The organism is Allobosea sp. NPDC055353 (assembly GCF_053644975.1).
Genome location: NZ_JBSHMC010000001.1, coordinates 1098180 through 1322570, shown reverse-complemented (window position 1 = coordinate 1322570; position 224391 = coordinate 1098180). Strand labels below are relative to the sequence as shown.

Below are 224391 nucleotides of genomic sequence, written 5' to 3'. Positions count from 1 at the left end.
CCGCTTCGTCGGCACGCCAGATCGCCAGCGCACCGGGCCACGGTGCGGCGAAGGCGGCGAGCGACAGCAAGGGCGGCGGCTCGACGGTGACGATCGGCAGGGCCAGCGGCACAGCGAGCGGGCGCCCGGGCAATGCGGGCGGCGTTCGCGGCGGGCGCGTACCACCGGTCGCTCCGGTCGAGACATAGATCGCCGGTTCGACAGCCCGGGCACTGATCCGCCGCGTCGGGCCCTCAGTGATGCGGGTGACGCGGAACAGGCGGTTGCCGGCTTCCGTCGAAACCGACACGACATCGCCCGGCTCGATCGCGATACAACGTGGCGAGAGTTCGCATTCGAGGCTCTCGCGCGCCGCCCAGGCCTCCTGCAGGCGCTGATCGGCCAGGCGCCGCCCCTCCGTCGAACGGGTCACGATCGCGGTTTCGACAGCGACCTCGCGCCGGGCCGCCCCGGCCAGCCGGCGCGAGCGCGCGGCGGCGTTGCGGTAATCAGCCTCGCTATCGCTGAAGCCGAGACGCAGTTCGAGCGGCAGTTCGGTTTCCTGGCTGCGCCGCAGCGTGAACGGCTCGCCATCGCGATCGGGAACGAGATCGTCGGGGCCAAGCAGGCGCGAGACCCTGCCGCCCCTGCCCTCAAAACGCAGCATGCCCGCGCTCATGATCGCGTCGAAGCCGAAGCTCTGGGCCAGCGGTTCCAGCGCCTGCCGGGCCGATAGCGGGCGATCCAGCACATAGCCATCGGCGAATCCGTCGACGGTGATCGCATCGGCTGGCGGCAAGCCGAAATCGGCGAGCAGCTTTGCAACCAGCCGATCGACCGGCGTGCCTTCCAGGCGGCCGTTCAGCCAGTGGCCGGTTTCGAAATTGGCTCCATCGGCCCAGATGCCGGACAAGTCGGGGAAGGCGGGGAAAGGCCGCGTATCCCAGTTCCACACGAAGATCCTGTTGGGATCGACCATGCGGATGCCGCTGATCGGATGGACCGGATTGCGCGTGGCATCGAATCCCGCCCACGCCGGATCGAACCCGGAGATGATCGCCTCCAGCGCCCGCGCCTGCACAAGATCGTCGCGCGCGCCGCTCGAAAACGGCGGATAGCCACCCTCGTCCGACTTGGGATCGGGAAACATGTTGGGCGCATTGGCACCCTTGTCGACGGCCGGCACGCCGATCTCGGTCAGCCAGATCGGCTTCCCACCCGGCACAAACGAGGTCGCCGTCGTCTCGACGCCACCCGCGCGGCGGATATGGGTCTGGCTCCACCAGCCCCACAGGTCCTTGGGCCGGTAGATCCAAGGCTTGTCATAGACGCCGTCCGTGATCGGCAGGCGCGCCTGCGCGGCCCTGCCGGCCTCGTCGGCATAGCACCAGTCATAAGCCTCGCCGGCGGTCAGGCGCTGTCGCAGATAAGCGAGATCGGCCGGGCCACGCGCGCTTGCCACGTCAGCATGGCTGCCGGAATCGCGCCAGTCCGAGAGCGGCGGATAGAAATCGATGCCGATCGCGCCGATAGCCGGCGAAGCCCAGAGGGGGTCGAGCGGGAAATCGATGGTGTCACCATCGTCGCGGACAGCCGCGCCATATTCCGTCCAGTCGGCGGCATAGGTCACCACCGTGTCCGGCAGCATGGACTTGACGTCCTGCGCGATGGCAACGAGCTGGTCGACCATCGGATAGCCGGCCGCGCCGCGCAGATGCGTCAGCCCGACCATCTCGGAGCCGATGACGAAGCCCTCCACGCCGCCGGCTGCCTGGGCCAGGGCAGCGCAATGCATGACGAGACGACGATAGGACCATTCGCCCGGCTTGGCACAGGCGACGCTTGAGCTTGCCACGGCCATGTCGCTCGGCGCGACCGTGCCAACGAAAGCTGCGACTTGCGCCTCAACGGCCCCGCTGCCCTCCGGGCTTCCCGGCCGGCCCGGCGCCGGATCGCAGGTGATGCGGCCGCGCCAGGGATAGCGCGGCTGGCTCGCCGCGCCCGAATAGGGATCCGGCAGCGCGTTTCCGGCCGGGATATCCATCATCAGGAAGGGGTAGAGTACGACTTCGAGCCCATAATCGAAGCGCAGGCGCCTGATCAGCGCGACGACGCTCTCGTCCGAAGGCGTCCCACCGAAAGCGGGCCGGCCGTCAACCGCGCTCACGATGCGAGCCGAGGAGCGCGTCAGCCCGGCGACCGACCACTCTGCCCCGACCGTCGGCTTGTGGACGATCTCCGCCCGCGGAGCCACACTGCACGCCCCGGCGCGCAGGTCGTCGCCGAACCAGGACACGACAAGCGACACGCGGCGCAGACTGGGGCAAAGCGCCACGAGATGACCGAGCGCGGTATCGACGTCGCTGCCGCCATAGAGCTGATGGCGCGTCAGGCTTTCGCTGACGCCGGCCTCCGGCTCATGGCTGACCGGGCGGATATCATAGACGAACTCCCCGGCGCCGGGCGTCAGCGCGACCGCCCGGATCATGCCGCCGAGCCCGTCGACGGCGCGCACCACCTCGAAATCGAATTGCGGCACGCGGTTGCCGTAATCGGCCAGGGGAAAGCGCTCGAACACGACATAGGCGAGCCCGCGATAGGCCGGGGCCTCACCCGCTTCCTTCGCCGCGATCAGCGGATCGGGCTCCTGAGTCTCGTAGCCGTGATGGACGCGCATCTGGACAGTCTGGACGTCGAGCTCGCGCCCATCGACCCAGATGCGCCGGATGAAGGCGATCGGTCCTTCGCACAGGCCGATCGCGAGGTTGGCATGGTAGCTGTAGATCGTCTCGTAGGTCTTCTTCGAGCGACCGCCCTTACCGCCGCTCTTGGTGCGCGTGACCCCGACGGTCACCTCCTCCTCGAAGCGCGTCGCCCAGATCAGTTGCCCGCCGAGCCGCGCGCGGCCGTAGAGACGCGGAATCGCGGCGCCCTCGGTCGCGGCGAGGCCGTTCACCTCCTTGAGGCGCGGGCCGTCGACGACCTTGTTGCCACCGGCGCTGCCGAGCCAGGCCTGATCGATGCTGGCACCGGCGAGCCCGCCCAAAGCCTGACCGATGACGCCGCCCACCGGCCCGCCCAAGGCCGTTCCGAGGGCAGCACCGGCAACCTGAAGAAGAAGCGTCGCCATCAGTCCGTCACTCCGGGAAAGGAAAAGCCATGGCTGAGATGGCGCCGCCACCAGGGCGTGAAGGCGACCTCGGCGACGGCCGCGCCGTCATGGGCGTGGATGATGCGGCCCGGCCCCGCGAGGATCGCGCAGTGCTTCGCCGGCAGATGCTCTCGCCAGCGAAAGAGCAGCACGTCACCGCGCCGCACATCCGCGAGAGTGAGCGGCTGCAAGTGGCGCTCGGCAGCCAGGGCGAGCGTCTCCTGTCGCAGGCTTTCCGCCCAGCTCGGCGAATAGGGCGGCGGCGTTTCCGGCTCGTCGCCACAGAGGTCGCGCCAGATGCCGCGCACCAGCCCGAGGCAATCGCAACCCACGCCGCGCAGCGAGGCCTGGTGATGATAGGGCGTCCCCAGCCAGAGCCGTGCGGCATCGACGATCTCGTCGCGCGTCATCGGAACAGGCTCCCACCATCGAGCGCCCCGTCGCCGGGCCGAACGCCGCCGATGATGAAATCGTTCGTGGGCATATGCGGGAAGCCGCGGAAATTGACGCCGTTGGCGAATTTGGCGCGGCAAGTGACGAAGCTCTTGTCGCAGCCCGGCGTCACCCTGAAGCCGTCGCCGGGGAGAATCTCCGCAGCCGGCGCCTGCCAGAGCTGGAACAGCGCCTGCGAACCCTCGCGGCCGTGGCGCTTCACCTCGGTGGCGAAGCCTGCATTCGCGCCGCTGGTGAAGACCAGCCGGCCGCCAGTGAAATGTCCGTCAACATAGGAACCCATGCCCTCGGCCGAAAGCGAGAGGCGGCCGTCGCTTTCGACGACATCGCCTTCCGCGGCGGCGAGCGCCACACCGCAACGCGCATCGCCAAGGTCCGCGGAGCAGGAGCGCAGGTAGAGCCGGCCGCGCTCTTCATCGAACGCCTTGGCGAAGCTGCGGATCTCAGCGGTGAAACTGGCTTCGCCACGCTTGATCTCGCCGACGAAGCCCTCTTCGAACAGCATCCGCTGGCTCGGATCGGCCCAATTGACCAGCCAGACGCGGACGCGGGCATCGTCATAGAGCCCGCGTGCCAGATCCTCCTCGTTCAGTCCAAAGGCCGCGAAGGCGCCGGCGACCTCGCCGCCACCGATGGCAAAGCCCAGCTCTGCCGCGCTTTCCGCCGCTTCGAGGCCGGCCGTCGCGGCGAAGTCGATGCCGTCGAACGAAAGCGTGCGGTCATGGTCGGTGAAGCCGAGCACGAGCCCGTCGCGGCGCGTCAGGCTCCAGCAATGGCAGAGCGTTGTCGCAGCCGTCTCGATATGGGCGGCGAGGCCGGATGGAATGTCACGCATGGGGCAGGCCTCAGGGGATGATCTCGACCACGGGAACGCGCGGGATCTCGCCGGCCGCGAAAGCCGAGAGGTCAACCTCGATGGCGTCGGTATCGAAACGAACAGGCACGTCGAAGGCGAAGCCGGCGGTGACGACGGCACCCGGCGGCGGGATCGATCCGGCAGCGATAGTGACCAGCCCGGTCGACGGGTCGCAGGCGAAGGCGCTGCCCGCCAGCTCGACGGTATCCAGGGCAACCCGGATCGTGCCGTCGCAGGGCTTGGTGATCTCGCGGCTATAGGCCGACGCGCCGGTCCCGTACGCCTTCGAAAGCTGGAAGACAGCAGCGACGCCATCGCCGATCCCGATGATCTGATCTGTCGCCGCCGGCTCCTGCGAGGGTCGACAGCTCTTCCAGTCGAGCTGGTCACGCCAGCGAAACCCATGGAGGCGTCCGCGGCGCTCCTCGAAAAAGCTCACCACCGCCGCCAGGGCATCGAGATTGCGGATGCCGAGCCCGGCATCGTAACGGCGGCGCGAATGCGCCCAGCGGCTGTTGCGCACCTCCCGCCCGGAGGCGAGCATCACGATCTGGGTCTGGCGCTCCGGCCCGCCGCGCGCACCGCGTGCGACGTCGAGCGGGAAGCGGACCTCATGGAAATCAGGCATGCCTCCCCTCCCTCACAGCGCGCGCCGCCCACGCGCGACTGCGCGGGCGATGGCTGCGGAGACCTGCGCCTCCGAGCGGCGGAAGCTGTCGGCATCGGGGGTCGAGACCTGCACGACGACATTGAGCGGCCGGGCCTGCCCGCCACCGGCACGCACCCCGAGCCGCCCGTCCGGGCCGCGGGCGAGCGGCATGATCGCCTCTGCACCGCGCTCGCCCATCAGGCCGAGCCCGCGCCCGGTCGGGAAATAGGAAGGCGAGGCGACGATGCCGCCCTCGGCGAAAGGGGCGATCGGGACGCTGCCACTGGCCCCGCCCAACCCGATGCCGCCGAACAGACCGCTCAAGCCCTTGATGCTGCTCCCGAGCAGGCTCGACAGCCCGGTCTGCAGCGGTTTCAACGCCGTCTTGAGCAGGCTGTCGGTCATCGAGCGGCCGACGCTGCGCAGCACGTCCTCGAAGCGCTTGCCCTCGACGGCACCGCGCGAGAAGGCGCTGACGATCGACTTCCCGAAACTCTCCGAGGATCGGCTCAATGACTGGGTCAGCCGATCCATTGTCCTCAGATCGGCAAGGTGTCCCGCATCGATGCCGTCATCATCCGTCATGACCATCACCTCGATAGATTGGTTGGAATTGCCGCCTCAGGTGTCGGGGAAGGCATCCATCAGCGCCGCGAGTGCCGGGCGCTCCGGAGGGGAACCGCAGGATCGGTCCTGATGGGCCCGCAGCGCCGCCGCGATCTCGCGCGGCGTCGCCGCCCAGAAGCGCTCCGGCGGCCAGGCCAGCCGGCCAAGACCGAAGGCCATCACCTCATCCCAGGGAAAACCCGCCGGCGCACCTACGCCGGCGGCTGCGGAGGGCGGGGCGCATCGCCCTCGCCGAAAGTGGCTTCGAGCAAGGCGATCGCCGCCTTGACCACGCCGCTCAGGCCACCGTCGAAGGAGAGTTCCGCGACATCCTCGTCACGGATCGCCCTGCCCGCCCCGCGCAGGCCGGCGGCGATGATGCGGATGATGTCGCGGGCGGAAAGCCTGCCCTCGACGAAGCGTTCGCCCAGCGCCGGCAGGCTGTCGACGGCGAAAGCATGTTCGAGTTCGGCGAGTGCGCCGAGCGTGAGCCGCATCGGCAGGGTTTCGCCGGCGACCATGAGCGCGGTTTCGCCGCGATGACGATTGACCATGTCCGCCTCCTCAAAGCGCCGCGAAGGCCAGGAGCCCGGCCGATTCCAGCGACAGGTCGAAGGTGACCTCGCCGGCATGGTCGCCGCGATATTCGAGGCCCGTGAGCTGGAACGGACCCGAGATCGTGCCGAATTCCGGCACGACGATCTGCCAGTCCCGGATGATCCCGTCGAAGAATGTCTGGCGGACGAGCGCGTCGGAGGCCTCGTCCTTGAAGATGCCGGCGCCGCTGATGCTGGCACGGCGTACCCCGGCACCCGCCAGCAATTCGCGCCAGCGCCCGGCCGATTCCGAATGCGTCACGTCGACGGTCTCGGCGTTGAAGGCGATCTGTCGCGCCCTCAAGCCGGCGACCGTGACGAAGCCGCCGGCGCCATCCGCCGCCTTGAGCAGCAGGTCCTTGCCCTTTTGTGCCGTCATGCGGCTTCTCCTTGATCAGCTAAAGCGTTTCGGTGACGGCGCGGAAGCGGATCGTCACATGGGGGAGGCCGTTGCGCGTCTCGCGGGCGAGCCGGCTCGACAGCCAGCGCAGATTGACCAGCACATGCCCGTCCAGGGCGAGGTCGACCTGATCGAGTGCCGCGACGATCAGACCGGCCGCCTCCAGCGCTTGACGCGACGAGCCGCTCTGCGCAGCCCAGACGACGAGCGCGAATTCCTGCTCGCAGCCGCGGTCGCTGCCGGTCGACCAGTCGCGCGCCTCGACCTCGCCATGGACGACATAGAGTCCTCGTGCCGCACGAGGCGCTTCGTCGAAGATGCGATCGGGGCCGATCAGCGTCGTGAGCGACACGTCAGCGGCGAGGCACGCCTGGACGGCGGCACGCAGCGCAAGGATGGCACCGCTCATGGCGTTACCTCCTCGACCAGGCAGACCAGCCGCCGGCGCGCGCCATCGGGATCGGCGGCGGAGCGGATATCGAACAGGCGATCGCCATCGCGCAGGCGCCGGCCAGCATCGACGTCACCGCGCCAGCGCATGGTGATGCGGTAGTTGCGCGACTGCTCCGGCCGCCCCTGGCGCCATGCTTCGGTGCCGGAAATCCACTCGACTTGGGCCCAGAGCGCGGCGACGGTCTCGAAGCTTTGCATCGCGCCACCAAGGCCATCAGGCGAGGCCACCGGCGCCTCCAGCACGAGCCGGCGGCGCAGCCGGCCGATGCCGGCAGATTGCTCCGCCATGATCACAGCCTCCCACGGCGGAACGGCGCGACAAGCGCGGCGATGGCAGCCGGCAGCGCCTGCGCGTCGCGCCCGGCAACGTCGCCACGCTGCTCGAACCAGCGGGCGGCGAGACGCAGGACCGCCTGCCGCAACGGCGCGGGAACGGCAGCGGTAGTCGCCCCGTAGCCAGCAGCGACGTCGATCTCGATCGCGCCGTGCGCGCGGCCGATCTCGGGCACCTCTCCCGTCAGGCGAATGACCGGCGGGTCGGCGGCCTCGTCCAGGGTCAGGGACGCAGTCGCCACCGTCTGCGCCGCACCCAAGACGTCGTAGACGCGCGCGGCCTCGATCCGCAGCAGTGGCGAGAGCGGCATGCGTATCTCGCCGCCGGCCGGCCAGCGGTCGAGCACGATGCGCCAGGGCTGCTCGACCAGGCAGCGGCCCGACGCCGCCTCGATCATCAGCCGGGCGGCCGTGATCAGGGTCGCGAGCAGGGCGTCCTCATCGGTCTGATCCAGGCGCAGGAACTGGCGGACTTCAGTGAGCGTCACCGGCTCCATCGCCGGCGGGCCCAGGGCAAGCGGCGTCATGAGCGCTCCCTTCATCGGTTCGATTTCATGGAACGACTGCAAAGAAGCAGCCGAGAGGGTTCATCTGGGGCGCCGGGCGCGCTATCAGCGCTCTCTCGGAGAGGAGCCCCCGATGCACATCGCCAACCGGATCGCCGCCATCGGCCTCGCCTGTGCCGTGGCCAGCAGCCTCGGCCCCAGCACCGCGCAGGCCGTGGTGGCCGGGCAGGAAGGCGGACCGGCAGCCGGCTCGACCCTGATGGTGCTGAATGCCCGCGGCGGAGTCTGCACGGGCATCGTCCTGTCGGCGCGCGCCATCCTGACCGCCGCCCATTGCGCGGCCGGCGGCGCGGAATTGCGCGTCCATTGGCGTGAGGCCGGTGAACCGGTCCTCATCGTGCCCGCATCGGTCGCACTGCATCCGGAATTCGACGCGGGCGCGATCCGCAGCCGCCGCCGCACGATCGACCTTGCCCTGATCCGCCTGACCGAGCCTCTGCCCGGCCGGTTCAGCGCGGCCAGCCTCGTCGACGGCTCCCTGCCGCGCGCCGGCAGCAGCATCACACTGGCCGGCTACGGCGTCTCCCGCGAGGGCGAGGCCCGTAGCACCGGCACCTATCGCTCTGCGGCGCTGACCGCCGTCGAGCCCTATGGACCGGGCCGCATCCTGCTCTGGGCGGCCGACAATGCCGGCGGCGGCAAGCGGCCGGGCGCCGGCGCCTGCCAGGGCGATTCGGGCGGGCCGATCTTCAGCGAAGGCGGAATCGTCGCGGTCACGAGCTGGTCGACCGGGCCGGCCGGGCGCCAATGCGGCCTGCTCAGCCAGGGCGTTCTGGTCGCGCCGCAGCGCGGCTGGATCGACAAGACCCTGTCGAAATGGGGCGAAGCTGCCCGCTGGACTCGTGACCGCTGACGGAAAGGCTGGACTGTGGCGCGCCACTCCCTAGATTGATCGGCCGGTCCATTGGTTTGCTTCATGATCCCTCGCTCACTGCTCGCCCTTGCCTGTTTCCTTGTCGTCGGTGCCGCTCATCCGGCACTCGCCGTGGTCGGCGGCGTCGTTTCGCGCGATGCGCTCGGCGCCCGCGCCTCGACCGTGAGGGTCGAGACGAGCCGGGGCGAGCTCTGCTCGGGCGCGGTGATCGCGCCCGAGATCGTCCTCACCGCGGCGCATTGCCTGATGGGCGGCGGCTCGATCAGCGTCGTCAGCCTCGATGCCCGCTTCCGGGCGCGCCGCCAGTTGGTCGTCGCGGTGCTGCCGCATCCGAGCTTCGTGCCTGGAACGACGCCACGCACCCAGCCCGGCACGGACCTCGCCCTGCTGCGCCTGGCGCAACCGCTGCCTGGAGATATCGAGCCTTTGACGCTCGGCAGCGGCCTCTGGCAGGGCGAGACCATCACCATGGCCGGCTACGGGCTGTCGGCGGAGAACAACAAGCGCACGGCCCGTCGCCTGCGGGAGACGCAGCTCGTCAACGCCGGCAACTACACCACGCAGAACACGGTCAAGGTCGCGGTCGACGCCGAAGCCCGCGGCGAGACGGAGGGGGCCGGCGCCTGCCGTGGCGATTCCGGCGGACCGGTGCTGCGGGGCGGAGCCCGCTCACGCGAACTCGTCGGCATCGTCAGCTGGTCGAGCGGCCCGCTGAAGACACGGGCGAAGCGGATCTGCGGCGGCTTCACCGCGATCACGCCAGTCAGCGACTACCGCGGCTGGATCGCCGAAGGCAGCGCACGGCTGCGCTCGCTCGGCCGCGAGCCGCCGCCGGAGCAGGCGGCCGAGCCGCGCGCCGCCTTCAGCTGGTGGTTTTCGCGCTGAGCTGAAGGATTTTCTTCAGGTCAGACGGCGAATTTCAGCCCCTTGATCGCGGCGAAATCCTGGATGCCGCCACCGACGCGCTTGGTCGTGTAGAACAAGACATAGGGCTTGGCCGAATAGGGATCGCGCAGGATGCGCACCCCCGCCCGGTCGACGACGAGATAGCCACGCCGGAAATCGCCGAAAGCGATCGAGACCGCGCTGGTGGCGATGTTCGGCATGTCCTCCGCCTCGACCAGCGGGAAGCCGAGCAGCGTCGCCGGCGCGCCGGCCGAGGCCGGGGGCTGCCAGAGATAGTTGCCGTTGGCGTCCTTGAACTTGCGGACCGTCGCCTGAACCTTGCGGTTCATCACGAAGGAAGCATTCTGGCGGAAGCCTCGATTGGCAGCGAAAAGGCCGATCCTGTCGGGGCTTTCGAAATCCGCCCCAAATTTCATCCCTAATTTGGGAACGCGGTGCGGTGCTGCTAACGTCGCCGCATGATGCACCCTGATGATGCCCAGCTAACCGAGGCCGAGGCCTGCGCCCGCCTCCATATCAGCCGCGAAACCATGCGGAAGCGCAGGTTAGCCGGACAGATCGCGCGGTGCAAAGGCGGCAAGGCTGTGCGGTATTGGCGCAGCGAAGTTGATCGGCATGGGAGCGACCCGGCCGCGATGTCGCCGGATGCTGCGCCCGCGATCCCTGCCCCTCCCATGGCTCCCGTTCTGTCGCCGTTGCCGGTCAGCGACTGGGATCGATGCGTCGCCGAGTGCAAGCACCTCGGCATCGGGCCTGAAGACCATGCTGCGATCAGCGCAGTCATGAACCGCATTTATGCGGATGGTGAAAAGCAATCGTGGGACGACTTCGACGCAAAGCGATAGTCTCGTCGCGCAATAATCTTGCGAACTTGGCCCGGCCGCCAGATTATCCTTGATTTGGCGCGCGCCCGCGCGCCAATTTGCCGATAAGCGCTCCCTAGACCCGCCCCTGATGGCGTAAAAGCGCGCTGCGACGCCCCTGACGGCGCCATTCATATCTACATCAGGGCAGCATCATGGGCCTTTCTATCAAAGCAGTGCGAAAAGTCGCGCTTCAACTCGACTTTCTTCAGCTTTCGTGCGGCATGCTCAAGCACGGTGATGACGTTCGCGAGCGGCTTCCAAACCTTCACGACAACCTGATTTCGTGCGGCGCGACGCGCAAGCAGGCCGACGAATTCATCGACGATGTTCAAGACGTGCTGGATGATTACTGATGATCGTCAAGGGATGGGCCTCGACATCGGACAAGGACGATAAGGGCAACGTCATGTTGCCCGGCGCGTTCGACCTGTCCCTTTCGCGACGCCTGCCCTCGGAAATTGCGCTGCTGGTCGAGCACGACGAAAGCCGCCCGGCAGGCCGAATTCTGAAGCTCGAAAGCCGCAACGGCGGGCTGTGGATCGAGGCTGAGCTTGATCCCGCGCTTCCCGACATGGCCGCGCGTATCGAATTCATCGAGCGAACCCGGAAGCATGGTTTCAGCGTCGGCGGCTTTGCTTCCGGGTATGTGCGGAACGAGACAAAGTTCATTGAAGCCTTCGACCTGCGCGAAATCAGCATCGGCCTGCGTCCGGCCAACGATCGATGCGTGATGATTTTCCCCCAGTCGATCAGACCTTCCGGCTGGGGCACGGAAATGGACGACATTTGGGCCGAGATGGCCGCCTGGCCGAAGCCCCGACCGCTGAACCTTCCACCCATCCGATATCCCGAGCAGGAGCCCGCGCTGTGACCCGCCCCTTCGACCGCCTTCGCACCTACCTCGTCAGCCTCGAAGCGACCTCCTTCAGCGAGTTCCTCGATCTGGCTGACAAGCTCGATACCACCGCCGAGGCCCTGAACCGTTTCGCCCGAGCCGGCCGCCCGCTCGACGCCGCCGTGCTCGAAAAGCTCGAAAGCTGGCACGAGATCACTGCGATGCGCGCCGCGATGCGCGACGACCGCCGATCCGCATTCTATGTCGAGGTTGCTGCGAAATGCGGCATCAGCGTCAGCGATTACCGCAACTTCCTCGACGGGACGATCGATCTCGACGCCGCCACGCTTGCGAAGTTCCGCATCTATCTCGGAAACGGCGGCGCCGCGCTTCCGCAGGGCGCTACGCAGCAAGTCGGCGACGGCGGCCCGGCGCTCACCGACCTCCTCGCCCTTCGCGGCAAGGCGAAGTCGAAGATCAACGCGATGAGCGCGGAGGAACTTCGCAGCTTCATCGCCGCCTAGTTCGTCGCTGCCGGCAGGTCGGCGACGCGGCCGGTCGTGGCTGGTGCCTCCTTCACCTTCCTCGACCGGCCGACCAAATTGAAGGAAATCCAGATGGACGCTTATATCAAAGAGCTTCTGAAGCGCGGCACGTCCGACGAACAGATCATCGAGCATCTGTTCTTTTCGTATGCCGGCCGCCTCATCAATCGCGAGGGCGCACGGCAGTACCTCGCCGACAATCGCACTCGCATCCTGGCGCAGGGCTGAGCGTCATGGCGAGCTTCACCGAACAGGCCATTCTGAAGCTGATCGATCAGACGAGCCGACCGGCCGACAAGGCGAATGCGGCGCTCAAGCGACTGTTCGCGACGGCCAACAAGCTCGACCGGAAAAACGTCAACATCCGGGTCCGGACCACCGGGGCGCAGAACGCGGCGCAGCAGTTGCAGGCGCTCGTTCGGGCATCGGGGCAACAGTATGTCGTTCGGGTCGACTCGTCACAAATTCAGCGGGCGCTACGGCAGGCCAACGCGCTACGGGCCGCCATGGGGGGAATGCCCGGCAGCCGGCCCAACCCCATGGCACCCGCAGGCGGATCGGGTGGCGGTGGGCGCACACCCAACAACATGTTCGCCTGGCGTAATCAGGACAACAACTGGCAGGCGGCGGGCCGGATCATCGCGCGCTCGTTCGTCGCCGTTGCAGGCGTCGAGTTGGCTACTGTCATGCGGCGGGCGCTCGGCACTGCCGGTGCCGGCGTGATCGACATCGACAGGGCGCGCAGGGTTGCGGATGCATCCGGCGTCAACGTCAATGCGCTCGAAGAGGCATCGCTCGAAGCTGCCGGCAAGACCAAAGGCGTCAGCGCGGCCGAGATCATGTCCGCATCAACCGAACAGGCGGCAGCGCTCGGCATTCAGCTTAAGAGAGGCGAAGTCACCCAGCAGCAATACAACGAGCGACTGAAGGCGCTGACATTGCGGGCGGCGGAGACTGCACAAATCCTCGGCTCGGCCCGCGACGTTTTCAAGGGCGGCGCGGAAGATGCGCGGCAGGTCGAGAAAGCCGTCAATTTGACTAACGCAGGCGCAGACCCGGAAAAGCAGAAAAACTTCACCGACGCGATCCTCAATGCCGCCATCGCAAGCGGCGGCGACGTTCGCGGCGATGACGTCAAGCGCACGCTTCAGCAGTACGGCTCGGCATTCGCTGCGAGCCTATCGCCGAAAGGCATCGCACGGCTCGCTCTTATCCGTGACGAAGGTGGTAAGCAGTCGACCGCCGAAATGCGCCAGCTTGGGCAAGACCTTATCCGGGGCAGCCTGAAAGCGGCTGATAAAGAGCTTCAGACCAAAGCAGGTCTTCGCGACAAGGAAGGCCGGACGACGCTGTCGAAAAAAGATCTGGAAGACCCCGTCAATCTGGTGGTGGAGCGGCTGAAGCCACTCGCCAAAGCGGCAGGCGTCGACTTGGACGATACCATCGCGCTACAGGACTACTTTGATAATGTCGTCGGCCTAAGCACTTCCGGCGCGAAGGCAGCGGCCCGCATCACGCAGGCGAGCGAGCAGTACCAGCGCGAGCTTGAGAAATTCGAAAGCACCGACGCGCGAAAGCTGCTCAATCCGACCGTTGCGGCACAGATTGCCGAAGGGAAAGCGTCTTATCAGGACGCGGTGGGGCAAGCCACCAAGCGATATATGGACTACATCAATAAGCTCATCGGTTTGCCCGGCGACTTCTTCACCAGCCTGTCGCAAGGCAAGCTGCCGGGCGGGATCGCGGCGCCGGCCGGCGTGCAGGCCGCAGCGGGCGGGGCCTTGGCGCTCGGCGCCGTCGCCGGCCCCGCGCTCGCTGATTTGTTCACCCCGCTAAATACATCAGCGACGGCGCTGACGGGCAGCGCAGGGGCCTTGACGCTGGCTGCACAGCGCCTTGGCGCGGCGGGCAGCCTGCCGGGCGGGGCCGGGGCAGGAGCGGCGGGTGCAGCCGGCGCAGCGGGCGGCTTCCTGGCGCGCATCCGGGCGGGACTCGGCCTCGGTCTTGCCGCGTACCTGACCAGCGAACTCGAAGACGCAGCGAACAAGAACGTGCGCCCGGTCGCCGACAGAATTGTCGATGCAATCGCCGAAAAGGTCGGCGTCGCCAAGCCGAAGGAAACCGAGGAGTCGAAGCTCCGCCGCGAGGCCATGGAAAAGGGCGGCATCACCGGCCTCTACGAGCAGACGGTACTTACCTACCAATCAATCCGCGACCTTATCACCGGGGAGCGGAAATCGCAGTCCGCCGCATCTGAAGCCGGCCGGCGCGAGGAAGGCGCTGTCCCCGGCGCGTTCGACACTGCGCGCATCGCAGCCGAAAAGGAACTGGCCGGGCTTGTGGCGGAGCGCGCGGCGAAGGTCAGCGACATCGCAAGGCTTCAACAGGAGATCGCCAAGGCCGAAGCTCGCAGCAAGGAGACAGGGCTGTTCGATCCCAACGCCGAGCGCAAGAAAGGCGAGCTTGGGCAGGCGCAGACCGAGGTCATGTCGCTGAACGAGCGCATTGCCAAGTTCGAGGAAGGACAGAAACAGCTTCAGGCGCAGACGCGGGCGGCTTTCGAGGAAGGCAGTTCGGCGGCCCGGGCGAACATCGCGGCAGGACTCGCGGAAGGCGGCACGCAGCTTGGATCAACGGCAGGCGATGCACTTGTCAGCCGAGGCGGCACGCTCGGCGCGATCATCGCCAACGCCATCGCCGAGCGGGTCAGTAACCTTCAGGTCACCGCCACCATCGCCAATCAGCCCAACGTCGGAACCAACCAAACCCGCGAGTGACAACCCCGGTGGCGATGGTGCTCCCATGGCCCCCGTCGCGGAGATAAGTTGAAATAGGCACATGTCATGACGCTTGACTTCGAAATCCCGCCCGGCTGGGCGCCGCACCCGGAAGCGCCGGGCTGGTTCTACAAGGGCCAGAAGGTCAAATCGGTCGAGCAGCTTCGCGAGACGGCGCTGAACCGAGCGGCGCACGATGCGGCGCAGGCGGCGAAGAGCATTGGAAAGACGCCTGACGACAAGATCACCTCGTCCCAGCATCCGAAGGTCGGGGACATTGCCGATCCGCACTTCCGCGAGCTGATCCGGGCCGCCAAGGAGGCGGCGGATGCTGCCTTGCCGGAAGTGCTCGCGGCTGCCGTCGCCGCCCATACGGCGCCCAACGACGCGCCGGTCGGAACCGATCTCATCAACATGCAGAAGCGCGAGCTGACGTCGAAGGCCCAGCTTCGCAAGCTTGCGCGGAAGCTGACGCCGATGGCGCTCGCCCAGCTCGTCGTTATCGCGGCCGACCCGCTTCAGCTCGGCGCGACGCGGGCCTCCGCCGCCGTACATCTGCTCGACCGCCTGGAAGGCAAGGCTGCGGCGCTGACGCCGATTGACGTTGATCTCGCCACCCTGCCGCCTGCGGAGGCATATCAAGAGCTGACCCGGCTCGCAGCAACCGGCGAGTTGAGCGCCGACGATGTCCGCGCATATGCCGCGCTCATCGACGGCCGCGCCAAGGGAGCGGAAGCGCGCGAGCTGCTGGATCGCCTGAAGAAAGTCGAGGCCCTGCTCGACGGATCGCAGACGGTGCAAGGATGACGATCACCCCGCAAGCGATGCACGCTATCAAGGTGAAGGTCGCCCGGATCGAGGCGCGCGCTGCGGCCAAGGTCGGGCCGCCTATCGCCTTCAGTGTAGCGGAGTGCGGCGCTGACGGACTGCTCGCTGCCGATCTGGGGGCCATGGGGGGAGGTTTCAGGATCGTCGTCATTCCATCGGAAAAGTTCCTCGCCGATAGCAACCCGGCAGGATGGGCGCCGAAGCTCGACAGCGCGGCGCACACAGAAGCCTGGGCCGCCCATCTGGCCGCATGCGCCGAAGCCGCAGCGGCGGGCGCAAAGTCCCCAGCGTTCGTTCCGCCGCATGTCGTATATCGGATCGCGCTCGCGGACGCCCCTGCCCCGCCTGAAAGCCTGATGGAGGCGCGGCTGCCGGTGCAGGATGCGCCACCGGCCGCGAAAGTCATCCACAACCCCGCGCTCGAAGCCCGGCGACGGGACAAGGAAGCGTTCAGACGGAGGTTCGGTCGATGATGTTTCGGTTCTTTCAGCGTTTCCGCAAGCCCGACCTAGCGCCGGAGATCGCGGCCGAGAAGACGCTCATAAAGGCGTGCACCAAGGCGATCCGCTGGAAAGGGTCGCATCCCATGGCGCGGTACTTCGCCGGGCTGCGTCGCGATCAAGCGCAGGATCGGCTTCGCGCGCTGGAAGCCGGGCAGGATCGCGCTGACGCCAACGCCGCGCTGCGGAAGTCAGTTCGGCAGCGGGGCCAGCAGGACCGCAGCCCGTTTGACCTGTTCTTGCCGGGGCAGGCGTCGCAGAAAGCGAAGCCTATCGGCACCGTTATGCCGGACCTGCCGTCTGCCCAAAGCGGGTCATCAGCTCCGCTTTCCCGGCTTCGATGAGTGCGTCGGGGTCGCGGCCGAGCTGGCGCTGAAATTCAGGTCGCGCCGCTGCCTCCCAAGCCTTCCGCGTAGCAGGTCGCGCGTCCGGCCAAGAGGCCGCCAATCGCAAGGCCTGATGCCACGCTTCAGCCGCCATGAACTCACGCAGGATGTCGATTTTCTTCTTCATGTCACACGCGTTGGCATGTGTCATCTTGAAGAGCAACTCGTTGAAATCGCGGGATTTTCTGCCCAGGCCGCGCCCTAGCCCCGGTGGCGAGGTCCCCCATAGCCGCAGGGCTTCAGGAGGCCGGGCAGAGGCGGCCGGCTGGCGCCCTTCAGCCGGGCGCCAAGGGGATGGCGGCGGCAGGATCATCCTCGGCCGCCTGCGGCCGGCGCAGATATTCGGGGATCGGCCCTACCTGCGGGATATCCGCAAGCCGGTCTATGTGGGGCCGCGCAGTGAGGATTTGCTTAATCGAGGTCTGCTCTATCAGGCCGAAGAAATAGTTCATTTCGGCTTCGTTGAGCCGTTCGCTCAAGAGCACGAGCAGTTTTCCGGCCTGCGCCTGCTCAGCTAGGATTTTCTTGTGCCGAGTTTGCTTCTTCGTTTCGAGCTTGGTTGCAACATCTCCGAAATGCAACTTATACGCGGAATTCGAACTTAGTTCTAATCTGCTATGCTGGTGCCTTTCCGCTTCCTTCATCCAGTTGTTGGCGGTGCGGTGATGAAGCGGGAATGCGCGAGCGAGCCAGTCAGTGAACTGCCCATGCTCCAGCCCGGCTTTCACGGACTTCAACCGATATCCGAACTCAAGGCGCACAGCCCGCTCTTTGCGCATGAAGCTATTCAGGTCGATGCGAAGCGACTCGAGGTCTTCGATCATCCCGGCATTCAGGCCCTCAGCCCGGTAGAACTCCGCGACCGCATCGGGAATGACGCCTTCCGGGTCGGGTGCATAATGGCCGGGCGGCGCGTTCTGCACCTTTAGCAAATCGCCGCGTCGTCTCAGAAAGTCTTCGTCTTCATCATCTTCCATGACGCCGCATTGACGCGACGGCATGGATCGCAGTCAAGCGGGCTATCGCAGAAGCCCTAGAGTGAGGATGCAGCCGCCCATGAGGGCGCGGGCGCGCTGTGACGCCTTTTCCATGGCTGCGTCGGATGCGTCTCGAAACGGACAGACGATCTCGACGTGGCTCTGGGGGTTGCCGAAAGTAGTCCGCGCCATGGCCGCGCGATGGCTGAACCAGCAGCGGGCATAGTAGCGCTCGCCCTGGGCGATCCACGCCTCGCCATCGCGATACCATCGGAAAGAGCGGGCCGACGCCGGGGCGGACGCTGCGGCCGGCTTCGGCGGGAGACAATTGCAGACCTCCCGCACAATATTCACGACATGGGCATGTCGCTTCTCATAGATGGCGCCGCAGTCGCAGCGGCAGCGCCACATCACATTCTTTCCGCTGGTCGGGGCGCGCTCAAGAACTTCGAGCGGGCCGAACTTGCGGCCGGTTAAGTCGTGGGGGTTCACCGAGGCCCCCACGGCTGCAACAGCGTTTTCGCCCATGCGATGGCTTCAGCATCAGGCGGCGCATCGCCGAGCACGTTGTTGATATGACGGCAGCGCGGCTCGATGACCTGCGGAAAGTAGACTTCGCCGACCCAGATGGTCGCTTGCAGACGACTCATGCCGGCCGGATATGGAACCATGCCGAGGTCGAGCGAGCGGCCTTCGGCATCGGAAAGCTCCATGTGGAAAAAATCGACAAGGACATCATCCACAGTGACATTGTTGCTTGGCAGGGGAATTCGGTCGGACGGGTCGATTGGATCGATGTCGATCAATTGCAGCGCTCCTTCATGAAGTCGTTATATTCTTTTACTGTCATCGCTTTCGGCAGTTCGTAGATATAAGTTTCCCGCAGATTATCCGGCGGCCCGCGATGGTCGATCCACCAGTTCAGAAACAACGGACGATAAGGGTTCTTCGGATCGCGAAAGCTTTTCATGACGCCGCCGAAGCGATACATGAACTCTTCTTTATCCATCGAAGCCCGCAGTTCTAGCGACGCCTCCTTCCAGGCGCGCTTCGCTAGAGTGCTGGTCGAATGATCCTTTTTCGCCTTCCACAGTTCGCGGATAGCCATCTGCTCGATATCGTCCCGGCTGAACTGGTAAGGCTGCGCTACCTGCGGCCCATCCGCCGTCCACTTGAGCAGAACGAATTTCAGCGGACTTGCTTGGAAGATCAAGCAAATGACATGATCCGCGAAGTTGCCGATAGCATAAGGCATCTGCGATTTCAAGATGTCGTAATAATTAAAATGCATCCGGAGCCACTCTCCGGATGCCCTGTCTTTATATTGCAAGATCACGACTTCGCCGCGCTTAGCAACGAAGCTGAGGATTTCGCTCTCGGCGGGCCACGCGGCCGGGGGAAGGATGATCGGGTAGGTCATCAGCGCGCCCGCCACTGGCCGTTGAGGCCTTTGTAGTAGCCCCGCGCCCTGCTGGTGCTTGAAACGCCTTTTCCGTCCGGATGACGCTTGTTCAGCATGACATTGAGGAGCTTTTGCTCCTTGCTGATCGGGGCGGCTCCGGCCGGGATGGGGGCGGCTAGGGCGACTATGATTATTAGAGTCCGAATTCGCATAAATTTGTCTCTGTTTGTTCTGGTTGACTAGTTGGAAAGCGACGTTCGGTCAGGCAGGATATTCACTGTTTGTTCTCGTGTTATCTCACCTGACCGCCTCGGCTCGCATCCGGGCGAGCATTTCCTGAAACTCATAGGCTTCCGCGATCTCTTCCGGCGCGCGGAGCGGGCCGCGCGGGTTTTTCCAGGCGGCTTCCCAACCGCTGCCTAGGGTATTTCGGGCGCGCTCGGCGTCCGACCCGCACGCGAGCGCAGCCTCGTAAAGCGCATACTGCGCCTCCTGAAGATCGCCCCAGCCGCCCGCGACCATTCGGAAAATGGCATACGCACGGCTGTTGATCCCGGCGTTGCGACCCTGCCCTGTCACATTCGGAATAGCAGCGATTTCCGCGCAAGCGCGCTTCAACGCCGTCTTGAACGAGTTCTTCTCAGCAGTCGTCGCTTGCCGGCCGGCCACGAAGCCCTGCCCCCTCTTGGCTCCCTTCTCGGCTTCGCGCACCGCTCTGATCGCCGCAAGAACGGAGTCGGGGACAGGCGGCAACCGATCAGCCCGAGTCGGGTCGCCGCGCAGGACGCCCCACGCCTTCCCATCGGCGCGAACGGCGCCAGGCAAGATCGCATAGCCCGCGCCGCCTGCAATGATGTCGATGCCGGGCGGCAGCCCCTTGGTCGACAGGCCGAAGATTTCGGGATGGTGGGCGAAATGGAAATGGATGCCGTTGCCGGCCGTGTGCGTCGCGACCCACTGATCGCGGTTCGGCTCGTCTTTGGTCAGTTCCCAAAAGTTCGCAACGCCGTCTTCGTCGTCCTTGTGCCGGTCACAATCGATGATGACGCGGTCATGGACCGGCGCGGCTGGTAGCGCGTTAGGTTGCCAGCGGAACCGATCTGAGAGCCATTCAGGATCAATCGGTGCCGGCTCCTGCATCCACTTATGCAGCGGCGTCTTCAGCCATCCTTTGCCGTCCGGCTTCGGCTCGACCTTACATAGGAACACGCGGTGACCGAGCGACTGCCAGCCGTAGGCGACGCGCTTGTTTCGCTGCATGCGCGCCCAGGCCGCTTCGCCATCGGCTGCGGCTGCGGCGGCTAGGGCATGAAGGTCGTCAGCGGGAGCCATGGGGGTTAGATCATCGAAAGGAGGATGGCGATGCAGGCGAAGAAGAGGATGTCGTTTGGCATTGGCGGGCCCGCTTGTTGGAGGGGCCGTCACCCCGGACTTTCGCGTGCTGATAGCTGCTAGGTCCGGGGCTTCGACGGGTCAGGATTTGAGCCGGGCTCCTGATCGGCCCTTCGGCGCTCGCCTAGGTCGCAATGCCCTTCGGCGCCGGCATCTCATGCAAAAGGCGCGCTTGGCCCTGCCCCCCCCTTCAGAGGCAGCGGAGAACGTCATCGACAATGATGTGGCGGCCCTCGTTCTGCGGAAGAACGATCAGGCATGACCGCGCGGCCTGCCGCGCCTTCATAGCAGCATCGCCGGCAAGCTGCGCCTTAGCGTCCATATAGACGCGCACCTCGCCCCCGCTACCGACACACGCGATCAGGTTGAACGACTCCTTGCATTCCCCGATATGGCCCGCCGCCCGATGCTTGGCGACCTGCGCCTTAACGTGATCGGCGGCAGCCTGCGCTCCCGTGGCGATCATCCCAGCCGTCATCACGGCCCCCATCGCAATCAACTTGGTTCTGCTCACGTCACTGCCCTTTCTTGCCACTCACAGATCGCCTATGTTGGCGCGCCGCAAGTAATTCTAAAAATAAATCAAGCATCTGCGCCCGGATCGAGCCTTGCCCCGAATATCATCCTAGGATATAGCTTGGCATAATAAGGAATGCAACAAGAAAATTTAAGCAAAACTGACGCGGAGACTATAATGACCGATCACGATCACCTCAAGGTTCCGACAACTTACGCAGTGTCGATCAAAATGCGTGAGGACATCAAGGCAGCGGCCAAGGAATTTGGACTGTCACAGTCCGCTATTCTTTCACAGGCGACCGCCGAGTGGCTCGCGTCGCGCCGAGCCCCGATCCCGCTGCCGGAGTTCAAGCCGCAGAACGTCACCTATGCCGATATCACGGAGCCGAAGCTCGTTCTGGTGTTGCCGCGCGATCAGATCAAAGGCGATGGGCAGTGAAGCGACGCAAAGGAACTGGCGCCTGAAGATCAACAGCATACCTAAAGGCCTGGATCATGGGCGAAGACTTAGTTGCACTTGGGCAAGCTGCTGCTGCCGCTGATGCACCACCGGCTCCGGTATTCAAGACATATCCTATCTATACCGAGCGCAACCCACCGCCCGATATCGACTGGCTCGTCGATGACATCATCTCAGCTATCGGGATTTGCTTTTTCGCGGGCGGACCGGGAACGTTCAAGACCTTTCTTGCGCTGAAATTCGCAATGTCGGTGATGCTTGGAATTCCGTTCATGGGCGCAAAGATCATGAAGACCGGGACGGTCGGGTGGATCGCTGCCGAGGGATCGGGGCATCTGCGGCGTCGCCTCAGGGCAGCCCGCGCAGATGAGCTTGCTTCTGATCGATTGACCGAGCCGCGCAAGAAAGTCCTCGCAGGGAAAATGCTTCCGATCCTGTGGGTCGATGAATTCGAGCCGCTGACCAACGATCTCGCAGAGGGCTGGCTTGAGCATCAGTTCACGGCCCTGTCGAAGCAGGCCCAAGACGAGGGATATGAGCCGCTCCGCGTTATCGTCATCGATACCCTGTCGGAAAGCGCAGCATTCAAAAACGAAAACGACAACGCTGAAGTGCAAGCGATCCTGAAGAAGCTTGCAAGGACCGCACGGCGCCTCAACGTCCTTGTTTTGCTTATCGATCATACGGCGAAATCCAATCCCGGCGACATGCGCGGCGGTGGCGTCAAGCGCGGCTCGGCAGAGCAGGTTTTCTTGTCGACGGTCGAGCAAGATGCGGAAACCGGAAAGAAGACCGGCGAGCTTTATGTCTCGAAGAACCGGGGCGGCGAAGACGGTTTCTTCGTCTCGTTCACGCCAAGAGTGGTCGAGATCGGCGAAGAAAACGGCAAGATGCGCACGACTTGCGTCATCGATCTAGGCCATGAGCCCAGGACGGGCGAGGCGCCATCCCCACAGCGCGAGCGGAAGCGGGCCGCCGCCGCAAAAGGGGTCAAGGAAGGAGCGTCTAAGGAAAGCACGCAGGAGAAGCGACTCGCCCTGATCGAGGCCGCAATCCGCGACTGCCGCGCCAACGGCAAGGTCGATGCTGAGGTCGTTTCGCATGCCGACCTATTTGCAGCATTTCGCCGCCTGCGTCCCGATAAAGAGGGAGCCACGCCTGACCAAGCGGCGGACTTGGCTAAGAAAATGTTCGGCGCAGCAAGGAAAGAAGCGCTCGATAAGCTGATGTTCTACCTCGGGGCAAAAGGCGAAAAGGGTCCCATTAAGTACTGCATCATGAACCAAACGGGGGCGTTAAGTGGGCGAGTCTAAGCGAAGAAAGGAGGCCGAAAAAGCACGCGCTGCGGCAACCAAAGAATTCGTCAAAAAGATCGAACCCAGCGATTTTGACGCAGGGCTTCATTTCGTCACTTTAGATGAAAAGGGCAGGATCGTCAGGCGAGAGAAACTTCAGGAGCACTAAGCCGGCTGAAGGGGAATTTGCAAAAAATTCCCCTGAAAATTCCCCTCGAAAAAGTTCTCCTGCGCCAGGCCCAGACGGGGGAATAGGGGAAGGGGAATTAGGGGAAAAAACCCCACCCCTGTAGGGGGTGGGTTTTCCCATTCCCTTCCCCTCCCCGGATGGTGGGGAACATTCTGAAGGCGGCGAAAAATTCCCCTGGCCCCGGATCGCCCCAGCCGCCCAGCCCCTTAAGCCATCCAGGCCCCGATCTACCATCGCACGACCACCGCCGCGCGTGCGCGACAGGTCACGCCGCGACCTAGGCCGATCCCTAACCCCTCATGGCTCCCTGCTTCAACGGAAGCCGGGGGGTCAGGTCCGCCCCATTCAGTCCGTGCGCCGGAACGCCAGCGCGCCCGCGATAAAGCAGAAGACCCCGGTGAGCGTAGTCATCGCCTTCGACGCCAGCTCGCCCTCGGGTGCGAACGCAAGGGCCGCGATGCAGATCGCTAGCAGGCCGAGTATTGCCCAGGCTCCGGTCGCGGTCAGATTGACGAAGAAATTCTTGAACGGGTTCATAGACGGGCGCCGGGCTTCGATCTCCGCACGCTACCCGACCGCAGAACGGGCCACCAGCCACTTGCCGTTGGGAACCGCGTTAGGGTCCGCCGCGACCGCACCCGGAACGACCAAGCACGTTGAATGAGTTGCGCCGTGGAGGCAGCGTTCGGGTCATGTTCCCGAGATCAACACCAATCAGAGTCGCCACCACGGCTGCCCCAAGCCAATAGGCTTGGCTAGTGAAAACTCATACTCCGCTGCCGGCTGATTCGCTCGCGGTCGGCGTTGGTCAGCGGGGATGACAGAAACGAAAAAACCGCCGGGAACTTGTCCCGGCGGCCAGTGCAGTGATTAGGCGCTTAACAGCGAGGGAAAGCGCGGTAATGCGCCCGCACATGCTCGGTCTTGCCGAAACGGACGCGTTCGTAGCTGTGGACGTAGATCATGGTCGACTCCTAGGCGGAGCCTTGAACCAGGACTAAGGGTCCTATATACTCTGGTGCACGCGACTTGGGCGGACCCCGCCCTCCACTTAGGCTCCTTTTCCGAGACGTCGTAGTGGAACCCGCGAAACCCGGCCCGGCATGATGTTCGTACCATCATGATCCGGGTCGGACTCGTTTCACGAGCGGCTCAGCATCCTTAATACCGCGCCATTCCCAAGCCTACAAGTGGCCCCGCCAACGATTTTGCCTTTTCCCCAAGGGCCTGTTTCGTTCTTCGCTTGGCAATGGTACGGTGCTGGCGCAGAAGGAGGTCGCCCATGTCGTTTGTCGCCGCGCTGAAGGCTGAGATCGCGAACCTTGAGGCCGAGCTTGAGCGTAGCTTGACCTACATTCGCTTGCAGGAAGCGCGGCGCATGCTCGCGCTCTATGAAAAGGATCAGCCGGCGGAGCCGAAGCGTCGTTCGCCGCAAATCGATAATCTCGCAGCGCAGCTAGCGGATGTCGCCAAGCGGTATCAAAACAGTCTTGCGACAATCCAAAAGCACCAAAGCCCGTTTCAGGTGCGACGAGGTTCCCCCGAGCGAGCGAAGGCTTTGGAGGCCGCGCGGCTGTTTCTGCTCAATCGTGTTGATGAGCCCACACCCACGGCTGCGATCTACGACCACATCTTACAGCTTGGCATTGAGATCGGTGGGAATGACCCGCGCAACAATTTGAGCGCAATGCTATCAAACTCGCCAATCTTCCAGTCGCATGGACGTGCCGGTTGGACGCTTGCGAGCGCGGATGACAACCACGAGCCTGATCCTGACCTTATGCGGGAAGATGCCATAATAAGCGAAGCGGAGGAGGCTACGCGTCAAGAAACGGCTTCGTCCGAGCAGCCTGCGCCGAGCCGAAGCATACTCGACACATAGCGCTGTCGGCCGCCGTGAATATTCACGGTCCGGATGCTTGGCTGATGGCTATGAAGGATCATTAGGCCGGTCATCAGCCTTGGGGCCATCGAGGCGCGGCGCTGGCGGCCGCTGGCGCCCTTCCCCGATTTTGCCGGGAGGCTGGCCTTCCTGGCGGCCGGCGCCGATCCTCAGGCTTGCTAGCCTGCTTACCAAGCCGACAATCGCCTCGCTTCCGATAGTCCAGATGCGCAAGTTTGTGTTGAAAACCATCTGCTCCCAAAGCGTGGGATTATCGCCCATCCTCGGGGCCATGACAGAAACGGTTCTACCCGCACGCCAGAGGATGCACCCAAAGAGGAACAACACGGCCAGAATAATGAGCACATAATCGCCCATCGAAAGTCCCTAGCGTTGCAGCTTCTTCGGGAGTTCCGCGTGGGGCGCACGAGGAACCGTCCCGGCAAAGCCTGGGTTGGTTCCTCGACAGAGCCCGTCGCTCTAATCGAGTAGATCGGTCAAAAGGGCATTGCGAAGCAGTTAAGCTTCATTGCGCCAAACAGCGACGGGAAGAGTCTGGAAACTAGAACAAGGTTATCGAGGGTAGCCCTCGGCCCTGCTATCTTCTGAATTTACAGATGACTCGCGCGGCTTGCAAGCCCTGAGCCGATCAGAGGTCATTGACGGCAGCCAGGCGCGGGCGCAAGCTCATCAGACCGAGGATATTTGGACGCCTTCGCCCTCCGGCCCTGCCGGGGGGCTTTTTGCTGTAGCAATTGTCTGATTAATCGAGGAGCAAACATGCAGCGAGCTCGTATTAGAAGGCAACAAACCGCCAACATTTTCATTCATAACGATCTCGATAGCGCTGCGCACTACTTCGCAGGGATTATTCGCTCAAAGCAGAATGATGATGATCGCAACGGGATCGCATACGACTGCATTGCTTGCGCGACAATGATCGCTTTCTCCTTTGAAGCGTACTTAAACTTCTTTGGATCGAAGAAAATCAATAATTGGAAAGAGCGGCAGTCATTTCCGGATAAGCTAAAGGAGGTTTTCACGACACTTGGTCTGACGCCGGATTGGAACAGTAGACCATACGTCAACATGACGGCGATGAAGGACCTTCGCGACACATTTGCTCACGGCAAGCCGGTTCAGTTCGAAGTTGATGTCGAAGAGGAAGCTCTGGTCGGTCAACTAGATGGTATCCGGTCGGACCTAAGCGCCGGATGGGAAAAGGCAGCGCAGCCAGAACCTGTGCTGGAGGCCTACGACGATCTAAACGCGATCTGGAAAGAGATGTTGGCTGCATCGGGCTTGGAAGTTTTCGACGCGATGACGCACGGCTTCAACAGCCTTTCGTTGGTCAAAATGATCGATCCACCGCCCGCCGAATGACGGGCTACCCTGCCCTTCCGGCTCCCTGCCGTTAGGGGCGGCGTTCGGGTCGGCCTTGCGGCGACGAGCGAGAGCCTAGCACGTCAAGCCGCTGCCGCAGCCGAGGCCGGCTTCGGGTTCAATTCCATCAGGAAATCGGCCCAGGCTTCGAGGGCAGCGCGTCGCTTTTCGATCACGTCACCCCGCGCATAGGATCGCGCGACGACATTGCCGACCGCATGCTGGAGGCATGCCTCGATCACCTCGAACGGGAAGTCGGTTTTTTCCCGCATGTAGGTCGAGAAGCTGCTTCTGAACCCATGTACCGTGAAGGCGCTATCGAACTCGTCGTTTAGAATGCGCAGCATCGTATGCGGTGACATGGGCCGCCCCTCGAACCGGCCGGCGAAAACGATCCCTTCAAGCTTAGGCTCACCCCCCATGGTTACCCGCTGCCGCTCGATGACGGCGAGCGCGGCCGGGGTCAGCGGCACCCGAAACTCCTTGCGGTTCTTCGTGCGCGTCGCCGGGATCGTCCAAACGTCGCCGTCGATCTCCTGCCAGCGCATGCCGGCGACATCGTTCGTCCGGCAGGCCGTCAGCATCAGAAAGCGGATACCAGCCTTCGCGTTGGTCATTCCCTCGCCCATTTTCGCGAAGAAGTCCGGGCAGTCGGCATATGGAAGCGCGGGCTGGTGCGTGGGGTCCTGGCCGAGGGGCGCCATGGCAAGCGCGAGATGGCCCTTCCAAACGGCGGGGTTGTCGCTCCGGAAGCCGAGGACCTTCGCATAGTCGAAGATGCGCTCAAGGATGCCGCGCAAGTGCTTGGCACTCGCCGGGTTGGTCTTCTGCGCCGCCTTCAGGGTCGCCACGACATCGGCCGTCGAGATGCGATCTACCATCAGCGGGCAGAGCTTGGCGGCATGGATCGTCACAAGCGAGCGCCACCGCTTGGCGAGCTTCGGGACGACCGTATGGCCGAATTCCTCTTTGAAGCGATCCGTCAGCGCGTCGAGCGTGGGGCAGGCCTCGCGGCGCTTCTCGGTCAGCGGATCGCCGCCCTTGCTGAGCAGATCGTGGGCCGCGCGCACCTTCTCCCGCGCCGTCGCTAGCGAGGTTTGCGGATAGGCGCCCAGGCCTAATTCGGTGCGCTTCCCGCTTCGAACATAGAGCATCACCCACGACTTCGCGCCCGATGCGCTGACCCGCAGATAGAGCCCGCCACCGTCGCCATGCAGCCCCGGCTTGAACTGAGTCTTTCGAAGGGCGGTGTCAGATAGCTTGTTAGTAGCGCGCATGGCCATGTCCTTGTCCCTAATCCACCCTAATGCGACGCCCCTAATTCGGCAACATTATTGCCCCTAATTTCATTCGATTGACGATGCTGGGCGATGGTGGGCAAAGATGGGCATGCCAAGCCGATTTCATCATAGATGCCAATCGCTTGTAAAGGCGTTGGCAGGCAGCCCTAGACAAAAGAAAGCTGGAGTTGGGAATTCTGGCGATAGCCGGCCTTCAGCGCATAGACGAGATCGACGAGCACGTCGGCGGGGTTGGAGGCCGGGAAGGCCCCGGCGACGCCGGTGTTGAGCACGCCGATATTGCCCCAGCTCCAGCTCGCATCGGCGATCGTCGGATAGGCCAGGAAGCCCTTCGGCTTGTCGACGCCGTCGCCGGTGACGAAGGCCGCGCCCTCCTGCTCGGCGAAGGCGCTCTCGACCTCCTCGGCGATCCACTGGTCGATATCGACGATGGCATCGTCGAGCAGCGTCTGCGTCGCTGCCGGCATAGCGTAGAGTTCCATGGCCGGGAAGGAGAGCTCGGCCAGGGTCGGCGAAGCGCCCTGCGGCCGCGCCGCCGTCTCCGCGACCCAGCCGGAAGCCGGACCCGTGGTCGAGAACGCCTTCTTGTAGGTGCCAGACGAGATCGTGCGGACGGTGGCGAGCGAGCGGATCGGCGAGACATTCGCCAGGCGGCGCAGGATCTCGCCCTCGACGGTCGCCGGCGCGAGATAGCCGCCATCCGGACCGGACCCGGCCGAGAGCGCCTTGGATTCCAGCCGCTTCAGCCCGCCGGCCTCGCCGGTACGGACGTAAGCACCGAAAGCGGCCTTGTGCTCGGCCGTCAACGGGTCGCGCGGGCCGTCCTGGCCCAGCGCCGGACGGGCGCGCTCCAGCGTCAGCCGGTCGATGCGGCGCATGGTGTCGTCGAGCGCCGCGTCCATGCGGACCAGCTTCTCCTCGGTCAGCGGATCGACGCCCTGGCGCGCCTCGAGCCCGGCGAGGCGCTCCTCGTTGGTGGCGCGGTGGTTTTCCAGCGTGTAGCGCAGGTCCTCGAAGGCCAGCGTGAGATCGCCGCCGGCGGCCTTGGTCTCGGGCGCGGTGTTGAGATGGCTCATAGTCTCTCCTCCGGGTGATGGGTCAGATGAAGGCTGAGGGCCGGGTGGCCTTGACAGTGGCGATCCGGGCCTGGGGCAGCATGGGGAAGGTCACGACCGAGACCTCCCAGAGATCGATGCGTTCGAGTCGACGCAGGCCGGTGCGCGGTTCGGTGCGGGCCTTCTCGTGGCGAAAGCCGATTGACAGGCCGTCGATCGCGCCGTCCAGCATGAGCGCGTGGATTTCGCGGGCGCGGGCGACGGCGAGCGACAGCCGGCCGCGCACGAACAGGCCGCGGCCATCCTCGATGAGGCTCGACCAGCGCCCGATCGGCTCGGCCGGATCATGTTGCCAGAGCATCCTCACGCCGCCCGGCCCGCGCCGCTGCAGGCTCTCGCGGAAGGCGCCGGGCTCGACGATATCCTTGCCGAGGTCGGGAATCCGGAACAGGCTGGCATAGCCTTCGAACAGGCCATCCAGTCCGACCCGGGCCGGCTGGAGCGGCAGCAGCTTGGATTCGAACGAGGCGCGGGCTGGCGTCATCGCTCTCCCTCCCCATCGTCCCGGCCGCCCTTCGTCCGCCCGGCCTCGAGCTTGGCGAGCTGGCGGACGAAGCGGCTGAAGGTTTCGACAGGCGCGCCGCTGCGCGACGCCCTGCCCGCGCGGCCGGCCGCCATGCGCGCCTTGGGCGGAGGCTTGGCCGCACCGTTTCTGCCTTTCATGACGGGTCTCCTTCATGGCGTGCGTTGAAGCGATTGAGCTCGCGGACGAAATCGTCGAAGCGGCGATTGGCAGCGGTCAGCTCGCGCAACACGAGCCAGGCCAGCCCCGAGGCGCTCGCCGCCCAGAGCAGCAGGCCGAGATGGCCGACATCGGCGCGGCCGACGAAGGCCGCGACGACCTGTTCGAGCATGGTCATGAGACCTCCTTCCCGGAGGCGCGCCGGCCGTAGCCGACGGCCTCGCGCTTCTCGTCCTCGTCGAGGAAGCTCGCAGCCCCGAGCCGGCGCCAGAGCGATTCCCGCTCCTCGGCCAGCGCCTCGATGGCGTCGAGATCGGGTTCCAGCAGCAATTCGTCGCCGAAGGCCGAACCCAGCCATTGCGCCAGCGACTGGGCCGTCCGGCGCACCAGCGGGATGACGGTCTGGCGCCAGAGCGCCCGGTTGGCCTCGGCGAAATTGGCGTGGGTGTTGTCGCCGGGTAGGCCGAGCAGCAGCGGCGGCACGCCGAAGGCGAGCGCGATCTCACGGGCCGCAACACCCTTGGCGGCAACGAAATCGAGCTCCGCCGGCGTCAGCGAGAGCGGCTTCCAGTCCAATCCGCCTTCGAGCAGCAGCGGCCGGCCGGCATTGCGAGCGCCCTGGAACGAGTCCTCCAGCTCCTGCTTCAGCCGCTCGAACTGTGCATCGGTCAGCGTCGCGCCTTCCGGCCCGGCATAGACCAGGGCGCCGGACGGCCGCGCAGCGTTGTCGAGCAGGGCCTTGTGCCAGCTGCCGGCTGCATTGTGGATGTCGAGCGAGACCGCCGCCGCCTCGATCGGCGACAGGCCGTAGTGGTCGTCGACGGGGTGGAACAGCGTCAGGTGCAGGATCGGCGGCAAGCCGCCCTCGTCCTGCCTGAAGCGCACGGTGTCGCCTCCCACGGTGTAGTCATAGGCCTCGGGCCAGCCATCACGGCCGGGCACGACGCGCATCCGGTCAGGCCGCAGCGCATAGAGTTCGCGCGGTTCGCGACCGGTACTGACCGCCTCGACATAGGCATTGCCGGCGACCATCAGATGCCCGACCAGCATCTCGCGGAAGGCAATGCCGCCCTGGCGTGGATTGGGCCGCTCGATCAGGGCGAGCGCCGGATGCTCCGGCACCTCGCGCGAGCCGACCTTGGCAATGAGCGGCGTCTGCGCGGCCGCTTCCGCGATCAGGCGGATGCAGCGATGCACGACCGGGTTTCGCTCATAGCCCTCCCGCGAGAGCGCGCCATAGTCGCGCGGCGTCCAGACGGCGCGCCCCGTCTCATGCAGCGCGATCAGTGGCCCGACGCGCGAGCGCTTCTGGCCCGGCGCGGCTCGGCCGCGCAGGCTGCGAAGGAAATCGAACATGGATATCTCGCTGTTGGAGCGTGAAACGCGGTTTAATCGCCGTCATTGCGAGCGCAGCGAAGCAATTCAGGAGGACCGGGCGAGACGTTCAGTCCCTCGGCCCCTGGATTGCCTCGTCGCTGACGCTCCTCGCAATGACGGTTGATGGAAGGTTAGATGCCCCTCACCCTTGGCCGGGCTTTCGGCGCAAGCATCAGATGGGTCAGCGCCCAGACCAGCGCGTCGAGCCGGTCCGGCGAACGGCCGGTTTCGAGTCCGCGCGGACCGAAGGCGCACATCTCGTCTTCGAGCGCGGGAAAGGCCCCGGCATGGCGTACCCGGCCCTGCGCATAAAGCGCCGCCACCGGCTCGGCCCGGAGATACTTGCCACGCGTCGCCCTCACCGAAACGACGGGAACGCCGGCATCGACCTCCCGGATGATGCTTTCGACCATCTCGCCGCCCTGGTTGACCTCGACGACCAGCGCATCCGCCTCATGGCGGCGATAGAGCGCGACCGCCCTCTCCGCCCATTCCTGCGGCCGTGCGCCGGCCAACGTCGCGTCCTCCAGCACATGGCCGACACCGTCATGGTCGATGCCAGCGACGACGAGCCCGCAGCGGTCGGCCCGCTGCGAGGAGGTGGCGGGCGGATCGACCGCGACCGCGATCCGGGCGAGTGCGGGGAACTCGCGCTCGCGGGCCGCTTCGATCATGGCCCGCGTCCAGAGCGCGTCCGGGCTCTCCTCGACGATCTCGCCGTCGAGCTCCTGCCGGCCGAGCCGCGTGCCGCCATAGGTCTGCGTGACCGTGCGCACGAATTCGGCGGCGAGGTTGTAGCGGTTGTCCTGCGTCCGCGCCCGGCTGACCGCGACATGCGGCTCGACCAGCAGGCGCTTCACCAATGGCAGCGGGCGCGGCGTCGTCGTCACGACCTGACGGGGATTGTCGCCAAGGCGCAGGCCGAATTGCAGCATATCCCAGCACTCCCCGAGGTTCGGCCATTTCGCCAGTTCGTCGGACCAGGCCGCGCCGAATTGCGGGCCGCGTAAGCCCTCCGGGTCCTCGGCTGTGAAGACCTGCGCGATGGCGCCGTTCGTCCATTGCAGGCGGCGCAGCGAAGGCTGCCAGATCGGCCGCTCCCAGCGGGTATGGATCGAGAGCAGTCCGGAGACGCCCTCGATCATGACGTCACGGACCTGTGCTTGCGTCTCGCCGACGAGGGCGATCCGCTCCGTCGGTACATCCGCAAAGGGCGGATGGCCCAGCGCCATGCCCTTGACCCATTCGGCACCGGTGCGGGTCTTGCCGGCCCCTCGCCCGCCCAGCACCAGCCAGATCGGCTTCAGCGGCTCGGGCGGCAATTGGTCGGGGCGCGCCCAGATATCCCAGGTATTCCGGATGATCTCGACGTCATCCGGCGTCGCCGTCGGCATCAGCCTCTTGAGAATTCTCACCCGCGTCATGAGCGGCCAGCGCTTCAAGACGTCGAGCAAGATCCTGACGGAGCTGTGCGACATGTCGCAGGTCGTCGGCAGCGGAAGGCTCATCCGTGTACTTGTCCTTCCTCGTGGCCGGGGGCTCCTCGATCGCGACCAGTTCGCGGACGGTGCGCGCAAGCACCGCCAGCGCTTTGGCATCGCCCTCGCTCGCGGTCGTGCCCTTCGGCAGGTCGGCGAGATGCTCCTCATGAGTGTCGATCTGGCGCTTGGCCGCACGCCAGAGCTGCCCCACCACCGCCTTGCGCGAGACCGATCTCGGTTTCGACTTCGGCTCGGAGGGCGGTTGCGGCGTGGCGCCATCCTGTTCGGCCATGATGTCCCCTCCCGGAAGACAGGCACGAAAAAGCCGCCGGCTGGAGAGCGCGGCGGCTTCGTTCGAGCAGATTTCGTGAGCGTTCCTGATGTCTAGCGGATCAGCGTCACGATGTCAAGGATAAAATTCCTACAATCCTGAGCTGCATCGACCGGAAGCCTCAGGCCTGTTCCTTCTCGATCCATTTATAGGTCGCCGCCGGGACGTAAGTTTCCATCCGGTCGAGCAGCGTCGCCGGCTCGGTATCGGTCATCGCCATGGCCCGGTGGTTCTGCTTCAGGAAGCCGGCCTCGACGGTGCGGTCGAGGAAGGTCGCCAGCGGATCGTAGAAGCCCGCGACGTTGAGCAGTCCGAGCGGCTTGGCATGGATGCCGAGCTGGCCCCAGGTCCAGATCTCGAACAGTTCCTCGAAGGTGCCGATGCCGCCGGGCATGGCGATGAAGCCGTCCGAAAGCTCGGCCATGCGCGCCTTGCGGGTGTGCATGGTGTCGACGACCTCGAGCCGGGTCAGCCCGACATGGCCGACCTCCTTGTCCTTCAGCGCTTGCGGGATGACGCCATGGACCTGGCCTCCGGCCTCCATCGCCGCATTGGCGACGATGCCCATCAGACCGACCGCACCGCCGCCATAGACCAGCGTCAGACCGCGCCGGGCGATCTCGGCCCCCATGGCGCGGGCACCCGCCGCATAGACGGGGTCATTGCCCGGGTTGGAACCGCAGAAGACGCAAACCGATCTCATGAACCGAGAGCCTGCAGGATGCGGGCCCAGGAGCGCTGGCCCTTCTGGAAGGAGGACAGGTCGTATTTCTCGTTCGGCGAATGGACCCGGTCATCGTCGAGGCCGAAACCGACGAAGAGCGTGTCGATGCCGAGCGTGCGCTTGAAATCGCCGCCGACAGGAATCGAGCCGCCGCTGCCGATCGAGACGACGCGCCCGCCCCATTCCTCGGCGAGCGCAACGCGCGCCTTCTGGAGCACCGGCGAATCCACCGGCACCGCCAGCGCCGGCGAGCCGGAATGGCTGATGAATTCGGCGGTCACGTCCTCGGGCAGGCGCTCGCGGATGAACTGGTGGAAGGCGGCGGCGATCTTCGCCGGGTCCTGATCGCCCACAAGGCGGAACGAGACCTTGGCCGAGGCCTGGCCTGGAATGAGCGTCTTGCTGCCCTCGCCGGTATAGCCACCCCAGATGCCGTTGACGTCGCAGGTCGGGCGCGACTGGATCTGCTCGATCAGCATCCGGCCCTTTTCGCCGATCGAGTGCTTCAAGCCCACCTGGCCGAGAAACTCCTTCTCCGTCAGGTTGAGATCGGCCCATTCCGCCTTCTGGGCATTGGTCGGCTCGTGCACGCCCTCGTAAAAGCCGGGAATGGTGATGCGGCCGGTCTCGTCATGGATCTCGCCGAGGATTCGCGCGAGAAGATGGATCGGGTTGGCGGCCGCGCCGCCGAACAGGCCGGAATGCAGGTCGCGGTCGGCGGCGGTCAGCGTGACCTCCTGATAAACCATGCCGCGCAGGGTCGAGGTGATCAGCGGCGTATCGCGGTCCCACATGCCGGTATCGCAAACCAGCGCGTAGTCGGCCTTCAGCTCGGCCGCGTTGGCCTTGATATAGCCGGGCAGATTGACCGAACCGGACTCCTCCTCGCCCTCGACCAGGATGGTCAGGCCGATCGGCAGGTCGCCGGTCTCGGCCAGCGTCGCGCGCACGGCCTCGATGAAGGTCATCACCTGGCCCTTGTCATCGCAGGCGCCGCGCGCCGAGATGATCTTGCGGCCGGGCTCGAGCTCGCGAACGACCGGCTTGAACGGGTCGGTGTCCCAGAGGCTGACGGGGTCGACCGGCTGGACATCGTAATGGCCGTAGAAAAGCGCATGCGGCGCACCGGGCTTGGGGCGATGGGCCAGCACGACGGGATGCCCGCCGGTCTCGCGCAATTCGGCCTTGAAGCCGAGCCCTTCCAGGTCCGCCCGCAGCCATTCGGCGGCAGCGCGCGTCTCAGCATTGAAGGCCGGATCCGTGCCGATCGAGGGGATTTCGAGCCAGGCGGAAAGACGATCGAGCGAGGCATCGAGCCCATCGTCAAGGCGGGCGAGAATAGCGGGAAGCTTGGTCATGACAGCCATCGGATGCGATTCAGATGACGCCATCATGGCAAGCGCCGCCGCGGGCGTCAGCCTCTATTCGCGCATGCCGGGCAGGATCGCGTCTCCTCTGCAGCTCTAATTGCCAATCATTCGCAATTAGGTTGACAGGGCGATCGCGAGCCGATACCCCTTATTGCAACCAAGTTGCAGCAAAGCTCCATCATGTCGCAAAGCGCCCGCGAATCCTCGTCGATCTGGCTTCGATCGCGGGGCGAGCCGTCTCTGACGGATGTCTTCCGCACCATCAAGGTCACGCCGACCTCGTCGACCTGGCGCAAGTTCCTCGCCTTCTTCGGACCGGGCTATCTCGTCGCCGTCGGCTACATGGACCCCGGCAACTGGGCGACCTCGCTCGCCGGCGGCGCCCAGTACGGCTACACGCTGCTCGTCGTCGCGCTGATCTCGAACCTGATGGCGATTATCCTGCAATCGCTCTGCGCGCGGCTCGCCATCGCCACAGGCCGCGACCTCGCCCAGGCCTGCCGCGACGCCTATCCGCCCTATATGGCCTTTCCGCTCTGGCTACTCGCCGAGCTTGCGATCTGCGCCACCGACCTCGCCGAGGTGATCGGCACCGCGATAGGCCTCAACCTGCTCTTCGGCATCCCGCTGGAGATCGGCGTACTGATCACCGCCTTCGACGTCTTCATCATCCTGTGGCTGCAGACGCGCGGCTTCCGCTGGATCGAGGCCTTCATCATCACGCTGCTCGGCGTCATCGCGCTGTGCTTCGGCATCCAGATCGCACTGGCCGATCCGAACTGGGGCGAGGTCATCCGCGGCTTCGCGCCGACGACGGAGATCGTGACCAACCCGAACATGCTCTATATCGCGCTCGGCATCATCGGCGCGACCGTGATGCCGCATAACCTCTACCTGCATTCCGGCATCGTGCAGACGCGCGCCTATGGCGAGACGCTGCCGGAGAAGCGCGAGGCGCTGAAATTCGCGACGATCGACTCCACCGTCGCACTCTGCTTCGCGCTGCTGATCAATGCCTCGATCCTGATCCTGGCCGCCGCGACCTTCCACAAGGCCGGCCACCATGACGTCGCCGAACTCGGCAAGGCGCAGGAACTCCTGCAGCCGCTGCTGGGCGCCTCGATCGCGCCCTCGCTCTTCGCGATCGCCCTGCTCTGCTGCGGCCTGAACTCGACGGTGACCGCGACCATGGCCGGCCAGATCGTGATGGAGGGTTTCCTCCGCATCCGCCTGCCGGCCTGGATGCGTCGGCTGGTGACGCGCCTCGTCGCGATCGTGCCGGCGATCGCGGTCACGCTGATCTATGGCGAGAGCCAGACGGCCAAGCTCCTGATCCTCAGCCAGGTCGTGCTCAGCCTGCAACTTCCCTTCGCGGTCGTGCCGCTTGTGATGTTCACGGCCTCGAAGCAGAAGATGGGTGCGCTCGTCGCGCCGCGCTGGCTCAGCCTGACCGCAGGCATCATCGCCGCGATCATCATCGTGCTGAACATCAAGCTGATCTACGATTTCGCCACGGGAGCGTGAGGGGCGATAGCGCCACTTGGCCCCGACAGGCGTCATGCTCGCCCTTGTGGCGAGCATCCACGTCTTGAACACTGCCCTCGATCAGCGAAGACATGGATGGTCGGGACAAGCCCGACCATGACGAAAAACCTTCAGCGCTTGCCCGACATCGACCCCAGAATGCCCCGCAGGATCGCCGTGCCCACCTGACGGCCGATCGAGGTCGCGGCCGAACGGGCAGCCGAGGTGATAATCTTCTCGGTCATGCTCTGCGGCAGCGGGCCGCCGCGCGATCCAGGCCCCGTCTTCGGGCGCTGCTGCGGCGCGCCGCCGCCGAGCCAGCCGCCGATCGTGTCGAGGATGCCGCCGCCGCCGCCATCCGTCGACGCCTCGACGGGGGAACCGTCGGGATTGAGGTTCTTGCGCTTCATCAACTCTTCATAAGCCGACTCCCGGTCGACCATCGTGTCGTACTTGCCCTTTTCCGGCGAGGCGTTGATCGCCTGCTGGCGCTGCTGCGGGGTGCAGGGACCGACCTGCGCCATCGGCGGCGCGATCAGGGCGCGCTCGACCATCTCGGGCGAGCCCTTGCCTTCGAGCATGGAGATCAGAGCCTCGCCGACGGCGAGCTGGCTGATCGCCTCCTCGGTGTTGATCTTCGGGTTCTGGCGGAAGGTCTCGGCAGCGGCGCGTACCGCCTTCTGGTCGCGCGGGGTGAAGGCGCGCAGCGCGTGCTGGACGCGGTTGCCGAGCTGGGCCAGCACGGTATCGGGGATATCGAGCGGGTTCTGCGTGACGAAATAGACGCCGACGCCCTTCGAGCGGATCAGGCGCACGACCTGCTCGACCGCCGTCAGCAGCGCCTTGGGCGCGCCGTTGAAGAGCAGATGCGCCTCGTCGAAGAAGAAGACCAGCTTGGGCTTTTCGAGATCGCCGACCTCGGGCAACTGCTCGAACAGCTCGGAAAGCAGCCAGAGCAGGAACGTCGCGTAAAGCCGCGGATTGTTCATCAGCTTGTCGGCGGCGAGGATGTTGACGATGCCGCGGCCGTCGCGATCCGTCTTCATCAGGTCGTTGATGTCGAGCGCCGGCTCGCCGAAGAACAGATCGCCCTTCTGGTTCTCGAGCACGAGCAGCGCTCGCTGGATCGTGCCGACCGACGCCGAGGTGACGTTGCCGTATTTGGTCGTCAGATCCTGCGCGTTCTCGGCGATGAAGCTCAGGATCGCGCGCAGGTCCTTGAGATCGAGCAGCAGCAGCTTCTGCTCGTCGGCGATGCGGAAGGCGATGTTGAGCACGCCTTCCTGCGTGTCGTTGAGGTCGAGCAGGCGGGCCAGCAGCAGCGGGCCCATCTCGGAAATCGTGGCGCGGACGGGATGGCCCTGCTCGCCGAAGACGTCCCAGAACACGGTCGAGAACTGGTCCGGCTCGTATTTGAGGCCGAGTTCCTTGGCGCGGTTGACGAAAGGCGGCTTGGAATCGCCGGGCGCGACGATGCCGGAGAGATCGCCCTTGATGTCGGCCGCGAAGACCGGGACGCCATTGCGGGCAAAACCCTCGGCCATCACCTGCAGCGTCACCGTCTTTCCTGTGCCGGTGGCGCCGGTCACCAGTCCATGGCGATTGGCGAGCTTGAGCAGGAGGTTTTCGGGCTTGCCGCTCTTGCCGATCAGAATCGCGCCGTCATTCGCCATTGAAATTCGCCCATCAGGTTTCAAACCGGTCCGGCAAGGGTGTAACCAAAGGACGCAGAAGGCGGAAGCCCGACGCCGTTGGAAATCAGATCGTAAATATGTAAACTATTTTTCGAAGGCTTCGTGGCGAAGCCGTTTGGCGAGGGGTTTTGGATCCATGGAAGAATTGCTGACGCGTGTGGCTGGGGCCGCCGGCATCAATGAGGAGCTCGCCCGCAAGGCGGTCGGCATCATCCTCGCCTTCCTGCAGAAGGAAGGCCCGGCCGCCGAGATCGGCCAGTTGATGGCGGCGTTGCCGGGCGCGCAGGCGCTGGCCGATGCCGAAGGCGGCGCCAAGGGCGGCATGCTCGGCGCGATCGGCGGGCTGATGGGCGGTGGCGGCGGCGTGATGGCGCTCGGCGGCCAGCTCATGAGCGCTGGTCTCTCGATGGGTCAGATCCAGACCGTTTCGAAGGAAATGTTCGCTGTCGGCCGCGAGAAGGCCGGAGAGGACGCGATGGGCGCCATCGTCGGCGCGATCCCGGGCCTCGGCCAGTTCGTCTGACCTCAGCCGAATTTTCCGAACGCCGCGGCGCCGTCTCAGGATAGCGCCGCGGCGTTTTTGTATTCTCGCACCTGCTTTGCGACGAAGTAGGGATGGCGGTGCGTGCGCGCCCATGGCAATCAGCGCTCCACGGCTGCACACTGTGCGGAAGAGGAGCATCGGCGCGCATGAACTCGGCTGCCCCATCCGACCTGCCCTATCTCGACGCTTTCGCGGCGCCGTCTCATGACGCCTGGCGCGCAGCGGTCGACAAGGTCCTGAAGGGTGCCGATTTCGAGAAGAGGCTCGTCGGCCGTACTGCCGACGGCATCCGCATCGAGCCGCTCTACCCCGCCGCCACGGCGCCTGCACGGGCGCTTCGCGCCGAGGCTGGGCGCTGGCATGTCGCAGCCCGGCTCGACCATCCGCATCCGCATGAGGCTCGGACACTGGCTCTCGCCGATCTCGAAGGCGGCGCCGATACGCTGACCGTCAGCTTCGCCGGAGCCTTGGGCGCGCGCGGCTACGGCCTCATCGCTGACGATGTCGCGACGCTCGATGCCGCGCTCCAGGGCGTGATGCTGGATCTCATCCATCTGCGGCTTGATCCGGCCCCGCAGGGTCGCATCAACGCGCTGCTGCTCGCCGCCCTGATCCAGAAGCGCGGCCACGCGCCGAGCGAGCTCTCGATCACATTCGGCCTCGATCCTATCGGCGTCTTCGCCAGCCGCGGCTCACTCGCGGCGCCATGGCCCGAACTCGGCCGCCGGCTCGCGGCCACGATCCGCACGCTGAAGGAGCGCGGCTTCGCCGGGCCGTTCATCGAGATCGACAGCCGCCCCTATCACGAAGCCGGCGCCAGCGAAGCGCAGGAGCTTGGCGCGATGCTCGCCACGGCAGTGACTTACCTGCGTACGCTCGAAGCACAGGGGATGGCCCTGTCCGAAGCGCGCGACGCACTCGCCTTCACGCTGGTCGCGGATACCGACGAATTCCTGACGGTGGCGAAATTCCGGGCCGCGCGTCTGCTCTGGAACCGCATCCAACAGGCTTGCGGCCTGACGCCGAAACCGGCGCGCATCCATGCCGAAACGGCATGGCGCTCGCTGACGAAGCGCGATCCGAACGTCAACCTGCTGCGCGGCACGGTCGCCGCCTTCGCGGCAGGCATCGGCGGCGCCGATTCGATCGCCGTCCAGCCCTTCACCGCCGCGCTCGGCCTGCCTGATGCCTTCGCCCGCCGCGTCGCCCGCAACACCCAGCTCATCCTGCTCGAAGAGAGCAATCTCTGGCGCGTCGCCGACCCCGCCGCCGGCGCCGGCGGTTTTGAGACGCTGACGCAGGCGCTCTGCGAGCAGGGCTGGCAGGCCTTCCAGGAGATCGAGCGGCAACGCAGCGGCGATCTCGCCGGCATCGTCGCAGCCCTGGTCGAGGGTCATCTCCAGAACACGCTCGCCGAGCAGCGCGCCGCCCGCGCCAAGGCCGTGGCGACGCGCCGCGAGCCGATCACCGGTACCAGCGAATTCCCGAATATCCGCGAGGAAACGGCGAAGGTTCTCCCCGTTGCCCCGGTCAAGCTCGACGGAAAGCGCGTGCAAGGCAGCCTCGCCGAGCGCAACCAGGGCGAGATCATCCGCTCCTTCGCCGGCGGCGCCGGACGGACCGATGCCCTGGCCGCGCCTGCCGCGGGCCTGCGCTCGGAGCCCCTGCCCTCACTCCGGCTGGCAGAGCCGTTCGAGGCGTTGCGCGACAAGGCCGACGCTCAATCGAAACGCCCGGTCGTCTTCCTGGCGACGCTCGGCCCGATCGCCGATTTCACGGCGCGGGCCGGCTTCGCCCGCAACCTGTTCGAGGCCGGTGGTCTTGAGGCCCCCAGCGGCGATGGGTTGGCGCAGAGCGGCGCCACCGATCTCGACGCTCTCGTTGGCGCCTTGCGTGCCTCGGGCGCGAAGCTCGCCTGCCTCTGCGGCTCAGACGCGGCCTATGCTGCCGAAGGCGCCGCAGCAGCCGAAGCACTTACGAAGGCTGGAGCGACGGTCTGGCTCGCCGGGCGTCCGGCCGAGCCCGAAGCCCTGAACAAGGCCGGCGTCACCACGTTCATCTACATGGGCTGCGACGTGGTCGAGACGCTCGCACAAGCGCAGACCATCGCAGGCGCGTGACCGGAGACTAAGAGTTTGACTGCCATCGCCCTCACCATCGCCGGTTCGGATTCAAGCGGCGGCGCCGGCATCCAGGCCGATCTCAAGACCTTCGCGGCGCATCAGGTCTATGGCGCCAGCGTCATCGTCGCGCTGACCGCCCAGAATACGAAGGGCGTCAGCGCCATCCATGCCGTGCCGCGCGACTTCGTCGCCCAGCAGATGGATGCCGTCTTCGAGGATCTCGATGTCGGTGCGGTCAAGATCGGCATGCTGGCGACCGCCGAATTGATCGAGACGGTGGCGGCCGGGCTGAAGCGCCACGGCGCGAAGAACGTCGTACTTGATCCGGTGATGATTGCGGCCTCGGGCGCGCGGCTCCTGGAAAGCGCGGCGGTCGAGGCGATCCGCACGCATCTCTTCCCGCTTGCAACCTTGATCACGCCGAACCTGCCGGAGGCCGCCGCCCTGCTCGGCACCAGCCCGGCCGAAACCGACGAAGCGATGGACGAGCAGGCCGAAAAGCTCGCGGCGCTGGGCGCAGCGAACGTGCTGGTCAAGGGCGGGCACGGCACCGGTGAGATCAGCAGCGACCTCCTGCTGCTCGCGGGTGGCACACGCCAGCGCTTCAATGCGCCGCGGCTCGAAACGCGCAACACCCATGGCACCGGCTGCACGCTGTCATCCGCCATCGCCGCCAATCTGGCCAAGGGACTGGAGCTGCCGGAGGCGGTCGGCCACGCCAAGACCTATATCTCGGCCGCCATCGCTGCCGCCGATCAGGTTGCGGTTGGCCAAGGCCACGGACCGGTGCATCATTTCCACCATTGGTGGGACAGAGCGTGAGCGCGATGGCGGCCTCATCGGGTTCTCCGTCGCCGCTGCGCCAGCGTCGTATCGAAAGATTGCGGCGCGAAATCACGCTGCTGGAGCATATGGACGGCCGGCTCTGGCGCAGAGCCATCATCGATACGCTGGTCGCGGTGGGCCTGATCGCCCTGCTGCTGATCGCAGTCGCGGCGAAGCTGCACTATTTCATGTATCATCCGCTCGCCGTGACGGCCGCCTGTCTCGGCATCGCGGCACTCGCCTGGTGGCTTGGCCGCTATACGCTCTGGATTCCGGTGGTCCTCGTCGCCCTGCTTCTGGCCATCCTGTTCGAAGGCGATGTCGGCGGCCTCGACTTCGGCGGCAGCGATGGCGGCAAGAGCAAAAACCGACCGGACAAGCGCACCAAACTCGAAGCGGCTCTGGCGAAACGGTGCCGGACCCTGGCGAAACTGGAGGCACGGGCATGACCGCGATCCCGGATTTCACGAAACTCGCTTTCGCCACAGGGGCTCGCCCCTCCGCCAGCGCCTTGCCCACCGGCGAAGCCTGGCAGACGCCCGAGGATATCCCGGTCAAGCCGGTCTACACCGCTGCCGACCGCGATGGCCTGCCTTTCGTCGAGACCTTGCCGGGCATCGCGCCCTATCTGCGCGGCCCCTACCCGACCATGTATGTCAACCAGCCCTGGACGATCCGGCAATATGCCGGCTTCTCCACGGCCGAGGATTCCAACGCCTTCTACCGGCGCAACCTCGCCGCCGGGCAGAAGGGCCTTTCGGTCGCATTCGATCTCGCGACCCATCGCGGCTACGATTCCGACCATCCGCGCGTCGCCGGCGATGTCGGCATGGCCGGCGTCGCGATCGACTCGATCTACGACATGCGCACGCTGTTCTCCGGCATCCCGCTCGACCAGATGAGCGTGTCGATGACGATGAACGGCGCCGTGCTGCCGGTGCTGGCGCTCTACATCGTCGCCGCGGAAGAACAGGGCGTGCCGCAGGCGAAGCTCTCGGGGACCATCCAGAACGACATCCTCAAGGAGTTCATGGTCCGCAACACCTATATCTACCCGCCCTCGCCCTCGATGCGGATCATCGGCGACATCTTCGCCTTCACCTCGGCGAACATGCCGAAATTCAACTCGATCTCGATCTCCGGCTATCACATGCAGGAGGCGGGGGCGACGCAGGACCTCGAGCTCGGCTACACGCTGGCCGACGGCGTCGAGTATATCCGCGCCGGCCAGCGGGCTGGCCTTTCGGTCGATGTCTTCGCGCCGCGCCTGTCCTTCTTCTGGGCGATCGGCATGAACTTCTTCATGGAAGTCGCCAAGATGCGCGCCGCCCGATTGATCTGGGCGAAGCTCGTCAAGGATTTCGGCGCGCAGAACGAGAAGTCGCTACCGCTGCGCACGCATTGCCAGACCTCGGGCTGGTCGCTGACGGCGCAGGACGTGTTCAACAACGTGCCGCGCACGATGATCGAAGCGATGGCGGCGACTCAAGGCCATACCCAGTCGCTGCACACCAACGCGCTCGACGAAGCGCTGGCGCTGCCGACCGATTTCTCGGCCCGCATCGCCCGCAACACCCAGATCCTGCTGCAACAGGAGAGCGGCACGACCCGGATCATCGACCCGTGGGGCGGCTCCTATTACGTCGAGCGTCTGACCGCCGAGCTCGCCGAGAAGGCCTGGGGCCATATCAGGGAAGTCGAGGCGCTTGGCGGCATGGCCAAGGCGATCGAGGCCGGTATTCCGAAGCTGCGCATCGAGGAGGCCGCCGCCAAGACGCAGGCGCGCATCGATGGCGGCCAGCAGGCGATCATCGGCGTCAACTGCTACAAGCCCGACAACGAAGCGGCGATCGACGTGCTCAAGGTCGACAACGCTTCGGTGCGCGCGCAGCAACTCGACAAGCTCCGGCGCCTCAAGGCCGAACGCAGCGAGACCGAGGTCGAGGCCGCCCTGACGGCGCTGACCAATGGCGCCGCCGGCAACGGCAACGTGCTCGATCTCGCGGTCAAGGCCGCCCGCGCCAAGGCCACCGTCGGCGAGATTTCATTGGCGATGGAGAAGGTCTTCGGGCGGCACAGGGCCGAGATCAAGGCGATCTCGGGGGTCTACAAGCGGGAGGTCGGCGACATGAATCCAGCCGTGACGCGCGTCCAGTTGCTCTGCCAGGATTTCGAGGAAGCGGATGGGCGCCGCCCGCGCATCCTCGTCGCCAAAATGGGCCAGGACGGACACGATCGCGGCCAGAAGGTCATCGCCTCGGCCTTCGCCGATCTCGGCTTCGACGTCGATATCGGCCCGCTCTTCGCCACCCCGGACGAGGCGGCGCGGCAGGCGGTTGAGAACGACGTCCACATCGTCGGCGTCTCCTCGCTCGCGGCGGGGCACCTCACGCTGGTGCCGGAGCTCAAGGCAGCGCTTGCCAATGCGGGGCGGCCCGACATCATGATCGTGGTCGGCGGCGTGATTCCGCCGCAGGATTTCGACACGCTGATCGCCGCCGGCGCCTCGGCGATCTTCCCGCCCGGCACCGTCATCGCGGATGCCGCCGAGAAACTTCTGCAGGAATTGAACGAGCGCCTCGGCTACGCCCAGCGGACGGCTGCGGAATAAAGGAAGGCGGGCGCTGCCAGCCGGCAGCGCCCGCCCCATGATTACGACCGACGTGGCGACACTTACCGCCAGCCGTAACCATAGCCGTAGCGCGGCGGAGGCGGCCGCATGCCGTAACCGTCGGAATAGCGGTGCCAACGGCGCTGGCCCCAGAAGCCATGGACGGCGGGCGGCGCCGGGCGCCAGCCATAGCCGTAGGCCGGGCGATCATAGGGGCGCTCATAGCGGCCACCGAAGGCCTGCGCCTCGCCCGCCCCGGCGAATGCCGAGGCTGCGAGCACCGCGCCGTTGAGCGCGAGGGCTAACAAACCGATCCGGGCGCGATTGCCAATCATGGTCTCATGTCCTGTTCCGGCAGGGAGCGCCCTGCCACGGATCGGACATTCGCATGGCGTGGCTGAACGGGCTTTGAGGGCGCCGTTCAGCCCCCGTTTAACTGCCGGACAATTGCTCGCGCTTCAAAATCAGCGAGGCTGCGATCACGACGACGGCGACGGCCCCGATCATGATCGTGCAGGCGGCGTTGATCTCGGGCGAGACGCCGAGCTTCACCGCCGAATAAAGTCGCATCGGCAGCGTCGTCGCGCCGGGCCCCGTCGTGAAGCTCGCGATGACGAGATCGTCGAGCGAGAGCGTGAAGGCCAGCATCCAGGCCGCCGCCACCGCCGGCCAGATCAAGGGCAGCGTCACGGTCCAGAAGGTGACGAAGGGCGTGGCGCCAAGGTCCTGCGCCGCCTCCTCCAGCGAGCGATCGAAACCGGCCAGCCGCGACTGCACGACGATGCAGGCAAAGCCGAGACTGAAGGTCGCGTGCGCGATCGTCACGGTCCAGAAGCCGCGCTCGACATCGACGGCGACGAAGAGCAGCAGCAGCGACAGGCCCGTCACCACCTCGGGCATGACGAGCGGCGCCAGCACCATGCCGGAGAACAAGGTGCGCCCCATGAAACGGCCATGACGCGCCAGGGCAAGCGCAGCCAGCGTACCGAGGATCGTCGCCAGTGTCGCGGAAACGAAGCCGAGCCGGATCGAGAGCCAGGCGGCATCGAGCAGTGGCTCGTTCTGCATCAGCGCGCCGTACCAATGCGTCGAGAAGCCGCCCCAGACCGTCACCAGCCGCGAGGCGTTGAAGGAATAGGCGACGAGCGTCAGGATCGGCAGATAGAGGAAGGCGAAGCCGACGATCAGCGCCAGGATCAATCCGGGACCGAGCCGGCTCATGCCGCCAGCTCCCGCTGCAAGCGCGCCCGCTGGAGCAGGACGAGCGGCAGCACCAGCACGACGAGCAGGACGACCGCAACCGCCGAAGCCAGCGGCCAGTCCCGGTTCGAGAAGAACTCGCTCCACAGCACCTTGCCGATCATCACGGTATCGGGGCCGCCGAGCAGGTCCGGGATGACGAACTCGCCAACCGCCGGGATGAAGACCAGCGCCGATCCGGCGAGAATACCGGGCAGCGAGAGCGGCAAGGTCACCGTCAGGAAGGCCGTGACCGGCGTGGCGCCAAGATCAGCGGCTGCTTCCAGCAGGCCACGGTCGAGCTTTTCCAGCGTCGCGAAGAGCGGCAGCACCATGAAGGGCAGGTAGGAATAGACCATGCCGAGCAGCACAGCCGTCTCGGTGTTGAGCAGACGCAAGGGCTCGCCATCGAAGCCGAGCAGGCCAAGCGCCGCATCGAGCAAACCTTCCGGCCTGAGGATGCCGATCCAGGCGTAGACGCGGATCAGGAAGGAGGTCCAGAAAGGCAGGATGACGAAGACGAGCAACAGGCCACGCCAGCGCGCGGGCACTGATGCCATCGCATAGGCGAGCGGATAGCCGATCGCGAGGGCGAAGAGTGTGGTCAGCGCCGCGATGCGCAGGGAGTAGAGATAGCTCTGCCAGTAGAGTGCGTCGTCGCCGAGCAGGCTGAAATTCGCGAGATCGAGCTGGGAGAGGAATTCGCCAAGCTGGGCGAGGCCCTCCCAATGCGGCGCATAGGGCGGCAGGGCCGTCGCAGCCTGCGAGAAGGCCATGCGCAGCACGATGGCGAAAGGCGCGAGGAAGAACAGCGCGAGCCAGAGATACGGCACGGCCACAACCAGCCGGCGCAACCGCTGCAACGAAGCGACCGCGCTCATGGCGGCAGCACCACGCCGGCCTCGACATCCCAGGATAGCCAGACCTTGTCGTCCCAGGCAAAGGGCCGCGCCAGCCGGCGCGTGCGGTTGGCGAGCGCGACCTTGACCAATTGACCGCCCTCCCCGCCGAGCATCACCTGGATCATGGTGGAATCGCCGAGATAGCCGATATCCCATATCTCCCCGGCGACCTTGTTGACCGCTTGATCCGGCTCGTCATGGCCGATCTCGATCTTTTCGGGCCTGATCCCGACGACGAGCGGCTCGCCCGGCTTCAGGGCCGGCGCCTCCTCGTCGAGCTCGACGGTGCCGACATGTGGGACCTCGGCGCAGACCAGTTCGCCCTCGACGGCCGCGATCCGGCCTTCGAAAATATTGATGTCGCCGACGAATTCCGCGACGTGGCGATTGGCCGGCGCCTCGTAGATCACGTCGGGTGGGCCGATCTGGACGAGCTTGCCATGGTCCATCACCGCCATGCGGTCGGCCATGGTCATGGCCTCGTCCTGGTCGTGGGTGACGACCATGAAGGTGAGGCCGAGTTCGCTCTGCAGGTCCATCAGTTCGAATTGGGTCTGCTCGCGCAGCTTCTTGTCGAGTGCGGCCATCGGCTCGTCGAGCAAGAGCAGCTTCGGCCGCTTGGCGAGCGAGCGGGCGAGCGCGACGCGCTGGCGCTGGCCGCCGGAGAGCTGATGCGGCTTGCGGCTGCCGAGACCGGAGAGCTTGACCAGCGCCAGCATCTCCTCGACGCGCCGGTCGATCTCGGCGCGCGGCAGCCCTTCCCGCTTCAGCCCATAGGCGATGTTGCCGGCCACGCTGAGATGCGGGAACAGCGCATAGGACTGGAACATCATGTTGATCGGCCGCAGATGCGGCGGGATGCCGGTGATGTCCTGCCCGTCGAGCAGGATCGTGCCGGCATCGGGCGTCTCGAAACCGGCGAGCATGCGCATCAGCGTGGTCTTGCCGCAGCCGGAGGGCCCGAGCAGCGCGAAGAATTCGCGCGGGTAGAGCGCGAGCGAAAGATCGCTCACGGCCGTGACGTCGCCGAAGCGCCTGGTCACGCCCCGGAACTCGACCAGCGGCTTCGCCGCCGGGTCGTTCCAGGGTTGGAAGGCCCGGCGCACGCTGCCGGGCGAAGTCTTCTTCATGGCGCTCGCGGCCTGTCCGGAGCCGGTCACTTGCCGGTCTTGACGCGGGTCCAGAGCCGGTTCACCAGCCGCTGGGACTTCTGGTCATAGGGCGTGATCGTATAGAGCCGCCCCATCACCTCGTCCGACGGATAGATGCCGGGATTGTCGCGCACCGCCGCCGAGAGCATCGGCTTCGAGGCGAGATTGCCGTTGGCATACTGGATGAAGTCCGAGTTCTTTGCGGCCATCTCGGGCTTGTTGACGAAGTCGATGAACTTCATCGCGGCGTCGACATTGCCGGCATCCTTCGGGATCACGAAGGAATCGAACCACATCAGCGCGCCTTCCTTCGGGATCGAATAGGCGATCTGGACGCCGTTCTTGGCCTCCTCCGCCCGCTTCTTCGCTTGAAGGATGTCGCCGGAATAACCCACGGCCAGGCAGATATCGCCGTTCGCCAGCGCGTTGATGTATTCCGAGGAGTGGAATTTCTGGATATGCGGGCGGATCTTGCGCAGGAGCTCGCCGGCCTTGTTGAGATCGGCTTCCTTCTTCGAGTCGGGATCGAGACCGAGATAGCGCAAAGCCGCCGGGAACATCTCCTCGACCGCATCGAGCACATGCACGCCGCAATTCGACAGCTTCTTGAGCTGATCGGGTTCGAAGACGATCTTCCAGGAATCGATCACCGCATCGGGGCCGAGCCGCTCCTTCACCTTCGCGACATTGTAGCCGATCCCGGTGGTGCCCCACATGTAGTTCACGGCGTATTTGTTGCCGGGATCGTACTTGCCGAGCCTGGTCTGGATTTCCGGCCAGATATTCTTGAGATTCGGAGCCTTGTCCTTGTCGACCGGCTGGTAGAGGCCCAGCGGAATGTGGCGCGGCAGGAAGGAAGCGGTGACGACGATCAGGTCGTAGCCGGTCTTGCCGGCCAGAAGCTTGGTCTCCACCGTCTCCATCTGGTCGAAGGTGTCGTAGACGACGGTGATGCCGGTTTCCTTCTTGAAGGCGTCGAGCACCTCCGGATCGACATAATCAGACCAGTTGAAGATGCGCAGCTGCCTGTCCTGCGCGACCACTGGTGTGGCCAGAAGTCCCAGTCCGATCGCGCACGCGGCAATCGCCTCGGTCAGTCGCTTCGTCGTCCTGCCCAATCCGCCCCTCCATCGTGTTGGCGCGCGCACGCTACCAGCTTTCCCCCCGGCATCAACCGCCATAGGGCGCGACGGAACGCCCGCGCACAGGCAAGGAGCGCCTGACGCAAGCGTGATGTTGCGGGTTCTTGCCGGCTCGCGCCGCCATGCACATACCGTACCGCATGCGCCTGTTCCGTCGCTTCCTGCTGTTCTTCGCAATCGCCTTCCTGCTGCCGCTCGCGAGCCATGCGGGCTGGTGGTACTGGCAAACGCATGCGCCCGACTGGCGGCGCGCCGACTGGACCAGCGCGAAGCTGCTGCCGGCGGCTTCCGCCGAGCCCGAAGCGACCGTGCATGTCTTCGCCGCCCGCGTCGGCCGCTGGCGCGGCATCTTCGCCCATCATTCCTGGATCGTGGTGAAGGAACGCGGCGCCAGCGCCTACACCCGCTTCGACGTCGTCGGCTGGGGCGCGCCGCTCAGGGTCAACCATCGCGAGGCCGATGGCCGCTGGTTCGGCAACATGCCGGAATCCGTCGTCGAAATCCGGGGTGAGACAGCGGAGCGCCTGATCCCGCGCATAAGGGCAGCCGTGGCGGATTACGCCTATTCCAGCCCCGGCAGCTATCTCGCCTGGCCGGGCCCGAACTCGAACAGCTTCGTCCAGCATGTCCTGGCCGAGGTGCCCGAGCTCCATCAGGCGCTGCCGCCGACAGCGCTCGGCAAGGACTGGCGGGCCGAAGGCCTCTTCGCCGGGCTGACCGCCAGCCGCACCGGCATCCAGGCCTCGCTTTACGGGCTTGCCGGCGTGACGGTCGGCTGGGTCGAGGGCATCGAGATCAACCTGCTCGGCCTCGTCGCCGGGTTCGACCTGCGGAGCCCGGCGCTGAAGCTGCCGGGCTGGGGACGGGTCGGGGTTCAGGAACGCAATGTCTGACAGGCTTGCAGAGCCGGCGAGCAAGCGTTACATGTAACGCTTGTCGGAGTTATCCACATGGCGAATTCCATTGCCAGACGCGTCCAGAAGCGCCGCGATGCCTTGCGGGCGGCAGGCCTGCGGCCAATTCAGATCTGGGTTCCCGATACGCGACGTCCAGGGTTCAGCGAGGAATGCCGCCGTCAAGCGCGGCTCGTCGCCGTCAGCGACAGCGCCGATCGGGAACTGGACGCGTTCCTCGACGCAGCGCTGGACGATCTGGACGACGCCGCCGAATGAAGCGCGGCGACCTCGTCACCGTTGCGATCGCAGGGGATTTCGGCAAACCGCGCCCTGCCCTGATCGTTCAGGCAGACCCGTTCGCATTGACGGCGACGGTAACCTTGCTGCTCATCTCCAGCGATCTCGTCGATGCGCCATTGATCCGGCTGACGGTCGAGCCCGACGCGACGAACGGATTACGCCTTGCCTCCCAGATCATGGTCGACAAGGCGATGACGGTGCGCCGGGACCGGATCGGCCCGGCTTTCGGCCGCCTCGATCCCGAGATGATGATCACGGTAAACCGGTCGCTGGCGCTGTTCCTCGGCCTTGGCTGAGGCAGGCGCAGCGACCGCTCTATCTCAAACCGCCTCGAAGGCCTGCGCCAGATCCGAGATCAGGTCCTCGATATTCTCGATGCCGACCGAGATGCGGATCAGCGCATCGGTCAGGCCGATCTCCTCGCGCAATTCGCGGGCGACGCCGGAATGTGTCATCGCCGCCGGGTGCGAGACCAGGGTCTCGGTGCCGCCGAGGCTGACCGCGAGCTTCATGATCTGGAGGTTGTCGAGCAACGCGAAAGCCTCCTTCTCGCCGCCCTTGACGTCGAAGGCGAAGGTCGAGCCCGCCGCCGTGCACTGGCGGTCGAAGACGGCCTTGCGCGGGTCGCCGTCCCCAAGGTTGCCGAGATAGTGGACCCTGGCGACCTTGGGGTGGCTTTCCAGGTATTCCGCGACCAGCTTGGCGTTCTCGTTGGCGCGGCTCATGCGGATATCGAGCGTCTCCAGCGAGCGCATCAGCATCCAGCAGGAATTCGGATCGGCCTGGGTGCCGAGCGAGCCACGCCAGGCCTTGACCTGCCGCACCAGCGCCTCGGAGCCGCTGATCGAGCCACCGACGAGGTCGGAATGGCCGCCGACATATTTGGTCAGCGAGAGCAGTGACAGGTCGGCGCCCTGCTGCAGCGGCTTCTGGTATTTCGGGCCGAGCATGGTGTTGTCGACGACGACGGGCGGGCGGTGGCCCTGCGACGTCTCCAGCTCGTCGGCGATCATCTTGCAGGCGGCGAGATCGACGAGGCCGTTGGTCGGGTTGGCGGGCGTCTCGACCAGGATCATCGCAACGCGGCCCTTGGCAGCCGCTTCCTTCGCGACCTGACGCATCTGCGCGATGTCGAGCCCATCGGTGAAGCCGAAGGGCGTGACGCCGAAGGCGCCCATCTGGTTCTTCAGCAGCGTCTCGGTGCCGCCATAGAGCGGACGGGAATGCAGGATCGTGTCGCCCGGGCGCAGGAAGGCGAAACAGGTCGTCGCGATCGCGGCCATGCCCGAGGCGAAGACGGCGCATTTCTCGGCCTCGTCCCAGATCGCCAGACGATCCTCGAGGATCTCCATGTTTGGGTGGTTGAAGCGCGAATAAACCAAGCCGGGCTTCTCGCCGGGCTTGGGCTGGCGCCGGCCGGAGGTGAAGTCGAAGAAGTCCTTGCCCTGCTGGGCGTTCTCGAAAACGAAGGTCGAGGTCAGGAAGACCGGCGGCTTCAGCGAGCCTTCCGACATAGCCGGCGAATAGCCGAAGCCCATCATCAGCGTCTCGGGATGGAGCTTGCGGTTGGCGATCCGGTCCTTGTGGTAGTTGTCTTCGCTCATGGCCGTCTCCCTTGCGGTCCTGCGACGCAGGCCGGTTTCTCGCACCAGATTATTCCCATCAGCGCGCCATTGCTTGGCCGATCAGCATCATCCTAATGTCCCCCGAGCAGCTTTCTGCTCAATTTTGACAGGGATGGAGCATATCGTGCTCGATAGCATCGACCGCCGGATTCTCGCCGTGCTGCGCGAGGACGGGCGCATCACCAACCAGGACCTGTCGCAGCGGGTCGGACTGTCGCCGACACCGTGCCTCAGGCGGCTGAAGCGGCTCGAGGAGACCGGCGTCATCCAGGGCTATACGGCCGTGGTCGACCCGAAGGCCTATGGCCTGCCCTTCAGCGTCTTCGTCTCGGTGAGGCTGACACAGCAGAACCAGGAGCAGATATCCGAGTTCGAGAAGGCGGTCGAAAGCTGGAGCGAGGTCGCCGAATGCTATCTCATGACCGGCTCGCAGGATTACCTGCTGCGCGTCGTCACCGACGGAATCGAGGGCTACGAGCGCTTCCTGAAGCAGAAGGCGACGCGATTGAAATGCATCCAGTCGGTCGAATCCAATTTCGCGCTGGCGACGATCAAGAAGCGCTCCGGCCTGCCGCCGGTCTGAAGGGTCTCAGCGAGCGCCGAACAGCTCGGCTGCGGCAGCCTTGGCCATGCCGCTCTGCTGATGTGCCACGTCTGGCACGACGACCTCGCGCCAACGAAGCGTCACTCCGAGGCGGCGCGCTTCGTCGCGGGCCGCGGCCATGAAGTGCTCTCCGCGCGCGAAGCGGGTCGGCCCCTGCTCCTCGGCGCCGCGGGATCTGTTGAGCTGGGGATGGCCGGGATCGGTGTCGCGGTCTCCGAGCATCACCAGCATCGGCTTGGACAGCGCGGCTGCGAGTGTGGCGTCCACAGCCGGCGTGCCCTTGAGCGAATAAGGATAGGCCCGCTCGCCTGCCCGCGCAGGCAGCGTGTAGTAGCCGGCATTGGCCGCGGCCGCCGTCGCAATCCTGGCGTCCGGCATCAGCATGACCATGCGGTGCACGAACTGGGCACCGGCGGAATGGCCGAAGATCGTATAGCTGTCGCCGGCAACGCGGCCGCTGGCGCGAGCGGCGTCGAACAGCCTTTCAATCAGCCCGAAAGTCCATCTGGTCTTGTCCGGCTCGCCGCGCACCCCGCCCTGCTGGAAGCGGCGGCTCGGAAACTGGTCCTTGTCGAAGCGTGGGGCGAGAACGAGGAAACCGCCTCGGTCGCAGCAACCTTCCAGGCGTCGCGGGCGCCTCTCGCATTGCGGCCCATGCCGTGGATCGCAATCAGCAGCGGGCAGGGCTTGGCGGCGCAGGCCGGCGGTACATAGCTCGATACCGCGACGGTGGCCGGCAGCGGATCGGCGTAGCTGCTTTCGGCCGACCCGGTCCCGGCGAAGAGCGGCGGCGTCTCGGCAAAGGCGGAGGAGAGGCCGAAGCTGAGTCCCAGCGCGACAGCCGTCAGTCCCCAGCCCAACCGCCTCATGATGCGCGCTCCCCTAGCCGCCGCGATCCATCGCCCGGCGCACGACCTGGGTGACCTCGCTGTTGGACAGGAAGAGATCGTGACGCAGCATGCTCCAGCCCCGGCCGGAGGTGTCCGCGACCCGGACGCCCAAGGCTTCCAGCCGCGAGCGGTCCGCCGCACCGGCCCGCGCGACGCCGCCGGCGATGCGGGCCGAGACGGCCAGCGCGCGGTCGCCGGGATCGATGATCACGGTCATGCGCTGCGCCAACGGGCCGATCTTCTTCACTGTCTGCTCGAAGGCGTCGATATCGACATCGGGCGAGGCCAGCACGACCGAGCCGATCCGGGCGTAGATTTCCCGGGAATCACGCAGCTCGCGCAAGCCCTCCAGCGTCAGGAAGGTTCCCATGGAGTGGGCGACAATGTGGATGCGGCCGACGGTCGGGTTGGCGACAAGCGCCTGCAGCGACTGGACGAAACCGTCCCGCGACCAGAGCGCGCTCTCCCGGTCATAGGCATAGTCGAAGAGCTTGCCGCCGGAGGGCCAGGTGAACAGCACCGTGCGACCCTGGAACTCCAGCGAATGGGACAACTGGCCGGCGCTGCGGGCGGCCGTCTCGAAGCTCTCGTTGAAGCCATGGATGTAAAGCAGCACATCGCGCCCGTTCACGGCGTCCGAGAGTGCCCGCGTCGCGTCCGCCGTCGTTTCATGCGAAATGCCGAGCACGGCCCAGTCGCCGCTCACCGCCGAGGAGACACGCCCCGCGATGCCGCGCCCGGGCGGCGACAGCTGCGCTTCGGCGAAGGTCAGCGGGCCACGATCAGTATTGAAATAAGGCGTCGCGTTGCCGGTCGAGCGGCGCGTCGTCATGACGAGCAGCCGCGGATCCTTGCCGAGCGCCGAGGTATCGGCGCGCTCCGGCTCGGAGAAGGGCGACACGCTCGCCTCGCTCTGCGCGCAGGCGGCAAGCCCGAGCGGGAGGAACGCGGCGAGCGCCAGCGAACGGCATGAAAAGGCGCGCCTTGTAACGGGCATGGGGAAAGGCATCCGGTCAGAATTTGAGGGGCCGAACTGGCAGCCGCACCTCTAAAGGCAGGCCAACGCGGCCAGAATGGGGCAAGAGCGCTGCCGCCTGCACGAAGCAGCACCCGCGTTGCGCGAAGGCGACATCAGTGCGTCGCGCCGGAAATGATCTGAATCGGCGCGGTGACGACCAGCCCGACGGTCGAGCCGACCGTGCCCACGACGCCGCCGGCGACATCGCCGAGCCTGTCGCCGAATCGCGGCCCGGCGAAGCCAATGCCCCTGTCCTGCTGCAGCCGCTGGCCGATCATCTGCACGACCTTCGGCGAGGATGCGAATTTCGCATGGTTCAGGCTGTCGGCGGAGGAGACCTCGGAGAGATCGATCAGCCGCACGCCAAGCTTTTCCAGCTCGGCGATCGTCTCGGTATCCTTGCTCGACACCGCGCCCAGCCGCTTCTTGTCGCCGGCGAAGCGCCGGGAGAAATCGAGCGCCCGGTCATCGGCCGAAACGAAGACCGTCACCGGCCGCCGGATTTCGCGCATCTGCGTCTTGAAGACGTCGAGGTCGACGTCGGGCGCTGCCAGCATGACATCGCGCAGCCTGCCTCCGAAGCTGCCGTCGCCACGGATCGCGGCCTGGCGCAACGTCTCCAGCGTCAGCAGCGTGCCCATCGAATGGGCGAGGATGTCCATGCGCGAAGCGCCGAGGTCACGGGCGATGGCCCGCAGGTTCATCTCCAGGAAATCGCGCGAGTAGAAGGCGCTTTCGCGATCATAGGGATAGGCCAGCAGTTGGCCGCGCGAGGGCCAGGTGAACAGCACCGGCACACCCTTGAAGCCGGAATCATAGACGATCTGGGCGAAGCGATAGGCCGCATCGGCGAAATTCGTGTTGTAGCCGTGGACGAAGACCAGCACATCGCGCTGGGAGGCTGGCCGCCGCTGCAGTTCCTTGCGCACATCGGCAACGACCGGCGCGAGGTCGAGCTTCTGGATATAGGTCGCGGCGAAATGCTTGGCAGGGTCGCCCGGCCCCGAATCGGGCAATTCCAGATTGCCGGACTTGTGGCTGCGCGGCACGGTGATGTCGAGCCGGGCGAAGGAGAGTTTCGGCCCGCGTTCGCCGCTGAAATAGACCGGCTGCGCCGAGGCCTCGCGCGTCGTCGCGACGTAGATCTGAACGGTCCCGGCGACATCGCCCTTCGGCGCCTGGCTCAGCTCAAGCACGCGCGGCGTGCCGCAGGCCACGAGCGCCAGCGGCAAAAACAGGGCCAACAGGAAACCACGAAGCCGCATCGCCACGCACATCATCGCCAAGTCGTCTCATCGCCGCGGCGGATTCACAAGAGGCGCACATGACACAGTGATGAAGCAAGTGGTGCAAGGACGCCTTGTCGCCCGCGCCGGCAGCTTGCTAACTGGCGCCATGGTCGACAGCAGCAGCTCCCCATCCGACACCCTGCGCGATGCCATTCTCGCCGGCGAGCGCGCTGCGCTGGCCCGCGCGATCACGCTGGCGGAATCGCGCCGCGCCGACCATCGCGAGCAGGCACAGACCCTGATCCAGCAGTTGCTCCCGCATACCGGCCGGGCGATCCGGGTCGGCATCACCGGCGTGCCCGGCGTCGGCAAGTCGACCACGATCGACGCGCTCGGCAGCCACCTGACCGCGGCGGGCCATAAGGTTGCCGTGCTCGCCGTCGATCCCTCGTCTTCCCGGACCGGCGGCTCGATTCTCGGCGACAAGACGCGAATGGCCCGGCTCGCAGTCGATCCGAGCGCCTATATCCGCCCCTCCCCCTCCTCGGGCACGCTCGGCGGGGTCGCGGCCAAGACGCGCGAGACCATGCTGCTCTGCGAGGCCGCCGGCTTCGACGTGATCCTGGTCGAGACGGTCGGTGTCGGCCAGTCGGAGACCGCGGTCGCCGACCTCACAGACTTCTTCCTCGTGCTGATGCTGCCCAATGCCGGCGACGAATTGCAAGGCATCAAGAAGGGCATCATCGAGCTCGCCGACATGATCGCGGTCAACAAGGCCGATGGCGACGGCGCCATGGCCGCGCGCGCAGCCGCCGCACAATACAAGGCCGCGCTCCATATCCTCGCCCCCGCCTCGCCCCTGTGGAGCACGCCGGTCGTGACGATCTCGGGGCTGACGGGGCTCGGCCTCGACAAGCTCTGGGCCAGGATCGAGGAGCATCGCACCCGCTTCGAGGCCAAGGGCCTGATCGCCGAGAAGCGCCGCAAGCAGGATGTGAAATGGATGTGGGCGATGGTGCAGGATCGATTGCAGGCCCGGCTGCGGCACGACCCTGCCCTGAAAGCTCGCACGCCGGAGCTGGAGGCGGCCGTCGCCGCCGGAAAGCTCCCCCCGACATCCGCCGCCGACGAGATCGCGCGGGCGCTGGGGCTGTGACTCCGGCGCGGCGAGCCTCGGTGCCAGATCGGCACAGGTGAAGCTGGCATAGAGCTTGATCCGCGCCGGCCGAACAGGAGCTTTCATGGTGCTGTCCCGACGCAACGTGCTGGCGATGGGCCTTTTCGGCACGGCCTCGGTCGCTCTTCCGGCCCATGCCCAATCGCGCGGTGCGACGACCGGCCCGCTCGGCCATCTCGGGCTAGATGCCGGCCAGCTCGGCTTACGACCAGGCGCCGCCGAGGACCAGTCGCGGCAACTCCAAGCTGCCCTCAAGCAAGCTGCCGCGCGCGGCGCGCCGCTCCTCCTGCCGCCCGGCCGCTACCGGATCGGCGGCGTCGCCCTGCCCGAGAACGCCCGGATCGTCGGCGTGCCCGGCGAGACGTATCTCATCACGGCCAGTGGCCAGCCCCTCCTGATCGCCCGCAATATCGGGCGGGCCGCGCTCACCGGCGTGAGCTTCGACGGGCTCGACATCCCCGCCGCCCAGCGAAGCGGGTTGCTCATGGCCGAGAATGTCGGCGAGATCACCGTTTCCGGCTGCGCCTTTGCCAAGGCCGGCTCGGTCGGCCTGACGCTTGACCGCTGCGGCGGGCGTGTCACCGCGAGCCGGTTCCGCGACATGCGGGACGCGGCGCTGTTCGCGATCGATTCGAAGGGCCTCACGGTCGAGCAGAACCGGGTCGAGGATTGCGGCAATAACGGCATCCAGATCTGGCGCAGCCAGCCGGGCGACGACAGCTCGATCGTCCGCGGCAACCATGTGATGCGCATCCGCACCGATGGCGGCGGCAGCGGCCAGAACGGCAACGGCATCAGCGTCTTCCGTGCCGGGGGCGTCATCATCGAGGGCAACCAGCTGCGCGACTGCGCGCTGAGCTTCATCCGCAACAATTCCGGCTCCGGCGTCCAGATCCTCGGCAACCAGGGGCGGCGCTGCGGCGAGGTCGCGCTCTACAGCGAATTCGCCTTCGAGGGCGCGATCATCGCCAACAACCATGTCGAGGACTGCGCGTCGGGCGCCTCAATGACCAATCTCGACCAGGGCGGGCGCATGGCGGTCTGCGCCAACAACATCATTCGCAAGGCGACGCGCAAGGCCGTGCCCTACAGCAAGGAGCCGACCGGAGGCTACGGCATCCATGTCGAGGCGGAAGCGACGGTGACCGGCAATGTCATCGAGGATGCCAGCGATATCGGCATCGCGCTCGGCTGGTCATGGGGCATGCGCAATCTCGCCGCCACCGGCAACGTCATCCGCAAGACCGGGATCGGCATCTCGGTCTCGCTGGTGCCCAAGGAACGCAACGCGCTGATCGCCAACAACGTCATTTCCGAGGCTCGCGACGGTGCCGTGATCGGCACCGAATACGGCAAGCCTGTCACCGGCGACCTGACGAAGGCTCCGGACGCGAGGGCCTCGGGGGTCGTGGTCGCGAATAACGCGGTGCGTTGAGGCCTCAGGCTGCGGGCGCGCGAATCCGGCCGACCTCGATGCCGTTCCAGTTCTTCAGCACGGTCTCGCGCAGCGGCGCGAAGGCGGCCTGCGTCGCATCGTCCATCGGCAGGAAGCGCGCGATCAGAGCCCCGAGCGCGATCTCGGCGGCACGGCCGGCCCCGTCATCGCATTTCAGGGCGATGCCGTAGCCGAGTTCCGGCAGGGCGGCGCAATAGACGCCCTCGGCCCCGGTCTTGGTGAAGGCACGCGCGCCGAGCAGGTCCATCAATCGCGTGTCGTAGCGGCCGGTGCCGGCGACCATGAAGGGATGCGCCGCCGCCGCGGCCCGGATGCGCGCCGCCGCCTTTGCCCGCTCCGGCCCGAAGCCGCGGCCGGTGCCGAGCCGGGCGAAGCCCAGCGCCAGCGCCGAAAGCGGCACGGCGTAGGACGGGATCGAGCAGCCGTCGGTTCCCATCCGATCGGCGCTATGGACGGCGCCGGTCACGGCTTCCAGAGCGCCGCGCACGGCCTGCTGCACGGGATGGCTCGCCTTCACATAGCCAGTGGGGTCCTCATCCATGTTGCAGGACAGGCAGACGAAGCCGGCATGCTTGCCGGAACAGTTGTTGTTCAGGGCGCTCGGCTCGGCGCCGGATTTCGCCAGGGCGCGAGCGGCGAGCTCGTTCGACGGCCAATGCGCGCCGCATTCGAGGCAGCCGGCGTCGCGGCCGGCCTTTTTCAGCATCGCCAGCGAAGTCTGCGCATGCAGCGGCTCGCCGGAATGCGAGGAGACGGCGAGCGCGATCTCGGCCTCCGTCAGCCCGTAGCGGTCGGCGGCACCGCTCTCGATCAGCGGCAGGCCCTGGATCGCCTTGACGGCGGAACGCGGAAACACCGGGCGCTCGACATCGCCCGCCGAGAAAACCACGCCGCCATCGGCATCGACGACGATCGCCGCGCCGCGATGACGCGATTCGACGACATTGCCGCGCGTGACCTCGGCGAGAACAGGGTTTTCCATGGCGACCTCCATTGCCCTTTGCGACGGGCTTGCCGCCTTTTGGCGCCGGAGCGGGGTCCTGTCAAAAGCGCTGGCGCGAAGGGCGCCGGGCTGCCACGGTGCGGCCCAGCCAAGCCACGCCCTTCAGCGATGGAAGACAGATGTCGCCGGACTACGAGACCGAATACAACAACCGCGCCCGCGTGCCGGAACATCCCGGCATCATCGCCGGCTGGCAGACGGACGCCGCCGCGTACCGGTCAGAGGCCTTCTGCGAACTGGACATCTCTTATGGCGAGGGCGAGCGCCAGGCCTACGACCTGTTCAAGCCCGATGCGATCCGCGGCAACGCGCTGGTGATGTTCATCCATGGCGGCTACTGGCAGGCGCTGGACCGCAGCTATTTCTCGCATATGGCGCGCGGGTTGAACCGGCTCGGCCTGCCGGTCGCGGTCGTCGGCTACGATCTCTGCCCGCAGGTCCATCTCGGCCATATCGTCTGGGAATTGCAGCAGGCGGCAGCGGCGCTGTGGCGGCGTTTCGGCCTCCCGGTCGTCGCGACAGGGCATTCCGCCGGCGGCCATCTCAGCGCCTGTACGCTCGCCACCGACTGGAAGAATGTCGACCCGGATCTGCCAGACCAGCTCGTGCCGGCAGCCTATGGCATCTCCGGCCTCTACAACCTGAAGCCCCTGACTGAGACCAGCATCAACAAGGCGCTGAATCTTGACCTGGCTGCCGCGGAACTGGAAAGCCCCCTGTTCTGGCCGGCGCCGTCGCGGCTGACGATGGATGCCGTGGTCGGCGGAGCGGAGAGCGACGAGTATCACAAGCAGAGCCGCCGCCTCGTCGATGTCTGGGGGCTGGAAGGCGTGGCGACGCGCTACGAGGAAATCCCCGGAGCCAACCATTTCACCGTTATCGCCGGGCTGACCGACCCGGAGAATGCGATGACCCGACGGATCGCCGCGCTCGCCGGCGCTTGATCTCATCGCATCGAAGATTCTATCCAGACCCAACAGAGTTTCGGAGCGCGCGATGCAGACCTTCTTCGTCGAGATCAAATGCAGGCTCGGCAAGACCTATGAGGTCGCCAGCGAACTGGCCGATCGCGAGATCGCCTCGGAGATCTATTCGACCGCCGGCAACTACGACATCCTGGCGAAGTTCCACGTCGCGGCCGATGTCGATATCGGCCATTTCGTCGCGCAGAAGGTGCAGTCGATCCCCGAGATCGCCGACACCCACACGATCATCACCTTCAAGGCGTTCTGAACTTCGCGCGGACGGCGCTGGGGATTTATCGAATCGTCTCCGGCGCTTGCGTGCGGTTTCTCGCATGCTGACTCAGCATCTTGCCAAATTGATTCAAGTTCGCGCCCGCTTCATCCTTTCCGCCCCGGCGAAACTGCTGGCGGCGCCGACGGCTTGACGGCGTGGGGGCTTTCGCGCGACCAGCATCCTTCGGATTGCAGGGACCATCGCGCCATGAAAAGCACGCTCTCCACGGATCTGCGCTCGGGCGCGCTCGTCTATCACCGCCAGCCTCGGCCGGGTAAGCTCGAGATCCAGGCGACCAAGCCGCTCGGCAACCAGCGCGACCTGGCGCTCGCCTATTCGCCCGGCGTCGCCGCCGCCTGCGAGGCGATCGTCGACGATCCCTCCGAAGCCGCCGAGCTGACCTCGCGCCAGAACCTCGTCGCCGTCATCACCAACGGCACCGCCGTGCTCGGCCTCGGCGATATCGGCCCGCTCGCCTCCAAGCCGGTGATGGAGGGCAAGGCCGTCCTCTTTAAGAAATTCGCCGGTATCGACTGCTTCGATATCGAGGTCGAGCAGAAGAACATCGAGAAATTCGTCGAGGTCGTCGCGGCGCTGGAGCCGACCTTCGGCGGCATCAATCTCGAGGATATCAAGGGGCCGGAATGCTTCGAGATCGAGGAGCAGCTCAAGGCCAGGATGCAAATCCCCGTCTTCCATGACGACCAGCACGGCACGGCGATCATCGTCTCGGCCGCGGTGCTGAACGGGCTCGACCTCGCGGGCAAGAAGATCGCCGACGTCAAGATCGTCGTGTCCGGCGCCGGCGCCGCCGCGCTCGCCTGCACCAACCTGCTGGTCGAGCTCGGCGCGCAGCGCCAGAACATCTGGCTCACCGATATCGACGGCGTGGTCTACAAGGGCCGCAACACGCTGATGGACCGCTGGAAGGAGGTCTATGCGCAGGAGACCGACGCCCGGACGCTCAGCGACGTCATCGGCGGCGCCGACGTCTTCCTCGGCCTCTCCGCGGCCGGCGTGCTGAAGCCCGAGATGGCCAAGCAGATGGGGCCGAAGCCGCTGATCCTGGCGCTCGCCAACCCCAATCCCGAGATCACGCCGGAAGACGCGCTCGCGGTGCGCCCGGACGCGATGATCTGCACCGGCCGCTCGGACTATCCGAACCAGGTCAATAACGTCCTGTGCTTCCCCTATATCTTCCGCGGCGCGCTCGACGTGCAGGCGACGACGATCAACGAGGCGATGAAGCTCGCCGCGGTGCGCGCCATCGCCTCGCTCGCCCGCGAGGCGACCTCCGACATCGCGGCCCGCGCCTATGGTGGCGAGGCCTCGACCTTCGGCGCGAACTCGCTGATCCCGAACCCGTTCGATCCGCGCCTGATCATGCGCATCGCGCCGGCTGTCGCCGAGGCCGCGATGGTGACCGGCGTCGCCCGCAAGCCGCTGGTCGATGTCGAGGCCTATCGCGAGCAGCTCTCGCGCTTCGTCTTCCGCTCCGGCTTCCTGATGAAGCCGCTGTTCCAGAAGGCCAAGGCCGACCCCAAGCGCGTGATCTATGCCGAGGGCGAGGACGAGCGCGTGCTGCGCGCCGCCCAGGTCGCGCTGGAGGAAGGGCTCGCCGTTCCGATCCTGATCGGCCGCCCGAGCGTGATCGAGACGCGCATCCAGCGCTTCGGTCTGTCGCTCAAGCCCGGCGTCGATTTCGAGGTGGTCAATCCCGAGGACGACCCGCGTTATCGCGACTATGTCCAGACCTATCTCGACATCGCCGGCCGGCGCGGCATCACGCCCGAGGCCGCCCGCTCGCTGGTGCGCACCAACAATACCGTGATCGCGGCGCTCGCCGTCGCCCGCGGCGAGGCCGATGCGATGATTTCGGGCCTCGAAGGCCGGTTCATGTCGCGCCTGCGGCATATCAAGGACATCATCGGCATGGCGCCGGGCGTCTGCGACCTTGCGGCGATGACCCTGATCATCACCAACAAGGGCGCCTTCTTCATGTCGGACACCCATGTGAAGCACGATCCGACGGCGGAGGAGATCGCCGACATGACCGTGCTGGCAGCGAGCCATGTCCAGCGCTTCGGCATCGATCCGAAGATCGCCCTGCTCTCGCATTCCGATTTCGGCGCGGCCGACACACCCTCTTCGCTCAAGATGCGCAAGGCGCTGAAGCTGATCCGCGAGCGGGCGCCGCATCTCGAATGCGACGGCGAGATGGAGGCCGATACCGCCCTCGTGCCGCTGATCCGCGAGCGCGTCCTGCCCTCCTCGACGCTGAAGGAGATGGCGAACGTCCTGATCTTCCCGAATCTCGACGCGGCCAACATCTCCTACCAGTTCGCCAAGGTGATGGCCGATGCGCTGCCTGTCGGGCCGATCCTGATCGGCACGGCCAAGCCCGCACATATCCTTACGGGGTCGGTGACGGCGCGCGGCGTGGTCAACATGACCGCCGTCGCCGTGGTCGAGGCGCAGGAAAGCGCGGCCGAAGCGGCCAGCCGCTGACGCCTCCGGCCAACTCCTGACAATCGAGGCAGGCTTGCATCAGCAAGCCTGCCTCGATTTTTGTTTGGAGCAGGTTCTTATCGCAAAACCGCGAAACAGTTTTGCGGAACCTGCTCGGCCGCGAAAACCGCGGCCCCGCCGTCGTTTTCGCGCTTGGCAGACTCAACGCGACAGGGTCTACTCCCCCTGAAGTCGGGCATCGCTCGCAACGACGCCCGGCTTGAGGGAGGTTGCCATGCTCGACGTCACGCGCCGCCATGCCCCTTTGGCCTTCGCCGCCATCCTGGCCGCGCCCCGCGCCGCCGCCCAGGGCCGGATTGTCTTCCACCGCGGCAATGACGGCGATCCCGAAACGCTCGATCCACACAAGACCTCCACCGTCGCCGAAGCGCATCTGCTGCGGGACCTGCGCGAAGGCCTCGTCATCCACAATATGATGGGCGAGGTCGTGCCCGGCGTCGCCGAGAGCTGGACGATCAGTCGGGACGGCAGGAGCTGGCGCTTCAAGCTGCGCGGCAACGCGAAATGGTCGAATGGCGAACCGGTCAAGGCCTCGGATTTCGTCTATTCCTTCCGGCGCATCATCAATCCGGAAACCGGCGCCAAATACGCCAACCTGCTCTTCCCGATCCGCAATGCCCAGGCGATCCACAAGGCCGCCGCCGGCTCCTCGCTCGAAGCGCTCGGCGTCACCGCTCCCGACGAGAGCACGCTGGAGATCGCGCTGGAGCAGCCGACGCCCTACCTGCTCGAGCTCCTGACCCATCAGAGCGCCCTGCCCGTACACCCGCCCAGCGTTGGCAGGGCGGCGCAGGAGCCCGGGCGACCGGAGAACTGGATCACCAACGGCCCCTATATGCTCAGGGAGCTGGCGCCGAACTCGCATATCCGGCTCGACCGCAACCCGCATTTCCATGCTGCCGCCGATGTGCAGATCGATACGGTGATCTTCTATCCGGCGTCCGACCTCGCAGCGGCGGTGCGGCGCTTCCAGGCCGGCGAACTGCATCTCACCACGGACATCCCGGCCGACCAGTTCAAGAGCCTGAAGGAAAAGCTCGGCGATCAGGTCCGGATCGGCCCCTATCTCGCGACCTACTTCCTGATCATCAACAGCGCCAAGCCGCCCTTCGACGACGAGCGCGTCAGGCGGGCACTGTCGCTGCAGATCGACCGGGAATTCATCGCCGACCGGATCTGGGGAGGCACGATGCTGCCGGCCTATGGCGTGATACCCCCGCATATCGGCAATTACGGCGAGCGGGCCGAGCTGGATTTCCGCTACGCTTCTGGGCTCGAACGCGAGGACGAGGCCAAGCGCCTGCTCGCCTCGGCGGGCTTCGGCAGCATACCGCTTCAGGTCGAATTCCGCTTCAACACCACCGACAACAACCGCCACACGGCCGAGGCGATCGCGGAGCAATGGCGGGCGATCGGCGTCGAGACGCGCTTCGTCCAGACCGATTTCCGCACGCATTTCGCCTATCTGCGCGATGGCGGCGATTTCGACGTCGCCCGCTACGGCTGGATCGGCGACTATTCCGACCCGCAGAATTTCCTGTTCCTGTTCGAGAGCGACAATGCCGGCTTCAACATCGGCAAATACAGCAATCCGCAATTCGACGCGCTGATGAAGCTCGCGACCGAGGAACTCGACATCGCCCGGCGCGCCGCGATCCTGCGCGAAGCCGACAGCATCGTCATCCGCGACGAACCGTGGATTCCGGTGCTGCACTATTCGACCAAGAACCTGGTCTCGCCAAAGCTCGCAGGTTTCGAGCAGAACCTGCGCGGCGCGATTCCGACGCGCTTCCTGAGCTTGAAGGCTTAGGCTTTCGCTGGGTCTTCCTCCGAAGTCATCCCGGACCGAGCGAAGCGAATATCCGGGATCCATGCCTGAACCTTTATCGGAAAGCCTCCGGCATGGATCCCGGGTCTCCCTCCGGTCGCCCGGGATGACCCGCGTGTTTTCACTGAAAACGATCGGGCCGGGTGAACAGCCGGCCCTGCATCAGACGCCGGGCCGTTTCCACGCCTTGAGGCTCGCAACCGGCGCCAAGCTTCGCTAGGAAGGGCGGGCGTTCCCTTCCAATCCAGCGAGTCCGCATCGATGAGCCGCATCGTCTACGTCAATGGCGCCTATCTTCCCGAGGAAGAGGCCAAGATCTCCGTTTTCGACCGCGGCTTCATCTTCGGCGACGGCATCTACGAGGTTTCGGCCGTGATCGGCGGCAAGCTCGTCGATTGCGAAGCGCATCTCGCCCGGCTCGAGCGCTCCTGCGGCGAGATCCGGCTCGGCCTGCCCTGGTCGAAGGCCGAGCTCGTCGCGATCCACGAGGAGCTGATCAAGCGCAACAATCTCGACGAGGGCGGCATCTACCTGCAGGTCTCGCGCGGCGCCTCCGATCGCGACTTCCCCTTCCCGAAGGATGTCGCGCCCACGCTGGTAATGTTCACCCAGGCCCGCAACTTCGTGAACGCACCGACGGCGAAGACGGGCATCAAGGTCGTCTCGACGCCGGACCTGCGCTGGGCGCGCCGCGACATCAAGAGCGTCAACCTGCTCGCTCCGGTGCTCGCCAAGCAGTTCGCGCTCGAAAGCGGCGCCCAGGAGGCCTGGCTCATCGAAGACGGCGTGGTGACCGAGGGCGCCTCCTCCACCGCCTGGATCGTCAAGGGCAAGACGCTGATCTCGCGCCCGCTCTCCAACAAGGTGCTGCCGGGCATCACGCGCAAGGCGGTGCTGGCCTATCTCGCGGAATCCGGCTTCACCTTCGAGGAACGCGAGTTCACGCTGGAAGAAGCGCTCGACGCCGAGGAGGCCTTCATCACCTCCGCGACCAGCCTCGTCATGCCGGTGACCACGATCGACGGCCACACGATCCATAACGGCGCGCCCGGCCCGACCGCGCAGCGCCTGCGCGAAATCTATATCGATTACGCCCGCAAGGGCGGTGTTTTGGGCTGATCCAATCGGCCCGTTCAATCGCGTCATGCTCGCCCTCGTGGCGAGCATCCACGTTTTGAACACGACGCTGCTCAAAGGAAGACGTGGATGGTCGGGACAAGCCCGACCATGACGGATGGTGTCAGCTGGCCCCTTCCGGACGCCCAGCCCGCTCCCCCATCACATAGGTCGCGGCGACATTGCGCTCGTCGCCCAGCGTGACGAGCACGAACAGCTCCTCCGCGAGATCGCGCACCGTTTCCATGCGGTGCGCCATCGCCCGCGTCGCACCCGTATCGAGCACGACGACATCCGCCTCGCAGCCGGGCTCGAAGCCCCCGATCAGATGATCGAGTCCGAGCGCAATCGCATTGCCGCGCGTGATCGCATGCAGTGCCGCGAAGGCGGAGAGCGACTGCCCTTGCAATTGCAGTACCTTGTAGGCCTCTGCCATGGTCCGGAGCATCGAATAGGAGGTGCCGCCGCCGATATCGGTGGCGACCGCGACCTTGACGCCGCGCTGCCGGGCATGGGCCCAGTCGAACAGCCCTGAGCCGAGGAACAGGTTCGAGGTCGGGCAGAACACCGCGACCGCGCCCGTCTCGGCGAAAGCCTGCCATTCGTTGTGGGTCATGTGGATGCAGTGGCCCATCAGGCTTTTCGCACCGAGCAGGCCGTAGCCGCGGTAGATATCCGCATAATCGGCAGCTTCCGGGTAAAGCTCGCGAGCGAAGGCGATCTCGGCCCGGTTCTCGTCGATATGGGTCTGGACATGGCAGTCGGGATGCTCGGCCGCCAGCCTTCCCGCCGCCGCCAGTTGCTCCGGCGTCGATGTGATCGCGAAGCGCGGCGTGATCGCATAGAGTTGCCGGCCCTTGCCGTGCCAGCGCGCGATCAGCGCCTTGGAATCGCGATAGCCGCTCTCAGCCGTATCGGTCAGCGCTTCCGGCGCGTTGCGATCCATCATCACCTTGCCGGCGATCATGCGGGTGTTGCGGCGCTGCGATTCCGTGAAGAAGGCCTCGGCCGATTGCGGATGCACCGAGCAATAGACCGCCGCCGTGGTCGTGCCGTTGGCCAGCAACTCGTCCAGGAAGAAGCGCGAGAGCTTCTCGGCATGGCCCTGCTGAGCGAGCTTCTGCTCCTCGACGAAGGTGTATTTGTTCAGCCATTCCATGAGTTGCGCGCCATAGGAGGCGACGACCTGCGTCTGCGGCATGTGGATATGGGCGTCGATGAAGCCCGGCATGATCAGATGCGGCCGGTGATCGACGATCTCCGCATCGGCAGGGAGCATCCGCAGCAGGTCCCGCGCCTCGCCCGCCGCCTTGACCAGCCCGTTCTCGATGATCAGCAAACCGTCCGCGACATAGCGATGCGCAGCTTCCCCCACAGTCTGCGGATCGTCGACGAACCAGAGCAGGCGGCCGCGCAGCGCGCGCAATCGGGTGGAGGTGGTCACGTCGGGCAGCTCCGGCACAATTCCACATCACATCTGCACCAAATCGAAGCTTCCGGCCAAGCGCGGATCGTGCCTAATCTACGGGCATGAAATGGCGATGCGAGTGGAGCGAGAGGGATGCGTGAGAGCTTGCGCTTCCTGCTCGGCGACAGGCTGGTCGAGCTCGACCGCTGCGATCCGACGCTCACCGTGCTCGACTGGCTGCGCCTCGACCAGCGCATGACCGGTACGAAGGAAGGCTGCGCCGAAGGCGATTGCGGCGCCTGTACCGTGATCGTCAGTCGGCTGGACCGCGGGCGGTTGCGCTACGAGGCGATCAACGCCTGCATCCGCTTCCTGCCGACGCTCGACGGCTGCCAGCTTCTCACCGTTGAGCATCTGAAGGGAGCGGATGGCTCCTTACATCCGGTCCAGCAGGCGATGGTGGAGTGCCACGGCTCGCAATGCGGCTTTTGCACGCCGGGCTTCGTCATGTCGCTTTTGGCGCTCCGACTGAACGAGGCAGAACTTGGCGTCGGCCGCATCGAGGATGCGCTCGCCGGCAATCTCTGCCGCTGCACCGGCTACGAGCCGATCATCGCCGCCGGCCGCCGCATGGGCGAGATCGCGCCACGCGAGGCGGATCGCTTTCTGCGAGAGCGGGAGGCCGTGGCGGCCCAGCTCGCCGCGCTCAGCGATACCGAGACGCTCGCCCTGCAAGGCGAAGGCTGTCGCTTCTACGCACCCGCGACCGTCGACGCGCTGGCCGATCTCTTTGCCGCGCATCCGCAGGCGACGTTGGTCGCCGGCGCGACCGATGTGGGCTTATGGGTCACCAAGGCGATGAAACGCCTCGATCCTGTGATTTCTCTCGGCCGGATCGAGGCGCTGCGGGCCATCACCGACGAGGGCGATCATCTGCGCCTCGGTACGATGGCTGGTCATATCGATGTCCGGACGGCGCTCGCCGCCTTCTCCCCTCAGCTCGACGAACTGATGCGCCGTTTCGGCGGCGAGCAGGTGCGCAATGCCGGCACGATCGGCGGCAACATCGCCAATGGCTCGCCGATCGGCGACCTGCCGCCTGCCCTGATCGCGCTCGATGCGACGCTGGTGCTGGCTCGACGCTCCGAGGCCGGTATCGAACGCCGCAGCATCCCGCTCGAAAGCTTCTTCATCGAATATCGCAAACAGGACCGGCGCCCCGGCGAGTTCGTCGAAGCCGTGCTCGTGCCGAAGCTGGCGGACGGCGTGCTGTTCCATGCCTCGAAGGTCTCGAAGCGCTTCGACGAAGACATCTCGGCCGTCTGCGGCGCCTTCCGGCTGACGCTCGGCAGCGATGGGCGGGTCAACGAAGCCCGCCTCGCCTATGGCGGCATGGCCGGGATTCCGAAGCGCGCGGCCGCGGCCGAAGCAGCGCTCGTCGGCCAGCGCTGGAACGAAGCGGCCGTCACAGCCGCCATCGCCGCCCTGCCCCAAGATTTCACACCGCTCGACGACATGCGCGCCTCGGCGCATTATCGATCGACGATCGCCGGCAACCTGTTGCGCCGCTTCCTGATCGAGACGACGCAAGCCCAGACGCAAACCCGGGTCGCCGGCCTGATGGCGGAGGCAGCCCATGGCTGACGCGCGCCGCAAGCTCGATATCGAACTGGAGAGCGGGCCGGTCGGCAGCTCCCGTATCCATGATTCCGCGCCCAAGCATGTCGCGGGCGAGGCGCTCTATATCGACGATATCGCCGCCCCCGAGAGACTGCTTCACGCCTATCTCGGCACGAGCACGATCGCCCGTGGCCGGCTGCTCTCGCTCGATCTGAAGGCGGTCCGCGCGGCACCTGGCGTCGTGGCCGTACTGACGGCAGCGGATATCCCCGGCGCCAACGACATCTCGTCGACGCATCTTCATGACGAACCGGTCTTCGCGACCGAGCGCATCCTGTTCCACAGCCAGCCGCTTTTCGCGGTGGTGGCCGAAACGCGCGAGCAGGCGCGCCACGCCGCGATTCTGGCGAAGGCCGAATACGCCGAAGACACACCGCTGATCGACATCGCTGCCGCCCGCGAGGCTGGCAGCAAGCTGGTCACCGCCCCGCTCAAGCTGGAACGCGGCGATGTCGCGAGGGCACTCGCCGCCAGCCCGCGCCGGCTGAAAGGCGCGATGGCGATCGGCGGGCAGGAGCATTTCTACCTCGAAAGCCAGATCGCGCTCGCCGTCCCCGGCGAGGACGAGGACATGGCCGTACTCGTCTCGACCCAGCATCCGAGCGAGGTCCAGCACATGGTCGCTGCCGTACTCGGAGTCGGCTCGCATGCGGTGACAGTCGAGGTGCGACGCATGGGCGGTGGCTTCGGCGGCAAGGAGACGCAGGCCAATCTCTTCGCTTGCGTCGCCGCCATCGCAGCCCGCAAGCTGAAGCGGCCGATCAAGCTCCGGCCCGACCGCGACGACGACATGGCGATCACCGGCAAGCGCCATGATTTCGTCTGCGACTACGAGATCGGCTTCGACGATGAGGGCCGCATCCATGCGCTCGATGCCGTCTATGCAGCGCGCTGTGGCTGGAATGCCGATCTATCCGGGCCGGTGACGGACCGCGCCCTCTTCCACATGGACAACTGCTATTTCTACCCGGCGGTGCGCGCCCGCTCCGAGCCTCTCTTCACCAACACCTGCTCGAACACCGCCTTCCGCGGCTTCGGCGGGCCGCAAGGCATGGTCGGGGCCGAGCGCTTCATCGAGGAGGTCGCCTTCGCAACGGGGCTCGACCCGCTGGAGGTGCGCCGGCGCAATCTCTATGGCGCGACTGATCGCAACGTCACGCCCTACCACCAGACGGTCGAGGACAATATCGCGGCCGAGGTCATCGCCGAACTGGAGCGGCGCTGCGACTACCAGGCCCGCAAGGCCGCGATCCGCGAGGCCAACAGGACGAGCCCGATCGTGAAGCGCGGCATCGCGCTGACACCGGTGAAGTTCGGCATCTCCTTCACTGCGACCTGGTTCAACCAGGCCGGGGCACTGGTGCACGTCTATACCGACGGCACGGTCGCGCTGAACCATGGCGGCACCGAGATGGGGCAAGGGCTCTATATCAAGGTGGCGCAAGTGGTGGCCCATGCATTCGGCATCGGGCTCGACCAGATCAAGATCACCGCGACGACGACCGGCAAGGTGCCGAACACCTCCGCCACCGCCGCCTCCTCAGGCTCCGATCTCAATGGCATGGCGGCGCTCGATGCCTGCGAGACGATCAAGAGGCGGCTGACGGAGTTTGCCGCGAAGCACTGGCAGGTCGAGGCAGAGGACATCGCCTTCCTGCCCGGACGCGTGAAGATCGGCGCTCGCGAGATCGCGTTCAGGGAGCTGATCGCCGCCGCCTATATGGCCCGCATCCAGCTCTCGGCGACGGGCTTCTATGCCACGCCCAAGATTCATTGGGATCGCAAGGCAGGGCGCGGCCACCCGTTCTACTACTTCGCCTATGGCGCGGCGGCCGCCGAGGTCGCGATCGATACGCTGACCGGCGAATACAAGGTCGAGCGCGTCGACATTCTGCATGATTGCGGGCAGTCGCTGAACCCGGCGATCGACAAAGGCCAGATCGAGGGCGGCTTCGTGCAGGGTATGGGCTGGCTGACCACCGAGGAACTGGTCTGGGACAGGAAGGGCCGGCTTTGGACCCATGCCCCCTCGACCTACAAGATTCCCGTAGCTTCCGACCGGCCACGCATCTTCAACGTGCATCTCCTCGAGAACGCGCCGAACCGTGAACCGACGATCCACCGCTCAAAGGCCGTCGGCGAGCCGCCCTTGATGCTGGCGATTTCGGTGCTGCATGCGCTGTCGGATGCGGTGGCGAGCGTCGGCGACTACCGGGTTTGCCCGCGCCTTGACGCCCCCGCGACGCCCGAGCGCGTGCTGGATGCTGTTGAGCGCGTCAGGGCGGAGGCCGGGCGATGACCCTCGCCACCTTCCTCGCCGCCCATCAGCGCGGCGGCATTGTCCTCGTCCGGATCGAGACCACGGAGGGATCGACCCCACGCGAGGCCGGCGCCTGCATGGCGGTCAGCCCCGGCGCGATCGCCGGAACCATCGGCGGCGGGCAACTCGAATTCCATTGCATCGACATCGCCCGGCACATGCTGAGCGAGGGCGCAGAGGACCAGTTGCTCGACATCCCGCTCGGCCCACAGATGGGGCAGTGCTGCGGCGGGCGGGTGCGCGTGTCGCTGCGCCATGCGGGAGCTGCCGAGATCGCCCTATTCGGCACCTGCGAGAAGGCGGAAGCCGCAGCGCGGCCGCCCGTCCTGATCTTCGGCGCCGGTCATACTGGTCGCGCGCTAGCGCAGGCACTGGCGCCCCTGCCCGTCTCGGTCTCGCTGATCGACGATCGCGACGACGTCATGAGCGGGTTGCCGGCAGCCGTCACCTGCATCCGCATGGCCGATCCCGTCGATGCAATCGCAAGCGCCCCCGCGAAGGCCGGTTTCGTCGTGCTCTCGCATAGCCATGCGCTCGACTACCGGCTGGCTGAGGCGGCGCTGGCGCGCGGCGATGCGGCTTATGTCGGCATGATCGGCTCGGCGACCAAGCGCGCCCGTTTCGAGGCGAGTTTCCTGCGCAGCGGCGGGCGGCGCGAGGCGCTGGCGCGCCTGACCTGCCCGATCGGCGGTTCGGATGTGGACGACAAGCGCCCGGAGGTCATCGCGGCCTTGACGGCGGCCGAGCTGGTGCGTTGCTTGCTTGGCCGAAGGGCACCGGCGAAAGGGAGACGGTCGCGACATGAAACAGCCGCGTGAGCAGGATGTGCCGCCGCGGCTGGCGCTCGCCCATATTTCGAAGAGCTTTCCCGGCGTCAAAGCCAATGAAGACATCAGCCTGAGCGTCGCTCCCGGCGAAATCCACGCCCTGCTCGGCGAGAACGGCGCCGGCAAGTCGACGCTGGTCAAGATCATCTACGGCGTCCAGCAGGCCGACGAAGGCACCATCACCTGGAACGGCTCGCCGGTCGCGATCCCCTCGCCCAAGGCCGCGCGCAAGCTCGGCATCGGCATGGTCTTCCAGCATTTCTCGCTGTTCGACGCGATGACGGTGATCGAGAATATCGCGCTCGGGCTCGACGAGGCCGTCGACCGCGAGGAGCTGAAGAGCCGCGTCGCCGCGATCCTGCAATCCTATTCGCTGCCGCTCGATCCGGAGCGCGAGGTGCATACGCTCTCGGTCGGCGAGCGCCAGCGCATCGAGATCGTGCGCTGCCTGCTGCAGAAGCCGAAGCTGCTGATCATGGACGAGCCGACCTCGGTGCTGACGCCGCAGGAGGTCGAGCGCCTGTTCGCGACGCTGCGCCAGATCGCGGCCGAGGGCTGCTCGATCCTCTACATCTCGCACAAGCTGCACGAGATCAAAGCGCTGTGCGACAGCGCCACCATCCTGCGCGGCGGGCGCGTCGTCGCGACCTGCGACCCCAAGGTCGAGACCACCAAGCGCATGGCCGAGCTGATGATCGGCGCGGAACTGCGCAAGATCGAGCATGGCAAGGCGACGGGGGGTGGCGCCGTCCGGTTGGAGGCCAAAGGCCTCTCCCTCCCCGGCGAGCCGCCCTTCGGCACCGATCTGGAAAGTGTTTCCTTCGAGGCGCGTGCCGGCGAAATCCTCGGCATCGCCGGTGTCGCCGGCAACGGGCAGGCGGAGTTGCTGACCGCCCTCTCGGGCGAACAGCTCGCGGCCGGAGCTGAGGCGATCAAACTCGACGGCAAGGCTGTCGGGCTCGAAGGCGCAGGCGCCCGCCGGGCACTCGGCCTCGCCTGCGTGCCCGAGGAGCGCAACGGCCACGCTGCCGTGCCGGATTTCTCGCTCGCCGATAACGGGATCCTCACGGCGCGCCATCGCCTGCCCTTAGCACCGCACGGCTTCATCAGCCGCAGTAGCGTGAAACGCTTTGCGGATGGCGTCATCAAGCTCTTCGACGTCCGGACCACCGGAAACGCCGCGCTCGCCCGCTCGCTCTCGGGCGGCAACCTGCAGAAATTCATCATGGGCCGCGAAATCGGCCAGCAGCCGGCAGTTCTCGTCGTCTCGCAGCCGACCTGGGGCGTCGATGCCGGCGCTGCCGCTGCGATCCGACAGGAACTCGTCGACCTTGCCAACAAGGGCTCGGCCGTCGTGGTCATCTCGCAGGATCTTGACGAATTGCTGGAACTGGCCGACCGGCTCTGCGTCATCAACGAGGGCCGGCTCTCGGCGCCACGCCCGGTCGCCAGCCTCGGCATCGACGAGATCGGCCTGATGATGGGCGGCGTTCATGGCGCGGAGGCGGCCCATGCTTGAATGGCGCCGCCGCCGCGAACCGAGCCTGCTGATGCTGGCCCTGAGTCCGCTGATCGCGATCGGGCTCACCATGCTGATCGGCATGATCGTCTTCACCGCCATGGGCTATGACGGCTTCCATGCGGTCGAGAGCATCTTCCTGACGCCGTTCCTGGAGCCGCAGCGCTGGGGCGATATCGGGGTCAAGGGCGCGCCACTGGTGATGATCGCGCTCGGGCTCGCGATCGGTTTCCGCGCCAATGTCTGGAATATCGGCGCCGAGGGGCAATACGTCATGGGCGCCATCGCCGGCACCGGCGTCGCCCTCCTGACCTATGACATGACGGGCTGGTGGATCCTGCCCGCAATGGCGCTGGCCGGCATTCTCGGCGGCATGGCCTGGGCCGCGATCCCGGCCTTCCTGCGGGTCAAGCTGCAGGTCAGCGAGATCCTGACCAGCCTGATGCTGACCTATGTCGCGGTGCAGTTCCTGTATTTCCTCGTACGCGGACCGTGGAAGGACCCGGGCGGCTTCAATTTCCCGCAGACGCGGATGTTCACCGCCGACCAGACGCTGCCGACCGTGCTGGAAGGGACGCTGGTCCATCTCGGCATTCCGGCCGCGCTCGTGCTCGCGGTCATCGCCTGGCTGTTGATGGAGAAGACCACGGCAGGCTACGCGATCAAGGTCGTCGGCCTTGCGCCCGCAGCCGCACGTCATGGTGGCTTCAGCGCGGCGCGCACGACCTGGGCGACCATGCTGATCAGTGGTGCGCTCGCCGGCCTTGCCGGGCTGTTCGAGGCGGCCGGCCCGTTCGGCCAGCTCACCCCGCAATTCCCGGTCGGCTACGGCTTCACCGCGATCATCGTCGCCTTCCTCGGACGGCTCAACCCGCTGGGCATCGTCTTCGGCGGCATCGTGCTGGCGGGAACCTATGTCGGCGGCGAGATCGCGCAATCGACGGTGAGGCTGCCGCAGGCCGCGACCGGCCTGTTCCAGGCAACGCTATTGTTCATGCTGCTGGCAACCGACGTGCTGGTGCGCTGGCGGATCGCCTTCAAGCGGAGGGCGACATGAAGATTTTCATACGCACCTCCCCCTGTCATTCCGGGGCTTCGCACAATGAAGAACCCGGAACCCACGACAGGGCGAAACCTCCCAACCGCATGATCGCGAACGCTCACCCAGCCGTCGGTTCCGGGTTCGCGCCTGCGGCGCGCCCCGGAATGACAAGGGGCGAGCCATGACCTCCGCCATGCTCGTCTCCATCCTGATGACGCTGATCGCGGCTTCGACGCCGCTGCTGCTCGCATCGCTCGGCGAGCTCGTCGCCGAGAAGGCCGGCGTGCTCAATCTCGGCGTCGAGGGCATGATGCTGTGCGGCGCGGTCGCCGGCTTCGCCGTCGCCTTCTCGACCGGCAGCACCGGCATCGGGCTCGTTGCGGCAGCCTTCGCCGGCGTCGCGGCCGCGATGGTCTTTGCCGTACTCGCGCTCTCGCTGATGGCCAATCAGGTCGCCACAGGGCTCGCGCTGACGATCTTCGGCATCGGCGCCTCCTCGCTGATCGGCGCGGGTTTCGTCGGGCGCACCGTGACGCGGCTTCAGCCGGTCTTTCCAGCGGCGCTGTCAGAGCATCCGATCCTGCGCGTGATCTTCGGGCACGACATCCTCGTCTATCTCTCGCTTGCGCTCGTCGCGGCCGTGAGCTGGTTCCTGCGCCGGACGCGTCCGGGCCTGATCCTGCGTGCTGTCGGCGAGAACGACGCCTCGGCCCATGCGATCGGGTATCCGGTGGTCGCTATCCGCTATGCGGCCGTCGCCTTTGGCGGGGCGCTGGCGGGGCTCGGCGGCGCCTATTTCTCGCTGGCGCTGACGCCGATGTGGGCGGATCGGCTGACAGCGGGACGCGGCTGGATCGCGCTCGCGCTCGTCGTGTTCTCGGCCTGGAAACCGGGGCGCCTCCTGCTCGGCGCCTATCTCTTCGGCGCGGTGATGACGCTCGAATTGCAGGCCAAGGCGGCCGGCATCAGCTGGATCGCGCCCGAGATGCTGGCGATGGCCCCCTACCTTGCGACGATTGCGGTTCTGACCATGATGTCGCTAGGACGGAAGACCGGCCGGCTCGACGCGCCCGCCTGCCTCGGCAAACCCTTCTCGGCGTCCTGACGCCGCAACTGACAACGGGGAGTTTTAGGACATGACCAGCATCATCACCCGCCGCAGGCTGACCTTCGGCGCGGCGGCCGCCTCCACCCTGCCGATCCTCGGGCGCGGCGCCTCGGCGCAGGCCCCGCTCGGCGTCGGCTTCATCTATGTCGGCCCGATCGGCGACCACGGCTATAGCTGGACGCATGACCAGGGCCGGCTGGCGCTGGAGAAGGAATACGGCGCCAAGGTCAAGACCAGCTTTATCGAGAACGTCGCCGAGGGCCCGGACGCCGCCCGCGCGCTGCGCCAGCTCGCCCAGGCTGGCAACCAGCTGATCTTCGCGACCTCCTTCGGCTTCATGAACCCGACGATCCAGGTCGCCAAGCAGTTCCCGAAGATCAAGTTCGAGCACGCCACCGGCTATATGCGCGCCGAGAATGTCGCGACCTATGACGCGCGCTTCTACGAGGGCCGCGCCGTGATCGGCACCATCGCCGGACACATGTCGAAGACCGGACAGGCCGGCTATGTCGCCTCCTTCCCGATCCCGGAAGTCGTGATGGGCATCAACGCCTTCCACCTCGCCGCCCGGAAGGTGAACCCGAACTTCAAGACCAAGGTCGTCTGGTGCTCGACCTGGTACGACCCCGCCAAGGAGGCCGATGCCGCCAAGGCGCTGATCGACCAGGGCGCCGACATGATCACCCAGCACACCGATTCCGCCGCCCCGCTCCAGGCGGCCGAGCAGCGCGGCGTCTTCGCCTTCGGCCAGGCCTCCGACATGAAGTCCTTCGCACCCAAGGCCCATCTCTCGGCGATCGTCGACGACTGGTCGGGCTACTACATCAAGCGCGTCAAGGAGGTCATGGACGGCAGCTGGAAGAGCGGCGCGGTCTGGGGCGGCATCAAGGACGGCTTCGTCAAGCTCGCGCCGTATAACGACGCGATCACGCCGGCCGCCCGCGCCGCCGCCGACGAGGTCACCAAGGCGATCGTCGCCGGCACGCTCCATCCCTTCACCGGCGAGCTCAAGGACCAGAAGGGCGAAGTCCGCCTGAAGGCCGGCGAGAAGGCCAGCGACGAGATGCTGTCGAAGATGGACTGGTACGTCGACGGCATCCAGGCCTGACGATGAATTCTCGCTGCGGCGGGCTGCTCGCGCCGCCGCAGCGATTCGCTGGGCTCAACCCGCCTGACGTTTGGTTAACCCGCACCGTCAATCTGTTTTCGTTCTCAACTGGGCCGTTACCGGCCTGAAACCGATGGAACGAAGGCGTTTCCTGTGCGTATCTACCGCCGCGGCCATCGTCTTTCCGCGGTAACCGTGGCAACTGCGTGAGTTGCGCGCCGCGAATGGCATCCATGTGTCGCGGTCGCTCGTGTCGGAAACGAGCATGAACGGCCGTCATCCAGCACGCGACGCCTGAACCACCTTCTCTAGGAGGAATTCATGACCAAGAACGAACTGATCGCCGCCATTGCCGACGAGACCGGCAAGACCAAGGCCGATGTCTCGGCCATCCTGGCCTCTCTCGGCGCGACCGTCGCCAAGACCCTCAAAAAGGGCGACGACGTCACGCTCGGCGGCATCGGCAAGCTCTCCGCCGCCAAGCGCGAGGCCCGCGAGGCCCGCAACCCCTCGACCGGCGCGACCATCAAGGTGCCTGCCAAGACCGTCGTGAAGTTCAAGGTCACCAAGGACCTCGCCGACGCGGTGGCGTAAGGCCATCATCGGGTTCAGGCAGCGTTCGCGCATGAAACGTGGACGCTGCTTGACCCGGCGCCCCATGCCCACACATTAGCGGCATGTTCCTTCGCCTCTTTACCGATCTGCGCGCCGCCAAGGTCCCCGTGACCTTGCGCGAATATCTGACGCTGCTCGAAGGGGTGGAAGCCGATCTCGCCGAACATCGCGTCGACGAGTTCTACTATCTCGCCCGCGCCACGCTGGTGAAGGACGAGCGCCATCTCGACAAGTTCGACCGCGTCTTCGCCCAGGTGTTCAAGGGCATGGAGACGCTGCAGCAGGCGATCGAGGAAGCCGGCATTCCCGAGGAATGGCTGCGCAAGCTCGCCGAGAAATTCCTGACCGACGAAGAGAAAGCCCAGATCGATGCGATGGGCTGGGAGAAGCTCTGGGAGACGCTGAAGCAGCGGCTCGACGAGCAGAAGGGCCGCCACCAGGGCGGCAACAAATGGATCGGCACCGCCGGCACCTCGCCCTATGGCGCCTATGGCTACAATCCCGAAGGCATCCGCATCGGCCAGGACAAGAACCGCAATTTCCGGGCGGTGAAGGTCTGGGACAAGCGGGAGTTCAAGGATTTCGACGACACGCGCGAGCTCGGCGTGCGCAACATGCGCATCGCGCTCCGGCGCCTGCGCCGCTTCGCGCGCACCGGCGCGGCCGAGGAACTCGACCTCGACAACACCATTTCCGAGACGGCCAAGCACGGTTATCTCGACGTCCAGCTCCGGCCCGAGCGCCGCAACGCCGTCAAGGTGCTGCTCTTCCTCGATGTCGGCGGCTCGATGGACTGGCATATCGAATTGGCCGAGGAGCTGTTCTCGGCGGCGCGGGCCGAGTTCAAGCATTTCGAGCATTTCTACTTCCATAACTGCCCCTATGAGCGGGTCTGGAAGGAGAACCGCCGGCGCCACGACCAGCAGATTTCGACCTGGGACGTGCTTCGGACCTACCCGACCGACTACCGCCTCGTCTTCGTCGGCGATGCCTCGATGAGCCCCTACGAGATCGCGATGCCCGGCGGCTCGGTGGAGCATTGGAACGAGGAGGCCGGCGAGGTCTGGATGGAGCGCCTGGCGACCAAGTTCCCGAAATCGGTCTGGCTCAACCCGGTACAGCAGAATCTCTGGAACTACACACAATCGATCCGCCAGATCGGCGGCCTGATGGGCGGGCGCATGTTCCCGCTGACGCTCGACGGGCTCGATGGCGCGATGAAGGTTCTGGCGCGGTGACGAAAGCGATCATGGACGAGGACGATGACGGCCCTGCCCCGAGCTGGCGCCAGCGCCCGAAGCCCGTGGGCTTCGAGATCGCCTACAAGCTCGATGGCGACACGCTCGAGGTCGACAGGACGCGCCGGGTCGACAGCATCCGCCTGAGCGCGGTCGAGCAGGTCCGCTTCGTCTATGCGCCCGGCAACATCTCCTCGAAGGGCTACAAGACGCAGCTCAGCCTCAGCGACGGGCGGACGGTGACCTTCGGCAACCTGTCCTGGCGCTCGCTCACCGATCTCGATCGCGACGATCCGCGCTATCACCGCTTCGTCACGGCGCTGTCGGCCGCGATCGCGCGGGCCAATCCGCGGGCCCGCTTCGTCGCCGGGCGGCCGAAGCCGATCTGGCTCGGCGTCGCCGCTCTCGGCGCGCTCTCGCTGCTGATGCTGACGGCCTTCACGCTGCGCGCCTTCCAGCAGGGCGCCAACAGTGCCGGGCTGCTCGGCATCCTGCTGATCGCCGCCTCGTTCTGGCAGGTCTGGCCGCTGGTCAACCTCAACCGGCCGCGCGAACTCGCGACCGGCGAGGTGCCCGACAGCCTCGTTCCGGGCGGGACGAACTGAGGCTCAGCGGACGACCAGCACCGAGCATTTCGCCCGGCGCACGATGGCCGAGGCGTTCGAGCCGATGACATAGGCGAGCATGCCGGGCTCATGCGAGCCGATGACGATGAGATCTGCGCCGCTGGCATCGGCCTCGGCCAGCACCTCGCCATGGACGGAGCCGATCAGGACCTTGGCCGAGACCTGCTCGGCCGGGAGATCGACCTGCGCTGCGATCTCGGCGAGCTTCGCCTCGGCATCCTCCTGCTGCTCGGAATCGAAATCGGCCGGCACGAATTCCATGTAGGTGACCGGGATGAGCGAGCGGACATAGACCAGACGCAACCTCCCGCCCGAAGCCTTCGCGAAGGAGACGGCCGCTGCGAGCGCCGGCTGGGCAAGCTCGGCTTCGGCGAGATCTACGGGGACCATGATCGATCTGTACATCGCATCCTCCTAGGCATCGGACCGAAAAATGGGCGTCACTTTTCGGGAATCCGGATGATATCACAAATGCCTGGATCGCTGTTGCCGCGCCCGGAGGAACGCGCGCCGATCCCGGCGGGGTGTGCAATCATCATGGAGTTTGCCAGCATCGGCGCCATGATCCAGCGCAAAATGCCGGATGCGGTGCGATGCCGCGCGCAGGCCTAGCCTTGGCGTTCGGGCGTGCGGACGATCAGGCCGTCGAGATCGTCGCGGATGCGGATCTGGCAGGAGAGGCGCGAATTCGGGCGAACGTCGAAGGCGAAGTCCAGCATGTCCTCCTCCATCGGCTCGGCAGGGCCCACAGTCGCGGTCCAGGCATCGTCGACATAGACATGGCAGGTGGCGCAGGCGCAGGCGCCACCGCATTCGGCCTCGATGCCGGGGATCGCGTTGCGGATCGCCGTCTCCATGACGGTCGAGCCGGTTTCGGCCTCGACACTGCGGCTCTCTCCATGAGCGTCGATGAAGGTGATGTTCGGCATGGGAAACTCCGGCGGCGCGATCTCCGGCACCGCTTAGAGCATTTCAAAGCGGCACGGAACGGGGTTTCGCGCCGCAGCCGTGCTCAGGCGGCGCAATCGGAGCGCGCGATCACCGCCCTCGCCTCGGCCGCCGCGAGGGAGAGCGCATCGAGCGCGCTTTCGCTCGCCTTCTGCTCCGGCCCGGCAAGACCCTCCTCGATTCGGTCGGCAGCCTCGGCGACCTGCCAGGCGCCGACGGCCCGCGCCGCGCCCTTCAAGCTGTGGGCGGCGTCCATCCGCATCTGCCGGTCGGTGCTGCCGTGGATGGCGCGCAGATGGACGACGCATTGCTGGGCGAAGAGCACCAGCAATTCGCGCTCCAGCTCGTGGTCGCCTGCGGTCTGGCGGGAGAGATAGGCGAAATCGATGGCCTTCTCGGTCATGTCAGGAACTCTTCGACATCGGTCATCAAATGGCCGCACGGGCCGGTCTCATGCCCTTCAGGAAGCGCCCGGATGGTAAACGAGGCGTTAACGACGTTTGTGAATCGCGTGGTCAAATGGGTTTCCAAGGGTCCGGGGGTCCACTACCCTTCCAATTGGTAAATGATGGGCGCAGTGTCTCCGTTCACCCGGCCAGAGGCGGCATGGGGCGACGGGGGCATCGTACGCGCCCATCGTCAGTAGCGTGACGAGGCGGCAACGATGAATCGACCCAAGAAGCTCCAGGATCCCACTGAAGCTGCGATGTCGGCGATCGAAGAGGCTCTTCGCCTTGACCAATCCAAGGACGGCACCGAGACGCCGGTCGAGACCGAGCCGCGACTGCCCTCGACCAGCGAGAACGACCTGAAGCTCGAATTGCCGCGCGTCGAGCCGGCTCCGGCGTCGCCTCCGCCGGCCCTTGCCACGCCTCCCCAGCAGCCGGCGCAGCCGCGCGCCGCGATCGCGCCCGATACCAGCCGCGTCGCCAATGACGACCGCCGCGATTCCAGCTCGCTGGTCCAGGCCTTTGCCGTGCGCCCGTCGCGCAAGCCCTACTGGTTCGCCGCGCTGTCGTCGCTGGCCTGGCTGGGAGGCGCCGCCTTCGTCCTGCTGGGCCGCTACGGCTCGTTCAGCAACGGCCTGCCCGAGCCTGTCGCCAGCTTCGGCATCGGCGAATGGACGCTGCTCGCGCTCTCGATCGGCGCGCCGGTCGTGTTCTTCTTCGTCCTGGCGGCGCTCTATCGCCGCACCCAGGAGATGCGCCTGATCTCGCGCGCCATGACCGAGGTTGCGCTGCGCCTTGCCGAGCCCGAGGTGGCGGGCGCCGATTCCGTATTGTCGCTGAGCCAGACCATCCGCCGCGAGGTCGCCGCCATGGGCGACGGCATCGAGCGCGCGGTGGCGCGTGCCGGAGAACTCGAAACCATCGTGCGCGGCGAGATCTCGACGTTGGAGCGCGCCTATGCCGACAACGAGATCCGTTTGCGCTCGCTGATCGACGAGCTCGTCACCCAGCGCGAGGCCGTGGTCGGCAATGCCGAGCGCGTCAAGATCGCGATCAGCGGCGCCCATGACGGCCTCGCCAAGGACCTCGACAGCGCCAGCCGCGCCATCGCCGAAGCCGTGTCGCAGGCCGGTGACCGCGTCACCGGTTCGCTCGGCGCCAAGGGCGACCAGATCACCTTGGCGCTCGGCCGCGCCGGCGAGAAGATGATCGAGGAGATCAGCGGCCGCAGCCACGACCTGGTCGAACGCCTCCAGATCACCTCCGGCGAGGTTTCGGAGCGGCTGGCAGGAGCCAGCGACAATCTCTCGACCATGCTCGACGGCCGGGCCAAGGAAATCGCCGGTTCGCTGGAGCGCACCGGCGCCGTCCTCACCGAAGGCCTGACCACCGGCGCCCAGGACGTCACCCGCGCGATCAGCGAGACCGGCAACCAGGTCGCCGAAACGCTGACCGGCCGCGTCGAGACCGTCAACGAACTGCTGAAGAACACCGGCGAGACGCTCGCCCGCGACATCTCGGCACGCGGCACGGAAGCGGCCGAGCGCTTCGAGGTCAGCAGCCGCAGCATGGTCGCGCTGATCGAGAGCCAGAGCGAGGCCCTGCAGGCACGCCTGGCGGAATCCGGCGAAGCGCTGCGCAGTGCCCTCTCCGACGAGGGCGAGAGCGTCACGACGCGCCTCGCCGAAGTCGGGCGCGGGGTCAACAACCTGCTCAACCGCCAGAACGAAGCCATCGCCACCCGCCTCACCGAGGTCGGCGAGAACGTCCACGGCCTGATCGGCACGCATGGCGACACGCTGGTCAGCCGCCTCAACGAGACCGCCCGCACCGTCGACGACGTGCTGCGCGAGCGCAGCGAGGCGATCATCCTGCGCGTCAACGATGCCAGCCAGTCCCTCAGCGAGTCCGTCGCGCAGCATGGTGATGCGCTCACCGGCCGCATCACCGACGTCGCGGGCCAGGTCAACGGGCTCTTCACCGATCAGGGTGGCAAGCTCGTCGACCGCCTCAACGAAACCGGCCAGACCGTCCACACGCTGCTCGACCAGCAGGCCGAGAAGCTGGTCGGCCGCGTCTCCAGCGCCGGCAGCGAGCTCGCCGATCTCGTCGGCCAGCAGAGCGACGGCGTCGTCGAGCGCGTCGCCGAAGCCGGCCGCAACCTCGCCAGCCTGATGGGCGAGCACAGCGACACAACGGTCGCGCGCGTCTCCAATGCCGGCGCCGATGTCGCCAAGCTGTTGTCGGAGCGCAGTGAAGCTCTGGTTTCCAGCGTCTCGGGTGCCGTCAACACGGTCGAAACGCGCCTGCGCGATGAGAGCGAGCTGCTCGTCAGCCGCCTGACCCAGGCCGGCCAGGAGGTCGGCACCATCGTCGGCAACGAGAGCGAGCGCCTGATCACCGGCCTGTCCGAGACCGGCATGCGCGTCAGCGCCCTGCTCGACGAGCAGGCCGGCGCGATGACCGTCAAGGTTTCGCAGGCCGGGCTCGAGATCAAGGACCTTCTCGGCAACGAGAGCCAGGCCCTGGCCAGCCGCGTCGCCGATGTCGGCCGCTCGGTGCACGGCATCCTGTCGGAGCGCAGCAACGCCCTGATCTCCCGCCTCGCCGAGACCGGCGCCAGCATCGACCAGCAGCTGGACGAGCGCGGCGCCCATCTGGCCTCCCGGATCACCGGCAGCATCGAGGCGGCGCAGAACGCCCTCGAACAGCAGCAGACCGGCTTCCTCGCCAGCGTCAGCGACACGGCCGAGAAGGTCGGCTCCCTGCTCGGCGAGCAGCGCGAGACCATGGTGCGCGACCTCGTCAGCACCGGCCGCGAGGTCCACACCCTGCTCGGCGAGCAGAGCGAGGATCTGGCGCGCCGCATGACCGAGGCCACCCGCACGCTCACCGAGACGATCAATGTCGACGGCCGCCATGTCGCCGACCGCGTCACCGAGGCGACGCAAGGGCTGCGCGACACCTTCACCGTCCATGCCGAGGACGCCCGCACTCTGCTCGCCGGCACCGGCCGCGAGATCGTGCTGGCGCTGACCCAGCAGGGCGGCCGCGTGAACGAGGCGCTCTCGGCCAATGCCGAGTCGATGCTGCGTTCGGTCGAGGGCCGCGCGCAGGCGCTTAACGAGGCGCTGGCACTGCGCCACGACGCGCTGACCAAGCTCTTCGACGAGCGTGGACATGAAATCGAAACCGCGCTCGGCGGACGCCTCTCGGCGTTTGCGGCGCTGTTCGACACGCAGGGCCGCGACGTCGAGAACGCGCTCGCCGCGCGTCTCGGCGCCTTCGAGGACCTGATCGTCGTCCAGGGCGGCACGCTCACCGCCAAGATCTCCGGCGATGCTCAGCAGCTCACCACCGCGCTCCATGCCGGAATCGCGCAGGTCGAGAAGCTGATCTCCGAGGACGGCGTCGCGCTGGCCGACAAGGCCGGGACCCGCGCGCTGGAAGCTGCCGAGCTGCTCGCCAGCCGCACCCGCGAAGCCGCGGACGCGATGGAAAGCCAGATCAAGCTGTTCGAGGACCGCTCCGGCGCCAAGAGCGCCGAGATCGCCGGCACGCTCGACAGCCTGATCGCGCGCATCGACGGCAGCCTCGGCTCGCGCGCCACCGCCCTCAACGAGGCGCTGGTCGAGCGCACGGTCGACATCGCCCGCGTGCTGGCCGAAGGCGGACGCGAGGTGACCAAGGCGCTCGCGGCCAAGGCCGACGAGATCGGCGAGGTCGTCACCTCCAAGAGCGAGTCGCTCACCCGCACGCTCAGCGACAAGGCCGACACGATCAACGCGACGCTGGGCGGACGTGCCCTCCAGATCGCCGACACGCTCGACCAGAGCGTCGCGCGCTTCGAGGAACGCGTCGTCAACCGGCTCGACACCGTCTCGCATACGCTCGACACGCGCGGCGACGAGATCGCCACCACGCTGCAGGGCCGCTCCGAGGCCATCGCCTCCGTGCTCGCCGAGCGCGCGCAGGAATTGCGCGCCCTGTTCGACGACCAGGGCGGTGGCATGGTTTCGGCGCTCGCCGGCCAGAGCGAGGCTATCGCGGCTGCGCTCACCGAGCGGGCCGAGCAGTTGCGCACCCTGTTCGACGATCGCGGGCTCGGCATCGTCGCGGCGCTCGGCCGTCGCGGCGACGCCATCTCCGGCGCGCTCGACCAGCGCGCCGAGCAATTGCGCGCGATCTTCGAGGGCCAGGGCGCCGGCCTCGTCACGGCGCTGGAGCGCCAGGGCGCGGCCGTCGCCTCCTCGCTGGAGGAACGGACGAACGCCCTGCATGCGGCCTTCGACGCCAGCGGCAGCGGTCTCGTCGCAGCACTCGGCCGCCAGGGCGAGACGATCAACCAGTCGCTCGACGAGCGCGCCGAGGCCCTGCGCGCCATCTTCGACGCCAAGGGCAACCATCTCGTCGAGGCCCTCGGGCAGCAGGGCGCGACCTTCACCCAGTCGTTCGACGAACGCGTCGAGGCCCTGCGCGCCGTGTTCGACGCCAAGGGCAACGGCGCCGTCGCGGCGCTGAACGAGCGCGGCGAAGCGCTGGCCAACGAGTTCGCCACGGTCGGCGAGACGGTGGTGCGTGCGCTCGAAAGCCGCGGCGACGCCCTCGTCGCCGGCCTCCGCGATCGCGGCACGGCCATCGCCAACGCGGTCGAGGCCTCGTCCAATGCCCTGCGCGAAACGCTGGAATCCGGTTCGAAGCAATCCGTGGACGCGCTGGTCGGCACCAACGAGCAGCTTCGCGAGGAGCTCGGCGGCATGCTCGGACGCCTCGGCGAGGCCAACAAGCTGATGCAGCAGATCGTCAACGGCGCGAACAAGAACCTCGCCGCCGTCGAGAACAGCCTGTCGACCCGCGTCGGCGAATTGCAGACCGTCATCGGCACCGTGATGGCCGAGGCCGGCTCGGCCTCACAGCAGGTCACGACGCAGATCGCCGAGCTGAAGAGCTTCTCGGAAGGCACGCTGCGAGAGACGACCGCGCTGATCGGCCAGCTCGACGATCGCGGCACCTCGCTCAACGAGGCGACCCAGGCCAGCAGCGCGGCGCTCAACGCCGTCGCCGGCCGGCTGGAGCAGATCGAGGGCCGCGTCGGCAAGGCGCTGTCCGAGCGTCGCGAGGCGCTGGAGCAGTTGCACGGGCTCATCGCCAACCGCACCGACGATGTCGAGGCGATCACCCGCTCCTTCGCCTCGCTGATCGACGACTCCCTCAACACGGCGGAATCGCGGGCCCGTCAGATCGGCACGGTCCTGTCCGACTCGGCGGAATCGACGACGAACGCGATCGCGCAGCAGTTCGAGGCGATCCGCTCCGCCACCGGCCAGGAGCGCGAGCGCACGGCGGAGGCCCTGCGTGCGGCCTATGCCCAGGTCTCGACCGAGATCGGCGGCGAGATCGCCAAGGTGACCGAGCGCTTCCAGAAGGCGGCGCAGGACATGCGCGGCATCACCGGCGACATCCAGCGTGAGCTGGAGGCGACCCGCGCCGAGCTGAAGCGCGGCGTGCTCGAACTGCCGGCGGAAGCCCAGGAATCGACCTCGGCCATGCGCCGGGTCGTGGCCGAGCAGATCAAGGCGCTGAACGATCTCACCGAGATCGTGACGCGCGCCGGCCGGCGCGGCGACGTCTCGCTGCCGATCGACCATGCCGCCAACCGGCGCTCGGTCGCGACCGCGGCTGTGACCGCCGCCGTTGCCGCCCCTGCCCCGGCAGCTCCGGCCCGGCCTGCCCAGGTGCTCTCGCCTGTGCCCCAGCCCGCCCCGGCCACGGAGGAGCCGCTGTTGCGGCCATCCCTCGATGCCACGGCAGGCGAGCCCGAACAGCCCGCCGCGCCACGCGGGAACACGCGCGCCGAGCCGGCGCCTGCGCCGAGCCGCACGGCTCCGGCGCAGGACGCGCCGCGCCGCCAGCCGGAGCCGGCCGCGCAGCCGCCCAAGGCGGGCTGGCTCTCCGACCTGCTCACCCGCGCCTCGCGCGAGGACAAGCAGCCGGAGCCGAGCAAGACGACGACGCATTCGATCGAGAAGCTCGATTCGCTCTCCGTCGATATCGCGCGGATGATCGACCATGACGCCGCGGTCGAGTTGTGGGACCGCTACAAGCGCGGTGAACGCAACGTCTTCACCCGCAGGCTCTACACGCTGCAGGGCCAGCAGACCTTCGACGAGATCCGTCGCAAGTATCGCCGCGATGCCGAGTTCAAGGATACGGTCGACCGCTATATCGACGAGTTCGAGCGCCTGCTCGGCGAAGCCGCCAAGGACGACCGCGACTCGATGGTGGCCAAGACCTACCTGACCTCGGAGACCGGCAAGGTCTACACGATGCTGGCCCATGCCAGCGGGCGCTTCGAGTAGGCGTCCGCTTCCCGGCCGAAACGAGAAAGGCCGCCCGAGAGGGCGGCCTTTGCTTTTCAGGGGCGCTGTGAAGACGCCGAACGGCCGCTCAAGCCGCGGCCTGGAAACGCGCTTCGCCCCGGTTCACGAAACAGGTCTTGTCGAACAGGGCGAGGTCGAGCGGATTGGGCAGCCGTATATCCGCGATCTCGGGAAACGGCTTGCCCGAGGCTTCATAGGAGCGGCCGATCTGCGAGATGAAGACGAGGATCAGGCCCCTCTCCCGCGCGAAGGCCTTCAGCGCCTTCACCTGAAGCGCCAGCTCCGGTGTGTCGCGGCGCTGGTCGAGCAGTTGCAGGTAATCGATCACCGCCACCGTGCCGCGCGGCGCATTGCCGAGCGCCGCGACGATATAGTCCGCGCTGATCGCATCGGAGCAATCGCAGTCGAACCGGTCCGCGAACTCACGCGGCTCGATGTTGATCGCGCGCAAGCGGGAGAGCACATCCGCCGGCGTGTATTCGAGGGTGAGGAAGATGCCCCGGCGCCCTGCCCGCATCGCCTCCGCCAGCAGGGCAAGGCTCGCCAGCGTCTTGCCCTGCCCAGGCCGCCCGGCCATCAGGACGAGATCGCCCGGTTCCAGCAGAGGCCAGAGCGCGCGGACGGATGTCATTCCGGGCTGCTTCGCCGCGAGCAGGCTCCAGCTTCGATAACCTTCCTGAGCCGCGATGCGATCAAGCGCGACGTGGAGTGGGATGCGTTCTGCGCGGCTCTGCAGCCTGGCCTTGCGCTTCAACTCATGGATCGGGGCCGACAAAGTCATGACGTGAACCTCCTATCGCGAGCAGCTGGCGCAATCCCTCCTCATGCGTGATGCCCGGACAGTGGTCGGATCGTCGGAGATGCCCTGCACGATAGTGCTGCCCCGGCTGGAGGGGGGAGGCTCGGGCCGAGCCGGAATCAGAGCCTAGCGCAGAGGCGCAGCGAAGGAAATCGCGGCCTGCGGCGAGGCGCGCTCAGCGCGCCCAGCGCACGATCTCGACCAGCACCTGCGACAGCGCCCGGTCGAGCGCCTGGGTCGCACCCGGCCCGTCGACGGCGCCGACCGGCACGCGCGCCGCGAAGAGCCGCGCCCGCTGGATCTGCCCCGTGCGGTCGCCGACGATCCGGGCGGTGATCTCGACCACAGCCGTTCCCGTCGCAGCATCGATGTTGAAGCTGCGGATATTGGTGTTGAGCTGGACGTCCGGCGAAATGCGCTGGCCCGGCCCCGAGACAGAGCCGACCCGGCCGGCATTCTCGAAGGTCTGGATCAGGCGGGCCTGCACCAGCGCCGGAACCCGGTCCGCCCATTGCGCGCCGCCGACGAAGGAGAGGGCTCCGCTCGAATCCTTGACGATGACGCGGTCGGAATCGAGCGCCTGGACCGCCGTCGGCTCGGCCACGACCATGATCGCCCGCGAGCCGCCCACCCGGCCGAAGCCGCCCGGCGCCGAAAGGTCGAAGGTCGTCGGCGTCGCCCCGCCGCCGCAGCCGGCGAGAAGCGCGGCCGCAGCCAGGGTCAGGGCCGGGAGCAAGCGGCGAGGCCAGCGGGCCGGAGGAATGTGAACCTCGGTCGTCATGGCGCTAGCGGGATCCATTGTACTGGGGAAGCGGCGGCTTGCCGCCGAAGATGAACTGCTGTGGGTTGCGTTCGAAATTCCGCAAGGTGCGGTTGAGTTCCGTCAGGGTCTTCTTGCCGTCGGCGGCCAGGGACTCGACATCGCGCAGGCCCGGCCCGGTGAAGCGGCTGATGCCGGCCGTGATCTCGGCCGTGCGCTTGTCGAGGTTGTCGGCCAGCGTCCGGATCGCCTTGGCGGCATCCGCGACCTCCTGGAAGGCGCTGCGACCATCGGGACCAGATCCGGATTCCAGGAAACCCTTCGCCGCCTGCAGCACGCCCTCGACCTGATCGGCCGCCTTGTCGAGCTTGGCCGAGATCGAGGCCGCGTCCTTGACCACCTTGGCGACGTCGGCGCTGGAGCCGCCGAGCGCGCCGGTGAACTTGTCGACATTCGCGATGATGCTGCTGACCTTCTCGCGATCGACCGAGCGGACCACGGCGGTCAGCTCCTCGCTCAGCGATTGCAGCTTCTGCGAGAGCGGCTGGATCGTCTCGGCGATGTTGCCGAAGCCGGCCATCAGCTTGTCGAGACCCTCGGCGTTGTTGCCGAGCGCCTGCGAGAACTTCTCGACATTGCGGACGGTGTTGTTGATCGGCGTGGCGTTCTGCTTGATCAATCCGTCGAGCGACGTGAGCATCCCGTCGGCCCTCTGCGCGACGTTGCGCACGGTCTCGATGATGTCCTGCAGTTCGGAGCGCTCGGCGATGATCGTCGGCATCGGCTCGCCGGGCTTGGCGATCAGCACCGGTGCAGATGGATCGCCGCCGATAAGCTGCAGCGCGACCACGCCGGCGAGGCCCTGAGCCTCGATGCGCGCGCGCGTGTCCTCGCGCAGCGGCGTCGTGCTGGCGACCTGGATCACCGCGTAGATGCGGCGCGGATCGTCCGGTTGAAGCTCGATATTGGTGACTTCGCCGACCCTCAAGCCGTTGAACAGCACGCTCGATCCGCGGCCCAGCCCTGTCACCGTGCCGGTGAAGATGACGCGGACATTTTCCTTGCGCCCGGTCCCGCCACTGTTGAACCAGTAGACAAAGCCGAAAGCCGCCGCGAGGACCGCGAGCGTGAACAGACCGACGAGAGCGTAGTTGGCGCGCGATTCCATCGTCTAGCTGCTGTGTCCCTGCTCTCCCGCCGGCAGCCTGGCCATGGCGCGCTCCCCGCCGAAATAGGCCTTCAACCATGGATGATCGGACGCCAGCATCGTCGCCAGCGTGCCGACCGCGATCACCTTCTTGTCCGCCAGAGCGGCGATTCGGTCGCAGGCATGATACAGGCTGTCGAGATCGTGGGTTACCATGAAGACGGTCAGCCCCAGCGTCTGCTTCAGGGTCATGATGAGGTCGTCGAATTCGGCGGCGCCGATCGGGTCCAGCCCCGATGTCGGTTCGTCGAGGAATACGATCTCGGGGTCGAGCGCGAGCGCGCGGGCCAGCGCCGCCCGCTTGATCATGCCGCCCGAGAGCTCCGACGGTGCCTTGTCTGCAGCGTCGCGCGGCAGGCCGACGAGATCGAGCTTCACCATAGCCAGTTCGTCGAGCAGATCCGGCGAAAGGTGAAGATATTCGCGCATCGGCACCTGGATGTTCTGCTTGACCGTCAGGGCCGAGAACAGCGCGCCCTGCTGGAACATCACGCCGAAGCGCCGCTCGAGCACGCGGCGCTGCTGCAGGTTGAGATCGTCGACATCCTCGCCGAAGACCTCGATCGTCCCGCGTCGCTTGCGCACGAGGCCGAGGATCGTGCGCGTCAACACCGACTTGCCCTGGCCGGAGCCGCCGACAAAGCCGAGGATCTCGCCGCGCAGCACGTCGAGGTCGAGCCCATCCATGATGACCTTGTCGCCGAAGGCGACCTTGAGGTCGCGAACGCGAATGACGGTCTCGGGCTCGCCGGGTGCCTGAATCCGATCGGGAGGCGGCGTGGTTTGCTGCGCCATCGTCAGAACTCGATCGAGGCGAAGAACATGGCGAAGAGCCCGTCGACGACGATGACCATGAAGATCGCCTTCACCACCGAAGCCGTGACCTGACGGCCGAGCGATTCCGCCGAGCCCTTGACCGCGAGCCCCTCGATCGAGGCGATCAATCCGATGACGAAAGCCATGAAGGGCGCCTTGATCAGGCCGACGGCGAAATGCTTCCAGGTGATGACCGATTGCAGCCGGGCGAGGAAGGTATCGACGCCGATGCCGCCATAGAGCCAGGCCACCAGCCCGGCGCCGACCAGCCCCGCCATCGCCGAGATAAAGGTCAGGATCGGCAGCGAGATGATCAGTGCGAGGATGCGCGGCACGATCAGCACCTCGATCGGGTCGAGGCCCATCACGCGCAGGGCATCGATTTCCTCGCGCATCTTCATCGAGCCGATCTCGGCGGTGAAGGCCGAGCCCGAACGCCCCGCGATCATGATCGAGGTCAGCAGCACCGCGAGCTCGCGCAGGATCAGGATGCCGGTCAGGTTCACGACGAAGGCGGAGGCGCCGAATTGCTGGAGCTGGAAAATGCCCTGCTGCGCGACGATGCAACCGACGAGGAACGAGATCAGCATGATGATCGGCGCGCCGTTGAAGGCGATCAGCTCGATCTGGTTGACCAGCGACGGCCCCCGGAACTTGCGCGGGCCGAGGACGACGCTGGCCGAGCCGACCACGACCTCGCCGAGGAACATGGCGCCGCCCACCATGTCGCGACCGAAGCGCACCACCCCCTCGCCGATATCGACGAGGACATCGACGATCCTGAAATGCCGATGCGGCTTCGGAGGGTCGTCGTCATGGACCTGGACCTCGGACAGGAGGATGCCGTGCTCGGGCCTGCTGCTGGCGAGTTCGACCGCTGCGCCGTCCCTCTCCTGCCGTGCCTTCAGGCGGTTGAGAACATAGGCGCCAAGCGTATCGAGCCGCGTCACCTCCGACAGGTCGATGCGTGCCCCGGGAGCCTCGTTCAGGCGCTCGGTGATCTCGCCGACCAGCTCTTCGATGCGGGGCGCGCGCTCGGCGCTCCACGAGCCCGAGAGCGCCACCGCGAGCGTGCCCGCATCATCGCGGAAGGTCGCCTGCGGTTCGGCGGTATCGAGGCTCGCCATCTCGCCGTGAGGTCCCTGTCCCTGGCCGAAACGGCCCCGTGCCGCCGCGCGTCGCCGGCCGCACCATCCTCCACCCCGTGCCCTGTATTGCCGTGCCGCGCGCACTTGGCAAGCGTCGGGCATTCCGGCAGCTTCCGCTCCGTTGCCAAAGACCCGGGAGGCGAAGAACAAACGCAGCTTCGCCGGCGGTTTGCTCCAATACAGGGCGCAGGCAGCGATTCCTTAAGAAATCGCAAGGCAGGCTCGGGCCATCACGTCACGACCGCCCTGATGATTCGGCCGGTCCTTCGAAGGCAGATTCGTCATGGGCGACGCACGCTCGCTGACACCATTGACCGAGGCGGATTACGAGGCCATCGAAGCCGCGGTCATGGAGACGGCGCGTGGCCGCTGGTTCATGGTCGAATATGCCAAGCGCAACCGGCAGGCGGACACGCTGCAACTGCTCGGCGCGATCCAGCGGATCGAACGGGTCGTCGGGCTCGGCGTGCAGGAGACGAGCCGGGAGACCAACCTGATCGAAGCGGCCGCGCTGATCAGCGACCTGCGCACCGATCTCGAACGCATCAGCGGCAAGGCCGAGGCCCGCTCGTCCGGGCTCGCCGCCCAGATCGAGAAGGCTGCCGGGTCGGTGCTCGCCGCGACCGAGAGCATCCAGGAGGCCGCCTGGGGCCTGCGCGAGACCGGGGCGGACGACGAAGCCTGTGACGCACTCGACCGCCGCGCCGCCGAAATCTCGACGGCGATCGGCATCGTCGACAGCGTGGTCCAGCGCATCGACAAGATCGCCGACACCATCGCCATGCTGGATTCGAGCCTGCGGGCCTTCGGCGAAGCCGCGCGAGAGAGCAGCGTCAGCTTCGAGACGATGGCTGCCACCGCAGAAGCGATGACCGTGCCGGCTCCCTCCTCCGCGCCGCGCCACTATCAGGATCTCGACATCGCAACCGGCGGCCGCGAGCCGGTCCCGCTGGAGTTCACCGGCCGGGTGGCGGCCGAAGCGCGTTTCGCCAGCGTTCCGTTGCTCGACGACGATATCGTCTTCAGCGATCCGGCCGACGCACAGCCGGAACCCGCACGCCTGACAGCGAGCCCCCGGGAAACCACCCTGCGCGAGATCGACGCTCTGCCGGCCGATCGCAAGCTCGCCTATTTCGTCTAGGCTCAGCTGCCAAAAGCTCAGTTCTCGCGCCGGATCGCGCTTTCGTGCCAGCGGTGCAGCAGCAGGTGCGATATCAGGCTCGTGGCCAGGAAGATCGCGACGCCCGAGAGCGAGATCATCACCAGTGCCGCGAAGACGCGCGGAATCTTGAGCTGGTAGCCCGCCTCCAGGATGCGATAGGCCAGCCCCGAGGCGCTGCCGCCGGTGCCAGCGACGAACTCCGCGACCACCGCGCCGATCAGCGCGAGGCCGCCGGATACCTTCAACCCCGCCAGAAAGTACGGCAGCGCCGCCGGCAGCTTGAGATAGCGCATCGTCTGCCAGCGTGAGGCACCATAGAGTTCGAACAGGTTGACGAGGTTATGGTCGGCCGAATTCAGACCCAGGATCGTGTTCGACAGGATCGGGAAGAAGGCGACGATCCAGGCGCAGATCAGCAGCGACAGGTCGATATCGTTGGCCCAGATGATGATCAGCGGCGCAATGGCGACGATCGGCGTGACCTGCAGGATGACGGCATAAGGGAGCAGCGCCATCTCCAGCCATTTCGACTGGCTGAACAGCACGGCGAGCGTCACGCCGACGATGACCGCGGCCGCCAGCGCCATGAAGGTGATCTTCAGCGTCACCCAGAGCGAGCCGGAGAGCGTGCCCCAGTCCGCGATCAGCGTCTGGCCGACGAGGATCGGCCCCGGCAGGACATAGTGCGGGATCTCGTTCCAGCGGACCGCGAACTCCCACAGCGCCAGCACGGCGACACCGATCACCAGCGGCGCGAGGATGCGCGGCCAGACGCTGGCCGGCAGGCCGAGGATGCGGGGCTCGGCCATCGCGACGGGCAGCGCCTGAGCGTCGGTGCCATCGGAGCTGTTCGTTTCGACAGGAGCGCTCATCAGCCGATCGCCTCCTTCAGTTTGGTCGAGGCGACGCGGCAGAGATGGGCGTATTCGCCGGAGGTCCGGAACAACTCGTCGCGCGGATAGGCGGCATCGACCGATAGATCGGTCATGACCCGGCCGGGCCGCGCCGCCATCACCACGATGCGCTGCGAGAGATAGACGGATTCGAAGACCGAATGCGTGACGAAGACGGCCGTGAAGCGCTCTCGCTCCCACAAAGCCAGCAGGTCGTCGTTGAGGCGATGGCGGGTGATCTCGTCGAGAGCTGCGAAGGGCTCGTCCATCAGCAGGATCTTCGGTCGCATCACCAGCGCACGCGCAATCGAGACCCGCATCTTCATACCGCCGGATAGCTCGCGTGGGTATGACTTCTCGAAACCCTTGAGCCCCACCAGCGCCAGCATCTCGGCGGCGCGCGCCTCGGCCTCGGCGCGGGCGACGCCCTTGAGCTTGAGCGGCAGCATGACGTTGGCGAGCGCGCTGGCCCAGGGCATCAATGTCGGATCCTGGAAGACGAAGCCGAGATCGCGCGCGCCATGGCCGGCGCTGCCCTGAGCTTCGCCGGTCTCGCCCGGCCAGGTGATCGTGCCGGTCGTCGGCGCGCCCAGGCCCGCGATCATGCGCAGCAGCGTCGACTTCCCGCAGCCGGAAGGGCCGAGCAGGCTGATGAACTGCCCTGCCCCCAGTTCGAGATCGACGTCGCGAACGGCAAGCGTGCCGTTGGCGAATTGTTTCGAGACATGCCGAACCGCCACCAGCGGAGTGGCGCGCGCGTTGCCTGTGGGTGTGCTTAGATAGGCCGTGTCCAAAGCCTGATGATCCAATCTCGATACCAATACCGCCGTGTCATCCCGGGCGACCGAAGGGAGACCCGGGATCCATTCCGGAACGGTTCAGGAATGGATCCCGGATCGGCGCGGCTTCGCCGCTTGTCCGGGATGACCCGCTTTCTCGCAGGAGCCTGAATCAGCCCTTGCCGATGCCCTTGTTGACGAAATCGAGGCTGTAGGCCTTCTTCACGTCGACGCCCGCCGGAACTACGCCGGCCTCGCTCATCGTCTTGTAGAAGCTCGCCCAGCGCGCATCGGTCATCGCGCCGATGCCGAGCGTCTTGGCGTCGCCTGAGACGACGATGCCGCGCTCGTTCATCACCTTGAGGGCGTAGTCGATCTTCTCCTGATCCATGTCGGGATTGTCCTTCAGGATCCGGGCGTTGGCGGCTGCGTTGCCGGGGCCGCCCTTCATGTATTCGGCCCAGCCTTCCAGCGTGGCGTCGGTGAAGCGCTGCACCAACTCCTTCTTCTCCTGGACCATCTTCCGGGAGATCGTGATCGTGGTGTTGTAGTTCTCGAAGCCGGCATCGGCGAGGAGATGCACGACCGGATCGACGCCGGCCTTGCGGATGACGAAGGGCTCGGAGGAGAGGAAACCCTGCTGCGTCAGCTTCTTGTCCGCCAGGAAGGGCGCCATGTTGAAGGTGTAGGGACGGATCTGCTCGTCCTGGAAGCCGAATTTCAGCTTCAGGAAGGGCCAGAAGCCGACACGGGCCTGCGCCGCGATCAGGATCGGCTTGCCCTTGAGATCGGCGAGCGTGTCGTTGCCCTGGCCGGGATGCGAGATCAGGACCTGCGGGTCCTTCTGGAAGATCGAGGCGATGCAGAGGAAGGGCAGGTTCTCGTGGGCGAAGCTGAGCGCCTCCAGCGAGTTGCCCATGATCATGTCGACGCGACCGCCGAGCAGGAGCTGGGTTGGGTTCTGCTGCGGGCCGCCGGGGCGGATGTCGACGTCGAGCCCGTATTTCTTGTAGATGCCGTTGGTCGCAGCGAGATAGAAGCCGCCATGCTCGGTCTGGGCGCGCCAGTTGGTCTGGTAGCTGACCTTGTCGAGCGTCTGCGCGTTGACGCGCGCGCCCGGCACCGGGATCAGCAGGGACGCGGTGGAGCCGCCGATCAGCCCGAGCGCGGCGCGCCGGTTCACGCGATATTTCATCGTCGTCATCTCGCTCTCTCCCCTCACGCTGCGGCCGACCCGGCCACTGGCCCGTCTCCTTATCCCATGCGATAGGACGACGGGACAATGCAACGCCGTGCCGCCGGGTTTCTGCACAGAAACAAGGCGATCGCACCGGCTCCTGACAGGCCTGATCATGACCGCACGTTTCTGGGGCGACCTGAAGAGCTCCGACTTCGCCACGCTTTCGCCGGAGCGCACCGTCGCGGTGCTGCCGCTGGCGGCGATCGAACAGCACGGCCCGCATCTGCCGGTTTCGGTCGACACCACCGTGATGAACGGGATGCTGGCCGAGGCGATGCCGCTGGTGCCTGATGATCTCGACGTGCTGGTGCTGCCGACGCAGGCTGTCTGCAAGTCGAACGAGCACCTGCATTCACCGGGCACCGTCACGATCGGCTGGGAGAGCGCGATCCGCTCCTGGATCGAGATCGGCGAGAGCGTGAAGCGGGCGGGCCTGCGCAAGCTCGTGCTGATCACCTCGCATGGTGGCAATGTCGACCCGATGAAGATCGCGGCGCGTGAGCTGCGCGTCGACCACGGCATGCTCGCCATCTGCACGGCCTGGATGTCCTTCGGCCTGCCGGACGGGCTCTATGGCGAACTCGACATCCGCCACGGCATCCATGCCGGCGATGTCGAGACCTCGCTGATGCTGCATTTCCGGCCGGACCTCGTCGAGATGAGCCGGGCTGCGCTGTTCAAGCCCCATACGGTGACTATGGCCGAGGAGGGCTATACCCATCTGCGCCCGACCGGCCCGCATGCCTTCGCCTGGATGGCGCAGGACGTGAACCCGGCCGGTGCCGCAGGCGACGCGACCCTTGCGACTGCTGCGAAGGGCAAGGCGACGGCTGCGCTGCAGGCGAAGGGCTTCGCCGCCCTGATGGCGGATGTCGTGCGGATGCCGCTCGATACGCTCTACAAGGCGGGCTGAGCCTCACTCCGGATCGAGGAGGCGCGGCCCCGGCCCCTCCTCGGCCAGGCGATCGAACGGATTGTGCAACGGACAATCCCGCACCGAGAGACAGCCGCAGCCGATGCAGCCGTTGAGCTGATCGCGCAGTCGCGTCAGGCGGCCGATGCGGCGCTCCAGCTCCTGTTTCCAGGCTGACGAGAGTCGCGTCCAGTCAGCGACGGTCGGCGTGCGTTCCTGCGGCAGCGCCTTGAAGGCCTCGCGGATGGTCTTCAGCGGAATGCCGGCGCGCTGCGCCACCTTGATGATCGCGACACGGCGCAGAACCTCGCGGGCATAGCGGCGCTGGTTGCCTTGCGTGCGGTGGCTGCGGATCAGCCCTTCCGCCTCGTAGAAATGCAGCGCCGAGACGGCGAGGCCACTGCGGCGCGCGACATCACCGACGCTGAGCTCGCCGGACAAACGCATCTGCCGGGCCATCGAATACGCCTCTTGACCTTAACCTTACTTGAGGTTCTATAAGCCCCGCTCCCGTGAAGCAAATCGGAGCGTTTCCATGCACCAGAAGGTCGATACGCGGATCAGGCTCGCCCTGATCTATGGCAGCAGCCGCGAGGGCCGCTTCTGCGACAAGGTCGCCGGCTGGGCGATCTCCCAGATCGCCGGCGACGGCCCGTTCGACCTCGCGGTCGTCGATCCCGGCGAAATCGACCTGCCGCCGCGCCATGTCAGCGGCAAGCACCCAGCACTTGAAGAACTCAGGAGCATCATTGGCTGGGCCGACGGCTTCGTCGTGGTGACGCCCGAGTACAATCGCGGCTATCCGGCGATCCTGAAGTTCCTGATCGACGCGGTCGGGCCGGAATGGCGCGGCAAGCCGGTCGGCTTCGTCTCCTATGGTGGCATCTCGGGAGGCCTGCGCGCCGTCGAGCAATTGCGCCTCGTCTTCGGGGAACTGCATGCCGCGCCGATCCGCGACGGCGTCGCCTTCGCCGATGTCTGGAGCCGCTTCGACGCCGAGGGCGCGCTGCTTCATGCCGACCGGGCCGAACAGGCGATGGCGACGATGTTGGCGCAGCTCCACTGGTGGGCGAGCGCGCTGCGCAAGGCACGCGAAACGGTGCCCTACGGCCAGTTCACACCGGCCTGATACGTCACGCGAACGTGGAAAGAGCTTCACAAATCCGAACTGGTCTCACCGTGGCGGGATGCGGAACAATGCCTGCCCCTGAGACGAGGAACGGATATGAAGCTCAAACTTCTCCGCAACGCGACGCTGAAACTCGAGTTCGGCGGCAGGACCTTCCTGATCGACCCCGATTTCGGGCCGCGACACAGCCGCAGCTCCTTCACGGGGCGGTCGCAGAACCCGATGGTCGACCTGCCCGAGCCGATCGAGGACATCCTCGCCGGCGTCGACACCGTGATCGTCTCGCATCTCCATGCCGACCATTTCGACGAGGTCGCCAAGGAGCGCATCCCGAAGGACTTGGCCGTCATCTGCCGGCCCGGTGACGAGGCGGCGATCGCGCAGGCAGGCTTCTCCTCGATCACGGCGGTCGACTGCTATGTCAGGCTGGGACCGATCATCCTGAAGCGGCATGCGGCTCAGCACGGCACCGGCTCGGTCGTCGAGAAGATGGGGCCGGTGATGGGCCTGAGCTTCGAGGCGCCGGGCGAGCCGACGCTCTACTGGTGCGGCGACAGCGTGCTCTATCCGCCGCTGCGCGATGCCGCGACGGCGACGGGACCGGACGTCATCGTTACGCATTCCTGCGGGGCGATGTGGGACAACACGCTGATCGTGATGGATGACGAGCAGACGCTCGATCTCGCCGAGGCCTTCCCGCTCGCGACGATCATCGCGACGCATATGGAGGCGCTCGACCACGCCACCGTCAGCCGTGCGGCCTTGCGCAAGGCGGCGAAGGCACGCGGCGTCGACACGCGACGCCTGCGCATTCCCGCCGATGGCGAGACGATCGAGCTCGGCGTGCCGGTGCTGGTTTAGGCGCTTGCGGCGACAACGACAGGCGCGGGAACCCCTCTCCTGTAAGGAGAGGGGTAGGGGTGAGGTGTAGGCCGCTCGACCAGTGCGCCACGACCTCCCCGCAGCAGCGGTCAGGCCGCCGCCTCATTTCCAACAGCCTGCACCTCACCCTGCCCTCTCCTTACAGGAGAGGGTTCCCCGCGCCTTCTCGTCACTGTCGGCGTGGCCTATTCCCCCGCCTTCATCTGCCTGGCGTAGATATCCTTGTACTGGTCGCGCAGCAGGTTCTTCTGGACCTTGCCCATGGTGTTGCGCGGCAGCTCCGCGACGACGAAGACCTGCTTGGGCTGCTTGAACTTGGCGAGCCGCTGCTCCAGCGCCGCGGCGATTCCCTTCGCGGTGATCTCGGCGCCGGGCTTGCAGACCACGCAGGCGGTGACGCCCTCGCCGAAATCGGGATGCGGCACGCCGATGACGGCGCTCTCGATCACACCCGGCATCTCGTCGATCTCGGTCTCGACTTCCTTCGGATAGACGTTGTAGCCGCCGGTGATGATCAGGTCCTTGCCGCGCCCGACGATATGGACGTAGCCGGCCGGATCGATCTTGCCGAGGTCGCCGGTGATGAAGAAGCCGTCCGGCCGGAATTCGGCGGCCGTTTTCTCGGGATTGCGCCAGTAACCCTTGAAGACGTTGGGACCCTTGACCTCGATCATGCCGATCTCGTCGCGGGCGATCTCCTTGCCGGTCTCGGGATCGGTGACGCGGGCCGAGACGCCCGGCAGCGGGAAGCCGACCGTGCCGGCCACCCGATCGCCCTCATAGGGGTTCGAGGTGTTCATGTTGGTCTCGGTCATGCCGTAGCGCTCGAGGATGGCGTGGCCGGTGCGGTCGCGCCATTCGCGATGCGTCTCGGCCAGGAGCGGCGCCGAGCCGGAGACGAAGAGGCGCATATGCTTCGTCGCCTCCTTGGTCAGGCGGGCATCCTGAAGCATGCGGACGTAGAAGGTCGGCACGCCCATCATGCTCGTGGCCTGCGGCAGGTATTTGAAGACCTGCTCGGGATCGAACTTGGGCAGCAGGATCATCGACGCGCCGGAGAGCAGGATCACGTTGGTCGCGACGAAGAGGCCGTGGGTGTGGAAGATCGGCAGGGCGTGCAGCAACACGTCGCCCTTCGTGAAGCGCCAGTAGTCGACCAGCGCCAGCGCGTTCGACGACAGGTTGTCGTGGCTGAGCATCGCGCCCTTGGAGCGGCCGGTCGTGCCGGAGGTGTAGAGGATCGCGGCGAGATCGTCCGGCCCGCGCGCGACGTCAGCGAAATTCGCCGAGGCGGCATTGGCCTTGTCGAGCAGGCTGCCGTTGCCGACGCCGAGCGTCTCCAGCTTCGCGCCGGCTTTCTCGGCATACGGACGCAGCGCTTGCGCCTTGGCGGGATCGCAGACGAAGACGGCGGGCTCGGCATCGCCCAGGAAATACTCGATCTCGGCCGGGGTATAGGCGGTGTTGAGCGGCAGGAAGATCGCTCCGGCCCGGACCGTGCCGAGATAGAGCATCAGGGCCTCGAAGCTCTTCTCGACCTGGACGGCGACACGGTCGCCCGGCTTCACGCCCAGCCCGACGAGGGCGTTCGCGAAGCGCGCGGAAACCGCGACCATGTCGCCATAGGAGAAACGCCGGCCGTCATCGAGCAGCGCGAAGGGCGCGTCGGGCGCCGGCATGCGCGAACGGATCAGGTCGAAGAGATGATTGCCCATGATTTCGGGTCCTTTCAGGCGTTTCCGTATCAGCTCGTAGCAGGGCGCAGCAGCTTGCGCACGCTGGAGGAGGCCACCACCGTGTTGCGAGTGGCGAAGGCCTCGTGATTGGTCTCGATGTCGTCGAGGTCGTAGCGGTAATTGACCATCACGCCATGCGACTCGCGCAGGCCCCGCGCGGAGAGATTGCCGCCGACATTGATCCGCTCCAGCCGCGCGCCATTGCCGAGATGGAAGCGCGCGACCGGGTCGATGACGCGACCGGACGCCGTGCGCGCCCGCAGCATGTATTGCGCCGTCATCTGGCCGAGCAGCTTGTCGCGGCGCGCCTTCGTCGCATCATCGAGCGAGATCGTCTCGCCGGCCGGGCGGGCCAGTTCGGCGCGCTCTTCGTTGGTGAGGACGAGATCGCCGGGCTCCTCCGCGACGCCGGCCAACCAGCGGGCGAAGCCCGGCACCGGCGAGAGCGTGACGAAGGTGTCGAGCCCCGGCAATTCGCGCTTCAGGTCCTCGGCTACCTGCTTGATCAGGAAATTACCGAAGGAGATGCCGCGCAGGCCCTCCTGGCAGTTCGAGATCGAATAGAACACCGCCGTCGTCGCCTGCTGCGCGGGCAGGATCGTGCGCTCGGGCTCCAGAACTTCGCCGATGCTGCGCGGGATGTCGCCGGTCAGCGCCACCTCGACGAAGATCAGGGGGTCGTCGACGAGCTGCGGATGGAAGAAGGCGAAGCAGCGCCGATCCGCCGGCTCCAGCCGGCGCCTGAGATCGTCCCAGCCCTGGATCTCATGGACCGCCTCGTAGCGGATGATCTTCTCCAGCACATTCGCCGGCGTGCGCCAGTCGATGCGGCGCAGGACGAGAAAGCCGCGGTTGAACCAGGAGCCGAAGAGATGGCGGAAATCCTCGTCGATGCCCTTGAGCTCCGGCTCGGCCGCAATGGCCTCGAACAGGGCCTCGCGCATCCGCACCAGCACATGCGTGCCCTCGGGGGCGAGATTCAGGCGACGAAACAGCTCCTGCCGGCGCGGCTCGGACGCCTGATGCAGGGCGGCGACGGTCGCCGGATAGGGCTTGGCGCGATAGGCCTCGATCGCCGCGTCGAGCCGCTCGTGATCGGGACCGAAGCGCTCCCGCAGGATGGTGAAGAAGGCGAGCCGGCCGGGCTTGTCGAGGCGCTGGAAGGCTTCCAGCACAGCCTGCGCCAGCGCCATGCCCGACGCCTCGCCACGGCCGGAGAGCAGGTCCTCGCAGAGCTTGTCGATCGGACGCGAGCGGTTGCCGAGGAAACGCTCGAAGCCGATCAGCGCGCGGCCGCGATCCGCCACGTTGGTCAGGAGTTCGCCGAGAAATGCCATATCCATGCCGGCTCCCAGTTCGGAAGGCTGATCCTATACGAGATTCAGCGCAGGCAAATCGGGCATCAGCGCAGCAGGCTCCAGGCCTTCAGGAAGAAGTCCGGTGTGCCGAAATTGCCGGATTTCAGCGCGACCACCATCTCCGGCCCGTCGACGACGCGCGTCCAGGGCACGCCGGGGTCGATTTCGGGGCCGATCTCCAGCGTGCGGATGCCAAGGCCCAGCACGGCCGCGCCCGAGGTCTCGCCGCCCGCGACGAGAAGCCGCGTCACGCCGCCCTCGGAAAGACGGCGCGCCAGCTCGGCAAAGGCGTGCTCGACGATGCTGCCGGCCCTCTCGCGGCCGAGCTTGTCCTGCACGGCCGCGACCTCGGCCGGATCGTCGCTGGAATAGACGAGGAAGGGCTTGTCCGCCGGCTGCGCCAACGCCCAGGCGGCGAGACCCGCGGCATCCTGGCTGCCATCGGCCAGCGCGAACGGATCGACCTTGAGCGCGGGATAGCCGGCCTCCAGCGCCGCCTTGATCTGGCCGCGCGTCGCAGTCGAGCAACTGCCGGAGATGATGCCGGCGCGGCCGGCCGGTGCCTTCAGCTCCGCCGGACCGGGGCGCTCCGGCAGCAGGCCGGCGCGGCGGAAATTCTGCGGCAGGCCCATAGCGATGCCGGAGCCGCCGGTCAAAAGGACATGCTCGGATACAGCGTGGCCGAGCGTCATCAGGTCTTCATTGGTGAGCGCATCGGTCACGGCATAGCGGATGCCGTCGGCCTGCAATTTGGCGAGGCGCGCCTTCACCGCGGCGGGGCCGGCGAGCACCGTGGCGTAATCGACGAGGCCGACATTGGTCTTCGCCTGAACCGACATCAGCCGCATCAGGTTCGAATCACGCATCGGTGTCAGCGGGTGGTCCTTCATCGAGCTTTCGTGGAGCGGCACCGCGCCGACGAAGAGATAGCCCTGATAGATCGAGCGGCCGTTGGCCGGGAAAGCCGGGCAGACGATGGCGAGCTTGGCACCCAGCCGCCCGGCCAGCGCATTCGCCACCGGGCCGATATTGCCATCCGCTGTCGAATCGAAGGTCGAGCAGTATTTGAACAGGATCTGACGCGCGCCGCCCTTCAGCAGCGCCTCGCAGGCGGCAAGCGAATCGGCGACGGCCTCAGTGACCGGATTGGTCCGCGATTTCAGCGCGACGACGACGGCATCGGCCTCCGGCAGGGCGGAACCGGCCGGGGGCACGCCGATGACCTGCACGGTCCGCATGCCCGCCCGGTTCAGCATCAGCGCGACATCGGTCGCGCCCGTCATGTCGTCGGCGATCACGCCCAGCAGCATACTCAATCTCCCCCAGGCCCAAGCGGGCCTTATCTTGTCGAACGCCGTTCTAGCCGCTGCCGAAACAGGTGACGACCGCCATGGCCGCATCGTGCACGTCCGCCCCGGACATGGAACCCCGGTTCCCGCGAAAGCGCTCCCTGCCCATGCGGCGGGCAATACTGCCTGCGAATTGATGCGGCGCATCATCGACGGCGGCCGCGATCTGAGTCAGGTTGGTGCCACAAGGAACGAATTGAGCAGGACGACCCGCTGCCGACGCGGCGGGAACGTTCGCCGACAACGTCCGCAACGAGGGGAAAAAGATGAAGCTTTTGAAGGTTGCGATCTCGGCTGCCGCACTCGCGCTCGCGATAGTGCCGGCGCTGGCACAGGCCCCGTCGACCCTGCGGATCGGATTGCAGGAAGACCCCGACATGCTCGACCCGCACAAGGCGCGCACCTTCGTCGGCCGCATCGTCTTCATGGGGCTGTGCGACCGGCTGGTCGACATCACGCCGGAATTGAAGCTGGTGCCGCGGCTGGCGACCGAGTGGAACTTCTCCACTGACGGCCTGACGCTGACGATGAAGCTGCGCAGCGATGCGAAGTTCCACGACGGCGAGGCCTTCAACGCCGAGGCCGCCAAGGCCAATCTGGAACGCGCCCGCACCCTGCCCGATTCACTCCGCAAGGCCGAGCTCGCCTCGGTCGACACAATCGAGGCGCCCGACGCCACCACGCTGGTGCTGAAGCTCAAGCGCCCGGACGCCACGCTGCTCTCGCAGCTTACCGACCGCGCCGGCATGATGCTCTCGCCCAAGAGTCTTTCCGGCGACGTCGCGGCGAAGCCGATCTGCTCCGGCCCCTATAAATTCGTCGAGCGCGTCCAGAACGACCGGATCGTGCTGGAGAAGTTCAAGGAGCATTGGGAAGCCGACAAATACAGCTTCGACCGCATCCTCTACCGCGCCATTCCCGACACGACGGTCCGCCTCGCCAATCTGCGCTCCGGCGAGCTCGACATGCTGGAGCGGCTGGCCCCCACCGACGTGAAATCCGCCCAATCGGACAAGTCGCTCAAGGTCGAGAGCGTCGCCAATCTCGGCTACCAGGGCATCACCATCAACACCAGGAACGGGGAAGCCGCCAACCAGCCGATGGGCAAGGACAAGCGCGTGCGCCAGGCGCTCTCCCTGTCGATCGACCGCAAGGTGCTGAGCCAGGTCGTGTTCGAGGGGCTCTATGCGCCATCGAACCAGCCCTTCAACCCCGGCAATTTCTACGTCAGCGCCGATCTGCCGATTCCGGCCCGCGACCTCGACAAGGCGAAGGCGCTGCTCAAGGAGGCCGGGCAGTCCAAGGTCTCCGTCGAGCTTTTCGTCACCAACAACCCGGTCGATGCCCAGCTCGGCCAGGTGATCCAGGCGATGGCGCAGGAAGCCGGCATCGACATCCAGATCCGCTCGACCGAATTCGCCAGCCAGCTGCGCGACCAGCAGCAGGGCAAGTTCCAGATGAGCCGCGTCGGCTGGTCCGGGCGCATCGACCCCGACGGCAACATCCACCCCTTCGCGCATTCGAAGGGCAACCAGAACGACGGCAAATATGCCAATCCGGAGGTCGACAAGCTGCTCGACGAGGCCCGCACGATCTACGAGCCGGCCGAGCGCAAGAAGCGCTACGACGCCGCGCAGAAGATCCTGCAGGACGAATTGCCGATCATCTATCTCTACAACCAGACGGTGTTCTTCGCGATGCGCTCCAACATCCAGGGCTTCGCGATCAATCCGGACGGGATGATCCGGCTGGCCGGGCTGAAGCGCTCGTGACGCTGCTCATGCCGTGACGGGTGGCCCATGGCCACGCTCATCCTCCGCCGCATCCTGATCGCGATACCGACGCTCTTCCTGGTGTCGCTCTTCGTCTTCGCCCTGCAGCGCGCGCTGCCGGGCGACCCCTTCCTCGTCATCGCGGGCGAGGAACGCGACCCCGAGGTGATCGCGCGGCTGCGCGAGATCTACCGCCTGGACGATCCCGTGATCGTCCAGTTCTTCGCCTGGCTCGGGCAGGTCGTGCAGGGCGATTTCGGCCGCTCGCTGCGCACCGGCGAGCCGGTGCTCGGGCTGATCCTGCAGAAGCTGCCGGTGACGATCCAGCTCGCCACGGCCTCGATCCTGGTGGCAATCTGCATCGGTATCCCGATCGGCATCCTGGCGGCGCGGTACAAGGGCACGATCGTCGACTATTCGGCCAGCGCCGCCGCATTGTCGGGACTGTCGATCCCGAATTTCTGGTTCGGGATCATGCTGATCCTGCTGGTCTCGGTGCACCTGAAATGGCTGCCGGCCTCGGGCTATGAATCGATCTTCGTCCACCCCTGGGAGGCGATCCAGCGGCTGATCATGCCGGCCTTCGTGCTGGGCAACGGGCTCGCCGCCTTCCTGATGCGCCATACCCGCTCGGCGATGCTCGAGGTGCTGCGCTCGGACTATGTCCGCACCGCCCGCGCCAAGGGGCTCGACGAGGATACCGTCATCCACCGCCACGCCCTGCGCAACGCGCTGATGCCGATCATCACGCTGACCACCCTGCTCTTCGGGGAGTTGCTGGCGGGCGCGGTGCTGACCGAGCAGGTCTTCACCATTCCCGGCTTCGGCAAGCTGATCGTCGATGCCGTGTTCAATCGCGACTATGGCGTGGTGCAGGGCGTGGTGCTGTGCACGGCCATCGGCTTCATCCTGATGAACCTGATCGCCGATATCCTCTACGTCGTCGTCAACCCGCGCCTGAGGGCCAGCTGATGGCGTCGATCGATTCCATCTCCTCGACCGGCGCCGCAAGCGGCGTCAGCGCCCGCCCCGGCGTGCTGTCCCGGCTGATCCGCAACAAATCGGCATTGATCGGCGGCAGCATCGTGCTGGCCTTCCTGCTGATGGCGGTGCTCGCACCGGTGCTGCCGCTGGCCGACCCGTTCAAGTCCAACTTCCTCGCCATCCGCAAGCCGCCTTCGGAACTCTACTGGTTCGGCACGGACGAACTTGGGCGCGACCAGGTCACGCGGCTGTTCTACGGCGCGCAGGCCTCGCTGCTCGCCGGCATCGTCTCGGTCTTGATCGCGGTCGCGATCGGCCTGCCGTTCGGACTGCTGGCGGGCTGGTATGGCGGCTGGATCGACATCGTGATCTCGCGCGTCACCGAGGCTTTGCTCGCCTGTCCCTTCCTGATCCTCGCGATCGCCTTCGCGGCGGTGCTTGGCCCGTCATTGACCAATGCGATGATCGCGATCGGATTGTCGGCGGTGCCGATCTTCATCCGGCTGATCCGGGGCCAGGTGATGAGCGTGAAGGCGGAGGATTTCGTCGAGGGCGCGCGGGCGGTCGGCGCCCGCGACCTCCGGCTGATGTTCCGCCATGTCCTGCCCAACACCCTGTCCCCCATCGTGGTGCAGTCGACATTGTTCATGGCGCAGGCGATCATCCTGGAAGCAGCCCTCTCCTTCCTCGGCCTCGGCCAGCAGCCGCCGTCACCCTCCTGGGGCCAGATGCTCAACGTCGCCAAGAACTTCATGGAGCAGGCGCCGTGGATGTCGGTGGCGCCGGGCATCTGCATCTTCCTTGCCGTGCTCGGCTTCAACCTGCTCGGTGACGGCCTGCGCGACGCGCTCGATCCAAAAGAAAACTAGGCTTCAGGGATACGCCCATGTTCACCACCCGCCCCGAAATCCTCGGCACCTTCGGTGTCGTCACCTCGACGCACTGGCTCGCCACGGCGTCAGGCATGGCGATGCTGGAAAAGGGCGGCAACGCCTTCGACGCCTGCGCCGCCGCAGCCTTCGTGCTGCAGGTGGTGGAGCCGCATCTCGTCGGCCCGGCCGGCGACATGCCCGCCGTGTTCTATTCGGCTGAAACCGGGAAGGTCGAGACGCTCTGCGCGCAGGGACCCGCCCCGCAGGCGGCGACCATCGCGGCCTACAAGGCGCTCGGCCTCGACCTGATCCCCGGCTCCGGCCTGCTCGCAACCGTGATCCCCGGCGCCTTCGGCGGCTGGATGACGTTGCTGCGCGACCATGGCCGGCTGAAGCTCCGCGACGTGCTCGAACCCGCGATCGGCTATTTCGAGAACGGCCATCCGATGCTGCCGCGCGTCTCGGACTCGATCCGGGAGCTGACCGACCTCTTCACCAACGAGTGGTCGAGCTCCGGCGATGTTTATCTCCCCGGCGGCAACGTCCCGGAGGCGCGCAAGCTCTTCGCCAACAAGGCCGCCGCCGAGACCTACAAGCGCATCCTCTCCGAGGCGGAAGCCAAGGGCAGCGACCGGCAGGAGCAGATCCAGGGCGCCTATGACGCCTGGTACAAGGGCTTCGTCGCCGAGGCGATGGACCGCTTCTGTCGCACGCAGGAGGTGATGGATTCCTCCGGCCGCCGCAACAAGGGCCTGCTGACCGCGCAGGACATGGCGAATTACCAGCCGACCTACGAGACGCCGACCTCCGTGACCTATCACGACTGGGAGGTGTTCAAGATCGGCCCCTGGGGCCAGGGCCCGGCCTTCCTGCAGACGCTGAAGATCCTGGAGGGCGTCGATCTCGCCGGGATGGGACCGGCGAGCCCCGAATTCGTGCATCACGTCGCCGAGGCGATGAAGCTCGCCTTCGCCGACCGCGAAGCCTATTACGGCGACCCGGATTTCGTGAAGGTGCCGCTGGCGACGCTGCTCTCCGACGACTACGCGGCCGGGCGGCGCGGGTTGATCGGCGAGCGCGCCTCGCTGGAGCTGCGTCCGGGCATCGTCTCGGGCTACGAGGCGCAGGTCGCGCATGCGCTGAAGGCGCTCAGTGCCATCGCCCAGCCTACCCAAGGTGGCGCCAGCGTCGGCGAGCCGACCATGGCCTCGATGGTCGCGGCCGGGCGCAAGGGCGACACCGTCCATATCGACGTCATCGACAAATGGGGCAACATGATCGCGGCGACGCCGTCCGGCGGCTGGTTGCAATCCTCGCCGGTGATCCCGGAGCTCGGATTCCCGCTCAATTCGCGCGCCCAGATGTTCTGGCTGGAAGAGGGGCTGCCGGCCTCGCTCGCGCCGGGCAAGCGCCCGCGCACGACGCTGACGCCGACGATCGCCTTCGAGAACGGACGCCCGCGCCTCGCCTTCGGCACGCCGGGCGGCGACCAGCAGGAGCAGTGGCAGCTCGGCCTCTTCCTGCGCCGCGTCCATCACGGCCTCAACCTGCAGGAGGCGATCGATTTGCCACTGTTCCATACGCAGCATTTCCCCTCCTCCTTCTATCCGCGCTCATCGCGGCCGGGCCATCTGATGATCGAGGAGAACATCGGCACTGCGGCGCTCGCCGAGCTCGAGCGCCGTGGCCACGCGGTCGAGAAGGCGCCGGCCTGGACGGTCGGACGCCTGACTGCGGCAGAACGCGGCGATGACGGGCTCTTGCGCGCCGCGGCGACGCCGCGTCTGATGCAGGCCTATGCCGCCGGCCGCTGAGGAAGCAACCGCATGACCTGGTCCATCGTCGCCCGCGACGCCGCGACCGGCGCCTATGGCGTCGCCGTCTCGACCTGCGCTTTTGCCGTCGGCGCCCGCGTGCCCTATGGCGGCGGGCGGATCGGGGCGATCGCGACACAGGCCTTCGTCAATCCGCTCTACGGGGTCGACGGCCTCAGGCTGTTGCAGGAGGGGCGCTCGGCCGTCGAGATCATCGCGACGCTGACGGCGGCCGACGAGGGGCGCGCCCATCGCCAGCTCCATGTCATCGACCGCGACGGCAAGATCGCCTCGCATACGGGCGCCGCCTGCATCGACTGGTGCGGCGCCGTCGACGGGCCGCAGGTCTCGGTCGCCGGCAACATGCTCGCCGGGCCTGAGGTCGTGCAGGAGACCCTTAAGGTCTATATCGCCTCCTCGGCGCTCGATTTCGACGAGCGCCTGCTCGTGGCGCTGGAAGCTGGCGAGAAGGCCGGCGGCGACAAGCGCGGCAAGCAATCCGCCGCGATCCGCATCTGGGCCGGTGAACCGGTGCCGAGCATCGATATCCGCGTCGACGACCACACGGATCCGCTGAAGGAGCTGCGGCGGCTCTGGCGCGTGGCGCATCAGCGCTCGGTGCCGTTCCAGCAGGCCTCGCCCTCGCGCGGGCGCCCCGCCGGTGTCACCGACCGGACCGAGCTCGATCGTCTCTGCACGGAATATGCGGCTGCCTGGAACGCCCGGCACCCGGAAAGCTGACCGGCCAAATCCATTCTCGACACGCTTGGCACGTGATAGGGTGACGCTTCGTCATCCTGTCATGCCGGCGAGCGGGGAATGCGATGGCCGATCCGAACACCGAAGCCCTCCAGAAGCGCATCGCCACCCTGGAGGCGCAGGTTTCAGCCCTGCTCCAGGCGATATCGGCGGATCGCGGCGGCAACGTCGTCATCAACGCGCCGGGCTCGCTGACCGTCAATTGCGGGATGGGCATCGCGCTCACCGCAGGCAGCGTGATGACGCTGACCGCGGGCGCCAATCTTGCCGTCACCGCAGGCGCCAACACCACCATGGTCGTCGGTAACCGTCTGCGCATCAGCAGCGGTCACGAAGCCTCGTTCGAAACCCGGAGCTTCAACGTCGCTGCGGCGGTGGGCTGCGATATCGACAGCGGGCAGAACTTCGCCATCACGGCCGGCAAGGAGATGGCGATGAGCGTTGGAGCGGGCATGGCCGTCAGCGTCGGCAAGACGCTTGCGATCGAAAGCGCCGATGCCGCTTCGCTGAAGTGCGGCGACGCCAGATTGAGCATGAAGAAGGACGGCAGCGTCGAATTGCAGGGGCGCGACATCACGCTCAAGGCTTCCGGACGCATTGAGGCCAAGGCGTCCGGCAATGTCACGATCAAGGGATCGAAGATCCTGCAGAACTAAGCTTACAAAAAGCCAAGAGACCGCTTTTCTGCTCAGCCCTCCTCCTGAGGAGCCGCGCAAGTGGCGTCTCGAAGGATGGTCCAGCTCGTCATGCTCGCCCTTGTGGCGAGCACCCACGTCTTGAAAACGGCCTTCGACCCACGAAGACGTGGATGGTCGGGACAAGCCCGACCATGACGGATGGGCTCAGGTCAGGCGGCCACGCGCCGCGACCGGCAATTCCCCGATCAGCTTGTCGCCGCGCACGGTGATCAGGCGATCGACCATGTTGACGACGACGCAGACATGGTTCGGCACGACGCGGACAACCTCGCCGACGAGCGGGCGCTTGTTCGAGGCGGAGAGGTCGAGGAAGCCGTGCTCCTCGGCGAATTGCGCGATCCGCGCCGCCGGGTATTCGAGGATATAGCCGTGGCCGTCGAGATTGCCCTTGTCGCTGGTCAGCGTCTTCGAGCCTGAATCAAGGATGCCGCGTTCCGGACCCGCCCGGCTCACCACCGTCGCGTAAACGGTGAGCGCGCAATCCTCGAGCGTGGCGACGCCGGCCGCGATCTGCATGCGGTCGTTGAAGATCGAGGTGCCCGAGCGGTGCTCGGTCGAGCCCTTGAGCTTGCCCATGTTGGGGATGTTGGGCGAGCCGCCGGTCGAGACGATATCGGCCTTGAGGCCGGCATCGCGCAGGCCGGCATTGACCGTGTCGAGGAAGGCTTGCGTCCGCTCCCAGCCATCCTCCGGCGGGTACATCAGCAAGCCGGCGAAGCGCAGGCCGGGCGAGGCCGCGACCATCTTGGCGAGTTCGACCGCCTCACTGGGGGTCTCGACGCCGGCGCGCTTGCGGCCGGTATCGCATTCGATGACGACTTCCAGATCGCGGCCCGCGATCTCGCCGGCCCGCGGCAGGCCGGAGATGGTGACCGGGTTGTCGGCGGCGACGATCATCCGGACGCGTCTTTGCAGGGCCCCCAGGCGCCCCAGCTTTTCTTCGCCGATGATGTTGTAGCTGATCAGGATGTCGTCGATGCCGCCATCGGCCATGACCTCGGCCTCGCCGAGCTTCTGGCAGGTGATGCCCCGCGCGCCGGCCTCGATCTGGAGCCGCGCCAGCTCGGGCGATTTATGCGTCTTGATATGCGGGCGATTGGCGACGCCGGCGGCGTCGCAGGCCGCCTGGAGGCGGGCGATATTGGCATCGACCTTGTCGAGATCGATCACCACGGCGGGCGTGCCGTAGACGCGGGCGATCTCGGCGGCGAGCGGGGTGGCGGCCGGCTGGTCGACGGCCCTGGAGGTGGTCGCGGTCACGGTCATGGCAGCACCTTGATGATGACTTCGATCTCGACGGTCATGTTGTTGGGCAGCGAGCCCATGCCGACGGCCGAGCGGGCGTGGCGGCCACGGTCGCCGAGAACGGCGACGAACAGGTCCGAGCAACCGTTGATGACCTTGGGTTGATCGGTGAAATCCGGGACCGCATTGACCATGCCGAGCAGCTTGACCACCTCGACCTTGTCGAGCGAGCCGACCGCCTTCTTCATCGCAGCGAGCAGGCCGAGGCCGGTCTGGCGCGCGTGCTGGTAGGCTTCCTCGATCGTGACGTCCTTGCCGACCTTGCCGGTCGGATAGGTGCCGTCGGCCCGTTTCGGACCCTGGCCCGAGAGATAGACCAGATCACCGACCTGCTTGAAGCTGACATAGGTCGCGACCGGCGTCGGCACGTCCGGCAGGGTCAGCCCCAGTTCCTTCAGCCTGTCTTCGGCGCTCATGGCGTTTCTCTCCTCACGTCGGTCTTTTCTCGCCGATGCCTGACGCATCAGCCGTTGATATCGCGGCGCATATAGCGGGCCGCATCGTCATAGCTCGCAAGCTTGCGATCAAGCGCGGGCTCATGCACCTCGCGAAAACCCTGCCGGCGCCAGAAGCCGGTCGAATCGTTGACCGCGACCAGCGCCAGGCTCGTATAGCCGGCACCGGCAGCGTGACGGGCGATCGCGGCGACGATCGCTCCCGCCGCGCCGCTGCCGCGCCCTGCCGGCAGCAGGGCGAGGTCGTGAAGATACCAGTTGGCGACGCCAGGCGGGACATCGCCGAGCAGGGAATTCAGGGTTGGGACGGCGCCGGCCGGCCAGGGATGGCTGACGAGGTAGCCCTGCAGCGCCCCGCCCTCGCCGGCCAGCACATGACACCCCTCGGGGGCCAGATGCAAACGCTCGGCGAAGACCGCCTCGTCCTCGGGATAGTCCGGATGCACGGCGGCCGCGATCGCCATCACGGCCGGCAGATCGGCCGGCGCCATGCGGCGCCAGCCCGGTTCGCGTGACATGGAAGCCTACGCCGCGACCTTCGGGAACTTGCCGGTCCGCTTCGGATGCCACCACTTGCCCTTGAGCACGACACCCTCGGAGACGAACTTCCTGTCGCCGATCAGGTGCTCGCCGACGACGTCGACATAGTCGAACTTGCCTTCCTTCACGGTCAGGATCGTCGCATCGCCGAGCGAACCGACCTTGAGGGAGCCGTATTCCGGGCGCTTCAGCGCCATGGCGGCGTTCACGGTCGAGGCGGCGATGACGTTGTTCAGGCTCATGCCCATGCAGAGGAACTTCGACATGGTGGTGACCTGGTCATAGGCCGGGCCGTCGATGCAGAGCTTGTGCACGTCCGACGAAATCACGTCCGGCTCGAAGCCGTTGGCGAGCATGGCGCGGGTGGTCTTGAAGGAGAACGAGCCCTTGCCGTGGCCGATGTCGAAGATGACGCCGCGCTTGCGGGCCGCCAGCACCTCGGGCTTCACCGTGCCCTGCGCGGTCGCGGGCGCGTTCGGGAAGGGGCGGAAGGCGTGGGTCAGCACGTCGCCCGGCCGCAGCATGCCGATGACTTCCTCATAGGACGGCGGCGGATGGTCGATATGGCACATCAAGGGCATGCCGATCTCGTCGGCGACCTGCAGCGCGATGTTCAGCGGCTTGGTGCCCTGGTCGCCCGAGGCATGCAGGCCGACACGGACCTTGATGCCGACGATGTAGTCGCGGTTCTCGTCGGCGACCTTGGCGCAGTCGATCGGGTTCATCATGCGCATGTCGCCGCTCTCGCCGACCATGACGCGATGGTCGAAGCCGTAGATGCCGGCATGCGAGACATGGAGATAGGCGAGGATGCGCGCCTGGCTCGGCTCGATGACATGCTTGCGGAAGCCGGCCCAGTTGCCGGGGCCGGCCGAGCCGGTATCGACCGAGGTGGTGACGCCGGAAACGCGACAGAATTCGTCCGCGTCGATGCCGAGCGAGGTGCCGCCCCAGTAGACATGGGTGTGCAGGTCGATCAGGCCGGGCGAGACGATGTAGCCTGAGACATCCCGGACTTCCTTGGCGCCCTTCAGGTCCTTGCCGAAGCCGGAGACCTTGCCGTCCGTGAAGGCGACATCGAGGATGCCGTCATGCTTCTGCGAGGGGTCGATGACGCGACCGCCCTTCAGGATGAGATCGTGGGTCATTTCTAGTCCTCTGGATGCGGATCAAACCGGGGAGACGGCGCCCTTGCGCTCGACGATCAGGCCGTAGGCCTGGGGCTCGCGATGCCTGGCGAAATTGAAGGTCGAGGCCTTGTAGCTCTTGCCGAGGTCCATGTCGCAGCGGGCGACGATGAGCTCGTCATCCTCGGTCACGGCCTGGGCCACGACCTCGCCGGTCGGCGCGATGATGCAGGAGCCGCCGATCTGGTCGACGCCGGCCTCCAGCCCCGCCTTGGCGACGCCGACGACCCAGGTGGCGTTCTGGTAGGCGCCGGCCTGCATCACGAGCTGGTTGTGGAAATTGCCGAGCCGGTCATGGTCCGGTGCCGGCGGGTTGTGCTTGGGGGTGTTGTAGCCGAGCACGATCAATTCGACGTCCTGCAAGCCCATCGAGCGATAGCTCTCCGGCCAGCGCCGGTCGTTGCAGATCATCATGCCGATATTGGCGTCCATCGTCCGCCAGACCGGCCAGCCGAGCTCGCCGGTCTCGAAATAGCGCTTCTCCAGGTTCTGGAAGGGCGCCGCCGGGCGGTGCTCGGGATGGCCGGGCAGATGGATCTTGCGGTACTTGCCGACGATCGCACCCGATTTGTCGACGAGGATCGCGGTGTTGAAGCGGCGCTTGCGGCCCTGCTCGAAGGCGAGTTCGCAATAACCGAGATGGAAGCCGACGCCGAGGCGCTTGCTCTCCTCGAAGAGCGGCGCGGTCTCGTTCGAAGGCATCGCGCTCTCGAAATGGCTGTCGATCTCGGCTTCGTCGTCGATCCACCAATGCGGGAAGAAGGCTGTGAGCGCGGCCTCCGGATAAACCACCAGATCGGCGCCGTGGCTCTTGGCCTGCCGCATGAGTTCGATCATGCGGGCAACCGCCGAAGCCCGGCTCTCATCGCGCTGGATGGGACCGAGCTGGGCGGCGGCGACGGTCAGGATACGGGTCACGTCTGGGCTCCGGATGAAGATCACCCTGCGGGCAGGGTTTCAGGCACGGAGCCGGCGCGTCAAGCGCCGGCAATGCGGGGCGTGGGTTGTCCCAGTTGCGGGGCAGGTCCTCAGAGCGTCTTGGCCAACCGCGGATCGAGCGAGTCGCGCAGGCCGTCGCCGAGCATGTTCACCGCGAGCACGGTGATCGAGAGGAACACGGCCGGGAACAGGATGATGTGCGGCCGGACCTGCCAGAGCGCCCTGCCCTCGGCCATGATGTTGCCCCAGGACGGCGTCGCCGGCGGCACGCCCGCGCCGATGAAGGACAGGATCGCCTCGACGATCATGGCGCTGGCGCAGATATAGGTCGCCTGCACGCTCATCGGCGCGAAGGTGTTGGGCAGGATGTGGCGGAAGATGATGCGCGGGACCCGCGCGCCATTGGCCACGGCCGCCTCGACATAGGGCTGCTCGCGCAGCGAGAGCACGACGCCGCGCACCAGCCGCGCGACGCGCGGGATCTCGGCGACGGTGATCGCGATGATGACGTTCTGGACCGAGCCGCGGGTCAGCGCCATCAGGGCGATGGCGAGCAGGATCGGCGGGATCGACATCATGCCGTCGATGATGCGCATGATGATGCCGTCGGACCAGCGCACGAAGCCGGCGAAGAGGCCGATGGTGAGCCCGACGATCGAGGACAGGATCGCGACGCTGAAGCCGACGAGCAGCGAGACGCGGGCGCCGTACACGACGCGCGAATAGATGTCGCGGCCGAGCATGTCAGTGCCGAACCAGTAGAGCTCGGAGGGCACGCGGGTGCGCCTCGACGGCGCGATCGCGGTCGGATCGACGGTGCCGAGCAGCGGCGCGAAGATGCCGATCAGCGCCATCAGGATGAGGAGCCCGCCGCCGACGGCGACGGAAGGGTGCCGGCGCAGATAGCGACGGAAGCGGGCGGCGCGACCGAGTTCGGCCTGCACCGGTTCAGCGGCAGGAGCCGCAGCGAGCGATTGAGCGGTCAATAGCGGATCCTCGGGTCGACGAGGGTGTAGGTCAGGTCGATCAGCAGGTTCACCAGCACGTAGACCAGGCTGAACATCAGCACGACACCCTGGATGACCGGATAGTCGCGGCGCAGGATGGCATCGACGGTGAGCCGGCCGAGGCCGGGGATGGCGAAGACGCTCTCGGTGACGACGGCGCCGCCGATCAGCAGCGCGATGCCGATGCCGATGATGGTGACGATCGGCACGGCCGCGTTCTTCAGCGAATGCAGGAAGAGCACGTCCTTCTGCGCCACGCCCTTGGCCTGGGCGGTGCGGACATAGTCCTGCTGGAGAACATCCAGCATCGTGGCGCGAGTGATGCGCGCGATCAGCGCGACATAGACCAGCCCCAGCGTGACCGTCGGCAGGATCAGGTTCCTGAGCCAGGGCCAGAAGCCCTGCGAAATCGGGGTGTAGCCCTGCACCGGCAGCCAGTCGAGCTTGAGCGCGAAAAGATAGGCGAGGAGATAGCCGACGACGAAGACCGGCACGGAGAAGCCGAGCACCGCAAAACCCATCGCCGCCTTGTCGACCCAGCTGCCTGCCTTCCAGGCCGCAACCACGCCCATCGGCACGGCGATCACGACCGCGAAGATCAGCGTCAGCACCATCAGCGAGAGCGTCGGCTCGATGCGCTGGGCGATGAGCTGCGTCACCGGCAGGTTGGTGAAGATCGAGGTGCCGAGATCGCCCTGGATCACGCGGAACGACCATTCGGCGAAGCGCACGAGATAGGGGCGGTCCAGGCCCAGGCTGGCGCGGATGCGCTCGACATCGGCAGGGGACGCCTGGTCACCCGCGATGATGGCGGCGGGATCGCCCGGCGCGATGTAGAGCAGCGAAAAGACGAACAGCGCCACGAAGGCCATCACCGGGATGGTCGTGACGATGCGTCTGACGACGAAAGCAAGCATAAGGCAGTCGGACCTCGTTCACAGCAGTAACAGGGATCGCGGCCCGGACTTCTTCCGGGTCGCGACGAAGCAAGGCAACGGAGCCGGACGACTCCGGAAGGGCGGAGCGGCAAAGCCGATCCGCGCGGGCTATCAGTCCTTCTTCACGTCCCAGAAGAACGGCAGCGGTCCGCTGACCACACCGGTGACGTTCTTCCGCCAGGCCTGGTAGCCGAGATAGAAGCCCGTCGGCGCGAAGACGACGTTCTCGACGGCGGCCTTGTTGAGGCGGCCCATCGCCGCCTTCTCCTCGGCCAGGTCCTTGGCGTTGAACCAGTTGGTGACCTCGGTCTCGACGGCGGGCACGTCGGGCCAGCCGAACCAGGCCTTGTCGCCATTGGCGCGGATCGCGGTATAGGCGGCCGGGTTGATGCAGTCGGCGCCGGCATGCCAGGTGTGGAACATGCTCCAGCCGCCCTGCCCCGGAGGCGTCTTCTGGGCGCGGCGGGAGCCGACCGTTCCCCAGTCGGTGGCGACGAAATCGACGTTCATGCCGATGCTCTTGAGCAATTCCGCCGTGACGTCGCCCATCGACTTGGTCGCGGCCATGTCCTGCGCGACGACGCAGACCACGGGCTCGCCCTTGTAGCCGGCCTCGGCGAGGAGCTTCTTGGCTTCGGCGACGTTGCGCTTCTTCAGGATCTCGCCGCCCTCCTCGGTGTAGAGCGGCGTGCCCGGGGTGAAGAAGCCGGGCAGCGGCTTCCAGAGCTTGTCGTCATCGCCGACGACGGCCCGCATGTAGTCCTCCTGGTTCATGGCCGTCAGCACGGCCTGGCGCACCTTCACATTGTTGAAGGGCGGGAACAGGTGGTTCATGCGGAAGGCGCCGACATTGCCCAGGGGATCGCCGATATCGACATTGATGTCCTTGTGGCCCTTGAGCACCGGCACGAGATCGGCAAGCGGGGTCTCCCACCAGTCGACCTCGCCGTTCTGGAGCGCGGCGGCGGCCGTCGCCGGATCGGGCATGATCACCCATTCCACGCGATCGACGAGGATGTTCTTGCCGCCGGCGAGCCAGTCGGCCTTTTCGGAGCGCGGCTTGTAGTCCGCGAATTTCTCGAAGACGGACTTCGCCCCCGGCACCCATTCCTTCTGGAGGAACTTCATCGGGCCGGAGCCGATATATTCGGTGATCTGCGTGAAGGGATCAGTCTTGGCGATGCGCTCGGGCATCACGAAGGAACAGGGCGCGTTGTTCTTGGCCAGCGCCAGCAGCATTTTCGGGAAAGGCTGCTTCAGCGACCATTTCCAAGTGAGTTCATCGACGGGCGCCAGTTCGACCTGGATGGCGCGGATCATCAGGCCCATCGGATCGCGCGCCGACCAGCGAACGAGGCTCGCGACCACGTCCTTGGAGGTGACGGGCGTGCCGTCATGGAACTTGAGGCCCGAGCGCAGCTTGAAGGTCCAGTTCAGGCCGTCGGAGGAGACCTCCTCGGCCTCGACCATCTGGCGCTGCGGCTGGAACTTGGAATCGATGCCGTAAAGCGTATCCCAGACCAGCGCCGCGGCGTTGCGGACGACGTATTGCGTCCCCCAGATCGGGTCGAAATTCGCGAGATTGGCCTGCGGCACGAACCGCAACGTCTTGCTTGGACTTTGCGCGAGGGCCGGCATTGCCAGCCCTCCTGTCGCCGCGGCCATGCCGGCGCCCGTCGCGGATTTCAGAAACGTCCTGCGATCCATCTTGCTCTCCCCTGGAACGGCGCCTCTAGACGGGCTGCCTTGGCGCGAGTTTGGGCAGAAAAACTCCGCCTGACAACACGCAGCAGCGCCCGATCAAGGCGACCTCGCCGCCTGCATGGTTCGTGCCAGACGGAACTTTCGGGCGGGAGCCCGCTGTTTCGGTTCCGGACGGCCCATTTCGGGCCCGGTTCCGGAAAGAATGAAAAATCGCGATCAGATCGGTTTGACCGGTTCATCGACACGCGCGAAGGGCCGTGCCAGCTCGAACGCCGCCGCAGCCCGCAGCACGAGCGCGTCCTTGCCGAAGGCGCCGACGATCTGAAGCCCGGCCGGCAGGCCCGCCTTCGTCAGACCGCAGGGCACCGAGACCGCCGGCTGCTCGGTGATGTTGAAGGGGTAGGTGAAGGGCGTCCAGCGCGTCCAGTCCTCGCCATAGGCGCCATGTTCGGGCGTATCGCGCCCCACAGTGAAGGCCGGCAGCGGGAGGGTCGGCGTCAGCAGCAGGTCGTATGTCTGATGGAATTGCGCCATCCGATAGGCCAGCGCATTGCGCCGGTTCAGCAGCGCGTCGACATAATCCGAGGCCGGGATACGCTCGCCCTGTTCCGCCACCGCGACGAGGCCGGGGTCCATCTGCTTGCGGCCGGCGGCGTCGATGCTCTTCAATGCCAGCGCCGCTCCCGAGGCCCAGAGGGTCATCAGGATCTCGATCGGATCGTCGAAGCCGGGATCGACCTCCTCCACGGTCGCGCCAAGCTCGGCGAAGACCTGTGCGGCCGCGGCCGTCAGCGCGGCGATCTCGGGATCGACGGTCACGTCCTGGCCAAGCCGCGGAGACCAGGCGACGCGCAGACCCCTCAGGCCGCCCTTGAGCCCGTCGACATAATCCGGCGGGCGATCGGTCAGCGCCGTCATGTCGCGCGCGTCGGGCTGGCCGATCACCTTCATCGCCAGCGCGGTGTCGGTGACGGTGCGGGTCAGCGGCCCGAGATGAGCAAGGAAACCCATGACCGAGACCGGCCAGGCCGGAACGCGGCCATAGCTCGGCTTCAGGCCGACGACACCGGTGAAAGCTGCGGGAATGCGGATGGAGCCCGCCCCGTCGGTGCCCATGTGGAGGCAGCCGAGATTGAGCGCGGCACAGACGGCCGCACCCGACGAGGAGCCGCCCGGGCCGGTGCCGGTGTTCCAGGGATTGCGGGTGATGCCGGTGAGCGGCGAATCGCCGACGCCCTTCCAGCCATATTCCGGCATGGTGGTCTTGCCGAGGAAGACCGTGCCGGCCTCGCGCAGCCGCGCGGTAATGGGGGAATCCTCGGCGAAGGGCGCGTCGGAGGCGATGGCCGAGCCGCGCTGCATCGACCAGCCGGCGACGCCGAGATTGTCCTTGATGGTGACGGGCACGCCATCGAGCGGGCCGATCGCCTCGCCCTTCAGCCAGCGCCCCTGCGAGGCTTCGGCCATGGCCAGCGTGACCGCCTCGTCACGGACGGCGAAGGCATTGACCGCGGGCTCGAAGCGCTCGATGCGGGCGAGCGCATCCTTCGCGACCTCGACGGGAGAGAGCTGCTTGCTGGCATAGAGCGGGCCGAGCTCGGCGGCGGAAAGCGAGGCGATCGTCGTCATCTGGGGACCTCTCAGGCGTTGGCGACGCGCCAGGCAGTGGTGAGCAGGATATTCGCGCCGGCGATCATGTCGTCATCGGTGCTGAATTCGGCCGGGTTGTGCGAGAGCCCGCCGATCGAGGGGATGAACACCATCGCCGTCGGGCAGAGCCGCGCCATCATCTGCGCGTCGTGGCCGGCACCCGAGATCATGCGCCGGATCGGCAGGCCGAATTCGCCGGCGCTGCGCTCGACCTCCGCGATGATCTCCTCGGCAAATGGCGTCGCCGGGAAGCGGGCGAGATCGCGGAAGGAGATTTCGATGCCGTCGCGCTCGGCGAGCTCGGCACAAAACGCACGTACCGCCGCCTCGGCCTTTGCAAGCGGCGCATCGAGCGGGTTGCGCAGGTCGAGCGTCATCACGACGGTTTCGGGCACGACATTGACGTTGCCGGGCTGGACGCGGATCACGCCGCTATTGGCGAGCTGGCTCGGAATCGTCTTGGTCAGTTCGTTGGCGAAGATATTGATGCGCGCGGCAGCAAGCCCCGGGTCCTTGCGATAGGCCATCGGCGTCGTGCCGGCATGGCTCGGGCGGCCCTTCAGGGTCAGTTCCAGCCAGCAGATGCCCTGGATGCCGGTAACGGCGCCGAGACCGCCGCCCTCGTTTTCCAGCACCGGCCCCTGCTCGATATGCATCTCGATATAGGCATGGGCCGGCAGGAAGCCCGGCTTCTCCGCGCCTTCGTAGCCGATGCGCTTCAATTCGGCGCCGAGGCCGATGCCGTCTGAATCGACTTCCCTGTGCGCCGCCTCGACGCTCATGCCGCCGGCCCAGACATAGGAGCCGAGCATGTCGGGGTGGAAGCGCGCGCCCTCCTCGTTGGTGAAGGCGACCACCGCCATGTCACGCTTCGGCGTCATCCCGGCATCGCGCAAGGCGGCGAGCACCTCGACGCCGGCGACGACGCCGAGCGCGCCGTCGAAGCGTCCGCCGGTGCCGACCGTGTCGATATGCGAACCCATGATGACGGCCGGGCCGTCCTGCTGGCCCTTCAGGATGCCGACGATGTTGCCGATGGCGTCGACACGGGTATCGAGGCCGAGCGCCTTCATCTGGCTGACCAGCCAGTCGCGCCCCTGCCTGTCCTCGTCGGTCAAGGCGAGGCGACGGCAGCCGCCTTCCGGCGTCGCGCCGATCTTCGAAAGCTCGGCAAGACGCGAGGTCAATCTCGCGCCGTCGATCCTCAGATTGGTGCTCATCGGTTCAGGCCCTCCAGCAATCTGCGAGGCAAGATGCAGACCGCGGCGACGGTTGTCGACCCGCGTCCAGCGCATCGGCTCCGAGCGGCGGACGGCGTGCCAGCGGGTGTATCGGCGCTCCGATCGGGGGTAGAAGCAGCGCCCCATGTCCGAGATCGCCGAAACCCGCCCGCATCATTCCTGGCTCGGGGAAGCCCGCGCCATGCTGGCCCTGAGCTGGCCGATGGTGCTGACCAATGTCGCGCAGACCGCGATGACGGCGACAGACGTCGTCATGATGGGCCATCTCGGCCCGGATGCGCTGGCCGCCGGCGCGCTCGGCACCAATCTCTATAATGCAACCCTGATCTTCGGCATCGGCGCGATGGGCGCGGTCTCGCCGATGATCGCGATCGAGCTCGGCCGCAACCGGCATGCGGTGCGCGATCTGCGCCGCACGGTCCGGCAGGGTTTCTGGGCCGCGGCCACCATGGTCGGGCCGATGTGGCTCTTCCTCTGGCAGGCCGAGTTCATCCTGAGAGCGATGGGTCAGGATCCCGCCCTGTCGAAGTCCGCCGCGTCCTATCTCCACACGCTGCAATGGGGGCTGCTGCCGTTCTTCCTCTATCTGTGCCTGCGCGGCTTCGTCGCGGCGCTGCAGCGGCCGCGCTGGGCTTTCATCGTCGTGCTCTTCGCGGTGGCGTTCAACGCTTTCGCCAACTGGTGCCTGATGTTCGGGCGGCTCGGCTTTCCGGCGCTCGGCCTGCCCGGCTCCGGAATGGCCACTGCCTTGTCCTCAACCCTCATGTTCCTCGGCCTCGCGCTCGTGGTCATGTGGGACAGGCGTTTCCGGCGCTATCGGCTGTTCGGCCGCTTCTGGGTGCCGGACTGGCCGCGCTACCGCGCCTTCTGGCGCATGGGCCTGCCGATCTCTCTGACGCTCTCCTTCGAATCGCTGATCTTCTACGGCGCCGCCTTCATGATGGGGCTGATCGGCTCGACCGCGCTCGCGGCCCATGCCATCGCGATCCAGATCGCCTCGCTCGCCTTCATGGTGCCGCTCGGCATCGGCCAGGCCGGGACCGTACGAGTCGGGCGCGCCTTCGGCTCCGGCGACAAGGAGGGCATCCGGCGCGCCGGCATGATGGCGCTCATCCTGGCGCTGAGCTTCATGTGCTTCACCGCGCTCCTGATGGCGACGGTGCCGCATTGGCTGATCGCTCCCTTCCTCGACCGCTCGAAACCCGGTGCGGAAGCGGTGGCCCAGATCGCGGTGGCCTTCCTGTTCTACGCCGCCCTCTTCCAGATCGCCGACGGGGCGCAGGTCATCGGGTCGTCGATCCTGCGCGGCCTCGGCGACACGCGCCTGCCGATGATTCTCGCCGGTATCGGCTACTGGGGCATCGGACTGCCGCTCTCCGCGGCGCTGGGTTTCCTGACCCCGCTTGCCGGCAGCGGCATCTGGATCGGGCTGGTGATCGGGCTTTCGCTCGTCGCCGTGATGATGCTCTGGCGCTGGTGGGCTCGCGAGAAGCTGGGTCTGCTCAAATGGGGATTGCGGGAAGCCACCTGAGCCGACGAAGCGGCCATCCGCCCTGTTGCCTAACGGCAACAGCGTTGCACGGACACAATTTGGCCATCTCCTGTTCACCCCACGGCCATCTCGGCAACCTTGAACGAGGGTGAGCAACGGCGCATGGAACCCAAGGCGCCGCCCCATCGTTCATTTCGCCCGTAACGCCGAGTTGTCCGTCGATGTCCCCCGACCGCCCATCCGCCTCCCCCCTCGCCCGGCCGACCCGCCGCGTCTTCGCTGCGCTGAGCCCGCTCTTCCTTGCCGCCTGCGTCGTGAACCGACGTCCGGAGCCGTTCGAGGTCGCGCATCAGGGGCCGCATATCAGCGCCGAATATCTGGCGATGTATGGCGAGCGGCCGAATGAGCAGCACCCGCTGCCCGCGACGGACCTTTCCGAGGTCGAGCCGCAGTTCCTGCGCCGCATCGTCTCCTACCCGACCCGCGAGCAGCCCGGCACGATCGTCGTCGATACCGACAACCGCTATCTCTACCTCGTGATGGAAGGCGGCCGCGCCGTGCGTTACGGCATCGGCGTCGGCAAGCAGGGCATGTCCTGGCGCGGCCGCGCCACGGTCGCGCGCAAGGCGCAGTGGCCGCGCTGGACCCCGACCCCGGCGATGATCGCCCGCGAGCCGGAGCGGAACCGCCCCTGGGCCGGCGGCATGGCCGGCGGCATCGAGAACCCGCTCGGCGCCCGCGCGCTCTACCTTTACCAGGGCGGCCGCGACACGCTTTACCGCATCCATGGCACCTCCGAGCCGTGGTCGATCGGCAAGTCGGTGTCGTCGGGCTGCATCCGCCTGTTCAACCAGGACATCATCGACCTCTACGGCCGCGTTCCGACCGGCACGACCGTCGTGGTGCTCAACCGCGGCACGCTGCAGGCACCGTCCGAGGTCGACGAGATGCCGCCGCCGGACGACGATTTCGGCAGCATCTGACGCCGACCTGATATTTCTCATCGCATCGGCCCGAAAAGTGGAACCCACTTTTCGGGCCGATGCGTTTGCCGGGCACCGCCTTGATACCGTCACAGGCCGATCCCACCTCTTGAGCGCGGCGCAACCGCACCGCGCAACGAGAGGAGATGACGATGACGCCGCAGGAACGCGACGTGATCGCCGGGATTTTCGACCGCCTGAAGCAGGCGGCCAATCAGCCCCGCGACCCCGAGGCTGAGACCTTTATCGCAGAGCGCCTGCGCGAGCAGCCCTATGCGCCCTATGCCATGGCCCAGGCGGTCTATGTGCAGGAGCAGGCGCTCGCCAACCTGAACCAGCAGGTCGAAAGTCTGCAGGCGCAGTTGCGAGAGGCGCAGGCGCGCGCCAGCGAGCCAGCTCAACCGCAGGCCGGTGGCTTCCTGTCCGGCATCTTCGGCGGTGGGTCGGTGCCGCGCACCGGATCGGTTCCGCCCGTGCCGCAGCGTACTGCTGACGCCAACGCGCCGTCCGGCGTCTGGAACACGCAGCCACAGAGCGCTCCCGGCCAGGCCATGCCGATGCAGGCGCAAGGTCAGCCCGGCCCCTGGAGCAACCAGCCGCAGCAGCAATCCGGCGGCGGCGGCTTCATGGCGAGTGCGCTGACCACCGCGGCCGGCGTCGCCGGCGGCATGATGCTCGGCAATGTGCTGACAAACGCCTTCGGTGGCGGCAGCAAGCCCGCGGCCCAGACCGCGAGCGACACCGGCGCGAGCTCCAGCTCGACACCGGCTGCACCGCAGCAGGCCGCAGCCGACCAGAGCGCCAGCACCCAGCCCGCAGCCGACCAGACCGCGCCGGATAGCGGCTACGGCCAGGGCTATGACGGCGAGGCCAGTTACCAGGACGCCAGCCATGACGATGCCGATCCCGGCTTCGACGATGGCGGCGGGGACGACGACAGCTGGGTCTGAGGCGCCCCCCCGCACCGACCCCCATCAAATGCAAACGGCGGCCCGCAACGCGGAGCCGCCTTTTTTCATGGGCAGTGGACGAGGCGTAACCTCAGATCACCAGCACCTTGGCGCCGACGCGGACGCGCTCGTAGAGATCAGTGACATCGTCATTGGTCATGCGGATGCAGCCCGACGAGACCGCCTGCCCGATCGTGTTCGGCTCGTTGGTGCCGTGGATGCGATAGAGCGTCGAGCCCAGATACATGGCGCGCGCACCCATCGGGTTTTCGGGGCCGCCTGCCATGAAGCGCGGCAGGTCGGGCCGGCGCTTCAGCATTTCGGCCGGGGGCGTCCAGCTCGGCCATTCCGCCTTGCGGGTGATCGTCTTCAGACCTGCCCAGGAAAAGCCTGGCCGGCCGACGCCGATGCCGTAGCGCATGGCCCGGCCGCCCGGCTGCACCAGGAAGAGGAATCGCTGCGGCGTGTCGATGATGATCGTGCCGGGCTTGTGCGGTCCGTCATAAGCGACCTCCTGCTTGCGGAAGCGCGGATCGACGATCTGCTGGATGCCCTGCTGCGGCTCGACCGGCTCACCGAGCGCGGCCATGCGGCGCGAGGTCCGCGGCTGGCGGGCCGCCTCGAACGGGTCCGGCTCGTAGCCGCCCTGCGACTGCATGCGCCGGCCATAGGCATAGCCGCCGGGGCGGTTATAGACCGCGCCGCCGCGGCCGTAAGGCGTCGGATCGCGCCCGGTCATCAGCATCTCGATGAAGCCGCCGCCATAATTGCCGTGTCCGCGGCTCGCGGCCATCGGGTCGCCCGGCGCGGCATAGCCGTAATTCTGGCGCGTTCCCTGCGCGGCAGCCGGACCGGCAACGGCCATGGCCCCGGCAACGGCGAGGAACGGGAGAAGGATCTTTCGACGCATGACGCAAGCACTCTCGACATCGACTGCCGGGAAGCCTGCGGCGCGCCTTGAAAGGAATGGTGAATCGTTGACTCTCAGGCGTAGAAACCGGTCCGAAACCGCTGAGTTCGCAGAATTAACCTTAGCAGGCGGTCAAGCGACAGGGTGAAGGAAACCTTGCCGCCTCACCGGCGCGCGGAGCGCCGGGCGAGCCAGCGCAGCTTCAGGCCGGTGCGCCAGCGGCCGACATCGCAGGCCAGGATCACCGCCGCATAGACCAGCCCGCCGAGCGCGACCTGGAGCGGGAGTTCAAGAGCCGCCGGCAGCGTGCCGCGCAGCGGCCAGATCGCGAGCCCCATCGCGGCGCCGGCGGCGAGGACGCATGCGATCTCGCGCCAAGGCGGCGATGCCGGCAGCGCGCGCAGCGCCACCACCGCGGTGACCAGCAGCGCCGTCAGATAGGCGGCGCTCTGCGCGATCGAGACCGTCGTCGGCGCGAGAGCGCCCGGCAGGGCGAAGATGATGGCGAGGTCGACGACGAGCCCCGTCAGGGCGGCGAGCGCAGCAATGAGCGTACGCTTCGCCAGCAGGAAGACCGGCGCGAGCGCCGCCTGGAACAGCGCGATCGCGGCGAAACCCGGCAGGAGCAATGCCATATGGCCGGCGAAATGGCCGCGGAAGCCTTGCGGAACGAAGAGCCGTTCGAAGGCCGGCAGGATCAGCCAGAAACCAAGCGCGACCGGCAGCACGCAGGCGACCACGACGACCATGTTGCAGGCGATGCGCTTCTGCGCGGCGACGCGCCCGCGCGTCTCGTCGAGGCGGATGATCTCGCGCAGCAGCACGATTTCCAGCATCGAGGCCAGAACGGGGAAGAGCCGCAGGCCGATATCGGAGGCCAGCGAGAAATAGCCGGCCTCGGCGAAGCCGTGGCTGTCGGCCAGGATGGCGCGGTTGATGAGCGGGATCGCGGCATAGACCGCATTGCCTGCGACCAGTGGCAGGGCGTAGCGCGCGAAATTGCGCATCAGATCGGTTCGGACCGCTCCCGGCACCGGCTTGGCATCGGACAGCCGACCGCGATTGGCGAGAACGGCGGCGCCCGCGCTGAGCACGCCGCCGAGCAGAACGACGGTCGGGTCACGGGTCCACCAGGCGCCGCCGACCATCAGCAGCAGGGCGGCAACGCTGCGGACGAGGACGAGCCGCGCATAGGCCGCATCGAGGAAGCGGGCGCGGGCGATGGCGGCGTGATAGTCGAACCAGCCGGCAGCGATACCGCCGGCGACCGCGGCCATCAGCAGTGCCGACGGCAACCCGGTATTGACCCCGGCGAGCATCGCCGCGGCAAGAAGTGCGCAGAGCGATAGGCCCACGCCGGCAAAAAGCAGGTCGAGCGTCGCGCGGATGCCGGGGTCGCTCTCGCGGCTCTGCAGGGAATAGAAGCGGACGACGGAGATCTTCAGCCAGTCGAGCAGCGCCGTGTTGACGAGCACTACGGTGGCCGCGCCGATGGCGTAGAGCCCGAACGCCTCCGGGCCGAGGAACAGGGCGACGAGCAGCCCGAGCACGAAATTCAGCCCGGCATTGACGATGAAGGGCAGAAGAACGGTCATCGTGCCTTCGCCACTCCGTCCCGATATCCACGTTGCCACGGTCGAAACGCGCGACTCAGACCGGCCGCGCAGCCCTTCGGATCGGGGGTAGCCGGACGGGGCGATATTTCCAAGGGGAAGCTGCGAAGGCGCTCCCGCCCGCCCTGCTGCCACGGCATTGCGCAACGCCGTTCCCACACCTGTACGACGGAAGGATTTGACCCTAAGGCAAGCGTCATGACCCCGCCCATCCGGCTTGCCCATGATGACGATTCCGCCCCGCTCTCCGCCCTGATCGCGGCGAGCTTCGCGGAATATCCGGGCTGCGTTTTCGTCGAGGCGGAACTTCCCGAACTGCGCCGGCCCGCGACCGCTTTCGCGGCCAAAGGCGGCATGCTTTGGATCGTGGATGGACCGGACGGCCGCATTGCCGGCTCGCTCGGCATCGTGCCGGTTCCCGAGCAGAACGCGGCCGAACTTGCCAAGGTCTATGTCGACCCGGCGTTCCGGGGCGCCGGGCTGGCACAGGCCCTCTTCGCCAGGGCGGTCGACTTCGCCGAACAGGGCGGCTTCGCCGAGATGACACTCTGGTCGGACACGCGCTTCACCCGCGGTCATCGCTTCTACGAGAAGCTCGGCTTCGTCCGCTGGCCGGGCGAACGCTATCTCGGCGACGCCTCGGAAAGCTGGGAGTATCATTCCGCAAGCGGCTGCACCCCGGCCCATGACCTTGTCCATCGCTTTCCGGGCCGCGCTCGGCATCGCCCTGCTGACTGCAATGGATGCGGTCATCAAAGGCCAGATGCAGCAGCATTCCTTCATCGTGGCGCTGTTCATGCGCTTCCTGATGGGCGGGCTCTGCGCTCTTGCGGTGCTGGCGATCGTCCGCCCGGCGCGCCCGACCCGCGCCAGCCTCATCGGCAACATCGTCCGCGTACCGATCGTCGTGCTGACGGCAGGCAGCTTCTTCTACTCGGTCTCGGTGCTGCCCTTGGCGGAAGCGTTGACGCTGTCTTTCCTCGCGCCGGTCTTCGTCGCGCTGCTCGGCGGGCTGATCCTCAAGGAGAAGATCGACAAGCGCATCCTGCAGGCGCTCGGCTTCGGGATCGCCGGCATGCTGGTGATGGTCTGGCCGCGGCTGCAGGGTCATGTCAGTGGCGCCAGCCTCGGCGTCGCCGCCGCGCTGTTCTCGGCCGTCAGCTACGCCTTCAACCTGATCCTGCTCAGGCGCATCGCTGTCCGCGAGCACCCGACCGTCATCGTCGCCTTCCAGAATTGCGGGCCGGCGCTGTGCCTCGCCATTCCGGCCTGGTACGCCTTCGTGCCGATGAGCTTCGGTGACCTCGCCGCCTATCTCTTCGCGGGAGCGCTCGGCGTCGCCGGCCATCTCACGCTGACCTCGGCCTATGCCCACGCGGCCGCCTCGCGCCTGGCGCCGATCGAATATACGGCGCTGGTCTGGGCGAGCCTGCTCGGCTTCTTCGTGTTCGGCGAGGTGCCGCTCTACACGACCTATGCGGGCGCCCTGCTGATCGTCGCGGGGGCCGTCGCCGTCAGCCGGCGCTAGGCTTCGCCGGAAAGACCAGGCAGGTCTCGGTGCCGTGCGCGAGCAGCTTGCCGCGCGCATCGACCAGCTTGCCTTCCGTCGTGATCACCGTGCCACCGCGATGGATCAGCTTGCCTTCGCAGCGCACCTTGCCGCTCTCCGGCATGACCGGGCGGACATAGTTCAGCTTCATCTCCAGCGTGGTGTAGCCCTCGCCCGGCTTCAACGTCGCGTGGGCGGCGCAGGCCATGGCGGAATCGAGGATCGTCGCGGTCCAGCCGCCATGGATCGTGCCGAGCGGATTGAAGAAGCGGGCCGAAGGCTGGCCGGTGAAAACCACCCTGCCCTCATCGGCCTCGACCAGCTCGAAATCCATGGCGTCGGCGAAGGGCGGCGCCGGATTGATGCCGGCGATGATCCCGCGCAGGAAACTCAAGCCATCGCCCGCGACCAGTTCCTCGCGAGATACCACCCCAACAGCGCGCATCGTATCGATCTCCATTCGTGTATCTGCACGATATGAAGAGAATGGCGAGCGGGTCAATCCGGGAGAGGGGCGAACCTTTCAACCCGATGCCATCCCGGACGCAGCGAAGCGGAGATCCGGGATCCATTCCGGAGCCTTTCCCGATTGAACCTCCGGAATGGATCCCGGGTCTCCCTGCGGTCGCCCGGGATGACGCTGAAAGGCTCGAATTCGACGTCAGAACCAGACCTCAGCGCTCGCCTCGCGCAGCCCGGCGCAGCGCCCTGAGGCCATCGCGGGTTTCGCGCCAGCGCTCCTCGCCGAAGCCCCCCTCGATCTTGTCCTGTGCAGCGCGCCAATAAGGGATGGCGGCCTCGATCGCGGCCCTGCCCTTTTCGGTCACGGCATAGACCGAGGCCCGCCCGCGGCACTCGACCGGCTCGACCATTCCTTCCGCGGCCAAGAGCTGGAGATTGCGCGTCAGCGAGGTCCGCTCCAGCGCGAAGCGCTCGGCCAGCTCCGTGACCGACTTCCATTGCCCGGTACTCAGCGCCGAAAGCAGGACGAACTGGGTGATCTTGAGGCCGCTCGGGCGCATCGCTTCGTCATAGGCCCGCGTCACGGCGCGTGCGGTCATGCGCACATGCAATGCGACGCAGGAGCGGGCGATGGCGTCGAGGCGCGGGTCGGGCGAGGGCGTCGTCATTCCGCCATGTTAGCGTGTTCAAGCGCTGCTGCCAGCAGGCCTGCTGCGACCTGCGACATCGCATCCGCCGGCATTCACTTTATCGCGGGGCGCTTCCTTGACTCTCCGGGCGCCCGCGCCTATCTCCCCGCCATCTGTTAGCACTCCCACCAAGTGACTGCTAACAGCCTCCCCCGGGAGCCCTTCAGCGGCACCCGAAACGAATAAGACCGAGAGGAAGACAGAACCATGAAGTTCCGTCCTTTGCATGACCGCGTCGTGGTCCGTCGCCTGGATGGCGAAGAGAAGACCAAGGGTGGCATCATCATCCCCGAGACGGCCAAGGAAAAGCCCCAGGAGGGCGAGGTCATCGCCGTCGGTTCCGGCGCGCGTGACGAGGCCGGCAAGCTCGTTGCCCTCGACGTCAAGAAGGGCGACCGCGTCCTGTTCGGCAAGTGGTCGGGCACCGAGGTCAAGATCGATGGTCAGGACCTCCTGATCATGAAGGAATCCGACATCATGGGCGTCGTCGGCTGATAGCCGCCTGACCGCTCTCTTCCGTTTCCAGTTCAAGGAGTAGCTCTGATGGCTGCTAAAGACGTCAAGTTCGGCACCGATGCCCGCGACAAGATGCTGCGCGGCGTGGATATCCTCGCCAACGCCGTGAAGGTCACGCTGGGTCCGAAGGGCCGCAACGTCGTGATCGAGAAGTCGTTCGGCGCCCCGCGCATCACCAAGGACGGCGTCACCGTCGCCAAGGAAATCGAGCTTTCCGACAAGTTCGAGAACATGGGCGCCCAGATGGTCCGCGAAGTCGCTTCGCGCCAGAACGACCATGCCGGCGACGGCACCACCACCGCCACGGTTCTCGCCCAGGCGATCGTCCGTGAAGGCGCCAAGTCGGTTGCGGCCGGCATGAACCCGATGGACCTGAAGCGCGGCATCGACCTCGCTGTCGAGGCCATCGTCGCCGACCTCAAGAAGAACTCCAAGAAGGTCACGTCCAACGCGGAAGTCGCGCAGGTCGGCACCATCTCGGCGAACGGCGACGAGTCGGTCGGCAAGATGATCTCGACCGCCATGCAGAAGGTCGGCAACGAGGGTGTCATCACCGTCGAGGAGGCCAAGACCGCCGAGACCGAGCTCGACGTCGTCGAGGGCATGCAGTTCGACCGCGGCTATCTCTCGCCGTACTTCATCACCAACTCGGAGAAGATGGTCGCCGAGCTGGAAGACCCCTACATCCTGATCTTCGAGAAGAAGCTGTCCTCGCTCCAGGCGATGCTGCCGATCCTCGAGGCCGTCGTGCAGACCGGCAAGCCGCTGCTCATCATCGCCGAGGACGTCGAGGGCGAGGCCCTGGCCACGCTCGTCGTCAACAAGCTCCGTGGCGGCCTGAAGGTCGCGGCCGTCAAGGCTCCGGGCTTCGGTGATCGCCGCAAGGCCATGCTCGAGGACATCTCGATCCTGACCGCCGGCCAGATGATCTCGGAAGACCTCGGCATCAAGCTCGAGACCGTGACGCTCAACATGCTCGGCCGCGCCAAGAAGGTGCGCATCGAGAAGGAGAACACCACGATCATCGACGGCGCCGGCAAGAAGAAGGACATCGAGGCTCGCGTCGGCCAGATCAAGGCCCAGATCGAGGAGACCTCCTCGGACTACGACCGTGAGAAGCTCCAGGAGCGTCTGGCCAAGCTCGCCGGCGGCGTCGCGGTCATCCGCGTCGGCGGCGCGACCGAGGTCGAGGTCAAGGAGAAGAAGGACCGCGTCGACGACGCCCTGAACGCGACCCGCGCTGCGGTCGAAGAAGGCATCCTTCCCGGCGGCGGCGTTGCGCTCCTGCGCGCGCTCTCCTCGGTCAAGGGCATCAAGACCCAGAACGACGACCAGAAGACCGGCGTCGAGATCGTCCGCAAGGCGATCGCCGCTCCGGCTCGCCAGATCGTCGACAACGCCGGCGATGACGGCGCGGTCGTGATCGGCAAGCTGCTCGAGGCCAAGGACTACTCCTACGGCTACAACGCCCAGACCGGCGAGTACGGCGATCTGGTCAAGGCCGGCATCATCGACCCGACCAAGGTCGTGCGCACGGCGATCCAGGACGCGGCTTCGATCGCCGGCCTGCTGATCACCACCGAGGCGATGGTTGCCGAGCAGCCGAAGAAGGACGCCCCGATGCCCCCGATGGGCGGCGGCGGCATGGGCGGCATGGACTTCTGAGGAAGTCCAGCTTCTCGCAAGCTACCAGGAAGGCCCGGCGCAAGCCGGGCCTTTTTCGTTGGCGTGCGGCCATGCGTCCCAGGCCGCCCGCTCGGGAGCCGATGCGATGTCCTCGCCGGTCCTCCTCGCCTATAAAAGCGGCAAGCGCCCCGCAATGGACGGGCGCGGAAACGCCAAACCGATCGGGAGAGGCCCATGAAAACCTCCACATTCCTTACGAGTGTCGCCTTTGCCACGACGCTGCTCGCTGCCCAGGCCGCGCAGGCCGACATCACCATCGGCCTCGTCGCGCCGCTGACCGGCCCGGTCGCCGCCTATGGCGACCAGGTCAAGAACGGCGCCCAGACCGCCGTCGACGTCATCAACAAGAATGGCGGCGTCCTCGGCGAGAAGCTCGTTTTGAAGCTCGCCGACGATGCCGGCGATCCGAAGCAGGGCGTCTCCTCCGCCAACCTGCTCGTCGGCGACAAGGTCAAGTTCGTCGTCGGCCCGGTGACCTCCGGCGTCGCCATGGCGGTCTCGGACGTGTTTTCGGAGAGCGGCGTGCTGATGGTGACGCCGACCGCGACCTCGCCGGCGCTGACGACGCGCGGCCTGACCAATGTCTTCCGCACCTGCGGCCGCGACGACCAGCAGGCCGACATCGCCGCGACCTATGTCCTGAAGAACCTCAAGGACAAGAAGATCGCGATCGTCCACGACAAGGGCACCTACGGCAAGGGCCTCGCCGACGCCTTCCAGAAGGGCATCAATGCCGGCGGGCTCAAGGAAGTGATCGCCCTGACGGTCAATCCCGGCGACAAGGACCTCTCCGCCGTCGTGACGCGCCTGAAGGCTGCGAATGTCGACGCCATCTATTTCGGCGGCTACCATCCCGAGGGCGGCCTGCTCGCGCGCCAGCTCGCCGATGCCGGCGTCAAGGCGACGATCATCGGTGGCGAAGGCCTCTCCAACACCGAGTTCGCGGCGATCGGCGGCGACCGTGCCACCGGCACGCTCTTCACCAACGCGACGGACGCGCTGAAGAACCCCGACTCGGCCCAGGCCGTCGCGGCGCTGAAGGAGAAGGGCATCCCGCCTGAGGCTTTCACGCTCAACGCCTATGCCGCCGTCGAGGTGCTCAAGGCCGCGATCGAGAAGGCCGGCAAGCTGGGCGATGCCAATGGCGCCGCCAAGGCCCTGCATTCCGGCATGCCGGTCAAGACCGCGATCGGCACGCTGACCTATGGCAAGACCGGCGACCTGAGCTCGCCGAGCTTCTCGATGTACAAGTGGGACGCCGGCAAGATCGTCGCCGCCGAGTGACCTGCGGGGGTGGCTGAGCCGCCTCTTCCAGCCTCCCGCCCCGGACGAACCTCGCTCGTCCGGGGCGTTTCGTTTTCAGGCACGCGCCACGCTGCATTTCGCAGGAGCGTAGGTCATCCCCGACAAGCTGCGAAGCAGCGCCGATCCGGGATCCATGCCGGAGCCTTTCCGATGCAGGTTCCGGAATGGATCCCGGGCCTCCCTGCGGTCGCCCGGGATGACCGCGCATTTTGCCGGAGGCCCGTCATCAGAACCGTTGCGCGCCTCGCCGCCATCTTTCCGCAAGATGACAATTTGCTCATCCGGGCGCGTCGCCATTGAAAGGCCACTCCCGCTGCGACATGGTCCGAATCGTGGCTTTCACCGTCTCCCGCCAGGATTCCCGTTCATGCGCTTGTTGAGCATCCTCGTCGCCGTGCTGGCGGCGGCCACACTGATCGTCGGCCAGCAAGCCGGCTCGGCTGCCCTTATCGGAATGGGCGTCGTCGGCCTGCTGCTGGCGGTCGTGACCTTCCGCTCGCCCACCTTGCCGTTCTTCCTGCGGATCTTCTCGGGCGTCTTCGCCATCGAGTATCTGGTGTTCGGTGCGGCCGCGATCGCGGCCCATCTCGGCTGGTGGCCTGCGGCACTCGGGATTCCGCCGATACCGACCAGCCTGCCGACGACGGTCGGCGTCTTCGCGATCCTGATCTACGCGATTTCCTTCGTGCCGGTGATCGCGCGCATCGCCCGCATCGCCTCGCCCTATTTCGAATCCGACCAGATCACCACCGCCAATCTCTGGCCGATCGGCCCGTTCAAGATCAGGCTCGGCACGCTGGCGGTCTCTCTTTTCGTCTTCCTGATCGTCCTCAACCAGATTCAGGTCGGCATCACGCTGCGCCTCTCCTTCTTCAACCGCGACATGTACGACGCGCTGCAGAACAAGGATGCGGCGGCGTTCTGGTATCAGCTCTTCTACGTCTTCTGCGTCTGGGCGGTGCTCTGGGTCGCCTCGAACCTGATCGAGCTGTTCGCCAACTACACGATCCTGATCCGCTGGCGGCAGTTCATGGCGAACGAGTACACGCGGCGCTGGCTCGACCACGCGACGCATTACCGGATCGCGCTTGCCGGCAGCGTCGACAACCCCGACCAGCGTATCGCCGAGGACACGCGTTCCTTCGTCAACTCGACCTACGGCTTCGCGCTGCCCCTGCTCTCGCAGGTCTCCACGCTGGTCTCGTTCTCGATCATCCTCTGGAACATTCAGGTCAGCTTCACCCTGCCCGGCACCTCGGTTGCGATCCCCGGCTATATCTTCTGGGTAGCGTTCTTCTATGCGGTGGCGGCAACCTGGCTCACCCATGTGATCGGCCGCCCGTTGATCCGGCTCGAATTCGAGCAGGAGAAGCGCGAGGCTAATTTCCGCTTCTCGCTGGCGCGCCTGCGCGAATATTCCGAGCAGATCGCGCTGATGGTCGGCGAACCGACCGAGCGCAGCCATCTCGCCCAGCGCTTCCGCGATATCGTCGAGAACTTCTACCGGCTGGTCTGGCGCCGGCTGAAGCTGACCAGTTTCACCCTGTCCTACAACCAGCTCAGCGTCGTCCTGCCCTACATCATTCTGGCCCCGTACTATTTCGCGGGCACGATCACGCTCGGCATCATGATGCAGGTCGCCGGCGCCTTCGACCGGGTGCAGACGGCCCTGTCCTTCATCATCAACAGCTACTCCTCGATCGCCTCCTATCTCGCCTCGATCAACCGCCTGACCTCCTTCGAAGCGGCCGTCGAAGAAGCGCAGCACGGCGCGATCAGCGAGGAGGCGCTCGGCCGCGAGACCTCTGCCGACGAGAGCCTGCATATCCGCGACGCCACGCTGCTCCTGCCCAACGGCAAGCCGATCGTGAAGCTCGGCGCGCTCGACCTCGGCAAGACACGCTCGACGCTGCTGATCGGGCCCTCCGGCTCGGGCAAGTCGACGCTGTTCCGCGCCATAGCCGGCATCTGGCCGTTCGGCGACGGCAAAGTCGGGATTCCCAGCGATGCGCAGATCATGCTTCTGCCACAGCGACCCTATCTGCCGCAGGGTTCGCTTAGGGGCGCGCTCGCTTATCCGGCCGAGGAAGGCGCCTATGACGACGCCGCGACCCGAACGGCCATGGAGAAGGTCAAGCTCGGCCACCTCGCTGACAAGCTCGACGAGGTCGACCTCTGGGGCCAGCGCCTCTCGGGCGGCGAGCAGCAGCGCCTGGCCGTGGCGCGCGCCCTTCTGAGCAAGCCGGACTGGCTCTTCCTCGACGAGGCCACCGCCTCGCTCGACGAGAAGCTGGAAGGCGAGATCTATGAAACGATCGACCGCGAATTGCCGCAGACGCGGATCGTCTCGATCGGCCATCGCGCGACGCTGCGCAGCATGCACGACGCGATCGTCACCATGGAGCCCAATGCGGACGGCACCTTCACGCCGACGCCGACCGCGAAAACGCCTGCGGCCTGACGCCGCCGCGCCCCCCGCTTGCCGAAACGAAAAGGGTCGCTCGCGCGACCCTTTTCCGATTCATCTGCTGCGCAGGAGCCTTCTCCCTCAAAGGGAAGAAAGCGCCTCGGTCAAAGCGACCGGCTGAGCGTCAATTCGCCCGCCCCGCCCTTCAGCACGAGGCGGCCGCTGACGAGATCCCATTTGTTCGTCGCGCGCAGCGCCATCAGGAACGCCTTCTCGAAATCGAGCGTGCCCTTGTCGCAACTGCGCTTGGTGATGGCGATCGGGCCGACAGCGAAACCCTGCTGGCGCAGCGGATAGGCGGAAGCCGAGAAGGTGTTGCAGCCGCCGAAGCCGGTGCCGCGCAGATTCTGGTCGACGATCAGGGTCGCGCGCCGATCCTGGACCGGCTTGCCGTTCAACGCCACGACGCTCCAGCTCGCGCCGAGCGGAAAAGTCTTCTCCTGCTGCGGCAACGGAATCGCCGTCGTCCCGCCACCAAGTTCCTCTCGAGACGGCATCTGCTGGCGGCGCTGCGCCATCGCTTCGCCCGGCATCAGCATCGGCACGGCCAGGGTCGCAAGAACGGCCGCAAGGCCAAGGCGTCGGATCATGATCGTCTTACCCGCATTCACTCGCACGGCAACGCGACGTGCCGCCAAACCGGTTAACACGCCTAGAGGCCAATTGGTTCGGGATCAAGGCTGAACCGCTGGCGATCGCGTCATTCTGATGCGGCCGCGCAGCATCAGATGCGGGCGTTCAACCGCTCCAGCAAACGGTTCGCGCGGCGGAAGACATAGGCCGGAGCGCTGACGGTGATGTCGTCGGCGCCAAGCCCGTCGAGATGTTCGACCAGCGCGAAGACCGCCTTCTCCGGACAATGCAGCGTCAGCGGCGCACCCGTTGCCGGCGCCCCGAACGGCAGGCGGGCGCCAAAGCGCTCCTCCAGCACGGCCAGCGCCTCGGCGGCCAGGTCGAGCCTGGCGCGGACCTCGCGGAGCGTGCGCCCTTCCTCCTCGGCCGCGATCCGCGACAGGATGGTCTTCGCCGCCGCCTTCGCCCGCGCGCCCCAGGGCGCCTGCATCGAGGCGACGAGATTGGCTTCGGAGGCCAGCATCACGCCGTCGTCGAGCACCTTCAGCGCATTGGCGGAGAGCGTCGCGCCGGTCGTGGTGATGTCGACCACGATCTCGGCAGTGCCGGCAGCGGGAGCCCCCTCGGTCGCGCCGAGGCTTTCGACGATGCGGTAATCGGCGAGGCCGTGCTCCGCAAAGAAGCGGCGGGTCAGGTTCACGTATTTGGTCGCGACGCGCAGCTTCTTGCCGTGACGCGCCCGCATGGCGGAGGCGACGTCGTCGAGATCGGCCATGCTGCGCACGTCGATCCAGGCCTGCGGCACGGCGACCACGACATTGGCATGGCCGAAGCCGAGCGGGGTCAACATCTCGACTGCCGCATCGGCATCCGAGAGCTGCTCGCGGACGAGGTCCTCGCCGGTGATGCCGATATGGGCGGCGCCGGACGAAAGCTGCGCCACGATCTCTGAGGCCGAGAGGAATGCGACCTCCGCCCCGTCGACGCCGGCGATGGCGCCGCGATAATCGCGCTCGCCGCGCGACTTGACGAATTTCAGACCCGCGCGGCCGAAGAAGGCCGTGGCGTTCTCCTGCAACCGGCCCTTGGAGGGTACGGCGAGGACGAGCGGAGCGTCGTTATCCGGCATCTGGCTCATGCGGCGTCTCCCGTCAGGCGGTCGAGCCAGAGCGAAGCGCCGACAGCGGGAAGTGGCTGGCGCGCGCCGAGACGGCCGAGGACATTGTCATAGCGGCCTCCGCCGGCAACGGGCTTTCCGTCGCCGCGGGCGGTATCGTGAAGCTCGAAGATGAAACCGGTATAATAGTCGAGATTGCGGGCGAAGCCGGCCGAGAAGCGGATCGCGCCGATATCGACGCCGCGCGCGGCGAGGAAGCCGGTGCGCTCGTCGAAGGCGTCGAGCTGGCGGCCGATATCGAGCGAAGCCTGATCGGCGAGCGCCCGCAGCGAGGCGGAAGCCGCGTCGGGATCGCCGGAGACGGCCAGCACCTGCGCCAGCAGCGCCTTGACGTCGCCATTGACCGGGTTCTCGCGCTCGGCGGCGCGCGCCAGGAAGCGCTCGGCGATATCGGCGGCGGAACGCCCGCCGACGGTCGAGATGCCGGCGATGGAGAGCACGTCCTCGACGAAGGCGCGGGCAGCCTTGGGGTCCTGCCCTTCGAGCGCCTTGAGCAGCCCGGCATGAGCGGCATCGCCCTCCGCGGCGGGCGGATCGAGCGCATCGACCGCGTCCGCGCCCTTACCCTGCACCACAGCGCGGACCAGACGGCGGCGGGCGCCCTGCGGCACATTCAGACCGTCGAGCAATGCGCCGAGCACGGCGACATCGCCCATGACGATGCGCGGATCGGCGAGGCCGAGCATGGCCGTCGCATCGATGGTCAGCGCCATGATCTCGGCGTCAGTGGCGGCGAAATCGTCCCGGCCGAAGGATTCGAGGCCCGCTTGCAGAAACTCGCCCGGCTCGCTGGCCCGCATGCGGAAGACGGGGCCGGCATAGGCGTAGGCCGCCGGCTCGGTCGAGCCCGAGGCGATATGATCGAGCGCGACCGGGATGGTGTATTCGGGGCGCAGGCACCAGTCGCGGCCGTCCGCATCCTGCGTCATGAAGATGCGACGGCGGATATCCTCGCCGGAGAGATCGAGAAAAACGTCGGCCGGCTGCAGGATCGCCGGCTCGGCATGCGCATAGCCCTCGCCGGCGAAGAGCGCGATCACGGTCTCGATGCTGGCGCGGCTTGCGGGCACGGCTCGTCCTGTCCTGTCCTGTTGCGAGCGTCGTCCTAGCAGTGACGTCGCAAATTTTCGAGGGATTTGAGGGAAATGGGTGAACGGAGTTTGGTGTCCTTCCCTTCTCCCCTTGCGGGAGAAGGTGGCTCGGCGAAGCCGAGACGGATGAGGGGTCGCGCGACGCTGCGAGCGTCGTGGCCAGAACCGGCGCAGACGATGGGCCACAGCGCGCCCCCTCATCCGCCTGCCGGCACCTTCTCCCGCAAGGGGAGAAGGGCGCTTACGAATGTCGTGCCAGAACCCGCTTCACGCCCTCGACCAGCTCCGCGACCGGCACGGCGAACTGGGCCTCGGCCTGCTTGGCCTTGTGCTCGGCAGAATCCTTGACGTCGCGGCTGGCGGCGGCGAGCTCGGCGCCGAGGATCAGGTCCTTGATAACGACCGTGCCCGCCTCGCGCTCCGACGAGCCTTGGATCACCGCGCAGATCGCGCCGCGCCGATCGGCATATTTCATCTGGGCGTTGAAACCGGAGCTACCCAGATAGAGATCGGCGCGCAGCAGCGGCTTGCCATCGGTATCCTTGGCCTGGCGCAGGCCTGCGACCATCGCCTGATAGCCCGGCATGAATTCCGGCGACTTGTTGTCCATCGCGGTGACGACGACGAGCGGAAGCTCGTTCTTGCTGTCGACGATCGGCGACTTCACCGCCTTCAGCGCCGAGAACAGCCGGGAGACACCGATCGAGAAGCCGGTCGCCGGCACCGGCTCGGGCCGGAAGCGCCCGACGAGACCGTCATAGCGCCCGCCACCCGCGACCGAGCCAAAGCGCACGACCTGCCCGTCATCGTTGGTGACCGGGAAGGTCAGCTCCACCTCGTAGACCGGGCCGGTGTAGTATTCGAGGCCACGGACGACGGAGGGGTCGATGATGATGCGGCCAAGATAGCCGGCCGCCGTGATCAGCTCGCGGATCTGCTCCAGCTCGGCGATGCCGGCCTGACCATTCTCGGCGCCTTCGACCAGGTCGCTGAGATCGGTGAGCGCAGCAGCCGAAAGTTTGGCCGAGCCTTCGCTGTCCTGAGCGTTCGTCTTGCCCAGCTCGGCGAGCTTCTGACCGAGTTCGAGATAGCGCAGGATGCGGTCGGACTGCGCGTCCGATAGGCCTGCGCCCTTGGTGAAGTCGCCGCTCTCGTCCTTGCGGCCTTCGCCGAGGAGCTTGCGGACTTCTTCCAGCGGGAACTTGTCGGCCTTGTCGATGGCGCGCAGCACGGTAAGGCGCGCTGCGGGCTCGATGCCAGCCGCATCCATCACGCCGTCGAGCACCTTGCGGTTGTTGACCTTCACGACATAGTCGCCGCGCCTGATGCCGAGCTTCTCCATCGTGTCGGCGGCGAGCATGCAGATCTCGGCATCGCCTGCGACGGTGCCCGAACCCACGATATCGGCATCGAACTGCATGAACTGGCGGAAGCGGCCCGGGCCCGGCTTCTCGTTGCGGAAGACGTAGCCGACGCGATAGCTGCGATAGGGTTTTGGCAGCGCGTCGAAATTCTCGGCGACATAGCGGGCGAGCGGAGCCGTCAGGTCGTAGCGCAGCGAAAGCCACTGCTCGTCATCGTCCTGAAAGGAGAAGACGCCCTCGTTCGGCCGGTCCTGATCGGGCAGGAACTTGCCGAGCGCGTCGGTGTACTCCACGAAGGGCGTCTCGACCGGATCGAAGCCATAGACCGAGAAGCTCTCGCGGATGACGGAGAGCATGCTCTCGGTCGCGGCGACATCGGCCGGGCCACGATCGACGAAGCCGCGCGGCTGGCGGGCCTTCAGCTTGGCAGGGGCGGTCTTGTCGGCGGACATGGGGGCTCGCAACTCGAATAAGTAGCAATTACTTATCCGCGGGTTAGACCCTACGGGCGCGAGGGGCAAGCGCGTCCTTCTCCCCTCGGGGGAGAAGGGAGCTATTCGGCCGCCGCCAGCGCCTTTTCCCGCAACGGCCGATCCTCGATCCCAGCCCGCGCGAGCTTCTCCGGCAGTGGCCCGCCGGTCGCCCAATCCAGCAGCTCGGCCGTATGCACCACCGGGGTCATCGCGCCCTTGTCCGCAAAGCCCTTCGCGAGCTGGGTCATGCAGCCGATATTGCCGGTCGCGACCAGCATCGGCCTGGTGCGCTCGATATTGCCGACCTTGCGCTCGCGCAGCTTCCCCGCGATCTCGGGCTGGAGGATGTTGTAGACGCCGGCCGAGCCGCAGCAGATGTGCCCCTCCGGCACCTCCTTGACCTTGAAGCCGGCGCCCGACAGCAGGCGCTTCGGCCCGTCCTTGAGCTGCTGGCCGTGCTGCATCGAGCAGGCCGAATGATAGGCGATCGGCATCGCGACATCACGAACCGGAGCAAGCTCCAGCGTCTCGACGAACTCGGTCACGTCCTTCGCCAGCGCGGAGACCTTCGCCGCCTTCTCGGCATAATCAGGCTCGTTGCGGAACATGAAGCCGTAATCCTTGATCGTCGTGCCGCAGCCGGAGGCCGTGATCAGGATCGCGTCGAGCCCCTCGCCGTCGACCTCCGCCATCCAGGCGTCGATATTGGTGCGGGCGAAGGACAGGGCATCGTGCTCCTGACCCATATGATGGACGAGCGCGCCACAGCAGCCCTCCCCCTTCGGCAGGACAACCTCGACGCCGTGGCGGTTGAGCAGGCGGATCGTCGCCTCGTTGATGGCGGGGTCGAGCACCGGCTGGGCACAGCCGGAGAGCAGCGCGACCCGGCGCTTGCGCTCGGCCGGCGGTGGAAAGTTCTGTGGGCCTTCCATGGCGGAGCGCGTCGGCAATCGCGTCGGCGCAAGCGCCAGCATCGCCTTCAGTCGCGAGCCGATGACGGGAATTACGCCCAGCACCGGCGCGAAGGGCTTGCCGATCAGCGCCAGCAGCATCGCGGCGCGGAAGCGGCCGGGATAGGGCAGGATCGCAGCCAGCACCTTGCGCAACAGGCGATCATGCCACGAGCGCGTGTAGGTCTCCTCGATATGGGCGCGGGCGTGGTCGACGAGGTGCATGTAGTGCACGCCCGAGGGACAGGTGGTCATGCAGGAGAGGCAGGAGAGGCAGCGGTCGACATGCTTCACCACCTCGGGAGTGGCGGGCTTGCCGTTCTCGAGCATGTCCTTGATCAGGTAGATGCGCCCGCGCGGGGAATCGAGCTCGTCGCCGAGCAACAGATAGGTCGGGCAGGTCGCGGTGCAGAAGCCGCAATGCACGCAGGTGCGCAGGATCTTCTCCGAGGCCGGCATGCGCGGATCGGAGGCGAGGCGTTCGGGGGTGAAGTTGGTCTGCATGGCGTGTCAGGCTCCGCCCTGCCAGGCTTTGATCCAGTCCATCGGCCAGAGCAGCATGATGACGTTGAGGGTGAGGTTGTCGCGGATCAGCCAGCCGACGATCAGCTCCATCGCCAGCGCGCTGGTCACCGTCAGCCAGACCGGCGCGAAGCGGGCGAAGAAGAAGCCCAGCACCATCGAGAGGATGTCGCAGACGGAGTTCAGGACGCTGTCGCCGTAATAGTCGAGCGAGATCGTCGCCGAGCGATAGTGCTCGATCACGGCATTGGTGTTCTCGGCGATCTCCCAGGCGCCTTCGAGCAGGATCGAGAGCAGGAGCGCGAGTCCGAAGGAGATCGGCAGGCCTGTGATGCGGCGGATCAGCCAGAACAGGCCGTAGAACAGGAAGCCGTGGATGATATGCGAGAAGGTGTACCAGTCGGCAATGTGCTGGGAGTTCTCGGAGGACATCACCGTGCCCTGCCAGAACTTGATCGTCCCGCATTTGCAGATCGGCTCGCGGCCCATCCAGAGCAGGATCGCGGCCGCGCCGGCGATCAGCAGCCCGGCCAGCAGCACAAGCGCGACGGGGCTGAGCCGGTTGGGGGCCCAGCTTGCGCGATTATCGCGGGTTTCAGCGGGAAGTGTGTCAGCGAGCGTCATCAGATCCCCGCATATATCCGGCCGGGCTCGAAGATGCCGGCGGGATCGAAGCTTTTCTTGATGCCAGCCGTCACCCGCATCAGCGGCTCGGCCAGCGGCTGGAACACGTCGACGGCGGCGCGGATCGCATCGGGCGCCCGCACCAGCGTGGCGTGGCCGCCGAGCGGTTTCAGCGCGGCGCGGATCGACGCGGCGCCAGCATCGCCATCGGCGGGAACCGCGAGCCAGACCAGCCCGCCGCCCCAGTCGTAGAAGCAGCGCGCGCCCCGGACCATGCGGGCGATCGCGGCGGCGGCCTTCGGGCCGTTGGTCGGGGCGAGCGAGAGGCGCCAGACCGCCTCACCGCTCCCTGCGAAGAAGGCGGCATCGCGGATGTCGGTCCAGAGCGTGGTCGGCGCGGTCCCTTCGAGGCGTTCCGGCACGCCGTACTCGCCCAGCAGCAAGGCGAGTTCGCTGGCACGGTATTCGATCGAGTCCGAGAAATTCTCCAGCCGCAGCAGGGTCCGCGCTTCGTCGCCTGCGACCCCTGCGGGAAGATGCGCGGCCGCCATCGGTTCGAAGGGCGAGCCCAGTGCCTTGGACAGGAGCGCGACGCCGTCGCTGTCGGACAGGCCGTTCCATTGCAGCGTGACGAGGCGCTCCGGCCGCGGCAGCACGCGGAAGGTCACCTCGGTCAGGAACCCGAGCGTGCCATGGCTGCCGCTGAGCAGCTTCACCAGATCGAGGCCGGTGACGTTCTTCATCACCCGTCCGCCGGACTTGATCATCTCGCCGCGGCCATTGACCAGCCGGACGCCGATCAGGGAGTCGCGGGCGGCGCCGGCATTGATCCGCCGTGGGCCGGAGATGTTGCAGGCCGCGATGGCGCCGATCGTCGGCTCGCCCTCGCTGCCATAGAGGGCGCGGTGGTCCATCGGCTCGAAGGGCAGCATCTGGCCGCGTTCAGCCAGCGTTTCCTGCACGAGCGCCAGCGGCGTGCCGGCACGGGCGGCGATGACCATCTCGGCCGGCTCGTAGAGGGTGATGCCGGTGAGACCGGCGCTGGAGAGCGTGCTCGCGGCCTGAGCCGGGCGGCCGAGACCGGCGCGCGTGCCGCCGCCGCGCAGGGTGAGCGGCGTGGCGCTATCGACGACTGATTTCACGACGGCGCAGGCCTGCGCCTCGGTGGTGGGAGTATGGACGATCATGCTTCACCCTTTGTCATTCCGGGGCTTCGCACAGCGAAGAACCCGGAACCCACGACTGGGTGAACCCGTTCAAGCCAGCCCGTCATAGAAATCCGTCCATTCGGGATTGATGTCCTCGATCAATTTGATCTTTCAGGCGCGGCGCCATTTCTTCAGTGCCTTCTCCCGATCGATGGCGTCGTGAACCCATTCGAATTCTTCGTACCAGACAAGTCGATCAACGTCGTATCGAGCGGCAAAGCCGGCATTTTGCTTCGCCTTGCGCTCTTGAACGCGCCTCGCGAGATCATTGGTGATGCCCAGATACAGCGTGCCGTCCTTCTTTCGGGCGAGGAGATAGACGAAGTCCGACATCCCTCTCACCCGGTCGTGGGTTCCGGGTTCTCGCTGCGCGAGCCCCGGAATGACAAAACTTACGCCGCCACCCTACCTTCCAGCGGGAACACCTTCGCCGGGTTGAGCAGCCAGCGCTCGTCGAACACCGCCCTCACCCGCATCTGCTGGGCGAGGTCCTCGGGATTGAACTGGAAGGTCATCAGGTCGCGCTTCTCGATGCCGACGCCGTGCTCTCCGGTGAGGCAGCCGCCGACCTCGACGCAGAGCTTGAGGATGTCCATGCCGGCATCCTCCGCCTTCTGCGCCTCGACCGGGTCGTTGCAATTGTAGAGGATCAGCGGATGGAGATTGCCGTCGCCGGCATGGAAGACATTGGCGACGCGCAGACCATAGCCCTTCACGATCTCGTCCATGCGCTTGAGCACATAGGGCAATTGCCCGGTCGGGATCGTGCCGTCCATACAGATATAGTCGGCGATGCGGCCGGTGGCGCCGAAGGCGGATTTGCGGCCCTTCCAGATCGCCGCCGCCTCCATCGCCGATTTCGATTCCTTCACCGTCGAGACGCCGTGTTCCCTGGCGATCGCGACGATGCGGGCGAGCTGGGCGTCCATCTCGTCGTCGGAGCCCTCGACCTCGATGATCAGGAGCGCCTCGACATCCATCGGGTAGCCGGCCTTGGCGAAGGCCTCGCAGATCTCGATCGCCGGCTTGTCCATGAACTCCATCGCGACCGGGATGATGCCGGCCCCGATGATGGCGGCGACGGCCGCGCCCGCCTGCTCGCTGGTCGGGAAGCCAAAGAGCACGGGGCGCGCGCCTTCGGCCGCGCGCAGGATGCGCACCGTCGCCTCGGTGATGATGCCGAGCTGGCCCTCAGAGCCGTTGATCAGGCCGAGCAGGTCGTAGCCTGGGGAATCGAGATGGGCACCGCCGATCTCGGCGATACTGCCGTCGAGCATGACCATCGTCACACCGAGCACATTGTTGGTGGTGACGCCGTATTTCAGGCAATGAGCCCCGCCAGAGTTCATGCCGATATTGCCGCCGATCGAGCAGGCGAGCTGCGAGGACGGATCGGGCGCATAGAAGAAGCCCTCAATCGAGACCGCGCCGGTGACCGCGAGGTTGGTCACGCCGGCCTCGACCCGCGCGACACGGTTGGCATAGTCGATCTCGAGGATGCGGTTCATCTTGGAGACGCCGACGACCACCGCGTCCTCCTGCGGGATCGCGCCGCCCGCGAGCGAGGTGCCGGAGCCGCGCGGCACCACCGGCACGCCCTCCTCCCGGCAATAGCGCAGGACGGCGGCGACCTCCTGCGTGGTCGATGGCAGCACGACGGCGAGCGGCATGCGGCGATAGGCGGTCAGCGCATCGGTCTCGTAGGGGCGGCGCTCGTCGTCGCTGGTGATCAGCGCCTGCGGCGGGACGAGGCGCACAAGGCCGGCAATGATCGATTCGCGGCGGGCGAGAATACCGGCATCCGGCACCGGAAAGGCTATCGCGCTCATCTCTCCCTCCGCTTTCAACGACTCATGGCACGCCACACACGGCATTCTCTCTGCGCGGCAGATTAGATCAATTCAATGGCACTTGCAGCGCGGCCAAAGCCAGCCATTATTTCCAGATTGGAAAAGGTGGCGTGGCGATGGACCGGTTCGGCGATCTCGACGTGTTCGCACATGTAGTGACGACCAAAAGCATGTCGGCGGCCGGCCGGCAGCTCAACCTGTCGCCGGCCGTGATCTCGAAGCGCATCCGCCGGCTGGAGGAGCGGCTCGGCGTGCGCCTGCTCCAGCGCACGACGCGGCAGCTCGCCCTCACCGAGGCCGGACAGGGCTTTTACGAGCGCGTCGTCTCGATCCTGTCCTCGATCGAGGAGGCGGAGTCCTGGGTGGCAAGCGGGGCCGGCCAGGTGCGCGGTACACTGCGCGTCTCGGCTCCGACCTCCTTCGGCCGGATGCATGTCGCGCCACATCTCAAGCGCTTCCTCGATGCCAATCCGCTGGTCACGGTCGAGCTCGTGCTCAGCGACGCCTTCGTCGATGTCGTGGGCGAAGGTTTCGACCTCGCGATCCGCATCGCCGATCTGCAGGATTCCAGCCTCGTCGCCAAACGGCTAGCCCGCAACCACCGGGTGCTCTGCGCCACGCCGGGCTATCTCGCGGAACATGGCATGCCGGCCGATATCGCCGAATTGTCACGCCACACCCTGATCGCCCATAACGCCGACCACTGGCGGCTCGACGGGCCGGAAGGGCCGGTCTCGGTGCGCGTCAACGGTCCGCTCAGGACCAATTCCAGCGAAGTCGTGCGCGAAGCTTTGCTCGGCGGCGTCGGCATCGCCTTGCGCTCGACCTGGGATGTGGGGCCGGAGCTCAAGTCCGGGGCGCTGCAGCGCGTCCTGCCGGCCTATGCCGTCGGCTCGCGCGTCGCGGTCTATGCGGTCTATCCAAGCCGCCGGCACCTGGAACAGAAGGTCCGCGCCTTCGTCGACTATCTCGGCGAGCTCTATGGCGCCACGCCGTATTGGGATGCGGGGCTTGCGTTGTAGGGCATTGCCCTGCCCTGTGCGGGCGGGGATGCTCCAGACGAAGCTTCAGGGAGATTTGGCATGTTCGGCGTGCTCGAAGGCACGGGGGTTACGGTCCTCGACCCGCGGTTCCATCGCATCATTCCGGGCTCCGCTCGGGTCGAGCGGCTCTGGTCCGGCGCGCGCTGGTCGGAAGGGCCGGCCTGGTTCCCGGCGCATAACACGCTCATCTGGTCGGATATCCCGAATGACCGCATGCTGCGCTACGACGCGCTGAGCGGTCAGGTCGGCACGTTCCGCCAGCCGGCGCGCAATTCCAACGGCAACACGGTCGACCGCGAGGGGCGGCTCGTCACCTGCGAGCATGGCGGACGACAGGTGACGCGCACCGAGCATGACGGCTCGATCACCGTGCTGGCGAGCCATTTCGGCGGCAAGCGCCTGAATTCACCGAACGACGCCGTGGTGAAATCGGACGGCTCGATCTGGTTCACCGATCCCGATTACGGCATCCTCAGCGATTATGAGGGCGACAAGTCCGCCGGCGAGATCGGCGCCTGCAACGTCTACCGGATCGATGGACGGACCGGCGAGATCGCCATCGTCGCCGATGATTTCGTCAAGCCCAACGGCCTCGCCTTCTCGCCGGACGAGAGCATTCTCTACATCGCCGATACCGGCGCGAGCCACGATCCCGAGAACGGTCCGCGGCATATCCGCAGCTTCCGGATGGGACGGGATGGCATCGCGCTCGGCGAGTCAAAGGTCTTCGCGACCTGCACCGCCGGTCTGTTCGACGGCTTCCGCCTCGATGCCGAAGGCCGGATCTGGACCAGCGCCGCCGACGGCGTCCACATCTACCACCCGGACGGGACGCTGGTCGGCAAGCTCGCGATCCCGGAAATCGTCGCGAATGTCTGCTGGGGCGGCCCCAAGCTCAACCGCCTGTTCATCTGCGGCACGACCTCGCTCTATTCGGTCATGACGCACACGAACGGGGCGGTGCGGCCTTAGGCTGGATCACGCCCTACCTAACCGTCATTGCGAGGAGCAAAGCGACGAAGCAATCCACGGGGACTGGGTTGAACGCTTGGACCCAGTCCCTCTGGATTGCTTCGCTACGCTCGCAATGACGGTGGAGGGGAGCACACGCAACGCCTACACGTCCTGCCCGACATAGCTGGCGACGTCGCTCATGCGCTTCAGCGTGCGCCAGTAGATGTCCTCCATCAGGAGATGGGCGAACTCGCCGTTGCGGCCGATGCTGTAGAGGCCGTCGACGCCGGTGCTGCGAGCGAAATCCTGGCGGCGCTCTTCGTAGCGCGAGAGATAGACGGGATAGGCCAGGGGCGTCTTCAGCATGCCGCCGGCACCGATATAGCGCTCGCGCAGATGCGGGTAAATCCGGCACAGGCCATCGAGGCAGGCCTGCGCCAGCTTCTCGTCCGACATGGTCCACCAGGCATCGCCGACCTCGCAGCCGATATCGAAGGTCAGTTGCGTGCGCCCCTCCGGCGCAAGCCAGGGCATGGAGAACGGCGCCTCGGTGACGCGGAAGAAGGGCTGCGTGCGATCCGGCACCCAGAGCATCGTGTCCGGCAGGAGATTGCGGCCCTCGAAGCGCAGGTTGACGAAGATCATCGGGCGGTAGCGGAAGCCGCCGAGCTCGTCGAGCGCATCGGTCCCCTCGACGAGCCTAGGCAGGACATGGACCGGCGCGGTGCTGATCACGGCGGAAACGCCGATCTCGCGGCCGTTGACCTTCACCGCCACCGCCTTGCCGTTCTCGACATAGACGCGCTCGACCTTCGATTCCAGCGCGATGCTGTCACCGAGGCGAGCCACCGTCGGCTCGAGCAGCTTGGCGACGCCGCCTTCCGGATAGACATGGTAGACGCGCGGGCTCTCCGGCATCTCGTGCGAGTAGCCGTTGCAGACCGCGCGGCCCGACAGGCGCGACGCCGCCTTCAGGAGAAAGGTCTTCATCACCCCGGCCGCGAGCTTGTTGCCGACGGCAGGCGAAAGCTCGCTCGCCGGCGCGCCCGACCAGGCTTCGGCGAGCGGGATCGCGACATCCTCGGCGAGCGCCTCGCCATAGGCGTTGCGGAACCAGTCGGCCGCGCTCGCGACCGGCTGCGGTTTCAGGCGCGCGGACACGGCGCTCGCCGCATAACGCGGCGAGAGCGCGAGGCCGAAGGGATAGCTGTAGCTCTTGCTGCCCAGCGCGACCGCCTCGCCGTAATGGCGGACGGTGCGCGAGATCGCGCTCGCCCCCATGACATCGGCCAGGCGATTACTGACGAAATGCGCCCCGAAATCGTAGGTATAGCCCTCGGCATCCTTGAAGGAGGAGGCCATGCCGCCGACAGCGCGGCCGCTTTCGAAGACCGTGGCCCGCAAGCCCCGACGCTCGATGTCGAGGGCGGCGGTGAGGCCGGCAATGCCGGCGCCGATAATCGCGACGGGCTTGGCGAAGCGGCGCCAGACGTTCGGAGCCTGCACGGGGGTGGTCATGGCGGTCGCTCCGCGTCCATCAACCTATCTCGACGGCTCACCATATAGCAGGAGCGAATGAATTCGGATTTGCGGAAAAGCCGCAATCGTCGAGTCCGAACATAATGGATCGTTAAGCCCAGTCCCGCCGCAGATCAGCGCGGCGGCACATTCTTCATGCGGCCCAGGACCAGCGGCATCGCCAGGCCGATGATAACGAAGCGCACCAGATGATGCGCGCCGACATAGAGCGTATCCAACCCCATCGCGAAGGCCAGCATCGCCATCGCCTCCAGGCCGCCGGGCGCGAAGGCCGCCATGCCGCTGGCATAGGAGACGCCGGCGAGCCAGGCTGCCGGCCAGGCGAACAGGAAGGCCACGACGATCGAGACGGCGAAGCCGCCGATGGCGAGCGGAAACAGTCCCTTCAGCTCGTTGCGCGGGATATGCGCGATGCGCCCGCCCATGGTCGTGCCGAGCAGGACCTGCACGGCGATCTGGATCGGCATGGGCAACGCGCCCTCGACGAGGCCGCTGCCATGCAGGGCGGCGCTGGCGAAGGTAGCGCCGAACATCAGCGGGGCGGAGAGGCCGAGCCGTTCGAAGACCAGCCCGAGCGTCAGCCCCGCCATCGTCACCCCGAACATCGTGCCTGCATCGATCGATTGCACGGCGGGTGTCGGCATGCCCGTGGCGGCGCCGCTCAATTGCATCACGCTGGGCAGAAGCGCGACCAGCACGAGCAGTCGAAACAGCTGCACGACCGAGATCCGGCCGATATTGGCGCCCTTCGCCTGTGCTACGGCGAGCACGGTCGACAAGGCGCCGGGCGCCGCGGCCAGCAGGGCATCGATCCAGGGCCAGCGCGCGACATGGCGCAGATAGGCGCCGGTCGCGAGCATGATCACGGCGACGCCGACGAGGAGAATGACGAGGGAGGCGGGATAGCGCGCCGCCGCCGCCAGCGCCTCGGGCGTCGCCGCCGAGCCGAGGATCGCGCCGGACAGGACCATGGTCGAATCGAACCAGGGCCGGCGCAGGCTCGGCAGCGGGCGGATCAGCGCCACGACCGCGCTCAGCAACATCGAACCGGAGAGCCAGGCGGCGGGCATGCCGAGCAGGGCGAAGGCCCCACCCCCGGCCGCCGCCAGCGCGATGACCAGGATTTCCCGCCAGAGCAGCGTCAGCCGGTTCGAAGGATAGCCGAACGCTTTCATCGCCTTCCCGCCGCGCCGAGGACAGGAGGCGCCGGGCGTTCATGGCGATGGTCCGGCGGCGGGTCAACCGACCGGCTGCCCGCCGGGCGCAGGGCGGCGTTGCACTACCCGCTGCGGGATCAGAGGGTGGCGAGGGCCTTCTGCAGGCGCGCCACGGCCTCGACCAGATCGGCCGAGTTGCGGGCAAAGCAGAGGCGCAGCCCGGTCTCGCCGCCGGGCCCGAAGGCGGTGCCGGGAGCGAGGCCGACATTGGCGCTGTCGACCAGATCGAGCGCGAGCTTGCGCGAATCCTCGCGGCCATCGACCGAGAAGAACTGGTAGAACGCGCCGACCGGCGCCGAGAGCGTGACGCGGTTCGTCGCCTTCAAGCCCTCGAACACGATCCGGCGCCCTTCGGCAGCACGCGCGATCTGCTCGGCGACGAAGCCTTCACCCTCGTCGAGAGCAGCGATGGCGCCGCGTTGGACGAAGACCGGCGAACCGGAGGTCGAGTACTGGATGAGGTTCTCGACGACCTGCCCGAAGGCGACGGGGACCTCGATCCAGCCGATGCGCCAGCCGGTCATCGCCCAGTTTTTCGAGAAGGTCTGGACGAAGATGACGCGGTCCTCCGCCTCCATGATGTCGTGGAAGGAGGGCGCGCGCTCCGAGCCGTCATAGATGAAGCGGCCGTAGATCTCGTCGGCGACGATCCAGATGCCATGCTTGCGCGAGAGCGCGAGCAGCGCCTCCTGCTCGGCCCTGGTCGCGGTCCAGCCGGTGGGGTTCGACGGCGAGTTCACCAGGATGCCGCGGGTGCGCGGCGTGATCGCGGCAGCAAGCCGGTCGAGATCGAGGGTGAAACGACCCTGCGCGTAGTCCATCGGGACGCAGACGGTTGCCGCGCCGCTGACGCCGACGGCGGCGCCGAAATTCGGCCAGGCCGGGGTCGGGATGAGGATTTCGTCGCCGGGGCCGGCGATCATCCGCACGGCGATCTGGACGGACTGCATGCCCGAGCCGGTGACGTAGAAGCTCTCGGGCGAGAAGGCGCGGCCATAGAGGCGCTGGTGATAGCGGGCGAGCGCCTCGCGCAGTTCCGGGATCCCGCGCTGCCAGGTGTAGAAGGTTTCGCCCGCCGCAAGCGAGCGCGCCGCCGCGTCGGCGATGAAGGCGGGGGTCGAGAGATCGCCCTCGCCCACCCAGAGCGGGATCAGGCCCGGCTTGAGCCGGCCGTGATTGACCACCTCGACAATGCCGCTTTCCGGCGCATTCCGGGCCTCGGGACGAAGCTCGGCTAGCAGGGTGCTGCCCGGCAGGATGGCGCTGTTCATCGGGATCGGCCTCGCGAAAATCAGTGCTCCACCTTTAGCCGATTGCGGCGCGGCGAGGCATGAAATCGCGAGATCGGGTCGATCGGCGGCCGTGATGAATCACGGCCGCGCGGATAACAGGATCAGGCCTGCTTCTGCTTGAGCAGGTCGCGGATCTCGCCGAGAAGGACGACGTCTTCCGGCTTGGGCGCAGGCGCCTCATCCTTTGGCGCCGGCTTCTTCTGCAGCTGGTTGATGCCCTTGACCACCAAGAAGAGGACGAAGGCGATGATCAGGAAGTTGATCGCCACCGTGACGAAGTTGCCATAAGCCAGCACGGCGCCCTGCTTCCTGGCTTCCGAGAGGATCGGCGAGGTGACGGCGCTGTTGAGGCCGAAGAAGTAGTTCGAGAAATCGACGCCGCCGAGCGCGCCGATGAACGGCATGATGATATCGGAGACGAGCGAGTCGACGATCCTGCCGAACGCGGCGCCGATGATGACACCGATCGCGAGATCGACGACATTGCCCTTCAAAGCGAATTTCTTGAATTCTTCCAACATGCTGCACCCCTTGAGAATCGGCAAGGCTACCCCAACAGCCTGGGCCGGACGCTAAACCAGCCCCGCAGAGCAGGGAAAGCCCGAAAACACACCAAAGCCGGCCCAACGGGGCGTGAAACGCAAAGAGTTGGGGATGAAACGCGTTTGAAGGCTTGCGCCAATGGCCTATGGCGAGCCGACAGGCCGTCCGATACTCTGCGCAAAATCCGGAAACCGAGCACTATGGCGCCTGCACCCCGGCCCCGTTCGCACCCAACTCCCATGAGGGCGGCATGATGCCCGCCTGGTCCGTGGTGCTGGTCGCGCTCGCCTATCTGTGCGGGCTGTTCGCCGTCGCCCATATGGCCGACACATCCGGGCGCAAACTGATGACCGGGCGGGCGCGGACGACGATCTACGCGCTGGCGCTCGGTGTCTACTGCACCTCCTGGACCTTCTACGGCTCGGTCGGCTTCGCCAATCGCGCCGGCTTCGACTTCCTCGGCATCTATGTCGGGCCGATCCTCGTCATCGGTCTCGGCCACCGCTTCGTCGGCCGCATCGTCGGCATCGCCAAGTCGCAGAACATCACCTCGATCGCCGACTTCGTCGGCGCCCGCTACGGCAAGAGCGAGCGCGTCGCCGCGCTGGTCTGCATCGTCGCGGTGATCGGGGCGCTGCCCTATATCTCGCTTCAGTTGAAGGCCGTCGCCAATTCGCTCTCGGTCTTCCTGGCCGCAACCGGCGGCCACCCTCCGACGCCGGACGTGCCGGTGCTGAGCGACCTGCCCTTCCTGGTCGCGATCGTGCTCGCCGGCTTCGCCTGCGCCTTCGGCACCCGCCATATCGACGCGACCGAGCACCAGGACGGGCTCGTCCTGGCGATCGCGGTCGAATCCCTGATCAAGCTGGTTGCCTTCCTCGTGCTCGGCTTCTTCATCGTCTACGGGCTGTTCGGCGGCCCCGGCGACCTGCTCGCGCAAGCCGCCAAACCCGCGGGCGGCGCCCTGCCGATCTGGGAGCGCACGTCGAGCTGGCCGAACTTCCTAACGCTGACGCTGCTGTCGAGCTGCGCCGCGCTGCTGCTGGCGCGGCAGTTCCACATGACAATCGTCGAGAATCGCGACGTGCGCGATGTCCGCCGCGCGGCCTGGATGTTTCCGCTCTATCTCGTGCTGATCAACCTGTTCGTGCTGCCGCTGGCGGCGGCCGGCGAGATCCTGATCCCCGGCAGCGGCGTCGACCGCGACATGACCGTGCTGCTGCTGCCCTTGCAGCGCGAGGCCGGGGTGATCGCACTCTTCGTCTTCGTCGGCGGGCTCTCGGCCGCGACGGCCATGGTGATCGTCGCCTCGGTCGCGCTGGCGATCATGATCTCGAACCATCTCGTGATGCCGCTGCTGCTGCGTGGCCGGCGCGGCCTCAGCGACCCCGGCCGCGCGGTCAGGCTGTTCGGCGGGCGCAGCGCGGGCGACAGCAATCTCGGTGGCGATCTCGGCTCCCAGGTGGTGATCATCCGGCGGCTGAGCATCTTCCTCGTGATCCTGCTCGGCTATGTCTATTACCGCGCCTCCGGCGAGGCCGCCCTGGTCTCGATCGGCCTGTTGTCCTTCGCGGCAACGGCGCAGATCGCGCCGGCCTTCTTCGGAGGCCTGTTCTGGCGGCGTGGTACGGCGCTCGGCGCCGCCGCCGGGTTGACGATCGGCACGCTGGTCTGGGCCTATACGCTGCTGATGCCGAGCCTGGCGCTGCCCGGCGGCTGGTGGAGCAGCGTCGTCGCATCAGGCCCGTTCGGAGCCGGCATCTTCAGGCCGGAAGCCCTGTTCGGGGTGGATTGGCCAGCGCTGCCGCATGGCGTGTTCTGGAGCCTCGGGCTCAACATCCTCGCCTATATCGGCTTCTCGCTGCTCCGGCCCGCCAATGCGATGGAGCGCTTGCAGGCCAACGCCTTCGTCGAATCCCAGCCGGCGACGATGGCGCAATCCTTCTCGCTGTGGCGCACCACCATCACCGAGGGCGAGCTGCAATCGACGATCGCGCGCTATCTCGGGGCAGAGCGCACGCAGCGCGCCTTCGAGAGCTTCAACAGCGGCCGCGGCGAGGCTTCCGAAAGCGGGCGGCAGGCCGATATCCATCTGCTGCGCTTCGGCGAGCACCTGCTCTCCTCGGCGATCGGCGCGGCCTCCTCGCGCCTCGTGCTGTCGCTCCTGCTGAAGCGGCGGAACCTCTCGACCGAGGCCGCCTTCAAGCTGCTCGACGATGCCTCGGCCGCGCTCCAGTACAACCGCGACATCCTCCAGCACGGGCTCGACCATGCCGGCCAGGGCATCACCGTGCTCGACCGGGATCTCCGGCTGCTCGCCTGGAACCAGGCCTTCATCCAGCTCTACGACCTGCCGGCCTCGCTGGTGCGTTTCGGCACCGGGCTCGATGAGATCGTGCGCTACAACGCGGCGCGCGGCGCCTATGGCACCGGCGCGCGCGACGAATTGATGGCGGCGCGGCTGGAAAGCTTCATCAACGATCGCGAGCCGGTGCGCCTGAAGCTCTACCCGTCGAAGAAGGTCATCGAGGTCCGCACAAACGCCCTGCCGGACGGCGGCTTCGTCACAACCTATACCGACATCACCGAGACCGTCGCCGGCGAGGAAGAGCTGGAACGCGCCAACGAGGGCCTCGAACGCCGCGTCGCCGAGCGCACCGAGGAACTGCTGCACGTCAATGCCGAGCTCCAGCGCGCCAAGGCCGAGGCGGAATCCGCCAACGCCTCGAAGACGCGCTTCCTCGCCGCCGCCAGCCACGACATCCTGCAGCCGCTCAACGCGGCGCGGCTCTACGCGACCTCGCTGGTCGAGCGCGACCGCAGCGGCGGGCAGCCCGAACTCGCGGAGAATATCGACGCCTCGCTCGACGCGGTCGAGGAGATCCTGACGGCGCTTCTGGAGATCTCCCGCCTCGATGGCGGCGCGCTGAAGCCGGAGCTCTCCTCCTTTCGGCTCGACGAACTGATGCGCCAGCTCCAGCGCGAATTCGAGCCGAGCGCCCAGGAAAAAGGCCTGAAGCTGGTGTTCATGCCGACCAGCCTGACGCTCCGCTCGGACCGGCGCCTGCTGCGGCGTCTGCTGCAGAACCTGATCTCCAACGCGATCAAGTACACGCCGGGCGGCAAGGTGCTGATCGGCTGCCGGCGCCGCGGCAGCCAGGTCGCGGTCGAGGTGATCGATACCGGGCTCGGCATTCCCCAGAGCAAGCAGAAGACCGTGTTCCGCGAGTTCCAGCGGCTCGACCAGGGTGCCAAGGTGGCGCGCGGCCTCGGCCTGGGGCTCTCGATTGTGCAGCGCATCTCGCGGGCGCTCGACCATGGGCTGACGCTCGATTCGGCGCCGGGCCGCGGTACGCGCTTCTCGGTCTCCGTCCCGCGCGCCGCGCCGTTGCCGGCGATGACGACGGCGACAGCGGCGCGCAACGCGCCGGCCGGGCAGCTCGCCGGCATGCGGCTTCTCGTCATCGACAACGAGCCCGCTATCCTCGACGGCATGAAGCGCCTGCTCGAAGGCTGGGGCTGCCGGGTCACGATTGCCGCCAGCCTCGAAGAGGCGCTGCCGCATGTCGGCAGCAAGGGCGAGGCCGATGTGCTGATCGCCGACTACCATCTCGACCATGGCAATGGGCTGACCGCGATCAGTGCGCTCCGGGCCCGCGCGCGCACGCCGATGCCGGCGATCCTGCTCACCGCCGACCGGACGCCGCATGTGCGCGAGGCGGCGAACGCGCTCGACGTCCACCTGCTCAACAAGCCGCTGAAGCCCGCCGCCTTGCGCGCGCTCCTGGCGCAGTGGCGCGCGACGCGGCTGGCGGCGGAGTAACCGTTCAGCCTGCTGCCGAGGCCGCGCTGCGCATGGCCTCTTCGGAGACGAGGAAAGCCGCGACTTCCGGGTTCGGCTGCGGACTCTCGGCGGTGATGCCGATCTCGCCGAGCAGACGCGCGACCGGGACATAGGCCCGCCCCTTCTTGTCGTAGAGCGCGGCCCGGACCAGCGCGACCGCCGCGACGATCTCGGTGCCGTCCCGGCCCTGCATCAGCATGCGATGCTGCATCACCAGCCAGCTCTCGCTCCAGCACAGGATTTTCGTCTCCACCCTGAACGGGCGGAACAGGCGCATCTCACGGCGGAAGCGGATGGTGCCGGCATTGACCACCGGCAGCCAGCGATGGCGCAGCACCGCCCGCCACAGGCCGCTGCGCAGCATCAGGTCGAGCCGGCCGAGATCCATCAGCGTCCAGTAGCGGCCATTGTTCATGTGCAGGCTTGTGTCGAGATCGTGGAACCAGACCCGGAAGGGCAGGACGGACGCCTCGTCCGGCAGGTCGAGCCCCGGGCGGAAGCGCGTCGTCAGCAGGAGCCAGATCAGGCGGAACCAGAGATTCATGGGGAGCTTTTCGGCGCTGGATCGATCGGGGCAGCGCCTCCATGTCATGGAGATGCCGGCGATGTCGATCATGCTATCGTCGGCCTGTCATCGCGGAGCCAGCCCTTGTCCAGCCTTCACGTTTCCCCGCTTTCGCGGCTCGACGAGACCGTCGCGGCCGTCCGCGCCCGACATCTCGTGACGCTGATCAATGTCGGCACGACGGTTACCCGTCCGGCCGGGATCGCGCCCGAGCGGCATCTCTTCCTCGGCATGTCGGACATCAATCAGGTACTGGACGGCCATGTCCTCGCAGGCCAGGAGCATATGGCGCGCCTGCTCGCTTTCCTGCGCGACTGGGATCGCGCGGAGCCGATGGTGATCCATTGCTGGGCCGGAATCAGCCGCTCGACGGCAGCCGCCTATATCGCGGCCTGCGCCCTCGGCCCTGAGCGCAACGAAGACGAGGTGGCCGACGCGCTGCGTGCAGCCGCACCCTCGGCGACGCCGAATGCCCGGCTCGTCGCTCTGGCCGATACAACGCTCGGACGGCGCGGCCGGATGATCGGCGCGATCGAGCGAATCGGGCGTGGCGCCGATGCCTTCGAAGGCACGCCCTTCGTCATGCCGCTCGCCTGAACTCCCGGTTAGGAGCACGCAGTTTCCTGCAAACTTTCTCCGTGAGCGCTGTGAAAACCACGACGCCTACGCCGGTTCGCTGCAGAAGATTGCTTGCATCGGGCGAATTTTGCGACGATGCATCGCGCGGGAGGCTCTTCACCGTGACCATGACGATCGAGCTCGATTCGCGCGACCGCTCCATCCTGCGGATTCTCCAGCAGGACGGACGCATCACCAATTCGGACCTTGCCGAGAGGGTCCATCTCTCGCCCTCGGCCTGCCTCAGGCGCGTGCGCCAGCTCGAGGACAGCGGCCTGATCCGCGGCTATGCGATGATGCTCGACGACAAGATCGCGGGCTTCCCCGGCACGGCCTTCGTCTTCGTCACGCTGGACCAGCAGGGCCGCGCCTCGCTGGAGAGCTTCGAGCAGGCGGTGCAGAGCCTGCCCGAAATCCTCGAATGCCACCTGCTCGCCGGCGCGCATGATTATCTGATGCGGGTGATCTACCGCGACAGCGCCGATTTCGAGCGCATCCACACCGATATTCTCACCCAGTTGCCAGGCGTGACCCGCGTGCAGTCGACGCTGACGCTGCGCACGATCAAGAAGACCTCCGCCCTGCCGGTCTGAGTCAGCAGCGCCGCGAAGCGGGTTGCGGCCGGGCTCGCTCCAGCCGATAAGCTCAGCGCAAAGAGGAATCAGGCCTGTGAGCGAAGAGAAGACCAACACTGATGTCGCCACCCTGCCCTTCGAGGCAGCGATGAAGGAGCTCGAAGGCATCGTTGCGCGGCTGGAGCGCGGCGACGTCCCGCTTGAGGAATCGATCGCGATCTACACACGCGGCGAGGCCTTGAAGGCGCGCTGCGATGCGCTGCTGAAGCAGGCGGAAGCCCGGATCGAGCGCATCACGCTCGGTGCCGACGGCAAGCCGACGGGCGCGGCCCCGCTCGACGTCGAGAACTGAACCGACCCCGGCGGCGCCTTTAGCACCTCGCAAGATCAATACGCAATGCCGCGGCGCCTCGGGTGTCGCGGCATTGCATTTCTGCCAGCGACCGGTTGCGAGCCGGCGCTTGCCTGCACGCCTCCACGGGGCCAGATTCGGCCTCAACCAAGGAGGCCATCATGTCGCAACTCCCCGCCGACGATCCAATCCTGGGCGATGCCCGCTCCTGCGAGGCGATCGAGAAGGTGATCGTGCCCCGCTCCCACGACCTCGGCGGCTTCCAGGTCCGCCGGGCGCTCCCGGCCATCGGCCAGCGCATGGTCGGCCCCTTCATCTTCTTCGACCAGATGGGACCGGCCGAATTCCATCTCGGCGAGGGTCTGGACGTGCGCCCGCACCCGCATATCGGGCTCTCGACCGTGACCTATCTCTTCGACGGCGAGATCATGCATCGCGATTCGCTCGGCACCGCGCTCGCGATCAAGCCGGGCGCGGTGAACCTGATGACGGCCGGCCGCGGCATCGTGCATTCCGAGCGAACGGGGATGGAAGCGCGCGCCACCGGCCCGAAGCTATACGGCATCCAGGCCTGGCTCGCCCTGCCGAAGACGCATGAGGAGGTCGCGCCCGAGTTCAAGCATCACGGCGCAGGCGACCTGCCGCGCATCGTCGAGGGCGGCAAGCGCATCAGCCTGATCATGGGTTCGGCCTATGGCCAGACCTCGCCGGTGAAGTTCCCGTGGGATGCGCTCTATGCCGAGGCGGTGCTCTCGCCCGGCGCAATCCTGCCGCTCGATCCCGACTATGACGAGCGCGCGATCTATATCGTCTCCGGCAAGGTCGATATCGCCGGGGACGAGTTCGGCGCCGGGCAGTTGCTCGTGTTTAAGCCGGGCGACCGCATCTCGATCCTCGCCATCGACCAGGCCCGTGTGATGATCGTTGGCGGCGAGCCGATGGACGGCCCGCGCAACATCTGGTGGAACTTCGTCTCGTCCTCGAAGGAGCGGATCGAGCAGGCCAAGCACGAATGGAAGACCGGCCGCTTCGACACCGTGCCCGGCGACGAGAGCGAGTTCATCCCGCTCCCGGAAGGCTGAGACGGCCTCACGCCGCCTCGGAGATGTCCCGCAGCTTCGGCACCCGCGAGAAGCCGATCACCAGCAACTGGACCAGGAAGCCTGTGGCCGCGAGGCCCAGGCAGGCGGCGATGCCGAGATGTGCCGCGACGGAGGCGCCGATGGCAGCGCCGATCGGCCGGGCACCGAAGGTCGCGGTCATGATCAGGGCGGAGACGCGGCCGAGCATCGCATTGGGCGTCACCGCCTGTCGCAATGTCATGGTCGAGATCGTCCAGATGATCGGCCCGACGCCGAACAGGAAGAAGCTCGCCGCGACCAGATAGACCGAGGGCATCCAGAGCGTCGCGAACATCACGCCGGCTGCGCAAAGCCCGGCGAAGGGCCCGAGCAGGATCAGCGTCCCGAAGGTGACCTGCTTCGCGATGGCCGGCGCGAGGACAGCGCCGACGATCATGCCCGCGCCGTAGATGCCGAGCGTGATGCCGACCTGCGTCGCGCTCAAGCCCAGATTCTGGACGGCATAGGCGACATAGACCGCCTGGAAGATGAACCAGGAGACGTTGAAGAACACCGCCGTCATCAGGATCGGCCTGAGCAGGTCGTGGCCGGCGACGAAGCGCGCGCCTTCCTTGAGATCATGCAGCAGGTCGCGGCGCGGACCGGACGTCGCCTCGTCCTTCGGCAGGCCAGCAAGCATGAGCGCTGCGAAAATAGAGAGCGCGGCCGCGAGGCCGTAAGCGGTGGAGACGCCGATCCAGCCGACGAGCGCCCCGCCGAGCGCAGGCCCGCCGGCATAGGCGGCGCTGCGGGCCAGCTCCAGCCAGCGATTGGCATCGGCGAGCCGCGCACGCGGCACCACGGAGGGAACGAAAGCCGGCGCCGCGACGCTGTAGCAGACCGTGCCGATGGCGCCGAGCGCGCCGAGCAGGGCAAGCCAGGTCAGGTTGAGGCTGCCCGCGGCGAGCAGCAGCGGGATCGCCAGCAGGGACACCGCGCGCAAGGCTTCCGTACCGACCATGAGCCGGCGCCGCGAGGCCCGGTCGACCATCAGGCCCGCGGGAATCGAGAGCAGGAGGAAGGGCAAGGTCTGCGCGGTCTGCAGCCAGCCGGTCTCGGCCGGCCCGGCCGCGAGCAGCAGAACCGCGGCCAGAGGCGCTGCGGCGAGCGCGATCTGCTCCGAGAACTGGGCAAAGAGATTGGACCAGCCGATGCGGCGAAATGCCGTCGGCAGGGGCGTCATATCGGTCGATTGCATGACCTGGCGTCCTCGGAAACAGTCGTCAGCGTACTGAAACGCCTTGCCGGCACGGGAACCACCCGTTTCGTGGCAAGGCGGGACGACCGCCGTCGGTCGACACGGAAACGCAACTGCGGTTTGCCAGCGCGCCGCGCAGGCTCTATTTCGAAGCACCCCAGCGAAGGATCAGACAGCCTCGTGCCCCGTCCCGCCACGCCGCTCCTCGACACGATCCACGATCCCGCCGATCTGCGCGCCCTTGACGACGCGAAGCTGCACGCGCTTGCCGACGAGCTCAGGCTCGAGACGATCGATGCCGTCTCGGTCACCGGCGGCCATCTCGGCGCCGGGCTCGGCGTGGTCGAACTCACCGTCGCGCTGCATCATGTCTTCGATACGCCGCGCGACCGGCTGATCTGGGATGTCGGCCACCAGGCCTATCCGCACAAGATCCTGACCGGGCGGCGCGAGCGCATCCGCACGCTGCGCCAGCCGGGCGGGCTCTCCGGTTTCACCAAGCGCACGGAGAGTGCCTACGATCCGTTCGGCGCCGCCCATTCCTCCACCTCGATCTCGGCCGGGCTCGGCATGGCCGTCGGGCGCGATCTTGCCGGCGGACGCAACAACGTCATCGCCGTGATCGGCGACGGCGCGATGTCGGCCGGCATGGCCTATGAGGCGATGAACAATGCCGGCGCGCTCGGCTCGCGCCTCATCGTCATCCTCAACGACAACGACATGTCGATCGCCCCGCCGGTCGGCGCGATGTCGGCCTATCTGGCGCGGCTCGTCTCGGGCCGGACCTATCGCTCGATCCGCGAGGTCGCCAAGCAGCTCGCCGAGAAGCTGCCGCGCTTCTTCCACGACAAGGCCAAGCGCACCGAGGAATATGCCCGCGGCTTCTGGACCGGGGGGACGATGTTCGAGGAGCTCGGCTTCTACTATGTCGGGCCGATCGACGGGCATAATCTCGACCATCTGCTGCCGGTGCTGCGCAATGTCCGTGATGCCGAGAGCGGGCCTATCCTCGTCCATGTCGTGACGCAGAAGGGCAAGGGTTATGCCCCGGCCGAGGCCAGCGCCGACAAGTACCATGGCGTGGTCAAGTTCGATCCGGTCACTGGGCAGCAGGCCAAGGCGCCAGCGAACGCGCCGAGCTACACCAATGTCTTCGCCAGCGCGCTGATCAAGCAGGCGCGCGAGGACGACAAGGTCGTCGCCGTCACTGCCGCGATGCCCTCCGGAACCGGGCTCGACGCCTTCGGCAAGGAGTTTCCGGGCCGCACTTTCGATGTCGGCATCGCCGAACAGCATGCGGTGACCTTCGCGGCGGGCCTCGCCACCGAGGGCTACAAGCCTTTTGTGGCGATCTACTCGACCTTCATGCAGCGCGCCTATGACCAGATCGTTCATGACGTGGCGATCCAGAAGCTGCCGGTGCGCTTCGCGCTGGACCGGGCCGGGCTCGTCGGCGCCGACGGCGCGACCCATGCCGGTTCCTTCGACATCGCCTATCTCGCCTGCCTGCCCGACATGGTGGTGATGGCCGCCGCCGACGAGGCCGAGCTCACCCATATGGTCGCGACCGCCGCGGCCTATGACGACGGGCCGATCGCGCTGCGCTATCCGCGCGGCGAAGGCGTCGGCGTCGAGATCCCGGATGTCGGCGTGCCGCTCCCGATCGGCAAGGGCCGCATCGTCCGCGAGGGCACCCGGATCGCGCTGCTCTCGCTTGGGACGCGTCTGGCCGAAGCCTTGAAGGCCGCCGAACTGCTGGCGCAGCGCGGCCTGTCGACGACGGTCGCCGATGCCCGCTTCGCCAAGCCGCTCGACGAAGCGCTGATCCTCAAGCTCGCCCGCGAGCACGAGGTTCTCGTCACGGTCGAGGAGGGCTCGGTCGGCGGTTTCGGCAGCCATGTGCTGCACCTGCTGGCGCAGAGCGGGGCGCTCGATGCCGGCCTGAAGGTCAGGAGCCTGACGCTGCCGGACGTCTTCCAGGATCACGACAAGCCGGATGCGATGTATGCCGCAGCCGGGCTCGACGCCGCCGGCATCGTCAAGGCTGTCGAGACCGCGCTTGGCCGGCCCAGCGCCGTGAAGCTGGCCTGACGGCACCGGCATGAAGAGCCGTGCCGACCAGTTGCTCGTCGAGCGCGGCTTCTTCGAGAGCCGGGCGCGTGCGCAGGCCGCGATCGCGGCAGGATTGGTCACCGTCAATGGCGCAGCCGTACGCAAAGCCTCGGAGATGGTGGCCGATGATGCGGAACTGACCGCGCAAGCGCCGCATCCTTACGTTTCGCGCGGCGGACTGAAGCTCGCCGGCGCGCTCGATGCCTTCGGCTTCGATCCGCAGGGGCTCGTCTGTCTCGATGTCGGCTCATCGACCGGCGGCTTCACCGACCTTCTCCTGAAGCGCGGCGCGCGCCATGTCGTTGCCGTCGATGTCGGGCGCGACCAATTGCATGCCTCGCTGCGCACCGATCAGCGCGTCACCAGCCTCGAGGGGCAGGATATCCGCACGCTGGACACCGAGGTGCTGCCAGAGCGGCCGAGCCTTGCCGCGATCGATGTCAGCTTCATCTCGCTCAGGCTGGTGCTTCCGGCGGTCGCGTCCCTGCTCGCACACGAGGCCCGTATCGCCGCTTTGATCAAGCCGCAGTTCGAGGCAGGCCGCGCCGCGCTGAAGAAGGGCATCGTCCGTGACGAGGCGATCCAGCTTCAGGTCTGCGACGAGATCGTCGCGGTGCTGCAGGGCTTATGCTTTGCAGTGGACGGGCCGATCCCGTCCCCGATCGAGGGCGGCGACGGCAATCGCGAGTTTCTCGTCGGGGCGCGGCGGCGTGCCTGATCAGCGGGCGAGCAGCGCGTCGATCTCGGCCTGCAGGGCGGTATCGTCGAATTTGCCGATATCGATCGTGCCGTTCGCGTTGATGAACTGGGTCGCGCGGGCGATCTGCCGGCGCAGGGCCTCGCTGGCGATCTCGACGATCTCCGGCAATTCCGGCGGAGGCGGCGTTTCCGCGAGAAGCGCGGTGACAGTGCGCACCAGCCGCGTCATCGCGTGGCAGGCCTCGTCGAAGGCTCTGGCCCTGTTCGGGTTCAGCTCGTCATAGGCGGCAAGGGCCGAACCGGCACAGCGCAGCGCCGAAGCAGCGAAATGCTCGCGGTAGCCGACAGCCTGCCAGGCGAGGAGGTCAGCAAGGACGTTTTCGTCCATCGCGACCATCTCGATCAACATCAGGGCTTCGCTGTAGCGGTTGAGAAAGTCGGTCGACAGGCGTGGAGAAGGGCCGGCGTCGAGCCGATCGGCCGCCATTCCAGCCAGCATCTCCGTCGCGATGACGCTCATCTGCTACCCCAAACCGGCGCGACTATGTTGGTGCAACCGCAAATAAAGTGTTGATTCCGAACGCTCGTCTCGACGTAAACAGTGGGCATGTGCGGACGCTATGCGATCACCCTGCCCCCCGAGGCGATGCGCGAGACCTTCGGCTATCGCGAGCAGCCGAACTTCCCGCCGCGCTACAACATCGCGCCGACGCAGCCCGTGCCGATCGTCCGGCTGCATGACGGAGCACGGCAATTCCTGCTGATGCGCTGGGGCTTCATCCCCGGCTGGGTCAAGGACCCCAGGGATTTCCCGCTCGTCATCAATATCCGGGTGGAGAGCGCCGCCGAGAAGCCGTCCTTCCGCAACGCACTGACGCGGCGGCGCTGCCTGCTGCCGGCCGATGCCTTCTACGAATGGCGGCGCAGCGTCACCGGCAAGCAGGCCCGCAGCGAAGCCTTCCTGTTCCGCAAGCCGGATCGCAGCCTCTTCGCCTTCGCCGGGCTGTGGGAGACCTGGCATTCGCCGGATGGGTCCGAGATCGACACGGTCGCGATGATGACGGGGCCGGCGAACGGCACGATGGCTCCGATCCATCATCGCAGCCCGATCATCCTCGATCCCCGCGATCACGACGCCTGGCTCGATCCGCAGGCGACACAGGAGCAGACCGGGCGCCTGCTGAAACCGCCGCCCGATGATCTGCTGGAGGCCGTCGCCATCGGCAATGCCGTCAACAAGGTCGCCAACGACGCAGCCGAGATCCAGTTGCCGCTGGCCGAGCTTCCGCAAGAGGAGGTTCCCGACGAACCGAAGCGCCATGCGCGCAAAGCGACCCGGCCTCCCGCAGATGACGGGCAAGGCAGCCTGTTCTAGCGCCGGATTCGTGCTCTGATCGTCGCCAGAAGACGACGAGGAGGAGACTGAAGATGCATGGCCGCCGCCCTACGATGACCTCTCGCCACGGCATTGTTGCCGCGGCCCATCCTTTGGCGGCTCAGGCCGGCGCAAAATTGCTGGCGCAGGGCGGCAACGCCTTCGACGCCGCTGCCGCCACCGCCGCTGCTCTGAACGTGGTCGAGCCCTTCATGTCGGGCCTTGCCGGCATGGGCCTGTCGACGATGTGGGTCGCGGCCGAGAAGCGGGTGCGCGTGCTCGATTTCGTGCCGCCGATCCCGGCGAGCTTCCCGGCCGACCGCTTCAGCAAGCGCACCGATCTGGAGCGTGGCGCGCTCGCCATCGCCTCCCCCGGCAACCTCGCAGGCTGGTGCGAACTGGTGAAGACCTATGGCCGCAAATCTCTGGCCGAGGTCTTCGCACCAGCGATCGCGCTGGCGCGGGACGGCTTTGCGCTGGCCGAGTTCGGCGCGGCGGAGTTCGAGGAGAACGACCCGCTGCTGGAAAAGATTCCGGCGCTCTATCCGGCCTGGTCGAAGAACTACCAGCCGAACGGCCCGATGCATCTCGGCTCCGTGCTCGTACAGCCGGACCTCGCGAAAACGCTGAGCGAGATCGCCGAGAAGGGACCGGACCATTTCTATCGCGGCGCGCTGGGCGAGAAGGTCATCGCCCACCTGCAAGCGCTCGGCGGCTCGCTGACCATGGCCGATCTCGCAGCGGTGAAGATGGTCTGGCGCGAGCCTATGGCGGTGAGCTTCAAGGGATTGTCGGTGCATGTGCCGCCGCCGCCCTGCGAGGGCTTCCAGTTCCTGCTGACGCTCAAGCTGCTCGACGGGATCGACCTTGCCTCGAAGCCGAGGGATGGGGCGGACCATCTCGACCTCGTCTATCGCGCGATCCGCCTCGCGGCCGGCGAGCGCATCGCCCATAACAACCCCTCGCCGGAGAAGCTCGCCGAGATCATGTCGGAGGCTTCCGTCGCACGCCTGCGCCAGCGCCTGACCGACGGCAAGCCGGTGACCGGGCCGACCGAGCAATGGGTGCCGCAGGACCAGGAAGACCCGGCGCACACGACCTCGCTCTCTGTCGCCGACAGCGAGGGCAACCTGATCTGCATCACGCAGAGCCTCGGCAGCCCGTTCGGCAGCGGCGTCGTCGTGCCCGGCACAGGGCTGTGCTTCAACAACTTCCTGTACTGGGCCGATGTCCAGCCCGGCAGCCCGAACCGCTCGAAGCCCGGCGACGAACTGCCGATGTGCATGTCGCCCTCGCTCTCGACCCGCGACGGCAAGCCGGTGCTCGCGCTCGGCACGCCCGGCAGCTACGGCATCATGCAGACGCAGGCGCAGGCCATGGTCCAGCACCTCGTCTACGGGCTGCCCTTGCAGGAGGCGATCGAGGCACCGAGAGCACGGCTCTGGGACGGCCGCCTCGTCGAGATCGAGAACCGGATCACGCCCGAGACGATCGCCGAACTGGTCAAGCGCGGGCACGAGGCGCGCGCCTTCGACGTCGGCTGGACGATGCGCTGCGGCGGCATGCAGGCGGTGGCGGTCGATCCGGCGACCGGGGTGTTTACCGGCGCCGCCGATCCGCGCCGGGATGGTTATGTCGCGACGCCTTGAGGCATCACAGTCGAGTTCAGAAAATGGCGCGGGATCCCCTCTCCTGTAAGGAGAGGGGTAGGGGTGAGGTGTAGGCCCTTGGACCAGTGGGGCATGCCCTCACCGCAGCAGCGGTCAGGCCGCGTTCAAACGTCCAACGGCCGACCCCTCACCCTGCCCTCTCCCTCCGGGAGAGGGTTCCCCGCGGTATCCGAGCCTACTTGGCGATCCGAACTTACTTGGCGGCGAGCACTGCGCCCGGGTTCAAAATCCCCTGCGGATCGAGCGTCTGCTTGATGGTCCGCATCAGGTCGAGCTCGACCGGGTCCTTCACGCCCGGCAGCAGGTCGCGCTTCAGGCGGCCGATGCCGTGTTCGGCCGAGATCGAGCCATGCATTTCGGCGACGATGGCGTGGACCGCCTCGTTCATCTCGCTCCAGCGCGCGAGGAAGCCAGCCTTGTCGGCGCCAATGGGCTGGCTGACGTTGAAATGGATATTGCCGTCGCCGAGATGGCCGAAAGGCACCGGCCGACAGCCCGGCACCATCGCCTCCACCGCCGCGATGGCGCGTGCGAGGAACTCGGGCGTCGCATGGATCGGCACGGAGACGTCGTGCTTGATCGAGCCGCCCTCATAGGTCTGCACCTCAGAGAGCATCTCGCGCAGCTTCCAGAAATCGGCGCGCTGGGTGAGCGAACCCGCCAGCGCCGCGTCGGTGACGATGCCCTTCTCCAGCGCTTCGCCGAGGAAAGCCTCGACATGCTCGTCGAGCCCGGAGGCTTGCTGGGCGGAGACCTCCATCAGCACATACCAGGGCGACGGCTCGGAAAGCGGGTCGCGCGTGCCGGAAGCGTGGCGCAGGACGAAATCCATGCCGATGCGCGGCATCAACTCGAAGGTGGTGAGCGTGCCGCCGGCGCCGGCCTTGGCGGCGTTCAGCAGTTCGAGCGCCGCCGACGGATCGGGAGCCGCGAGGAAGGCCGTGGCGCGCGCGGCGGGCAGCGGGAAGAGCTTCAGCACGGCGGCGGTGATGATGCCGAGCGTGCCTTCGGCGCCGATGAAGAGGTTCTTCAGGTCGTAGCCGGTATTGTCCTTGCGGAGCTGGCGCAGGCCGTTCCAGATGCGCCCGTCCGGCAGCACGACCTCAAGCCCCATGCAGAGCTCGCGGGCATTGCCATAGGCAAGCACAGCGGTGCCGCCGGCATTGGTCGAGAGGTTGCCGCCGATGGTGCAGGAGCCTTCCGACGCGAGCGAGAGCGGGAAGAGCCGGCCGGCGGCCTCCGCCGCATCCTGCGCGCGCTTCAGGGTGACGCCGGCCTCGACGATCATGGTGTCGCCATCGGTGTCGACGGCGCGGACCTTGTCGAGGCGTTGCAGCGAGAGGATGATCTCCCGGCCCTCGGAGATCGGGATCTGGCCGCCGACCAGGCCGGTATTGCCGCCCTGCGGCACCAGCACCGTGCCGGTCTCGGCCGCGAGCTTCACCAGTTCGGCGACTTCGGCGGTCGAGCCTGGGCGGACGATGCCTTGCGCCTTGCCACGGAAGAGATCGCGCCATTCCTTGAGATAGGGCACCATCGCGTCGGCATCGGTGATGACGTTCTTCGCGCCGACGATGCCGGCCATGCGATCGAGAATTGCGCTCATCCTGAAGCCCTAGCCCTTCCTGCCCCGCCGGAACACGCCGACGAGCTCGACATGAGCGGAATAGCGGAACTGGTCGACCGGCGTCACGGCCTCCAGCGCATAGCCGCCCGCAACGAGGGTTGCGGCGTCGCGCGCGAAGCTCGCCGGATCGCAGGAGACGTAGACCACGTCCTTGACCTTGGACGCCGCCAAGCGCTTGACCTGCGCCTCCGCGCCGGCCCGCGGCGGATCGAGCACGATCACGTCGAAACCGTTGAGCTCATGCTCCAGCAGCGGGCGGCGGAACAGGTCGCGCGTCTCGGTCGCGATCGGCTTCAGGCCTTGCGTCGCCCCCGCCCCCTTGGCGAGCGCCAGCATCGCCGCCTTGTCACTCTCGACGGCGAGAACCTGCATGCGCTCGGCGATGCGGAAGCTGAACGGACCGCAGCCGGCGAAGAGATCGGCGGCGCGCTTGCCCTTGGGCAGTGCCGCCATGACGAGCCCGGCCAGGACCTCCTCGCCTGCGGCCGTCGCCTGCAGGAAGCCGCCTGCCGCCGGCGCGACCAGTGCTTTGCCCATGTGCTGCAAGGGCGGGCGGCGCTCGACGACGATCTCGCCATGGTTGGAGAGCCTGGCCAGGTCGAGCCGCTCGGCAAGCTGCGTCAGAGCGAGCCTGAGCTTGTCGCCAAGCGGGCCGTGGCCGCGGATATCGATATCGAGCCCGGCCTCCGAAGCCGTGACCTGAATATCGAGCGGCTTGTTCGCGCCGCCCATGCGGTTCGCCAGCATCAAGGCGGCGGCCGGAGCGCGATCAAGCCCCGGGGCGAGCACCGGGCAGGCCTCGACGGCGATCAGGTCATGGCTGCGCGCCGCCATGAAGCCGACGACCATGGCCTCGCCCTGCCGGCGAGCATGGAAGGTGACGCGACGGCGCCCGGCGCCATGCGCGTCGACGAGGTCGCCGACCGGCGCCTCGATGCCGGCGCGGCTCAGGGCAGTGACCACCTGCTGGCGCTTCCATTCACGATAGAGGCCGGGCGCCATGTGCTGGGCCGCACAACCGCCGCAGCGGGTGAAAAGCGGGCAGATCGCGGCGATGCGCGACTCGGAGGGCGCGATGATCTCCACAAGCTGGCCGCGTTCGCCATCGACCACGGCGCGCACGGTCTCGCCCGGCAGCGTGTAGGGAATGAAGATGCTGCCGGAGCCGGCCAGGACGATGCCATCGCCCTTCTGGCCGAGGCGATCGACGGTGAGAACTTCATTCATGGCGAGCTTCGGAGAAGAAACTTCTCCCGCTTGCGGCTTGGCAACTGGCATTGTTCCGAACTCGGGGCGAAAGGCCCGCTCACTGATGACCGCTGAGAGGCTTTCGCCTATCAGGTCAGGGACGAATTGGGAAATCCGGCCATGACTATCCGCGCTAAGATTGACATGAAGGATGGCGTCATCGACGCCATCGGCAATACCCCGCTCATCAAGCTCGAACGTGCTTCGGCCGAAACAGGCTGCACCATCCTCGGCAAGGCCGAATTCATGAACCCCGGCCAGTCTGTGAAGGACCGCGCCGCGCTCGCCATCATCCGCGATGCCGAGGCGAAAGGGCAGTTGAAGCCGGGCGGCGTCATCGTCGAGGGCACCGCCGGCAATACCGGCATCGGCATCGCGCTCGTCGGCAATGCTCTGGGCTATCGCTCGGTCATCGTCATCCCGGAGACGCAGAGCCAGGAAAAGAAGGACATGCTGCGGCTGGCCGGCGCGACGCTGGTCGAGGTGCCGGCCGCGCCTTATGCCAATCCGAACAATTACGTGAAGGTCTCCGGCCGCCTTGCCGAGGAGCTGGCGAAGAGCGAGCCCAACGGCGCGATCTGGGCCAATCAGTTCGACAATGTCGCGAACCGGCAGGGCCATATCGACACGACCGGCCCGGAAATCTGGGAGCAGACCGGCGGAAAGGTCGACGGCTTCATCTGCGCAGTCGGCTCAGGGGGTACGCTCGCCGGCGTCGGCATGGCGCTGAAGGCGCGCAATCCCAAAGTGACGATCGGGCTCGCCGATCCGATGGGCGCGGCGCTCTATTCCTACTATACGGCGGGCGTGCTCAAGTCCGAGGGCTCCTCGATCACCGAGGGCATCGGCCAGGGCCGGATCACCGCCAATCTGGTCGATGCGCCGGTCGATACCGCCTTCCAGATCCCGGATGCGGAAGCCGTGCAGATCGTCTTCGACCTGCTGGAGCAGGAGGGCCTGTGCCTCGGCGGCTCGTCCGGCATCAATGTCGCCGGGGCCATCCGGCTCGCGAAGCAGATGGGACCGGGCCATACCATCGTGACGGTGCTCTGCGACTACGGCACGCGCTATCAGTCGAAGCTGTTCAACCCCGAATTTCTGCGCTCGAAGAACCTGCCGGTTCCCGGCTGGCTGGAGCGCGACGGTTCGGCGCTGAAGCAGGTCTTGGCCAACGTGATGGCCTGAGGCGTGAGCTGCCCGCCACAACGTCTCCCTTTGCCGCAAAAGTGATTTCCACGGAGATCGAACAGTTCTAGCCTGCACTCCGATGATCCAGCGATCGGCGAGGTGATCGCATGTCAGTGTCGGAAGTCCGGTTTACCTCCCCTGCCGCGCGGGCAACACCCCCTGCGGCCGTCCCGCTCGAACAGGGGCATCCGCATCAGGACGGCGTCATCGCGTCGGGCGTCTATGTGCATGGCGTGCGCGTCGCCGATATCCCGGTCACGGAAGCCGGCGAATGGGCGCGGAAGGATGACCATGTCGTCTGGATCGGCTTGCTCGAACCGGAACCTGCGCTGCTGCGCTGCGTGCAGCAGCAGTTCAACCTTCATCCGCTCGCCGTCGAGGACGCCACCAACGCGCATCAGCGACCCAAGCTCGAGCAATATGGCGACGCGCTCTTCGTCGTCGCCCGCACCGCCCAGTTGATCGACGGGCGCATCGCCTTCGGCGAGACCCATATCTTCGTCGGCCGCGGCTATATCGTCAGCGTCCGGCATGGCGCCTCGACCTCGTACAAGTCGGTCAGGCAGCATTGGGAGACCTGCCCGACCTCGCTGGCGAAGGGCGAGGATTTCATCCTCTACGCGATCCTCGATTTCATCGTCGACAACTACATGCCCGTGCTGGAAGCGATCCATGACGAGGTCGAGGAGATCGAAGACAAGGTCCTGGCCAGGCCGATGGCACGCTCCGATATCGAACGGCTTTACATGCTGCGCCGCGACCTGCTGCGCCTGCGCAATGCGGTGGCGCCGCTGGTCGATGTCTGCCAGCGCCTGATGAACGGCACCGTGCCTCAGGTCCGGCCGACGCTCGCGCCGATGTTCCGCGACGTGACCGACCATGTCCGCACCGTGCAGGAGAAGATCGACAGCCTGCGCGAGGTGCTGGCCTTCGCCTTCGAGGCGAGCCTGCTGGTCGGGCAGAGCCAGGAGAACGCGATCACCAAGCGGCTCGCCTCCTGGGCCGCCATTCTGGCGGTGCCGACGGCGGTGGCTGGCATCTACGGCATGAACTTCAAGAACATGCCGGAGCTGGAGATGTCGTATGGCTATTACGGCGTGCTGGCGCTGATCGTGACGACCTGCGTCGTGCTGCACTGGCGTTTCAAGCAGAACGGGTGGCTTTAGCTAGCGCAGCGGCCAGACCAGCAGGATCATCGGCACCGCGAGCAGGATGACCAGCAGGGAGAGCGGGGCACCAAGTCTCGCATAGTCGCTGAAACGATAGCCGCCCGGTCCCATCACCAGCGTGTTGCACTGGTGCCCGATGGGCGTGAGGAAGTCGCAGGCCGCGCCGATCGCCACCGCCATCAGGAAGGCATCGGGATTGTAGCCGAGATTCTTGGCGAAGCCCGCGCCGATCGGCGCCATGACCAGCACCGTCGCCGCATTGTTGAGGAAGGGCGTCACGGCCATCGCCGCCGCCAGGATCAGCGCGACGGATGCCCAGCCGGGCAATCCGCCGCCGATCATCGCCAGCCACGAGGCGAAGAGATCGGTGGCCCCGGTCGTCCGCAGAGAGTCGGAGACGGGGATCAGTGCCGCCAGCATCAGCAGGATCGGCGCATCGATGCTCTGATAGGCCTCGCGCAAGGGCACGCAGCGGAGCGCGATCAGCAGCACCGCCGCCGCGAAGAAGACGAGCGGCACCGGCGCGAGCCCCGCGGCCAGCGCGATGATGGCCGCCAGCACGATCGTCACGGTCAGGACCACGCGACGCGTCGAGCCCAGCGGCACCAGCCGGTCGGCGAGCGGCAGCAGGCTGAGCTCGGACAACTTCTCCGGCAGCAGCTTCTCGTCGCCCTGGATCACGACGATGTCGCCGGCCCGCAGACGGATATCGCGCAGACGCTGGCTGAAGCGCTCGCCCGAGCGGCTGATCGCGATCATGTTGACGCCGAAGCGGCTGTGCAATGCGATGTCGCCGGCCGATTGGCCGATCAGCGTCGAATCCGGGCCGATGATGGCTTCGGCAATGCGATCGGGGTCGAGCGCATCGTCCTTTTGCGTCGGGCGGTCCTTGCCTGTGAGATCGAGCCCGCCTTCGGCGACGACCCGTTCCAGCACGGCCGCGTCGCCGCGCAGCAGCAGGATGTCGCCGGCGCGCAACGAAGCATCCGGAAGGGGCGCCTGGACGCGGCGCTCGTTGCGCAGGATCGAGACGATCTCGATGGCCTCGCCGCCGATCGCCTTGAGATCCGCGACCGTCTTGCCGGCGAGCGGAGATTTCTCGCGGAGCTTGGCCTCGGTCAGATAGTCCTTGATGTCGATCGCCTGATCGAGCGAGACGGCGCCGCGACGATCGCGCGGCAGCAGGCGGTAGCCGACGCTGAGGAAGATGCAGCCCGCCAGTGCCACCACGATCCCTACGGGTGCGAAATCGAACATGCGGAAGGGCTCGCCGCCGAGTTCCTGCCGGACGCGCGCGACGATGACGTTGGGCGAGGTTCCCACCAGCGTGACGATGCCGCCGAGCAGCGAGGCGAAGGCCATCGGCATCAGGAAGACCGAGGGCGATTTCCCGCTCTTGCGCGCGAGCTGATAGGCGATCGGCAGCATCATCGCGAGCGCACCGATATTCTTGATGATCGCCGACATCACCGCGACGACGAGAACGAGCAGAGGCACCTGCAATTGTGTCGAGCTCAGGCCAGAGCCCAGCTTCGAGAACAGCCGCTCGATGATGCGCGAGCGCGCCACCGCGGCGCTGAGGACCAAAGCACTGCCGACGATGATGACGATGTCGTCGGAGAAGCCCTTGAAGGCTTCCGCGGCCGGAACCAGCCCGAGCGCGACGGCGACGAGCAGCGCCAGCATCGCGACGATGTCGTAACGCAGCCGCCCCCACAGAAACGCAGCCATCATGCCGGCGACAAGAAGGACGGAGAGAATCTGCGGCTGGGTCATCCGGTCTTCGACGTGTCGCGCACGCTTCTCATCTCACAGCCACTTCTTCCAGCGGAAGAACAGGTAGGGCAGCACTGCGAACAGGATCATCAGACCCACCGCCAGTGGATAGCCCCACTGCCACTCCAACTCCGGCATGGTCTTGAAGTTCATGCCGTAGATCGAGGCGATCAGCGTCGGTGGCATCAGCGCGACGGAGACGACCGAAAAGAGCTTGATGATCTTGTTCTGCTCGATCGAGACGAGGCCGAGCGTCGCATCCATCATGAATTGCAGCTTGTTGGACAGGAAGGCGGCATGCTCCTCGATAGCCTGCACGTCGCGCACGGCCGAGCGCCATTCGGCCGAGAAGCCGGTCTGAGCCTTCTTCGGACGCGTATAATTGGCCGAAAGGAAAAGCAGCACCCGCTCGACCGAAACCATGCTCTCGCGGACATTCGAGATGATATGCTCGTACTGGCCGATCTTCTGGATGACGATCTGATAGACGCCACCGCGCTCGACATCCTGGCCCCGCCCTGCGAAGACCCGGCGCGAGGCGATGTCGATCTTATCGCCGACGCCGCGCAGCACCTCGGCGGCGCGGTCGACGATGGCCTCGATCAGCCCATCCAGCACGGCTTCCGGCTGCTGGCCGCAGCCGCCGGGTTTGGTGGCCCGGTTGAGGAAGATGTTGAAGGCGCCGGGCTCGTCATAACGCACCGTGACCAGCGCCTTGTCGGTCAGGATGAAGGTGACGTCCGCCAGCAGCGGGACGATGGTGTCGGACTGGCAGATGACCCGCGCGGTCATGTAGCGCGCGCCGTTCTCGGTATAGATGATCTCGGACGGCTCGAGATCGTGCATTTCCTCGCGCGTCGGGATCGAGATGCCGAGATGCTTCTCGACCCGCTTGTCCTCCTCCGGCGTCGGATTGAGCAGGTCGATCCAGACGATGTCCTCAGGAAAGTCCGCGCCCGTGTTGAGCGTCCCGGGGCGGAGCTTGTCGCGCGAATCGGGGCACGTACCGTGGATCGTCAGCATGGGCGCGAATCTCGCTGCACGGTCGGGATGGAAACCGCAGGAACTCCGATATCGGGCGCGTGTCAAACCGATGACGCGTCTTCATCCTCACCGTCATTGCGAGCGCAGCGAAGCAATCCAGAGCGGCAGAGCTCTACGTCCCCCTGGGTTGCTTCGTCGCTTCGCTCCTCGCAATGACGGCAGAGTTTCCTTTCGTCACACGCCGCCCTTCACCCCCTGCGGCGGCAGGCTGTCGGCGGGCACGAAGAAATCCGGCATCAGCGGCACCGAGGGGTCGACGCGATAGGACGTGAAGTCGGTGACGCCCTCGCCGGCCATGAAGCTGTCGTCGATCAGGAAGTTGCCGGAGAACGCGCGGGACGGTTTCGAGAAGATCATATGGGCGGCGTCGGCGAGGATCTCGGGCGTGCGGCTGGCCTGCACCATCTTGTCGCCGCCGAGCAGGTTCTGGACGGCAGCCGTGGCGATGGTCGTGCGCGGCCAGAGCGCGTTGACCGCGATACCCTTGCGCGCCAGCTCGCCGGCAAGCCCCAGCACGCACAGGCTCATGCCATATTTGGCGATGGAATAGGCCAGATGCGGCGCGAACCACTGCGTCTTCATGTCGAGCGGCGGCGAAAGCATCAGGATATGCGGATTCTGCGCCTTCTCCAGATGCGGAATGGCGTATTTGGAGACCATGTAGGTGCCGCGCGTGTTGATCTGGTTCATCAGATCGTAGCGCTTCATGTCGGTCATCTCGGTATTCGTCAGCGAAATCGCGCTGGCGTTGTTCACGACGATGTCGATGCCGCCGAAGGTCTCGGCGGTCTTCGCGATCGCCTCGGCCACGCTCTGCTCGTCGCGGACATCGACCATCAGTGGCAGGCACTTGCCGCCGGCCGCCTCGATCTCGGCGGCGGAGGTGTAGATCGTGCCGGGCAGCTTCGGATGCGGCTCCGCGGTCTTGGCGGCGATGGTGACATTGGCGCCGTCCTTCGCTGCCCTGAGCGCGATGGCCAACCCGATGCCGCGCGAGCCGCCGGTGATGAAAAGCGTCTTACCCTTGAGCGACATCCCCGCCTCCCTGTTCATTGCTGATGACGTAGCGGGCCGGCTGCGAACCGTCCCGGTCGGTGAAGCCATAGGCGCGCGCGAGATCCGCGACATGGAGGATCCGGCCGGCATGGCGTGCGACCTCGGGGTCACCAGCCAATGCTGCGACGGCACGGCCCGCATAAAGCGGCGTCTCCGTGGTCTCGGCGCCGAGGCCCGCATCACGGACGCGTTCGGTCAGGACATGGCCCGGCGACAGGCCAAGAGCGGTGACACCGAAGGGCCTCAGCTCTTCGGCCATCGCGAAGCTCAGGCGGTTCGTCGCCGCCTTGGCGAGGTCGTAGAAGACGTCGCCGAGATAGCCCCCGGCCATATCGAAGCTCAGCGTGACGATCAGGCCCGCGCGCGCCTGCACCATCGCCGGCGCCACCGCTCGCGCCAGCAACAACTGGGCATAGACGCCGCTTTCGAAGCTCTCGCCCAGCCTTGCCGCCGGCCGGCGCCAGAACGGCGTGCCGAAGCCGGAGCCGTCCGGATAGCGCTCGCCGTCATAGCCTTCATTGCCGCCCCAGACCGCATCGACGACGCAGTCGAGCCGGCCGAAACGGCGCAGGGACCAGGCGACGAGCCCGTCGACCTCGCGCTCACTGGTGTGATCGCAGCGATACGGATAGCCCTTGCCGCCGGCCGCCTCGACTTCGCGGGCGGCATCCTCGAAGGTTTCCAGGCGCTGGTCGGTGCGGGGACCCGCCTCGCTGGAGCGGCCGGTGACGATGACGGTTGCGCCGGCATCGCCCAGCGCCCTGGCGATGCCGCGCCCGAGCCCGCGCGAGGCGCCGGCGACGAGGCAGATGCGGCCGGAGAGCGATGGTTGCATGGCGGTCATGGGCATTCCCGGCGAATCGCCGCTGGCCAGGACCGGCCGGCTGCTCTATAGCCCCGCTCCCCTCGCAACGGAGCAGCACCATGGACAGCACCGATGTCGCCGCTTGCTGGGAGGCCAATGCCGAGACATGGACCCGGCATGCGCGGGCGGGCTACGACCTTTATCGCGACGCGCTGAACACGCCGGTCTTCCTGGCGAACCTGCCTGACATCGCAGGGCTGGACGGGCTCGATATCGGCTGCGGCGAAGGCTCGAACACGCGCAAGCTTGCGCAGGCCGGCGGGCGCATGACCGCCGTCGACATCGCGCCGACCTTCATCCGCCATGCGCAGGAGGCCGAAGCCGCGAAGCCGCTCGGCATCGACTACCGCTTCGGAGACGGCACCGCACTGCCCTTCCCGGATGCTCAGTTCGACTTCGCCACGGCGTTCATGTCGCTGATGGACATGCCCGCTCAGGACAAGGCGCTGGCGGAAGCGGCGCGTGTGCTCAAGCCCGGCGGGTTTTTGCAGTTCTCTATTCTCCACCCCTGCTTCGCGCCGCCCTATCGCAAGGTGTTGCGCGACGATGCCGGCCAAATCCGCGCGATCGAGGTCGGCCGCTATTTCGATGGCGTCGACGGGGAAATCGAGACCTGGCGCTTCGGCGCCGCCCCGGTCGAGGTCAAGGCCAGTGTCGAGCCGTTTCGCGTGCCGCGCTTCCATCGCACGTTGAGCCAATGGGTGGCGATGATCGTCGCGGCCGGGCTCACGATCGAGCACATGGCCGAGCCGCATGTCGATGCGCAAACGGCGAAGGCCATCCCTTATCTCGCCGACACGCATATCGCCCCGCTGTTCCTGCATGTCCGCGCCCGCAAGGGCGCGGCCGCCTGAACGGGACGCGGCTGGGCTCATGCGGCGAAGACCGCGGTAGCGTCGGCGATGGCGCCGGCACCCTCCGTGACGGTGAGTTCGAGCGCCGGAGCCTCGGTCACGATGCATTCGGCATAGAAGCGGGCGGTGGCGAGATCGGCAGTGCCGTCGGCTTCCGAACGAGTGGCGAGCGCCTTCTTGGCGAGGCCTGTGCCGCCCTGTGCCAGCGCGAAGAGCTTGAGATAAGGCGTAGCGCCAGCCAGAGCTTCCGCCGGCCGGCTGCCGAGCGCGCCGAGCATCCATTCCGTCGCGCGCTCGAGCGCGTCGACAGCTGCGCCAAGCCGGGCCGCAGCATGGCCGAAGCCCGGATTGTTGGCCCGCTCGACCTCGGCAACGATGCCGCGCATCTCGTTGATCAGAGCATGCACCGCATCGCCCTGCGACAGCGACAGCTTGCGGGTGACGAGATCGATCGCCTGGATGCCGTTGGTGCCCTCGTAAATCGCGGCGATGCGGGCGTCGCGCAGATGCTGGGCAGCACCGGTTTCCTCGACGAAGCCCATGCCGCCATGGACCTGTACGCCGGTCGAGGCGACGTCGATGCCGATATCGGTGGCATAGGCCTTGGCGATCGGCGTCAGGATCGCGGCGCGCTCGGACGCCGCCTTGCGCTTGTCCTCGTCGGTCTCGCGATGCGAACGGTCGAGCGCCTCCGCGACCTGATAGGAGATGGCGCGGGCGCCTTGCGTCTTGGCGCGCATGTCCATCAGCATGCGGCGCACGTCGGGATGGACGATGATCGGGCTCATCGGCGCACCCTTGGGCGCATCGAGCGCCGCGCCCTGCTTGCGCTCATGGGCGAAGGCGAGCGCCTGCTGATAGGCACGCTCGGCAATGGCGACGCCCTGCAGCGCTACGTTGAGGCGGGCGTTGTTCATCATCGTGAACATGCAGGCGAGGCCACGGTTCTCCTCGCCGATCAGCCAGCCGATGGCGCCGGTATTGTCACCGAAGGCCATCGAGCAGGTCGGCGAGGCGTGGATGCCGAGCTTGTGCTCGATGCCGGAGCAGCGCAGGTCGTTATGGGCACCGAGCGAGCCGTCGGCATTGACCAGGAATTTCGGCACGAGGAAGAGCGAGATGCCGCGCGTGCCGGGAGGGGCGTCGGGCAGGCGCGCCAGCACGAGATGGACGATGTTCCCGGTCAGGTCGTGCTCGCCATAGGTGATGAAGATCTTCTGGCCGGTGATGCGATAGGTGCCGTCACCGACGCGCTCGGCCTTGCTGCGGAGCGCGTTGAGGTCGGAGCCCGCCTGCGGCTCGGTCAGGTTCATCGTTCCCATCCACTCGCCGGAGACGAGCTTGGCGAGATAGGTCTCCTTGAGATGGTCCGAGCCATGGGCATGGATCGCCTCGATGGCACCGACGGTCAGCAGCGGGCCGAGCGCGAAGGCGAAGGCGGCCGAATTCCACATCTCGATGCAGGCCGATTGCAGCAGCGTCGGCAGGCCCTGCCCACCATAGGTTTCCGGCGCCGGCAGCGCGTTCCAGCCGGCCTCAGCCCAGGCCTTGTAGGCTTCCTTCCAGCCCGGCGGAGTGGTGACGGCGCCATCCTTCAGTTTCGAGCCATGGGTATCGCCGATGCGGTTCAGCGGCGCGATCACGTCGGCGGCGAACCTGGCCGCCTCCTCCAGCACGGCCTCAGCGACCCCGCCTTCGAGCTCCGGTGCCAGTCCGTCAGTGATCAGTCGATCGAGGCCCGCGACATGGCGCATGGTCGAGAGCATGTCCGAAACCGGGGCGCGATAGCTCATCTCTCTCTCTCTCCTCAAGGCCGGCATGAGCCCGCGAGGGCAGCCGCAACCTGCATTTGCCATTGCCGCGATGGTAGCGAGGAACTATCGCCTAAGCCACGCGCAAGCGAGCGCGACCTTCGTTCGAAGGCATGCTCGCCGATTAGTTTATATATAAACTATCTTCGGTCAATCTCGTCGTGAACCATCAGATGCTCGCCTCCCGCCTGACCAAACTGCTCGCCGCCGATGCCTCCGGCATCGCCGAGGCAGCAGCGCTGCTGCAGGCGGGCGGGCTCGTGGCGCTGCCGACGGAAACCGTCTACGGGCTTGCGGCCGACGCGACCTCCGGCACCGCCGTCGCCGGCATCTACGCCGCCAAGGAGCGGCCGAGCTTCAACCCGCTGATCTCGCATCTGCCCGATCTCAACGCAGCGCGCCGGCAGGGCCTGTTCGATGCGAACGCGCTCGCGCTGGCGCAAGTCTTCTGGCCGGGCCCGCTGACGCTGGTCGTCCCGGCCTCCGCCGGCTGCACGGTGAGCGATCTGGCGCGGGCGGGCTTGCCCTCCGTGGCGCTGCGTGTCCCGGCCCATCCGGTCGCGCATGCCGTCCTCGCGGCGGCCGGGCGGCCGATCGCGGCGCCCTCCGCCAACCGCTCGGGCCGGATCAGCGCGACCAGTGCAGCCCATGCGATGGCCGACCTACAGGGCCGCATCGACGCGGTGCTCGACGCCGGCCCGACCGAGGTCGGCGTCGAATCGACCATCGTCGCCTGTCTCGACGGCGCACCGCGCCTGCTGAGGCCGGGCGGTGTTCCGCGCGAGGCGATCGAGCATGTGATCGGCCGGCCGCTCGTCATCGCGGGCGATGCCGGCCATGCGCCGATCTCGCCCGGCATGCTTGCCTCGCATTATGCGCCGGCGGCGCGCATGAGGCTCGACGCCGACGCCCCCGATGGCGGCGAGGCCTGGCTCGGCTTCGGCCCCGAGGACCAAGAACATCCAGCCTCGCTCAATCTTAGCCCGACCGGCGACCTGCGCGAGGCGGCTGCGCATCTGTTCGGCTACATGCGCCGGCTCGACGAAATGGGGCGCAAGACCATCGCGGTCGCCCGTATTCCCGAGCATGGGCTCGGCGAGGCGATCAACGACCGGCTGCGGCGGGCGGCTGCGCCACGCTGAGCCCTGCTCTCCGGGATTTGAATTCCTCCAGCTTGCAACGATGCAAGATATCGGCTTGCGTGCCGGCAGGAGGGCGCGTTGCCGATGAATGCCAAGCTTGCCTGGGACGATTTCCGGCTGATCAAGGCGATTGCCGATCATGACGGGCTGACCGGAGCGGCGGCGGCGCTCTCGGTCAATCATTCCACCGTATTCCGGCGGCTCGGCCAGATCGAGGAGTTCGTCGGCCTGCCGCTCTTCGAGCGGCGCAAGACCGGCTATGTCGCGACTGTCGCCGGGGCCGAGATGGCGGCGCTGGCGAGCCGCATGGACGAGGATGTCACCGCCTTCGCACGGCGCCTCGCCGGGCGGGACGTCGCTCCATCCGGCGAATTGCGGATCACCACGACCGATACGCTCTACCAGAACGTGCTGCTGCCGATATTCGCAGGCTTCCGCCGGGCGCACCCGCTGATCCGGCTCGATGTCGTGATCGGCAACCAGGCGCTCAACCTGTCGAAGCGCGACGCCGATATCGCGATCCGCGCCAGCGACACGCCCGGCGAGACGCTGGTCGGCCGGCGCATCGCCACCATCGCCTGGGCGATCTATGGCCGCGCCGAGGACGGGATTACCGCCGAGGAGGAAGCGAGCCCGGCGCTGCTCTACCAGCGCGACTGGGTCGCGCTCGGCGACCAGCTTTCGCATGTGAAGGCGGCCCGCTTCGTGCGCGAGCATGTCGCGCCGGAACGGATCGCGCTGAAGAGCTCGGCCGTTCTCGGCATCGCGGAGGCGGTGGCGCAGGGCCTCGGCATCGGGCCGCTGCCTTGTTTCATCGCCGATCAGCGGCCTGACCTGATAAGGCTGCTGCCGCCCAATCCGGATTTCGCCACCGGCTTATGGGTGCTGACCCATCCCGATATCCGCCATGTGCCGCGCGTGCGCGCCTTCATGGATTTCTGCAGCAACGAGCTCGCACGGCAGCGCGCGCTGTTCGAGGGATAGCCTCAGCCGATCTCGACGACGACGCGACCCTTGACCTTGCCTTCGACGATCGCCTTGCCGGTCTCGATCACGGCGTCCAGCGGAACCGTCGTGGTGATCAGAGCAAGCTTGTCGCGGTCGAGATCGGTTGCGAGGCGCGCCCACGCTTCGATCCGGCGGGGCTTCGGGCACATCACCGAATCGACGCCGAGCAAGGCGACGCCGCGCAGGATGAAAGGCGCGACCGATGCCGGCAGGTCCATGCCCTGGGCGAGGCCGCAGGCGGCGATGGCGCCGCCATATTTCGTCATCGAGAGCAGGTTCGCGAGAGTATGCGAACCGACGGCATCGACACCGGCAATCCAGCGCTCCTTGCCAAGCGGACGGCCCGGCGCGGACAGCTCGTTGCGGTCGATGATCTCGGCGGCGCCGAGGCTCTTCAGGTAATCGGCTTCCTCGGCCCGCCCGGTCGAGGCGATGACATGCCAGCCGGCCTGGGCCAGCAGCGCGATCGCGACCGACCCGACACCGCCAGCCGCGCCGGTGACGACGACCGGACCGTCGGAGGGCTTGAGACCGTGCCTCTCGAGTGCGAGCACGCAGAGCATCGCGGTATAGCCGGCCGTGCCGATCGCCATCGCCTCGGCCGGGGTCAAGCCCGCCGGCAACGGCACCAGCCAGTCGCCCTTGACGCGGCTCTTCTGGGCGTAGGCTCCGAGATGGGTCTCGCCGGTGCCCCAGCCGTTGAGCACGACGAGGTCACCCGGCTTGAAATCGGGATGGTCGGAGGTCTCGACCCGGCCGGCGAAATCGATGCCGGGGATCATCGGCCAGCGGCGCACCACCGGCGCCTTGCCGGTGAGGGCGAGGCCGTCCTTGTAGTTCACCGTCGAATGCGTGACGCGGACGGTGACGTCGCCCTCCATCAGGTCGCTTTCGGCGAAATCGGTGAAGGCGAGATTGGTCCCCGTCTCGCCCTTGGTCGCCACGAGAGCCTTGAACGTCGTCATCACCATCTCCGAAATGCACAAACACGAAGGCCGACAAGGTTGCAGCGGCGTGGCGCCACCGCAACCCCATCGGCCGTGTGTAGGTCCGTCTTCCCGATCAGGCCGGCTGCGCCTCCGGCCTGTTCACCGGCTTCTCGACGATCGGCAGGTTGATCAGGGCCGAGGCGACGCCGAGCGCGACCGAAAGCCACCAGACGAACTGATAGTTGCCCATCGATTCGTAGAGCACGCCGCCGAGCCAGACGCCGAGGAACCCGCCGACCTGATGCGAGAAGAAGGCGAAGCCGTAGAGCATCGCCATGTATTTGGTTCCGAACATCAGCATGACCAGCGAAGAGGTCGGCGGCACGGTCGAGAGCCAGAACAGGCCGATCACGATGCCGAAGGTGATAGCCGTCGTCGGGCTGGGCGGCAGCAGGATGAAGGCGGCGATCGCCACAGCCCGGCCGAGATAGATCCAGGCGAGGAGATGGCGCTTCGGCATCCGCGTCGAGAGCCAGCCCGAGGAGAGCGAGCCGACCGCATTGGCGAGGCCGATGACCGCAAGCGTCCAGCCGCCGACCCAGGCCGGCAGGCCGGCATCCTTGAGATAGGCCGGCATGTGCACGGTGATGAAGGCAAGCTGGAAGCCGCAGGTGAAGAAGCCGAGCACGAGCAGCACGTAGCTGCGATGCTTGAAAGCCTCGCCCAGCGCCTGAACGATGGTCTGGTTGGGCAGATTGGCCGCGGCGGCGCCGGCAGCAGCGCCGGTCTTGCGCGTTGCCATCACGATCGAGATCGGCAGGATCGGCAGCAGCGTGAAGGCGAAGACGACGAGCGCCTGCTGCCAGCCCAGCGTGTCGATCAGGATGTTGCCGATCGGCGGGAACAGGAACTGGCCGAAGGAGCCAGCGGCCGTGCCGGCGCCGAAGGCCATCGGCCGCCACTGTTCCGGCAGGAGCTTGCCGAAGGCGGCAAGCACGAGGTTGAACGAGCAGGCGGAGAGGCCGAAGCCGATCAGGACGCCGGCGCCGAGATGAAGCTGCAGCGGCGTCGTCGCATAGGCCATCATGACGAGGCCGCCGGCATAGAGCAGCGCGCCAACGCAGAGCACGCGCACCGTGCCGTAACGGTCCGCGATCGCACCGGCAAACGGGGCGCCGAGGCCCCAGAGCAGGTTCTGGATCGCCAGTGCCAGGCTGAACGTATCGCGACCCCAGTTGAACTGGACCGTCATCGGAATCTGGAACAGGCCGGCGCTGGCCCGTGGGCCGAAGGTGATCAGGGCGATCAGGCAGCCGGCAGCAACGATGATCTCCGGAGCATAGCTGCGCGCTGGAGTGGACGTCATGGCTATCTCCGAGGCATCGAATGTGTGGCTACACGTTAGCGCCCTGCCCGCATGGCAACCAGCGCGATTTCGTGAAATCTCGCATCACGGCGACAGATGAAAGGCAAGAGGCGCAGGCGCCGTTAACCGGCGCTCAACCTTACCGAGGCGATAACGGAATCCAACGAAGGCGCGCGGGTTCGGCTGCGCTTTTCGTTCCGTGCGATCGGGACGGGTTTTGTCGCTTTGAGTCATTGGCGTGTCCACAGGCATGGGCGGAATGCGCGCCCCCTCGGCATCAGATGGGCCGCGAGCACCGTCGCGCCCTGGGCCCTGTCCGTCGGCATGCTCGTGTCCTTCACCGCCTCCGCCGGCCAGAATTTCGGGCCGAACGGCATGCCGTCGAGTGCCATTGCCCGGGTCGCGCCCGGCCCCGTCTCGGAACTGGCCGAGGGTCCGTCCATGCTGGTTGCCGCCAGCGCGTTCCGGCTGCCCGGTCTCGCCCTGACCTCGGCCGTGACGCAGGCGAAACTCTCCTTCGAAGATCCGGAGCGCCGCATCGTCGTCGACCCGCGCGCGCCGCGCGAGGACATGAAGCGCTCCGCCGCGGCGACCTTCCCGGAGGTCGACCGCACGGCCAAGGGCGACATGCTGCCGAGCCTGCGGCCGGGCCTCACCGAACATCCTTCCGTCGAGCTGCAGCGCGTGGTCTTCGGCGAGACCGAGCCGAAGCTGATCTCGGGCGGATTCTCGATCGACGCGATGCGCGCGGCCGAAGCGATCGACGGGCCGCAGATCGGCTTCGAGCTCGATGCCAATGACGAGGGATTGACCGACCCGGCCCTGTCGGATTCGTCGCCGGTATCGCCATTGAAGCCGAAGATCCATTCGGCGCGGCAGGCCGAGCTGCATCTGGAAAGCATCGACGGTTCCTCGCCCCTGGTGCCCGCGGCAAGCCAGGCCTCGTCGTCGACGCCGCTCGTCGGCTCGGTCATGGGCACGCTCACGCCGCCGGCCCTGCCCGCTCATTCCGCGCCCCAGCAGCAGCGCGCACGCATCGCGCTCGCCTCGGCGCCGGCCAATCGCGACCTGCGCCTGGCCGAGCCCGGCGTGAAGCAGGACTACACCAAGCTGATCGCGCCGGAGAGCATGGCGAAGGAGCAGCGCTGCCTCGCGGAAGCCGTCTATTTCGAGGCCCGCTCCGAATCCCTGCAGGGCCAGGCAGCCGTGGCGCAGGTCGTGCTGAACCGGGTCAAGAGCGGGCTCTATCCGAGCAGCGTCTGCGGCGTGGTCTACCAGAACAGCAACCGCTACCTCGCCTGCCAGTTCACCTTCACCTGCGAGGGCAAGTCGCTGCGCATCACCGAGCCCGCCTCCTGGCGCGATGCGGTCAGGATCGCGCGCGAGGTCTATGACGGCACGACCTACCTGCCGGATGTCGGGGCCTCGACCCACTACCACGCGAATTACGTGCGTCCCTACTGGGCGAAGAAGCTCAAGAAGATGGACACGATCGGCCAGCACGTCTTCTACCAGCTGCGGCCGGGGCAGACCTGATCGCCCCGAACGGCCGCTCCCAGCCATTAGCACGCCCGGACCATCGCCTTCCCTGAAATGCACGGCAGGCGATGAGCTATCCGAACAGGAAGTGCCAGACGCCGTAACCGACGACACCGATCCAGCCGAGCGTCACGACCGCAGTCAGGCACAGGCAGAGCGCGACGAACGCGTTGTCCTTGAGATCGTCCATGTGACCTTCCGGCAAAAGCGACGCGGCGACGTTTTCCCTCAACGGGCCAGCCCGGCAGGCTGCGGCATGCGTTCGGGCCATGCCTTTGCGGTGTCATAGCGAGACGATCACGGGCCCGGCATCCTTCGTTCGAAGGGCACGGGATCGAGCAGGCCGCGGGCGGTTTGGATCGCCGCCGTTAATGCCATGAGCGCTCCCAGCCGCCCCGCGCACCGCCCTCAAAACTCCTAAAAATCGAACGTTTACCTTTACTTGGACGCAATCTGCATGAATGCGCGCGCCGCGCCGAACTGGTTAATTTTACCTTGTTTTAGCGTTTACCTTGCGTTCATCACTTCGAGCGGGCTTCCTGTCCTCAACGAACGGCGCTCGGCGCCGGAACCGACAGGTCAGGTCCAACATGGTGCGCTCGCTTTCCTCAGGGTTCATCGCCGCTTCCAGCCTCGCGACGGCGCTTCTGCTCGGCACATCAGTCGCCCAGGCCGGCGGCGGCTGCCGCGGCTCCGCCTGCTACAACCTGGTTACCGCGCCGCCGGTCTATGGCTCGATCGACGAGACCTACCAGGTTCGCCCGGCACAGGTGCAGCGCCGCGTCGTCCCGGCCGAATACGAGACCGTGACCGACAATGTGATGATCGCTCCCGAGCGCCGCATCCCGCATCACCGTGCCGCCGTCTATGAGACCGTGACGGAGAAGGTGCTGATCTCGGCTGCCGGCCGCCGCTGGGAAGTGACCCGCGACGCCTGGGGCAACACGGTCGGCTGCTGGGTCGATGTACCCGCCCGCTACGGCTATCAGAGCCGCCGCGTCGAGGTATCGCCGGCCACCATCGATTACGAGACGGTCCCCGCCGTCTACACGCAGCGGCAGCGCCAGGTGATGGTGCGCCCGACCCAGGTCGTGCGGGAAGAAATCCCCGCCGTCTACGAGACGCGGCAGCGCCAGGTGATGGTCAGCCCCGGCTCGCAGTATTGGTCCCGCTCCCGCTACTGAGCGGATCGGGACAGAGTTTCACGCAGACCCTTTTTTACCACGGAACGACCACTTTCACCCCGGCCCTCGCGCCGGGGTTTTTTCTTGGGCGGTCTTCCCGTCACGCGTCGTTATTCCGGACAAGCCGCGGCAGCGGCGCATATCCGGAATCCATCGGAGGGCCAGGCGCTCTACGATGGATTCCGGATCTGCGCTTGCGCTTGCCCGGAATGACGTATGGTGGGTTGAGTATGCCCGCTCAGGCGAACTTGCCGCCCAGCAGGACGACGCAGACGCCGACGACGAAGGCGAGGAAGCGGGCGGGCATGCCGACCAGCGTTCCGGGCGAACGGCCCGTCGCATAGCCGGCGAGCAACTCGACGAAGCCCAGCCCGAGCAGCACGATGGCGAAGGGCGGCAGGGCTCCGTCGGGTGCAATGAAGCCGGCCTTGACCCCATAGGCGACCACGGCGCCGAGGACGGCGCCCAGCGCGACGAACAACAGCTCGGTTCGCGACGGGCGCATCGCTATTGTCAGCGCCGGCGGAAGTTCTGGCGCGGCGGGCCGCCCGGAGCCGGACCAGCCGTCTTCTGGCGGAAGTTGATGCGGCCGCGATCGAGGTCGTAAGGCGACATCTCGACGATGACGCGGTCACCCGCGATGGTGCGGATGCGGTTCTTCTTCATCTTGCCGGCTGCGTAGGCCAGGATGATGTGCTCGTTATCGAGCTTCACCCGGTAGTTGCCGTCCGGAAGCACCTCGACCACGGTGCCGTCGAATTCAAGCAGTTCTTCTTTCGCCATCTGTCGTCCTTCGTGAGCCCTAGGGCGCGTGGGCGAGCCGTCGTCGAAGAGGCTCGCCCGGTTCTGGCCGATCGCGCGTCAGCGCGCGCGCCGCCGGGCGCCGTTGGTGCGTGGTTGCTGTGTTCTTTGCTGCAAGAACGCGACGCCGCCAAGCCCTTCTTTTGCGGAAACGCCGTCTTTTCGCTGTGCCGCCTGCTCAGGGCGCGGGGCATGCTCGGGATGGCGCGGGCGTTCGTGACGCTCCTGGCGCTGGCCGCCATTGGCCGGCTGGGCGCGCTGGCCGCCCTCACCGGGCTTGCCGCCACGGGACTGCTGCTGGCCCTGCGGACGAGCCTGCTGCTGGCCTTGCGGGCGGCCTTGTCCGCGCCCGCCGCCGTTCTGCTGCTGGCCGCGCCCGCCGCCGCGCTGGTTCTGCGGCGGCTTCTTCGGCGTACGGCCATCCCAATAGGGAACGGCGCCGATCGGCGTGATCGCGACCTTGGTCAGCTTTTCGATCGCAGCGAGATCGCCGCGCTCTTCCGGCGTGCAGAAGGCGATGGCGATGCCCGCCGCGCCGGCACGCGCCGTGCGGCCGATGCGGTGGACATAAGTCTCCGACACGTTCGGCAGGTCGAAATTCACGACATGGCTGATGCCGTCGACATCGATGCCGCGGGCGGCGATGTCGGTGGCGACCAGGATGCGGAGCGAACCGTCGCGGAAGGCGCCGAGCGCCCGCTCGCGCTGGCTCTGGCTCTTGTTGCCGTGGATCGCGGCCGCCTCGATGCCAGACGTGCCGAGCTGGCGCACGACCTTGTCGGCGCCATGCTTGGTGCGGGTGAAGACGATGGCGCGCTCGAGCTCGGGCACATTCAACGTCCGCGCCAGCAGCGCCGGCTTGTCGTGGGCTTCCGTGAAGATGACGCGCTGGTCGATCTTCTCGGCAGTGGTCGCCACCGGCGCCACCGCGATCTCGACCGGATCGGTGAGGTAGGCGGAGGCGATCTCGCGGATCGGCTTCGGCATGGTCGCCGAGAAGAGCAGCGTGTGGCGCTCCTTCGGGATCAGGGTCGCGATACGGCGCAGCGCGTGGATGAAGCCGAGATCGAGCATCTGGTCGGCCTCGTCGAGGACGAGGAACTCGATCTCGCGCAGCGAGACGGCGCGCTGGTCGACGAGGTCGAGCAGGCGGCCGGGCGTGGCGACGAGGATGTCGACCCGATCGCCGAGCGCACGGATCTGCTTGCCGACAGGCACGCCGCCAAAGATCACCGTCGATCGCAGCGTGGTGAACTGGCCGTAGGTACGGATGCTCGCCTCGATCTGGGCGGCGAGTTCGCGCGTCGGCGACAGGATGAGCGCCCGCACGGCGCGAGCCGGCATCTGGCGCGGCTTGCCGAGCAGCCGATGCAGCATCGGCAGCGAGAAGGCAGCGGTCTTGCCGGTGCCGGTCTGGGCGGCGCCGAGCAGGTCGCGGCCCTGGAGAATGTGGGGAATGGCCTGCGCCTGGATCGGCGTGGGCGTCTCATAACCTTCGGCTGCGAGCGCCTTGAGAAGGGGCTCGGCAAGGCCGAGATCGGTAAACTTGGTCAAGAAAGGGCTTTCTGGGCGCCGTGATCGCGGGGGGCGCATGTGGAATCGGCTGCGCCGCAGGCCCGCATCCGGCCTGAATTCAAGATAGTCGGACCTGCCGGCGAACCGCTAGCCACAGCGCCGGCAGGCTTGTCGTGGACCGGGATGGCTCAAGGCCCGCCCGGTCGATCAGGTATCGGCTCAGGCGACGGCGAGGTTGCCGGCCGAGGTCTTGCCGGTCTTGCGATCGGCAACGAGTTCGTAGGAGACGACCTGGCCGTCATGCAGCTCGCGCAGGCCGGCGCGCTCGACGGCGCTGATGTGGACGAACACGTCCTGGCCGCCGTTCTCAGGGGTGATGAAGCCGTAGCCCTTGGTGGCGTTGAACCACTTCACGGTGCCTTTTTCCATGGCATAGAATCCTTGCGTTTCAGATCCGCGTATCGTTGCGACCCAGAGCTCGACGCGCGGACGCCTTGCAATGGTATTGTAGCGATGTGTGGTGGATCTGAATCGTGCCCGCCGACCGGATTGCCCGCGCGGAGGATTGGCCAGAACCCGGCCGCATCTCGTCATACATCGGCATGGCTAGCACGAAATGCAAGAACCGTCCAGCAAGGGGGCCATCGCCGCTTGGAACCGAGCCGGCAAGCAGATGGTTGGCAGGAAAAGGAGGCCACACCATGCCGATCACGCTCAAGGGCTCCTGCCGCTGCGGAGCCGTGCATTTTTCGGTCGAAAGCCATGCCCCGGTCCCCTACCAGCTCTGCTACTGCTCGATCTGCCGCAAGACGGCGGGCGGCGGCGGCTTCGCGATCAACCTCTCGGCCGACGCCGCGACGCTGAAGCTCGAAGGCGAGGACAAGATCGGCAGCTTCAGCGCGGAGATCGAGCGCGATGACGGGACTTGCGAGCGCTCGCAGGCGCAGCGCCGCTTCTGCACCACCTGCGGCACCGCTCTCTGGCTGTTCGACCCGCGCTGGCCGGAGCTGCTCCACCCCTTCGCTTCCGCAATCGACAGCCATCTGCCGCGCGCGCCCGAAAAGACCCATCTGATGCTGCGCTTCAAGGCCGGCTGGGTCGAGCCGGCGATCGGGCCGAACGACCAGAGCTTCGACGAATATCCCGAGGAATCGATCGAGGATTGGCACCGCAAACGCGGCCTGTGGGTCGATTGATCCTACGGCCCGCGGGGGTAGCTTGCCACGGACGGATCAGCGAACGAGCTGTTCGATGAGGCTGCGCAGCGGGCCGAGATCCGGGATCGCGTGGTAGCGGTCATGTCCCACGGGCTCCGCGGCGTGTTCCAGCACCCAGGTCAGTTCATGCGGGACATGCACCGCCCAAGAGCCGGCCTCCAGCGCCGGCAGGATGTCGGACTTCAGGGAATTGCCGACCATCATCGCCCGCCCTGCCCCATCGCCATGCCGGGCGAAGATGCGATCGTAAGTAGCCGGCTTCTTGTCGCTGACGATCTCGACCGCGTGGAAGAAATCGCCCAGCCCGGACTGGGCGAGCTTGCGCTCCTGGTCGAAGAGATCGCCCTTGGTGATCAGCACCAGCCGGTAGCCACCCGACAGCGCCGCAAGCGTCTCCTGAACATGCGGCAAGGTCTCGACCGGATGAGCCACCATCTCGCGGCCGGCGGCGAGGATCTCGCCAATGACGGAAGCCGGGACCTGCCCCCGCGTGACCTCGATCGCCGTCTCGATCATCGAGAGCACGAAACCCTTGATGCCGAAACCGTAGAACCCGAGATTGCGCTTCTCCGCTTCGAGCAGGCGCCCGGAAATCTCGGCCGCCTCGCCGTGCTCGCCGAGCAGCGCGACGAAGCGATCCTCCGTCATCCGGAAGAACTGCTCGTTCTGCCAGAGCGTGTCGTCGGCGTCGAAGCCGATGGTGGTGAGCTTCGGCATCGCGCGCGCCTCAGCCGGAGGCGAAGCAGGAAGGCGGGAGTGTCTGCCCCTCCCATTCGGCATAGGCATCGGGCGGCAGCACCCGCACCGCCACCGGCCTCTCATCGCCCGCGGGCGCGGCGGCCGGGTCGCCGATCTCACCCGGCGGCAGCTTGATGATCTTGTCCTCGATCCGGCCGGGAATCCCGGCCAGGTCCAGATCGAATTGCGGCAGCCGCCATGGACGGATGATATCGCTCGCCGTCACCGAGAAGCGCACGGGCGTATCGGCCGGGAGCACCAGCACTCCGCTCACGACACAATCGCCGTCGGAGCCCACCCCGCCCGGCTGAAGATAATCATAGCGCCAGCCTTCCGGCGTGCCCGTCGCCAGAATACGACGCGCCGGTTCCGGCTCCTGCCTGCCGCCCTGAACAAGCAATTCCAACGCTTCGCGGCAAGACTTCTGCATCGCGGCAGGCTGCCCGCTGCAGAGATCCGGCGCCTGCGCCAGGGATGGGACAGCGAAGCCGCAGCCGAGGGCGAGCAGCAGCCCGCCGAAGCCGATGAGCCGCCCGCCCGTCACGGCTCAGCCATCCTTCGGCTTGATCGCGCCGAGCGCCGCCTGCGCGGCGGCGAGGCGGGCAATCGGCACGCGGAAGGGCGAGCAGGAGACATAGTCGAGGCCGACGCTCTCGCAGAAACCGATCGAGGCCGGGTCGCCACCATGCTCGCCGCAGATGCCGAGCTTGATGTCGCCCCGCGTCTTGCGGCCGCGCTCGGCGGCAAGCTTCACCAGTTCGCCGACGCCGTCCTGATCGATCGTGACGAAGGGATCGGCGTCGAGCAGTCCCTTGGCGGTGTAGGAGCCGAGGAAGGAGGAGGCGTCGTCGCGGCTGATGCCGAGCGTCGTCTGCGTCAGGTCGTTGGTGCCGAAGGAGAAGAACTCGGCGCTCTCGGCGATCTCGGCGGCGCGCAAGGCGGCGCGCGGCAATTCGATCATCGTGCCGACCTGATAGTCGATCTTCGTGCCGCTCTCCTCGATCACGGCCTTGGCCATGGCGTCGATGCGGGCCTTGACGAGGTCGAGCTCGGGCTTGCCCATGACGAGCGGCACCATCACCTCCGGGATCACCGGCTTGCCGGTCTCCTTGGCGGCGATGACGGCCGCCTCGAAGATCGCGCGGGCCTGCATCTCGGCGATTTCGGGGAAGGCCACCGCCAGACGGCAGCCGCGGAAGCCGAGCATCGGGTTGAACTCGTGCAATTCGGCGGCGCGGTGCTTCAGCGCATCCGGCGTGACGCCGAGCGCAGCGGCGACCTCGCCGATCTCCTTCTCGCCATGCGGCAGGAACTCGTGCAGCGGCGGGTCGAGCAGGCGGATCGTCACCGGCAGGCCGCTCATGATGCTGAAGAGCTGGACGAAGTCCTGGCGCTGGACCGGCAGCAGTTTGGCGAGCGCGGCGCGCCTGCCCTTGTCGTCATGCGCGAGGATCATCTCGCGGACGGCCTGGATGCGGTCGCCTTCGAAGAACATGTGCTCGGTGCGGCAGAGGCCGATGCCCTCGGCGCCGAACTCGCGCGCGGTCCTCGCATCCTCCGGCGTCTCGGCATTGGCGCGGACCTTGAGGCGGCGAACCTTGTCGGCCCAGCCCATCAGCGTCGCGAACTCGCCGGATAATTCCGGCTTCTGCATCTTGATCTCACCGAGCAGGACCTGGCCGGTGCCACCGTCGACGGTGACGAAATCGCCGGCCTTCAGCGTGTTCGGGCCGACCGAGAGCGTGCCCTTGGCATAATCGATGCGGATCTGGCCCGCGCCGGAAACGCAGGGCTTGCCCATGCCGCGCGCCACGACCGCCGCATGCGAGGTCATGCCGCCGCGCGAGGTCAGGATGCCCTCGGCGGCATGCATGCCGTGGATGTCCTCAGGCGAGGTCTCGACGCGGACGAGGATGACCTTGCGGCCGGCCTTCTTCGCGGCTTCGGCATCGTCCGAGTTGAAGACGATCTCGCCGGCGGCGGCGCCGGGCGAGGCCGGCAGGCCGGTGGTCAGCACGCGGCGCTCGGCCTTGGGATCGATGGTCGGGTGCAGGAGCTGGTCGAGCGCGCCGGGCTCGACGCGGCCGACGGCTTCCTCCTGCGTGATCAAGCCTTCAGTCGCGAGCTCGACCGCGATGCGCAAGGCCGCCTTGGCGGTGCGCTTGCCGGATCGGGTCTGCAGCATCCAGAGCTTGCCCTCCTGGATGGTGAACTCCATGTCCTGCATGTCGCGATAGTGCTTCTCGAGGATGCCGTAGATGCGGCAAAGCTCGGCATAGGCCTCCGGCATCTCCGCTTCCATCGAGGGCTTGTCGGAGCCGGCCTCCTTCTTGGCCGCTTCCGTGATGTCCTGTGGCGTGCGGATGCCGGCGACGACATCCTCGCCCTGGGCGTTGATCAGGAACTCGCCATAAAGCGCGTTCTCGCCGGTCGAGGGATTGCGCGTGAAAGCGACGCCGGTCGCGGAGGTGTCGCCCATATTGCCGAACACCATCGACTGGACGTTGACCGCCGTGCCCCAGCTCGCGGGGATGGCGTTCAGCTCGCGATACTTGATGGCGCGGGCATTCATCCAGGAGGAGAAGACGGCGCCGACCGCGCCCCAGAGCTGCTTCTCGGGCTCCTGCGGGAAGTCGGAGCCGAGCTCCTTCTTCACGATCTCCTTGTACTTGCCGACCAAGAGCTTCCAGTCGGCCGCCTTGAGGTCGGTGTCGAGATGGAGGCCCTTGCGCTCCTTGTAGTCTTCCAGTGCCTCCTCGAAGAGGCCGTGGTCGATATCGAGCACGACGTTGGAATACATCGTGATGAAGCGGCGATAGCTGTCCCAGGCGAAGCGCTCGTCGCCCGAGGCCTTGGCGACGGCCTCGACCGTCTCGTCGTTGAGGCCGAGATTGAGGACGGTGTCCATCATGCCCGGCATCGAGGCACGCGCGCCCGAGCGGACCGAGACGAGGAGCGGGTTGGCGGGATCGCCGAAGGTCTTGCCCGTGAGCTTGCCCATGCCGGCGAGCGCCGCCCTGACCTGCCCGTCGAGCTCGGCCGGGAAGCTCTTGCCGTTGTCGTAATAGGCGGTGCAGACCTCGGTGGTGATGGTGAAGCCGGGCGGAACGGGCAGGCCCAGATTGCTCATCTCGGCGAGGTTCGCGCCCTTTCCGCCGAGCAGGTTCTTCATGCCTGCCTCACCCTCGGCCTTGCCGTCGCCGAAGGTATAGACCCACTTCCCACCTGCCATCACATAGCCTCTTCTGTTCAACCGGACAGGGCAAACGCCGCGCCGGCGTGAAAGTTTCGTGTGCGTGCCGTCGATAACCCGGGGTCATCGGCAGCGGGGATGTTGGCGGTCATGCCCAAACCGACATGAACGATCAATGAGCGTGTGCAGCATCGCCTGATGCAGCGCAATAGCACGGCCGGGTTGCGTCAGGCTCCCTTCCCGCGCGCGGCACGGGGCCAGCGCAGCGGCCAGTTGACGATGCGCTCGGCGACCTCCTCCTCCGGAATCTCGTCCTCATTCGCGAAGACGCGACCACGCACGGAGATGCCGGCGGCGACTACGGTCTCGGGGTCGCCCGAGACCAGCGGATGCCACCAGGGCAGGTCCTTGCCTTCGGCGACAAGGCGATAGGCGCAGGTCGGCGGCAGCCAGGGCAGCGTGCGCACCTCCTCGGGCGTCAAGGTCACGCAATCCGGCACTTTCTGCGAGCGGTTCGGATAGTCCCGGCAACGGCAGGTGCCGGCGTCGAACAGGCGGCAGCCGACATCGGTCGCGAAGATGCGCCCGGTATCCTCGTCCTCGAGCTTGACGAGGCAGCAGCGGCCGCAGCCGTCGCAGAGCGATTCCCATTGCTCGCTCGACATCGCTTCCAGCGGCGTCGTCAGCCAGAACGGCTGCTGTTTCGGCGGGGTTTGCGTCATGGCAGGCTTATGCGCCCGCAGGCGGCAAGATGGAAGGCCGATCCCGCCCGGCCCCATGTGTCGATATGTGAATGCCGCGCTCGTGCATTTCCGGCTCCCGGCGATGAAATTTACCCTCCCGCCTCTTATCCGGGCGCTGAGCATGCCTATGTGTCCATTCCCCGGCGCTCTTCTGTTGCCAAGATGGCAAGCACGCGGCAGGACTAAGCCGGGGGCCATTCAGGAAGCCTGGATAAGGCCATGGAATTCAGGAAGGCGGGCTGGAGGACGCGGCTGAAGCGCTTCGCGCTGGCCGCTGATTCATGGCTGGATGCCGGCCTGTGGGGCGCCGGGCGCCGGGCCGGTGAAATCCATGAGCGCATCCGCAGCGTCGCCGATCGCCTGACCGTCACCGGCGGCAAGCGCGTCGCCGCTGAATTCGCCAGCGAAGGGCTGAATATCGGCATCGTCGGCGCGCTGATCCTGCTGATGCTGGCCTTGCCCGCTTTCCGGATCGGCAATGACGAGGCCCTCAAGAATCAGGTCTTCGCCGTCACCTTTCTCGACCGCTACGGCATGCCGATCGGCCATCGCGGTGCCCGGCACGACGATTCCCTGAAGCTGGAGGAAATGCCGGACCATCTGCTCAAGGCCGTGCTCGCGACCGAAGACCGCCGCTTCTACGACCATTTCGGCATCGACGTGATCGGCACCTCGCGGGCCCTGCTGGTCAACACGCGGGCCTCGGGCGTCGTCCAGGGCGGCTCGTCGCTGACGCAGCAGCTCGCCAAGAACCTCTTCCTGAACAACGAGCGCTCGCTCGACCGCAAGATCAAGGAAGCCTTCCTGGCGCTGTGGCTGGAGGCAAGGCTCAGCAAGAACGAGATCCTCAAGCTCTATCTCGACCGTGCCTATATGGGCGGAGGCACCTTCGGCGCGGCGGCCGCGGCCGAGTATTACTTCGGCAAGTCGGTGAAGGACGTCTCGCTGGCCGAGGCCGCGATGCTGGCCGGCCTGTTCAAGGCGCCGACGAAATACGCGCCCCATGTCAACCTGCCGGCCGCCCGCGCCCGCGCCAACGACGTGCTCAACGCCATGGTCGATGCCGGCTTCATGACCGCCGGCCAGGTCGACAGCGCCAAGCGCAACCCGGCGACGCCGATCGACCGCAAGCGCGATTCCAGTCCCGACTACTATCTCGACTGGGCCTTCGACGCGGTGAAGGAGCTCGCTTCCGAGGGCAAGCTCGGCGCCGACCGCGTGCTGACGGTCAAGACACCACATGATTCCGCGATCCAGCAACGCGCCGACGAGGCGATCGAAACGATCCTGCGCCAGCATGGCCCGGCCTATCGGGTGAAGCAGGCGGCGACAGTGGTGATGGACCCGGACGGGGCCGTGCGCGCCATCGTCGGCGGCCGGGACTACGGTGCGAGCCAGTTCAACCGGGCGACCGCGGGCCTGCGCCAGCCCGGCTCCTCGTTCAAGCCCTTCGTCTATGCCGCCGCGCTCTCGGCCGGGCTCTACAAGCCGAACACGATCGTCACCGACCGGCCGGTCTGCATCGGTAACTGGTGCCCGAACAATTACGGGCGCTCCTATGCCGGCTCGATGCCGCTCACCGTCGCGCTGGCGAAGTCGATCAACACGATCCCGGTGCAGATGTCGATCGCCATCGGCCGCGCGACCGGCGAGACCCACGAGGCGCGCGCGGCCGCGATCGGGCGCCGGAAGATCGTCGAGACGGCCCGCGCCATGGGCCTGACGACGCCGCTGACCGACACGGTCTCGCTGCCGATCGGGGCCGCCGAGGTCACCGTCATCGACATGGCGGCGGGCTATTCCGTGCTCGCCAATGGCGGGCGCCGGGCGAAGCCCTATGCGGCGATCGAGATCGCCAATTCCCAGGGCGAGGTGATCTATCGCCATGACAGCGACGAGCCGGAGCCGAAGCAGGTGCTGAGCTCCCAGGTCGCGCAGGACATGAACTTCATGCTCTCGAAGGTGCCGACCGAGGGCACCGGCCGGCGCGCCGCGCTCGAGGGCGTCATCACCGCCGGCAAGACCGGCACCACCAACGGCTACAAGGACGCCTGGTATGTCGGCTATTCCGGCAACCTCGTCGGGGCCGTCTGGTTCGGGAACGACAACTCCACCGAGACCGCGAACATGACCGGCGGCTCGCTGCCCGCGATGACGTGGAAGGAGATCATGCAGTTCGCCCATCAGGGCCTGGAATTGAAGCCGATTCCGGGCGTGCCCGCGGCCGACCCGAAGGGTGCGGCGGTGGCCAGGGCCGGCAACGCCCCAAGGCCGGCTGGGGCGACGGCCGGCCATATGCCGCGCCAATCCTTCGAGGTGCTCTCGGCCGTCGGCTCGATGTTCAAGGCCGTCGAGCCGCGGCGCAGCGCCGGCCGCCCCGTCCAGGTCGGCATCCGCGAGATCTCGGGCAGCGAACCACGGCTGCGCTGAGGGGCAGGCGATTGACGATGATGAGTGCGGACGGTCAACTCTCCCTCGTCATGGAAGCGCGGGTCATCCCGGACGCAGCAAAGCGGAGATCCGGGACCCATGCCTGAACCTTGACCGGAAGCGCTCCGGAATGGATCCCGGGTCAAGCCCGGGATGACGGCGTGTTTCTGTAGACAATCAGCAGGCCCAAGCGGAAGGACAGCGTGCGGATTCTCGACCTCGCCTATATCCTTGCCCTCGGGGCCGGGCTCGGCCTCGGGTCCGCACATTGGGCGGTGGCCGGGCGCCCGGCCATCGGCCGGGTCGAGGTCGGCGCCTGGACGGCCTGGCCACGCAGCGGCAGCCGCGAGGTCGATCCCTATATGCGCGCCTATCTCGCCCGCGGCGTCCACCTGCCATTCGGCTCCGGCGAAGGGCTCGAGCTGATCGCCGAGCGGGACGATGCAGGACAGGCGCTGGACGGGCGTTGCCGCTACCGGCTGTCCGGAGCGACGCCGACGACGCGCGGCTGGACCATCGGCATCACCGATGGCGACGGCCTGCCGTTCCGTCTGCCCCTGGAGCGCACCGGCTTCACCGATTCGGAGATCGTCCGCCCCGAGGATGGCGGGCTCGCCATCATCGCCGCAGCCACCCCTGAAGCCGGCAACTGGCTGCCCTTACCGGCGAGCGGGCGCTTCCAGTTTCGCCTGCGGCTCTACGATACGCCGATATCGAGCCAGACCGGCGAGACGCGGGCCGCCAACCTGCCGCGCGTCACGCGCCTCGATTGCCGATGAGCGCCCTCAGCCACGATCCGACGGAAAAGCGCAGCGCGCCCTTCGCCGGCTGGCGGCCAATTTTGTGTGCCGGCGTCGCGCGCTTCGTGATGACGACACTGGCCGGGCTGATCCTCGCGGCCATCGTCCACATCGTCACGATCCTGGCGATCCCTGTGCTCTCGCAGCGCGACGCTGCTCATGCCTATCGCGAGCTTGGCATCGAAGGGCATGCCGAGCCGATCCCCTCCCCCGGCAATGCCCGCGGCCTGCCCGCCCTGCGCGAGGCCGATCCCAATGTCGTCACCGCGATCTGCAGCTACGATCTCTCCGCCGGCCCGATGCGGGTGGTCGCCCGCACCGGCACATTGCCGCTCGGCCTGACGCTGCACCGGCAGGGCGGCGGCGTGCTCTATGCCATCACCGACCGGGCGGCGATCCGCGGTACGCTCGAATTCCTGGTGATGACCGAGACCCAGCGCGACGAGCGCATCGCGGCCGATGAAGAAGGCGAGACCAGCCGGGAGCTGCGCATCGTCTCCGATACCGAGCAGGGGCTGATCGTCGCGCGCGTGCTCCAGCGCCTGCCGTCCGACCGGGCCGATGCGGAGGCGCTCGCGACAGGCGTCGCCTGCGGCGCGGCGAATTGAGTTAGCCCTTGTAGACGACCGGGCGCTTGCCGCCTTCGCCGAAGGTACCGATGAGCGGCATCTGGCAGAGCGGCCTGGCTTCCATCTCCAGCGCCATGATCGCACGCTCGGCCTTCACGGCTTCGCGCGAAGGCATCTCGACGACGAGGTTGACCAGCGCGTGACGGTAGCTGCGGAGGCGGAAATCGAGGCGTTCGCAGACCCAGAAGACCAGCCCCTCGTTTTCGACGACGCGTGCATAGGCCGGTCCCTGCTTGTCGACGGGCACATCGGGAGAGGCCTCGACGGTGCGCATCCGCACCCGGTCCATGCTCACCACCCGTGCCGCATTGGCACGGAACGGGCCGATCAGCAGGCGATCGGCATTGGCATCCTCCGTCAGCCGGTTGTAGCGCGAAGCCTGGGAAGCGAAGGATATCGAAGTCAGGCCGCGGAAATAGTCGCCGACATCGGTCGACTGGGCAGCGACCGGCAGGATGCGCGTATGGGCAAGGTTGGAGACCTCGCCCTGGAACACGCTGTTCGGGCTTGCCGGCATGACGAAGCGCCAGGCGCGGTCGCGCATCTGCTCCTCGTCGTCCGTCAGCCGGAAATAGGAGGCCTGCTCGCCGCGGGCGGTCGCGGACCAGAAGCCCGCCTCGGGGGCGATGAGCTGCGACCAGACCGTCGGGCGCGGCCGACCGAGATCGCCCGTGGTGGCAGTGCAGGCGGATACGGACGCAGTCGCCAGGACGGCGAGCAGCAGCTTGGCCGGGCTTCTTGTCACGCAGGCTGCCTGCGGGCGCTTTTCCGTACGGTCACCTTGGCGGCGACCTTCCGGGGCCGGGCATTGGCGGATGTTTTTGCGGCGGGCGGCCGGGCTTCGGGCGAGCGCTCGTAGCGCACGCCCGTGAAGAACAGGATGTCCGCTGTCTGCTGCGGAAGCGGACAGGCCGAGGCCTGCTGCGGGCGCCGCTGCGGCGCAAAGGGGATGACGATGGCCATGATGCGCCTCCTTATCCAGCGCCAGAGTTGCAACGCGAGAGGCGGCGAGGTGCGGGCAGCACCGAGTCGCAGGCCCCGCAAGCCCATCAGGCCCGGACATGGTTAACGCAGCCTTAACGGTCGGGGATTAATGCTGATTCACAATCAGTTTCCTGGTCCCCCCGAGTCCGTCATGCCTGCATCCGTCTCCAAGGAACTCGCCGACCTCGCTCGCCTGGCGCGCGAGGGCGGGCTCGACCTCAGCCCGATCTCGCTGCGCGTCAAAGCGGACCTGCTGCTCACGACGTCGCATCCCTCGTTGGACGATCTCGCCGCTTTCAACGAGATGGCCGAGGCGCTTCTGCCGGGCATCGACGAGGCGACGGCGCTCATCCTGGCGCGCAAGCTTGCCGGCTGGCCGCATACGCCCGCGCCGGTCCTTGCCGGGCTCGCGGCGAAGGGCGGCGCCGTGCTGGCGGAGCTGCTTCGCCACGGCATGCCGGTATCGGCGGCCGAACTCGAAGGTTTGGTCGAAACCGGCGACGAGGCGATGCGCGCAGCCCTGGCCGTCCGCAGCGACCTCACCAGCCAGGCCGTGATCATGCTGGTGTCGAACGCGAATCGCGCGCTCGACCTTGCCCTGATCGCCAATCACAGCGCCCCGATGCCGCGCGCCGCCGTCGACAGCCTGATCGCGCGGGCGCGGATCGAGCCGGCCTATCGGCCCGGCCTGCTCGCGCGCCCGGACCTGTCCAATCTCGAACTCGCGCCGCTCTTCCTCCACGCCGGGCCGGAACGGCGCCTCGCGATCCTCGAATCGCTGATGGCGCGCGAAGCCCTTCATCCCAGCGAGAGGCGCCCCGCCTTGTCTGCTGCGACGTTCGCCGGCTGGCTCGACCTCGCCGCTGACGATCGTGACAGCGCCTTTGCCGCCATCGCCGACCATCTCGGCGGCGGCGCGGTATTGGCCGATGCCATCGCGTCCGACGCGTCGCGGGATCTGGCGGCGCTCGTCCTCACGGCGAGCGGCACGACGGTCGAGGAAGCGACGCGCTTCCTGATCCGGCTCGGCGACGATACGGCTCATTCGGTCGAGCGCATCTTCGCTCTGGTCGCACTGATACGCTCGGTCAGGCCCGCCATCGCCTCCCGCCTGGCCATGCATATCGCCGGCGCGATCGTCGCGGCACCGCAGCGGCGCGGCCAGCACCAACCTGCGATGGACCCGAGCGGGACGCCGTCGCGCGCCGGCCATACCCGGCCGGAAGCGCAGCCGGCGATGTCGGACGTCCTCGGAAAGATCGGCGCCAGGCGCGAGCGCGGCTGAGCCGCCTCGCCCCGGTCGGCCGTATCAGCCGCTCACGAGTACGAGCCGCGGATCGCCGGCCCGGTTCTCGATTTCGACCAGCCAGAGATCGCTGTCGAAGCGCAGTTCGCGCGCGACACGATCCTCGATCGACAGCGGATCGGAATCGAGCAGGAGCTGGAAGCGCCGCTCGCCATCCTCCTCGGCCAGCGCCTGCGGCGCCGGGGCGTAGAGCGCGGCGGTGCCGTCCAGCCGGTCGAGCTTGACGAAGATGGCGCCGGCCTCACGCGCGCCACGACGACGCAGCACGGCAACGAGGCCATCGAAGGCCGCCTGCCGCAGATAGGCGGAAACCCAGAAATCGCTGGTCAGCCGCGCCATGCCGGGCGCCGCCGATCAGGTGCGCGGGGCTGTGGCTGAACGGCTGGCCGCCCTGACATCCGCAGGCGGGCGCAGATCGCCGTTGATCAGGTCGGCGATCGGATCGCGCGCGGGAGCCGCCGCGGCGCGCGGCGCAGGAGCGGCGGCCCGCGGCGCGGCCTGAACCGGCGCCGGCGGCCGGGGCTGCGCCTCGCGGGTGGCTTGCGTCTGGGAGAGATCGTTCGGCCGTGCCGGCGGGCGGATCGGCTGCGCTGCGGGAGCCTCGACGGCGGGCGCAGGCGCCGGTTCGGTGCGGCGCTCACTCGTCGCCCGCGGCTGCGAGGCCGGCGCGGACGAAGAGAGGATCGGGGCCGGATGGCGCGCCTTCTGGAACAGCAGCGCATTGGCGACGATGGCGATCGAGACGATACCGAAGGTCAGCAGGACGAGCGCCCTGCCCGGCCGCTGCCCGGCGGTGCGGGCGACCCGGCCAAGCCAGGAGGTCTTGCGTCGCGCCGGCTGGGCACGGCGCACCGGGGCGGACAGGGAAGCGCCGGAATGGGCGCGGGCGGCCATGGTCACGGACATCGGTCAGCTCGTCTTCAGGCGGTCAGGCGGAGAGGTTCTTTGGTATCGATGCCGCGGCGCGGAGCCCGGGCGAAAGTCACGATCTTGGCCGGCTGTTCGACGCCCTCGGTGCCGCCGACCGGCAGCCGGACCGAGACGCGCGTGCCGATGCCCGGCGCGCTCTCGACCGTCAGGCGGCCGCCATGCAGACCGACGAGCCCGCGCACCACGGACAGCCCGAGGCCAGTGCCCTCATGGCTGCGATCATAGGCGCCCTTGGCCTGGAAGAAGGGATCGCCCAGCCGGGGCAGGTCGGCAGCGGCGATGCCGATGCCGGTGTCGGATACCGAGAGATCGATCGTGTCGCCGTCGCGCACGACGGCGAGCGTCACCCGCCCGCCGGCCGGCGTGAACTTGATGGCGTTGGACAGCAGGTTGAGCACGACCTGCTTCAGCGCGCGCCGATCGCCGTCCATCGCCGGCAGGGCCGGCCCGGTCACGCGCTCCAGCGCGATGCCACCGGCCTCGGCCCGCAGCGCCATCAGCGCGCAGCAATCCTGCACCATCGCGGCGAGGTCGAGCGGCTCGCGCTCGATCGTCATCGCGCCGCTCTCGATCTTCGAGATATCGAGCAGCGTGTTCACGACATCGAGCAGGTGATGGCCGGAGGCGTGGATGATGCGGGCATATTCGAGACGCTTTTCAGCATCGAGCCAGCCATTGTCCTCGGCGCTCAGCATCTCGGAGAAGCCGATGATCGCATTCAATGGCGTACGCAGCTCGTGGCTGACCGTCGCCAGGAACTGGCCCTTGATGTCGTTCGCGCGCAGCGCCTCGGCATGGCCGCGCTCGCGGGTTTCCTCGGCGGCCCGGCGCGCGGTCACGTCGCGCATCACGCAGACCACGGCGGCGCCATCGGCGGCAGCAGCGCCGGCAACGCGGCAGGCCTGCATCTCCAGCCAGAGCGAGACCGGCAACCGGGCCTCGCCTGCACCTTCGCGCGGCACGAAGAGCGTGCGGAAGCAGGCGGTCACGCCCTCCTCGCCATGAGCGGCATCGCTCAGCGCCTTCAGGAAAAGCGGCCGGTCGGCAATGTGGACGCGCTCGAACAGACCGCGCCCGAGCAGTTCGCGCGGGTCGGCACCAGCCAGCGCCCGCGCCGCGGCATTGGCAAAGACGACCGCGCCGTTGGCGTCATGCCAGGTGACGAGATCGCCGACATGATCGAGCAGAAGCTGCGAACGCGCATCCGAGACGCGGTGCTCGCGCTCCTCGGCATGACGCCGGCGCAGCAGAACCGCCGTCACGACCAGGGCCTGAGCCAGCGCGGACATCGCCAGAAGCGGCATCGCCTCGCCGGTCCACACCGGCGTTTCGGTGAAAAGGCCGAGCCATTGCAGCCCGATAGCGGTGAACAGCGCACCGACCGCGATCCAGCCAGCCCGCAGCATGAAGCCGCGCGAACCGAAGAAGGCCGCCTCGACCGGTACGACCGCCAGCCAGAGCAGCAAGGGGGAGGACAGGCCGCCGGTCGCGCCCGCAAGCGCCACGATGAAGAGGGACAGCGCTGCGGAGGATAGCGCATGCGCCCGATCGAGGTGGCCCGTGCGGGAGACCAGCGCCACGGAGAGAACCGCGAGCGCGGCAGCGACGATCATGGCAGCCTCGAAGGCACCAGGCGCGCCGCGCCAGGCGAGATAGGCTGGAGCAAGGCCAAGCATGCCGCCACCGACGAGCAGGCGCGACAGAACGAAACGTTCGTGACGCCGCCTTTTCGCCGGGTCCGACTGCACCGATGCATGCACCAGTGCCGCCGCCTGTGTCCTCAATGCTGTCATCGCCATACGGAACGCAACGCCTTGCTTTCGCGGATACCCCGATCCGCTTGGCCCAATCTCGCCATGGCCGGTTTAAGCGGGGCTTAAGGCGAAGTGCGGCGAAAGCCCGGACCAGCGGCAGAAAACGATTTTTTCTTTCGATTTTTCAAGTGGTTATGTAAAATCCTCTCGTTTTCCCGGCACGAGCCGATGTTCGCGGCAAGGTGAACGGAAGCTGAAGATCACTTGCGACATTCGACTCGCATTTGAGCGTTTGGAATGACGCGATTTTTCGATGTCCCGGTCTAGGTTGTTCTCGCGGCGCAAGAGAGGCGCCGACGATGGAGACCGACATGGCCTACCTGCTGCGCAAGATCGCGATCATCGGCCTCATCGCCGTGAATTCGCCTGTGCATAGCGGCAAGCCGGCCGACGCCGCATTGCCGCAGGCCATGTGGCAGGCGGCCGAGACCGTCCGGACCGAGACGCGCACGGTCGCGGGCAACCTGACCGCCGCGCGCGAAGCGGCCGAGATCCTCGCGGGAATGGACCCTGCCTTGCGCGAGCGCATCCTGCATGCCGCGGCGACGGCTGTGATCGGGAAGCAGGCGCCGCAGCGCTGAGTGCTTGACGCTCCCCCGCAATCGCGGGAAGACGCCGGTCATGACGACAAGCCTCGACGACATCGTCGCGAATTTCGAACTGCTCGACGAGTGGGACGATCGCTATCGCTACCTGATCGAACTCGGCAAGGGCCTGGAGCCCCTGCCCGAGGAGGCGCATGTCGACGCCAACAAGGTGCGCGGCTGCGCGAGCCAGGTCTGGCTCGTCGCCCATCGCGATGGCGGCAGCGGCCCGCAGACGCGGCTTCATTTCGTCGGCGACAGCGACGCCCATATCGTGCGCGGGCTGGTCGCGCTGGCGCTGGCGATCTTCTCCGGGCGGGAGGCCGCGGAAATCCTCGCGACAGACGCCTTCGCCATCTACGAGCGCCTTGGCCTCGCCGCCCATCTCACGCCGCAGCGCTCCAACGGCGTGCGCGCCATGATCGACCGGATCAAGCGCGACGCCCAGGCTGCCGCCGGGGCCTGAGCCGCTTCAGCCGGTGGCCGGGAATTCGCTCGGCCGGGCATCGGCCGCCTGCCAGCTCCGCAAGCCGGGTGGCCGGGCACGGCGGTCCAGGCCGTAATGCGTCACCAGGGTCGCCAGCGCGACACGCAGCACTACCTTGGCTGAACGCGGGGGCCAGCGGCGCTCCTTCTCGACGAGATCGAGCCCCTTGAGAAAGCCGCAGATATCGATCGCGAGACCGGAAAGCTCCGGCCCCAACCGGTCACAGGCGAGCCTGACGCGCTGACGCGCGGCGAGCGCCGTGTCTGATGAACCGGCAACATCGCGCGGGCCCGCCCCCGCCTGCTCCGGGGTGAGCGCCGCATCCCAGTTCATCGTCACGCGCGGCAGCATCCCGGCCAGGGTGATATCGGCGCGGAAGCGCTCGCCAGCCGCGAATTCCTCATCGCCGATCTGGGGCCGGCCGTCCTTGCCCGGACGGCGATAGAGCCAGAGCAGTGGGCTTTCGCGATCGTCCATGGCGGGAGCAGGTGGCTCGCCCGGCTCGGGCCGGGCCTTTTCCACGATCGGCGCGTCCGGCAGCGATGAAGCGAGGCTGAGCCTAGCCGCCCCGGCATCTTTCGACCAGGCGACGAGTCCCTCGGCTTCCAGGGCGTTCGCCGTTTCCGCGGCAACATAGCCGGCGCCCAGGCTCGTGCCGTTCACCGTCCGGTAGAGAGCGATGCGCCCACATCCCAGCGGGGAAACGAGGCCGTAGCATCCGGGTTCGGCGAGATGCCTGAGGAGACGGCCGCGTTCCTTGCGTTCGATTTCAGCGCTCATCGGCCGGCCTCCGCCGGTTGGTCGACCAGCCTCGCCCTCGTGGCCAGAAGTGCGGCTTCCAGGGCGGTCAACCCGAACTCCAGCCTCGGGTCGTCGCGGCGATCCTCGATCAGGGCACAGGCATGGCGAACAGTGGTGCGGTCCCGGCCGAAGCAGATGCCGACACGGGTGAAGCTCAGGCCGAAGGCGACATGGGCGAGATACATCGCCGTCTGGCGGGCCACCGCAATCGACTTGCGGCCTCGGTGCGCGGCCCGCAGGCCGGCCAGCGGAATCCGGGTCGCGGCCACGATGGCCACTTCCGCCAGGCGCGCAACGGCACTGGCACGCAGGGCAGTTTGAGATTGGTCGCGCTCTTTGTTCATGATATGTTCCTATTCGAGGCCAACCGCCCCTCCCGTGAGGCCTGACCGATATAGGATTATATTCTTATATTCGAACTGGCAACCCCGGAGCCGGCTTTATCCCCGCCGCTTCCCGATGAAGCGCATGAAAAAAGCCGCCGAGATCATCGGCGACTTTTTCCAGGGTCGGCATATCCAGAGCATCTTCTTCCCGCAAACCGAAGTTCGCGTCGCTCGAAAATGCCTATCGGACGCTGCTCAGCGACGCTTGCGGCGCTGCTGGCCGAGGCCCATCTTCTTCGCAAGCTGCGAGCGCGCCTCGGCATAGTTCGGCGCGACCATCGGATAGTCCGGCGGCAGGCCCCACTTCTCGCGGTACTGCTCGGGCGACATGTTGTACTGCGTACGCAGATGCCGCTTCAGCGACTTGAACTTCTTCCCGTCTTCCAAGCAGATCAGGTAATCGGCCGTGATCGACTTCTTCACGGGGATGGCGGGCTTGGGCGCCTCGGCCTGCACCACAGGTGCAGCCCCGCCAATGACCCGGCTCAGCGCCGAATGCACTTCGCTGATCAGAGCCGGCAGATCCGAGGCAGGCACGGAATTGTTGGAGACATAGGCGGAAACGATATCCGCCGTCAGCTCGATGAAGTCCGCTCCGTCGTTCTCGGCCATGGCGATGTCTCTCCTTATCGTTCTTGCTGGCGTTCTGCGCTGATCGCCCACCGTCTTGCGCCCGATAGCCTGATGAATATTACCAATAGTGGGTCAAGCACCATCGGCCCAGAATCGGAAAACGCGGACTGATCGAGATATGCGTTTATTCGATGCTGTTTAGTTACGCAAGCCAACAAATCCCAACAATTGATGTATTGAAAGGTCAATATTTCGTCGCCCGGATGCTGCGTTGCACTGAGCGGCAAAAATCAAAGCCGCAACTGGCCTGGATGTCTTGCAAGCTGATCCCGTCGCCTCTACCTGTCAGCGCCCCAGATCGGAGATCGTCATGCGCCTGGATCAGGACCGCCGCTCCCCAAGCGCCGCGCCACGCAAGTCCCGCCGGATGCCACAGCCACCGCGCGCCGAGATCCGGACCGCGGAAACGCAGGCCCACGGCATCACCTTGCGCGACGACTACGGCTGGCTGCGCGCGGGCAACTGGAAGGATGTGCTGCGGGAGCCCGACGTCCTCCCGGCCGATATCCGCAGCTATCTCGAAGCCGAGAACGCCTATTGCAAGGCCTTGATGGCGCCGACCCGCGCCTTGCAGAAGGAATTGGTCAAGGAGATGCGCGGCCGGATCAAGGAGGACGATGCGAGCGTCCCGCAGCCGGACGGGCCGTTCCTTTACTATTCGCGCTATCGCAAAGGTGCCGAGCACCCGCTGATCTGCCGCAAGCCCCGCAGCATGGCGGGCAAGACCGGCCGGGCGGGCGAGCAGATCATGCTCGATGCGGATGCCTTGGCCGCCGACAAGGATTTCTTCGATCTCGGCGACGCCGCACATAGCCCCGATCACCGCCTGCTCGCCTGGAGCGCCGACGAGGCCGGTTCCGAACTGCATGGGATTCGCATCAAGGATCTGGAAAAGGGCGACGACCTGCCCGACCTCGTCAAGGACACGACCGGCGAGATCATCTGGGCCAGCGATTCTCGCTCGTTCTTCTATGTCGCGCTCGATGACGATCACCGTCCGTCGCGGGTAAAGCGCCACCGGCTCGGCGAGCCGGCCGAGCTGGACGCGTTGCTGCATGACGAAGCCGATGCCGGCATGTTCGTCGATATCGACAAGACCCAGTCCGGCCGCTTCCTGCTGATAACGATCGGCGATCACGAGACCTCGGAGACGCGCATCCTCGATCTCGACCGGCCGGAGGCGAAGCCCGTGCTCGTCGCGGAGCGCGAGCCGGGGCGGCAGTACAGCCTGGAACATCACGGCGACGTCTTCGCGATCCTGACCAATGCCGACGGCGCCGAGGACTTCAAGATCGTCACGGCTCCCGTCGACGCGCCCGCTCCCGCGAACTGGCGCGACCTGATCGCGCACAAGCCCGGCCGCCTCATCCTCGATCATGTCTGCCTGAAGGGGCGGCTGATCCGGCTGGAGCGCGAGGACGGGCTGCCGCGCATCGTCATCCGCGATTTTGCCGATGGCGCAGAGCGCAGCATCGCCTTCGACGAGGAAGCCTATGGGCTGGGCATCGATGCGGGCTACGAATTCGAGACGAATACGCTGCGCTTCATCTATGCCTCGATGGCGCGGCCGGCCGAAACCTATGACTACGACCTTGCCACCGGCGAGAGAACCTTGCTGAAGCGGCAGGAGGTGCCCTCCGGCCATGATCCGGCGAGCTACAAGGTGCGCCGGATCTTCGCCACAGCCCCGGACGGCGCGCGCGTGCCGATCTCGATCCTGCACCGGGCCGATCTTAAGCTCGACGGCAGCGCTCCCTGCCTGCTCTACGGCTATGGCTCCTACGGCTCGGCGATGTCGGCCTCGTTCCGGACGCGGCCGCTCAGCCTGGTCGATCGCGGCTTCGTCTATGCGATCGCCCATGTGCGCGGCGGCACCGACAAGGGCTGGGGGTGGTATCTCGACGGCAAGCGCGAGAACAAGCGCAACACCTTCACCGATTTCATCGCTGCCGCCGGGGCGCTGGCCGATGCCGGTTTGACGAAGCGCGGACGCATCGTCGCCGAGGGCGGCAGCGCCGGCGGGATGCTGATGGGCGCCGTCGCCAACATGGCGCCGGAGCTCTTCGCCGGCATCGTCGCGGAGGTGCCCTTCGTCGACGTGCTCAACACGATCCTGGACGACACCCTGCCGCTGACCCCGCCGGAATGGCCGGAATGGGGCGACCCGATCCGCGACGCCAAGGCCTTCGAGACCATCCGCAGTTATTCGCCCTATGACAACGTCACGGCCCAGTCCTATCCGCCGATCCTCGCCATGGCCGGGCTGACCGATCCGCGCGTCACCTATTGGGAGCCTGCGAAATGGGTCGCGCGCTTGCGTGCGACGATGACCGGCGGCGGGCCGGTCCTGCTGCACACCAACATGGAAGCCGGCCATGCCGGCTCGGCCGGGCGCTTCGACTCGCTGAAGGAGACCGCTCTGGCCTATGCCTTCGCCATCCATACCGCGGGCGAGGGCTGGGACGCGGCGAAGGGCGTCTGATCAGACGCCCAGCCGGCTCTTCTCGCTGGCGAGATAGACCTTCAGCTCGTCCATCGAGGCGAAGCTGTATTCGCCATCGGGGGTCCGTGCCCGGATCGAGCCATCGGCGAAGATGGTGAAATGCGCATCGCCGACCTGATAGGCGCCGACGATACCCTCGTCGGAAGCCGGACGGCTGTCGGTCGTCACCGGAGCCGCCTCGGCCTGCGGCTCGACCGTCTCGACGGGCTCGGCCGCCGATTCCGGCTCGACGGTCCCTGCGTCGGATTCGTCATCCTGAAGCGGCGGATCGACGGCATCGGAAACGGCCTCGGTTTCGTCATCACCAGCCGCAGGCTCGGCCGGCGCCTCGAAAGCATGAGGCTCCGTCCGCGGCGGCCAGAGCGGAGCCGCCGCTTCAGCGGGCGCTTCTTCAGCGGCGGGCGCCGTATCGAGCCAGGGCTCCCGGCGCGGCGAAGCGCGGTCCATCCAGGTCTCCGCCGCGGCGAAGGGATCAGGCTCCCGCGAAAAGGACGGCTCGACGCGCCCGGTTGCGGGCTCCGGCTCGTTCAGATGGCCCGCCAGGCTCTCGCGCAGGGCGCTGAACTCGTCGCGCTCGGCTTCGTCGCCGGCTGCCGCGGTGGCCTCGGCAGCCTCGGCAGGAGCCGCCGCGGGCTCCTCCGCCGGCTGCTCGACCGAAGGCCGTTCGCCGAAGGGAACCGGCGCGTCATGCGCGGCGAAGGTTTCCTCATCGGCCAACGGCTGGACATCGGCCGCAGCGGATTCCGCCGGCTCATGCTCTTCCGCTTCGAAGGCGACCGGCTGTGGAGATGCCGTCGACAGCGCCTCCTCGAACATGTCGGGCAGCGGCTCGGCTTCTTCAGCCTGGGTCTGCGCGGATTCAGAGGCCGCCTCGGGCTCGCTCTCCGCAGCCGGTTCCGGCTCCGGCAGGTTCTGCGTGACGGGCGCGCCGAACAGGTCCCGGTCCCCGGATGAAGCGGGCAATTCGGCGGGAGAGGTTGCGTTTTCGGATTCGGGCGCGGTCAGGGCCTGCGCCACGGCGCTCGTCGCCGCAGCACCGGCAGCCGCGCCGATCGCAACCGGGGCCACAGAGCGTGCGAATGCGGTGTCGTCGTCGCGCGGCAGCGACACGGGCGGGGCCTCCACCGCCGAGGCGGCAGGCAGCGGCATCGCGGAACGAAGCTCGATCGCCTCGACCAGCGCGCGCCGGGTCGCCCTGACTTCCTTCAGGACCCAGGCGAGCGAGAGCATGATCAGGCCGGCGCTGCTCGCGATCGAGCCCATGATGACTTCGGTGAAGCCGCGTTCCAGCACCAGATAGGGCCAGCCGTCATAGATGGCGTAGGCGCCACCACCGAACAGGAGCAGACCCAGAATGGTAAAAATCGCGATCAAATCGGTATCCTTGGCAGGGCCGGACCAGAGCCGGCCTTTGCGTCACTATCTAACGTATTGAATAAGAGAGAGTTTCCAATCCGGGCCGCTTAGAGGGAGAAATCTGGCGCGATTGTGGCGGCCTGTCGAGAAGACATATGCTTTTCGCGATGGCAGCGGTTGTCGACCGGCGCGGAGGCGCTTAACTATCGCAGGGAATGACAGGGCCGCCGCGGCTCCGCCTGTCCCGTACAGGCCATTCTCATTTCAAGCGATTTCACAGCCCAAGGAGAGGCCTCATGTCCTTTACCCTTCCCGATCTTCCCTACGCCCATGATGCGCTCCAGCCCTTCATGTCGAAGGAGACGCTCGAGTACCATCACGACAAGCACCACCTCGCCTATGTGACCAACGGCAACAATGCCATCAAGGGCACCGAGTTCGAGGGCAAGTCGCTGGAGGAGATCGTCAAGGGCTCCTATGGCAAGAACCCCGCAATCTTCAACAATGCCGGCCAGCACTACAACCATCTCCATTTCTGGAAGTGGATGAAGCCGAATGGCGGCGGCAAGATCCCGGGCGCGCTGGAGAAGGCGATCGTCGATTCGTTCGGCTCGGTCGACAAGTTCAAGGAAGACTTCGTCGCCGCCGGCGTCGGCCAGTTCGGTTCCGGCTGGGCCTGGCTCGAGGTCAAGGGCGGCAAGCTCGCCGTCAGCAAGACCCCGAACGGCGAGAGCCCGCTCGTCCATGGCGCGACCCCGATCCTCGGCGTCGACGTCTGGGAGCACTCCTACTACATCGACTACCGCAACCGTCGCCCGGACTATCTCAAGGCTTTCCTGGAGAGCCTGGTGAACTGGGACTACGTCGCCGAGCGCTTCGACTCCGCCAAGTAAGCGGTCGCTTCCTGAATACGAAAACGGGGCCTCGCGGCCCCGTTTTTTGTTTGCGGGTGTCTTCCCGCACACGCTGCGGCGCGAAGTGCCGCTGCGCAGATGCGGGACCGTCTTCAGAAAGAGGCGCCTTCTCGTCACGCGGTCCCGTGTCTGCGGAGCATCGCTTCGCGCTGCACCGCGCACGGGATGACCCGCGCCCTAGAACCTTCCGCTCTGGGCGCTCAGGCGGCGACGTTGCGCAGAAACTGGTCGACGGTCGAGTCGAGGCGCTGGGCCTGGTCGGCGACTTCGCCGGCCGCGCCGCGCACCTGCTCGGCCGAGCGTCCGGTCTCCTCGACGCTGTCGGCGAGCACGCTGAGATCGCTCGATACCGAGAGCGCCGAGGTGCTGGCCATGGCGACGCCGCTGGCGATCTCGCCGGTGGCGATAGCCTGCTGCTCGATCGAGGTCGCGACCGAATTCGCGAATTTCTCGATCGCGTTCATCCGCTCGGCGATGTTCTGGATCGCCCCGACGACCTGGCCGGTCGCGCCCTGGATCGCGGCGACCTGCGCCACGATGCGATCGGTCGCATCCGCGGTCTGCGCCGCCAGCGACTTGACCTCGGAGGCCACGACGGCGAAGCCACGGCCCGCCTCGCCGGCACGCGCCGCCTCGATCGTGGCATTGAGGGCGAGCAGGTTGGTCTGGGCGGCGATGTCGCGGATCAGGTTGACGACCTCGCCGATGGCGCGGGCGGTCTCGTCGAGCGCCTGCACGGAACCTGCGGTATCGCGCGAAACGGAGGCCGCCTCGACGATCTCGGTGCGGACGCGGCGCACCTGGAACTCGACCTCGCGGATGGCCGCGCCCATCTCTTCGGCAGCCTGCGCGGCACTCTCGACATTGCCGGAGGCGCCATGGGCATTGTCGGCGGCGCGGGCGGCGCGCCCGGACGATTCGGCGGCGACGCGGGCAAGCCCGTCGGAAGCCTCGCGCATCCGCTCGGCATTGCTCTTGAACGCTTCAAGCGCCAGGCCGACCTCGCTTCGGAAGGAGGTGATCGCATGGTCGACGCCCTGCTGGCGCGAGAGCCGTTCGACCTCGGCCACGCTCTGCTGCTCCTCGAGCGTTGCCCGCTCGGCGAGACGAATCTTGAGGACGCCGAGCGCACGCGCGATCGCGCCGATCTCGTCACGCCGGCCCAGCGCGTCGATCGGCGTCGAAAGATTGCCGTCGGAAATGCTGACGATCGCCTTGGTCATGCTGCGCAGCGGCCGCATCGCCCGCGACAGCGAGAGCCAGAGCAGCGGGCCGAGCACCAACAGGATGAGCAGGCCGAGCCCGATCGTCACGAACTGCTCCCATGCGGCACGCGCCACGAGGCGCGTCTTGTCGAAGCGCAGGGCGACATAGCCGATCTGCTTCTGCTGGCTACCGACGCGGACCGCGTGGATCTTCGTCACATAGACATTGTCCTCGATATCGATCTCGTTGCGCGTCTGCAGAGCCTTCCAAGGCTCTTCGCCGATCTGTTCGGCGAGCCAGCGCGGCGTCAGCGACAGCCGCGCTTCGACAGTGCGTCCCGCGGACGCCAGCCCGGCGACATCGTCGGCGACGATGCCGGCATCGAAATCGGGGTCGCGCTGCAACGAGGCGAGAATGGACCCGAGCGTGTTGTTGTCCCGCGACAGGATCAGAGACGGCGCAGCATTGACCACCATCAAGGTCAGCGCCATGACCTTCTGATCGAGATCGGCGCGCGTGCGGGCATCGTTATAGCGGGCGATCGCCAGCACCACGAAGACGATGGCGACAGCGACGATCGCCACGGCGGCGGTTGCGATCTGCCGGCTGAGGGAGCCGAGGGCCTGCCTGCCCGGCTGCGCCGGCTCTCCCGCGCCGGCTGCGCGCCTGAACACCTTCATCGAGCCGACCATCTCCAGAACCGGCGCAAACTGCTGCGAAGAGCGGCGCCTCCAACCCGACGCCACAATGGCCGATCCTGGTAAACAAATCGCTTGCGGCGCGCGTCGCTCAGGGTCAGCCCGGCAGGTCGCCGAAGCGGCGAAGCGGCAAGCCGGGGGGCGGCACGAAGGCAGCGATGGCGGCGTGCTCGACAGGCCGTGATGCGACCACCGGATCGAGCATGGCAAGCTCGTCATCGACGAAGCCTGGATGGCACATGACGAGATGGCGCGGCCCCGGCGCAATCAGGAAACGGGCCAGATCCGCTGCAAAATCCCGTTGCGGATCGAAGGGCGCGACGCCAGAGAAGCCCTGGTTGACGCGCAAGCCCCGCTTCAGCGCCGCGCTGCGGAAACCGGTAGCGAGGCCGGCGATGACGAGCGCCTTGCCGACCGCGACGCCGCGCGCGCGAATTGCGGCCAGACGATCCGCCGGATCGCGCACATAGAGCGCCCCCGCCGGATAGCGCCGCGCCAAGGCATCGAGCAGCGCCCGCCGCACCCCGGGTAGAACATGCACATGCTGGTGACCGTCGACGAAATCCGGCGGCCGGCCGAGCGCGTCCTCGAAGGCATCGAGCTGGCGCGCGATCTCGGTCGCGATCTCGGCCCGCACCGCCGGCGACATGGCGGCGGCGCGCGCAACCTCATTCAGCTTCGGCAGGGAACCGCCGGGCGCCAATCGCGACATCTCAGACAGCGGCGCCCCGCAGGTCAGGTTGAGATGCAGGCCGAGATCGGCCTGGCCTGCGAAGGCTGCCAGCTCAGGCGCCAGCCGGCGCCAATGCGGGCGATTGGTCATCGCCCCGGTCGCGGTGAGCTTTCCGCGCCCAAGAAGGTCGAGAATGGCGCGGCTGACGCCGGCCGTCAGGGCGAAATCATCGGCGCACAGGATGAAGCCCTTCGCCATCGCGCGTATCGTCCCTCATTGACCGGGCTCGCGCTATAGCGCGATGCCTTTCTGATGGGAACGCACCGCCGTGAAGTCGCGCGTTTTACCAGGGCAGTTTTACCGTGCCGGACTTGTCGCCCGGCAAGCTTTGCGGTTCTGTGCGTCGCGCCTCGCCTGAGAGGTGTATGCATCCGCAGTTTGAAAGGTCGTTCGTGACGGATATCGGGTCTCAGCCGGTTCAACGTGCGCCTCGGGCCTCCCGCTGGCCCGAACTCTCGATCGTCGTGCCAGTCCACAACGAGGCCGACAACCTCGCCCTGCTCGTCGAGCGCCTGCGCGCCGTTCTGGCCGGGGAGGTCGCGTCCTGGGAAATCGTCTTCGTCGACGACGGCAGCCGCGACGAGACGCTGGCCGTGATTCGCGACCTGAACGCCGCGGACCCGCGGATCAGCGCCGTCTCCTTCAGCCGCAATTTCGGCAAGGAGATCGCAATCGCGGCAGGGCTCGACCATGCGCTCGGCGATGCCGTCATCATCATGGACGCCGACCTGCAGCATCCGCCGGAGACCATTCCCGCCTTCCTCGCGAAGTGGCGCGAGGGCTATCTCAACGTCTACGGCCAGCGCACCGACCGCGAAGGCGAGACCCGGATGAAGCGCGGTTTCGCCAAGCTGTTCTACCGCATCTTCGGCTATTTCGGCGAAACCCCGCTGCCGGAAGGCGCCGGCGATTTCCGCCTGCTCGACCGCAAGGCCGTCGATGCCCTGCGGGCGCTGCCGGAGCGGGCTCGCTTCTCGAAAGGGCTCTATGCCTGGGTCGGGTTCCGCTCGGCCGGCGTGCCCTTCCATGTCGCCGAGCGCGAGCACGGCCAGTCCAAGTTCAAGTACCGCAAGCTGTTCTCTTTCGCCTTCGACGGCTTGTCCTCCTTCTCCACCGTCCCGCTGAAGATCGCGACCTGGTCCGGTGCGATCATCGCGGTGATTGCAACACTGTCGGCGGTCTATTTCATGCTGCGGACGCTGCTTTTCGGCACCGACCTGCCCGGCTTCCCCTCGCTGATCGTCTCGATCATGTTCTTTTCCGGCATCCAGCTCGTCTCGCTCGGCATGATCGGGGAATATGTCGGGCGCATCTTCGCCGAGGTGAAGCGGCGGCCGCTCTACCTGATCGGCGAGCGCGTCGGCTTCGACGCCCGCACCGTCGACCACCCGCGCGGCGATGCCCTGCCGCCGCTGATCCGCTAGGCCTCTATGCTGAGAAACATCCTGTCGGTCGGCGGCTATACGCTGATCTCGCGCGTCACCGGCTTCGTGCGCGACATCGCGCTAGCGGCCGTGCTCGGGGCCGGCGCGACGATGGACGCCTTTTCGGTCGCGCTGCGTCTGCCCAATCATTTCCGCGCGATCTTCGGCGAAGGCGCCGTCAACCAGGCCTATGTGCCGACCTATGCCCAGATCGCCGAGAAGGAGGGGCCGGAAGCGGCCAGCCTCTTCGCCGACCGGCTCTTCACCGTCCAGTTGATCGTGCAGGTCGTACTGCTGGCGCTGACGCTGCCATTGATGCCCTGGCTGGTAAGGCTGCTGGCGCCTGGATTTGCCAAGGACCCCGCAGTCTTCGAACTCGCGGTCGCGCTGACGCGGATCACCTTCCCCTATCTGCTGTTCGTGACCATGGTCACCTTCCTCGGCGCGACCCTCAATGCGGTCGAGCGTTACGCCGCCTTCGCCGCCGCGCCGATCCTGCTCAACGTCTTCATCGTCGCGGCGCTGGCCGTGCCCTTCCTGTTTCCGAGCGCCGCCCACGCCGCCGCCTGGGGCGTCGCGATCTCCGGCGTGGCGCAATGGATCGTGCTCTATGTCGCGGCCAGGCGAGCGGGCGTATCGAGCAAGCTGGTGCGGCCGCGGGCTGATGCCGGCGTCCGACGCTTCCTCAAGATGTTCGGCCCGGCCGTGATCGGCTCGGCCGGCGTGCAGATTTCGATCTTCGCCGATACGATCATCGCCTCGCTATTGCCGCGCGGCGGCTATGCGGCGCTCTACTATGCCGAGCGGCTCTACCAGTTGCCGCTCGGGCTGATCGCGATCGCGGTCGGCACCGTCGCGCTTTCGGCGATGAGCCGCGCCATCGCCAAAGGCGACGAAGCCGCCGCCAACCGCGCGCAGAACCGCGCCATCGCGATCTCGCTCGTCGCCAGCGCCCCCTTCGTCGCGGCCTTCGTCGCCGTGCCGGAACTGATGGTCGCCGGCCTGTTCCAGCGCGGCGCCTTCGATGCGCAGGCGAGCACGGCGGCAGGTGCCGTGCTCTTCGCCTATGCGCTCGGCCTGCCGGCGATCGTGATGATCCGTGCGCAGGTCTCGGCCTTCCAGGCACGCGGCGACACCACAACGCCGATGCTGATCGCTCTCGCGGCCATCGCCTGCAATCTCGCGGTGAAGCTCCTGCTCTGGCGCGACTGGGGCGCGCCGGGCCTGGCGCTGGCGACGGCCGCCGGCGCCTGGGTCAATCTGCTGACGCTGTTCGTGCTGGCACGGCGTCGCGGCTGGACCGAGCCGGACCGGCGCCTGCCGGGCTTCGCAGCCATCGTCTGCGGCGCGGCGGCGATCTGTGGTGCACTCGCCTGGTGGGGCAAGCCGCTGGCGCTCCGGCTCACCGCCGCCCTGCCCTTCGAGCCGCTGCTGATGACGGTGCTGCTCGTGTCCGGCGTCGCGGCTGTCGTCTACGTCGTGCTTGCCGGCGGACTGTTGAAGGTGACGGGGCTGCTCAGGCTGCTGCGCTGAAGGAGGTTTCGGGCTGAGCCTTGTCATTCCGGGGCTTCGCATAGCGAAGAACCCGGAACCCACGACCGGGCGAGACCGCCCCAATCAATCCGTCGCACCCAGTCGTGGGTTCCGGGTTCGCCCTTCGGGCGCCCCGGAATGACAAGGGTGGTTCCAAAGAGACTGTCAGACGACGAAGCGCCCTGCCCCGCCAAGCAAAGCCACAGCCTCCGCCACCATGCGCTCGACGATCTCGCCGGCGCTCGGGATATCCGTGATCAAGCCGGCAGCCTCGCCGAAGATGACAGCGGCCTTGTCGGGGTCGCCGGCCATGAAGGCCTCGCGATAGGCAGGGCCCTCGGTAGCAATGGCGTCCTTCAGCATCGCATCCCGACCAGCCCAGCTTGCGATGAAGGCGTTGTCCGAGACGCGGATGTCGAAGGGCTTCGGCCAATCAAGCTGCCGGGCGATGTCGGGCAGCGAGGAGCGCACCGTCTGGTCGCCTGTCGCGGCGATGGCCGCGGCATGGTGGCGCTCATGCACCATCGCTTCGCGGCTTGCCCAGAAGCGCGTCCCGGCGAGCACGCCGTCGGCGCCGAGCATCAAGGCAGCGGCGAGCCCTCGCCCATCGGCTATGCCTCCGGCGGCGAGAAGCAGCGTATCAGGGCTTTCACGGGCGATGAGGTCCGCCGCCTCCGGCACGAAGGGCAGCGTGGCGCGGCTGGCGCCATGCCCGCCGGCTTCGGAGCCCTGCGCGACAACGATTGCCGCGCCCGCCTCGATGGCCTCCCGGACATGGGCGAGCGACTGGCACTGGCAGATCAAGGGCACGCCCGCCGCCGCGATTTCGCCGGCGAAGGGGCGCGGATCGCCGAAGGAGAGCATCAGCGCGGCCGGCTTGCGGGCCAGCGCCTGCGTCAGCAGCTCAGGCTTCCTGGCCATCGACCAGGTGATGAAGCCGCAGCCGACCTGCGTATTGCCGGCGGCTGCGAATTCCTGCGCGATCCAGCCGGCATCGCCATAGCCCCCGCCGATGAGCCCAAGGCCACCGGCGCGGGTGACCGCCGCGGCCAGCGCCCCGCCGCCTGCCAGCGCCATCGGCGCCGACAGGATGGGATGGGCGATGCCGAGGCGCTCGGTCAGTCGCGTGGCGAGGCGCGCCATGGACCCTGCCTTCCGGCTCAGGCCGCTTTCGGCTTGCTGTGGGCGTAGTCCATGTAGAGCTCGCGGGCGCGGCGGAAGAGCGGCCCGGGCTGGAGCGTGCGGTTGTCGATGCGGGTCACCGGCATGCACTTGGAGTAGTTGCCGGACATGAAAATCTCGTCGGCCTGTTCGAAATCCTCGTAGCGCAGGCTGCATTCCTCGACCGGCACGCCGCTCTCGCGCATCAGCTTGATCACGCGCTGGCGGGTGATGCCGTTCAGGAAGGTGCCGTTCGGTACGGGGGTCTTCACGACGCCGTCCTTGGCGAGGAAGATGTTCGAGGTCGCGGTCTCCGCGACATTGCCCTGCATGTCGAGCACCAGCGCGTTGTCGAAGCCGGCGGCCTTCGCCACCTTCAGCACGCGGGCATTGTTCGGGTAGAGGCAGCCCGCCTTGGCGTCGGTCGGGGCGGTCTCGTAGCTCGGGCGGCGGAAGGCGCCCTTGGTCACCGAGAAGCCGGCCGTCGGCTGCGGCATTGCCGCCTCGAACAGGCAGAGCGCGAACTGGGTCGATTCCGGATCGGCCATGATGGTCGAGGGGCCATCGGCCTCGCCCCAGTACATCGGCTTGACGTAGATCGCCGTACCGGGGGCGAATTTCTTGACGCCCTCGAACATCTTGCCGACGATGAAGTCCGCCTCGACGGTCGGCTTCAGGCCGAGCGCCGTCGCCGAACGGTTGACGCGGGCGGCATGCAGGTCGATGTCCGGTGCGACGCCGTCGAAATAGCGGCCGCCATCGAAGACCGAGGAGGCCTGCCAGAGCACATGGCTGCGCGGACCGACGATGCCGGGATTGCCCTCATGCCAAGAGCCATCGAACCAGGTCCACGTCTGAGAATACCATGCCATGACGGCGCTCCGTTTTAGCCAGTTTTGCTGTGATGCACCGTCCTCCCCCCGTCCTTCGTCGTCAACCGGTGGCGATGCATACCGGGATGACGTGATGTGATGGAAGCAATCGGCCCGCGTGATGGATCAGAAGCCGAGCGCGCGCAGGCCGGAGATCGCGGCCATGCCGACCAGCAGCGCCAGGAGCTCGCTGCGCCGCAGGATCATGGTGCCCACCGCCGCGAGAAGCGCGAGCGCCGCAGCCCAGCCCAGCCGCTCGATGAGCGGCAGGACCGTCGCCACCACGATCGAGCCCGGCAGGGCCGCGAGCCCGCGCCGGACATGGGGCGTCAGCGGGATGATGCTCATCAGGGCCACGCCGGAGATGCGGCAGAGATAGGTCGCCGCCGCCATCGCGGTGATGGCGATGAGCGGGCCCCAGGTACCGAGGTCAGGCAGCGTCATCGCGGAACGCCCCCGTGATCGCGCCGGCGAGCGAGCCGACGATGATGAAGGCATAGCCGTCGAAGAGCCGTGCGGTGACCAGCGCGACGAGGCCGGCGACGACCCAGGGCACCATCCCGCGCTTGCCGCGCCAGAGCGGCACGATCATCGCGGCGAAGAAGATCGGCATGACCAGATCGATGCCGTAGCGGCGCGGATCGCTGACCAGCGCGCCCAGCATGTAGCCGCCGCCGGTCGCGATGACCCAGACCAGCCACAGCGCGAGCCCGGCCCCGATGAGAACGCCGAGATCGCGCCCGCCTTCCGCCCGGTAACGCGTGCCGATCAGCCAGTTGGCATCGGTGAAGAAGAAGAGATGGAAGGCATTGAGCGCCTTCGGATATCTGGCGAACCAGGGCTGCAGTGAGGCGCCCTGCAGAACCATCCGGGCATTCACGGTCGCGGTGACGACGGCAATGCCGGCAATGGCGCCCCATGTCCATTCGGGGCGCCAGAGTTCCAGCGAGACCAGTTGCGCGACGCCGGCATAGACGAAGCCGCTCATCAGCAAGGTCTCGAACAGGGTGAGCCCCTTCGCCGCTGCAGCCGCCCCGAAGGCAACGGCGAAGACGACGATCCCCGGCATCAGCACGGAGACCTTGCGCAGGCCGAGCATCATCCCCGCGGCGGTGATCGGCGCTTCCGGGGCGGCTGACGACATGTTCGGATCGGCTGACATCAGCCTCCAGAAGCGGAAAGCCCGCCTGAACGTCAACGCGCATGAACGGCGCGGCTGCATGAATGCCGCGCAGGGCGCGACAGGCTTGGGCAGGAGCCATGAAGGGCCCCAGCCTCCGCAATCGTCATTGCGAGCGTAGCGAAGCAATCCAGGAGAACTGGGTGAGCGCTTCGGCCCAGTTCTCCTGGATTGCTTCGTCGCTTCGCTCCTCGCAATGACGGCTCGCGTTTCAGCGCGATCGAAAAACCGCTTACAGATGTGCCATGCACTGGTCCGACGATGCCGACACCGTTGCCCCCGCCCTGCCCGCGATCTGGCTCGTCCGGACGGATGCCTGTCCGCACAACCTGACTGAGCGCTCCGCATTGCGGCGCGGCACTGCACGGCAGGTCCTGGCGCGCCAGTTCGGCTGCCGGGAAGACGATGTCGTCATCGAACACGAGGCGGCGGGCCGGCCGCTGCTGGCCCTGCCCGAAGCGCTCCATCTGTCGCTGGCGACACGCGCGGGCGTCGTTGCCGTCGGCCTTGCCCGGCATCCTCTGGGCGTGGACGTTGAGCGCGTCGATGCGCAGGCCCTGCCCCCGCTCGACCTGCTGCATCCGGACGAGCGCAGGCTCCTGAAGGCGACGGCACCTCCCGCACGCCCCCTCGCCTTCGCCCGCCTCTGGGCCGCGAAGGAAGCCTATGTGAAGGCGCTCGGCACCGGCTTCGCACGGCCGCCCGAGAGCTTTTGCGTGTCGCTGCTGTCGGAGGCGCGGTTCGGTGTCCGCGACCCTTCGCGCGGTGCGGAAGCACAGGGCGAGCTCCGTCTCATGAAAAGCGGCGGCCAGGATGTCCTGGCCGCCGCTGCGATCGTTCTCGATTGAAGCCTGAGGCTCAGCCCGCCTGATCGATCGGCTTCTTCTTGAGGGCGTAGCCGACAATGCAGACGAAGGCCGCACCGAGCACCGCTGCCGTGTAGAACGGCACCTTCGCGGGGAGAAGGCCGGCGGGATTGACGTCGGAGACCGGCACGCTCTGGACCCAGCTCGGCATGTTCACCTGGAGCCATTGCATCACCGCCATGTCGCTGAGCAGCATCTCGCCGGCGATCCAGCCGAGCAGCGCCGCGCCGAGCCAGATCAGGATCGGGAAGCGCTCGAGAACCGACGAGAGCAGACGGGCGCCGAAGATGATCAGCGGGATCGTCAGCAGCAGGCCGAACACGAACAGCTCGAAATGGCCACGCGCGGCTGCGGCGATCGCGAGCACATTGTCGAGGCTCATCACCGCGTCGGCGATGGCGATGGTGCGCACCGCCTTCCAGAGATTATCGCTGGCGGCGATGTCGCCATGCGCCTCTTCCTCACCCTTGGCGAGCTTGATGGCGATCCAGAACAGAAGGAGCGCGCCGACGACCTTCAGGAAAGGGATGTTCAGGAGATAGCTGACGACCACCGCGAAGATGATGCGCAGGCCCACCGCCGCACCGGCGCCGAGCCAGATGCCGACCTTGCGCTGCTTCTCCGGCAGCGAGCGCACGGCAAGCGCGATCACGACCGCATTGTCGCCCGACAGCAGCAAGTCGATCCAGATGATCTGGAGCAGCGATGTCCAGAAGGTGGAAGATGCGAAGTCCATCGGTCAGGTCGTCCCTTTGCAGTTCGTCAGTGGGCCGGATCGGGCCGGCGCGATTTGATGAGGTAGCCGAGGCCGACCACGAGCAAGGCGCCCAGGATCGCGGCCGGGTATTCCAGCTTGTGCAGCAGTTCCTCGCCGAAACGGGCGATCAGCCAGGGATCGCTCTCGAACATCTCGCCCGCGACCCAGCCCAGCAGCGCCGCACCGGCCCAGACCAGGATCGGGAAGCGCGTCAGCAGGTTCGTGATCAGCGAGGCGCCGAGCACGATCAGCGGGATCGAGATAATAAGACCGGCGATCAGCAAGGGAATCGAATCCTTGGCGACGGCGGCGATCGCCAGCACGTTGTCGAGGCTCATGACGATGTCGGCGATGGCGACCGTCTGCACCGCCTTCCAGAGCTTGCTGCTGGCAGTGATCGAATCCTCGTCCTGGCCTTCGTCCTCGACGATGAGCTTCACCGCGATCCAGATCAGCAGGCCGGCGCCGACGATGCGCAGGAAGGGCGTGTTCAGCAGCGAGGCGATCAGCACCGTGAAGACGACGCGCAGCACGACCGCGACACCGGCGCCGAGCGCGATGCCCTTGGTGCGCTGCGCCGGGGCGAGCGCCCGGCAGGCGAGCGCGATCACGACGGCGTTGTCACCCGAGAGCACGATATTCAGCAGGATGATCTCGGCCAGCTTGCCCCAGACAAGCGGGTCGACAATGGAAATCGACGACAAATCCATGATCTTCAAATCCTTGCGGTCAAATTGCTGCTCAAAGCGCCTGCTCAACCGCCTTGCCGGCGGCTTCCGTGCCGAGCGTGCCGCCGAGATCGCGGGTGCGCGTCCCGGCATCGCCCAGAGCACGCTCGATCGCAGCCTCGATCCCCTTCGCAGCCTCGTGCTCGCCGAGATGGTCCAGCATCATCGCACCCGACCAGATCATGCCGACGGGATTGGCGATGCCCTGCCCGGCGATATCCGGCGCCGAGCCGTGGACCGGCTCGAACAGAGAGGGATGATCGCCCGTCGGATTGATGTTGCCCGACGGCGCGATGCCGATCGTGCCGGTGCAAGCCGGGCCGAGATCGGAGAGGATATCGCCGAACAGGTTCGAGGCGACGACCACATCGAAACGATCCGGGTTCAGCACGAAATGCGCGGTCAAGATGTCGATATGGTACTGGTCGACGGCGACACCCGGGTAGTTCTTCGCCATCTCCTTCACCCGCTCGTCCCAGTACGGCATGGTGATCGAGATGCCGTTCGACTTGGTGGCCGAGGTCAGCTTCTTCCGGGGACGACGCTGCGCCAGCTCGAAGGCGTATTTCAGCACGCGGTCGACGCCGACGCGGCTCATCACCGTCTCCTGGATGACGATCTCGCGCTCGGTGCCGGCATACATGCGCCCGCCCACCGAGGAATACTCGCCCTCGGTGTTCTCGCGCACGACGAAGAAATCGATATCGCCGGGCTTGCGGCCCACGAGCGGGCCGGGGACGCCCGGCATCAGGCGGACCGGCCGGAGGTTGACGTATTGGTCGAACTCGCGCCGGAACAGCAGCAGCGAGCCCCAGAGCGAGACATGGTCCGGCACCTGCTGGGGCATGCCGACGGCGCCGAAATAGATCGCGTCATGGCCGCCGATCTTCTCCTTCCAGTCGTCCGGCAGCATCTTGCCGTGCTTCGCGTAGTAGTCGCAGGACGAGAAATCGAACTCGTCGAGGCGCAGCTCGAAGCCGAATTTCTTCGAAGCGGCCTCCAGCACGCGCAGGCCCTCGGGCATGACCTCCTTGCCGATGCCGTCGCCGGCGATCACGGCGATGCGGTAAACGCGGTTGGTCCCAGTCATACGACTTCTCCGAAAAAGGCTTCGAACTCCGCGGCGATGAGATCGGGGACCTCCTCCGCGAGATAGTGACCGCCCGGTAGGGCGTGGCCGCGCACATCCTGCGCACGCTCGCGCCACAAGGCCAGAGGGTCGAAGCACTTGCCGATGATGCCGCGCTCGCCCCACAGCGCCAGCAGCGGACAGGCGAGCTTCCTGCCGGCATCGGCATCGTCATGGGCGATGTCGATCGTCGCCGCCGCGCGATAATCCTCGCAGCTGGCATGGATCATCGCAGGATCGCGGAAGCAGCGCAGATATTCGGCAAGCGCCTCCGGCTCGAACAGGCGCATGTCCGAGGCGCGCCGGCTCGTCCAGTAGAACTCCGGATCGCTCTCGATCATGCGCTCCGGCATCGGCGCCGGCTGGATCAGGAAGAACCAGTGCCAGTAGCCGCGGGCAAAGGCGTCGGTCGTGTCGCGATACATCTCGCGCGTCGGTGCGATGTCGAGGGTCGCGAGCTTCAGGACGCGGTCGGCATGATCGAGCGCCAGCCGGTGCGCGACGCGGGCGCCACGATCATGCGAGCCGACGAAGAAACGCTCGTGGCCCAGCGCGCTCATGACCTCGGCCATGTCCTGCGCCATGGCGCGCTTCGAATAGGGCGCATGATCGGCCGCGCTCGGCGGCTTGTCGGAATCGCCGTAGCCGCGCAGGTCCGGGCAGATCAGGGTGTAACGCTCGGCCAGCAGCGGAGCGACCCGGCGCCACATGATGTGCGTCTGCGGATAACCGTGCAACAGCAGCAGCGGCGGCCCCTCCCCGCCCGTCCGCACGCGAATCCGCGCACCCGACGTCTCAACGTCGAGCAGGCGAAAACCGGGGAACAGATTGTCCGTGGCGGGACGTTCGGTGAGAACCATAGGACCGCGAAGATGCAAGAATGCGTCAGCGCTTACCCCGAAAGCGCAGGGATTTCGCCCACGGATTATTACACAATCCTGATCAATGGTGGGAGCCCTTCCCTTCTCCCCTTGCGGGAGAAGGTGGCAGCGCGAAGCGCCGACGGATGAGGGGTCGCGCGACCTTTGACGTCATTGCGAGCACAGCGAAGCAATCCAGGAGACCGGGCTGAAGCGTTCAACCCGGCCCCCTGGATTGCTTCGTCGCTTCGCTCCTCGCAACGACGGTAGGCGTCGCGCGACCCCTCACCCCAACCCTCTCCCGCAGGGGGAGAGGGGGCAGGTCGAGCATGACGCGCTTTGGATGGCAGCTTTAGCCCCGCAGCGTCGCGCCGTAACGCTTGCCGATCTCGGCGACGATCTTGCTGCCGACGGCTTCGATCTCGGCCTCGGTCAGCGTCTTCTCGACCGGCTGCAGCGTGACCGCCAGCGCGACCGACTTCTTGCCGGCCTCGACGCCCGCGCCCTCGTAGAGATCGAAGACGCCGACATTGGCGATCAGCGCGCGGTCGGTGCCCTGCGCCGTCTTGACCATCTCGCCGGCCGCCACCGCCTTGTCGACGATGAAGGCGAAATCGCGCGTCACCGGCTGGAAGTCGGAGAGGACGAGCTTCGGCTTGACCTTGGTCGGCTTGGCCTTGGGCAGCGGCAGCGCATCGAGATGGATCTCGAAGGCGACCAGCGGCCCCTTCACGTCGAGTGCCTTGAGGATCTTGGGGTGGACCTCGCCGAAGGCACCGATGACGCCCTTGGGGCCGAACTGGAGCGTGGCCGAGCGGCCGGGATGGGCCCAGGCCGGACCGCCGGCGACAATCTGGAGACCGCCGGTGGGAATGCCGAGCCCCGAGAGCAGGCCGAGCACGTCCGCCTTGGCATCGAACAGGTCGACGGGCTTAGCGCCACCATCCCAGCGACGGCCGACGCCGTCGAGACGGGCGCTGCCGCGGCGCAGGCCCGCTGCGGCGATGAGCTGGCCTTCCGGCTCGTCGCTCTTGAAGATCTGGCCGACCTCGAACAGCGCGACATCGGGATAACCGCGATCGGCATTGCTCTGT

General features: G+C 66.8%; 213 protein-coding genes and 4 pseudogenes (2 of these 217 running past the window's edge). 93 read left to right on the top strand and 124 right to left on the bottom strand.

What is annotated here, in order from left to right:
- The 11 genes and pseudogenes from ACWIEX_RS06110 to ACWIEX_RS06060 all read right to left on the bottom strand — a co-directional run.
- Positions 1–3109, bottom strand: the 5' portion of a protein-coding gene (locus ACWIEX_RS06110) for a baseplate multidomain protein megatron (RefSeq protein ID WP_454032201.1). 809 nt of this gene lie to the left of the window's left edge; 3109 of the gene's 3918 nt are visible here — the first part of the coding sequence; the start codon lies at positions 3107–3109; the stop codon falls past the left edge of the window.
- The gene (locus ACWIEX_RS06105; protein WP_454032200.1) at positions 3109–3540 is read right to left on the bottom strand and encodes an NlpC/P60 family protein; all 432 of its coding nucleotides are present in this window, start codon (positions 3538–3540) and stop codon (positions 3109–3111) included. The genes ACWIEX_RS06110 and ACWIEX_RS06105 overlap by 1 nt, the downstream gene beginning before the upstream one ends.
- On the bottom strand, positions 3537–4418 hold the full coding sequence (locus tag ACWIEX_RS06100; RefSeq protein ID WP_454032199.1) for a DUF2163 domain-containing protein: 882 nt from the start codon (positions 4416–4418) through the stop codon (positions 3537–3539). Before ACWIEX_RS06100 ends, ACWIEX_RS06105 begins: the two co-directional genes overlap by 4 nt.
- Before the next feature lie 10 nt (positions 4419–4428).
- Entirely contained in the window at positions 4429–5067 is a 639-nt protein-coding gene (locus ACWIEX_RS06095) for a phage distal tail protein, Rcc01695 family (RefSeq protein WP_454032198.1), read from the bottom strand.
- A 12-nt stretch (positions 5068–5079) separates the two neighbouring features.
- Entirely contained in the window at positions 5080–5673 is a 594-nt protein-coding gene (locus ACWIEX_RS06090; protein ID WP_454032197.1) for a phage tail tape measure protein, read from the bottom strand.
- Positions 5674–5709: 36 nt separating this feature from the next.
- Positions 5710–5880: pseudogene (locus tag ACWIEX_RS06085) on the bottom strand (phage tail assembly chaperone); the annotation flags it as partial.
- 26 nt (positions 5881–5906) lie between these two features.
- A complete protein-coding gene (locus tag ACWIEX_RS06080; protein ID WP_454032196.1) occupies positions 5907–6248 on the bottom strand; it encodes a gene transfer agent family protein in 342 nt (113 codons plus the stop codon).
- Positions 6249–6258: 10 nt separating this feature from the next.
- Positions 6259–6669, bottom strand: a complete 411-nt coding sequence (locus ACWIEX_RS06075) for a phage major tail protein, TP901-1 family (protein ID WP_454032195.1) — start codon at positions 6667–6669, stop codon at positions 6259–6261.
- 19 nt (positions 6670–6688) lie between these two features.
- Complete coding sequence (locus tag ACWIEX_RS06070; protein ID WP_454032194.1) at positions 6689–7099, bottom strand: DUF3168 domain-containing protein; 411 nt, start codon at positions 7097–7099, stop codon at positions 6689–6691.
- Positions 7096–7431: a phage head closure protein gene (locus ACWIEX_RS06065; protein WP_454032193.1), complete on the bottom strand. Its 336-nt coding sequence runs from the start codon at positions 7429–7431 to the stop codon at positions 7096–7098. The genes ACWIEX_RS06070 and ACWIEX_RS06065 overlap by 4 nt, the downstream gene beginning before the upstream one ends.
- A gap of 2 nt (positions 7432–7433) precedes the next feature.
- Positions 7434–8003, bottom strand: a complete 570-nt coding sequence (locus ACWIEX_RS06060; protein WP_454032192.1) for a head-tail connector protein — start codon at positions 8001–8003, stop codon at positions 7434–7436.
- 112 nt (positions 8004–8115) lie between these two features.
- Between ACWIEX_RS06060 and ACWIEX_RS06055 the strand changes: the two genes are divergently transcribed.
- On the top strand, positions 8116–8895 hold the full coding sequence (locus ACWIEX_RS06055) for a S1 family peptidase (protein ID WP_454032191.1): 780 nt from the start codon (positions 8116–8118) through the stop codon (positions 8893–8895).
- A 63-nt stretch (positions 8896–8958) separates the two neighbouring features.
- Positions 8959–9801, top strand: a complete 843-nt coding sequence (locus tag ACWIEX_RS06050) for a S1 family peptidase (protein ID WP_454032190.1) — start codon at positions 8959–8961, stop codon at positions 9799–9801.
- A 20-nt stretch (positions 9802–9821) separates the two neighbouring features.
- Here the strand turns inward: ACWIEX_RS06050 and ACWIEX_RS06045 are convergent.
- Positions 9822–10181 (bottom strand): annotated as a pseudogene (locus ACWIEX_RS06045) (phage major capsid protein); the annotation flags it as partial.
- Between the two features lie 99 nt (positions 10182–10280).
- Between ACWIEX_RS06045 and ACWIEX_RS06040 the strand changes: the two are divergent.
- The 9 genes from ACWIEX_RS06040 to ACWIEX_RS06000 all read left to right on the top strand — a co-directional run bounded on the left by ACWIEX_RS06040 (position 10281) and on the right by ACWIEX_RS06000 (position 16517).
- Entirely contained in the window at positions 10281–10667 is a 387-nt protein-coding gene (locus ACWIEX_RS06040) for a helix-turn-helix transcriptional regulator (protein WP_454032189.1), read from the top strand.
- Between the two features lie 173 nt (positions 10668–10840).
- Positions 10841–11041: a hypothetical protein gene (locus ACWIEX_RS06035; protein ID WP_454032188.1), complete on the top strand. Its 201-nt coding sequence runs from the start codon at positions 10841–10843 to the stop codon at positions 11039–11041.
- Positions 11041–11559: an HK97 family phage prohead protease gene (locus tag ACWIEX_RS06030; protein WP_454032187.1), complete on the top strand. Its 519-nt coding sequence runs from the start codon at positions 11041–11043 to the stop codon at positions 11557–11559. The genes ACWIEX_RS06035 and ACWIEX_RS06030 overlap by 1 nt, the downstream gene beginning before the upstream one ends.
- Complete coding sequence (locus ACWIEX_RS06025) at positions 11556–12047, top strand: hypothetical protein (RefSeq protein ID WP_454032186.1); 492 nt, start codon at positions 11556–11558, stop codon at positions 12045–12047. The genes ACWIEX_RS06030 and ACWIEX_RS06025 overlap by 4 nt, the downstream gene beginning before the upstream one ends.
- Before the next feature lie 36 nt (positions 12048–12083).
- Positions 12084–12296, top strand: coding sequence for a hypothetical protein (locus ACWIEX_RS06020; RefSeq protein WP_454032185.1), 213 nt, complete (start codon positions 12084–12086; stop codon positions 12294–12296).
- Between the two features lie 5 nt (positions 12297–12301).
- The gene (locus ACWIEX_RS06015; protein ID WP_454032184.1) at positions 12302–14845 is read left to right on the top strand and encodes a hypothetical protein; all 2544 of its coding nucleotides are present in this window, start codon (positions 12302–12304) and stop codon (positions 14843–14845) included.
- A 66-nt stretch (positions 14846–14911) separates the two neighbouring features.
- A complete protein-coding gene (locus ACWIEX_RS06010) occupies positions 14912–15652 on the top strand; it encodes a hypothetical protein (protein ID WP_454032183.1) in 741 nt (246 codons plus the stop codon).
- The gene (locus ACWIEX_RS06005; RefSeq protein ID WP_454032182.1) at positions 15649–16146 is read left to right on the top strand and encodes a hypothetical protein; all 498 of its coding nucleotides are present in this window, start codon (positions 15649–15651) and stop codon (positions 16144–16146) included. Before ACWIEX_RS06010 ends, ACWIEX_RS06005 begins: the two co-directional genes overlap by 4 nt.
- Positions 16143–16517 (top strand): hypothetical protein, encoded by a 375-nt coding sequence (locus ACWIEX_RS06000; RefSeq protein WP_454032181.1) that lies wholly within the window; start codon positions 16143–16145, stop codon positions 16515–16517. Before ACWIEX_RS06005 ends, ACWIEX_RS06000 begins: the two co-directional genes overlap by 4 nt.
- A 317-nt stretch (positions 16518–16834) precedes the next feature.
- On the opposite strand, the gene ACWIEX_RS05995 is transcribed toward ACWIEX_RS06000, so the two are convergent.
- The 6 genes from ACWIEX_RS05995 to ACWIEX_RS05970 form a co-directional block, all read right to left on the bottom strand.
- Complete coding sequence (locus ACWIEX_RS05995; RefSeq protein WP_454032180.1) at positions 16835–17536, bottom strand: DUF3102 domain-containing protein; 702 nt, start codon at positions 17534–17536, stop codon at positions 16835–16837.
- A 42-nt stretch (positions 17537–17578) separates the two neighbouring features.
- Positions 17579–18064, bottom strand: coding sequence for a hypothetical protein (locus ACWIEX_RS05990; RefSeq protein WP_454032179.1), 486 nt, complete (start codon positions 18062–18064; stop codon positions 17579–17581).
- A complete protein-coding gene (locus ACWIEX_RS05985; protein ID WP_454032178.1) occupies positions 18025–18342 on the bottom strand; it encodes a hypothetical protein in 318 nt (105 codons plus the stop codon). The genes ACWIEX_RS05990 and ACWIEX_RS05985 overlap by 40 nt, the downstream gene beginning before the upstream one ends.
- Positions 18339–18956, bottom strand: a complete 618-nt coding sequence (locus ACWIEX_RS05980; protein WP_454032177.1) for a hypothetical protein — start codon at positions 18954–18956, stop codon at positions 18339–18341. Before ACWIEX_RS05980 ends, ACWIEX_RS05985 begins: the two co-directional genes overlap by 4 nt.
- 279 nt (positions 18957–19235) lie before the next feature.
- Complete coding sequence (locus tag ACWIEX_RS05975; protein ID WP_454032176.1) at positions 19236–20270, bottom strand: bifunctional DNA primase/polymerase; 1035 nt, start codon at positions 20268–20270, stop codon at positions 19236–19238.
- A 250-nt stretch (positions 20271–20520) separates the two neighbouring features.
- Complete coding sequence (locus ACWIEX_RS05970; protein WP_454032175.1) at positions 20521–20844, bottom strand: hypothetical protein; 324 nt, start codon at positions 20842–20844, stop codon at positions 20521–20523.
- Between the two features lie 180 nt (positions 20845–21024).
- Between ACWIEX_RS05970 and ACWIEX_RS05965 the strand changes: the two genes are divergently transcribed.
- Together ACWIEX_RS05965 and ACWIEX_RS05960 are read left to right on the top strand one after the other, a co-directional pair.
- Positions 21025–21288 (top strand): hypothetical protein, encoded by a 264-nt coding sequence (locus ACWIEX_RS05965; protein ID WP_454032174.1) that lies wholly within the window; start codon positions 21025–21027, stop codon positions 21286–21288.
- Between the two features lie 56 nt (positions 21289–21344).
- A complete protein-coding gene (locus ACWIEX_RS05960; protein ID WP_454032173.1) occupies positions 21345–22622 on the top strand; it encodes an AAA family ATPase in 1278 nt (425 codons plus the stop codon).
- A gap of 517 nt (positions 22623–23139) precedes the next feature.
- Here ACWIEX_RS05960 and ACWIEX_RS05955 read toward each other — a convergent pair.
- Entirely contained in the window at positions 23140–23331 is a 192-nt protein-coding gene (locus ACWIEX_RS05955) for a hypothetical protein (RefSeq protein ID WP_454032172.1), read from the bottom strand.
- A 745-nt stretch (positions 23332–24076) separates the two neighbouring features.
- On the opposite strand from ACWIEX_RS05955, the gene ACWIEX_RS05950 reads away from it, so the two are divergent.
- Both ACWIEX_RS05950 and ACWIEX_RS05945 read left to right on the top strand, forming a co-directional pair.
- Positions 24077–24676, top strand: a complete 600-nt coding sequence (locus ACWIEX_RS05950; RefSeq protein WP_454032171.1) for a hypothetical protein — start codon at positions 24077–24079, stop codon at positions 24674–24676.
- 780 nt (positions 24677–25456) lie between these two features.
- Positions 25457–26059, top strand: a complete 603-nt coding sequence (locus ACWIEX_RS05945) for a hypothetical protein (RefSeq protein ID WP_454032170.1) — start codon at positions 25457–25459, stop codon at positions 26057–26059.
- 83 nt (positions 26060–26142) lie between these two features.
- Here the strand turns inward: ACWIEX_RS05945 and ACWIEX_RS05940 are convergent, their stop codons facing one another.
- The 10 genes and pseudogenes from ACWIEX_RS05940 to ACWIEX_RS05895 all read right to left on the bottom strand — a co-directional run bounded on the left by ACWIEX_RS05940 (position 26143) and on the right by ACWIEX_RS05895 (position 34428).
- Positions 26143–27342 carry a tyrosine-type recombinase/integrase gene (locus tag ACWIEX_RS05940; protein WP_454032169.1) on the bottom strand — a complete coding sequence of 400 codons (1200 nt, stop codon included), beginning with the start codon at positions 27340–27342 and terminating at the stop codon, positions 26143–26145.
- 173 nt (positions 27343–27515) lie between these two features.
- Positions 27516–28436 (bottom strand): annotated as a pseudogene (locus ACWIEX_RS05935) (phage major capsid protein); the annotation flags it as partial.
- A 22-nt stretch (positions 28437–28458) separates the two neighbouring features.
- Positions 28459–28959 carry an HK97 family phage prohead protease gene (locus tag ACWIEX_RS05930; protein ID WP_454032168.1) on the bottom strand — a complete coding sequence of 167 codons (501 nt, stop codon included), beginning with the start codon at positions 28957–28959 and terminating at the stop codon, positions 28459–28461.
- A complete protein-coding gene (locus ACWIEX_RS05925; RefSeq protein ID WP_454032167.1) occupies positions 28956–29138 on the bottom strand; it encodes a hypothetical protein in 183 nt (60 codons plus the stop codon). Before ACWIEX_RS05925 ends, ACWIEX_RS05930 begins: the two co-directional genes overlap by 4 nt.
- Positions 29135–29335, bottom strand: a complete 201-nt coding sequence (locus ACWIEX_RS05920; protein WP_454032166.1) for a hypothetical protein — start codon at positions 29333–29335, stop codon at positions 29135–29137. The genes ACWIEX_RS05925 and ACWIEX_RS05920 overlap by 4 nt, the downstream gene beginning before the upstream one ends.
- Positions 29332–30513 (bottom strand): phage portal protein, encoded by a 1182-nt coding sequence (locus tag ACWIEX_RS05915; RefSeq protein ID WP_454032165.1) that lies wholly within the window; start codon positions 30511–30513, stop codon positions 29332–29334. The genes ACWIEX_RS05920 and ACWIEX_RS05915 overlap by 4 nt, the downstream gene beginning before the upstream one ends.
- 152 nt (positions 30514–30665) lie before the next feature.
- Positions 30666–31928 carry a DNA-packaging protein gene (locus ACWIEX_RS05910; RefSeq protein WP_454032164.1) on the bottom strand — a complete coding sequence of 421 codons (1263 nt, stop codon included), beginning with the start codon at positions 31926–31928 and terminating at the stop codon, positions 30666–30668.
- Positions 31906–32307, bottom strand: a complete 402-nt coding sequence (locus ACWIEX_RS05905) for a hypothetical protein (RefSeq protein ID WP_454032163.1) — start codon at positions 32305–32307, stop codon at positions 31906–31908. Before ACWIEX_RS05905 ends, ACWIEX_RS05910 begins: the two co-directional genes overlap by 23 nt.
- A 160-nt stretch (positions 32308–32467) precedes the next feature.
- Positions 32468–33049, bottom strand: a complete 582-nt coding sequence (locus tag ACWIEX_RS05900; protein WP_061964458.1) for an LOG family protein — start codon at positions 33047–33049, stop codon at positions 32468–32470.
- Positions 33046–34428 carry a M20/M25/M40 family metallo-hydrolase gene (locus ACWIEX_RS05895; RefSeq protein ID WP_454032162.1) on the bottom strand — a complete coding sequence of 461 codons (1383 nt, stop codon included), beginning with the start codon at positions 34426–34428 and terminating at the stop codon, positions 33046–33048. Before ACWIEX_RS05895 ends, ACWIEX_RS05900 begins: the two co-directional genes overlap by 4 nt.
- Positions 34429–34620: 192 nt before the next feature.
- Between ACWIEX_RS05895 and ACWIEX_RS05890 the strand changes: the two genes are divergently transcribed.
- Positions 34621–35964: an Nramp family divalent metal transporter gene (locus tag ACWIEX_RS05890; protein ID WP_454032161.1), complete on the top strand. Its 1344-nt coding sequence runs from the start codon at positions 34621–34623 to the stop codon at positions 35962–35964.
- Positions 35965–36095: 131 nt separating this feature from the next.
- Here ACWIEX_RS05890 and ACWIEX_RS05885 read toward each other — a convergent pair whose 3' ends face one another.
- Positions 36096–37637, bottom strand: coding sequence for a helicase HerA-like domain-containing protein (locus ACWIEX_RS05885; RefSeq protein ID WP_454032160.1), 1542 nt, complete (start codon positions 37635–37637; stop codon positions 36096–36098).
- A gap of 157 nt (positions 37638–37794) precedes the next feature.
- On the opposite strand from ACWIEX_RS05885, the gene ACWIEX_RS05880 reads away from it, so the two are divergent.
- The 5 genes from ACWIEX_RS05880 (at position 37795) to scpA (ending at position 43761) form a co-directional block, all read left to right on the top strand.
- Positions 37795–38181: a DUF2267 domain-containing protein gene (locus tag ACWIEX_RS05880; RefSeq protein WP_454032159.1), complete on the top strand. Its 387-nt coding sequence runs from the start codon at positions 37795–37797 to the stop codon at positions 38179–38181.
- Between the two features lie 167 nt (positions 38182–38348).
- Positions 38349–40322, top strand: a complete 1974-nt coding sequence (locus tag ACWIEX_RS05875) for a methylmalonyl-CoA mutase family protein (RefSeq protein WP_454032158.1) — start codon at positions 38349–38351, stop codon at positions 40320–40322.
- A gap of 15 nt (positions 40323–40337) precedes the next feature.
- Positions 40338–41147, top strand: coding sequence for a bifunctional hydroxymethylpyrimidine kinase/phosphomethylpyrimidine kinase (gene thiD / locus ACWIEX_RS05870; protein ID WP_454032157.1), 810 nt, complete (start codon positions 40338–40340; stop codon positions 41145–41147).
- A complete protein-coding gene (locus ACWIEX_RS05865; RefSeq protein WP_454032156.1) occupies positions 41144–41599 on the top strand; it encodes a hypothetical protein in 456 nt (151 codons plus the stop codon). The genes thiD and ACWIEX_RS05865 overlap by 4 nt, the downstream gene beginning before the upstream one ends.
- Positions 41596–43761, top strand: coding sequence for a methylmalonyl-CoA mutase (gene scpA, locus ACWIEX_RS05860; RefSeq protein WP_454032155.1), 2166 nt, complete (start codon positions 41596–41598; stop codon positions 43759–43761). Before ACWIEX_RS05865 ends, scpA begins: the two co-directional genes overlap by 4 nt.
- Positions 43762–43823: 62 nt before the next feature.
- Here scpA and ACWIEX_RS05855 read toward each other — a convergent pair whose 3' ends face one another.
- The 5 genes from ACWIEX_RS05855 to ACWIEX_RS05835 form a co-directional block, all read right to left on the bottom strand.
- Positions 43824–44096: a hypothetical protein gene (locus ACWIEX_RS05855; protein ID WP_454032154.1), complete on the bottom strand. Its 273-nt coding sequence runs from the start codon at positions 44094–44096 to the stop codon at positions 43824–43826.
- A gap of 97 nt (positions 44097–44193) precedes the next feature.
- Positions 44194–44982: an ABC transporter permease gene (locus ACWIEX_RS05850; RefSeq protein WP_454032153.1), complete on the bottom strand. Its 789-nt coding sequence runs from the start codon at positions 44980–44982 to the stop codon at positions 44194–44196.
- Positions 44979–45881, bottom strand: coding sequence for an ABC transporter permease (locus ACWIEX_RS05845; RefSeq protein ID WP_454032152.1), 903 nt, complete (start codon positions 45879–45881; stop codon positions 44979–44981). The genes ACWIEX_RS05850 and ACWIEX_RS05845 overlap by 4 nt, the downstream gene beginning before the upstream one ends.
- Positions 45878–47032, bottom strand: coding sequence for an ABC transporter ATP-binding protein (locus tag ACWIEX_RS05840; protein ID WP_454032151.1), 1155 nt, complete (start codon positions 47030–47032; stop codon positions 45878–45880). The genes ACWIEX_RS05845 and ACWIEX_RS05840 overlap by 4 nt, the downstream gene beginning before the upstream one ends.
- A 26-nt stretch (positions 47033–47058) precedes the next feature.
- Positions 47059–48171, bottom strand: a complete 1113-nt coding sequence (locus ACWIEX_RS05835) for a polyamine ABC transporter substrate-binding protein (RefSeq protein WP_454032150.1) — start codon at positions 48169–48171, stop codon at positions 47059–47061.
- A 164-nt stretch (positions 48172–48335) separates the two neighbouring features.
- Here ACWIEX_RS05835 and ACWIEX_RS05830 point away from each other — a divergent pair, with 164 nt between their 5' ends.
- Genes ACWIEX_RS05830 through ACWIEX_RS05820 form a run of 3 tightly spaced genes read left to right on the top strand, consistent with a single transcriptional unit; the run spans position 48336 to position 49687 of the window.
- Positions 48336–49088 carry a DUF3750 domain-containing protein gene (locus ACWIEX_RS05830; protein WP_454032149.1) on the top strand — a complete coding sequence of 251 codons (753 nt, stop codon included), beginning with the start codon at positions 48336–48338 and terminating at the stop codon, positions 49086–49088.
- A gap of 57 nt (positions 49089–49145) precedes the next feature.
- Positions 49146–49367: an antitoxin MazE family protein gene (locus ACWIEX_RS05825; protein ID WP_454032148.1), complete on the top strand. Its 222-nt coding sequence runs from the start codon at positions 49146–49148 to the stop codon at positions 49365–49367.
- Entirely contained in the window at positions 49364–49687 is a 324-nt protein-coding gene (locus ACWIEX_RS05820; RefSeq protein WP_454032147.1) for a type II toxin-antitoxin system PemK/MazF family toxin, read from the top strand. The genes ACWIEX_RS05825 and ACWIEX_RS05820 overlap by 4 nt, the downstream gene beginning before the upstream one ends.
- 24 nt (positions 49688–49711) lie before the next feature.
- Here the strand turns inward: ACWIEX_RS05820 and ACWIEX_RS05815 are convergent, their stop codons facing one another.
- Positions 49712–50995: a cystathionine gamma-synthase family protein gene (locus ACWIEX_RS05815; RefSeq protein ID WP_454032146.1), complete on the bottom strand. Its 1284-nt coding sequence runs from the start codon at positions 50993–50995 to the stop codon at positions 49712–49714.
- Positions 50996–51128: 133 nt separating this feature from the next.
- Between ACWIEX_RS05815 and ACWIEX_RS05810 the strand changes: the two genes are divergently transcribed.
- Positions 51129–51599 carry an Lrp/AsnC family transcriptional regulator gene (locus ACWIEX_RS05810; protein ID WP_061964482.1) on the top strand — a complete coding sequence of 157 codons (471 nt, stop codon included), beginning with the start codon at positions 51129–51131 and terminating at the stop codon, positions 51597–51599.
- 6 nt (positions 51600–51605) lie between these two features.
- On the opposite strand, the gene ACWIEX_RS05805 is transcribed toward ACWIEX_RS05810, so the two are convergent.
- From ACWIEX_RS05805 to ACWIEX_RS05790, 4 genes are all read right to left on the bottom strand, one after another.
- Positions 51606–52151, bottom strand: a complete 546-nt coding sequence (locus ACWIEX_RS05805) for a hypothetical protein (RefSeq protein WP_454032145.1) — start codon at positions 52149–52151, stop codon at positions 51606–51608.
- Positions 52109–52489, bottom strand: a complete 381-nt coding sequence (locus ACWIEX_RS05800) for a hypothetical protein (RefSeq protein ID WP_454032144.1) — start codon at positions 52487–52489, stop codon at positions 52109–52111. Before ACWIEX_RS05800 ends, ACWIEX_RS05805 begins: the two co-directional genes overlap by 43 nt.
- Positions 52490–52502: 13 nt before the next feature.
- Positions 52503–53507, bottom strand: coding sequence for an alpha/beta hydrolase (locus ACWIEX_RS05795; RefSeq protein ID WP_454032143.1), 1005 nt, complete (start codon positions 53505–53507; stop codon positions 52503–52505).
- A 134-nt stretch (positions 53508–53641) separates the two neighbouring features.
- On the bottom strand, positions 53642–54793 hold the full coding sequence (locus ACWIEX_RS05790; protein ID WP_454032142.1) for an alpha/beta hydrolase: 1152 nt from the start codon (positions 54791–54793) through the stop codon (positions 53642–53644).
- 130 nt (positions 54794–54923) lie between these two features.
- Here ACWIEX_RS05790 and meaB point away from each other — a divergent pair, with 130 nt between their 5' ends.
- Together meaB and ACWIEX_RS05780 are read left to right on the top strand one after the other, a co-directional pair.
- Positions 54924–55913: a methylmalonyl Co-A mutase-associated GTPase MeaB gene (gene meaB / locus ACWIEX_RS05785; RefSeq protein WP_454033471.1), complete on the top strand. Its 990-nt coding sequence runs from the start codon at positions 54924–54926 to the stop codon at positions 55911–55913.
- 85 nt (positions 55914–55998) lie between these two features.
- A complete protein-coding gene (locus ACWIEX_RS05780) occupies positions 55999–57369 on the top strand; it encodes a TIGR03808 family TAT-translocated repetitive protein (RefSeq protein WP_454032141.1) in 1371 nt (456 codons plus the stop codon).
- A 4-nt stretch (positions 57370–57373) separates the two neighbouring features.
- Here the strand turns inward: ACWIEX_RS05780 and ACWIEX_RS05775 are convergent, their stop codons facing one another.
- Entirely contained in the window at positions 57374–58372 is a 999-nt protein-coding gene (locus ACWIEX_RS05775) for an asparaginase (RefSeq protein ID WP_454032140.1), read from the bottom strand.
- Positions 58373–58512: 140 nt separating this feature from the next.
- Here ACWIEX_RS05775 and ACWIEX_RS05770 point away from each other — a divergent pair, with 140 nt between their 5' ends.
- The 5 genes from ACWIEX_RS05770 to ACWIEX_RS05750 all read left to right on the top strand — a co-directional run bounded on the left by ACWIEX_RS05770 (position 58513) and on the right by ACWIEX_RS05750 (position 65108).
- Positions 58513–59337: an alpha/beta hydrolase gene (locus tag ACWIEX_RS05770; RefSeq protein WP_454032139.1), complete on the top strand. Its 825-nt coding sequence runs from the start codon at positions 58513–58515 to the stop codon at positions 59335–59337.
- Between the two features lie 52 nt (positions 59338–59389).
- A complete protein-coding gene (locus tag ACWIEX_RS05765; protein WP_061964496.1) occupies positions 59390–59626 on the top strand; it encodes an Lrp/AsnC ligand binding domain-containing protein in 237 nt (78 codons plus the stop codon).
- A gap of 213 nt (positions 59627–59839) precedes the next feature.
- Positions 59840–62140: an NADP-dependent malic enzyme gene (locus ACWIEX_RS05760; protein WP_454032138.1), complete on the top strand. Its 2301-nt coding sequence runs from the start codon at positions 59840–59842 to the stop codon at positions 62138–62140.
- Positions 62141–62375: 235 nt separating this feature from the next.
- Entirely contained in the window at positions 62376–63971 is a 1596-nt protein-coding gene (locus ACWIEX_RS05755; protein WP_454032137.1) for a peptide ABC transporter substrate-binding protein, read from the top strand.
- A 279-nt stretch (positions 63972–64250) separates the two neighbouring features.
- Entirely contained in the window at positions 64251–65108 is an 858-nt protein-coding gene (locus ACWIEX_RS05750; RefSeq protein WP_454032136.1) for a D-amino-acid transaminase, read from the top strand.
- Positions 65109–65229: 121 nt separating this feature from the next.
- Here ACWIEX_RS05750 and guaD read toward each other — a convergent pair whose 3' ends face one another.
- Positions 65230–66549, bottom strand: coding sequence for a guanine deaminase (gene guaD, locus ACWIEX_RS05745; protein ID WP_454032135.1), 1320 nt, complete (start codon positions 66547–66549; stop codon positions 65230–65232).
- Between the two features lie 117 nt (positions 66550–66666).
- Between guaD and xdhA the strand changes: the two genes are divergently transcribed.
- From xdhA to ACWIEX_RS05695, 10 genes are all read left to right on the top strand, one after another.
- Complete coding sequence (gene xdhA / locus ACWIEX_RS05740) at positions 66667–68157, top strand: xanthine dehydrogenase small subunit (RefSeq protein WP_454032134.1); 1491 nt, start codon at positions 66667–66669, stop codon at positions 68155–68157.
- Positions 68150–70492: a xanthine dehydrogenase molybdopterin binding subunit gene (gene xdhB / locus ACWIEX_RS05735; RefSeq protein ID WP_454032133.1), complete on the top strand. Its 2343-nt coding sequence runs from the start codon at positions 68150–68152 to the stop codon at positions 70490–70492. The genes xdhA and xdhB overlap by 8 nt, the downstream gene beginning before the upstream one ends.
- On the top strand, positions 70489–71331 hold the full coding sequence (gene xdhC, locus ACWIEX_RS05730; protein WP_454032132.1) for a xanthine dehydrogenase accessory protein XdhC: 843 nt from the start codon (positions 70489–70491) through the stop codon (positions 71329–71331). Before xdhB ends, xdhC begins: the two co-directional genes overlap by 4 nt.
- Complete coding sequence (locus ACWIEX_RS05725; RefSeq protein WP_454032131.1) at positions 71315–72859, top strand: ABC transporter ATP-binding protein; 1545 nt, start codon at positions 71315–71317, stop codon at positions 72857–72859. Before xdhC ends, ACWIEX_RS05725 begins: the two co-directional genes overlap by 17 nt.
- Positions 72852–73916, top strand: coding sequence for an ABC transporter permease (locus ACWIEX_RS05720; protein ID WP_454032130.1), 1065 nt, complete (start codon positions 72852–72854; stop codon positions 73914–73916). Before ACWIEX_RS05725 ends, ACWIEX_RS05720 begins: the two co-directional genes overlap by 8 nt.
- 166 nt (positions 73917–74082) lie before the next feature.
- Positions 74083–75006, top strand: a complete 924-nt coding sequence (locus ACWIEX_RS05715) for an ABC transporter permease (RefSeq protein WP_454032129.1) — start codon at positions 74083–74085, stop codon at positions 75004–75006.
- Positions 75007–75037: 31 nt separating this feature from the next.
- Complete coding sequence (locus tag ACWIEX_RS05710) at positions 75038–76117, top strand: BMP family ABC transporter substrate-binding protein (RefSeq protein WP_454032128.1); 1080 nt, start codon at positions 75038–75040, stop codon at positions 76115–76117.
- A 321-nt stretch (positions 76118–76438) separates the two neighbouring features.
- Positions 76439–76711 (top strand): HU family DNA-binding protein, encoded by a 273-nt coding sequence (locus ACWIEX_RS05705; protein WP_055730639.1) that lies wholly within the window; start codon positions 76439–76441, stop codon positions 76709–76711.
- An 83-nt stretch (positions 76712–76794) separates the two neighbouring features.
- Entirely contained in the window at positions 76795–77970 is a 1176-nt protein-coding gene (locus ACWIEX_RS05700; RefSeq protein ID WP_454032127.1) for a vWA domain-containing protein, read from the top strand.
- A gap of 11 nt (positions 77971–77981) precedes the next feature.
- A complete protein-coding gene (locus tag ACWIEX_RS05695; RefSeq protein ID WP_454032126.1) occupies positions 77982–78575 on the top strand; it encodes a hypothetical protein in 594 nt (197 codons plus the stop codon).
- Positions 78576–78578: 3 nt separating this feature from the next.
- Here the strand turns inward: ACWIEX_RS05695 and ACWIEX_RS05690 are convergent, their stop codons facing one another.
- The gene (locus ACWIEX_RS05690) at positions 78579–79001 is read right to left on the bottom strand and encodes a universal stress protein (RefSeq protein WP_454032125.1); all 423 of its coding nucleotides are present in this window, start codon (positions 78999–79001) and stop codon (positions 78579–78581) included.
- Positions 79002–79067: 66 nt separating this feature from the next.
- Here ACWIEX_RS05690 and ACWIEX_RS05685 point away from each other — a divergent pair, with 66 nt between their 5' ends.
- Positions 79068–79208 (top strand): hypothetical protein, encoded by a 141-nt coding sequence (locus ACWIEX_RS05685; RefSeq protein WP_454032124.1) that lies wholly within the window; start codon positions 79068–79070, stop codon positions 79206–79208.
- On the opposite strand, the gene ACWIEX_RS05680 is transcribed toward ACWIEX_RS05685, so the two are convergent.
- A complete protein-coding gene (locus tag ACWIEX_RS05680) occupies positions 79205–79525 on the bottom strand; it encodes a 2Fe-2S iron-sulfur cluster-binding protein (RefSeq protein WP_454032123.1) in 321 nt (106 codons plus the stop codon). The genes ACWIEX_RS05685 and ACWIEX_RS05680 overlap by 4 nt on opposite strands.
- A gap of 83 nt (positions 79526–79608) precedes the next feature.
- Positions 79609–79947, bottom strand: coding sequence for an Hpt domain-containing protein (locus ACWIEX_RS05675; protein WP_454032122.1), 339 nt, complete (start codon positions 79945–79947; stop codon positions 79609–79611).
- A gap of 261 nt (positions 79948–80208) precedes the next feature.
- Here ACWIEX_RS05675 and ACWIEX_RS05670 point away from each other — a divergent pair, with 261 nt between their 5' ends.
- Positions 80209–86352 carry an apolipoprotein A-IV repeat region-like domain-containing protein gene (locus ACWIEX_RS05670; RefSeq protein WP_454032121.1) on the top strand — a complete coding sequence of 2048 codons (6144 nt, stop codon included), beginning with the start codon at positions 80209–80211 and terminating at the stop codon, positions 86350–86352.
- Between the two features lie 88 nt (positions 86353–86440).
- On the opposite strand, the gene ACWIEX_RS05665 is transcribed toward ACWIEX_RS05670, so the two are convergent.
- The 5 genes from ACWIEX_RS05665 to ACWIEX_RS05645 form a co-directional block, all read right to left on the bottom strand.
- On the bottom strand, positions 86441–87154 hold the full coding sequence (locus ACWIEX_RS05665) for a DNA helicase (RefSeq protein ID WP_454032120.1): 714 nt from the start codon (positions 87152–87154) through the stop codon (positions 86441–86443).
- Between the two features lie 193 nt (positions 87155–87347).
- Positions 87348–87953, bottom strand: coding sequence for an ABC-type transport auxiliary lipoprotein family protein (locus ACWIEX_RS05660; protein WP_454032119.1), 606 nt, complete (start codon positions 87951–87953; stop codon positions 87348–87350).
- 4 nt (positions 87954–87957) lie between these two features.
- A complete protein-coding gene (locus tag ACWIEX_RS05655; RefSeq protein WP_454032118.1) occupies positions 87958–89100 on the bottom strand; it encodes an MlaD family protein in 1143 nt (380 codons plus the stop codon).
- Between the two features lie 3 nt (positions 89101–89103).
- The gene (locus ACWIEX_RS05650) at positions 89104–89934 is read right to left on the bottom strand and encodes an ABC transporter ATP-binding protein (protein ID WP_454032117.1); all 831 of its coding nucleotides are present in this window, start codon (positions 89932–89934) and stop codon (positions 89104–89106) included.
- Between the two features lie 2 nt (positions 89935–89936).
- The gene (locus ACWIEX_RS05645) at positions 89937–91082 is read right to left on the bottom strand and encodes an MlaE family lipid ABC transporter permease subunit (RefSeq protein WP_454032116.1); all 1146 of its coding nucleotides are present in this window, start codon (positions 91080–91082) and stop codon (positions 89937–89939) included.
- A gap of 304 nt (positions 91083–91386) precedes the next feature.
- On the opposite strand from ACWIEX_RS05645, the gene ACWIEX_RS05640 reads away from it, so the two are divergent.
- Positions 91387–92244 (top strand): hypothetical protein, encoded by an 858-nt coding sequence (locus ACWIEX_RS05640; protein ID WP_454032115.1) that lies wholly within the window; start codon positions 91387–91389, stop codon positions 92242–92244.
- 17 nt (positions 92245–92261) lie between these two features.
- Here ACWIEX_RS05640 and ACWIEX_RS05635 read toward each other — a convergent pair whose 3' ends face one another.
- From ACWIEX_RS05635 to ACWIEX_RS05625, 3 genes are all read right to left on the bottom strand, one after another.
- Positions 92262–93074, bottom strand: coding sequence for an ABC transporter permease (locus tag ACWIEX_RS05635; RefSeq protein WP_454033470.1), 813 nt, complete (start codon positions 93072–93074; stop codon positions 92262–92264).
- Positions 93075–93136: 62 nt separating this feature from the next.
- Entirely contained in the window at positions 93137–93952 is an 816-nt protein-coding gene (locus ACWIEX_RS05630; RefSeq protein WP_454032114.1) for an ABC transporter ATP-binding protein, read from the bottom strand.
- Between the two features lie 157 nt (positions 93953–94109).
- Positions 94110–95141, bottom strand: a complete 1032-nt coding sequence (locus ACWIEX_RS05625; protein WP_454032113.1) for an ABC transporter substrate-binding protein — start codon at positions 95139–95141, stop codon at positions 94110–94112.
- 148 nt (positions 95142–95289) lie between these two features.
- Here ACWIEX_RS05625 and ACWIEX_RS05620 point away from each other — a divergent pair, with 148 nt between their 5' ends.
- Positions 95290–96090, top strand: a complete 801-nt coding sequence (locus ACWIEX_RS05620) for a creatininase family protein (RefSeq protein WP_454032112.1) — start codon at positions 95290–95292, stop codon at positions 96088–96090.
- A gap of 3 nt (positions 96091–96093) precedes the next feature.
- Here the strand turns inward: ACWIEX_RS05620 and soxR are convergent, their stop codons facing one another.
- The gene (gene soxR / locus ACWIEX_RS05615; protein WP_454032111.1) at positions 96094–96549 is read right to left on the bottom strand and encodes a redox-sensitive transcriptional activator SoxR; all 456 of its coding nucleotides are present in this window, start codon (positions 96547–96549) and stop codon (positions 96094–96096) included.
- Between the two features lie 76 nt (positions 96550–96625).
- Between soxR and ACWIEX_RS05610 the strand changes: the two genes are divergently transcribed.
- Positions 96626–97219, top strand: coding sequence for an NADPH-dependent FMN reductase (locus ACWIEX_RS05610; protein ID WP_454032110.1), 594 nt, complete (start codon positions 96626–96628; stop codon positions 97217–97219).
- 96 nt (positions 97220–97315) lie between these two features.
- Positions 97316–98080, top strand: coding sequence for an MBL fold metallo-hydrolase (locus ACWIEX_RS05605; protein ID WP_454032109.1), 765 nt, complete (start codon positions 97316–97318; stop codon positions 98078–98080).
- Positions 98081–98286: 206 nt separating this feature from the next.
- On the opposite strand, the gene ACWIEX_RS05600 is transcribed toward ACWIEX_RS05605, so the two are convergent.
- Genes ACWIEX_RS05600 through otnK form a run of 3 tightly spaced genes read right to left on the bottom strand, consistent with a single transcriptional unit; the run spans position 98287 to position 102505 of the window.
- Entirely contained in the window at positions 98287–99816 is a 1530-nt protein-coding gene (locus ACWIEX_RS05600; RefSeq protein ID WP_454032108.1) for a malonate--CoA ligase, read from the bottom strand.
- A gap of 29 nt (positions 99817–99845) precedes the next feature.
- Positions 99846–101180 carry a malonyl-CoA decarboxylase gene (locus ACWIEX_RS05595; RefSeq protein ID WP_454032107.1) on the bottom strand — a complete coding sequence of 445 codons (1335 nt, stop codon included), beginning with the start codon at positions 101178–101180 and terminating at the stop codon, positions 99846–99848.
- Positions 101181–101239: 59 nt separating this feature from the next.
- The gene (gene otnK / locus ACWIEX_RS05590; protein ID WP_454032106.1) at positions 101240–102505 is read right to left on the bottom strand and encodes a 3-oxo-tetronate kinase; all 1266 of its coding nucleotides are present in this window, start codon (positions 102503–102505) and stop codon (positions 101240–101242) included.
- A gap of 305 nt (positions 102506–102810) precedes the next feature.
- Between otnK and ACWIEX_RS05585 the strand changes: the two genes are divergently transcribed.
- From ACWIEX_RS05585 to ACWIEX_RS05560, 6 genes are all read left to right on the top strand, one after another.
- A complete protein-coding gene (locus ACWIEX_RS05585; protein ID WP_454032105.1) occupies positions 102811–104316 on the top strand; it encodes an ABC transporter substrate-binding protein in 1506 nt (501 codons plus the stop codon).
- A gap of 27 nt (positions 104317–104343) precedes the next feature.
- Positions 104344–105288: an ABC transporter permease gene (locus ACWIEX_RS05580; RefSeq protein WP_454032104.1), complete on the top strand. Its 945-nt coding sequence runs from the start codon at positions 104344–104346 to the stop codon at positions 105286–105288.
- Positions 105289–105296: 8 nt separating this feature from the next.
- A complete protein-coding gene (locus ACWIEX_RS05575) occupies positions 105297–106169 on the top strand; it encodes an ABC transporter permease (RefSeq protein WP_454033469.1) in 873 nt (290 codons plus the stop codon).
- A 17-nt stretch (positions 106170–106186) separates the two neighbouring features.
- A complete protein-coding gene (locus tag ACWIEX_RS05570; protein ID WP_454032103.1) occupies positions 106187–107986 on the top strand; it encodes a gamma-glutamyltransferase family protein in 1800 nt (599 codons plus the stop codon).
- A gap of 12 nt (positions 107987–107998) precedes the next feature.
- The gene (locus ACWIEX_RS05565) at positions 107999–108727 is read left to right on the top strand and encodes a DUF1028 domain-containing protein (protein WP_113585939.1); all 729 of its coding nucleotides are present in this window, start codon (positions 107999–108001) and stop codon (positions 108725–108727) included.
- An 83-nt stretch (positions 108728–108810) separates the two neighbouring features.
- Complete coding sequence (locus tag ACWIEX_RS05560) at positions 108811–109401, top strand: hypothetical protein (RefSeq protein WP_454032102.1); 591 nt, start codon at positions 108811–108813, stop codon at positions 109399–109401.
- A 186-nt stretch (positions 109402–109587) separates the two neighbouring features.
- Here the strand turns inward: ACWIEX_RS05560 and ACWIEX_RS05555 are convergent, their stop codons facing one another.
- The 10 genes from ACWIEX_RS05555 to ACWIEX_RS05510 form a co-directional block, all read right to left on the bottom strand.
- Positions 109588–110709 carry an alanine racemase gene (locus tag ACWIEX_RS05555; protein ID WP_454032101.1) on the bottom strand — a complete coding sequence of 374 codons (1122 nt, stop codon included), beginning with the start codon at positions 110707–110709 and terminating at the stop codon, positions 109588–109590.
- Positions 110706–111164, bottom strand: a complete 459-nt coding sequence (locus tag ACWIEX_RS05550) for a RidA family protein (RefSeq protein ID WP_454032100.1) — start codon at positions 111162–111164, stop codon at positions 110706–110708. Before ACWIEX_RS05550 ends, ACWIEX_RS05555 begins: the two co-directional genes overlap by 4 nt.
- 47 nt (positions 111165–111211) lie before the next feature.
- A complete protein-coding gene (locus ACWIEX_RS05545) occupies positions 111212–111721 on the bottom strand; it encodes a GNAT family N-acetyltransferase (protein WP_454032099.1) in 510 nt (169 codons plus the stop codon).
- Positions 111722–111727: 6 nt separating this feature from the next.
- Positions 111728–112891, bottom strand: a complete 1164-nt coding sequence (locus ACWIEX_RS05540; protein ID WP_454032098.1) for an amidohydrolase/deacetylase family metallohydrolase — start codon at positions 112889–112891, stop codon at positions 111728–111730.
- Between the two features lie 21 nt (positions 112892–112912).
- Positions 112913–113848, bottom strand: a complete 936-nt coding sequence (locus ACWIEX_RS05535; RefSeq protein WP_454032097.1) for an N-carbamoyl-D-amino-acid hydrolase — start codon at positions 113846–113848, stop codon at positions 112913–112915.
- 110 nt (positions 113849–113958) lie between these two features.
- Entirely contained in the window at positions 113959–114855 is an 897-nt protein-coding gene (locus tag ACWIEX_RS05530) for an ABC transporter permease (protein ID WP_454032096.1), read from the bottom strand.
- Positions 114852–115793 carry an ABC transporter permease gene (locus ACWIEX_RS05525; protein ID WP_061964578.1) on the bottom strand — a complete coding sequence of 314 codons (942 nt, stop codon included), beginning with the start codon at positions 115791–115793 and terminating at the stop codon, positions 114852–114854. Before ACWIEX_RS05525 ends, ACWIEX_RS05530 begins: the two co-directional genes overlap by 4 nt.
- A gap of 132 nt (positions 115794–115925) precedes the next feature.
- On the bottom strand, positions 115926–117521 hold the full coding sequence (locus tag ACWIEX_RS05520; RefSeq protein WP_454032095.1) for an ABC transporter substrate-binding protein: 1596 nt from the start codon (positions 117519–117521) through the stop codon (positions 115926–115928).
- A 213-nt stretch (positions 117522–117734) separates the two neighbouring features.
- On the bottom strand, positions 117735–119147 hold the full coding sequence (locus ACWIEX_RS05515; protein WP_454032094.1) for an amidase: 1413 nt from the start codon (positions 119145–119147) through the stop codon (positions 117735–117737).
- 11 nt (positions 119148–119158) lie between these two features.
- A complete protein-coding gene (locus ACWIEX_RS05510) occupies positions 119159–120388 on the bottom strand; it encodes a M20 family metallo-hydrolase (RefSeq protein ID WP_454032093.1) in 1230 nt (409 codons plus the stop codon).
- 145 nt (positions 120389–120533) lie between these two features.
- On the opposite strand from ACWIEX_RS05510, the gene ACWIEX_RS05505 reads away from it, so the two are divergent.
- The 3 genes from ACWIEX_RS05505 to ACWIEX_RS05495 all read left to right on the top strand — a co-directional run bounded on the left by ACWIEX_RS05505 (position 120534) and on the right by ACWIEX_RS05495 (position 123834).
- Positions 120534–121940 (top strand): MATE family efflux transporter, encoded by a 1407-nt coding sequence (locus ACWIEX_RS05505; RefSeq protein WP_454032092.1) that lies wholly within the window; start codon positions 120534–120536, stop codon positions 121938–121940.
- 182 nt (positions 121941–122122) lie between these two features.
- Positions 122123–122884 (top strand): L,D-transpeptidase, encoded by a 762-nt coding sequence (locus ACWIEX_RS05500; RefSeq protein ID WP_454032091.1) that lies wholly within the window; start codon positions 122123–122125, stop codon positions 122882–122884.
- Positions 122885–123036: 152 nt separating this feature from the next.
- On the top strand, positions 123037–123834 hold the full coding sequence (locus ACWIEX_RS05495) for a DUF2076 domain-containing protein (RefSeq protein ID WP_454032090.1): 798 nt from the start codon (positions 123037–123039) through the stop codon (positions 123832–123834).
- Positions 123835–123925: 91 nt separating this feature from the next.
- On the opposite strand, the gene ACWIEX_RS05490 is transcribed toward ACWIEX_RS05495, so the two are convergent.
- Complete coding sequence (locus tag ACWIEX_RS05490) at positions 123926–124744, bottom strand: L,D-transpeptidase (protein WP_454032089.1); 819 nt, start codon at positions 124742–124744, stop codon at positions 123926–123928.
- A 164-nt stretch (positions 124745–124908) separates the two neighbouring features.
- A complete protein-coding gene (locus tag ACWIEX_RS05485; RefSeq protein ID WP_454032088.1) occupies positions 124909–126339 on the bottom strand; it encodes a lipopolysaccharide biosynthesis protein in 1431 nt (476 codons plus the stop codon).
- Between the two features lie 216 nt (positions 126340–126555).
- On the opposite strand from ACWIEX_RS05485, the pseudogene ACWIEX_RS05480 reads away from it, so the two are divergent.
- Both ACWIEX_RS05480 and ACWIEX_RS05475 read left to right on the top strand, forming a co-directional pair.
- Positions 126556–126957 (top strand): annotated as a pseudogene (locus tag ACWIEX_RS05480) (GNAT family N-acetyltransferase); the annotation flags it as partial.
- Positions 126958–127042: 85 nt separating this feature from the next.
- Positions 127043–127885 carry a DMT family transporter gene (locus ACWIEX_RS05475; RefSeq protein ID WP_454032087.1) on the top strand — a complete coding sequence of 281 codons (843 nt, stop codon included), beginning with the start codon at positions 127043–127045 and terminating at the stop codon, positions 127883–127885.
- On the opposite strand, the gene ACWIEX_RS05470 is transcribed toward ACWIEX_RS05475, so the two are convergent.
- Together ACWIEX_RS05470 and ACWIEX_RS05465 are read right to left on the bottom strand one after the other, a co-directional pair.
- On the bottom strand, positions 127872–128351 hold the full coding sequence (locus ACWIEX_RS05470) for a PaaI family thioesterase (RefSeq protein WP_454032086.1): 480 nt from the start codon (positions 128349–128351) through the stop codon (positions 127872–127874). The two genes, ACWIEX_RS05475 and ACWIEX_RS05470, sit on opposite strands and share 14 nt — an antisense overlap.
- A gap of 229 nt (positions 128352–128580) precedes the next feature.
- Positions 128581–129036 (bottom strand): MarR family winged helix-turn-helix transcriptional regulator, encoded by a 456-nt coding sequence (locus ACWIEX_RS05465; protein ID WP_113585869.1) that lies wholly within the window; start codon positions 129034–129036, stop codon positions 128581–128583.
- A 228-nt stretch (positions 129037–129264) separates the two neighbouring features.
- Between ACWIEX_RS05465 and groES the strand changes: the two genes are divergently transcribed.
- The 4 genes from groES (at position 129265) to ACWIEX_RS05445 (ending at position 135025) form a co-directional block, all read left to right on the top strand.
- Complete coding sequence (gene groES / locus ACWIEX_RS05460; protein ID WP_061964603.1) at positions 129265–129552, top strand: co-chaperone GroES; 288 nt, start codon at positions 129265–129267, stop codon at positions 129550–129552.
- A gap of 48 nt (positions 129553–129600) precedes the next feature.
- On the top strand, positions 129601–131238 hold the full coding sequence (groL, locus tag ACWIEX_RS05455; protein ID WP_061964605.1) for a chaperonin GroEL: 1638 nt from the start codon (positions 129601–129603) through the stop codon (positions 131236–131238).
- Positions 131239–131433: 195 nt separating this feature from the next.
- Entirely contained in the window at positions 131434–132543 is a 1110-nt protein-coding gene (locus ACWIEX_RS05450; RefSeq protein WP_454032085.1) for a branched-chain amino acid ABC transporter substrate-binding protein, read from the top strand.
- Positions 132544–132931: 388 nt separating this feature from the next.
- Entirely contained in the window at positions 132932–135025 is a 2094-nt protein-coding gene (locus ACWIEX_RS05445) for an ABC transporter ATP-binding protein/permease (protein ID WP_454032084.1), read from the top strand.
- Between the two features lie 110 nt (positions 135026–135135).
- Here ACWIEX_RS05445 and ACWIEX_RS05440 read toward each other — a convergent pair whose 3' ends face one another.
- The 9 genes from ACWIEX_RS05440 to ACWIEX_RS05400 form a co-directional block, all read right to left on the bottom strand.
- The gene (locus ACWIEX_RS05440) at positions 135136–135621 is read right to left on the bottom strand and encodes an META domain-containing protein (protein WP_454032083.1); all 486 of its coding nucleotides are present in this window, start codon (positions 135619–135621) and stop codon (positions 135136–135138) included.
- Between the two features lie 134 nt (positions 135622–135755).
- Complete coding sequence (gene hisG / locus ACWIEX_RS05435; RefSeq protein WP_454033468.1) at positions 135756–136733, bottom strand: ATP phosphoribosyltransferase; 978 nt, start codon at positions 136731–136733, stop codon at positions 135756–135758.
- 5 nt (positions 136734–136738) lie between these two features.
- Positions 136739–137851, bottom strand: coding sequence for an ATP phosphoribosyltransferase regulatory subunit (locus ACWIEX_RS05430; RefSeq protein ID WP_454032082.1), 1113 nt, complete (start codon positions 137849–137851; stop codon positions 136739–136741).
- A 262-nt stretch (positions 137852–138113) separates the two neighbouring features.
- On the bottom strand, positions 138114–139688 hold the full coding sequence (hisS, locus tag ACWIEX_RS05425) for a histidine--tRNA ligase (RefSeq protein WP_454032081.1): 1575 nt from the start codon (positions 139686–139688) through the stop codon (positions 138114–138116).
- 101 nt (positions 139689–139789) lie between these two features.
- Positions 139790–141163: a glycolate oxidase subunit GlcF gene (glcF, locus tag ACWIEX_RS05420; protein ID WP_454032080.1), complete on the bottom strand. Its 1374-nt coding sequence runs from the start codon at positions 141161–141163 to the stop codon at positions 139790–139792.
- A 6-nt stretch (positions 141164–141169) separates the two neighbouring features.
- Entirely contained in the window at positions 141170–141805 is a 636-nt protein-coding gene (locus tag ACWIEX_RS05415; protein WP_454032079.1) for a DUF2585 family protein, read from the bottom strand.
- The gene (gene glcE / locus ACWIEX_RS05410; RefSeq protein ID WP_454032078.1) at positions 141805–142992 is read right to left on the bottom strand and encodes a glycolate oxidase subunit GlcE; all 1188 of its coding nucleotides are present in this window, start codon (positions 142990–142992) and stop codon (positions 141805–141807) included. The genes ACWIEX_RS05415 and glcE overlap by 1 nt, the downstream gene beginning before the upstream one ends.
- Before the next feature lie 132 nt (positions 142993–143124).
- Positions 143125–143346, bottom strand: coding sequence for a GIY-YIG nuclease family protein (locus tag ACWIEX_RS05405; RefSeq protein WP_454032077.1), 222 nt, complete (start codon positions 143344–143346; stop codon positions 143125–143127).
- A 59-nt stretch (positions 143347–143405) separates the two neighbouring features.
- Entirely contained in the window at positions 143406–144842 is a 1437-nt protein-coding gene (locus ACWIEX_RS05400) for an FAD-binding oxidoreductase (RefSeq protein ID WP_454032076.1), read from the bottom strand.
- Positions 144843–144979: 137 nt separating this feature from the next.
- Here ACWIEX_RS05400 and ACWIEX_RS05395 point away from each other — a divergent pair, with 137 nt between their 5' ends.
- A complete protein-coding gene (locus ACWIEX_RS05395; RefSeq protein ID WP_454033467.1) occupies positions 144980–145885 on the top strand; it encodes a LysR family transcriptional regulator in 906 nt (301 codons plus the stop codon).
- A gap of 60 nt (positions 145886–145945) precedes the next feature.
- The gene (locus tag ACWIEX_RS05390) at positions 145946–146878 is read left to right on the top strand and encodes an SMP-30/gluconolactonase/LRE family protein (RefSeq protein ID WP_454032075.1); all 933 of its coding nucleotides are present in this window, start codon (positions 145946–145948) and stop codon (positions 146876–146878) included.
- A 144-nt stretch (positions 146879–147022) separates the two neighbouring features.
- Here the strand turns inward: ACWIEX_RS05390 and ACWIEX_RS05385 are convergent, their stop codons facing one another.
- The 4 genes from ACWIEX_RS05385 to mscL all read right to left on the bottom strand — a co-directional run bounded on the left by ACWIEX_RS05385 (position 147023) and on the right by mscL (position 151429).
- Positions 147023–148378, bottom strand: a complete 1356-nt coding sequence (locus tag ACWIEX_RS05385) for a protoporphyrinogen/coproporphyrinogen oxidase (protein WP_454032074.1) — start codon at positions 148376–148378, stop codon at positions 147023–147025.
- Positions 148379–148512: 134 nt separating this feature from the next.
- A complete protein-coding gene (locus tag ACWIEX_RS05380; RefSeq protein ID WP_454032073.1) occupies positions 148513–149574 on the bottom strand; it encodes an AbrB family transcriptional regulator in 1062 nt (353 codons plus the stop codon).
- A gap of 119 nt (positions 149575–149693) precedes the next feature.
- On the bottom strand, positions 149694–150887 hold the full coding sequence (locus tag ACWIEX_RS05375) for a pyridoxal phosphate-dependent aminotransferase (protein WP_454032072.1): 1194 nt from the start codon (positions 150885–150887) through the stop codon (positions 149694–149696).
- Positions 150888–151009: 122 nt separating this feature from the next.
- Positions 151010–151429, bottom strand: a complete 420-nt coding sequence (gene mscL, locus ACWIEX_RS05370; protein WP_454032071.1) for a large conductance mechanosensitive channel protein MscL — start codon at positions 151427–151429, stop codon at positions 151010–151012.
- 272 nt (positions 151430–151701) lie between these two features.
- Between mscL and ACWIEX_RS05365 the strand changes: the two genes are divergently transcribed.
- The gene (locus ACWIEX_RS05365; protein WP_454032070.1) at positions 151702–155274 is read left to right on the top strand and encodes a PAS domain-containing hybrid sensor histidine kinase/response regulator; all 3573 of its coding nucleotides are present in this window, start codon (positions 151702–151704) and stop codon (positions 155272–155274) included.
- Between the two features lie 4 nt (positions 155275–155278).
- On the opposite strand, the gene ACWIEX_RS05360 is transcribed toward ACWIEX_RS05365, so the two are convergent.
- Positions 155279–155839, bottom strand: coding sequence for a thioesterase family protein (locus ACWIEX_RS05360; RefSeq protein WP_454032069.1), 561 nt, complete (start codon positions 155837–155839; stop codon positions 155279–155281).
- Between the two features lie 105 nt (positions 155840–155944).
- Between ACWIEX_RS05360 and ACWIEX_RS05355 the strand changes: the two genes are divergently transcribed.
- The 4 genes from ACWIEX_RS05355 (at position 155945) to ACWIEX_RS05340 (ending at position 158487) form a co-directional block, all read left to right on the top strand.
- Positions 155945–156457, top strand: coding sequence for a tyrosine phosphatase family protein (locus ACWIEX_RS05355; protein WP_454032068.1), 513 nt, complete (start codon positions 155945–155947; stop codon positions 156455–156457).
- Positions 156458–156606: 149 nt separating this feature from the next.
- Positions 156607–157071, top strand: a complete 465-nt coding sequence (locus ACWIEX_RS05350; protein ID WP_185745280.1) for an Lrp/AsnC family transcriptional regulator — start codon at positions 156607–156609, stop codon at positions 157069–157071.
- A gap of 76 nt (positions 157072–157147) precedes the next feature.
- Positions 157148–157405, top strand: a complete 258-nt coding sequence (locus ACWIEX_RS05345) for an exodeoxyribonuclease VII small subunit (RefSeq protein ID WP_082617056.1) — start codon at positions 157148–157150, stop codon at positions 157403–157405.
- Between the two features lie 161 nt (positions 157406–157566).
- Entirely contained in the window at positions 157567–158487 is a 921-nt protein-coding gene (locus tag ACWIEX_RS05340; protein ID WP_454032067.1) for a pirin family protein, read from the top strand.
- A 7-nt stretch (positions 158488–158494) separates the two neighbouring features.
- Here ACWIEX_RS05340 and ACWIEX_RS05335 read toward each other — a convergent pair whose 3' ends face one another.
- The gene (locus ACWIEX_RS05335; RefSeq protein ID WP_454032066.1) at positions 158495–159724 is read right to left on the bottom strand and encodes an MFS transporter; all 1230 of its coding nucleotides are present in this window, start codon (positions 159722–159724) and stop codon (positions 158495–158497) included.
- Between the two features lie 180 nt (positions 159725–159904).
- Between ACWIEX_RS05335 and dxs the strand changes: the two genes are divergently transcribed.
- Entirely contained in the window at positions 159905–161815 is a 1911-nt protein-coding gene (dxs, locus tag ACWIEX_RS05330; protein ID WP_454032065.1) for a 1-deoxy-D-xylulose-5-phosphate synthase, read from the top strand.
- A gap of 10 nt (positions 161816–161825) precedes the next feature.
- On the top strand, positions 161826–162554 hold the full coding sequence (locus ACWIEX_RS05325; protein WP_454032064.1) for a TlyA family RNA methyltransferase: 729 nt from the start codon (positions 161826–161828) through the stop codon (positions 162552–162554).
- Here the strand turns inward: ACWIEX_RS05325 and ACWIEX_RS05320 are convergent, their stop codons facing one another.
- The gene (locus ACWIEX_RS05320) at positions 162555–163055 is read right to left on the bottom strand and encodes a hypothetical protein (RefSeq protein ID WP_454032063.1); all 501 of its coding nucleotides are present in this window, start codon (positions 163053–163055) and stop codon (positions 162555–162557) included.
- Between the two features lie 87 nt (positions 163056–163142).
- Between ACWIEX_RS05320 and ACWIEX_RS05315 the strand changes: the two genes are divergently transcribed.
- Positions 163143–163910, top strand: coding sequence for an SOS response-associated peptidase (locus tag ACWIEX_RS05315; RefSeq protein WP_454032062.1), 768 nt, complete (start codon positions 163143–163145; stop codon positions 163908–163910).
- A gap of 53 nt (positions 163911–163963) precedes the next feature.
- Positions 163964–165559, top strand: coding sequence for a gamma-glutamyltransferase family protein (locus ACWIEX_RS05310; RefSeq protein ID WP_454032061.1), 1596 nt, complete (start codon positions 163964–163966; stop codon positions 165557–165559).
- A 214-nt stretch (positions 165560–165773) separates the two neighbouring features.
- Here ACWIEX_RS05310 and ACWIEX_RS05305 read toward each other — a convergent pair whose 3' ends face one another.
- On the bottom strand, positions 165774–167186 hold the full coding sequence (locus ACWIEX_RS05305; RefSeq protein WP_454032060.1) for an FAD-binding oxidoreductase: 1413 nt from the start codon (positions 167184–167186) through the stop codon (positions 165774–165776).
- Between the two features lie 9 nt (positions 167187–167195).
- Positions 167196–168434 carry a class I SAM-dependent RNA methyltransferase gene (locus ACWIEX_RS05300; protein WP_454032059.1) on the bottom strand — a complete coding sequence of 413 codons (1239 nt, stop codon included), beginning with the start codon at positions 168432–168434 and terminating at the stop codon, positions 167196–167198.
- Between the two features lie 141 nt (positions 168435–168575).
- On the opposite strand from ACWIEX_RS05300, the gene ACWIEX_RS05295 reads away from it, so the two are divergent.
- Both ACWIEX_RS05295 and corA read left to right on the top strand, forming a co-directional pair.
- Positions 168576–169640, top strand: a complete 1065-nt coding sequence (locus ACWIEX_RS05295; RefSeq protein ID WP_454032058.1) for a cysteine synthase A — start codon at positions 168576–168578, stop codon at positions 169638–169640.
- A gap of 110 nt (positions 169641–169750) precedes the next feature.
- Positions 169751–170809: a magnesium/cobalt transporter CorA gene (gene corA / locus ACWIEX_RS05290; protein WP_454032057.1), complete on the top strand. Its 1059-nt coding sequence runs from the start codon at positions 169751–169753 to the stop codon at positions 170807–170809.
- On the opposite strand, the gene ACWIEX_RS05285 is transcribed toward corA, so the two are convergent.
- The 4 genes from ACWIEX_RS05285 to ACWIEX_RS05270 all read right to left on the bottom strand — a co-directional run bounded on the left by ACWIEX_RS05285 (position 170810) and on the right by ACWIEX_RS05270 (position 175523).
- The gene (locus ACWIEX_RS05285) at positions 170810–172588 is read right to left on the bottom strand and encodes an SLC13 family permease (RefSeq protein WP_454032056.1); all 1779 of its coding nucleotides are present in this window, start codon (positions 172586–172588) and stop codon (positions 170810–170812) included.
- Between the two features lie 33 nt (positions 172589–172621).
- Positions 172622–173611 carry a magnesium transporter CorA family protein gene (locus tag ACWIEX_RS05280; RefSeq protein ID WP_454032055.1) on the bottom strand — a complete coding sequence of 330 codons (990 nt, stop codon included), beginning with the start codon at positions 173609–173611 and terminating at the stop codon, positions 172622–172624.
- A gap of 195 nt (positions 173612–173806) precedes the next feature.
- Entirely contained in the window at positions 173807–174667 is an 861-nt protein-coding gene (locus ACWIEX_RS05275) for an SDR family oxidoreductase (protein ID WP_454032054.1), read from the bottom strand.
- Positions 174651–175523, bottom strand: a complete 873-nt coding sequence (locus tag ACWIEX_RS05270; protein ID WP_454033466.1) for an SDR family NAD(P)-dependent oxidoreductase — start codon at positions 175521–175523, stop codon at positions 174651–174653. Before ACWIEX_RS05270 ends, ACWIEX_RS05275 begins: the two co-directional genes overlap by 17 nt.
- 89 nt (positions 175524–175612) lie before the next feature.
- On the opposite strand from ACWIEX_RS05270, the gene ACWIEX_RS05265 reads away from it, so the two are divergent.
- Entirely contained in the window at positions 175613–176407 is a 795-nt protein-coding gene (locus tag ACWIEX_RS05265) for a class I SAM-dependent methyltransferase (protein ID WP_454032053.1), read from the top strand.
- Between the two features lie 17 nt (positions 176408–176424).
- Here ACWIEX_RS05265 and ACWIEX_RS05260 read toward each other — a convergent pair whose 3' ends face one another.
- Positions 176425–178200, bottom strand: a complete 1776-nt coding sequence (locus ACWIEX_RS05260; RefSeq protein ID WP_454032052.1) for an acyl-CoA dehydrogenase — start codon at positions 178198–178200, stop codon at positions 176425–176427.
- 191 nt (positions 178201–178391) lie between these two features.
- On the opposite strand from ACWIEX_RS05260, the gene ACWIEX_RS05255 reads away from it, so the two are divergent.
- Positions 178392–179360, top strand: coding sequence for an L-threonylcarbamoyladenylate synthase (locus ACWIEX_RS05255; RefSeq protein WP_454032051.1), 969 nt, complete (start codon positions 178392–178394; stop codon positions 179358–179360).
- A gap of 84 nt (positions 179361–179444) precedes the next feature.
- The gene (locus ACWIEX_RS05250; protein ID WP_454032050.1) at positions 179445–180344 is read left to right on the top strand and encodes a LysR family transcriptional regulator; all 900 of its coding nucleotides are present in this window, start codon (positions 179445–179447) and stop codon (positions 180342–180344) included.
- 2 nt (positions 180345–180346) lie between these two features.
- On the opposite strand, the gene acuI is transcribed toward ACWIEX_RS05250, so the two are convergent.
- Positions 180347–181333, bottom strand: coding sequence for an acrylyl-CoA reductase (NADPH) (gene acuI, locus ACWIEX_RS05245; RefSeq protein ID WP_454032049.1), 987 nt, complete (start codon positions 181331–181333; stop codon positions 180347–180349).
- A gap of 97 nt (positions 181334–181430) precedes the next feature.
- Positions 181431–182663: an MFS transporter gene (locus ACWIEX_RS05240; protein ID WP_454032048.1), complete on the bottom strand. Its 1233-nt coding sequence runs from the start codon at positions 182661–182663 to the stop codon at positions 181431–181433.
- A gap of 330 nt (positions 182664–182993) precedes the next feature.
- Here ACWIEX_RS05240 and ACWIEX_RS05235 point away from each other — a divergent pair, with 330 nt between their 5' ends.
- Positions 182994–184199, top strand: coding sequence for a cell wall hydrolase (locus tag ACWIEX_RS05235; protein WP_454032047.1), 1206 nt, complete (start codon positions 182994–182996; stop codon positions 184197–184199).
- Positions 184200–184792: 593 nt separating this feature from the next.
- On the top strand, positions 184793–185386 hold the full coding sequence (locus ACWIEX_RS05230; protein ID WP_454032046.1) for a hypothetical protein: 594 nt from the start codon (positions 184793–184795) through the stop codon (positions 185384–185386).
- 238 nt (positions 185387–185624) lie between these two features.
- Here ACWIEX_RS05230 and ACWIEX_RS05225 read toward each other — a convergent pair whose 3' ends face one another.
- From ACWIEX_RS05225 to ACWIEX_RS05210, 4 genes are all read right to left on the bottom strand, one after another.
- A complete protein-coding gene (locus ACWIEX_RS05225) occupies positions 185625–185891 on the bottom strand; it encodes a hypothetical protein (protein ID WP_454032045.1) in 267 nt (88 codons plus the stop codon).
- An 8-nt stretch (positions 185892–185899) separates the two neighbouring features.
- On the bottom strand, positions 185900–186169 hold the full coding sequence (gene infA / locus ACWIEX_RS05220) for a translation initiation factor IF-1 (RefSeq protein ID WP_061964687.1): 270 nt from the start codon (positions 186167–186169) through the stop codon (positions 185900–185902).
- 78 nt (positions 186170–186247) lie between these two features.
- Complete coding sequence (locus ACWIEX_RS05215) at positions 186248–187741, bottom strand: DEAD/DEAH box helicase (RefSeq protein WP_454032044.1); 1494 nt, start codon at positions 187739–187741, stop codon at positions 186248–186250.
- Between the two features lie 180 nt (positions 187742–187921).
- On the bottom strand, positions 187922–188131 hold the full coding sequence (locus ACWIEX_RS05210; protein WP_454032043.1) for a cold-shock protein: 210 nt from the start codon (positions 188129–188131) through the stop codon (positions 187922–187924).
- Positions 188132–188403: 272 nt separating this feature from the next.
- On the opposite strand from ACWIEX_RS05210, the gene ACWIEX_RS05205 reads away from it, so the two are divergent.
- Positions 188404–188898, top strand: a complete 495-nt coding sequence (locus ACWIEX_RS05205) for a GFA family protein (RefSeq protein WP_454032042.1) — start codon at positions 188404–188406, stop codon at positions 188896–188898.
- A gap of 36 nt (positions 188899–188934) precedes the next feature.
- Here ACWIEX_RS05205 and ACWIEX_RS05200 read toward each other — a convergent pair whose 3' ends face one another.
- The 4 genes from ACWIEX_RS05200 to ACWIEX_RS05185 form a co-directional block, all read right to left on the bottom strand.
- Positions 188935–189636, bottom strand: a complete 702-nt coding sequence (locus ACWIEX_RS05200) for an HAD family hydrolase (RefSeq protein WP_454032041.1) — start codon at positions 189634–189636, stop codon at positions 188935–188937.
- A gap of 10 nt (positions 189637–189646) precedes the next feature.
- Positions 189647–190201, bottom strand: coding sequence for a hypothetical protein (locus ACWIEX_RS05195; RefSeq protein WP_454032040.1), 555 nt, complete (start codon positions 190199–190201; stop codon positions 189647–189649).
- A gap of 3 nt (positions 190202–190204) precedes the next feature.
- Positions 190205–192889 (bottom strand): pyruvate, phosphate dikinase, encoded by a 2685-nt coding sequence (gene ppdK / locus ACWIEX_RS05190; RefSeq protein ID WP_454032039.1) that lies wholly within the window; start codon positions 192887–192889, stop codon positions 190205–190207.
- A 188-nt stretch (positions 192890–193077) separates the two neighbouring features.
- Positions 193078–193572 carry a YcgN family cysteine cluster protein gene (locus ACWIEX_RS05185; protein WP_454032038.1) on the bottom strand — a complete coding sequence of 165 codons (495 nt, stop codon included), beginning with the start codon at positions 193570–193572 and terminating at the stop codon, positions 193078–193080.
- Positions 193573–193812: 240 nt separating this feature from the next.
- On the opposite strand from ACWIEX_RS05185, the gene ACWIEX_RS05180 reads away from it, so the two are divergent.
- From ACWIEX_RS05180 to ACWIEX_RS05170, 3 genes are all read left to right on the top strand, one after another.
- Positions 193813–196023, top strand: a complete 2211-nt coding sequence (locus ACWIEX_RS05180) for a transglycosylase domain-containing protein (RefSeq protein ID WP_454032037.1) — start codon at positions 193813–193815, stop codon at positions 196021–196023.
- 203 nt (positions 196024–196226) lie between these two features.
- Positions 196227–196802, top strand: coding sequence for a DUF1214 domain-containing protein (locus ACWIEX_RS05175; RefSeq protein WP_454032036.1), 576 nt, complete (start codon positions 196227–196229; stop codon positions 196800–196802).
- On the top strand, positions 196799–197431 hold the full coding sequence (locus ACWIEX_RS05170; RefSeq protein ID WP_454032035.1) for a DUF1254 domain-containing protein: 633 nt from the start codon (positions 196799–196801) through the stop codon (positions 197429–197431). Before ACWIEX_RS05175 ends, ACWIEX_RS05170 begins: the two co-directional genes overlap by 4 nt.
- A 1-nt stretch (position 197432) precedes the next feature.
- Here the strand turns inward: ACWIEX_RS05170 and ACWIEX_RS05165 are convergent, their stop codons facing one another.
- Both ACWIEX_RS05165 and ACWIEX_RS05160 read right to left on the bottom strand, forming a co-directional pair.
- Complete coding sequence (locus ACWIEX_RS05165) at positions 197433–198197, bottom strand: hypothetical protein (RefSeq protein WP_454032034.1); 765 nt, start codon at positions 198195–198197, stop codon at positions 197433–197435.
- Complete coding sequence (locus ACWIEX_RS05160; RefSeq protein WP_454032033.1) at positions 198194–198415, bottom strand: hypothetical protein; 222 nt, start codon at positions 198413–198415, stop codon at positions 198194–198196. The genes ACWIEX_RS05165 and ACWIEX_RS05160 overlap by 4 nt, the downstream gene beginning before the upstream one ends.
- A 172-nt stretch (positions 198416–198587) precedes the next feature.
- Here ACWIEX_RS05160 and ACWIEX_RS05155 point away from each other — a divergent pair, with 172 nt between their 5' ends.
- Positions 198588–199721: a DUF2336 domain-containing protein gene (locus ACWIEX_RS05155; protein WP_454032032.1), complete on the top strand. Its 1134-nt coding sequence runs from the start codon at positions 198588–198590 to the stop codon at positions 199719–199721.
- Between the two features lie 24 nt (positions 199722–199745).
- Here ACWIEX_RS05155 and ACWIEX_RS05150 read toward each other — a convergent pair whose 3' ends face one another.
- From ACWIEX_RS05150 to ACWIEX_RS05140, 3 genes are read right to left on the bottom strand one after another with little or no spacing between them, the layout of a single operon-like run.
- Positions 199746–200081 carry a DUF1491 family protein gene (locus tag ACWIEX_RS05150; protein ID WP_454032031.1) on the bottom strand — a complete coding sequence of 112 codons (336 nt, stop codon included), beginning with the start codon at positions 200079–200081 and terminating at the stop codon, positions 199746–199748.
- Positions 200082–200096: 15 nt separating this feature from the next.
- On the bottom strand, positions 200097–200648 hold the full coding sequence (locus ACWIEX_RS05145) for a hypothetical protein (RefSeq protein WP_454032030.1): 552 nt from the start codon (positions 200646–200648) through the stop codon (positions 200097–200099).
- A gap of 14 nt (positions 200649–200662) precedes the next feature.
- Positions 200663–202471, bottom strand: a complete 1809-nt coding sequence (locus tag ACWIEX_RS05140) for a sensor histidine kinase (protein ID WP_454032029.1) — start codon at positions 202469–202471, stop codon at positions 200663–200665.
- A gap of 326 nt (positions 202472–202797) precedes the next feature.
- Between ACWIEX_RS05140 and ACWIEX_RS05135 the strand changes: the two genes are divergently transcribed.
- The gene (locus tag ACWIEX_RS05135) at positions 202798–203067 is read left to right on the top strand and encodes a hypothetical protein (RefSeq protein ID WP_061964719.1); all 270 of its coding nucleotides are present in this window, start codon (positions 202798–202800) and stop codon (positions 203065–203067) included.
- A 40-nt stretch (positions 203068–203107) separates the two neighbouring features.
- On the top strand, positions 203108–203536 hold the full coding sequence (locus ACWIEX_RS05130) for a SufE family protein (RefSeq protein ID WP_454032028.1): 429 nt from the start codon (positions 203108–203110) through the stop codon (positions 203534–203536).
- Between the two features lie 6 nt (positions 203537–203542).
- Here ACWIEX_RS05130 and ACWIEX_RS05125 read toward each other — a convergent pair whose 3' ends face one another.
- The 3 genes from ACWIEX_RS05125 to ACWIEX_RS05115 form a co-directional block, all read right to left on the bottom strand.
- Positions 203543–204337, bottom strand: a complete 795-nt coding sequence (locus ACWIEX_RS05125; protein ID WP_454032027.1) for a DUF6456 domain-containing protein — start codon at positions 204335–204337, stop codon at positions 203543–203545.
- Complete coding sequence (locus ACWIEX_RS05120) at positions 204334–204702, bottom strand: helix-turn-helix domain-containing protein (RefSeq protein ID WP_454032026.1); 369 nt, start codon at positions 204700–204702, stop codon at positions 204334–204336. The genes ACWIEX_RS05125 and ACWIEX_RS05120 overlap by 4 nt, the downstream gene beginning before the upstream one ends.
- A gap of 237 nt (positions 204703–204939) precedes the next feature.
- Complete coding sequence (locus ACWIEX_RS05115; RefSeq protein ID WP_061964725.1) at positions 204940–205356, bottom strand: Ros/MucR family transcriptional regulator; 417 nt, start codon at positions 205354–205356, stop codon at positions 204940–204942.
- 388 nt (positions 205357–205744) lie between these two features.
- Between ACWIEX_RS05115 and ACWIEX_RS05110 the strand changes: the two genes are divergently transcribed.
- Entirely contained in the window at positions 205745–207859 is a 2115-nt protein-coding gene (locus tag ACWIEX_RS05110; RefSeq protein ID WP_454033465.1) for a S9 family peptidase, read from the top strand.
- On the opposite strand, the gene ACWIEX_RS05105 is transcribed toward ACWIEX_RS05110, so the two are convergent.
- On the bottom strand, positions 207860–209254 hold the full coding sequence (locus ACWIEX_RS05105; RefSeq protein WP_454032025.1) for a hypothetical protein: 1395 nt from the start codon (positions 209252–209254) through the stop codon (positions 207860–207862).
- A 278-nt stretch (positions 209255–209532) separates the two neighbouring features.
- Here ACWIEX_RS05105 and ACWIEX_RS05100 point away from each other — a divergent pair, with 278 nt between their 5' ends.
- The gene (locus tag ACWIEX_RS05100; protein ID WP_454032024.1) at positions 209533–210129 is read left to right on the top strand and encodes a superoxide dismutase; all 597 of its coding nucleotides are present in this window, start codon (positions 209533–209535) and stop codon (positions 210127–210129) included.
- Positions 210130–210350: 221 nt separating this feature from the next.
- Here the strand turns inward: ACWIEX_RS05100 and ACWIEX_RS05095 are convergent, their stop codons facing one another.
- A complete protein-coding gene (locus tag ACWIEX_RS05095) occupies positions 210351–212036 on the bottom strand; it encodes a methyl-accepting chemotaxis protein (RefSeq protein ID WP_454032023.1) in 1686 nt (561 codons plus the stop codon).
- 115 nt (positions 212037–212151) lie between these two features.
- Positions 212152–212985, bottom strand: coding sequence for a ChbG/HpnK family deacetylase (locus ACWIEX_RS05090; RefSeq protein WP_454032022.1), 834 nt, complete (start codon positions 212983–212985; stop codon positions 212152–212154).
- 167 nt (positions 212986–213152) lie between these two features.
- Between ACWIEX_RS05090 and ACWIEX_RS05085 the strand changes: the two genes are divergently transcribed.
- Both ACWIEX_RS05085 and murJ read left to right on the top strand, forming a co-directional pair.
- Positions 213153–214211, top strand: coding sequence for a glycosyltransferase family 2 protein (locus ACWIEX_RS05085; RefSeq protein ID WP_454032021.1), 1059 nt, complete (start codon positions 213153–213155; stop codon positions 214209–214211).
- A gap of 6 nt (positions 214212–214217) precedes the next feature.
- The gene (gene murJ, locus ACWIEX_RS05080; RefSeq protein WP_454032020.1) at positions 214218–215744 is read left to right on the top strand and encodes a murein biosynthesis integral membrane protein MurJ; all 1527 of its coding nucleotides are present in this window, start codon (positions 214218–214220) and stop codon (positions 215742–215744) included.
- A gap of 165 nt (positions 215745–215909) precedes the next feature.
- Here murJ and ACWIEX_RS05075 read toward each other — a convergent pair whose 3' ends face one another.
- From ACWIEX_RS05075 to ACWIEX_RS05060, 4 genes are all read right to left on the bottom strand, one after another.
- A complete protein-coding gene (locus tag ACWIEX_RS05075) occupies positions 215910–216887 on the bottom strand; it encodes an NAD(P)H-dependent flavin oxidoreductase (protein WP_454032019.1) in 978 nt (325 codons plus the stop codon).
- A 17-nt stretch (positions 216888–216904) separates the two neighbouring features.
- Positions 216905–217777: a branched-chain amino acid aminotransferase gene (locus ACWIEX_RS05070; RefSeq protein WP_454032018.1), complete on the bottom strand. Its 873-nt coding sequence runs from the start codon at positions 217775–217777 to the stop codon at positions 216905–216907.
- A 126-nt stretch (positions 217778–217903) separates the two neighbouring features.
- A complete protein-coding gene (locus tag ACWIEX_RS05065) occupies positions 217904–218221 on the bottom strand; it encodes an AzlD family protein (RefSeq protein ID WP_454032017.1) in 318 nt (105 codons plus the stop codon).
- Positions 218208–218921 (bottom strand): AzlC family ABC transporter permease, encoded by a 714-nt coding sequence (locus tag ACWIEX_RS05060; RefSeq protein ID WP_454032016.1) that lies wholly within the window; start codon positions 218919–218921, stop codon positions 218208–218210. Before ACWIEX_RS05060 ends, ACWIEX_RS05065 begins: the two co-directional genes overlap by 14 nt.
- 281 nt (positions 218922–219202) lie before the next feature.
- On the opposite strand from ACWIEX_RS05060, the gene ACWIEX_RS05055 reads away from it, so the two are divergent.
- A complete protein-coding gene (locus ACWIEX_RS05055; protein ID WP_454032015.1) occupies positions 219203–219805 on the top strand; it encodes a 4'-phosphopantetheinyl transferase family protein in 603 nt (200 codons plus the stop codon).
- Positions 219806–219815: 10 nt separating this feature from the next.
- Here the strand turns inward: ACWIEX_RS05055 and ACWIEX_RS05050 are convergent, their stop codons facing one another.
- The 5 genes from ACWIEX_RS05050 to pheT form a co-directional block, all read right to left on the bottom strand.
- A complete protein-coding gene (locus ACWIEX_RS05050) occupies positions 219816–220559 on the bottom strand; it encodes a TerC family protein (protein ID WP_454032014.1) in 744 nt (247 codons plus the stop codon).
- 26 nt (positions 220560–220585) lie between these two features.
- On the bottom strand, positions 220586–221290 hold the full coding sequence (locus ACWIEX_RS05045; protein ID WP_454032013.1) for a TerC family protein: 705 nt from the start codon (positions 221288–221290) through the stop codon (positions 220586–220588).
- Positions 221291–221321: 31 nt separating this feature from the next.
- Positions 221322–222398, bottom strand: a complete 1077-nt coding sequence (locus tag ACWIEX_RS05040) for a tartrate dehydrogenase (protein WP_454032012.1) — start codon at positions 222396–222398, stop codon at positions 221322–221324.
- Entirely contained in the window at positions 222395–223297 is a 903-nt protein-coding gene (locus tag ACWIEX_RS05035; protein ID WP_454032011.1) for an alpha/beta fold hydrolase, read from the bottom strand. The genes ACWIEX_RS05040 and ACWIEX_RS05035 overlap by 4 nt, the downstream gene beginning before the upstream one ends.
- Before the next feature lie 352 nt (positions 223298–223649).
- On the bottom strand, positions 223650–224391 hold the 3' portion of the coding sequence (gene pheT, locus ACWIEX_RS05030; RefSeq protein WP_454032010.1) for a phenylalanine--tRNA ligase subunit beta. The gene runs 1682 nt beyond the window's last position; the window shows 742 of its 2424 coding nt (coding positions 1683–2424); the start codon falls outside the window, past its right edge; it ends in the stop codon at positions 223650–223652.

Bases quoted from the DNA above. Each gene is read 5' to 3' on its own strand.
- ACWIEX_RS06105 (WP_454032200.1), bottom strand. From the start codon at position 3,540: ATGACGCGCGACGAGATCGTCGATGCCGCACGGCTCTGGCTGGGGACG.
- ACWIEX_RS06100 (WP_454032199.1), bottom strand. From the start codon at position 4,418: ATGCGTGACATTCCATCCGGCCTCGCCGCCCATATCGAGACGGCTGCG.
- ACWIEX_RS06095 (WP_454032198.1), bottom strand. From the start codon at position 5,067: ATGCCTGATTTCCATGAGGTCCGCTTCCCGCTCGACGTCGCACGCGGT.
- ACWIEX_RS06090 (WP_454032197.1), bottom strand. From the start codon at position 5,673: ATGACGGATGATGACGGCATCGATGCGGGACACCTTGCCGATCTGAGG.
- ACWIEX_RS06080 (WP_454032196.1), bottom strand. From the start codon at position 6,248: ATGGTCAATCGTCATCGCGGCGAAACCGCGCTCATGGTCGCCGGCGAA.
- ACWIEX_RS06075 (WP_454032195.1), bottom strand. From the start codon at position 6,669: ATGACGGCACAAAAGGGCAAGGACCTGCTGCTCAAGGCGGCGGATGGC.
- ACWIEX_RS06070 (WP_454032194.1), bottom strand. From the start codon at position 7,099: ATGAGCGGTGCCATCCTTGCGCTGCGTGCCGCCGTCCAGGCGTGCCTC.
- ACWIEX_RS06065 (WP_454032193.1), bottom strand. From the start codon at position 7,431: ATGGCGGAGCAATCTGCCGGCATCGGCCGGCTGCGCCGCCGGCTCGTG.
- ACWIEX_RS06060 (WP_454032192.1), bottom strand. From the start codon at position 8,003: ATGACGCCGCTTGCCCTGGGCCCGCCGGCGATGGAGCCGGTGACGCTC.
- ACWIEX_RS06055 (WP_454032191.1), top strand. From the start codon at position 8,116: ATGCACATCGCCAACCGGATCGCCGCCATCGGCCTCGCCTGTGCCGTG.
- ACWIEX_RS06050 (WP_454032190.1), top strand. From the start codon at position 8,959: ATGATCCCTCGCTCACTGCTCGCCCTTGCCTGTTTCCTTGTCGTCGGT.
- ACWIEX_RS06040 (WP_454032189.1), top strand. From the start codon at position 10,281: ATGATGCACCCTGATGATGCCCAGCTAACCGAGGCCGAGGCCTGCGCC.
- ACWIEX_RS06035 (WP_454032188.1), top strand. From the start codon at position 10,841: ATGGGCCTTTCTATCAAAGCAGTGCGAAAAGTCGCGCTTCAACTCGAC.
- ACWIEX_RS06030 (WP_454032187.1), top strand. From the start codon at position 11,041: ATGATCGTCAAGGGATGGGCCTCGACATCGGACAAGGACGATAAGGGC.
- ACWIEX_RS06015 (WP_454032184.1), top strand. From the start codon at position 12,302: ATGGCGAGCTTCACCGAACAGGCCATTCTGAAGCTGATCGATCAGACG.
- ACWIEX_RS06010 (WP_454032183.1), top strand. From the start codon at position 14,912: ATGACGCTTGACTTCGAAATCCCGCCCGGCTGGGCGCCGCACCCGGAA.
- ACWIEX_RS06005 (WP_454032182.1), top strand. From the start codon at position 15,649: ATGACGATCACCCCGCAAGCGATGCACGCTATCAAGGTGAAGGTCGCC.
- ACWIEX_RS06000 (WP_454032181.1), top strand. From the start codon at position 16,143: ATGATGTTTCGGTTCTTTCAGCGTTTCCGCAAGCCCGACCTAGCGCCG.
- ACWIEX_RS05995 (WP_454032180.1), bottom strand. From the start codon at position 17,536: ATGGAAGATGATGAAGACGAAGACTTTCTGAGACGACGCGGCGATTTG.
- ACWIEX_RS05990 (WP_454032179.1), bottom strand. From the start codon at position 18,064: ATGGGCGAAAACGCTGTTGCAGCCGTGGGGGCCTCGGTGAACCCCCAC.
- ACWIEX_RS05980 (WP_454032177.1), bottom strand. From the start codon at position 18,956: ATGACCTACCCGATCATCCTTCCCCCGGCCGCGTGGCCCGCCGAGAGC.
- ACWIEX_RS05975 (WP_454032176.1), bottom strand. From the start codon at position 20,270: ATGGCTCCCGCTGACGACCTTCATGCCCTAGCCGCCGCAGCCGCAGCC.
- ACWIEX_RS05965 (WP_454032174.1), top strand. From the start codon at position 21,025: ATGACCGATCACGATCACCTCAAGGTTCCGACAACTTACGCAGTGTCG.
- ACWIEX_RS05960 (WP_454032173.1), top strand. From the start codon at position 21,345: ATGGGCGAAGACTTAGTTGCACTTGGGCAAGCTGCTGCTGCCGCTGAT.
- ACWIEX_RS05955 (WP_454032172.1), bottom strand. From the start codon at position 23,331: ATGAACCCGTTCAAGAATTTCTTCGTCAATCTGACCGCGACCGGAGCC.
- ACWIEX_RS05950 (WP_454032171.1), top strand. From the start codon at position 24,077: ATGTCGTTTGTCGCCGCGCTGAAGGCTGAGATCGCGAACCTTGAGGCC.
- ACWIEX_RS05945 (WP_454032170.1), top strand. From the start codon at position 25,457: ATGCAGCGAGCTCGTATTAGAAGGCAACAAACCGCCAACATTTTCATT.
- ACWIEX_RS05940 (WP_454032169.1), bottom strand. From the start codon at position 27,342: ATGGCCATGCGCGCTACTAACAAGCTATCTGACACCGCCCTTCGAAAG.
- ACWIEX_RS05930 (WP_454032168.1), bottom strand. From the start codon at position 28,959: ATGACGCCAGCCCGCGCCTCGTTCGAATCCAAGCTGCTGCCGCTCCAG.
- ACWIEX_RS05925 (WP_454032167.1), bottom strand. From the start codon at position 29,138: ATGAAAGGCAGAAACGGTGCGGCCAAGCCTCCGCCCAAGGCGCGCATG.
- ACWIEX_RS05920 (WP_454032166.1), bottom strand. From the start codon at position 29,335: ATGACCATGCTCGAACAGGTCGTCGCGGCCTTCGTCGGCCGCGCCGAT.
- ACWIEX_RS05915 (WP_454032165.1), bottom strand. From the start codon at position 30,513: ATGTTCGATTTCCTTCGCAGCCTGCGCGGCCGAGCCGCGCCGGGCCAG.
- ACWIEX_RS05910 (WP_454032164.1), bottom strand. From the start codon at position 31,928: ATGCCGACGGCGACGCCGGATGACGTCGAGATCATCCGGAATACCTGG.
- ACWIEX_RS05905 (WP_454032163.1), bottom strand. From the start codon at position 32,307: ATGGCCGAACAGGATGGCGCCACGCCGCAACCGCCCTCCGAGCCGAAG.
- ACWIEX_RS05900 (WP_061964458.1), bottom strand. From the start codon at position 33,049: ATGAGATCGGTTTGCGTCTTCTGCGGTTCCAACCCGGGCAATGACCCC.
- ACWIEX_RS05895 (WP_454032162.1), bottom strand. From the start codon at position 34,428: ATGACCAAGCTTCCCGCTATTCTCGCCCGCCTTGACGATGGGCTCGAT.
- ACWIEX_RS05890 (WP_454032161.1), top strand. From the start codon at position 34,621: ATGTCGCAAAGCGCCCGCGAATCCTCGTCGATCTGGCTTCGATCGCGG.
- ACWIEX_RS05885 (WP_454032160.1), bottom strand. From the start codon at position 37,637: ATGGCGAATGACGGCGCGATTCTGATCGGCAAGAGCGGCAAGCCCGAA.
- ACWIEX_RS05880 (WP_454032159.1), top strand. From the start codon at position 37,795: ATGGAAGAATTGCTGACGCGTGTGGCTGGGGCCGCCGGCATCAATGAG.
- ACWIEX_RS05875 (WP_454032158.1), top strand. From the start codon at position 38,349: ATGAACTCGGCTGCCCCATCCGACCTGCCCTATCTCGACGCTTTCGCG.
- scpA (WP_454032155.1), top strand. From the start codon at position 41,596: ATGACCGCGATCCCGGATTTCACGAAACTCGCTTTCGCCACAGGGGCT.
- ACWIEX_RS05855 (WP_454032154.1), bottom strand. From the start codon at position 44,096: ATGATTGGCAATCGCGCCCGGATCGGTTTGTTAGCCCTCGCGCTCAAC.
- ACWIEX_RS05850 (WP_454032153.1), bottom strand. From the start codon at position 44,982: ATGAGCCGGCTCGGTCCCGGATTGATCCTGGCGCTGATCGTCGGCTTC.
- ACWIEX_RS05845 (WP_454032152.1), bottom strand. From the start codon at position 45,881: ATGAGCGCGGTCGCTTCGTTGCAGCGGTTGCGCCGGCTGGTTGTGGCC.
- ACWIEX_RS05840 (WP_454032151.1), bottom strand. From the start codon at position 47,032: ATGAAGAAGACTTCGCCCGGCAGCGTGCGCCGGGCCTTCCAACCCTGG.
- ACWIEX_RS05830 (WP_454032149.1), top strand. From the start codon at position 48,336: ATGCGCCTGTTCCGTCGCTTCCTGCTGTTCTTCGCAATCGCCTTCCTG.
- ACWIEX_RS05825 (WP_454032148.1), top strand. From the start codon at position 49,146: ATGGCGAATTCCATTGCCAGACGCGTCCAGAAGCGCCGCGATGCCTTG.
- ACWIEX_RS05820 (WP_454032147.1), top strand. From the start codon at position 49,364: ATGAAGCGCGGCGACCTCGTCACCGTTGCGATCGCAGGGGATTTCGGC.
- ACWIEX_RS05815 (WP_454032146.1), bottom strand. From the start codon at position 50,995: ATGAGCGAAGACAACTACCACAAGGACCGGATCGCCAACCGCAAGCTC.
- ACWIEX_RS05810 (WP_061964482.1), top strand. From the start codon at position 51,129: ATGGAGCATATCGTGCTCGATAGCATCGACCGCCGGATTCTCGCCGTG.
- ACWIEX_RS05800 (WP_454032144.1), bottom strand. From the start codon at position 52,489: ATGAGGCGGTTGGGCTGGGGACTGACGGCTGTCGCGCTGGGACTCAGC.
- ACWIEX_RS05795 (WP_454032143.1), bottom strand. From the start codon at position 53,507: ATGCCCGTTACAAGGCGCGCCTTTTCATGCCGTTCGCTGGCGCTCGCC.
- ACWIEX_RS05790 (WP_454032142.1), bottom strand. From the start codon at position 54,793: ATGCGGCTTCGTGGTTTCCTGTTGGCCCTGTTTTTGCCGCTGGCGCTC.
- meaB (WP_454033471.1), top strand. From the start codon at position 54,924: ATGGTCGACAGCAGCAGCTCCCCATCCGACACCCTGCGCGATGCCATT.
- ACWIEX_RS05780 (WP_454032141.1), top strand. From the start codon at position 55,999: ATGGTGCTGTCCCGACGCAACGTGCTGGCGATGGGCCTTTTCGGCACG.
- ACWIEX_RS05775 (WP_454032140.1), bottom strand. From the start codon at position 58,372: ATGGAAAACCCTGTTCTCGCCGAGGTCACGCGCGGCAATGTCGTCGAA.
- ACWIEX_RS05770 (WP_454032139.1), top strand. From the start codon at position 58,513: ATGTCGCCGGACTACGAGACCGAATACAACAACCGCGCCCGCGTGCCG.
- ACWIEX_RS05765 (WP_061964496.1), top strand. From the start codon at position 59,390: ATGCAGACCTTCTTCGTCGAGATCAAATGCAGGCTCGGCAAGACCTAT.
- ACWIEX_RS05760 (WP_454032138.1), top strand. From the start codon at position 59,840: ATGAAAAGCACGCTCTCCACGGATCTGCGCTCGGGCGCGCTCGTCTAT.
- ACWIEX_RS05755 (WP_454032137.1), top strand. From the start codon at position 62,376: ATGCTCGACGTCACGCGCCGCCATGCCCCTTTGGCCTTCGCCGCCATC.
- ACWIEX_RS05750 (WP_454032136.1), top strand. From the start codon at position 64,251: ATGAGCCGCATCGTCTACGTCAATGGCGCCTATCTTCCCGAGGAAGAG.
- xdhA (WP_454032134.1), top strand. From the start codon at position 66,667: ATGCGTGAGAGCTTGCGCTTCCTGCTCGGCGACAGGCTGGTCGAGCTC.
- xdhB (WP_454032133.1), top strand. From the start codon at position 68,150: ATGGCTGACGCGCGCCGCAAGCTCGATATCGAACTGGAGAGCGGGCCG.
- xdhC (WP_454032132.1), top strand. From the start codon at position 70,489: ATGACCCTCGCCACCTTCCTCGCCGCCCATCAGCGCGGCGGCATTGTC.
- ACWIEX_RS05725 (WP_454032131.1), top strand. From the start codon at position 71,315: ATGAAACAGCCGCGTGAGCAGGATGTGCCGCCGCGGCTGGCGCTCGCC.
- ACWIEX_RS05720 (WP_454032130.1), top strand. From the start codon at position 72,852: ATGCTTGAATGGCGCCGCCGCCGCGAACCGAGCCTGCTGATGCTGGCC.
- ACWIEX_RS05715 (WP_454032129.1), top strand. From the start codon at position 74,083: ATGACCTCCGCCATGCTCGTCTCCATCCTGATGACGCTGATCGCGGCT.
- ACWIEX_RS05710 (WP_454032128.1), top strand. From the start codon at position 75,038: ATGACCAGCATCATCACCCGCCGCAGGCTGACCTTCGGCGCGGCGGCC.
- ACWIEX_RS05705 (WP_055730639.1), top strand. From the start codon at position 76,439: ATGACCAAGAACGAACTGATCGCCGCCATTGCCGACGAGACCGGCAAG.
- ACWIEX_RS05700 (WP_454032127.1), top strand. From the start codon at position 76,795: ATGTTCCTTCGCCTCTTTACCGATCTGCGCGCCGCCAAGGTCCCCGTG.
- ACWIEX_RS05695 (WP_454032126.1), top strand. From the start codon at position 77,982: ATGGACGAGGACGATGACGGCCCTGCCCCGAGCTGGCGCCAGCGCCCG.
- ACWIEX_RS05690 (WP_454032125.1), bottom strand. From the start codon at position 79,001: ATGTACAGATCGATCATGGTCCCCGTAGATCTCGCCGAAGCCGAGCTT.
- ACWIEX_RS05685 (WP_454032124.1), top strand. From the start codon at position 79,068: ATGCCTGGATCGCTGTTGCCGCGCCCGGAGGAACGCGCGCCGATCCCG.
- ACWIEX_RS05680 (WP_454032123.1), bottom strand. From the start codon at position 79,525: ATGCCGAACATCACCTTCATCGACGCTCATGGAGAGAGCCGCAGTGTC.
- ACWIEX_RS05675 (WP_454032122.1), bottom strand. From the start codon at position 79,947: ATGACCGAGAAGGCCATCGATTTCGCCTATCTCTCCCGCCAGACCGCA.
- ACWIEX_RS05670 (WP_454032121.1), top strand. From the start codon at position 80,209: ATGAATCGACCCAAGAAGCTCCAGGATCCCACTGAAGCTGCGATGTCG.
- ACWIEX_RS05665 (WP_454032120.1), bottom strand. From the start codon at position 87,154: ATGACTTTGTCGGCCCCGATCCATGAGTTGAAGCGCAAGGCCAGGCTG.
- ACWIEX_RS05660 (WP_454032119.1), bottom strand. From the start codon at position 87,953: ATGACGACCGAGGTTCACATTCCTCCGGCCCGCTGGCCTCGCCGCTTG.
- ACWIEX_RS05655 (WP_454032118.1), bottom strand. From the start codon at position 89,100: ATGGAATCGCGCGCCAACTACGCTCTCGTCGGTCTGTTCACGCTCGCG.
- ACWIEX_RS05650 (WP_454032117.1), bottom strand. From the start codon at position 89,934: ATGGCGCAGCAAACCACGCCGCCTCCCGATCGGATTCAGGCACCCGGC.
- ACWIEX_RS05645 (WP_454032116.1), bottom strand. From the start codon at position 91,082: ATGGCGAGCCTCGATACCGCCGAACCGCAGGCGACCTTCCGCGATGAT.
- ACWIEX_RS05640 (WP_454032115.1), top strand. From the start codon at position 91,387: ATGGGCGACGCACGCTCGCTGACACCATTGACCGAGGCGGATTACGAG.
- ACWIEX_RS05635 (WP_454033470.1), bottom strand. From the start codon at position 93,074: ATGGCCGAGCCCCGCATCCTCGGCCTGCCGGCCAGCGTCTGGCCGCGC.
- ACWIEX_RS05625 (WP_454032113.1), bottom strand. From the start codon at position 95,141: ATGACGACGATGAAATATCGCGTGAACCGGCGCGCCGCGCTCGGGCTG.
- ACWIEX_RS05620 (WP_454032112.1), top strand. From the start codon at position 95,290: ATGACCGCACGTTTCTGGGGCGACCTGAAGAGCTCCGACTTCGCCACG.
- soxR (WP_454032111.1), bottom strand. From the start codon at position 96,549: ATGGCCCGGCAGATGCGTTTGTCCGGCGAGCTCAGCGTCGGTGATGTC.
- ACWIEX_RS05610 (WP_454032110.1), top strand. From the start codon at position 96,626: ATGCACCAGAAGGTCGATACGCGGATCAGGCTCGCCCTGATCTATGGC.
- ACWIEX_RS05605 (WP_454032109.1), top strand. From the start codon at position 97,316: ATGAAGCTCAAACTTCTCCGCAACGCGACGCTGAAACTCGAGTTCGGC.
- ACWIEX_RS05600 (WP_454032108.1), bottom strand. From the start codon at position 99,816: ATGGGCAATCATCTCTTCGACCTGATCCGTTCGCGCATGCCGGCGCCC.
- ACWIEX_RS05595 (WP_454032107.1), bottom strand. From the start codon at position 101,180: ATGGATATGGCATTTCTCGGCGAACTCCTGACCAACGTGGCGGATCGC.
- otnK (WP_454032106.1), bottom strand. From the start codon at position 102,505: ATGCTGCTGGGCGTGATCGCCGACGACATGACGGGCGCGACCGATGTC.
- ACWIEX_RS05585 (WP_454032105.1), top strand. From the start codon at position 102,811: ATGAAGCTTTTGAAGGTTGCGATCTCGGCTGCCGCACTCGCGCTCGCG.
- ACWIEX_RS05580 (WP_454032104.1), top strand. From the start codon at position 104,344: ATGGCCACGCTCATCCTCCGCCGCATCCTGATCGCGATACCGACGCTC.
- ACWIEX_RS05570 (WP_454032103.1), top strand. From the start codon at position 106,187: ATGTTCACCACCCGCCCCGAAATCCTCGGCACCTTCGGTGTCGTCACC.
- ACWIEX_RS05565 (WP_113585939.1), top strand. From the start codon at position 107,999: ATGACCTGGTCCATCGTCGCCCGCGACGCCGCGACCGGCGCCTATGGC.
- ACWIEX_RS05560 (WP_454032102.1), top strand. From the start codon at position 108,811: ATGGCCGATCCGAACACCGAAGCCCTCCAGAAGCGCATCGCCACCCTG.
- ACWIEX_RS05555 (WP_454032101.1), bottom strand. From the start codon at position 110,709: ATGACCGTGACCGCGACCACCTCCAGGGCCGTCGACCAGCCGGCCGCC.
- ACWIEX_RS05550 (WP_454032100.1), bottom strand. From the start codon at position 111,164: ATGAGCGCCGAAGACAGGCTGAAGGAACTGGGGCTGACCCTGCCGGAC.
- ACWIEX_RS05545 (WP_454032099.1), bottom strand. From the start codon at position 111,721: ATGTCACGCGAACCGGGCTGGCGCCGCATGGCGCCGGCCGATCTGCCG.
- ACWIEX_RS05540 (WP_454032098.1), bottom strand. From the start codon at position 112,891: ATGACCCACGATCTCATCCTGAAGGGCGGTCGCGTCATCGACCCCTCG.
- ACWIEX_RS05525 (WP_061964578.1), bottom strand. From the start codon at position 115,793: ATGCTTGCTTTCGTCGTCAGACGCATCGTCACGACCATCCCGGTGATG.
- ACWIEX_RS05520 (WP_454032095.1), bottom strand. From the start codon at position 117,521: ATGGATCGCAGGACGTTTCTGAAATCCGCGACGGGCGCCGGCATGGCC.
- ACWIEX_RS05515 (WP_454032094.1), bottom strand. From the start codon at position 119,147: ATGACGACGATCGCCTCGCTTTCCGCCGCCGAGCTCGGCCCGCTCTAT.
- ACWIEX_RS05510 (WP_454032093.1), bottom strand. From the start codon at position 120,388: ATGAGCACCAATCTGAGGATCGACGGCGCGAGATTGACCTCGCGTCTT.
- ACWIEX_RS05505 (WP_454032092.1), top strand. From the start codon at position 120,534: ATGTCCGAGATCGCCGAAACCCGCCCGCATCATTCCTGGCTCGGGGAA.
- ACWIEX_RS05500 (WP_454032091.1), top strand. From the start codon at position 122,123: ATGTCCCCCGACCGCCCATCCGCCTCCCCCCTCGCCCGGCCGACCCGC.
- ACWIEX_RS05495 (WP_454032090.1), top strand. From the start codon at position 123,037: ATGACGCCGCAGGAACGCGACGTGATCGCCGGGATTTTCGACCGCCTG.
- ACWIEX_RS05490 (WP_454032089.1), bottom strand. From the start codon at position 124,744: ATGCGTCGAAAGATCCTTCTCCCGTTCCTCGCCGTTGCCGGGGCCATG.
- ACWIEX_RS05485 (WP_454032088.1), bottom strand. From the start codon at position 126,339: ATGACCGTTCTTCTGCCCTTCATCGTCAATGCCGGGCTGAATTTCGTG.
- ACWIEX_RS05475 (WP_454032087.1), top strand. From the start codon at position 127,043: ATGACCTTGTCCATCGCTTTCCGGGCCGCGCTCGGCATCGCCCTGCTG.
- ACWIEX_RS05470 (WP_454032086.1), bottom strand. From the start codon at position 128,351: ATGCGCGCTGTTGGGGTGGTATCTCGCGAGGAACTGGTCGCGGGCGAT.
- ACWIEX_RS05465 (WP_113585869.1), bottom strand. From the start codon at position 129,036: ATGACGACGCCCTCGCCCGACCCGCGCCTCGACGCCATCGCCCGCTCC.
- groES (WP_061964603.1), top strand. From the start codon at position 129,265: ATGAAGTTCCGTCCTTTGCATGACCGCGTCGTGGTCCGTCGCCTGGAT.
- groL (WP_061964605.1), top strand. From the start codon at position 129,601: ATGGCTGCTAAAGACGTCAAGTTCGGCACCGATGCCCGCGACAAGATG.
- ACWIEX_RS05450 (WP_454032085.1), top strand. From the start codon at position 131,434: ATGAAAACCTCCACATTCCTTACGAGTGTCGCCTTTGCCACGACGCTG.
- ACWIEX_RS05445 (WP_454032084.1), top strand. From the start codon at position 132,932: ATGCGCTTGTTGAGCATCCTCGTCGCCGTGCTGGCGGCGGCCACACTG.
- ACWIEX_RS05440 (WP_454032083.1), bottom strand. From the start codon at position 135,621: ATGATCCGACGCCTTGGCCTTGCGGCCGTTCTTGCGACCCTGGCCGTG.
- hisG (WP_454033468.1), bottom strand. From the start codon at position 136,733: ATGCCGGATAACGACGCTCCGCTCGTCCTCGCCGTACCCTCCAAGGGC.
- hisS (WP_454032081.1), bottom strand. From the start codon at position 139,688: ATGTCCGCCGACAAGACCGCCCCTGCCAAGCTGAAGGCCCGCCAGCCG.
- glcF (WP_454032080.1), bottom strand. From the start codon at position 141,163: ATGCAGACCAACTTCACCCCCGAACGCCTCGCCTCCGATCCGCGCATG.
- ACWIEX_RS05415 (WP_454032079.1), bottom strand. From the start codon at position 141,805: ATGACGCTCGCTGACACACTTCCCGCTGAAACCCGCGATAATCGCGCA.
- glcE (WP_454032078.1), bottom strand. From the start codon at position 142,992: ATGATCGTCCATACTCCCACCACCGAGGCGCAGGCCTGCGCCGTCGTG.
- ACWIEX_RS05405 (WP_454032077.1), bottom strand. From the start codon at position 143,346: ATGTCGGACTTCGTCTATCTCCTCGCCCGAAAGAAGGACGGCACGCTG.
- ACWIEX_RS05400 (WP_454032076.1), bottom strand. From the start codon at position 144,842: ATGAGCGCGATAGCCTTTCCGGTGCCGGATGCCGGTATTCTCGCCCGC.
- ACWIEX_RS05395 (WP_454033467.1), top strand. From the start codon at position 144,980: ATGGACCGGTTCGGCGATCTCGACGTGTTCGCACATGTAGTGACGACC.
- ACWIEX_RS05390 (WP_454032075.1), top strand. From the start codon at position 145,946: ATGTTCGGCGTGCTCGAAGGCACGGGGGTTACGGTCCTCGACCCGCGG.
- ACWIEX_RS05385 (WP_454032074.1), bottom strand. From the start codon at position 148,378: ATGACCACCCCCGTGCAGGCTCCGAACGTCTGGCGCCGCTTCGCCAAG.
- ACWIEX_RS05380 (WP_454032073.1), bottom strand. From the start codon at position 149,574: ATGAAAGCGTTCGGCTATCCTTCGAACCGGCTGACGCTGCTCTGGCGG.
- ACWIEX_RS05375 (WP_454032072.1), bottom strand. From the start codon at position 150,887: ATGAACAGCGCCATCCTGCCGGGCAGCACCCTGCTAGCCGAGCTTCGT.
- mscL (WP_454032071.1), bottom strand. From the start codon at position 151,429: ATGTTGGAAGAATTCAAGAAATTCGCTTTGAAGGGCAATGTCGTCGAT.
- ACWIEX_RS05365 (WP_454032070.1), top strand. From the start codon at position 151,702: ATGATGCCCGCCTGGTCCGTGGTGCTGGTCGCGCTCGCCTATCTGTGC.
- ACWIEX_RS05360 (WP_454032069.1), bottom strand. From the start codon at position 155,839: ATGAATCTCTGGTTCCGCCTGATCTGGCTCCTGCTGACGACGCGCTTC.
- ACWIEX_RS05350 (WP_185745280.1), top strand. From the start codon at position 156,607: ATGACGATCGAGCTCGATTCGCGCGACCGCTCCATCCTGCGGATTCTC.
- ACWIEX_RS05340 (WP_454032067.1), top strand. From the start codon at position 157,567: ATGTCGCAACTCCCCGCCGACGATCCAATCCTGGGCGATGCCCGCTCC.
- ACWIEX_RS05335 (WP_454032066.1), bottom strand. From the start codon at position 159,724: ATGCAATCGACCGATATGACGCCCCTGCCGACGGCATTTCGCCGCATC.
- ACWIEX_RS05325 (WP_454032064.1), top strand. From the start codon at position 161,826: ATGAAGAGCCGTGCCGACCAGTTGCTCGTCGAGCGCGGCTTCTTCGAG.
- ACWIEX_RS05320 (WP_454032063.1), bottom strand. From the start codon at position 163,055: ATGAGCGTCATCGCGACGGAGATGCTGGCTGGAATGGCGGCCGATCGG.
- ACWIEX_RS05315 (WP_454032062.1), top strand. From the start codon at position 163,143: ATGTGCGGACGCTATGCGATCACCCTGCCCCCCGAGGCGATGCGCGAG.
- ACWIEX_RS05310 (WP_454032061.1), top strand. From the start codon at position 163,964: ATGCATGGCCGCCGCCCTACGATGACCTCTCGCCACGGCATTGTTGCC.
- ACWIEX_RS05305 (WP_454032060.1), bottom strand. From the start codon at position 167,186: ATGAGCGCAATTCTCGATCGCATGGCCGGCATCGTCGGCGCGAAGAAC.
- ACWIEX_RS05300 (WP_454032059.1), bottom strand. From the start codon at position 168,434: ATGAATGAAGTTCTCACCGTCGATCGCCTCGGCCAGAAGGGCGATGGC.
- ACWIEX_RS05295 (WP_454032058.1), top strand. From the start codon at position 168,576: ATGACTATCCGCGCTAAGATTGACATGAAGGATGGCGTCATCGACGCC.
- corA (WP_454032057.1), top strand. From the start codon at position 169,751: ATGTCAGTGTCGGAAGTCCGGTTTACCTCCCCTGCCGCGCGGGCAACA.
- ACWIEX_RS05285 (WP_454032056.1), bottom strand. From the start codon at position 172,588: ATGACCCAGCCGCAGATTCTCTCCGTCCTTCTTGTCGCCGGCATGATG.
- ACWIEX_RS05280 (WP_454032055.1), bottom strand. From the start codon at position 173,611: ATGCTGACGATCCACGGTACGTGCCCCGATTCGCGCGACAAGCTCCGC.
- ACWIEX_RS05275 (WP_454032054.1), bottom strand. From the start codon at position 174,667: ATGTCGCTCAAGGGTAAGACGCTTTTCATCACCGGCGGCTCGCGCGGC.
- ACWIEX_RS05270 (WP_454033466.1), bottom strand. From the start codon at position 175,523: ATGCAACCATCGCTCTCCGGCCGCATCTGCCTCGTCGCCGGCGCCTCG.
- ACWIEX_RS05265 (WP_454032053.1), top strand. From the start codon at position 175,613: ATGGACAGCACCGATGTCGCCGCTTGCTGGGAGGCCAATGCCGAGACA.
- ACWIEX_RS05260 (WP_454032052.1), bottom strand. From the start codon at position 178,200: ATGAGCTATCGCGCCCCGGTTTCGGACATGCTCTCGACCATGCGCCAT.
- ACWIEX_RS05255 (WP_454032051.1), top strand. From the start codon at position 178,392: ATGCTCGCCTCCCGCCTGACCAAACTGCTCGCCGCCGATGCCTCCGGC.
- ACWIEX_RS05250 (WP_454032050.1), top strand. From the start codon at position 179,445: ATGAATGCCAAGCTTGCCTGGGACGATTTCCGGCTGATCAAGGCGATT.
- acuI (WP_454032049.1), bottom strand. From the start codon at position 181,333: ATGACGACGTTCAAGGCTCTCGTGGCGACCAAGGGCGAGACGGGGACC.
- ACWIEX_RS05240 (WP_454032048.1), bottom strand. From the start codon at position 182,663: ATGACGTCCACTCCAGCGCGCAGCTATGCTCCGGAGATCATCGTTGCT.
- ACWIEX_RS05230 (WP_454032046.1), top strand. From the start codon at position 184,793: ATGGTGCGCTCGCTTTCCTCAGGGTTCATCGCCGCTTCCAGCCTCGCG.
- ACWIEX_RS05225 (WP_454032045.1), bottom strand. From the start codon at position 185,891: ATGCGCCCGTCGCGAACCGAGCTGTTGTTCGTCGCGCTGGGCGCCGTC.
- infA (WP_061964687.1), bottom strand. From the start codon at position 186,169: ATGGCGAAAGAAGAACTGCTTGAATTCGACGGCACCGTGGTCGAGGTG.
- ACWIEX_RS05210 (WP_454032043.1), bottom strand. From the start codon at position 188,131: ATGGAAAAAGGCACCGTGAAGTGGTTCAACGCCACCAAGGGCTACGGC.
- ACWIEX_RS05205 (WP_454032042.1), top strand. From the start codon at position 188,404: ATGCCGATCACGCTCAAGGGCTCCTGCCGCTGCGGAGCCGTGCATTTT.
- ACWIEX_RS05200 (WP_454032041.1), bottom strand. From the start codon at position 189,636: ATGCCGAAGCTCACCACCATCGGCTTCGACGCCGACGACACGCTCTGG.
- ppdK (WP_454032039.1), bottom strand. From the start codon at position 192,889: ATGGCAGGTGGGAAGTGGGTCTATACCTTCGGCGACGGCAAGGCCGAG.
- ACWIEX_RS05185 (WP_454032038.1), bottom strand. From the start codon at position 193,572: ATGACGCAAACCCCGCCGAAACAGCAGCCGTTCTGGCTGACGACGCCG.
- ACWIEX_RS05180 (WP_454032037.1), top strand. From the start codon at position 193,813: ATGGAATTCAGGAAGGCGGGCTGGAGGACGCGGCTGAAGCGCTTCGCG.
- ACWIEX_RS05170 (WP_454032035.1), top strand. From the start codon at position 196,799: ATGAGCGCCCTCAGCCACGATCCGACGGAAAAGCGCAGCGCGCCCTTC.
- ACWIEX_RS05160 (WP_454032033.1), bottom strand. From the start codon at position 198,415: ATGGCCATCGTCATCCCCTTTGCGCCGCAGCGGCGCCCGCAGCAGGCC.
- ACWIEX_RS05155 (WP_454032032.1), top strand. From the start codon at position 198,588: ATGCCTGCATCCGTCTCCAAGGAACTCGCCGACCTCGCTCGCCTGGCG.
- ACWIEX_RS05150 (WP_454032031.1), bottom strand. From the start codon at position 200,081: ATGGCGCGGCTGACCAGCGATTTCTGGGTTTCCGCCTATCTGCGGCAG.
- ACWIEX_RS05145 (WP_454032030.1), bottom strand. From the start codon at position 200,648: ATGTCCGTGACCATGGCCGCCCGCGCCCATTCCGGCGCTTCCCTGTCC.
- ACWIEX_RS05140 (WP_454032029.1), bottom strand. From the start codon at position 202,471: ATGGCGATGACAGCATTGAGGACACAGGCGGCGGCACTGGTGCATGCA.
- ACWIEX_RS05135 (WP_061964719.1), top strand. From the start codon at position 202,798: ATGGCCTACCTGCTGCGCAAGATCGCGATCATCGGCCTCATCGCCGTG.
- ACWIEX_RS05130 (WP_454032028.1), top strand. From the start codon at position 203,108: ATGACGACAAGCCTCGACGACATCGTCGCGAATTTCGAACTGCTCGAC.
- ACWIEX_RS05125 (WP_454032027.1), bottom strand. From the start codon at position 204,337: ATGAGCGCTGAAATCGAACGCAAGGAACGCGGCCGTCTCCTCAGGCAT.
- ACWIEX_RS05120 (WP_454032026.1), bottom strand. From the start codon at position 204,702: ATGAACAAAGAGCGCGACCAATCTCAAACTGCCCTGCGTGCCAGTGCC.
- ACWIEX_RS05115 (WP_061964725.1), bottom strand. From the start codon at position 205,356: ATGGCCGAGAACGACGGAGCGGACTTCATCGAGCTGACGGCGGATATC.
- ACWIEX_RS05110 (WP_454033465.1), top strand. From the start codon at position 205,745: ATGCCACAGCCACCGCGCGCCGAGATCCGGACCGCGGAAACGCAGGCC.
- ACWIEX_RS05100 (WP_454032024.1), top strand. From the start codon at position 209,533: ATGTCCTTTACCCTTCCCGATCTTCCCTACGCCCATGATGCGCTCCAG.
- ACWIEX_RS05095 (WP_454032023.1), bottom strand. From the start codon at position 212,036: ATGAAGGTGTTCAGGCGCGCAGCCGGCGCGGGAGAGCCGGCGCAGCCG.
- ACWIEX_RS05090 (WP_454032022.1), bottom strand. From the start codon at position 212,985: ATGGCGAAGGGCTTCATCCTGTGCGCCGATGATTTCGCCCTGACGGCC.
- ACWIEX_RS05085 (WP_454032021.1), top strand. From the start codon at position 213,153: ATGCATCCGCAGTTTGAAAGGTCGTTCGTGACGGATATCGGGTCTCAG.
- murJ (WP_454032020.1), top strand. From the start codon at position 214,218: ATGCTGAGAAACATCCTGTCGGTCGGCGGCTATACGCTGATCTCGCGC.
- ACWIEX_RS05075 (WP_454032019.1), bottom strand. From the start codon at position 216,887: ATGGCGCGCCTCGCCACGCGACTGACCGAGCGCCTCGGCATCGCCCAT.
- ACWIEX_RS05070 (WP_454032018.1), bottom strand. From the start codon at position 217,777: ATGGCATGGTATTCTCAGACGTGGACCTGGTTCGATGGCTCTTGGCAT.
- ACWIEX_RS05065 (WP_454032017.1), bottom strand. From the start codon at position 218,221: ATGACGCTGCCTGACCTCGGTACCTGGGGCCCGCTCATCGCCATCACC.
- ACWIEX_RS05060 (WP_454032016.1), bottom strand. From the start codon at position 218,921: ATGTCGTCAGCCGCCCCGGAAGCGCCGATCACCGCCGCGGGGATGATG.
- ACWIEX_RS05055 (WP_454032015.1), top strand. From the start codon at position 219,203: ATGCACTGGTCCGACGATGCCGACACCGTTGCCCCCGCCCTGCCCGCG.
- ACWIEX_RS05050 (WP_454032014.1), bottom strand. From the start codon at position 220,559: ATGGACTTCGCATCTTCCACCTTCTGGACATCGCTGCTCCAGATCATC.
- ACWIEX_RS05045 (WP_454032013.1), bottom strand. From the start codon at position 221,290: ATGGATTTGTCGTCGATTTCCATTGTCGACCCGCTTGTCTGGGGCAAG.
- ACWIEX_RS05040 (WP_454032012.1), bottom strand. From the start codon at position 222,398: ATGACTGGGACCAACCGCGTTTACCGCATCGCCGTGATCGCCGGCGAC.
- ACWIEX_RS05035 (WP_454032011.1), bottom strand. From the start codon at position 223,297: ATGGTTCTCACCGAACGTCCCGCCACGGACAATCTGTTCCCCGGTTTT.